Annotated in this window: 225 protein-coding genes and 1 tRNA gene (2 of these 226 only partly in view); 144 read left to right on the top strand and 82 right to left on the bottom strand. The window is 74.1% G+C overall.

Features of this window, described 5'->3' with window-relative positions; translation table 11 throughout:
* Nucleotides 1-2,626, top strand: partial view of a penicillin acylase family protein gene (locus ASF50_RS14890; RefSeq protein WP_082503206.1) — the 3' portion only. It extends 65 nt beyond the left edge of the window; 2,626 of the gene's 2,691 nt are visible here — the last part of the coding sequence; its start codon lies beyond the left edge, outside the window; it ends in the stop codon at nt 2,624-2,626.
* A 33-nt stretch (nt 2,627-2,659) separates the two neighbouring features.
* Here ASF50_RS14890 and ASF50_RS14885 read toward each other — a convergent pair whose 3' ends face one another.
* On the bottom strand, nt 2,660-3,256 hold the full coding sequence (locus ASF50_RS14885; RefSeq protein ID WP_056904910.1) for a 5-formyltetrahydrofolate cyclo-ligase: 597 nt from the start codon (nt 3,254-3,256) through the stop codon (nt 2,660-2,662).
* Between the two features lie 23 nt (nt 3,257-3,279).
* Here ASF50_RS14885 and ASF50_RS14880 point away from each other — a divergent pair, with 23 nt between their 5' ends.
* The 7 genes from ASF50_RS14880 (at nt 3,280) to ASF50_RS14850 (ending at nt 8,779) form a co-directional block, all read left to right on the top strand.
* Entirely contained in the window at nt 3,280-4,698 is a 1,419-nt protein-coding gene (locus ASF50_RS14880; RefSeq protein WP_056904909.1) for a UTP--glucose-1-phosphate uridylyltransferase, read from the top strand.
* Entirely contained in the window at nt 4,691-5,923 is a 1,233-nt protein-coding gene (gene glp, locus ASF50_RS14875) for a gephyrin-like molybdotransferase Glp (protein WP_056865806.1), read from the top strand. The genes ASF50_RS14880 and glp overlap by 8 nt, the downstream gene beginning before the upstream one ends.
* Nucleotides 5,923-6,402 (top strand): cyclic pyranopterin monophosphate synthase MoaC, encoded by a 480-nt coding sequence (moaC, locus tag ASF50_RS14870; RefSeq protein ID WP_056865717.1) that lies wholly within the window; start codon nt 5,923-5,925, stop codon nt 6,400-6,402. The genes glp and moaC overlap by 1 nt, the downstream gene beginning before the upstream one ends.
* On the top strand, nt 6,399-6,926 hold the full coding sequence (locus ASF50_RS14865; RefSeq protein ID WP_082503205.1) for a molybdenum cofactor biosynthesis protein B: 528 nt from the start codon (nt 6,399-6,401) through the stop codon (nt 6,924-6,926). Before moaC ends, ASF50_RS14865 begins: the two co-directional genes overlap by 4 nt.
* A complete protein-coding gene (locus ASF50_RS14860) occupies nt 6,923-7,528 on the top strand; it encodes a GNAT family N-acetyltransferase (RefSeq protein ID WP_227489022.1) in 606 nt (201 codons plus the stop codon). Before ASF50_RS14865 ends, ASF50_RS14860 begins: the two co-directional genes overlap by 4 nt.
* Nucleotides 7,529-7,606: 78 nt before the next feature.
* Nucleotides 7,607-8,623 carry a hypothetical protein gene (locus tag ASF50_RS14855; protein ID WP_056904908.1) on the top strand — a complete coding sequence of 339 codons (1,017 nt, stop codon included), beginning with the start codon at nt 7,607-7,609 and terminating at the stop codon, nt 8,621-8,623.
* 83 nt (nt 8,624-8,706) lie between these two features.
* A tRNA-Ala gene (locus ASF50_RS14850) sits at nt 8,707-8,779 on the top strand.
* A gap of 25 nt (nt 8,780-8,804) precedes the next feature.
* On the opposite strand, the gene ASF50_RS14845 is transcribed toward ASF50_RS14850, so the two are convergent.
* The 3 genes from ASF50_RS14845 to ASF50_RS14840 all read right to left on the bottom strand — a co-directional run bounded on the left by ASF50_RS14845 (nt 8,805) and on the right by ASF50_RS14840 (nt 10,995).
* On the bottom strand, nt 8,805-9,641 hold the full coding sequence (locus tag ASF50_RS14845; RefSeq protein ID WP_082503204.1) for an acyl-CoA thioester hydrolase/BAAT C-terminal domain-containing protein: 837 nt from the start codon (nt 9,639-9,641) through the stop codon (nt 8,805-8,807).
* Nucleotides 9,642-9,645: 4 nt separating this feature from the next.
* The gene (locus ASF50_RS19120) at nt 9,646-9,810 is read right to left on the bottom strand and encodes a hypothetical protein (RefSeq protein WP_156698075.1); all 165 of its coding nucleotides are present in this window, start codon (nt 9,808-9,810) and stop codon (nt 9,646-9,648) included.
* Between the two features lie 237 nt (nt 9,811-10,047).
* Nucleotides 10,048-10,995 carry a universal stress protein gene (locus ASF50_RS14840; RefSeq protein ID WP_056904906.1) on the bottom strand — a complete coding sequence of 316 codons (948 nt, stop codon included), beginning with the start codon at nt 10,993-10,995 and terminating at the stop codon, nt 10,048-10,050.
* Nucleotides 10,996-11,152: 157 nt separating this feature from the next.
* Between ASF50_RS14840 and ASF50_RS14835 the strand changes: the two genes are divergently transcribed.
* The gene (locus ASF50_RS14835) at nt 11,153-12,127 is read left to right on the top strand and encodes a TauD/TfdA dioxygenase family protein (protein ID WP_082503202.1); all 975 of its coding nucleotides are present in this window, start codon (nt 11,153-11,155) and stop codon (nt 12,125-12,127) included.
* Nucleotides 12,127-13,503: an aldehyde dehydrogenase family protein gene (locus ASF50_RS14830; RefSeq protein ID WP_056865723.1), complete on the top strand. Its 1,377-nt coding sequence runs from the start codon at nt 12,127-12,129 to the stop codon at nt 13,501-13,503. The genes ASF50_RS14835 and ASF50_RS14830 overlap by 1 nt, the downstream gene beginning before the upstream one ends.
* Nucleotides 13,504-13,549: 46 nt before the next feature.
* Here the strand turns inward: ASF50_RS14830 and ASF50_RS14825 are convergent, their stop codons facing one another.
* Nucleotides 13,550-13,843 carry a YiaA/YiaB family inner membrane protein gene (locus ASF50_RS14825; protein ID WP_056865724.1) on the bottom strand — a complete coding sequence of 98 codons (294 nt, stop codon included), beginning with the start codon at nt 13,841-13,843 and terminating at the stop codon, nt 13,550-13,552.
* A gap of 386 nt (nt 13,844-14,229) precedes the next feature.
* On the opposite strand from ASF50_RS14825, the gene ASF50_RS14820 reads away from it, so the two are divergent.
* Nucleotides 14,230-16,353 (top strand): DEAD/DEAH box helicase, encoded by a 2,124-nt coding sequence (locus ASF50_RS14820; protein ID WP_056904905.1) that lies wholly within the window; start codon nt 14,230-14,232, stop codon nt 16,351-16,353.
* Between the two features lie 31 nt (nt 16,354-16,384).
* Here the strand turns inward: ASF50_RS14820 and ASF50_RS14815 are convergent, their stop codons facing one another.
* On the bottom strand, nt 16,385-17,416 hold the full coding sequence (locus ASF50_RS14815; protein ID WP_056865726.1) for a hypothetical protein: 1,032 nt from the start codon (nt 17,414-17,416) through the stop codon (nt 16,385-16,387).
* Nucleotides 17,417-17,641: 225 nt separating this feature from the next.
* On the opposite strand from ASF50_RS14815, the gene ASF50_RS19115 reads away from it, so the two are divergent.
* A complete protein-coding gene (locus ASF50_RS19115; RefSeq protein ID WP_056865727.1) occupies nt 17,642-18,460 on the top strand; it encodes an alpha/beta hydrolase family protein in 819 nt (272 codons plus the stop codon).
* Here the strand turns inward: ASF50_RS19115 and ASF50_RS14805 are convergent.
* The 3 genes from ASF50_RS14805 to ASF50_RS14795 form a co-directional block, all read right to left on the bottom strand.
* Entirely contained in the window at nt 18,372-20,591 is a 2,220-nt protein-coding gene (locus ASF50_RS14805; protein WP_056904903.1) for an acyltransferase family protein, read from the bottom strand. The genes ASF50_RS19115 and ASF50_RS14805 overlap by 89 nt on opposite strands.
* Before the next feature lie 71 nt (nt 20,592-20,662).
* Entirely contained in the window at nt 20,663-21,088 is a 426-nt protein-coding gene (locus ASF50_RS14800) for a pyridoxamine 5'-phosphate oxidase family protein (RefSeq protein WP_056904902.1), read from the bottom strand.
* Nucleotides 21,089-21,132: 44 nt separating this feature from the next.
* On the bottom strand, nt 21,133-22,851 hold the full coding sequence (locus ASF50_RS14795) for a dolichyl-phosphate-mannose--protein mannosyltransferase (RefSeq protein WP_056904901.1): 1,719 nt from the start codon (nt 22,849-22,851) through the stop codon (nt 21,133-21,135).
* Between the two features lie 94 nt (nt 22,852-22,945).
* On the opposite strand from ASF50_RS14795, the gene rsmI reads away from it, so the two are divergent.
* From rsmI to ASF50_RS14755, 8 genes are all read left to right on the top strand, one after another.
* Nucleotides 22,946-23,893: a 16S rRNA (cytidine(1402)-2'-O)-methyltransferase gene (rsmI, locus tag ASF50_RS14790; protein ID WP_056904900.1), complete on the top strand. Its 948-nt coding sequence runs from the start codon at nt 22,946-22,948 to the stop codon at nt 23,891-23,893.
* Complete coding sequence (locus ASF50_RS14785) at nt 23,890-24,771, top strand: alpha/beta fold hydrolase (protein WP_056904899.1); 882 nt, start codon at nt 23,890-23,892, stop codon at nt 24,769-24,771. Before rsmI ends, ASF50_RS14785 begins: the two co-directional genes overlap by 4 nt.
* Complete coding sequence (locus ASF50_RS14780; RefSeq protein WP_056904898.1) at nt 24,768-25,691, top strand: TatD family hydrolase; 924 nt, start codon at nt 24,768-24,770, stop codon at nt 25,689-25,691. Before ASF50_RS14785 ends, ASF50_RS14780 begins: the two co-directional genes overlap by 4 nt.
* 329 nt (nt 25,692-26,020) lie before the next feature.
* On the top strand, nt 26,021-27,208 hold the full coding sequence (locus ASF50_RS20020; protein WP_056904897.1) for a resuscitation-promoting factor: 1,188 nt from the start codon (nt 26,021-26,023) through the stop codon (nt 27,206-27,208).
* Between the two features lie 23 nt (nt 27,209-27,231).
* Nucleotides 27,232-28,161, top strand: a complete 930-nt coding sequence (gene rsmA / locus ASF50_RS14770; protein ID WP_056865734.1) for a 16S rRNA (adenine(1518)-N(6)/adenine(1519)-N(6))-dimethyltransferase RsmA — start codon at nt 27,232-27,234, stop codon at nt 28,159-28,161.
* Entirely contained in the window at nt 28,158-29,066 is a 909-nt protein-coding gene (locus ASF50_RS14765) for a 4-(cytidine 5'-diphospho)-2-C-methyl-D-erythritol kinase (protein ID WP_056904896.1), read from the top strand. The genes rsmA and ASF50_RS14765 overlap by 4 nt, the downstream gene beginning before the upstream one ends.
* A 1-nt stretch (nt 29,067) precedes the next feature.
* Nucleotides 29,068-30,897 carry an ABC-F family ATP-binding cassette domain-containing protein gene (locus tag ASF50_RS14760; protein WP_056865736.1) on the top strand — a complete coding sequence of 610 codons (1,830 nt, stop codon included), beginning with the start codon at nt 29,068-29,070 and terminating at the stop codon, nt 30,895-30,897.
* A 126-nt stretch (nt 30,898-31,023) separates the two neighbouring features.
* Entirely contained in the window at nt 31,024-32,007 is a 984-nt protein-coding gene (locus ASF50_RS14755) for a patatin-like phospholipase family protein (RefSeq protein WP_056904895.1), read from the top strand.
* A 32-nt stretch (nt 32,008-32,039) separates the two neighbouring features.
* On the opposite strand, the gene ASF50_RS14750 is transcribed toward ASF50_RS14755, so the two are convergent.
* On the bottom strand, nt 32,040-32,525 hold the full coding sequence (locus ASF50_RS14750) for a MarR family winged helix-turn-helix transcriptional regulator (RefSeq protein WP_056865738.1): 486 nt from the start codon (nt 32,523-32,525) through the stop codon (nt 32,040-32,042).
* Nucleotides 32,526-32,601: 76 nt separating this feature from the next.
* On the opposite strand from ASF50_RS14750, the gene ASF50_RS14745 reads away from it, so the two are divergent.
* The 5 genes from ASF50_RS14745 (at nt 32,602) to ASF50_RS14725 (ending at nt 37,435) form a co-directional block, all read left to right on the top strand.
* Nucleotides 32,602-33,435, top strand: a complete 834-nt coding sequence (locus ASF50_RS14745) for a methyltransferase domain-containing protein (RefSeq protein ID WP_235557677.1) — start codon at nt 32,602-32,604, stop codon at nt 33,433-33,435.
* Complete coding sequence (locus tag ASF50_RS14740; RefSeq protein ID WP_056865739.1) at nt 33,432-33,830, top strand: VOC family protein; 399 nt, start codon at nt 33,432-33,434, stop codon at nt 33,828-33,830. The genes ASF50_RS14745 and ASF50_RS14740 overlap by 4 nt, the downstream gene beginning before the upstream one ends.
* A 311-nt stretch (nt 33,831-34,141) precedes the next feature.
* Nucleotides 34,142-34,663 (top strand): hotdog fold domain-containing protein, encoded by a 522-nt coding sequence (locus ASF50_RS14735; protein ID WP_056904894.1) that lies wholly within the window; start codon nt 34,142-34,144, stop codon nt 34,661-34,663.
* Between the two features lie 73 nt (nt 34,664-34,736).
* A complete protein-coding gene (gene miaB / locus ASF50_RS14730) occupies nt 34,737-36,299 on the top strand; it encodes a tRNA (N6-isopentenyl adenosine(37)-C2)-methylthiotransferase MiaB (protein ID WP_056904893.1) in 1,563 nt (520 codons plus the stop codon).
* Nucleotides 36,300-36,490: 191 nt separating this feature from the next.
* Complete coding sequence (locus tag ASF50_RS14725) at nt 36,491-37,435, top strand: DUF559 domain-containing protein (RefSeq protein WP_156718302.1); 945 nt, start codon at nt 36,491-36,493, stop codon at nt 37,433-37,435.
* Between the two features lie 47 nt (nt 37,436-37,482).
* Here the strand turns inward: ASF50_RS14725 and ASF50_RS14720 are convergent, their stop codons facing one another.
* The 4 genes from ASF50_RS14720 to ASF50_RS14710 all read right to left on the bottom strand — a co-directional run bounded on the left by ASF50_RS14720 (nt 37,483) and on the right by ASF50_RS14710 (nt 38,814).
* Nucleotides 37,483-37,779, bottom strand: coding sequence for a hypothetical protein (locus ASF50_RS14720; RefSeq protein WP_056865742.1), 297 nt, complete (start codon nt 37,777-37,779; stop codon nt 37,483-37,485).
* A 71-nt stretch (nt 37,780-37,850) separates the two neighbouring features.
* Nucleotides 37,851-38,378, bottom strand: a complete 528-nt coding sequence (locus ASF50_RS14715; RefSeq protein ID WP_082503199.1) for an NUDIX hydrolase — start codon at nt 38,376-38,378, stop codon at nt 37,851-37,853.
* The gene (locus ASF50_RS19110) at nt 38,375-38,539 is read right to left on the bottom strand and encodes a hypothetical protein (protein ID WP_156718300.1); all 165 of its coding nucleotides are present in this window, start codon (nt 38,537-38,539) and stop codon (nt 38,375-38,377) included. The genes ASF50_RS14715 and ASF50_RS19110 overlap by 4 nt, the downstream gene beginning before the upstream one ends.
* Nucleotides 38,536-38,814, bottom strand: coding sequence for an antitoxin (locus tag ASF50_RS14710; protein ID WP_056865743.1), 279 nt, complete (start codon nt 38,812-38,814; stop codon nt 38,536-38,538). Before ASF50_RS14710 ends, ASF50_RS19110 begins: the two co-directional genes overlap by 4 nt.
* Before the next feature lie 91 nt (nt 38,815-38,905).
* Here ASF50_RS14710 and miaA point away from each other — a divergent pair, with 91 nt between their 5' ends.
* From miaA to ASF50_RS14680, 6 genes are all read left to right on the top strand, one after another.
* Nucleotides 38,906-39,874, top strand: coding sequence for a tRNA (adenosine(37)-N6)-dimethylallyltransferase MiaA (gene miaA, locus ASF50_RS14705; RefSeq protein ID WP_056904891.1), 969 nt, complete (start codon nt 38,906-38,908; stop codon nt 39,872-39,874).
* Nucleotides 39,871-40,413, top strand: coding sequence for a dihydrofolate reductase family protein (locus ASF50_RS14700; protein ID WP_056904890.1), 543 nt, complete (start codon nt 39,871-39,873; stop codon nt 40,411-40,413). The genes miaA and ASF50_RS14700 overlap by 4 nt, the downstream gene beginning before the upstream one ends.
* 131 nt (nt 40,414-40,544) lie before the next feature.
* Nucleotides 40,545-42,467, top strand: coding sequence for a gamma-glutamyltransferase (ggt, locus tag ASF50_RS14695; protein ID WP_082503198.1), 1,923 nt, complete (start codon nt 40,545-40,547; stop codon nt 42,465-42,467).
* A 16-nt stretch (nt 42,468-42,483) separates the two neighbouring features.
* Nucleotides 42,484-43,356 (top strand): diaminopimelate epimerase, encoded by an 873-nt coding sequence (gene dapF / locus ASF50_RS14690; RefSeq protein ID WP_056904889.1) that lies wholly within the window; start codon nt 42,484-42,486, stop codon nt 43,354-43,356.
* 85 nt (nt 43,357-43,441) lie between these two features.
* Entirely contained in the window at nt 43,442-44,218 is a 777-nt protein-coding gene (locus tag ASF50_RS14685) for an SDR family NAD(P)-dependent oxidoreductase (protein WP_056865811.1), read from the top strand.
* A 79-nt stretch (nt 44,219-44,297) separates the two neighbouring features.
* Nucleotides 44,298-44,990: an alpha/beta hydrolase gene (locus ASF50_RS14680; RefSeq protein WP_056904888.1), complete on the top strand. Its 693-nt coding sequence runs from the start codon at nt 44,298-44,300 to the stop codon at nt 44,988-44,990.
* Between the two features lie 18 nt (nt 44,991-45,008).
* Here the strand turns inward: ASF50_RS14680 and ASF50_RS14675 are convergent, their stop codons facing one another.
* Complete coding sequence (locus ASF50_RS14675; protein WP_235557676.1) at nt 45,009-45,716, bottom strand: nucleoside/nucleotide kinase family protein; 708 nt, start codon at nt 45,714-45,716, stop codon at nt 45,009-45,011.
* Nucleotides 45,717-45,819: 103 nt separating this feature from the next.
* Here ASF50_RS14675 and hflX point away from each other — a divergent pair, with 103 nt between their 5' ends.
* Nucleotides 45,820-47,376 carry a GTPase HflX gene (gene hflX, locus ASF50_RS14670; protein WP_082503197.1) on the top strand — a complete coding sequence of 519 codons (1,557 nt, stop codon included), beginning with the start codon at nt 45,820-45,822 and terminating at the stop codon, nt 47,374-47,376.
* A gap of 53 nt (nt 47,377-47,429) precedes the next feature.
* Nucleotides 47,430-48,158 (top strand): SGNH/GDSL hydrolase family protein, encoded by a 729-nt coding sequence (locus tag ASF50_RS14665; protein ID WP_162242301.1) that lies wholly within the window; start codon nt 47,430-47,432, stop codon nt 48,156-48,158.
* Here ASF50_RS14665 and ASF50_RS14660 read toward each other — a convergent pair.
* Entirely contained in the window at nt 48,133-49,032 is a 900-nt protein-coding gene (locus ASF50_RS14660; protein ID WP_056904887.1) for an alpha/beta fold hydrolase, read from the bottom strand. The two genes, ASF50_RS14665 and ASF50_RS14660, sit on opposite strands and share 26 nt — an antisense overlap.
* A gap of 108 nt (nt 49,033-49,140) precedes the next feature.
* Here ASF50_RS14660 and ASF50_RS14655 point away from each other — a divergent pair, with 108 nt between their 5' ends.
* Complete coding sequence (locus ASF50_RS14655) at nt 49,141-51,183, top strand: ATP-dependent DNA helicase (RefSeq protein ID WP_414855743.1); 2,043 nt, start codon at nt 49,141-49,143, stop codon at nt 51,181-51,183.
* Between the two features lie 4 nt (nt 51,184-51,187).
* Here ASF50_RS14655 and ASF50_RS14650 read toward each other — a convergent pair whose 3' ends face one another.
* The 4 genes from ASF50_RS14650 to lexA form a co-directional block, all read right to left on the bottom strand.
* Complete coding sequence (locus tag ASF50_RS14650; protein ID WP_082503196.1) at nt 51,188-52,513, bottom strand: alkaline phosphatase family protein; 1,326 nt, start codon at nt 52,511-52,513, stop codon at nt 51,188-51,190.
* Complete coding sequence (locus ASF50_RS14645) at nt 52,513-54,288, bottom strand: alkaline phosphatase D family protein (protein ID WP_235557675.1); 1,776 nt, start codon at nt 54,286-54,288, stop codon at nt 52,513-52,515. Before ASF50_RS14645 ends, ASF50_RS14650 begins: the two co-directional genes overlap by 1 nt.
* An 83-nt stretch (nt 54,289-54,371) precedes the next feature.
* Nucleotides 54,372-56,069, bottom strand: coding sequence for an MXAN_6640 family putative metalloprotease (locus tag ASF50_RS14640; RefSeq protein WP_156718299.1), 1,698 nt, complete (start codon nt 56,067-56,069; stop codon nt 54,372-54,374).
* 134 nt (nt 56,070-56,203) lie between these two features.
* On the bottom strand, nt 56,204-56,980 hold the full coding sequence (gene lexA, locus ASF50_RS14635; protein WP_228941141.1) for a transcriptional repressor LexA: 777 nt from the start codon (nt 56,978-56,980) through the stop codon (nt 56,204-56,206).
* Nucleotides 56,981-57,351: 371 nt separating this feature from the next.
* Here lexA and ASF50_RS19310 point away from each other — a divergent pair, with 371 nt between their 5' ends.
* Nucleotides 57,352-57,681 carry a LysM peptidoglycan-binding domain-containing protein gene (locus ASF50_RS19310; RefSeq protein ID WP_056865751.1) on the top strand — a complete coding sequence of 110 codons (330 nt, stop codon included), beginning with the start codon at nt 57,352-57,354 and terminating at the stop codon, nt 57,679-57,681.
* Nucleotides 57,682-57,818: 137 nt separating this feature from the next.
* Here the strand turns inward: ASF50_RS19310 and ASF50_RS14625 are convergent, their stop codons facing one another.
* Entirely contained in the window at nt 57,819-58,187 is a 369-nt protein-coding gene (locus tag ASF50_RS14625; RefSeq protein WP_056904885.1) for a hypothetical protein, read from the bottom strand.
* Nucleotides 58,188-58,304: 117 nt separating this feature from the next.
* Between ASF50_RS14625 and ASF50_RS14620 the strand changes: the two genes are divergently transcribed.
* Nucleotides 58,305-58,808 carry a mismatch-specific DNA-glycosylase gene (locus ASF50_RS14620; protein ID WP_056904884.1) on the top strand — a complete coding sequence of 168 codons (504 nt, stop codon included), beginning with the start codon at nt 58,305-58,307 and terminating at the stop codon, nt 58,806-58,808.
* A gap of 4 nt (nt 58,809-58,812) precedes the next feature.
* Here ASF50_RS14620 and ASF50_RS14615 read toward each other — a convergent pair whose 3' ends face one another.
* On the bottom strand, nt 58,813-59,832 hold the full coding sequence (locus ASF50_RS14615) for an alcohol dehydrogenase catalytic domain-containing protein (RefSeq protein ID WP_200920167.1): 1,020 nt from the start codon (nt 59,830-59,832) through the stop codon (nt 58,813-58,815).
* A gap of 436 nt (nt 59,833-60,268) precedes the next feature.
* On the opposite strand from ASF50_RS14615, the gene nrdR reads away from it, so the two are divergent.
* Both nrdR and ASF50_RS14605 read left to right on the top strand, forming a co-directional pair.
* Entirely contained in the window at nt 60,269-60,769 is a 501-nt protein-coding gene (gene nrdR, locus ASF50_RS14610; RefSeq protein ID WP_056904883.1) for a transcriptional regulator NrdR, read from the top strand.
* 205 nt (nt 60,770-60,974) lie between these two features.
* Complete coding sequence (locus ASF50_RS14605; protein WP_056904882.1) at nt 60,975-63,878, top strand: vitamin B12-dependent ribonucleotide reductase; 2,904 nt, start codon at nt 60,975-60,977, stop codon at nt 63,876-63,878.
* Nucleotides 63,879-64,028: 150 nt separating this feature from the next.
* Here the strand turns inward: ASF50_RS14605 and ASF50_RS14600 are convergent, their stop codons facing one another.
* Nucleotides 64,029-64,355: a hypothetical protein gene (locus tag ASF50_RS14600; protein ID WP_156718298.1), complete on the bottom strand. Its 327-nt coding sequence runs from the start codon at nt 64,353-64,355 to the stop codon at nt 64,029-64,031.
* Entirely contained in the window at nt 64,352-65,215 is an 864-nt protein-coding gene (locus ASF50_RS14595) for a tryptophan 2,3-dioxygenase (RefSeq protein WP_056904880.1), read from the bottom strand. The genes ASF50_RS14600 and ASF50_RS14595 overlap by 4 nt, the downstream gene beginning before the upstream one ends.
* Here ASF50_RS14595 and ASF50_RS19105 point away from each other — a divergent pair.
* The 4 genes from ASF50_RS19105 to ASF50_RS14575 all read left to right on the top strand — a co-directional run bounded on the left by ASF50_RS19105 (nt 65,107) and on the right by ASF50_RS14575 (nt 70,778).
* Nucleotides 65,107-66,696, top strand: a complete 1,590-nt coding sequence (locus ASF50_RS19105) for a T3SS (YopN, CesT) and YbjN peptide-binding chaperone 1 (protein WP_414855740.1) — start codon at nt 65,107-65,109, stop codon at nt 66,694-66,696. The two genes, ASF50_RS14595 and ASF50_RS19105, sit on opposite strands and share 109 nt — an antisense overlap.
* Before the next feature lie 122 nt (nt 66,697-66,818).
* Entirely contained in the window at nt 66,819-67,778 is a 960-nt protein-coding gene (locus ASF50_RS14585) for a nuclease-related domain-containing protein (protein ID WP_056904878.1), read from the top strand.
* A gap of 164 nt (nt 67,779-67,942) precedes the next feature.
* Nucleotides 67,943-69,319 (top strand): NAD-dependent succinate-semialdehyde dehydrogenase, encoded by a 1,377-nt coding sequence (locus tag ASF50_RS14580; protein WP_056904877.1) that lies wholly within the window; start codon nt 67,943-67,945, stop codon nt 69,317-69,319.
* 304 nt (nt 69,320-69,623) lie between these two features.
* A complete protein-coding gene (locus ASF50_RS14575) occupies nt 69,624-70,778 on the top strand; it encodes a magnesium and cobalt transport protein CorA (protein ID WP_056865760.1) in 1,155 nt (384 codons plus the stop codon).
* Nucleotides 70,779-70,833: 55 nt separating this feature from the next.
* Here the strand turns inward: ASF50_RS14575 and ASF50_RS14570 are convergent, their stop codons facing one another.
* Nucleotides 70,834-71,496, bottom strand: coding sequence for a hypothetical protein (locus ASF50_RS14570; RefSeq protein WP_200919257.1), 663 nt, complete (start codon nt 71,494-71,496; stop codon nt 70,834-70,836).
* Between the two features lie 205 nt (nt 71,497-71,701).
* Here ASF50_RS14570 and ASF50_RS14565 point away from each other — a divergent pair, with 205 nt between their 5' ends.
* From ASF50_RS14565 to ASF50_RS14555, 3 genes are all read left to right on the top strand, one after another.
* Nucleotides 71,702-73,375, top strand: coding sequence for an alkaline phosphatase D family protein (locus ASF50_RS14565; protein ID WP_082503194.1), 1,674 nt, complete (start codon nt 71,702-71,704; stop codon nt 73,373-73,375).
* A 110-nt stretch (nt 73,376-73,485) separates the two neighbouring features.
* Complete coding sequence (locus ASF50_RS14560) at nt 73,486-74,313, top strand: mechanosensitive ion channel (RefSeq protein ID WP_056865761.1); 828 nt, start codon at nt 73,486-73,488, stop codon at nt 74,311-74,313.
* The gene (locus tag ASF50_RS14555; RefSeq protein WP_056865762.1) at nt 74,313-74,945 is read left to right on the top strand and encodes a hypothetical protein; all 633 of its coding nucleotides are present in this window, start codon (nt 74,313-74,315) and stop codon (nt 74,943-74,945) included. The genes ASF50_RS14560 and ASF50_RS14555 overlap by 1 nt, the downstream gene beginning before the upstream one ends.
* An 85-nt stretch (nt 74,946-75,030) precedes the next feature.
* Here ASF50_RS14555 and ASF50_RS14550 read toward each other — a convergent pair whose 3' ends face one another.
* On the bottom strand, nt 75,031-75,438 hold the full coding sequence (locus tag ASF50_RS14550; protein WP_056904876.1) for a VOC family protein: 408 nt from the start codon (nt 75,436-75,438) through the stop codon (nt 75,031-75,033).
* A 385-nt stretch (nt 75,439-75,823) separates the two neighbouring features.
* Here ASF50_RS14550 and ASF50_RS14545 point away from each other — a divergent pair, with 385 nt between their 5' ends.
* The 5 genes from ASF50_RS14545 (at nt 75,824) to ASF50_RS14525 (ending at nt 80,379) form a co-directional block, all read left to right on the top strand.
* Nucleotides 75,824-76,381 (top strand): C40 family peptidase, encoded by a 558-nt coding sequence (locus tag ASF50_RS14545; RefSeq protein ID WP_056904875.1) that lies wholly within the window; start codon nt 75,824-75,826, stop codon nt 76,379-76,381.
* Between the two features lie 212 nt (nt 76,382-76,593).
* The gene (locus ASF50_RS14540; protein WP_156718296.1) at nt 76,594-77,628 is read left to right on the top strand and encodes a hypothetical protein; all 1,035 of its coding nucleotides are present in this window, start codon (nt 76,594-76,596) and stop codon (nt 77,626-77,628) included.
* A 31-nt stretch (nt 77,629-77,659) separates the two neighbouring features.
* Nucleotides 77,660-78,784, top strand: a complete 1,125-nt coding sequence (gene rlmC / locus ASF50_RS14535) for a 23S rRNA (uracil(747)-C(5))-methyltransferase RlmC (RefSeq protein WP_056904873.1) — start codon at nt 77,660-77,662, stop codon at nt 78,782-78,784.
* A 62-nt stretch (nt 78,785-78,846) separates the two neighbouring features.
* Nucleotides 78,847-79,842, top strand: coding sequence for an aldo/keto reductase (locus ASF50_RS14530; RefSeq protein WP_056904872.1), 996 nt, complete (start codon nt 78,847-78,849; stop codon nt 79,840-79,842).
* 54 nt (nt 79,843-79,896) lie between these two features.
* Nucleotides 79,897-80,379: a winged helix-turn-helix domain-containing protein gene (locus ASF50_RS14525; protein WP_056904871.1), complete on the top strand. Its 483-nt coding sequence runs from the start codon at nt 79,897-79,899 to the stop codon at nt 80,377-80,379.
* 24 nt (nt 80,380-80,403) lie between these two features.
* Here the strand turns inward: ASF50_RS14525 and ASF50_RS14520 are convergent, their stop codons facing one another.
* Nucleotides 80,404-81,024, bottom strand: a complete 621-nt coding sequence (locus tag ASF50_RS14520) for a hypothetical protein (RefSeq protein WP_056904870.1) — start codon at nt 81,022-81,024, stop codon at nt 80,404-80,406.
* 17 nt (nt 81,025-81,041) lie between these two features.
* Between ASF50_RS14520 and ASF50_RS14515 the strand changes: the two genes are divergently transcribed.
* From ASF50_RS14515 to ASF50_RS19100, 5 genes are all read left to right on the top strand, one after another.
* Nucleotides 81,042-81,236 (top strand): hypothetical protein, encoded by a 195-nt coding sequence (locus ASF50_RS14515; protein ID WP_056865770.1) that lies wholly within the window; start codon nt 81,042-81,044, stop codon nt 81,234-81,236.
* A 127-nt stretch (nt 81,237-81,363) separates the two neighbouring features.
* Nucleotides 81,364-82,029, top strand: coding sequence for a SprT-like domain-containing protein (locus ASF50_RS14510; protein WP_056904869.1), 666 nt, complete (start codon nt 81,364-81,366; stop codon nt 82,027-82,029).
* Between the two features lie 85 nt (nt 82,030-82,114).
* The gene (locus ASF50_RS14505; protein WP_056904868.1) at nt 82,115-82,801 is read left to right on the top strand and encodes a DUF6629 family protein; all 687 of its coding nucleotides are present in this window, start codon (nt 82,115-82,117) and stop codon (nt 82,799-82,801) included.
* Nucleotides 82,798-83,130 carry a TraR/DksA family transcriptional regulator gene (locus ASF50_RS14500; RefSeq protein ID WP_056904867.1) on the top strand — a complete coding sequence of 111 codons (333 nt, stop codon included), beginning with the start codon at nt 82,798-82,800 and terminating at the stop codon, nt 83,128-83,130. Before ASF50_RS14505 ends, ASF50_RS14500 begins: the two co-directional genes overlap by 4 nt.
* A 106-nt stretch (nt 83,131-83,236) precedes the next feature.
* Entirely contained in the window at nt 83,237-84,043 is an 807-nt protein-coding gene (locus ASF50_RS19100; protein WP_056904866.1) for a hypothetical protein, read from the top strand.
* A gap of 1 nt (nt 84,044) precedes the next feature.
* Here the strand turns inward: ASF50_RS19100 and ASF50_RS19095 are convergent, their stop codons facing one another.
* The 8 genes from ASF50_RS19095 to ASF50_RS14460 form a co-directional block, all read right to left on the bottom strand.
* Nucleotides 84,045-84,716 (bottom strand): RNase A-like domain-containing protein, encoded by a 672-nt coding sequence (locus tag ASF50_RS19095; RefSeq protein WP_156718294.1) that lies wholly within the window; start codon nt 84,714-84,716, stop codon nt 84,045-84,047.
* A gap of 90 nt (nt 84,717-84,806) precedes the next feature.
* Nucleotides 84,807-85,121: a contact-dependent growth inhibition system immunity protein gene (locus tag ASF50_RS14490; RefSeq protein ID WP_056904865.1), complete on the bottom strand. Its 315-nt coding sequence runs from the start codon at nt 85,119-85,121 to the stop codon at nt 84,807-84,809.
* A gap of 13 nt (nt 85,122-85,134) precedes the next feature.
* Nucleotides 85,135-86,565, bottom strand: coding sequence for an RNase A-like domain-containing protein (locus ASF50_RS14485; RefSeq protein WP_056904864.1), 1,431 nt, complete (start codon nt 86,563-86,565; stop codon nt 85,135-85,137).
* Entirely contained in the window at nt 86,562-86,858 is a 297-nt protein-coding gene (locus ASF50_RS19305; protein ID WP_056865777.1) for a WXG100 family type VII secretion target, read from the bottom strand. The genes ASF50_RS14485 and ASF50_RS19305 overlap by 4 nt, the downstream gene beginning before the upstream one ends.
* On the bottom strand, nt 86,855-87,226 hold the full coding sequence (locus ASF50_RS14475; RefSeq protein WP_056904863.1) for a WXG100 family type VII secretion target: 372 nt from the start codon (nt 87,224-87,226) through the stop codon (nt 86,855-86,857). Before ASF50_RS14475 ends, ASF50_RS19305 begins: the two co-directional genes overlap by 4 nt.
* Nucleotides 87,227-87,323: 97 nt before the next feature.
* Nucleotides 87,324-87,728, bottom strand: a complete 405-nt coding sequence (locus tag ASF50_RS14470) for a DUF2237 family protein (RefSeq protein ID WP_056865779.1) — start codon at nt 87,726-87,728, stop codon at nt 87,324-87,326.
* 68 nt (nt 87,729-87,796) lie between these two features.
* The gene (locus ASF50_RS14465; RefSeq protein ID WP_156718292.1) at nt 87,797-89,098 is read right to left on the bottom strand and encodes a DUF1501 domain-containing protein; all 1,302 of its coding nucleotides are present in this window, start codon (nt 89,096-89,098) and stop codon (nt 87,797-87,799) included.
* 11 nt (nt 89,099-89,109) lie between these two features.
* On the bottom strand, nt 89,110-90,585 hold the full coding sequence (locus ASF50_RS14460; RefSeq protein WP_082503191.1) for a DUF1800 domain-containing protein: 1,476 nt from the start codon (nt 90,583-90,585) through the stop codon (nt 89,110-89,112).
* A 331-nt stretch (nt 90,586-90,916) separates the two neighbouring features.
* Here ASF50_RS14460 and ASF50_RS19505 point away from each other — a divergent pair, with 331 nt between their 5' ends.
* Together ASF50_RS19505 and ASF50_RS14450 are read left to right on the top strand one after the other, a co-directional pair.
* Nucleotides 90,917-91,432 carry a DUF4234 domain-containing protein gene (locus ASF50_RS19505; RefSeq protein ID WP_082500555.1) on the top strand — a complete coding sequence of 172 codons (516 nt, stop codon included), beginning with the start codon at nt 90,917-90,919 and terminating at the stop codon, nt 91,430-91,432.
* Nucleotides 91,433-91,507: 75 nt separating this feature from the next.
* The gene (locus ASF50_RS14450) at nt 91,508-92,590 is read left to right on the top strand and encodes an NADH:flavin oxidoreductase/NADH oxidase (protein ID WP_056904860.1); all 1,083 of its coding nucleotides are present in this window, start codon (nt 91,508-91,510) and stop codon (nt 92,588-92,590) included.
* 24 nt (nt 92,591-92,614) lie between these two features.
* Here the strand turns inward: ASF50_RS14450 and glgA are convergent, their stop codons facing one another.
* Nucleotides 92,615-93,817, bottom strand: coding sequence for a glycogen synthase (glgA, locus tag ASF50_RS14445; protein ID WP_056904859.1), 1,203 nt, complete (start codon nt 93,815-93,817; stop codon nt 92,615-92,617).
* A gap of 75 nt (nt 93,818-93,892) precedes the next feature.
* Between glgA and ASF50_RS14440 the strand changes: the two genes are divergently transcribed.
* Together ASF50_RS14440 and glgC are read left to right on the top strand one after the other, a co-directional pair.
* Nucleotides 93,893-94,264: a DUF427 domain-containing protein gene (locus tag ASF50_RS14440; RefSeq protein WP_056904858.1), complete on the top strand. Its 372-nt coding sequence runs from the start codon at nt 93,893-93,895 to the stop codon at nt 94,262-94,264.
* A gap of 38 nt (nt 94,265-94,302) precedes the next feature.
* A complete protein-coding gene (gene glgC / locus ASF50_RS14435; RefSeq protein ID WP_056865785.1) occupies nt 94,303-95,547 on the top strand; it encodes a glucose-1-phosphate adenylyltransferase in 1,245 nt (414 codons plus the stop codon).
* On the opposite strand, the gene ASF50_RS14430 is transcribed toward glgC, so the two are convergent.
* Nucleotides 95,544-96,152, bottom strand: coding sequence for a mismatch-specific DNA-glycosylase (locus ASF50_RS14430; protein WP_056904857.1), 609 nt, complete (start codon nt 96,150-96,152; stop codon nt 95,544-95,546). The two genes, glgC and ASF50_RS14430, sit on opposite strands and share 4 nt — an antisense overlap.
* Nucleotides 96,153-96,222: 70 nt before the next feature.
* Between ASF50_RS14430 and ASF50_RS14425 the strand changes: the two genes are divergently transcribed.
* Complete coding sequence (locus ASF50_RS14425) at nt 96,223-96,717, top strand: hypothetical protein (RefSeq protein WP_056904856.1); 495 nt, start codon at nt 96,223-96,225, stop codon at nt 96,715-96,717.
* On the opposite strand, the gene ASF50_RS14420 is transcribed toward ASF50_RS14425, so the two are convergent.
* A complete protein-coding gene (locus ASF50_RS14420) occupies nt 96,692-97,981 on the bottom strand; it encodes a phosphodiester glycosidase family protein (protein ID WP_056904855.1) in 1,290 nt (429 codons plus the stop codon). The genes ASF50_RS14425 and ASF50_RS14420 overlap by 26 nt on opposite strands.
* A gap of 81 nt (nt 97,982-98,062) precedes the next feature.
* Complete coding sequence (locus ASF50_RS14415) at nt 98,063-98,965, bottom strand: matrixin family metalloprotease (protein WP_156718290.1); 903 nt, start codon at nt 98,963-98,965, stop codon at nt 98,063-98,065.
* A 74-nt stretch (nt 98,966-99,039) separates the two neighbouring features.
* Here ASF50_RS14415 and ASF50_RS14410 point away from each other — a divergent pair, with 74 nt between their 5' ends.
* Nucleotides 99,040-100,218 carry a site-specific DNA-methyltransferase gene (locus ASF50_RS14410; RefSeq protein ID WP_056904853.1) on the top strand — a complete coding sequence of 393 codons (1,179 nt, stop codon included), beginning with the start codon at nt 99,040-99,042 and terminating at the stop codon, nt 100,216-100,218.
* Between the two features lie 18 nt (nt 100,219-100,236).
* Here the strand turns inward: ASF50_RS14410 and ASF50_RS14405 are convergent, their stop codons facing one another.
* Nucleotides 100,237-101,643, bottom strand: a complete 1,407-nt coding sequence (locus tag ASF50_RS14405; protein WP_082500556.1) for a WS/DGAT/MGAT family O-acyltransferase — start codon at nt 101,641-101,643, stop codon at nt 100,237-100,239.
* A 236-nt stretch (nt 101,644-101,879) separates the two neighbouring features.
* On the opposite strand from ASF50_RS14405, the gene ASF50_RS14400 reads away from it, so the two are divergent.
* From ASF50_RS14400 to ASF50_RS14385, 4 genes are all read left to right on the top strand, one after another.
* Nucleotides 101,880-102,533 carry an HNH endonuclease family protein gene (locus ASF50_RS14400; protein ID WP_082503190.1) on the top strand — a complete coding sequence of 218 codons (654 nt, stop codon included), beginning with the start codon at nt 101,880-101,882 and terminating at the stop codon, nt 102,531-102,533.
* Nucleotides 102,534-102,707: 174 nt separating this feature from the next.
* Nucleotides 102,708-103,046: a hypothetical protein gene (locus tag ASF50_RS14395; RefSeq protein ID WP_056904852.1), complete on the top strand. Its 339-nt coding sequence runs from the start codon at nt 102,708-102,710 to the stop codon at nt 103,044-103,046.
* Complete coding sequence (locus ASF50_RS14390) at nt 103,043-103,375, top strand: hypothetical protein (RefSeq protein WP_056865823.1); 333 nt, start codon at nt 103,043-103,045, stop codon at nt 103,373-103,375. The genes ASF50_RS14395 and ASF50_RS14390 overlap by 4 nt, the downstream gene beginning before the upstream one ends.
* A gap of 59 nt (nt 103,376-103,434) precedes the next feature.
* The gene (locus tag ASF50_RS14385; RefSeq protein ID WP_056865792.1) at nt 103,435-104,535 is read left to right on the top strand and encodes an FUSC family protein; all 1,101 of its coding nucleotides are present in this window, start codon (nt 103,435-103,437) and stop codon (nt 104,533-104,535) included.
* 15 nt (nt 104,536-104,550) lie between these two features.
* On the opposite strand, the gene ASF50_RS14380 is transcribed toward ASF50_RS14385, so the two are convergent.
* Nucleotides 104,551-105,678: a glutamate--cysteine ligase gene (locus ASF50_RS14380; RefSeq protein WP_056865793.1), complete on the bottom strand. Its 1,128-nt coding sequence runs from the start codon at nt 105,676-105,678 to the stop codon at nt 104,551-104,553.
* A gap of 88 nt (nt 105,679-105,766) precedes the next feature.
* Between ASF50_RS14380 and ASF50_RS14375 the strand changes: the two genes are divergently transcribed.
* Nucleotides 105,767-107,209 carry a threonine/serine ThrE exporter family protein gene (locus ASF50_RS14375; RefSeq protein ID WP_082503189.1) on the top strand — a complete coding sequence of 481 codons (1,443 nt, stop codon included), beginning with the start codon at nt 105,767-105,769 and terminating at the stop codon, nt 107,207-107,209.
* Here the strand turns inward: ASF50_RS14375 and ASF50_RS14370 are convergent.
* From ASF50_RS14370 to ASF50_RS14360, 3 genes are read right to left on the bottom strand one after another with little or no spacing between them, the layout of a single operon-like run.
* Nucleotides 107,197-107,733: a DUF402 domain-containing protein gene (locus ASF50_RS14370; RefSeq protein WP_056865794.1), complete on the bottom strand. Its 537-nt coding sequence runs from the start codon at nt 107,731-107,733 to the stop codon at nt 107,197-107,199. The two genes, ASF50_RS14375 and ASF50_RS14370, sit on opposite strands and share 13 nt — an antisense overlap.
* 5 nt (nt 107,734-107,738) lie before the next feature.
* Nucleotides 107,739-108,581, bottom strand: a complete 843-nt coding sequence (locus tag ASF50_RS14365; RefSeq protein ID WP_056865795.1) for an SDR family NAD(P)-dependent oxidoreductase — start codon at nt 108,579-108,581, stop codon at nt 107,739-107,741.
* Complete coding sequence (locus ASF50_RS14360) at nt 108,578-110,122, bottom strand: flavin-containing monooxygenase (protein ID WP_056905044.1); 1,545 nt, start codon at nt 110,120-110,122, stop codon at nt 108,578-108,580. The genes ASF50_RS14365 and ASF50_RS14360 overlap by 4 nt, the downstream gene beginning before the upstream one ends.
* A gap of 50 nt (nt 110,123-110,172) precedes the next feature.
* Between ASF50_RS14360 and ASF50_RS14355 the strand changes: the two genes are divergently transcribed.
* The gene (locus tag ASF50_RS14355; protein WP_235557674.1) at nt 110,173-110,826 is read left to right on the top strand and encodes a TetR/AcrR family transcriptional regulator; all 654 of its coding nucleotides are present in this window, start codon (nt 110,173-110,175) and stop codon (nt 110,824-110,826) included.
* Here the strand turns inward: ASF50_RS14355 and ASF50_RS14350 are convergent.
* The 6 genes from ASF50_RS14350 to ASF50_RS14320 all read right to left on the bottom strand — a co-directional run bounded on the left by ASF50_RS14350 (nt 110,799) and on the right by ASF50_RS14320 (nt 120,679).
* Nucleotides 110,799-112,697, bottom strand: a complete 1,899-nt coding sequence (locus ASF50_RS14350) for an ArnT family glycosyltransferase (protein ID WP_235557673.1) — start codon at nt 112,695-112,697, stop codon at nt 110,799-110,801. The two genes, ASF50_RS14355 and ASF50_RS14350, sit on opposite strands and share 28 nt — an antisense overlap.
* A 181-nt stretch (nt 112,698-112,878) precedes the next feature.
* The gene (gene rocD / locus ASF50_RS14345; protein WP_082503187.1) at nt 112,879-114,135 is read right to left on the bottom strand and encodes an ornithine--oxo-acid transaminase; all 1,257 of its coding nucleotides are present in this window, start codon (nt 114,133-114,135) and stop codon (nt 112,879-112,881) included.
* Nucleotides 114,136-114,351: 216 nt separating this feature from the next.
* Complete coding sequence (locus tag ASF50_RS14340) at nt 114,352-115,875, bottom strand: sensor histidine kinase (RefSeq protein ID WP_056904850.1); 1,524 nt, start codon at nt 115,873-115,875, stop codon at nt 114,352-114,354.
* A gap of 13 nt (nt 115,876-115,888) precedes the next feature.
* Nucleotides 115,889-116,599, bottom strand: a complete 711-nt coding sequence (locus ASF50_RS14335; RefSeq protein ID WP_056865799.1) for a response regulator transcription factor — start codon at nt 116,597-116,599, stop codon at nt 115,889-115,891.
* 155 nt (nt 116,600-116,754) lie between these two features.
* Entirely contained in the window at nt 116,755-117,153 is a 399-nt protein-coding gene (locus ASF50_RS19085) for a hypothetical protein (protein ID WP_056904849.1), read from the bottom strand.
* 2,284 nt (nt 117,154-119,437) lie between these two features.
* Nucleotides 119,438-120,679 (bottom strand): hypothetical protein, encoded by a 1,242-nt coding sequence (locus ASF50_RS14320; protein ID WP_056904847.1) that lies wholly within the window; start codon nt 120,677-120,679, stop codon nt 119,438-119,440.
* A 104-nt stretch (nt 120,680-120,783) separates the two neighbouring features.
* Between ASF50_RS14320 and hrpA the strand changes: the two genes are divergently transcribed.
* The 4 genes from hrpA to ASF50_RS14300 all read left to right on the top strand — a co-directional run bounded on the left by hrpA (nt 120,784) and on the right by ASF50_RS14300 (nt 127,526).
* On the top strand, nt 120,784-124,695 hold the full coding sequence (gene hrpA, locus ASF50_RS14315; RefSeq protein ID WP_235557672.1) for an ATP-dependent RNA helicase HrpA: 3,912 nt from the start codon (nt 120,784-120,786) through the stop codon (nt 124,693-124,695).
* Nucleotides 124,696-124,735: 40 nt separating this feature from the next.
* Nucleotides 124,736-125,332, top strand: a complete 597-nt coding sequence (locus ASF50_RS14310) for a hypothetical protein (RefSeq protein WP_235557671.1) — start codon at nt 124,736-124,738, stop codon at nt 125,330-125,332.
* Nucleotides 125,333-125,501: 169 nt separating this feature from the next.
* Nucleotides 125,502-126,017 carry a type II toxin-antitoxin system PemK/MazF family toxin gene (locus ASF50_RS19935; protein WP_082503185.1) on the top strand — a complete coding sequence of 172 codons (516 nt, stop codon included), beginning with the start codon at nt 125,502-125,504 and terminating at the stop codon, nt 126,015-126,017.
* A 129-nt stretch (nt 126,018-126,146) separates the two neighbouring features.
* Nucleotides 126,147-127,526 (top strand): ABC transporter substrate-binding protein, encoded by a 1,380-nt coding sequence (locus tag ASF50_RS14300; RefSeq protein ID WP_162242252.1) that lies wholly within the window; start codon nt 126,147-126,149, stop codon nt 127,524-127,526.
* Nucleotides 127,527-127,529: 3 nt separating this feature from the next.
* Here ASF50_RS14300 and ASF50_RS14295 read toward each other — a convergent pair whose 3' ends face one another.
* Nucleotides 127,530-128,819, bottom strand: a complete 1,290-nt coding sequence (locus ASF50_RS14295) for an HRDC domain-containing protein (RefSeq protein ID WP_056904845.1) — start codon at nt 128,817-128,819, stop codon at nt 127,530-127,532.
* Entirely contained in the window at nt 128,819-129,445 is a 627-nt protein-coding gene (locus ASF50_RS14290) for a DUF3000 domain-containing protein (protein ID WP_056904844.1), read from the bottom strand. Before ASF50_RS14290 ends, ASF50_RS14295 begins: the two co-directional genes overlap by 1 nt.
* A gap of 71 nt (nt 129,446-129,516) precedes the next feature.
* Between ASF50_RS14290 and hemE the strand changes: the two genes are divergently transcribed.
* Nucleotides 129,517-130,566 carry a uroporphyrinogen decarboxylase gene (gene hemE / locus ASF50_RS14285; protein WP_200920165.1) on the top strand — a complete coding sequence of 350 codons (1,050 nt, stop codon included), beginning with the start codon at nt 129,517-129,519 and terminating at the stop codon, nt 130,564-130,566.
* Here the strand turns inward: hemE and ASF50_RS14280 are convergent.
* Nucleotides 130,535-131,473 (bottom strand): DUF4349 domain-containing protein, encoded by a 939-nt coding sequence (locus ASF50_RS14280; RefSeq protein WP_056904842.1) that lies wholly within the window; start codon nt 131,471-131,473, stop codon nt 130,535-130,537. The genes hemE and ASF50_RS14280 overlap by 32 nt on opposite strands.
* Entirely contained in the window at nt 131,470-132,408 is a 939-nt protein-coding gene (locus ASF50_RS14275) for a LysR family transcriptional regulator (RefSeq protein WP_056904841.1), read from the bottom strand. Before ASF50_RS14275 ends, ASF50_RS14280 begins: the two co-directional genes overlap by 4 nt.
* 112 nt (nt 132,409-132,520) lie before the next feature.
* Between ASF50_RS14275 and ASF50_RS14270 the strand changes: the two genes are divergently transcribed.
* The 8 genes from ASF50_RS14270 (at nt 132,521) to hemQ (ending at nt 140,910) form a co-directional block, all read left to right on the top strand.
* Complete coding sequence (locus ASF50_RS14270; protein ID WP_082503184.1) at nt 132,521-133,861, top strand: acyl-CoA dehydrogenase family protein; 1,341 nt, start codon at nt 132,521-132,523, stop codon at nt 133,859-133,861.
* A gap of 153 nt (nt 133,862-134,014) precedes the next feature.
* Nucleotides 134,015-135,163 carry a dimethylsulfone monooxygenase SfnG gene (sfnG, locus tag ASF50_RS14265; RefSeq protein WP_056904840.1) on the top strand — a complete coding sequence of 383 codons (1,149 nt, stop codon included), beginning with the start codon at nt 134,015-134,017 and terminating at the stop codon, nt 135,161-135,163.
* Nucleotides 135,160-136,392 (top strand): SfnB family sulfur acquisition oxidoreductase, encoded by a 1,233-nt coding sequence (locus tag ASF50_RS14260; protein ID WP_056904839.1) that lies wholly within the window; start codon nt 135,160-135,162, stop codon nt 136,390-136,392. Before sfnG ends, ASF50_RS14260 begins: the two co-directional genes overlap by 4 nt.
* Nucleotides 136,393-136,407: 15 nt before the next feature.
* A complete protein-coding gene (locus ASF50_RS14255; protein WP_056904838.1) occupies nt 136,408-137,580 on the top strand; it encodes an LLM class flavin-dependent oxidoreductase in 1,173 nt (390 codons plus the stop codon).
* Nucleotides 137,577-138,128, top strand: a complete 552-nt coding sequence (locus ASF50_RS14250) for an NADPH-dependent FMN reductase (protein ID WP_200920163.1) — start codon at nt 137,577-137,579, stop codon at nt 138,126-138,128. The genes ASF50_RS14255 and ASF50_RS14250 overlap by 4 nt, the downstream gene beginning before the upstream one ends.
* Nucleotides 138,125-138,643 (top strand): flavin reductase family protein, encoded by a 519-nt coding sequence (locus tag ASF50_RS14245; RefSeq protein ID WP_056904837.1) that lies wholly within the window; start codon nt 138,125-138,127, stop codon nt 138,641-138,643. Before ASF50_RS14250 ends, ASF50_RS14245 begins: the two co-directional genes overlap by 4 nt.
* A 102-nt stretch (nt 138,644-138,745) precedes the next feature.
* Complete coding sequence (hemG, locus tag ASF50_RS14240) at nt 138,746-140,206, top strand: protoporphyrinogen oxidase (protein ID WP_056904836.1); 1,461 nt, start codon at nt 138,746-138,748, stop codon at nt 140,204-140,206.
* Nucleotides 140,203-140,910, top strand: a complete 708-nt coding sequence (hemQ, locus tag ASF50_RS14235; protein WP_056904835.1) for a hydrogen peroxide-dependent heme synthase — start codon at nt 140,203-140,205, stop codon at nt 140,908-140,910. The genes hemG and hemQ overlap by 4 nt, the downstream gene beginning before the upstream one ends.
* 12 nt (nt 140,911-140,922) lie before the next feature.
* On the opposite strand, the gene ASF50_RS14230 is transcribed toward hemQ, so the two are convergent.
* Genes ASF50_RS14230 through msrB form a run of 3 tightly spaced genes read right to left on the bottom strand, consistent with a single transcriptional unit; the run spans nt 140,923 to nt 142,960 of the window.
* The gene (locus ASF50_RS14230; protein WP_056862031.1) at nt 140,923-141,822 is read right to left on the bottom strand and encodes an aminotransferase class IV; all 900 of its coding nucleotides are present in this window, start codon (nt 141,820-141,822) and stop codon (nt 140,923-140,925) included.
* Nucleotides 141,823-142,551: a hypothetical protein gene (locus ASF50_RS14225; protein WP_056904834.1), complete on the bottom strand. Its 729-nt coding sequence runs from the start codon at nt 142,549-142,551 to the stop codon at nt 141,823-141,825.
* 10 nt (nt 142,552-142,561) lie between these two features.
* Entirely contained in the window at nt 142,562-142,960 is a 399-nt protein-coding gene (gene msrB / locus ASF50_RS14220) for a peptide-methionine (R)-S-oxide reductase MsrB (RefSeq protein WP_056904833.1), read from the bottom strand.
* Nucleotides 142,961-143,036: 76 nt separating this feature from the next.
* Here msrB and ASF50_RS14215 point away from each other — a divergent pair, with 76 nt between their 5' ends.
* From ASF50_RS14215 to ASF50_RS14205, 3 genes are read left to right on the top strand one after another with little or no spacing between them, the layout of a single operon-like run.
* Nucleotides 143,037-144,110 carry a ferredoxin reductase gene (locus ASF50_RS14215; RefSeq protein ID WP_056862034.1) on the top strand — a complete coding sequence of 358 codons (1,074 nt, stop codon included), beginning with the start codon at nt 143,037-143,039 and terminating at the stop codon, nt 144,108-144,110.
* Between the two features lie 49 nt (nt 144,111-144,159).
* Complete coding sequence (locus ASF50_RS14210; protein ID WP_056862035.1) at nt 144,160-145,359, top strand: fatty acid desaturase family protein; 1,200 nt, start codon at nt 144,160-144,162, stop codon at nt 145,357-145,359.
* Entirely contained in the window at nt 145,356-145,727 is a 372-nt protein-coding gene (locus ASF50_RS14205) for a hypothetical protein (protein WP_056862036.1), read from the top strand. The genes ASF50_RS14210 and ASF50_RS14205 overlap by 4 nt, the downstream gene beginning before the upstream one ends.
* Before the next feature lie 86 nt (nt 145,728-145,813).
* On the opposite strand, the gene ASF50_RS14200 is transcribed toward ASF50_RS14205, so the two are convergent.
* Nucleotides 145,814-147,142, bottom strand: coding sequence for a GNAT family N-acetyltransferase (locus ASF50_RS14200; protein WP_056904832.1), 1,329 nt, complete (start codon nt 147,140-147,142; stop codon nt 145,814-145,816).
* A 63-nt stretch (nt 147,143-147,205) separates the two neighbouring features.
* Between ASF50_RS14200 and ASF50_RS14195 the strand changes: the two genes are divergently transcribed.
* The 3 genes from ASF50_RS14195 to ASF50_RS14185 are packed head-to-tail and all read left to right on the top strand — an operon-like array spanning nt 147,206 to nt 149,146.
* Nucleotides 147,206-148,306 carry a DNA polymerase domain-containing protein gene (locus tag ASF50_RS14195; RefSeq protein ID WP_056904831.1) on the top strand — a complete coding sequence of 367 codons (1,101 nt, stop codon included), beginning with the start codon at nt 147,206-147,208 and terminating at the stop codon, nt 148,304-148,306.
* Complete coding sequence (locus ASF50_RS14190) at nt 148,303-148,866, top strand: AAA family ATPase (RefSeq protein WP_056904830.1); 564 nt, start codon at nt 148,303-148,305, stop codon at nt 148,864-148,866. The genes ASF50_RS14195 and ASF50_RS14190 overlap by 4 nt, the downstream gene beginning before the upstream one ends.
* Entirely contained in the window at nt 148,859-149,146 is a 288-nt protein-coding gene (locus tag ASF50_RS14185; RefSeq protein ID WP_235557669.1) for a DUF4031 domain-containing protein, read from the top strand. The genes ASF50_RS14190 and ASF50_RS14185 overlap by 8 nt, the downstream gene beginning before the upstream one ends.
* Here ASF50_RS14185 and ASF50_RS14180 read toward each other — a convergent pair.
* From ASF50_RS14180 to serA, 3 genes are read right to left on the bottom strand one after another with little or no spacing between them, the layout of a single operon-like run.
* The gene (locus ASF50_RS14180; RefSeq protein WP_082503182.1) at nt 149,136-149,780 is read right to left on the bottom strand and encodes a hypothetical protein; all 645 of its coding nucleotides are present in this window, start codon (nt 149,778-149,780) and stop codon (nt 149,136-149,138) included. The two genes, ASF50_RS14185 and ASF50_RS14180, sit on opposite strands and share 11 nt — an antisense overlap.
* Nucleotides 149,781-149,833: 53 nt before the next feature.
* On the bottom strand, nt 149,834-150,712 hold the full coding sequence (locus ASF50_RS14175; RefSeq protein ID WP_056862040.1) for an oxygenase MpaB family protein: 879 nt from the start codon (nt 150,710-150,712) through the stop codon (nt 149,834-149,836).
* Between the two features lie 30 nt (nt 150,713-150,742).
* Nucleotides 150,743-151,942: a phosphoglycerate dehydrogenase gene (serA, locus tag ASF50_RS14170; protein WP_056904829.1), complete on the bottom strand. Its 1,200-nt coding sequence runs from the start codon at nt 151,940-151,942 to the stop codon at nt 150,743-150,745.
* 79 nt (nt 151,943-152,021) lie between these two features.
* On the opposite strand from serA, the gene ASF50_RS14165 reads away from it, so the two are divergent.
* Together ASF50_RS14165 and ASF50_RS14160 are read left to right on the top strand one after the other, a co-directional pair.
* Entirely contained in the window at nt 152,022-152,669 is a 648-nt protein-coding gene (locus ASF50_RS14165; RefSeq protein WP_056904828.1) for a hypothetical protein, read from the top strand.
* 96 nt (nt 152,670-152,765) lie between these two features.
* The gene (locus ASF50_RS14160; RefSeq protein WP_056862043.1) at nt 152,766-155,114 is read left to right on the top strand and encodes an alpha/beta hydrolase; all 2,349 of its coding nucleotides are present in this window, start codon (nt 152,766-152,768) and stop codon (nt 155,112-155,114) included.
* 19 nt (nt 155,115-155,133) lie between these two features.
* Here the strand turns inward: ASF50_RS14160 and ASF50_RS14155 are convergent, their stop codons facing one another.
* Genes ASF50_RS14155 through ASF50_RS14135 form a run of 5 tightly spaced genes read right to left on the bottom strand, consistent with a single transcriptional unit; the run spans nt 155,134 to nt 160,012 of the window.
* Complete coding sequence (locus ASF50_RS14155) at nt 155,134-155,841, bottom strand: class I SAM-dependent methyltransferase (protein ID WP_056904827.1); 708 nt, start codon at nt 155,839-155,841, stop codon at nt 155,134-155,136.
* Nucleotides 155,838-156,638 carry an ABC transporter ATP-binding protein gene (locus ASF50_RS14150; RefSeq protein ID WP_056904826.1) on the bottom strand — a complete coding sequence of 267 codons (801 nt, stop codon included), beginning with the start codon at nt 156,636-156,638 and terminating at the stop codon, nt 155,838-155,840. The genes ASF50_RS14155 and ASF50_RS14150 overlap by 4 nt, the downstream gene beginning before the upstream one ends.
* Nucleotides 156,635-157,615: an ABC transporter substrate-binding protein gene (locus tag ASF50_RS14145; RefSeq protein WP_056904825.1), complete on the bottom strand. Its 981-nt coding sequence runs from the start codon at nt 157,613-157,615 to the stop codon at nt 156,635-156,637. The genes ASF50_RS14150 and ASF50_RS14145 overlap by 4 nt, the downstream gene beginning before the upstream one ends.
* Before the next feature lie 55 nt (nt 157,616-157,670).
* Nucleotides 157,671-158,783 carry a FecCD family ABC transporter permease gene (locus ASF50_RS14140; protein ID WP_056904824.1) on the bottom strand — a complete coding sequence of 371 codons (1,113 nt, stop codon included), beginning with the start codon at nt 158,781-158,783 and terminating at the stop codon, nt 157,671-157,673.
* A 59-nt stretch (nt 158,784-158,842) separates the two neighbouring features.
* Nucleotides 158,843-160,012, bottom strand: coding sequence for an RtcB family protein (locus ASF50_RS14135; protein WP_056904823.1), 1,170 nt, complete (start codon nt 160,010-160,012; stop codon nt 158,843-158,845).
* Nucleotides 160,013-160,132: 120 nt separating this feature from the next.
* On the opposite strand from ASF50_RS14135, the gene ASF50_RS19080 reads away from it, so the two are divergent.
* Entirely contained in the window at nt 160,133-160,291 is a 159-nt protein-coding gene (locus ASF50_RS19080; RefSeq protein ID WP_156718289.1) for a hypothetical protein, read from the top strand.
* A 42-nt stretch (nt 160,292-160,333) separates the two neighbouring features.
* Here ASF50_RS19080 and ASF50_RS14130 read toward each other — a convergent pair whose 3' ends face one another.
* From ASF50_RS14130 to ASF50_RS14120, 3 genes are read right to left on the bottom strand one after another with little or no spacing between them, the layout of a single operon-like run.
* Nucleotides 160,334-161,974 (bottom strand): DNA repair helicase XPB, encoded by a 1,641-nt coding sequence (locus tag ASF50_RS14130; RefSeq protein WP_056862048.1) that lies wholly within the window; start codon nt 161,972-161,974, stop codon nt 160,334-160,336.
* Nucleotides 161,975-162,014: 40 nt separating this feature from the next.
* Nucleotides 162,015-162,542 carry a CGNR zinc finger domain-containing protein gene (locus tag ASF50_RS14125; RefSeq protein WP_056862049.1) on the bottom strand — a complete coding sequence of 176 codons (528 nt, stop codon included), beginning with the start codon at nt 162,540-162,542 and terminating at the stop codon, nt 162,015-162,017.
* A 10-nt stretch (nt 162,543-162,552) separates the two neighbouring features.
* Entirely contained in the window at nt 162,553-164,835 is a 2,283-nt protein-coding gene (locus ASF50_RS14120; protein ID WP_056904822.1) for a helicase-associated domain-containing protein, read from the bottom strand.
* Between the two features lie 48 nt (nt 164,836-164,883).
* Between ASF50_RS14120 and ASF50_RS14115 the strand changes: the two genes are divergently transcribed.
* The 5 genes from ASF50_RS14115 (at nt 164,884) to ASF50_RS14095 (ending at nt 172,446) form a co-directional block, all read left to right on the top strand.
* Nucleotides 164,884-165,717 (top strand): PP2C family protein-serine/threonine phosphatase, encoded by an 834-nt coding sequence (locus ASF50_RS14115; RefSeq protein WP_056904821.1) that lies wholly within the window; start codon nt 164,884-164,886, stop codon nt 165,715-165,717.
* A complete protein-coding gene (locus ASF50_RS19075) occupies nt 165,714-167,021 on the top strand; it encodes an FHA domain-containing protein (RefSeq protein ID WP_056904820.1) in 1,308 nt (435 codons plus the stop codon). The genes ASF50_RS14115 and ASF50_RS19075 overlap by 4 nt, the downstream gene beginning before the upstream one ends.
* An 11-nt stretch (nt 167,022-167,032) precedes the next feature.
* Entirely contained in the window at nt 167,033-168,112 is a 1,080-nt protein-coding gene (locus tag ASF50_RS19300) for an RDD family protein (protein ID WP_162242386.1), read from the top strand.
* Nucleotides 168,113-168,302: 190 nt separating this feature from the next.
* Complete coding sequence (locus ASF50_RS14100) at nt 168,303-170,711, top strand: immune inhibitor A domain-containing protein (RefSeq protein WP_200920161.1); 2,409 nt, start codon at nt 168,303-168,305, stop codon at nt 170,709-170,711.
* Nucleotides 170,712-170,829: 118 nt separating this feature from the next.
* Nucleotides 170,830-172,446, top strand: coding sequence for an AMP-binding protein (locus ASF50_RS14095; protein WP_056904817.1), 1,617 nt, complete (start codon nt 170,830-170,832; stop codon nt 172,444-172,446).
* An 8-nt stretch (nt 172,447-172,454) separates the two neighbouring features.
* On the opposite strand, the gene ASF50_RS14090 is transcribed toward ASF50_RS14095, so the two are convergent.
* A complete protein-coding gene (locus tag ASF50_RS14090) occupies nt 172,455-174,623 on the bottom strand; it encodes a S8 family serine peptidase (RefSeq protein WP_056904816.1) in 2,169 nt (722 codons plus the stop codon).
* A 130-nt stretch (nt 174,624-174,753) separates the two neighbouring features.
* Between ASF50_RS14090 and ASF50_RS14085 the strand changes: the two genes are divergently transcribed.
* The 3 genes from ASF50_RS14085 (at nt 174,754) to ASF50_RS14075 (ending at nt 177,451) form a co-directional block, all read left to right on the top strand.
* Nucleotides 174,754-176,214, top strand: coding sequence for an HAD hydrolase-like protein (locus tag ASF50_RS14085; protein ID WP_056904815.1), 1,461 nt, complete (start codon nt 174,754-174,756; stop codon nt 176,212-176,214).
* Nucleotides 176,211-176,966, top strand: coding sequence for a M50 family metallopeptidase (locus ASF50_RS14080; protein WP_056904814.1), 756 nt, complete (start codon nt 176,211-176,213; stop codon nt 176,964-176,966). Before ASF50_RS14085 ends, ASF50_RS14080 begins: the two co-directional genes overlap by 4 nt.
* Nucleotides 176,967-177,055: 89 nt before the next feature.
* Nucleotides 177,056-177,451 carry a cold-shock protein gene (locus ASF50_RS14075; RefSeq protein WP_056862058.1) on the top strand — a complete coding sequence of 132 codons (396 nt, stop codon included), beginning with the start codon at nt 177,056-177,058 and terminating at the stop codon, nt 177,449-177,451.
* A gap of 6 nt (nt 177,452-177,457) precedes the next feature.
* Here the strand turns inward: ASF50_RS14075 and ASF50_RS14070 are convergent, their stop codons facing one another.
* Complete coding sequence (locus tag ASF50_RS14070) at nt 177,458-178,897, bottom strand: MFS transporter (RefSeq protein WP_228942189.1); 1,440 nt, start codon at nt 178,895-178,897, stop codon at nt 177,458-177,460.
* 94 nt (nt 178,898-178,991) lie between these two features.
* Between ASF50_RS14070 and ASF50_RS14065 the strand changes: the two genes are divergently transcribed.
* Nucleotides 178,992-179,768: a DUF3027 domain-containing protein gene (locus ASF50_RS14065; protein ID WP_056862059.1), complete on the top strand. Its 777-nt coding sequence runs from the start codon at nt 178,992-178,994 to the stop codon at nt 179,766-179,768.
* A gap of 24 nt (nt 179,769-179,792) precedes the next feature.
* Here ASF50_RS14065 and ASF50_RS14060 read toward each other — a convergent pair whose 3' ends face one another.
* Both ASF50_RS14060 and ASF50_RS14055 read right to left on the bottom strand, forming a co-directional pair.
* Nucleotides 179,793-180,467, bottom strand: a complete 675-nt coding sequence (locus ASF50_RS14060) for a class I SAM-dependent methyltransferase (protein WP_056862060.1) — start codon at nt 180,465-180,467, stop codon at nt 179,793-179,795.
* Complete coding sequence (locus tag ASF50_RS14055) at nt 180,460-180,771, bottom strand: DUF2530 domain-containing protein (protein ID WP_200920159.1); 312 nt, start codon at nt 180,769-180,771, stop codon at nt 180,460-180,462. Before ASF50_RS14055 ends, ASF50_RS14060 begins: the two co-directional genes overlap by 8 nt.
* 117 nt (nt 180,772-180,888) lie before the next feature.
* Here ASF50_RS14055 and ASF50_RS14050 point away from each other — a divergent pair, with 117 nt between their 5' ends.
* The 9 genes from ASF50_RS14050 (at nt 180,889) to ASF50_RS14010 (ending at nt 190,928) form a co-directional block, all read left to right on the top strand.
* A complete protein-coding gene (locus tag ASF50_RS14050; RefSeq protein ID WP_228942191.1) occupies nt 180,889-182,331 on the top strand; it encodes an NCS2 family permease in 1,443 nt (480 codons plus the stop codon).
* A gap of 84 nt (nt 182,332-182,415) precedes the next feature.
* Nucleotides 182,416-182,865, top strand: coding sequence for a MarR family winged helix-turn-helix transcriptional regulator (locus tag ASF50_RS14045; protein ID WP_056904813.1), 450 nt, complete (start codon nt 182,416-182,418; stop codon nt 182,863-182,865).
* Nucleotides 182,866-182,902: 37 nt separating this feature from the next.
* Nucleotides 182,903-184,204, top strand: coding sequence for an MFS transporter (locus tag ASF50_RS14040; RefSeq protein ID WP_056904812.1), 1,302 nt, complete (start codon nt 182,903-182,905; stop codon nt 184,202-184,204).
* A 196-nt stretch (nt 184,205-184,400) separates the two neighbouring features.
* Entirely contained in the window at nt 184,401-184,775 is a 375-nt protein-coding gene (gene rpsL, locus ASF50_RS14035) for a 30S ribosomal protein S12 (protein ID WP_056862063.1), read from the top strand.
* Between the two features lies 1 nt (nt 184,776).
* Nucleotides 184,777-185,247: a 30S ribosomal protein S7 gene (rpsG, locus tag ASF50_RS14030; RefSeq protein WP_056862064.1), complete on the top strand. Its 471-nt coding sequence runs from the start codon at nt 184,777-184,779 to the stop codon at nt 185,245-185,247.
* Between the two features lie 77 nt (nt 185,248-185,324).
* Nucleotides 185,325-187,436, top strand: a complete 2,112-nt coding sequence (fusA, locus tag ASF50_RS14025; protein WP_082499865.1) for an elongation factor G — start codon at nt 185,325-185,327, stop codon at nt 187,434-187,436.
* 86 nt (nt 187,437-187,522) lie between these two features.
* Nucleotides 187,523-188,716 (top strand): elongation factor Tu, encoded by a 1,194-nt coding sequence (gene tuf / locus ASF50_RS14020; RefSeq protein WP_056862065.1) that lies wholly within the window; start codon nt 187,523-187,525, stop codon nt 188,714-188,716.
* Nucleotides 188,717-188,820: 104 nt separating this feature from the next.
* Nucleotides 188,821-189,543: a tRNA (guanosine(46)-N7)-methyltransferase TrmB gene (gene trmB, locus ASF50_RS14015; protein WP_056904811.1), complete on the top strand. Its 723-nt coding sequence runs from the start codon at nt 188,821-188,823 to the stop codon at nt 189,541-189,543.
* Nucleotides 189,544-189,713: 170 nt separating this feature from the next.
* Nucleotides 189,714-190,928 (top strand): S8 family peptidase, encoded by a 1,215-nt coding sequence (locus ASF50_RS14010; protein ID WP_056862838.1) that lies wholly within the window; start codon nt 189,714-189,716, stop codon nt 190,926-190,928.
* 43 nt (nt 190,929-190,971) lie between these two features.
* Here ASF50_RS14010 and ASF50_RS14005 read toward each other — a convergent pair whose 3' ends face one another.
* A complete protein-coding gene (locus ASF50_RS14005; protein WP_056904810.1) occupies nt 190,972-191,781 on the bottom strand; it encodes an RDD family protein in 810 nt (269 codons plus the stop codon).
* A gap of 23 nt (nt 191,782-191,804) precedes the next feature.
* Here ASF50_RS14005 and ASF50_RS14000 point away from each other — a divergent pair, with 23 nt between their 5' ends.
* Nucleotides 191,805-192,800, top strand: a complete 996-nt coding sequence (locus ASF50_RS14000; protein ID WP_056904809.1) for a stage II sporulation protein M — start codon at nt 191,805-191,807, stop codon at nt 192,798-192,800.
* A gap of 4 nt (nt 192,801-192,804) precedes the next feature.
* Here the strand turns inward: ASF50_RS14000 and ASF50_RS13995 are convergent, their stop codons facing one another.
* From ASF50_RS13995 to ASF50_RS19290, 5 genes are read right to left on the bottom strand one after another with little or no spacing between them, the layout of a single operon-like run.
* A complete protein-coding gene (locus tag ASF50_RS13995) occupies nt 192,805-194,097 on the bottom strand; it encodes a DUF58 domain-containing protein (protein ID WP_056904808.1) in 1,293 nt (430 codons plus the stop codon).
* Between the two features lie 8 nt (nt 194,098-194,105).
* Nucleotides 194,106-195,098, bottom strand: a complete 993-nt coding sequence (locus ASF50_RS13990) for an AAA family ATPase (protein WP_056862070.1) — start codon at nt 195,096-195,098, stop codon at nt 194,106-194,108.
* A complete protein-coding gene (locus ASF50_RS13985) occupies nt 195,095-196,198 on the bottom strand; it encodes a DUF4350 domain-containing protein (RefSeq protein WP_056904807.1) in 1,104 nt (367 codons plus the stop codon). Before ASF50_RS13985 ends, ASF50_RS13990 begins: the two co-directional genes overlap by 4 nt.
* Nucleotides 196,195-196,806, bottom strand: a complete 612-nt coding sequence (locus ASF50_RS19295; protein WP_056904806.1) for a DUF4129 domain-containing protein — start codon at nt 196,804-196,806, stop codon at nt 196,195-196,197. The genes ASF50_RS13985 and ASF50_RS19295 overlap by 4 nt, the downstream gene beginning before the upstream one ends.
* Nucleotides 196,803-197,741, bottom strand: a complete 939-nt coding sequence (locus ASF50_RS19290) for a hypothetical protein (RefSeq protein WP_056904805.1) — start codon at nt 197,739-197,741, stop codon at nt 196,803-196,805. The genes ASF50_RS19295 and ASF50_RS19290 overlap by 4 nt, the downstream gene beginning before the upstream one ends.
* Before the next feature lie 628 nt (nt 197,742-198,369).
* Between ASF50_RS19290 and rpsJ the strand changes: the two genes are divergently transcribed.
* The 33 genes from rpsJ to rplQ all read left to right on the top strand — a co-directional run bounded on the left by rpsJ (nt 198,370) and on the right by rplQ (nt 217,225).
* A complete protein-coding gene (gene rpsJ / locus ASF50_RS13970; protein WP_008360994.1) occupies nt 198,370-198,678 on the top strand; it encodes a 30S ribosomal protein S10 in 309 nt (102 codons plus the stop codon).
* A gap of 10 nt (nt 198,679-198,688) precedes the next feature.
* Nucleotides 198,689-199,351 carry a 50S ribosomal protein L3 gene (rplC, locus tag ASF50_RS13965; RefSeq protein ID WP_082499866.1) on the top strand — a complete coding sequence of 221 codons (663 nt, stop codon included), beginning with the start codon at nt 198,689-198,691 and terminating at the stop codon, nt 199,349-199,351.
* 4 nt (nt 199,352-199,355) lie between these two features.
* Nucleotides 199,356-199,964 carry a 50S ribosomal protein L4 gene (rplD, locus tag ASF50_RS13960; protein ID WP_056862074.1) on the top strand — a complete coding sequence of 203 codons (609 nt, stop codon included), beginning with the start codon at nt 199,356-199,358 and terminating at the stop codon, nt 199,962-199,964.
* Nucleotides 199,961-200,266 carry a 50S ribosomal protein L23 gene (gene rplW / locus ASF50_RS13955; protein ID WP_056862075.1) on the top strand — a complete coding sequence of 102 codons (306 nt, stop codon included), beginning with the start codon at nt 199,961-199,963 and terminating at the stop codon, nt 200,264-200,266. The genes rplD and rplW overlap by 4 nt, the downstream gene beginning before the upstream one ends.
* A gap of 29 nt (nt 200,267-200,295) precedes the next feature.
* Complete coding sequence (gene rplB / locus ASF50_RS13950) at nt 200,296-201,132, top strand: 50S ribosomal protein L2 (RefSeq protein WP_056862076.1); 837 nt, start codon at nt 200,296-200,298, stop codon at nt 201,130-201,132.
* A gap of 5 nt (nt 201,133-201,137) precedes the next feature.
* Nucleotides 201,138-201,419, top strand: coding sequence for a 30S ribosomal protein S19 (gene rpsS, locus ASF50_RS13945; RefSeq protein WP_056599671.1), 282 nt, complete (start codon nt 201,138-201,140; stop codon nt 201,417-201,419).
* Nucleotides 201,420-201,453: 34 nt separating this feature from the next.
* Nucleotides 201,454-201,879, top strand: a complete 426-nt coding sequence (gene rplV / locus ASF50_RS13940) for a 50S ribosomal protein L22 (protein ID WP_082499867.1) — start codon at nt 201,454-201,456, stop codon at nt 201,877-201,879.
* A complete protein-coding gene (gene rpsC / locus ASF50_RS13935; protein WP_056862077.1) occupies nt 201,879-202,715 on the top strand; it encodes a 30S ribosomal protein S3 in 837 nt (278 codons plus the stop codon). The genes rplV and rpsC overlap by 1 nt, the downstream gene beginning before the upstream one ends.
* Nucleotides 202,716-202,720: 5 nt before the next feature.
* Entirely contained in the window at nt 202,721-203,140 is a 420-nt protein-coding gene (rplP, locus tag ASF50_RS13930; protein WP_056862078.1) for a 50S ribosomal protein L16, read from the top strand.
* Complete coding sequence (gene rpmC / locus ASF50_RS13925; RefSeq protein WP_056862079.1) at nt 203,140-203,385, top strand: 50S ribosomal protein L29; 246 nt, start codon at nt 203,140-203,142, stop codon at nt 203,383-203,385. The genes rplP and rpmC overlap by 1 nt, the downstream gene beginning before the upstream one ends.
* Complete coding sequence (rpsQ, locus tag ASF50_RS13920) at nt 203,382-203,660, top strand: 30S ribosomal protein S17 (protein ID WP_056862080.1); 279 nt, start codon at nt 203,382-203,384, stop codon at nt 203,658-203,660. The genes rpmC and rpsQ overlap by 4 nt, the downstream gene beginning before the upstream one ends.
* Before the next feature lie 99 nt (nt 203,661-203,759).
* Nucleotides 203,760-204,128 (top strand): 50S ribosomal protein L14, encoded by a 369-nt coding sequence (gene rplN, locus ASF50_RS13915; protein WP_056862081.1) that lies wholly within the window; start codon nt 203,760-203,762, stop codon nt 204,126-204,128.
* On the top strand, nt 204,128-204,490 hold the full coding sequence (rplX, locus tag ASF50_RS13910) for a 50S ribosomal protein L24 (protein WP_056862082.1): 363 nt from the start codon (nt 204,128-204,130) through the stop codon (nt 204,488-204,490). The genes rplN and rplX overlap by 1 nt, the downstream gene beginning before the upstream one ends.
* Entirely contained in the window at nt 204,490-205,077 is a 588-nt protein-coding gene (rplE, locus tag ASF50_RS13905) for a 50S ribosomal protein L5 (protein WP_056862083.1), read from the top strand. The genes rplX and rplE overlap by 1 nt, the downstream gene beginning before the upstream one ends.
* Before the next feature lies 1 nt (nt 205,078).
* Entirely contained in the window at nt 205,079-205,264 is a 186-nt protein-coding gene (locus ASF50_RS13900; protein ID WP_011757321.1) for a type Z 30S ribosomal protein S14, read from the top strand.
* An 82-nt stretch (nt 205,265-205,346) separates the two neighbouring features.
* Nucleotides 205,347-205,754 (top strand): 30S ribosomal protein S8, encoded by a 408-nt coding sequence (gene rpsH, locus ASF50_RS13895; RefSeq protein ID WP_056862084.1) that lies wholly within the window; start codon nt 205,347-205,349, stop codon nt 205,752-205,754.
* Between the two features lie 30 nt (nt 205,755-205,784).
* Nucleotides 205,785-206,324 carry a 50S ribosomal protein L6 gene (gene rplF / locus ASF50_RS13890; protein WP_056862085.1) on the top strand — a complete coding sequence of 180 codons (540 nt, stop codon included), beginning with the start codon at nt 205,785-205,787 and terminating at the stop codon, nt 206,322-206,324.
* Nucleotide 206,325: 1 nt separating this feature from the next.
* Nucleotides 206,326-206,709: a 50S ribosomal protein L18 gene (rplR, locus tag ASF50_RS13885; protein ID WP_056862086.1), complete on the top strand. Its 384-nt coding sequence runs from the start codon at nt 206,326-206,328 to the stop codon at nt 206,707-206,709.
* 37 nt (nt 206,710-206,746) lie between these two features.
* The gene (gene rpsE / locus ASF50_RS13880; protein WP_056904804.1) at nt 206,747-207,376 is read left to right on the top strand and encodes a 30S ribosomal protein S5; all 630 of its coding nucleotides are present in this window, start codon (nt 206,747-206,749) and stop codon (nt 207,374-207,376) included.
* Entirely contained in the window at nt 207,376-207,558 is a 183-nt protein-coding gene (rpmD, locus tag ASF50_RS13875) for a 50S ribosomal protein L30 (protein ID WP_056862088.1), read from the top strand. Before rpsE ends, rpmD begins: the two co-directional genes overlap by 1 nt.
* Before the next feature lies 1 nt (nt 207,559).
* A complete protein-coding gene (gene rplO, locus ASF50_RS13870; RefSeq protein ID WP_056862089.1) occupies nt 207,560-208,000 on the top strand; it encodes a 50S ribosomal protein L15 in 441 nt (146 codons plus the stop codon).
* 169 nt (nt 208,001-208,169) lie between these two features.
* On the top strand, nt 208,170-209,471 hold the full coding sequence (secY, locus tag ASF50_RS13865) for a preprotein translocase subunit SecY (protein ID WP_056904803.1): 1,302 nt from the start codon (nt 208,170-208,172) through the stop codon (nt 209,469-209,471).
* 1 nt (nt 209,472) lies between these two features.
* Entirely contained in the window at nt 209,473-210,048 is a 576-nt protein-coding gene (locus tag ASF50_RS13860; RefSeq protein ID WP_056862091.1) for an adenylate kinase, read from the top strand.
* Nucleotides 210,049-210,056: 8 nt separating this feature from the next.
* Nucleotides 210,057-210,872, top strand: coding sequence for a type I methionyl aminopeptidase (map, locus tag ASF50_RS13855; RefSeq protein ID WP_414855742.1), 816 nt, complete (start codon nt 210,057-210,059; stop codon nt 210,870-210,872).
* A gap of 81 nt (nt 210,873-210,953) precedes the next feature.
* On the top strand, nt 210,954-211,949 hold the full coding sequence (locus tag ASF50_RS13850) for a TerC family protein (protein WP_056862092.1): 996 nt from the start codon (nt 210,954-210,956) through the stop codon (nt 211,947-211,949).
* Between the two features lie 28 nt (nt 211,950-211,977).
* On the top strand, nt 211,978-213,039 hold the full coding sequence (locus ASF50_RS13845; RefSeq protein WP_056904802.1) for an LLM class flavin-dependent oxidoreductase: 1,062 nt from the start codon (nt 211,978-211,980) through the stop codon (nt 213,037-213,039).
* A 242-nt stretch (nt 213,040-213,281) separates the two neighbouring features.
* Complete coding sequence (gene infA, locus ASF50_RS13840; protein ID WP_026145687.1) at nt 213,282-213,503, top strand: translation initiation factor IF-1; 222 nt, start codon at nt 213,282-213,284, stop codon at nt 213,501-213,503.
* A gap of 74 nt (nt 213,504-213,577) precedes the next feature.
* Nucleotides 213,578-213,691, top strand: coding sequence for a 50S ribosomal protein L36 (gene rpmJ, locus ASF50_RS13835; protein WP_056862094.1), 114 nt, complete (start codon nt 213,578-213,580; stop codon nt 213,689-213,691).
* A 209-nt stretch (nt 213,692-213,900) separates the two neighbouring features.
* Nucleotides 213,901-214,275, top strand: coding sequence for a 30S ribosomal protein S13 (gene rpsM, locus ASF50_RS13830; RefSeq protein WP_056862095.1), 375 nt, complete (start codon nt 213,901-213,903; stop codon nt 214,273-214,275).
* Nucleotides 214,276-214,343: 68 nt separating this feature from the next.
* Nucleotides 214,344-214,751: a 30S ribosomal protein S11 gene (rpsK, locus tag ASF50_RS13825; protein WP_056862096.1), complete on the top strand. Its 408-nt coding sequence runs from the start codon at nt 214,344-214,346 to the stop codon at nt 214,749-214,751.
* Nucleotides 214,752-214,777: 26 nt separating this feature from the next.
* Nucleotides 214,778-215,386 carry a 30S ribosomal protein S4 gene (gene rpsD, locus ASF50_RS13820; RefSeq protein WP_056862097.1) on the top strand — a complete coding sequence of 203 codons (609 nt, stop codon included), beginning with the start codon at nt 214,778-214,780 and terminating at the stop codon, nt 215,384-215,386.
* A gap of 124 nt (nt 215,387-215,510) precedes the next feature.
* Entirely contained in the window at nt 215,511-216,527 is a 1,017-nt protein-coding gene (locus tag ASF50_RS13815) for a DNA-directed RNA polymerase subunit alpha (protein ID WP_056862098.1), read from the top strand.
* Nucleotides 216,528-216,643: 116 nt separating this feature from the next.
* Nucleotides 216,644-217,225 (top strand): 50S ribosomal protein L17, encoded by a 582-nt coding sequence (gene rplQ, locus ASF50_RS13810; RefSeq protein WP_056904801.1) that lies wholly within the window; start codon nt 216,644-216,646, stop codon nt 217,223-217,225.
* Nucleotides 217,226-217,284: 59 nt separating this feature from the next.
* Here the strand turns inward: rplQ and ASF50_RS13805 are convergent, their stop codons facing one another.
* Both ASF50_RS13805 and ASF50_RS13800 read right to left on the bottom strand, forming a co-directional pair.
* Entirely contained in the window at nt 217,285-218,262 is a 978-nt protein-coding gene (locus ASF50_RS13805; RefSeq protein ID WP_235557668.1) for a ketopantoate reductase family protein, read from the bottom strand.
* A 7-nt stretch (nt 218,263-218,269) separates the two neighbouring features.
* Nucleotides 218,270-218,629 carry a GntR family transcriptional regulator gene (locus ASF50_RS13800; RefSeq protein ID WP_056904800.1) on the bottom strand — a complete coding sequence of 120 codons (360 nt, stop codon included), beginning with the start codon at nt 218,627-218,629 and terminating at the stop codon, nt 218,270-218,272.
* Nucleotides 218,630-218,690: 61 nt separating this feature from the next.
* Here ASF50_RS13800 and ASF50_RS13795 point away from each other — a divergent pair, with 61 nt between their 5' ends.
* The gene (locus ASF50_RS13795) at nt 218,691-219,590 is read left to right on the top strand and encodes a PfkB family carbohydrate kinase (protein ID WP_228942203.1); all 900 of its coding nucleotides are present in this window, start codon (nt 218,691-218,693) and stop codon (nt 219,588-219,590) included.
* Between the two features lie 18 nt (nt 219,591-219,608).
* On the opposite strand, the gene ASF50_RS13790 is transcribed toward ASF50_RS13795, so the two are convergent.
* Entirely contained in the window at nt 219,609-221,303 is a 1,695-nt protein-coding gene (locus tag ASF50_RS13790; RefSeq protein ID WP_056904799.1) for an FAD-dependent oxidoreductase, read from the bottom strand.
* 17 nt (nt 221,304-221,320) lie between these two features.
* On the opposite strand from ASF50_RS13790, the gene ASF50_RS13785 reads away from it, so the two are divergent.
* Nucleotides 221,321-222,070 carry a hypothetical protein gene (locus tag ASF50_RS13785; RefSeq protein ID WP_200920157.1) on the top strand — a complete coding sequence of 250 codons (750 nt, stop codon included), beginning with the start codon at nt 221,321-221,323 and terminating at the stop codon, nt 222,068-222,070.
* A gap of 11 nt (nt 222,071-222,081) precedes the next feature.
* Nucleotides 222,082-222,762: the 5' portion of a tRNA pseudouridine(38-40) synthase TruA gene (gene truA / locus ASF50_RS13780; protein WP_056904798.1), read on the top strand. The gene runs 150 nt beyond the window's last position; 681 of the gene's 831 nt are visible here — the first part of the coding sequence; it begins with the start codon at nt 222,082-222,084; its stop codon lies off the right edge, out of view.

Below are 222,762 nucleotides of genomic sequence, written 5' to 3'. Positions count from 1 at the left end.
GCGCACCCGCCGGGCCTGGGCCTCCGGCTGGGTCGTCTTCCGCGGCCTGCCCCGCTCGCTGCGCGTCTCGACGTACGTCGTGGTGGGTCTCGTGCTGGTGCTGCTCGCGGGCCTGGTGACGGCCACGGTGGTGGTGCGCCGGCCCTTCCCGCAGACCACGGGCGAGGCCAGCCTGCCGGGCCTGGAGGGCGAGGTGGAGGTCGTGCGCGACGACCACGGCGTGCCCCAGCTCTACGGCGACTCGGTGGAGGACCTCGTGCGCGCCCAGGGCTACGTGCAGGCCCAGGAGCGCTTCTACGAGATGGACGTGCGCCGTCACGCCACCGCCGGCCGGCTGGCCGAGCTCTTCGGCGAGGCCGCCCTGGAGAGCGACCTGGTGGTGCGCACGATGGGCTGGCGCCGGGTGGCCGAGGAGGAGCTCGGCCTGCTCGAGCCCGAGACCCGCGCCGCGCTGGAGGCCTACAGCGAGGGCGTCAACGCCTACCTCGACCAGCACGACCCCTCCGAGATCGCGATCGAGTACACCCTGCTCGACCTCAGCGGCCTCGACTACCGCCCCGCCGACTGGACGCCGGTGGACTCCCTGGCCTGGCTCAAGGCCATGGCGTGGGACCTGCGCGGCAACATGTCCGACGAGATCGACCGGGTGCTCACCGCCGCCGACGTCGGCCCGGAGCGCGCCGCCGAGCTCTGGCCGCCCTACCCGTACGACGAGCACGCGCCGATCGTCGACCAGGGGGCGGTGGTGGACGACGTCTTCGAGCAGGACGCCGAGCGGGGCGGCTCCCGCAACCCGGTCCGCCCGCCGTGGCGCGCCGACCAGGTCGCGGCCCTGCGCGCGGTCGGTCGCGGTCTGGAGGACCTGCCGGCGTGGCTGGGGCGCGGCGACGGCGTCGGCAGCAACTCCTGGGTCGTCGACGGCGAGCACTCCACGACCGGCGCGCCGATCCTGGCCAACGACCCCCACCTCGGGGTCGGGCTGCCCGGGGTCTGGATGCAGATGGGCCTGCACTGCCGCACGGTGTCGCCCGCCTGCGCCCTCGACGTCGCCGGCTTCACCTTCTCCGGGGTGCCGGGGGTGGTGATCGGCCACAACGCCGACATCGCCTGGGGCTTCACCAACCTCGGCCCCGACGTCACCGACCTCTACCTCGAGCGCGTCGACGGCGACAGCTGGATCCAGGACGGCGAGCGCCGCCCGCTGCGCACGCGCACCGAGACCGTGGAGGTGCGCGACGGCGACGACGTGAGGCTCGAGGTGCGCGCCACCGCCCACGGGCCGATCCTCTCCGACGTCTCCGAGGCGATCGGCCGGGTCGCCGACGCCGAGGCGGCCGACCCGCCCGGGGGAGCGGTGCGCGAGGGCGAGGAGCTCGCGGTGTCGCTGCAGTGGACCGCGCTGCGCCCGGCCCCGACCGCCGACGCGATCCTCCAGCTGAACCTGGCCACCGACTGGGACTCCTTCCGGGCCGCGGCCTCCTCCTTCGCCGTGCCGGCGCAGAACCTCGTCTACGCCGACCGCGAGGGCCACATCGGCTACCAGGCGCCGGGGCGGATCCCGATCCGCAAGTCGGGCAACGACGGGCGGCTGCCCGCCGCGGGCTGGCGCTCGGAGAACGACTGGACCGGTGACTACCTGCCCTTCAGCTCGCTGCCCCACGTGCTCGACCCCGAGGACGGCTTCGTCGTCACCGCCAACCAGGCCGTGGTCGCGCAGGACTTCCCCTCCTTCTTCACCGACGACTGGGACCGCGGCTACCGCTCCCAGCGCATCCGCGACGTGCTGGAGGACCGCTTCGCCGACGGCGGCACGGTGTCGGTGGGCGACATGACCGACCTGCAGCTCGACACCGCCAGCGCGCTGGGGCCGGTGCTCACGCCGTACCTGCTCCAGCAGCGGATGCCCGGCGGCTACTACACCGGCGGGCAGCGCCAGCTGCGCGACTGGGACTTCACCCAGCCCGCCGAGGGTCCGCAGAGCGCGGCGGCGGCCTACTTCAACGTCGTGTGGCGCACGGTGCTGCAGCAGACCTTCGACGACGAGCTCTCACCCGAGGTGCGCCCCGACGGCGGTCAGCGCTGGTGGGCCGTCATGGAGCGGCTGCTGCGCGAGCCCCGGGACCCGTGGTGGGACGACGTCACCACCGAGGACGTGGTCGAGACCCGCGACGACGTGCTGCGCCAGTCGATGCTCGACGCCCGCGACGAGCTGACGCGCCTCGACGCCCACGACGCCGACGACTGGGAGTGGGGCCACCTGCACCGCCTCGAGCTGCGCGAGCAGACCCTCGGCGACTCCGGCATCGCGCCGGTGGAGTGGCTGGTCAACCGTGGCGGGTGGAAGGCCGGTGGCGGCGGCTCCGCGGTCGACGCCACGGCGTGGGACGCCGCCGAGGGCTACACCGTGACCGCGGCCCCCTCGATGCGGATGGTGGTGTCGCTGGCCGAACTCGACGACTCGCGGTGGATCAACCTCACCGGCGTCAGCGGCCACCCCTTCCACCCCCACTACACCGACCAGACCGACCTGTGGGCGCGCGGCGAGACCCTGGCCTGGGCCTTCAGCCCCGACGCCGTGCGCGCCGCCGCCGACGACACGATGACGCTGGCGCCCGCCCAGGAGTAGACCCGAGGAGCAGGCCGCGTGTCAGGCCGCTGGTCAGCGCAGTCGCACCACGCCGGCGGGGCTGACGGCGGCGGTGACGGGGAGGTCGTGGGCGTCGACGGGCACGTCGAGGCCGACCTCCTCGTCGTGCAGCAGCACGCAGGTGAAGGTGCCGACCGGCACCCGCGCGAGCGCCCGGTCGTAGGAGCCGCCCCCGCGGCCGAGCCGGTCCCCGCGCGGTGAGACGGCCAGGCCCGGCACGAGCACCACGTCGGCGGTCGCGACGGACTCGGGGCCCAGCCTCCGGCCGACGGGCTCCAGCAGGCCCCGGCCGGCGCGGGCGAGCGAGCCCGGCCCGGCGTACGCCGCCCAGTCGAGGTCGTCGTCGGGGAGCAGCACGGGCAGCAGCACGCGGCGCCCCGAGGCCTCGAGGGCGTCGAGCAGGGGAGCGGTGCCGGGCTCGTCGCCGACCGCGACGTAGGCCGCGACCGTGGCCGCGCGGCGCACCTCGGGCGCGGCCAGCAGGTGGGCCGCCACGGCCGCCGCGACCTCCGCCCGCTCGCTCAGCGGGCGCCGACGACGGGCGGTGACGAGCCGGTCGCGCAGGGCGGTCTTGGCCGCGGATCGGGCGGGAGGTTGCGAGGCGGCCACCCCGGAAGCCTACGATCGACATCATGGGTTCACCTGGCTTGCACATGGCGCGCGACAAGATGGCCGCCGCGGGGGTCGACGAGGTCGCGATCGACACGTTCTCCCACTACTACCGCCTCCTCGAGCACGGCGAGACCGGGATGATCCCGGAGTCGACCATCGAGCCGGTCGACATGGAGTCGCTGGCCGACGTCGAGGTCTCCGACGAGGTCGCCGCGCAGGCCATCCGCACCACCGCGGTGATCAAGCTCAACGGCGGCCTCGGCACCTCGATGGGCATGGACCGCGCCAAGTCGCTGCTGTGCGTGCGCCGCGGGCTGTCCTTCCTCGACATCATCGCCCGCCAGGTGCTGCACCTGCGCACGCAGTACGACGCCACCCTGCCGCTGATCTTCATGAACTCCTTCCGCACCTCGGGCGACACCATGGCCGCCCTCGCGCGCTACGACGACCTGCCGGTCGCCGGTCTGCCGCTGGAGTTCCTGCAGAACAAGGAGCCCAAGCTGCGGCTCAAGGACCTCGCCCCGGTCGAGTACCCCAAGGACCCCGACCTGGAGTGGTGTCCGCCCGGGCACGGTGACCTCTACACCGCGCTGCGGGGCACGGGCCTGCTCGACGAGCTGATCGCGGCGGGCTACGAGCGCGTCTTCGTCTCCAACTCCGACAACCTCGGCGCCGTGCCCGACGCCCGGGTCGCCGGCTGGTTCGCCGCGAGCGGCGCGCCCTTCGCCATCGAGGCCGTGCGCCGCACCCCCTCGGACCGCAAGGGCGGCCACTTCGCGCGCCGTCGCTCCGACGGCCGGATCGTGCTGCGCGAGACCGCGCAGACCCTCGACGCCGACAAGGACGCCCTGGCCGACCTCGACCGGCACCGGTTCTGCTCGACCAACAACCTGTGGTTCGACCTGGCCGCGATGAAGGCGGCCCTCGACCAGCGCGACGGCATCCTCGGCCTGCCCATGATCCGCAACGTCAAGAACGTCGACCCCGGCGACAAGTCCACCACCGAGGTCGTGCAGATCGAGACCGCGATGGGCGCCGCGATCGAGGTCTTCGAGGGCTCCACGCTCATCGAGGTCGGGCGCGACCGCTTCGTGCCGGTCAAGACGACCAACGACCTGCTGGTGCTGCGCTCCGACGTCTACGACCTGGGGCGCGACTTCGTGCTCGACCAGACCGCCGACGAGGTGCCCTTCGTCGACCTCGACGGCGACTTCTACAAGCTGGTCGGCGAGTTCGACAAGCGCTTCCCCGAGGGCGCGCCCTCGATGAAGGGCGCCTCCTCGCTGCGCGTCGAGGGCGACTTCACCTTCGGCAAGGGCGTGCAGGTCGTCGGCGACGTCGCGCTCTCGGCGCGCTCGGCCCAGCGCCTGCCCGGCGGCGAGGTCCTCACCGGCGAGGGCTCCACGGCCGGCGCCACCGACGGTCGTGCCCGTGGCTGACGCCCCGATCACCGTCGAGCAGCACCTCGCGCGGGTGCTCGAGGCGATCACCCCGCTGGGCCACGTGCAGCAGCCGCTGATGGAGACCCTCGGCCTCGCGGCAGCCGAGTCGGTCACCGCCGGCATCGCGCTGCCCTCCTTCGACAACTCCGCCATGGACGGCTACGCCGTGCGCCACGCCGACGTCGCCGACGCCGGCGAGGAGTCGCCCGTCGAGCTGCCCGTGGTCGGCGAGATCGGTGCCGGCAACGCCCAGCTGCTGACGCTGCCCCCCGGCACGGCGGCCAAGATCATGACCGGCGCGCCGGTGCCCAGCGGCGCCGACTGCGTCGTGCCCTACGAGTGGACCGACCACGGGGTCGCGCGCGTGCGCATCGAGCGCTCGCCCTCGCCGGGCCAGCACGTGCGGGTGGCCGGCGACGACGTCTCGGTGGGCGACCTGCTCATCGAGGAGGGCACCGTCCTGGGCCCGCGCCACCTCGGGCTGCTCGCCTCGGTGGGCCGCGCCAGCGTCGCCTCCCGGCCCCGCCCGCGGGTGGTCATCCTCTCCACCGGCACCGAGCTGCGCGAGCCCGGGCAGCCGCTGGGCCACGACTCGATCTACGACGGCAACTCCTACCTCCTGGCCGCCGCCGCGCGTCGCGCCGGGGCGCTGGCCTACCGCGTCGGGATCGTGCCCGACCAGCCGCGCGCCTTCCTCGACGCGCTGGCCGACCAGCTCGTGCGCGCCGACGTCGTGGTGACCTCGGGCGGGGTCTCGATGGGCGACTTCGACGTGGTCAAGGAGGCGCTGCGGCCGCTGGGCACGGTGTGGTTCGGCCCCGTGGCGATGCAGCCGGGCAAGCCTCAGGGCTTCGGCACCGTGGGCGACGACGCCACGCCGATCTTCTGCCTGCCGGGCAACCCGGTGTCCTCCTACATCTCCTTCGAGATGTTCGTGCTGCCGGCGCTGCGCAAGATGATGGGCATCACCCCCCACTCCCGCCCCCTGGTGCAGGCCCGGCTGACCCACGCCATCACCTCGCCGCCGGGTCGGCGCCAGTTCCTGCGCGGGGAGTACGACGCCGCCTCGGGGCAGGCCACCGTCACCCCGGTCGGCGGGTCGGGCTCGCACCTGGTCGGCGACCTCGCGGCCTCCGACGCGCTCATCGTGGTGCCCGAGGACACGCTGTCGATCGGCGCCGGCGAGCCGGTGCAGGTCATCCGGCTCGACGAGGAGTTCTGATGGGCGAGCGCCCGGGCGGGCTCACCCACGTCGACGAGACCGGCGCCGCGCGCATGGTCGACGTCTCGGCCAAGGCCGTCACCGCCCGCACGGCCTCGGCCTCCGGGCGGGTGCTCGTCTCGCCCGAGGTGGTCCGCCTGCTGCGCGGGGAGGGCGTGCCGAAGGGCGACGCGCTGGCCGTGGCCCGCATCGCCGGCATCATGGGCGCCAAGCAGACCCCCGCCCTGATCCCCCTGTGCCACCCGCTCGCGGTCTCCGGCGTCACCGTCGACCTCGCCGTGGCCGACGACGCCGTGGAGATCCTCGCGACCGTGCGCACCACCGACCGCACCGGCGTGGAGATGGAGGCGCTCACCGCGGTCTCGGTCGCCGCGCTCACGGTCGTCGACATGGTCAAGGCGGTCGACAAGGGCGCGGTGATCACCGACGTGCGCGTCGAGACCAAGACCGGCGGGAAGTCGGGGGACTGGGCGCGATGACCCCCGACCCGACCGACCAGACCGACCAGGCCGCCCCGACGGTCCGCCGCGCCCTGCCCGCCGCCGTGGTGGTGGCCTCCAACCGCGCCTCCGCCGGCGTGTACGCCGACACCACGGGACCGCTCATCGTCGAGGCCCTCCTCGGGCTGGGCTTCGAGGTCGGCGAGCCGGCGGTCGTGCCCGACGGGGAGCCGGTCGCCGCGGCGATCCGCAGCGCGGTCGAGGCGGGGGCCCGCGTGGTCCTCACCACCGGCGGCACCGGCCTCACCCCCACCGACCGCACCCCGGAGGCCACCCGCAGCGTGGTCGAGCGCGAGGTGCCGGGCATCGCCGAGGCCATCCGTGCGCACGGCGTCGCCCAGGGCGTGCCGACGGCGATGCTGTCGCGCGGGATCGCCGGCGTCGTCGGCACCACCCTGGTCGTCAACCTCCCCGGCTCGCGCGGCGGCGTCAAGGACGGCCTGGCGGTGCTGACGCCCGTGCTGGTGCACGCGGCCGAGCAGGTCGTGGGGAGCGACCATTGAGCCGTGACCAGCGCCCCCCGCGGTCGGCCTGGCCGGTGGCCCTGCGCCACGAGGAGGTCACCGTGCGTCCGCTGCGCCGCGGCGACGCCGACGCCTGGCGCGCGACGAGGCGTCGCAACGCCGCCTGGCTGATGCCGTGGGACGCCACGGTGCCGCCGGGCGGCGACGACCGGCCCACGACCTTCCGGGCGCTGGTGCGCCGGCTGCACCGCCAGGCCCGCCACGACACGACGTACCCCTTCGTCGTCGAGGTGGACGGCCGCTTCGTGGGCCAGGTGACCGTCAACAACGTGGTGCGGGGCTCCGCGCTCTTCGCCTCGGTGGGCTACTGGCTCGACCGCGACGCCGCGGGACGCGGCATCATGCCGCGCGCCGTGGCGATGGTCATCGACCACTGCTTCACCGGGCTGGGCCTGCACCGCATCGAGGTCGCGATCCGCCCGGAGAACTCCAACTCCCTGCGCGTGGTCGAGAAGCTGGGGCTCACCGAGGTCGGCTACGCCCCGCGCTACCTCCACATCGACGGCGCCTGGCGCGACCACCGGCTCTACGCCGTCACCGCCGAGGACTGCCCCGACGGTCTGCTGCGCCGGGTGGTCTGAGCCCGCTCCCGGCAGCTGATCTGCGACACACGGGTTGACATCCGAGAGCCCCTGAGGCAGTGAACCTAGGCTGCGGGGGTGGACCTGAGCGCATTCATCTTCCTCGCCCTCGCCGTGGCGTGGGCCGTCTACCTGGTCCCGAAGGCCCTGCGCCACCACGACGAGGTGACGCGGAGCCGCTCGGTGGAGCGCTTCTCCCAGAGCATGCGGGTGCTGGCCCGGCGCGAGCCGGTCGACCGGCGCGACGCACGCCTGGTGGTGCAGCCCGGCCGGGCGCCCTCGGGCCCCGTGGTGACCACCAAGGGCGGTGCCGCGGCCGGCCCCGCAGGCGAGGCCGTGCGCCTGGAGTCCACGGTGTCCGTCTCCTCCCCGGCACCCGCGCCCCCGACCGACGCGACGGTCGACGCCGCCGGCGCTCCGACCCGTACGCCGTCGCCGGTGGCCCGTCGCGCGGCCGCGCGCAGCGCCGCGCGCCGCCGTCGCAACGTGCTGGCCGTCCTGCTGCTGGCCCTCGTCGTGGTCGGCGTGCTCGCCGCCACCGCGGTGGTCTCCTGGTGGTCGCTCACCGCCCCCGGCGCCCTGCTGGTGGCCTGGCTGGTGGCCTGCCGGCTGATGGTGCGCCAGGAGCGCGGTCTGGGCCGCGCCCGCCGCGCGCCCGCCACCCCGGCCGGCACCGCTGCCGCCGGGACCGGCGGGACCGGCGCGACCGAGGACGCCCCCCACGCCGCCGTCACCTTCGTCTCCGAGGTCGTGCTCGACGTGGCCCTGGCCGCCGGGCCCCTCGAGGCGCCCGCACCGGAGCCGCGCGAGGAGTTCGAGCTGCCCGGCGAGGTGACCGAGGAGATCAGCGCCGTGCAGGCCGACCCCACCCCGGACGCCGCCCTGTGGGACCCCGTGCCGGTCACGCTGCCCACCTACGTCTCCAAGCCCGCGGCGGCCCGCCGCACGGTGCGCACCATCGACCTCGACGACACCGGCGTGTGGACCTCCGGGCGCTCCGAGGCCGACTCGGCGCTGGCCCGCGAGGCCGACGACCAGGCCCGCGCCGCCAAGGCCGCCCGCGAGGAGGGGGCCTCGCGCCGCACGGGCTCCTGACGGGCATCGGATTCGTGACGGCGCCGCGACGGTGCTAACGTTTCCCACCGCATCGCCCGCCGCTCGTCGGCGGTGACGCATCCGGGGCTGTGGCGCAGTTGGTAGCGCGTCTCGTTCGCAATGAGAAGGCCAGGGGTTCGAATCCCCTCAGCTCCACCGATGGACGCAAGGCCCGCAGCCCTCAGGCTGCGGGCCTTCGTCGTGCCAGGCGCAGGGCGTCGGTGATCGCGGGCCAGGCCAGCGCCCCGAGCCGCTGCGGCGCGCCCGCGTCGCCGCCGACCTGGTAGGGCCGGCGCAGGTCGGGCGCGTCCTCGCCGGGCAGCACCACGGGGTGACCGGCGGCGGGATCGACCACCACCGTGGTCGCGAGGCCGGCCGCGGCGCGGCGCGCGGCGATCCGCCGGGCCTGTCCCTCGCTGTCCCACACCCGGTCGTCGCCGCCGGCCACGAGCACCACGTCGCCGCCGATCCGCTCCACCGGGAGGGTGGCCGCGGCGACCGCCTCGGGGGCGGCCCGCGCGCGGCTGCGCTCGTAGACCTCCAGGAAGGCCGGGTCGGGCGGCGGGGTCCAGGTGCGGTCGAGCGCCACGAACGGCATCGGGGCGCCCTGGCGGGTCCACTTCGCGCGCGGCGGGTCGTCGTCGTTCTCCCGGGCGCCCTCCCAGACCACGTCGGTGGGCGCCAGCGCCACCACGGCGTCGATGCGCTCGTCGTGGCAGGCCAGCAGCAGCGCGGCCTCCGCGCCGTACGACATGCCGAGCACGGCCACCCGCTCGCACGAGGTGGCCAGCCGGTCGAGGGCGCCGGCGAAGGTCTCCAGCGGCACCTCGCACGGCTGGGCCGGCTGGCCCTGCCCGCCGAACCACCGCAGCGCCACCGCGGTGGCGCCGTGGGCGGCGAGGAGGTCGGCGCGGCCCGTGTCGAGGCGGCCGCTGGAGCCGGCCAGCACCAGCACGCCGGTGCCGCGGTCGGCCGCGGGCACGGGAGCGGACCAGTGGACGTCGGGGGCGGGCCTCACGCCCTCAGCGTCGCACGATCCTCACGCTGACCAGCTCGTGGCCGTCAGGGGCCTCGGCGTCGAGCAGGGCCAGGAAGTCGGCGGTGGAGCGGGGGTCGGGGCCCTCCACGTGGCGCTCGACCTCCTCACCCCACGCGTTGCGCGGTCGGTAGGTGCAGGTGAGCTTCATCGTGCGACCGTACGCGTCTCGCCGTGCCGCCGCGGCCCGCCGCCACCGGCGTGACGCTGCCGTGACGGAGGGCTGACGCGTGGGTGCCGCCCCGCGCCCGCCCCCGCCCCCGCCGAGTCCCTCGAGGAGGTGACCTCCGCGGCCCAGCGACGGGACCTTCGGCCCTCAGCGCCCCCGCGGCCCGGTGCTGGCCGGGCTCGCCCGGCACCGCGACCACCTGAGCGCGAGGGGGCCGGTTCAGGGCGCCGGCACCGGCACGACGGCGACGGCTCCGAGGGCGTGCTCGACCACGATGGGGGCCACCGAGCCGTAGAGCAGGTCCTCCAGCGGTCCGTCGACCTGGTGGCCGACGACCACCAGGTCGGCGTCGCGTGAGTCCTCGACGAGGTTGTGGTCGGCGAAGCCCCGGCCCAGCCTGACCTCCACGTCGACCTCGGGGAACTTCTCGGCCATCCCGGCCAGCGACTCGGCCACCAGGGCCTGCTCGTCGGCGAGCTCGGGGGCGGGCAGCCCGCGCTGGATCGCCAGGGCCTCGGTGGCGTCGAAGTAGGAGTGCTGCACGATCAGGGGGCGCCCGCGGAAGGACGCCATCCGGAAGGCGAACTCGACGGCCGGGAGGGAGCGCGCGGTGCCGTCGACACCGACCAGCACGCCGGTCCGCGGGCGCTGCGGGTGGTCGGGTCGGCGCACCACCACCGGGCAGGAGGCGTGCTTGGAGACCGAGACGCTCACCGAGCCGAGGAGCAGGCTGCGCAGCGGGCCGCGGCCGCGGGAGCCGAGGACGACCATCGCGGCCTGGCGCGAGAGCCCCAGCAGCACGCCACGCGGGTCGGCGCTCGACATCACGCGGTGCACGACCACGCCGGGCGCCCGCTCGTGGGCGGCGGCCTCGGCGGCGGCCAGCAGCGCGACCCCGCCCTCGCGCACCTGGTCGAGCAGCAGGCCGTAGTCGATCGCCGTGGTGGCGTACATGCCGGACGCCGGCACCTGCACGGGCTCGAGCACGTGCACCAGGGTCAGCGGGCGCTGCTCGAGGTCGGCCTGGTCGCAGGCCCACACCAGCGCCTGGGCCGCGGTCTCCGACCCGTCGACGCCCACGACGATGCTGCCCGGCGGCACGTGGGCGGTCTCGCCGGCGCTCGCGGCGGGCAGGGTCTGGTCGTCGGGGCGAGGGGAGAGGTCCATGCCCCCAGCCTCGACGCACCGTGCGCCGCGGGGCAGGGGCGGACGTCCTGACGTCGGGGGTCGTGCGTCCCGGCCCCGCCGTGAGTCGAACCCGAGTAACTCACGTGTGTCACTATGGTTTGGTACGCCATCCGACCCGACGCGCGCAGGAGCAGCCATGACCAGCACCCTCGACCGCCCCGAGGCCGCCCACGGCGGCGACCGGCTCGACGTCCACCGGCTCAACGTCCACCGGCTCGACGTCCACCAGCTCGGCGCCCGCATCGGGGCGCGCGTCGACGGCGTGCGCCTCGGGGGCGACCTCGACGCGGCGACGGTCGCGGCCGTGCGCGGGGCCCTCCTGCGTCACAAGGTCGTCTTCTTCCGCGGCCAGGACCACCTCGACGACGCCGCGCACCAGGCCTTCGCCGAGACCATGGGCCCCCTCACGACCGCCCACCCGACCGTCAACACCGGCAGCGCCCGGGTCTTCACGGTCAGTGCCGACAAGGGCATGGCCGCCAACGCCTGGCACACCGACGTGACCTTCGTCGACCGGGTGCCCGCGATCAGCGTCCTGCGCGCCGTGGAGCTCCCGCCCTTCGGGGGCAACACGGTGTGGGCCAACACGGTGGCCGCCTACGACGCGCTGCCCGCCTCGCTGCGCGCCCTGGTCGACGACCTCTGGGCCGTCCACACCAACTCCTACGACTACGCCCAGCACGAGGAGGACTCCGAGGAGCCCGACGCGCGCTACACCCGCGCCGACTTCACCTCCCAGCTCTTCGAGACCGAGCACCCCGTGGTGCGCGTGCACCCCGAGACGGGGGAGCGCTCGCTGGTGCTGGGCCACTTCGTCAAGGCCTTCAGCGGCCTCAGCTCCGCGGAGTCCGTGGCGGTCTTCACCCTGCTCCAGAACAGGATCACCCGGCTGGAGAACACAATCCGCTGGACCTGGCAGCCCGGTGACGTGGCCATGTGGGACAACCGCGCCACCCAGCACTACGCCGTGGCCGACTTCGGCACGGCCTACCGCGAGATGCGCCGCATCACCGTGGCCGGCGACGTGCCGGTGAGCATCGACGGGCGTCGCAGCCGGGTGCTGCGCGGCGACGCGCAGGCCTACTCGCGCATCGACGAGCTGATCAGCTGATGCCGCTGCTCGACCTCGTCGACCCCGCGACCGGCGGCGTGCGCTCGAGCCTGGCGACCAGTGACACCGCTGCGGTGACCCGCGCGGTCGACGCCGCCGCCGCGGCCTTCCCCGACTGGTCGCGCAGCACGCCGGGGGCACGTGCCGACGCGCTCCTCGCCCTCGCCGGCCTCGTGGAGGAGCACGCCGAGGAGCTGGCGCTGCTGGACTCCGAGGACGTCGGCAAGCCGGTCCACCACGCCCGCGAGGAGCTGCCCGGGGTGGTCGACAACCTGCGCTTCCTCGCTGGCGCGTCCCGGGTGCCGAGCGCCGGCTCCGCCGGGGAGTACGCCGCCGGTCGCACCTCCACGCTGCGCCGCGAGCCGCTCGGTGTGGTCGCCCTCGTCACGCCGTGGAACTACCCGCTGCTCGAGGCCGTCTGGAAGGTCGCCCCGGCGCTGGCCGCCGGCAACACCGCGGTGGTCAAGCCCTCCGAGCTGACCCCGCGCTCGACGCTGCGGCTGGTCGAGCTGGCCTCCCGCGTGCTGCCCGCGGGGGTGCTCGGGGTGGTGCTCGGCGGGGCAGAGGTGGGCCAGGCCCTCGTGCGCGACCCGCGGGTGCGTCTGGTCTCGCTGACCGGTGACAGCGCCACCGGCAGCGCGGTCGCGGCGACCGCGGCCGAGTCGCTGACCCGGGTGCACCTCGAGCTGGGCGGCAAGGCGCCCGTCGTGGTCTGCGACGACGCCGACCTCGACGACGCCGTCGCCACCCTGGTGCCGGCCGGCTTCCTCAACGCCGGCCAGGACTGCACCGCGGCGTGCCGGGTGCTGGTGGCCGACTCCGTCCACGACGCCTTCCTGGCGGCGTACGTCGAGGCCGTGCGCGACCTGCGCGTCGGCGACCCCGCCGACGAGGACACCCGGCTGGGCCCGCTGGTCAGCCGGCGCCAGCTCGAGCGCGTGGCCGGCTTCGTCGACCGCGCGGTCGCGGGCGGGGCCCGGGTCGAGGTGGGCGGGCGCCGGCTCGAGCGCCCCGGCTGGTTCTACGCGCCCACCGTGCTGAGCGGGGTCGGGCAGCGGGACGAGGTGGTGCAGCGCGAGGTCTTCGGCCCGGTGGTGACGGTGCAGCGAGCCCCCGACGACGAGGCCCTGCTGGCCCTGGCCAACGACGTCGAGCAGGGACTCGCGGCCAGCGTGTGGACCGCGAGCCTGGCCCGGGCCGACCGCTTCACCCGAGGCCTCGACTTCGGCACGGTGTGGGTCAACGACCACCTGACGACGGTCTCGGAGATGCCCTTCGGCGGATTCGGTGCGTCGGGCTACGGCGCGGAGCTGTCGACCCGCTCGATCGACGACTACTCCCGCTTCAAGCACGTGATGACGCGCGTGCCGCGCTGAACGACGCGCGCGCCGCGCCGACCGGTGCCGCCCCGGGTCGGGAGCCTCAGGAGACGGCGCGGAAGGGGTCGTGCTCGGCGAGCAGCCTGTCGACGCGGGCCTGGTCGAGGCGGGTGGTGACCGCGCTGTTCTCCTGGTTGTCGCGCACGACCTTGGCCAGGGTGAAGGAGGAGGAGACCAGGAAGAGCGTGGTCATCGCGAGGAAGGCCCGCACCCACGGGTCGACCGGCAGGTAGAGCACGGCGATCGCGAGGCCGAGCAGGGCGGCGCCGAAGGAGATCGCGGCCTGGGCGAAGAAGGCCGTGGTGTTCTGGGTGCTGCGGGGGTTCGGCGAGCTCATGGTGGTCCTCCTGGTCGGGGCCGGGGTGGCCGGTGTGCCCACCAGCCTGGCGGCGCCCGCCGCGCCGCGCCTGAGCCCGAGTGCTCAACCGGCCCGGGTGCGGCTACCATGGTCGCGGCGCCTCCGGGTGCCCCGGCGCCCGTGGCGCCAGGGGCGGCCCGCAGCCGCCAGGCGGTCACCACCCGGTGACCGCGGCTCCACGCCGAGACCGGCAGCAGCCCCTCGGCGTCCCGAACCCCCGTGGTCGGGTCGGGGCCGAGACACGCGATGGACACGTGACGCAGCGGCCGCCCGGCCCGTGCGTCCGAGACGGTCGCCGCGCCGCCGGCGCGGGCCGCCACCCCGCGACGGGGTCGTGCACGCCGGGCGCTCCAGAGGAGGAGTACGTGGCTCGACGAGACCAGCGCCGCTCAGGCGGGTCCCGCACCGCGACGCGCCAACGGCGCGTGCGCGACATCGACAACGAGGGCATCATCCCGGTGCTGGCGCGTGCCGTGCGCGAGGTCGAGAACGGCGTGGCCCGCGGGTCGGTCGCCTCGTCGCTGCGCACGAAGTTCCAGGTCGTCGCGATCCTGGTGCGCGAGGAGCGGGCCCGCGTCAAGGGCGACGAGGAGGTCACCGAGGCCCAGCGCGCCGAGCAGCTCAAGCGCCTCGACGGCGTGGCCACCATCCTGGCCAAGACCGCGGCGCGCGACACCTCCCTGCTGCAGCTGCTGGCCGAGGACGCGCGGCTCTCGGAGTCGGCCGCGCTGCTCAAGCGCGAGATGCTCGAGGCCGCCGGCATCGAGCAGCGCGTCGTGGCCGACCGCGAGGAGACCCCGGCGACCGGCCTGGCCGAGAAGCGGATCGTGCCGCAGTCGGTCATCGCCCGGAAGCTGGCCAACCCCTTCCTGGTGCCCGACTTCGCCAACGCCGAGCCCACCGAGCCGCGCCCGCGTCGCCTGGCCGGCTGGGAGCTCATCGGCCCCCTGCTGCGCTCCTTCGAGTACGCCGGCGGCCACTCCGCGTGCATGCCGCTGCCCGACACCGCGTCCGTCGCGGCGCCGGGCCGCCTGGAGCTGATGCACCACCAGGCGCAGGTCGTGCAGGCCGCCGCCGACGGCCACCGCACCTTCCTGCTGGCCGACGAGCCGGGCCTGGGCAAGACCGCCCAGGCGCTGCTGGCCGCGCAGGCGGCGGGGGCCTACCCGCTGCTCGTCGTGGTGCCCAACGTGGTGAAGACCAACTGGGCCCGCGAGGCCGAGCGCTGGACGCCGCACCGCGCGGTCACGGTGGTCCACGGCAACGGCGACACCGTCGACGGCTTCGCCGACATCGTGGTGGTCAACTACGAGATCCTCGACCGCCACGTCGGCTGGCTGGGCGACCTCGGCTTCCGCGGCATGGTGGTCGACGAGGCTCACTTCATCAAGAACAAGACCTCCCAGCGCTCCCAGCACGTGCTCCAGCTCTCCGAGCGGATCCGCGCCCGCATCGCCCGGCCGCTGCTGATGGCGCTCACCGGCACGCCGCTGATCAACGACATCGAGGACTTCCGCGCCATCTGGCAGTTCCTCGGCTGGACCGACGACAAGACCCCGCGCGCCCGGCTGATGGAGAAGCTGGAGGAGACCGGGATGACCCCGGCCGACCCGGCGTTCTACCCCGCGGCCCGCGCGGCCGTGGTCGACATGGGCATCGTGCGGCGCCGCAAGGTCGACGTGGCCTCCGACATCCCCGCACGACGCGTCGCCGACCTGCCCGTCGAGCTCGACGACGAGATCGGCCGCTCCATCCGCGAGGCCGAGCGCGAGCTGGCCCGCCGCATGGTCGCGCGCTACGACACCGCGCTGGCCACCCGCACCTCGGGCCGCACCGTGGCCGGCATCGACCACGAGCTGGTGCGCCGGGTCGCGACGTGGGAGCGCGAGGACACCACGACCACGAAGACCGACGAGAACGTGTTCTCGATGATGCGGCGCATCGGCCAGGCCAAGGCCGGCCTCGCGGCCGACTACGCCGCGCAGCTGGCGCGCAACGTCGGCAAGGTCGTCTTCTTCGCCAAGCACCTCGACGTCATGGACGTCGCGGAGGAGACCTTCGCCAAGCGGGGCATCAGCTACGCCTCGATCCGAGGCGACCAGACCCCGCGCGTGCGGCAGAAGAACATCGACGCCTTCGTGGAGGACCCCGACGTCCAGATCGTCGTCTGCTCGCTGATGGCGGCCGGCGTGGGGCTCAACCTGCAGGTGGCCTCCAACCTGGTGCTCGCCGAGCTGTCGTGGACCGACGCGGAGCAGACCCAGGCCATCGACCGGATCCACCGCATCGGCCAGGCCGAGCCGGTGACGGCGTGGCGGATCATCGCGGCGCAGACCATCGACACCAAGGTCGCCGAGCTCATCGACAGCAAGGCCGGCCTGGCCGCCCGGGCGCTCGACGGCTCCGACGACGAGGTGTCCAGCTCGGTCGACGTGCAGCTGGAGGCGCTGGTCGCGCTGCTGACCGAGGCGCTCCAGGCGCGCGGCTGAGAGCCGTCCCGGGGCCCGGCCCCGGGGCGGCTCAGCGAGCGGTCGCGGGGCTGCCGGTGCCGAAGACCAGCTCCGGTCCGGTCGGCAGCTGGAACTCCGCGCTGACCGGTCGGCACCGCGGTGCCCTGACGTCGCAGGCGACGACGACGGTGCGCCCGCTGGGCCCGGCCGAGGAGCCGTCGGCGCTGGCCGCGCCGTAGTAGGTGTCCTGGTCGATCCAGCCGCCGAGCTGGAACCACCGCTCGCCCGGGTCGAAGCGCACCGGCACCCCCGAGGCGGCGTCGTAGGCCCGGGGCGGGGTCGCGGCGCCCAGGGGGTGGAGCAGGTCGCCGGCCGGCGACAGCAGGGCGCGGGCGTCGGGCCGCTCACCGTCGCGGGCCAGCCTCAGGTGGCCCGCCGTCGTCCGCACGACGTCGACCTCGGAGCCCAGGGAGCGGTCCACCCGCAGGTCGGTGGGGGCCGGCCCGCCCGGCCCGCCGTCGAGCGGCAGCCGGGTGACGCCGTCGACCAGGGGGTCGGCGACGTAGGCGGCGTCCTCGTCGAACCCGACGAACGCCGGGGGCTGCGCGGCGTAGAGCGCGGCGACGTCGACCGTGGGTCGAGCGGGACGGGTCCGCAGCACCTCCTTGCCGGTGGTCACGTCGAGCACGACGGCGACCGCCGCCGCGACGCCGGCCTCGTCCGTGGGCCCGTGCACCCGGTCGAGCAGGCCCAGGTGCCGCCCGTCGGTGGACAGGGCCAGGCGGTCGGTGTCCACCTCCGCGACCGCCACGGGGTCGGCGCCGTCGGTGAACCACAGCGTCCCGCGGGCCAGGTAGTAGACGCCGGCGGTCGTCACCACGAACGCCTCGGGCGCGGGGCGCACGTCGAGCACGACGTCACCCACGTGCAGCGACCGCCCGACGGCCCACGCCGGCGCGGCGACGTCGTAGGTCGGGGCTCCGACCGGCACCGTCAGGTCGCCGGCCCCGCCCTCGTCACCCGCCGGTGCGCACCCGGCGAGCGCCGCGGAGAGCGCGAGCAGGAGGGCCGCCACGCGGGTGCGCGTGCGTCGCGAGAGCATCCGCCCACCGCCGTTCCTCGGCCCGTGCGGGGGCTCCGAGCAGCTCCCGCGTCGACGCCTCCCTTCCTACCCGGCGCCCCGCCCGCGGACCCGCGGATCCCAGCGGGCGGCCATCACGATCCGGTCTCGATCCGCGGCGCCGGACCGGCGGGGTCGACCGGACCGCTGCCACCGATCTGCCGGATCGATGTGGGAAACAGCCCGCCGCGGTTGATAATCGTCGCCATGACCTCGCCGTCGACGATCCCCGGAGCCCCTCGGCGTCGCTCGTCGGTGCCCAAGCGCGTGGCCCAGGCCGTGCTCGCCGGGGTCCTCGCGCTCGGGCTCGTGCTCGCCACGACCGGGGCCAGCGGCGAGCACCCCGGCGAGCAGGTCACCTCGGTGCTCGCGGGACAGCCCGTGCGCATCAACCTGCCGCCGACCGACGAGCCCAAGGGCGTGGCCGTCTTCTTCCACGGCCAGGGCGGCAACGTCAACGACAAGATGGACGGTCCGTGGCTCGACGCGCTGCGGCGCGACGGCTGGGTGGTCGCCTCGTCCCTCTTCCACCGGGAGGCCTGGGGCAACCCCGCCTCCACCGAGGACACCGAGCGCCTCATCGCGTGGGCCGAGGAGCAGGGCGGCGCGGAGGTCAAGCTCTTCATCGGCACCTCGATGGGCGCCACCACCTCGCTCAACGCCGTCGTGCACGGCATCGAGTCGCCGCCGTGCTGGTACGGCGTGAAGGCCGCCGTCGACATGCGCACGATGGGCAACGTGCCGGGCGCCGACGGCTTCATCCGCGCCGCCTACGACGGCGAGCCGTGGCCCTTCGTCCGCAACCCCGTGGACAACGCCTCGCGCTTCCCCGCCGACGTGCGCTACCGCTTCGTCGCCTCGCCCGTCGACCCCTACGTGCCCTTCGAGGACAACACCGAGGTCATGGCGGGGCGGCTGCGCGAGGCCGGCGCCGAGGTCACGGTGCGGCCGGTGCAGGGCCCCCACGACGACCCGTCGCACTACAGCGCCTTCGACCTGGTGCGCTTCGCGAACTCCTGCGCCTGAGCAGGCCCAGCGACACCCCCAGCGGGCGGGCCAGCTGCTCGGCGTACTGCGTGGTGACGTGCCCGCCGTCGCGGTAGGGCACCGTCGAGCCGACCACGGCGGGGCAGTCGTCGCCCGCGCAGAACCACTGCCGCGTGCGCACCGAGCCGACACCGACGGCGTCCGCCGCCCGCACCTGTGCGGCGGCCGCGGCCCGGTGGTCGGGCCGCTCGTGGGTCAGGCAGGCCCGCAGCGACCGCGGGCGCGAGGACAGGCACGGCCCCGGGTCGTCGGCCAGGATCGGCACGTCGGCCAGCAGCACCGTCCGCCCCGCCGCGGCGTCGAGACGCTCCAGCAGGGCGGTCGTGCCGCGGCGCACCGCGCGGGCGGTCTCCTCGGGGTCGTCGACCACCTCGCCGTCGACGAGCACGCCCCTGCTGGTGCCCGGTGAGCTCGAGACGACCACGAGGTCGGGCTGGAGCCGCTCGACCTGCTCCAGCGCCCAGCGCTTGAAGTCGTCGCAGGCGGTGAAGGGCTCCTCGGTGCCGCCGCGCAGCGAGGTCACCAGCCACGGCACGCACTGGGGCTTGGCCAGGTAGTAGGCGCGGTAGCCCGCCTGCTCCGCGACCGCATCGAGCGCCGGGATCCAGTGGCGGGCGTGGGAGTCGCCCAGCAGCACCACGGTGCGCTCGGCGTCCTGGTCGCCGCGGGGGCACAGCTCGCGCAGCGTGTCGTCGCGGTAGTCGCAGCCGGCGAGGTCGGCGGTGGAGTCGAGCAGGCGGGTCAGCGGGGGGCGGAGGCGACGCGGCACGGCGCGCCCCTCACGGCTGGCCCGCGCCGAGGCGCGCACCAGGGCGGTGGCCGGGTCGTCGGTGCCGAGCTCGTGGCGCCAGTCGTCAGGCAGCGTGATCGCCGCACCGCGCCCGCCCTCTCCCTGCGTGCGCTGCACGTAGGCGCCGGCGGCCACCGCCGAGGACACGACGAGGGCCAGCGTGGTGGGGTAGAGCACCAGCCCGCGCCACGGCAGCGCGAGGCCGCGGGCGCGGCGCACGGGGTCCTCGACGAGGCGTGTGGTCAGCGCGGCCAGCAGCAGGGTCAGCCCGGCCAGGGCGAGCTTCTCGCCGAGGGTGAGGGCCCGGCCGACGTGCACCGAGGGGATGACGACGAGCGGCCAGTGCCACAGGTAGATCGAGTACGACCAGCCGCCGAGCAGCTGCAGCGCACGCAGCGACAGCGCCCGGTCGACCACCGAGCGCGTGGCCGTCGCGCCGGCGAGGAGCACCGCGAGGGTGCCGAGCACGGGCACCAGCGCGGCGGTGCCGGGGAACGGCGTGGCCGGCGTCAGCCGCAGGCAGGCCCAGCCGACGGCGGCCAGCCCGGCCAGCGCCAGCGGCTCGACGACCGCGCGGGGCAGGGTGCGCCTCGCGGGCCAGGCTGCGACGGCCACCGCACCGAGCGCCCCCAGCGCCAGCTCCCAGGCGCGGGTCAGGCTGGAGAAGTACGCCGCCGTCGGGGCCTCGCCCGTGCGGTGCGCCGACCAGGCCAGGCTGACGGCGGCCACGACCACCAGCACGCCGGCCAGCGCTCCCAGCGGCACCGGCTGGGCGGGCTGGCCGGGTCCGGCGGCCCGGGCCCGGTGGCGGCTCCGGGCCAGGAGCACGACGGCGAGCAGCAGCAGCGGCCACACGACGTAGAACTGCTCCTCGACCGCCAGCGACCAGTAGTGCTGGACCGGCGAGGGGGAGAGGTCCTGCGCGAAGTAGTCGGTGCCGCGCTCGGCGAAGCGGACGTTGGCCGCGAAGGCCGCGGCCCACACGACGTCGACGAACGCCTCGGGGGCGCGCAGCGGGCCCAGCCACAGCGCCGAGGCGACCGCGCTGGCCACCAGGACCAGCGAGGCCGCCGGCAGGATCCGTCGGGCGCGGCGGGCGTAGAAGTCGGTGAGCGAGAGGCCGCCCGTGCGGGCGACCTCTCGCAGCATCAGCTGGGTGATGAGGAAGCCCGAGACGACGAAGAACACGTCGACGCCGACGAACCCCCCGGTGAGGGGGCCGAGGCCGAGGTGGCTCAGGACGACGGTGACGACCGCGACGGCACGCAGTCCCTGGATGTCGGTGCGCAGGTGCGTTGCGCGCGCGGGGGACGGGCTCACTGGCCACCACGCTAACCACCGCGCGCGCTCGGCGAGCCGGGTGGGGGACCCTCGGCGCGGCGGCGCCCGGGTCAGGCGGCGCGCAGCAGTCCGGGGCCGAAGACGAAGCGGGCGACCTCGATCCGCAGGGCCACGCGGGCGGGGTTCTCCCGCGGCTGGCGGTAGCGCGCGGCGTACCGCTCCTCGGCCCGGGCGACCTGCTCCCGGTCGTCGACCACCTCGGCGGTGCCCTCCACGGTCGACCACCGCGCGCCGTCGACCTGGCAGGCGGCCACCAGCCGGGAGCCCGCCGGGTCGGCGAGGTTGAGCGCCTTGCGGCTGCTCGCCGAGGTGATCACCCACGCGCAGGCGCGCTCCGGGTCGAGCGCGACCCCCACCGGCACGACGTGCGGGCGCCCGTCGGGCCGCAGGGTGGTCAGCGTGCACAGGTGGCGCTCGGTCCAGAAGGCCAGCAGCGGCTCGGGCAGGCTGTCCCAGCCGGGGGTGAAGGCGCTCATGACGGGCAGCCTAGGCGTCGCCGGTCACCGTGGCCGGCCCGACCTCAGATCCAGCGGGCGAACCACATCCGGTCCAGCCACTCGCCGTTGGTGAGCAGCCCGTTGGTCCAGATCGGCCAGAACCACGCGAAGTTGACCAGGGTCAGCACGAGGAAGGCCCCGGCGACGACGACGCCGACGGTGCGGCGGGTGGAGGGGCCGCGCCTCCGGCCGACCAGCGCCCCGATGGCCAGCGTCAACGACAGGACGATGAAGGGCAGGGTGACGATGGCGTAGAAGGAGAAGATCGGCCGGTCGTCGTAGGCCAGCCACGGCAGCCAGGTCGAGGCCACGCCGACCACGGCGAGGCCGTGGCGCCAGTCGCGGGCCCCGAGCCACATCGCGGCCGAGAACACCAGCGCCAGGATGCCGGCCCACCAGATCGTCGGGGTGCCCAGCAGGAGCACCTGACGCAGGCAGTCGCTGCCCTCCGGGGCCGTGCAGCCGCGCGTGCCGGGCTGGATGCCGGTGTCGGCGGCCACGCCGACCGAGCGGTTGAGCAGCAGCCACCCTGCGGGCTTCGAGGCGTAGCTGTGGGTGGAGCAGTCGAGGAAGTTGGTGTGGAAGGTGTAGACGTCCTGGTGGTAGTACCAGAGCGAGCGCAGCGACTGCACGACCTCGGCCGGGCCGGAGGCGTCGGGCTCGGTGGCGGTGGGCCAGCGCGCGTCGGGGTCGGGGTCGTCGGAGACGAAGGAGTCGCCGTCGCAGTGGCCCTGCCCGGTGAACTGCGTGTACTGCGTGGAGGAGAGCGCCTCCTCGTACTGCCCGGCGTGCACCAGCCACCCGCCCCACGTGCCGACGTAGACCACCGCGGCGACGCCGACCAGCTGCACGAAGGCCGGCAGGCCGTCGACCACCGCCGAGCGGAGCACGGCCGCGCGCACGCCGAAGGAGCGCCGCGCCCCGCTGCTCCACAGCCACACCAGGACGCCGAGTGCGGCGAGGGGGTAGAGCGCGGTCCACTTGGTGCCGATCGCCAGGCCGAAGCAGATCCCGCCCAGCAGCAGCCACGGGCGCAGCAGCAGCCCGCGCACGGGTCCCCACCCTCCGGTGAGCGGCACGGGCTGCAGGCGGGCCATGCGGGCGCGGTGCCAGTCGCGGTCGTTGACCAGGCACGCCACCGCGCAGAGGGTGAAGAAGGCCAGGAAGATGTCGAGCAGCGCCAGGCGCGACAGCACGAACTGCAGCCCGTCGAGCATGAGCAGCAGCCCCGCGACCAGGCCGAGCACGGTCGACCCGGTGACCCGTCGCGCCAGCCGGCACATCACGAGCACCATGAGGGCGCCCACGACGGCCGAGGCGACCCGCCAGCCGAAGGGCTCCATGCCGAAGACCTTCTCGCCCAGCCCGATCAGCCACTTGCCGACCTCGGGGTGCACGATCATCGACGGATCGCCCTTCCACACCCCCGTGGTCGTGCCGGCGAGGATCTTCTCGTCGGCACCGTCGACGTACTCGCGGACGTAGCCGTGGTTGACCAGCGACCACGCGTCCTTGGCGTAGTAGGTCTCGTCGAACTCGAAGACCTTCGGCTCGCCCAGGCGCCACAGCCGCAGCACGAGCGCGAGCAGGGCGAGGCCCAGCGCGGCCGACCAGCCGATGAAGGGGTCCTCGACGCCCAGCCGGCCCCTGGCCCGCTGCCACGCGGTCGGGAGGGTCTCGCCCGCCGCGGTCCCGGAGAGCCCGCGTGCCGCTCCCGGGTGCGGCGCCTGCGTGGTCGTCACGGGGGTGGACTCTACGGGGCGCCACCCCGGCGCCGCGGGGCTTCGGGGCCGAGGGGCGACCGCGACGCGGTGCGGGATCGGGCATGATCGGCCCATGCCTGCCGCCCCCGACCCCGCCCGCACCGGGCCGCCCCGGGAGCCGGGGGAGCCGGGAGTGCTCGTGCTGGCCGCGACCCCGATCGGTCGCGTCGCCGACGCCCCGCCCCGGCTGTCGCAGGAGCTGGCCGACGCCGACGTCGTCGCCGCGGAGGACACCCGCCGGCTGCGGCGCCTCACCACCGACCTCGGGGTGACGGTGACCGGGCGCGTCGTGTCGTACTTCGAGGGCAACGAGAGCGCCCGCACCCCCGCGCTGCTCGAGAGCCTGCTGGCCGGCGACCGCGTGCTGCTGGTGACCGACGCGGGCATGCCGAGCGTCTCCGACCCGGGCTACCGCCTCGTGGCGGCCGCCGTGGAGGCCGGGGTCCTCGTCACCGCCGTGCCGGGACCGAGCGCCGTGCTCACCGCGCTCGCGGTGAGCGGGCTGCCGGTCGACCGGTTCTGCTTCGAGGGCTTCCTGCCGCGCAAGGCCGGCGAGCGGGCCCGTCGCCTGGCCTCGCTGGCCGCCGAGGAGCGCACGATGGTGTTCTTCGAGGCCCCCCACCGCACCGAGGCCGCGCTCGCCGCGATGGCGCAGGCCTGGGGTGAGGACCGCGCCGGCGCGGTGTGTCGCGAGCTGACGAAGACCCACGAGGAGGTCCGGCGCGGGCCGCTCGGCGAGCTGGTGACCTGGGCCGCCGAGGGCGTGCGGGGCGAGGTGACGATCGTGGTGTCGGGGGCGGCTGTCACCATGGCCGTCGACAACGACCCCGCCAGCCTGCGGGCCGCCGTGGCGGACCTCGAGGCCGGCGGCACCCGCCGCAAGGAGGCGATCGTGGAGGTGGCCCGCATGGCCGGAGTGCCCAAGCGCGAGGTCTACGACCTCGTCCACAAGCAGGTCCCCCAGCAGACCGGGGAGCAGCCCTGGGAGCAGCACGGACCCGCCGGGGGTGGGGTCCGGTGAGCACCCGCCACCCCGACCGCGTCACCGAGGTCCACCGCGACGGGCTGGTGCTCGACGTCCTCGACGAGGGCCCCCTCGACGGCGACCCCGTCGTGCTGCTGCACGGCTTCCCCGAGCGCGCCACCTGCTGGCGCTCGGTGGCTCCGCTGCTGCACGCGCAGGGCCTGCGCACCTTCGCCCTCGACCAGCGCGGCTACTCCCCGCGCGCCCGTCCCCGCGGCCGCCGCGCCTACCGCGTCGCCGAGCTCTCCGCCGACGTCACCGCCCTGCTCGACCTGCTGGTGGGCGAGCCCGGGCCCGGCGGCGTGCGCGGCCAGGAGAGCAAGGTCCACGTCGTCGGCCACGACTGGGGCGCCATCGTGGCCTGGCACGTCGCCACGACCCGCCCCGACCTGGTGCGCTCGCTCACCGCCTTCTCCGTGCCCCACCCCGCTGCCTTCGTCTCCTCGCTCGTCTCCTCGCGCCAGGGCCTGCGCAGCTGGTACGTCGGGGCCTTCCAGCTCCCGGGGGGTGCGGAGTGGCTGGCGGGACGCGGCACGTTCGAGCGGCTGCTGCGCCGCGGGGGGATGAGCGCCGACGAGGTGGCCCGCTTCCGCCGCGAGATCCTCGACGACGGCGCCCTGCCCGGGGGCCTGGCGTGGTACCGCGCGCTGCCCTGGACCGACCGCGACGCCGCCCGGCAGCAGGTCACCGTGCCGACCACGATGGTGTGGAGCGACGGCGACTCCTTCATCGACCGCGGCGCGGTCGAGCGCTGCGGTCGCCACGTCGACGCGCCCTACCGCCTGGTCGTGATGCCGGGGGTCACCCACTGGATCCCGACGCAGGCCCCGGAGCCCGCCGCGGCCGCGATCCTGGCGCGCGCCGAGGCCTCGTGACCGGGCCCGACCCCGCGGCGGGGCCGGCAGGCCCCACCCGTGCCCGGGCCGCGGTCGACGAGCGGGGCAGCCGGCGCAACCGCGAGCGGCCCCCGGCCCCCGACCCGCTGCCGCACCCGGTGGTCGACAACCACTGCCACCTCGACATCGCCGACGCGGGCGAGGGCGACGACTGGCTCTCCACCGCCGACGCCCTGGCCGCGGCCGCGGACGTGGGCGTGACGCGCATCGTGCAGATCGGCTGCGACCTGCCCGGTGCCCGCTGGGCGGTGGAGGCCGCCGCCGCGCACGACGCGCTCGTCGCCGGCGTCGCGCTGCACCCCAACGAGGCCCCGCGCCTGGCCGCGGAGGGGCGCCTGGAGGAGGCCCTCGCCGAGATCGAGGAGCTGGCGCGGGCCCACGACAAGGTCCGCGCGGTGGGGGAGACGGGCCTCGACTTCTTCCGCACCGGCGAGGACGGCCGGGCGGCCCAGGAGGAGTCCTTCCGCCGTCACGTCGACCTGGCCAAGCGGCTCGACAAGACCCTCGTCATCCACGACCGCGACGCCCACCAGGCCGTCCTCGACGTGCTCGACTCCGAGGGGGCGCCGGAGCGCTGGGTGATGCACTGCTTCTCCGGCGACGCCGCCTTCGCCCGGGCCTGCCTCGACCGTGGCGCCCACCTGAGCTTCGCCGGCACCGTGACGTTCAAGAACGCCGACGCCCTGCGCGAGGCGCTCGCCGTGGTGCCGCGCGACCGGCTCCTGGTGGAGACCGACGCGCCCTTCCTCACCCCGACGCCGTGGCGTGGTCGACCCAACGCCTCCTACCTCGTGCCGCTGACCGTGCGGACGATGGCGCAGGTGCGCGGTGACGACCTCGAGCAGCTCTGCGCGGCGCTCGACGCGGCCACCGAGGCCGCCTTCGGGGGCTCCTGGTGAGTGTTTTTACCTTCCGCCCCGCCCGACCGGGCGGGTCACGGCGTTCTGCCTGGTGAGGCGGGCTGAGACCCGTCCCTACCCCCGCCTCGGCCAGGGGAGAGCCTGCTCACGTTTTCCGCAAGATCCGCCCGGCGGGTTTGCGTGACCCCCGCACCGGCTGGTCCTCTGGAGCACAGACCGCCGGGATCGGGACCGATCCGGCCGGGCCGCCGACGCTCGCACAGCGAGCGCGGGCAGCGCCCCCGCACCCCTCCCGCCGCCGCGTGGGAGCGGCGCGCGGGAGCAGGCCGGGCCTCCCGAGAACCGGAGAGCACGACGTTCGGAGCAGTGTGCCTTCCCAGCAGACGAGCAGCCTCGCCCACCGTGTGGGCGCCCTCATCGCCGCAGCAGGGCGCAGCCGCGCCCTGGTCGTCGGACTCACCGCCGTGGTGGTGCTGGCCGTGGCCGGCACGACCCTCGGCTACGCCTCCCTCGGCAAGTCGGTGACGGTCTCGCTCGACGGCCAGGAGCGCGAGATCACCTCGCGCGCCGGCACCGTCGGCGAGGTCCTCGAGGCCGAGGGCATCGAGGTGGGCCAGCACGACGAGGTCGCCCCCGACCTCGGTGAGTCCGTCGAGGACGGCAGCGCGATCAGCGTGCGTTTCGGCCGCCCGCTCGAGGTGAGCGTCGACGGCGAGGAGGAGACCTACTGGGTCACCGCCACCGACGTCGCCGGGGCCCTCGACCAGATCGGCCGCGGGTTCACCGACGCCGACCTGTCGTTGAGCCGTGGCGGCTTCATCGACCGCAGCGGCGCCTCGCTCGAGGTGGTCACGCCCAAGCGGCTCACGCTGGCGCTGGCCGGCAAGAAGCCGGTGGAGCGCGAGATCACCGCGCTGACCGTCGAGGACGCCCTCGACGAGCTCGGCGTCGAGGTCGACCGGAGCGACAAGGTCCGTCCCTCCCTCGACACGGCGCTCGAGGACGGCGACACGCTGGTCTTCACCGACATCCGACGTGTCGAGCGCACGGTCAAGGGCGAGAGCCTGCCCTTCGGCACGGTCGAGCGCTCCGACTCCTCGCTCTACGACGACCAGACCTCGGTGGTCCGCGAGGGCCGCGCCGGCAGCCGCAACGCCACCTACGCCGTGACCATCCGCAACGGCGAGGTCGTGGCCCGCAAGCTCGTGCGCAGCACCCTGACCTCGGCGCCGGTCGACCGCGTCGTCGCGGTCGGCACCAAGGAGCGCCCCGCCCCGGAGCCCGAGCCCGCCGCCCCCGTCTACAGCGACGGCGGCACCGTGTGGGACAGCCTCGCCCAGTGCGAGTCGGGCGGCAACTGGGCCATCAACACCGGCAACGGCTACTACGGCGGCCTCCAGTTCAGCCTCGGCACCTGGCAGGCCTACGGCGGCACCGGCCTGCCGAGCAGCGCCTCGCGCGAGACCCAGATCGCCATCGCCACCAAGGTGCGCGACGCCTCCGGCGGCTACGGCGCCTGGCCGGGCTGCGCGGCGTCCCTCGGCCTGCCGACCTGAGCGCTGGCACTACGCTGAAGCGCATGTCCCACCCCTCCGCCGGTCCCGCGGTCCCACGACTGCTCGGGCCGGCGGAGGTGCGTCTGCTGGCGGCCGAGCTCGACCTGCGCCCCACCAAGCAGCGCGGCCAGAACTTCGTCATCGACGCCAACACCGTGCGTCGCATCGTGCGCGCGGCCGAGGTCACCGCCGCCGACACGGTGCTCGAGGTCGGCCCCGGCCTCGGCTCGCTCACGCTGGCCCTGCTGGAGACCGCGGGCCGGGTCGTGGCCGTGGAGGTCGACCCCCTGCTGGCCGGTCGCCTGCCCGCCACGATCCAGGAGTTCGCGCCCGCCCAGGCCGACCGCTTCGAGGTCGTGCTGGCCGACGCCATGCGCGTCGCGGAGATCCCCGGGCCGCCGCCGACCGCCCTTGTGGCCAACCTGCCCTACAACGTCTCGGTGCCGGTGCTGCTGCACCTGCTCGGGCTGCTGCCCAGCCTGGAGCGCGGCCTGGTCATGGTGCAGGCCGAGGTCGCCGACCGGCTCGCCGCCGAGCCCGGCTCGAAGGTCTACGGCGTGCCCTCGGTCAAGGCGGCGTGGTACGCCGACGTGCGCCGCGCCGGCTCCGTGGGCCGCAACGTGTTCTGGCCCGCGCCCAACGTCGACTCCGGGCTGGTCGCCTGGACCCGCCGCGAGCCGCCCGCCACCACCGCGACCCGCGCCGAGGTCTTCGCCGTGGTCGACGCCGCCTTCGCCCAGCGCCGCAAGGCCCTGCGCGGGGTCCTGAGGGGCCTCGCCGGCTCGGCGGGGGCCGCGACCGCCGCGCTCGAGGCCGCGGGGGTCGACCCGATGGCTCGCGGTGAGTCGCTGCGCGTCACCGACTTCGTGCGGATCGCTGAGGCGCTCGGGGCCGTCGCCGGGCCCGGCCCTGACGGCTCCGTCGGCTCGGGCCCGGGGGAGGCGCCGGCGTGAGCGTCACGGTGCGGGCCCCCGCGAAGATCAACCTCCACCTCGGCGTCGGCTCGCTCGGCGCCGACGGTTTCCACCCGCTCGCCACGGTCTACCAGGCCATCGGCCTCTACGACGACGTCACCGTGCACGACGCTCCCTCGTGGGCCGTGGAGGTGCGGGGCGACCGCCACGTCCGCGTGCTCGACGTGCCCGCCGACGACGACAACCTCGCGGTGCGCGCCGGGCGCGCCCTGCTGGCCCACCACGGCCTCGAGCGGGCCGCGCGCATCGAGATCCACAAGGGCATCCCGGTGGCGGGGGGCATGGCCGGCGGCTCGGCCGACGCTGCGGCCACCCTGGTGGCCCTCGACCGGCTCTGGGACCTGCAGACCCCCGACGACGACCTGCTGGAGGTGGCCGGCCGGCTGGGCAGCGACGTGCCCTTCGCCCTCCTGGGCGGCACGGCCCTCGGCGAGGGCCACGGGGAGCAGGTCAGCGCGGTCGACGACGCCGGTGCGTGGTGGTGGGTGGCGGTGCTCAGCGACCGCGGTCTCTCCACCCCCGACGTCTACCGGCGCTTCGACGAGCGGCTCGACGGCCTGCGCCTGCCAGCGCCCGAGGTGCCCGGCGCGCTGCGGGTCGCGCTCGGCCAGGGCGACCCCGGCCGCCTGGCCCAGACCCTCGCCAACGACCTGCAGGCGCCCGCGCTCGACCTGCGACCCGACCTGGCCGCGGTCTTCGAGGCAGGCGCCTCGGTCGGTGCGCTGGCCTCGCTGCTCTCCGGCTCCGGGCCCACGGTGCTCATGCTGTGCGACGGGATGCCCCACGCCCAGGAGGTCACCGCCGGCCTCACCGCGCTGGGTCACGAGTCCGTGCTGGCGGCCCCCGGTCCGGTCGCCGGCGCCCACGTGGTCGAATACGCCTGACATGCCCAACCTCCTCAACCTCGAGCGCGTCTCGAAGTCCTACGGCGTGCGGCCCCTGCTCACCGACGTCTCGCTCGGCATCGGCGCCGGCGAGCGCATCGGCATCGTGGGCCGCAACGGCGACGGCAAGACCACGCTGCTCGAGGTCATGACCGGCCTCGAGGAGCCCGACACCGGTCGCGTCTCGCGCCAGCGCGGGCTGCTGGTGGGCTACCTCCACCAGGGCGACGAGCTGCTCGACACCCACACCGTGCGCGAGGCCGTGCTGGGCGGGCGCTCCGACCACGAGTGGGCCGCCGACTCCCGCACCCGCGAGGTGGTCGAGGTGCTGCTGGCGGGCGTCACCCTCGACCGCTCGGTCGCGGGCCTGTCCGGTGGCGAGCGCCGCCGCTGCTCGCTGGCCGCCCTGCTGCTGGGCGAGCACGACCTGGTCGTGCTGGACGAGCCCACCAACCACCTCGACGTCGAGGCCGTGGCCTGGCTGGCCGCCCACCTGGTGCAGCGCAGCTCGGCGATGGTCGTGGTGACCCACGACCGCTGGTTCCTCGACGAGGTGTGCCAGTGGACCTGGGAGGTCCACGACGGCCAGGTCGACGCCTACGAGGGCGGCTACGCCTCCTTCGTGCTGGCCAAGGCCGAGCGCTCCCGCCAGGCGGCCGCCGCCGAGACCCGCCGCTCCAACCTGGCCCGCAAGGAGCTGGCCTGGCTGCGCCGCGGCCCGCCGGCGCGCACCTCGAAGCCGAAGTTCCGCATCGACGCCGCCAACGCCCTCATCGAGGACGTGCCGCCGCCGCGCGACCGGCTCGAGCTGCAGCGCTTCGCGACCCAGCGCCTGGGCAAGGACGTCGTCGACCTCGAGGACGTCGACCTCGTGCGCGGAGAGCGACGTCTGCTCCACCACGCCACCTGGCGCCTGGGCCCGGGGGACCGCGTCGGCATCGTCGGCGTCAACGGCGCCGGCAAGACCTCCGTGCTCTCGCTGCTCTCCGGCGCTCTGGCCCCGGCCTCGGGCAAGGTCAAGCACGGCCGCACGGTCGCGCTGCAGCACCTCACCCAGCAGCTCGACGACCTCGACCCCGACGGTCGCGTGCTGCCCACGCTGGAGTCGATCCGGCGCGTCAGCAAGACCCTCGACGGGGTGGAGCTGACCGCGACCTCGCTGCTCGAGCGCTTCGGCTTCACCGGTGACAAGCTCACCACCCGCATCGGCGACCTCTCCGGTGGGGAGCGCCGTCGCTTCCAGCTGCTGCGGCTGCTGCTGACCGAGCCCAACGTGCTGCTGCTCGACGAGCCCACCAACGACCTCGACATCGACACCCTCAACGTGCTCGAGGACTTCCTCGACGGCTGGCCCGGCACCCTCGTCGTGGTCTCCCACGACCGCTACTTCCTCGAGCGGGTCACCGACTCGGTGTGGGCCCTGCTCGGCGACGGTCAGATCGCGATGCTGCCGCGCGGCGTCGACGAGTACCTCGAGCGGCGCACCGCGGCCCTCGCGGTCTCCACGACCCCCACCACGAGCGAGGCCGCGGCGACGGCCGCCGCCGCAGCAGCGGTCGCGGCCACCCCGGCGGGCACCGCCCCGGCGGCGTCGTCGGCGCGCGCCAAGGCCGGCTCGGCCGAGGAGCGCGCAGCGCGCAAGGCGGTGGCCCGGATCGAGAAGCGCCTGGCCCGCATCGCCGAGCAGGAGGCCGCCCTCAACGCCCAGGTGGTCGAGCACGCCCAGGACTACGCCCGCCTGGCCGACCTGGGCGCCGAGCTCGCCGTGCTGGCCGACGAGCGCGACGAGCTCGAGCTGGAGTGGCTCGAGGCCGCCGAGGTGCTGGAGTAGCCACCCGCGGGCCCTCTCCCCCGGGAGGGTGACCGGGGCCCGATTTTCCTGGCGTGAGGTGCGTCACTCAGGTCTCATGGGGGTATGCCGATGAGGACGGTGTATCCCCGACCGCGAGGAGGCCCGATGACGACCACCCGTCACCGCGACGTGCTCGTGCTCTCCGGTGGTGCCTCGCGGGGCGCCGTGCAGATCGGCATGGTGCAGGCGCTGCTCGAGTCGGGGGTGCGCCCCGCCGCCTACGTCGGCACCTCGGTGGGCGCCCTCAACGCGACCTTCCTGGGCAGCCACGACGGACCCGACGCGGGCGAGCAGCTCGCGCGACGCTGGCGCGGCATCGACACGCGTGAGGTCTTCGCGGTCGGCCACGGGACCCGTCGGGGACACCTCGCGCGACACCCGGCCCCGCTCTGCGCCGCCGACGGGGTCGCGCGGCTGGTGCGGCGCTGGGCGCCGTACGTGAGGCTCGAGGACCTGCCGGTGCCGGTGCGCGTGGTCACCACGCGCCTCGACAGCGGGGTGGCGGTCTACCACGACCGCGGCGACCTCCTCGACGTGCTGCTCGCCTCGACCGCGCTGCCCGGCGTCTTCGACCCGGTGCGCCTCGCCGACCCGACCTCGGGCTGGCAGGTGCCGCACGTCGACGGAGGCCTCGCCGACCTCGTGCCCGTCGCCGGCGCCCGCGCGCTGGCGCCCACCCGGGTCTGGGTGCTCGACGCCACGGTGCCGACCCGCATCGAGCGGGTGCGCTCTCCGCTCGACGCCCTGCTGGCCGGCCTCGCGGAGTCGTTGCGGGTGCGCCCCGCGGTCGACCTCGGCGACATCGAGGTGCACCACCTGACCGCCCCCGACCTGGGCGTGAGGATGCACGACTTCCGCCGCACCGAGGAGCACATCACGCTGGGCCGGGCCTCGGTCGCCGCCGCCCTGGCCGGGCCGGCCGACCAGGTCGAGCCCGTCGCTGTCCCCGTCGAGGCCCCGGTGACCGGGCCCGCGGCCCCGGTCGCGCCGCAGCGGCCCGAGCCCGTCGCTGTCCCCGTCGAGGCCCCGGTGACCGGGCCCGCGGCCCCGGTCGCGCCGCAGCGGCCCGAGCCGTCGGTCGCCGCCTGACGCGGGCCGGTCCGCGCGGGGACGGGCGCGGGTCAGGAGAAGGGCACGAGCAGGGTGCGCAGCAGGCGGGCCAGCTGCTCGCGCTCGCGCACCGGGAGGTCGACCAGCAGCGCGTGCTCGGCGGCGATGAGGGCGCCGAAGGCCTCGTCGACCGCCGTCTTGCCCTGCGGGGTGAGCCGCACGATGACCCCACGCCGGTCGTCGGGGTCGGGGGAGCGCTCCACGAAGCCGCGGGCGGCGAGCCGGTCGACCCGATTCGTCATGGTGCCGCTGGTCACGAGGGTCTCGCGCAGCAGCCGTCCGGGGGAGAGCTCGTAGGGGGCGCCGGCGCGACGCAGCGCGGCCAGGACGTCGAACTCCCACGACTCCACGTCGGCGGCGGTGAAGGCCTCGCGGCGGGCCAGGTCGAGGTGACGGGCGAGGCGGGAGATCCGGCTGAAGACGGCCACCGGGGCGAGGTCGAGGTCGGAGCGCTCGCGCGCCCACGCCTCGATCAGCTCGTCGACCTCGTCCCGCATGGGGCCAGCCTAGGCCAGATCGAGAATCTTGACGTCAAGAGGTGTTAGTATCTTGACGTCAAGACACTTCTCACGCGTGACCACCCGACGGAGCGAGGACGACGTGCACGACCTGACCTGGGACCCCGAGCGCTACCTCACCTACGCCGACCAGCGCGGTCGTCCCTTCGTGGAGCTGCTCGCCCGCGTCGGCGCCACCACCCCCGACCTCGCCCCCGCCGCCGTGCTCGACCTGGGCTGCGGCCCGGGCAACCTCACCGAGCTGCTCGCCCGGCGCTGGCCCGACGCCACCGTGCGCGGCCTCGACAGCAGCGCCGAGATGGTCGCCGCGGCCCGCGAGCGGGGCGGGCCGGTCGACTACGAGACCGGCGACCTGCGCGACTGGGCCGAGCGCGCCGAGGAGCAGGTCGACGTGCTGCTGACCAACGCCACGCTCCAGTGGCTGCCGGGACACCTCGAGCTGCTGCCGCGCCTGGTCGCCCGCGTGCGCCCGGGCGGCTGGTTCGCCATGCAGGTGCCGGGCAACACCGGCGAGCCCAGCCACGAGCTGCGCCGCGAGCTCGCCGCGGAGGCGCCGTACGCCGCCCACACCGCGGGGGTCTCCTCGCCTGCCAGCCACGACGCCGTCGCCTACCTCGACGCGCTGGTCGCGGCCGGCTGCGTCGACGTCGACGCGTGGGAGACCACCTACGTGCACGTGCTCACCGGCGAGGACCCCGTGTTCACCTGGGTCTCCGGCACGGGCGCGCGACCGACCCTCCAGGCCCTGCCCGACGCGCTGCGGCCCGACTTCGAGGCCGAGCTGCGTCGCCGCCTGGCCCGCGCCTACCCCCGTCGCGCCGACGGGTCGGTGCTGCTGCCCTTCCGCCGGGTCTTCGCCGTCGCGCGGGTGCCGGAGGCCCGGCGGTGAGCGCCCGGCTCCACCACGTGCAGGTGTCGTGCCCGCCCGGGGGCGAGGACGACGCGCGCCGCCTCTGGGTCGGGGCGCTGGGTCTGGTCGAGGTCGAGAAGCCGCCGGCGCTGCGCGCGCGGGGCGGGGCGTGGTTCCGCTCCTACGACGAGCAGGGCCGGGTCGTCGCCGAGGTGCACGTGGGCGCCGAGGTCGACATGGTGCCCGCCCGCCGCGCCCACCCGGCGCTGCTGCTCGACGACGAGGCGGCCCTCGAGGCCGCCGCCGACCGTGTCGCCGCGCTGGGCCTGGAGGTCGACCGCAGCGAGCGCGGCACCTTCCCCGGCCACCTGCGCCTGCACGTCAGGGACGCCGCGGGCAACCGCGTCGAGCTGCTCGCCCCGGGGCCGGACTGAGGGATCGGGCCGGGGGGTCGGACCGGGGTCCGGGGCCGGGCGGCAGCGCCGCCCGAGGGCGACCCCTCGGGCCAGGCGGGGGGAGCCCGTCCCGAGGGGCCGTCCACGTGCGGCGCCGCCGGCGCCGGCCGTGACGGCCGTGGTGCCGGGGCGCGGTGGGGGCGCGCTCCGGCCGGTGCGGTCGACGGTAGCACCGGCGAGGCCTCCGGGTCCGACCGGTCGAGACCTGCGGTGCGGCGGTCCCGGACGTGCCGCGCGGCCGGTGGGACGGGTGCTGGCGGCAGAAGTTACCGTCGAGTAATGTGCGGGTCATGAGTCAGGTCCTCTCGCTGTGGCGCACCACCAGCAACCTCCCCGTGATCGGCCGGAGCGTCGGCACCCGGGTGTTCTCGGTCCTCTTCGGTCAGAAGGCGCCCTACTTCGCCTCGATCCGCCCACGCTTCACCGTGCTGGAGCCCCACCGCGCCGAGCTCGTGATCCCGAAGCGCCGCGCCGTGCACAACCACATCGGCACCGTGCACGCCATCGCGCTGTGCAACGGCCTCGAGGCGGCCATGGGGGCCCTGGCCGAGGCCTCGATCCCCTCCGACAAGCGCTGGATCCCCCAGGGCATGGAGGTCCGCTACACCGCCAAGGCGACCAGCGACATCACCTGCATCGCCGAGACCGACCCCGAGCAGTGGTCCTCCGAGACGCTGCCCGCCGCCGGGGGCGAGGTGCCCGTGCGGGTGCGCGGTGTGCGCGACGACGGCACCGTCGTCATCGAGGGCGTCATCCGGCTCTGGGTCACCCCCAAGCCCGCCCGCACCCCCAAGCCCGCCCGCGCCTCCTGACCCGGAGACCGGCCCGGGGGGCCGCGGCGCGCGTTGGGTGGGCGCCACGGTGCCGCCGTACCCTGGGACGGCCATGACTGCTGCCCCCGAGACCGTCCCCGCCACCGTCGAGTCCGCCGAGGCCACGGCCGACGTCGCGGCGGCCACCCGCACCTACGAGGTCCGCACCTACGGGTGCCAGATGAACGTCCACGACTCCGAGCGCCTCACCGGCCTGCTGGAGGACGCCGGCTACGCCCCCTTCGCCCGCCCCGGCGGCGGCGAGGCCGGCACCATCGCGGAGGCCGTGCCCGACGTGGTGGTCTTCAACACCTGCGCCGTGCGGGAGAACGCCGACAACAAGCTCTACGGCAACCTGGGCCACCTCGCCTCGGTCAAGGCCCGCCACCCCGGCATGCAGATCGCCGTCGGCGGCTGCCTGGCGCAGAAGGACCGCTCGACGATCACCGAGCGCGCGCCCTACGTCGACGTCGTCTTCGGCACCCACAACATCGGCTCGCTCCCGGTGCTGCTGGAGCGGGCCCGGGTGCAGGAGGAGGCGCAGGTCGAGATCCTCGAGTCGCTCGACGTCTTCCCCTCCACGCTGCCGACCAAGCGCGAGTCGGCGTACGCCGCCTGGGTGAGCGTGTCGGTGGGCTGCAACAACACCTGCACCTTCTGCATCGTGCCCGCGCTGCGCGGCAAGGAGCGGGACCGCCGCCCCGGGGAGATCCTGGCCGAGATCGAGGCGCTGGTGGCCGAGGGCGTCAGCGAGATCACCCTGCTGGGGCAGAACGTCAACGCCTACGGCGTGGAGTTCGGCGACCGGCAGGCCTTCTCCCGGCTGCTGCGCGCCTGCGGGAGCATCGAGGGGCTCGAGCGGGTCCGCTTCACCTCGCCGCACCCCGCGGAGTTCACCGACGACGTCATCGAGGCGATGGCCGAGACCCCCAACGTCATGCCCTCGCTGCACATGCCGCTGCAGTCGGGCTCCGACAAGGTGCTCAGGGACATGCGCCGTTCCTACCGCTCGGCGAAGTTCCTCGGGATCATCGAGCGGGTGCGTGCGGCGATCCCCGACGCCGCGATCACCACCGACATCATCGTCGGCTTCCCCGGGGAGACCGAGGACGACTTCGCCGAGACGCTGCGCGTGGTCCGCGAGTCGCGCTTCGCCAGCGCCTTCACCTTCCAGTACTCCAAGCGCCCCGGCACCCCCGCCGCGACGCTGCCCGACCAGGTGCCGCCCGCGGTGGTCAAGGAGCGCTACCAGCGCCTGGCCGCCCTGGTCGACGAGATCGCCTGGGAGGAGAACAAGGCCCTCGTGGGGCGCACCGTCGAGCTGATGGTGGCCGAGGGCGAGGGCCGCAAGGACGCCGCGACGCTGCGCCTGTCGGGCCGGGCGCCCGACAACCGTCTTGTGCACTTCGCCGCCCCCGAGGAGCGCGTGCGCCCCGGCGACCGGGTCACGGTCGAGATCACCCACGCCGCTCCGCACCACCTGGTCGCCGACCGTGTGCTCGGCTCGCGACGCACCCGGTCGGGCGACGCGTGGGAGGCCCGCACCGCCGCCCCCGCCGCCAGCGCCGGCGTGGGGCTCGGCATGCCGGGCGTCGGCGTGCCGGCCCCGCTGCCGCCCGTCAACGCCTGCGGCTGACCCGCCCCGAGCGGTCGGGGCCGGTGGGCGCCGTAGCCGAACGGGCACAGTCGTCAGGCGCCGCCCCGTGGGCTGCGGTACGACGGGGCGCGGCCGGCGGGTCGGGACGCCGGCGGGCGACAGTGCCCGTTCGGCTGCGCGGCTGTGGAGAGCGCCCGCACCACCACCCCTGCGCCGGGCACCATCGGCGCATGGCGTCGGCGTGCGTGGTGGAGGTGCTGACCCGGCTCGGCGGGGTGGCCTCGCGGCACGACCTGGTGGAGGCGGTGGGGAGCCGGGCCGAGGTCGACCGCGCGCTCGCCCTCGGCGACGTGGTGGTGCTGGCCCGCGGCCGCTACGCGCTGCCGACGGTGGACGAGGCGCGCGCCGCCGCCCACCGGCTGACCGGCACGGTGTCCCACCTCAGCGCCGCGCTCCACTGGGGCTGGGCGGTGCTCACGCCGCCGTCGCGACCGGTGGTCACGGTGCCGCGCAACCGCAGGGTCACGCGGTCGCAGGCTCGTGGCGTGCACGTGCGCTGGTCGCGCCTCGACCCAGCAACGGACGTCACGGACGGTGTCACCGCACCGGAGCGCACGCTGCGCGACTGTCTGCGCCACCTGCCCTTCGCCGAGGGCCTCGCCGTCGCCGACTCCGCGCTGCGCGCAGGGGTGCCGCGGTCAGCACTCGACCGAGTGGCGCGGGATGCACGTGGTCCTGCGACCGCGCAGGTGCGGCGAGTGGCGGGCGAGGCGAGCCACCTGGCCAGCGGCCCCTTCGAGTCGGCGCTGCGGGCCGCGGCCCTCGACGTACCGGGGCTGCGGGTGGAGCCCCAGGTGAGCGTCCACGACCCAGGCTTCCTGGGGCGTCCCGACCTCCTCGATCGGCGGCTGCGCCTGGTGCTGGAGGCCGACTCGTTCGCGTGGCACGGATCGCGCAGCGCACTCGCCGAGGACTGCCTGCGCTACAACGCCCTCAGCGTGGCCGGGTGGCTCGTGCTGCGCTTCTCCTACGAGGAGGTCGTCGGCCGGCCGCACCGTGTCACCGAGACGCTGCGGGCCGCCGTGGCCGAACGGGCACAGTGCCTGTGCCCGGGGTGCCGCACCCTCCGTGACCCGCGCGACGTCGCGGGTCGACGACCGTGCGGGCCGGGCTGACCGGCACTGTGCCCGTCGGCCTCCTGCGACCCTCGGGCGGGAGCGGCTCAGACGGGGGCGTCCTCGTCGTCGGCGTCGGGACCCTCGTCCTCGCCGCCGGGGGCGCGGGTGGCCTTGGTGCTGGTGTCCTCGGGCTCGCGGGTGGCCACGGGGGAGTCCTCGGTGGCCGGGTTCGACTCCGGGGGGAGGTCGGGCACGATGACCTCCTGCTCGCCGGTGTCGAGGGCGTCGGCGCCGCCGGGGTTGGGCTCGCCGGGCTCGATCGAGGGCTCCGGCATCGGGCCCAGGTCGCCCTGGTCCTGCGCGGTGGTCTCGTCGGTCTGGTCCTGGGGGGTCTCGCTCATCGGGGCCTCCTGGGTGTCGGGGGTCGGGCGTGCGGGGGTCGGGTGGAGGGCTGCGGGGCCCGCCGGGCGCGTCAGAAGCCGAAGGTCGAGTACGGCGTGGTCGTGCCGGCGCCGATGGCCGAGAGCACGGCCCGCTCGTGGGGCACCACGGGCTGCGGCAGCTCGCCGAGCTCGGCGAGACCCACCCAGCGCAGGCCGGCGCACTTCTCGGGCTCGACGACGCGCGGCTCCCCGGTCCAGGCGCGCGCGGTGAAGAAGAAGTCGATGCGCTCGTCGATCGGCTCGCCGCCACGGGTGCGGTGCATCGCGGTGACGAAGGTGAGGTCGAGGTCGCTCACGCCGAGCTCCTCGGTGGCCTCGCGCTGGGCGGCGGCGTAGGCCGTCTCGCCCTGCTCCACGTGGCCGGCGGCGGCCGCGGCCCAGTGGTCGTCCATGTAGCCGGTGCCCCGGCGCAGCTGCAGCAGCACCTCGGTGCCGTGGGCCCCGTCGCGGGTGAGGAAGACGTAAGCCGCCGGGACGACGACGAAGCGACCGAGCTCCTGGGGGGTGCGGCCGGTGGTCCGGGTGGCCGGGTCGGCCGGGGTGGAGGCGGTGGTCACTGGGACGGCTGGTCCAGGGAGGTCTCGGCGTTCTCCTCCTGGGCGGCCTCGGCGGCCTGGTCGCCGTCGCCGCCGCCGGGCAGGTCGCTGGAGTGCTCCCCGGGCGGCTCCTCGGTGAGGTCGTAGGCGTCGTTGCGCTCCTCGGGCACGGGCTGGCTCATCGGGGGCCTCCTGCAGGGCCGGTGGGGCCGGTCGGACCCGCGGGGCCGGCGGGCCCGTCGCGGAAGTCGTCGTTCTTGCCGTCGAGCTTGTCGAGGCCGTCCTTGGCCTTGGCCACGCCCTTGGCGATCTTGTCGCTGTGCTTGCCGCCGGTGCGCTTGTCGGCGGCCGCGGCGGCCTTGTCGATGCCACCGGAGATCTTGTCGCCGTGCTTGTCGACGGCGTCGCTGACCTGGCGCTTGACCTTGTCGAGCCTGGCCTTGTCGAAGAGGCCCATGTCGTCTCCTGTGTCGCCTCGGGATGGCTGGGATGTCGCGTCGTGCCGGGTGGTCGCCGCGGGGGCGGCCCGTGCTTGCCACACTAACGACATGACCAGCGCCGACGGGACGCCCGAGGGGGTGTGCGGACCCGTGCCCGTGGTGGCGGTCGTGGGGGCGACGGCCTCGGGCAAGACCGCGCTGTCGCTCGACCTGGCCGAGGCGCTGGGCGGCGAGGTGGTCAACACCGACGCCATGCAGGTCTACCGCGGCATGGACGTCGGCACGGCCAAGCTCCCCGTCGAGGAGCGCCGCGGTGTGCCGCACCACCTGCTCGACGTGCTCGACGTGCGCGGGTCGGCCAGCGTCGCGCAGTTCCAGCGGTGGGCCCGCGACGTGGTCGACGACCTCCGCGGGCGACGTCGCGTGCCGGTGCTGGTGGGCGGCTCGGCGCTCTACACCCGCGCCGTGCTCGACCGCTTCGACTTCCCGGGCACCGACGAGGCGCTGCGCTCGCGGCTGGAGGCGGAGCTGGCCGAGGTCGGGCCGGTGGCGATGCACGCCCGCCTCGCCGCCGTCGACCCGGAGGCCGCCTCCCGCATCCTGGTCGAGAACGGTCGGCGCACGGTGCGCGCGCTCGAGGTGGTCGAGCTCACCGGTCGCCCCTACAGCGCCTCCCTGCCCCGCCTGGAGTACGTCGGGCCCGCGACCGTGCAGGTGGGCGTGGACATCGACCGGCCGACCCTCGACGCCCGCATCGAGCAGCGGGTCGACGCGATGTTCGCCGGCGGCCTGGTGGCCGAGGTGGAGCGGCTGCTGGGCGAGGGCCTGGCCGAGGGGCGCACGGCGGTGCGGGCCATCGGCTACCGCGAGGTCGCGGCGTACCTCGCCGGGGAGCTGGGGCTCGGGGAGGCGCGCGAGCGCACCGTGAGCGCGACGCGGCGCTTCGCGCGGCGCCAGGACGGGTGGTTCCGCAAGGACCCCCGCGTCGTGTGGGTGCGCCACGACGACCCGGAGCGGCTCGAGCGGGCGCTGGAGGCTGTGCGCCGCGCCGTGGACGGGGCAGGATCGACCCCGTGACCCGGGTGACCTACTACACCGCGACCACGCTCGACGGCTTCCTCGCCGACGAGCACGACTCCCTGGACTGGCTCTTCACCCAGGACACCGACGCCGACGGGCCCATGGGCTACACCGGCTTCATCGCCGGCATCGGGGCGATGGTGATGGGTGCGACCACCTACCAGTGGCTGCTCGACCACGCCGCGGCCACCGGCGAGCCGTGGGGCTACGACATCCCGTGCTGGGTCTTCACCCACCGCACCTTCCCCGAGGCCGAGGGCGACGTCCGGTTCGTCGGCGGCGGGGTGGAGGAGGTCTGGCCCGAGGTCGTGGCGGGAGCGGCCGGGCGCGACGTGTGGGTCGTCGGCGGCGGCGACCTGGCGGCGCAGTGGGCGCTGGCCGGCCACCTCGACCGCCTGGTGGTCTCGATCGCGCCGGTCACGCTGGGGGCGGGGCGACCGCTCTTCCCCCGTCCCTTCGACCTCAGGCTGGTCGACCTGGCCCGCAACGGCGACCTGCTCTGCGCGACCTACGACGTGGTGGGCCCGCGCGCCTGAGACCGCGCCGAGGGGGTCGCCACCGCGGCCCCGTGAGGCCTGCCGTCCGTCGGCGACCTGGTGCAGGATGGGCGGCACCCGCAGGCCGCCCCCGGGCCGCCGCCGACCACCCCACCTCTCGGAGCCCCGTGATGCGACGCCCCCGCCCGCCCCGTCCCTCCCGCCTGGCCGCCGCGGTCGCGGCGCTCTCCTGCGCCCTGGTGGCCGCGCCGGCCCTCGCCGCGCCCGACGCCCCCGACACCGGCTCGGACGTCGGACCCGTCGTCGCGGGCGGACCGGTCGACGCGCCCGCCGCCCGCGCCGGGGTGCCGCCCAAGCAGGCCACCGCGGTCGGCACCGGGGGCGCCGTCACCTCGGTCGACCCCTACGCCACCCGCGTCGGCATGGCCGTGCTCAAGCGCGGCGGCAACGCCGTCGACGCCGCCGTCGCCACGGCGGCGGCGCTGGGCGTGACCGAGCCCTACAGCGCCGGCATCGGCGGCGGGGGCTACCTCGTGCACCTCGACGGGCGCACCGGGAAGGTGTCCACCGTCGACGGGCGCGAGACCGCCCCGCTGTCGATCCCGCGCGACGCCTTCCTCGACCCCGGGACCGGTGAGCCCTACCCGTTCACCCCCGACCTGGTGACCAGCGGCGTCTCGGTCGGCACGCCCGGCACCCTCGCCACCTGGGAGCGGGTCCTCGAGCGGTGGGGCAGCGTGCCGCTGCGCCGCGCGCTGAGGCCGGCCGCCCGGCTGGCCCGCACCGGCTTCGAGGTCGACCAGACCTTCGCCGACCAGACCGAGGACAACGTCGAGCGCTTCTCGGCCTTCCGGTCCACCAGGCGGCTCTTCCTGCCCGGGGGCGAGGTCCCGGCCGTGGGCTCGACCTTCCGCAACCCCGACCTGGCCGACACCTACGACCTCGTCGGCCGGCGCGGCCCCCGTGCGTTCTACCGCGGCGACCTGGCCGGCGACGTCGTGCGCGCCGCGCGGCGCCCACCGGTCACGGCCTCGACCGACCTGCCGGTGCCCCGCGGGCACCTCCAGCGCCGCGACCTCGCCGCCTACCGCGCGGTCGACCGGGCCCCGACCCGGGTGGACTACCGCGGCTACGACGTGTGGGGCATGGCCGGGTCCTCCAGCGGCGGCACGACCGTCGGCGAGGCGCTCCAGGTGCTCGAGCAGTTCCCCCTGCCGGAGCTCGACGACGCCGACGTGCTCCACCACTACCTCGAGGCCAGTGCCCTGGCCTTCGCCGACCGCGCGGAGTACCTCGGCGACCCCGCCTTCGTCGACGTGCCCCGCCGGCGGCTGCTCTCGGAGGGGTTCGCGGCCTCCCGGGCCTGCCTGATCGACCCCGACCGCGCCGCGACGAAGCCCGTGGCCGCGGGCGACCTCGACGCCACCGGGGCCGACTGCGCCACCGCCCGCGCCGGGGCGGTCGCGGAGGACCACGAGAACGTCGAGACCACCCACCTCACCACCGCCGACCGCTGGGGCGACGTCGTCTCCTACACCCTCACCATCGAGCAGACCGGCGGGTCGGGCATCGTCGTGCCCGGGCGCGGCTTCCTGCTCAACAACGAGCTCACCGACTTCAGCCTCGAGTTCGACCGCACCGACCCCAACCGGCTCCAGCCCGGCAAGCGCCCGCGCAGCTCCATGGCGCCCACGATCATCACCGAGCAGGTCGGCGACGGCGCGGGGGAGCGCACCGTGCCGGTCCTGGCGATCGGCTCGCCCGGCGGGTCGACGATCATCACCACGGTGCTGCAGAGCATCGTGGGCTACCTCGACCGCAGCCTGCCGATCACCGAGGTCGTCGCCGACCCGCGCGGCTCCCAGCGCAACACCCCCGCCGTCAGCGCCGAGCCCGGGTTCATCGACCTCTACGGCGCCGCCCTGGAGGCCTACGGCCACGACCTCCAGCCCGCCGGCGACGCCTTCACCTCGCAGGCCGAGATCGGCGCCCTCACCGCGATCGAGTTCGGCCCCCGCAGGCGGCTCACCGCCGTCGCGGAGCCGGAGCGCCGCGGCGGGGGCTCGGCCCGGGTCCTCGACCCGACCGGCTGAGCGGGAGGATCGACCCATGCCCGCGCACCGCACGCCCTACCCCTTCCTCAAGGGGCACGGCACCGAGAACGACTTCGTGCTCCTGCCCGACCACGACGGCACGGTCCACGGCGACCTCGACCCCGCCCGGGTCCGGGCGCTGTGCGACCGCCGCGCGGGCATCGGGGGCGACGGCGTGCTGCGCGTCGTGCGCACGGCGGCCCTCGACGCCGGGGTGGTCGGCCCCGGCTCGCCCGCACCGGAGGGCGCCGCGGAGTGGTTCATGGACTACCGCAACGCCGACGGGTCGGTCTCGGAGATGTGCGGCAACGGCATCCGGGTCTTCGCCCGCCACCTGGTCGAGGAGGGCCTCGCCGACCCGGCGCGCCCCCTCCCGGTGGCCACGCGCGACGGGGTCAAGACCATCCGGCTCGACGGCGACCTGGTCACCGTCGACATGGGCTCGCCGGCCCTGCTCGGCCACACGGAGGTCACGGTCGGCGCGACCCGCTGGCCGGCGCGGCACGTCGACATGGGCAACCCCCACGCGGTGGCCTTCGTCGACGACCTCGCCCCCGCCGGGCCCGTCGGGGCGCTGCGCGAGGCCCCCGGGCACGACCCCGCGGTCTACCCCGCGGGCGTCAACGTGGAGTTCGTCGTACGCCGGGGGGAGCGGCACGTCGCGATGCGGGTGCACGAGCGCGGCTCCGGCGAGACCCGCTCGTGCGGCACCGGGGCCTGCGCGGTCATGGTGGCGGCGGCCGAGGCCGACGGGCTCGGGCCGGCCGACGGTGCGGAGTACCGCGTGGACCTGCCGGGCGGCACGCTCACGATCGCCTGGACCCCGCAGGACCGCGTGCTGATGACCGGCCCGGCCGTCGTGGTCGCCCGCGGCACCACCGCGCTGTAGCACCCGCGCCGACCGTGACAGCGGCGCTGTCGCGGGAGTACCAGGAGGTGGGAGCGGGTACTCCGCGCCCACTATGCTCGCGGCCATGGACATCAACGGATGCAGTGCCATCGTCACGGGCGGGGCGTCGGGCATCGGCGCGGCCGCCGCCCGCCAGCTCGCCGCCAAGGGCGCGGTCGTCGTGGTCGCCGACCTCCAGGCCGACAAGGGCGAGGCCCTGGCCCACGAGATCGGGGGCGTCTTCGCCCAGGTCGACGTCACCGACACCGAGCAGATCAAGGCCGCCGTCACCGCCGCGGCGCAGATCGCGCCGCTGCGCGCGGTGGTCAACTCCGCCGGCATCGGCTGGGCGCAGCGCACGATCGGTCGCGACGGGGAGTTCGACTCCGCCCACGACCTCGAGGCCTACACCCGCGTCATCGCGATCAACCTCATCGGCACCTTCGACATGACCCGGATCGCCGCCACGGCGATGAGCCGCAACGAGCCCGACGCCGACGGCTGCCGCGGCGCCATCGCCAACCTGACCAGCGTCGCGGCCTTCGACGGCCAGATCGGCCAGGCGGCCTACTCCTCCTCCAAGGGCGGCGTGGTCGGCATGACCCTGCCCGTGGCGCGCGACCTCTCGGCCTCCGGCATCCGTCTCAACACCATCGCGCCGGGCCTGGTCGACACCCCGATCTACGGCGAGGGCGAGGACGCCGAGGCGTTCAAGGCCAAGCTGGGCCAGAGCGTGCTCTTCCCGCACCGCCTGGGTCGCCCCGAGGAGCTGGCCAGCATGGTGGTCGAGACGATCACGAACTCCTACATGAACGCCGAGGTCATCCGCGTCGACGGCGGCATCCGGATGCCTCCGAAGTGACGCTCCCGGGCCGCTGCGGCGGCCCTCCCTCGGCCGGCGGGGTGGGGCGCGGCTTGAGCGCTCCCGGGAGACTGGGGCGGTGACCGGTCCCCTGGAAGCCGCCCCCCGCCTCGTGGCGACCCACGCCCCCCGCGACCCCGAGGGCGTCGTGGTCGTGCTCCACGGCGGCGCCAACCGGCAGGGCGACCCGCGGGTCAGCCCCACGCAGCTCTCGGTGCTGCGCATGGTGCCGACCGCGCGGCGGGTGGCCCGCGCGGGCGGCCGACGCCTGGCCGTCGTACGTCTGCTCAACAGCCACCGGGGCTGGGCCGCCGACCACACCCCGCTCGACGACCTGCGCTGGGCGATGGCCCGGCTGCGCGAGCAGTACGGCGACCTGCCGGTCGGCCTGATCGGTCACTCCCTCGGCGGGCGCGCCGCCCTCCTCGGCGGCGCGCAGGACGGCGTGGTGAGCGTGGTGGCCCTCAACCCGTGGGTCTACCCGACCGACGGGGTGCCGCTGCCGGGGCGCCGCGTGCTGGTGGTGCACGGCCAGCAGGACCGCATCGCCCAGCCCTCGCACGCCGAGGCCGTCGCCCGTCGCATCGCCGCCTCCACCGAGGTGGGCTTCATCCGGGTGCCGGAGGGCAAGCACGCGATGCTGCGCCACGGCGGGGACTTCGACGGCTACGCCGCGCAGTTCAGCGTCGCCTCGCTGCTCGGCGCCGACGCCGTGCGCCTCGACCCGCCCGTCGCCCAGGTCCTCGCCGGCGAGGAGTGGGTCACCGCCTGACCGGCCCGGTGCGGCCGCTCAGCCGAGCCGCAGGTCGCTGAGGTCCAGCACGAGGTCGGCGCGGGACGCGGCGGCCTCCACGAGCCGGGCGTTGGGCCCGTCGACCCGCTCGACCCACGCCCGCGCCTCGGCGGGCGACTTGCCGAACTCCTCGTGACGCGCCACCAGGCGCGCGAGCCGCAGCGGCTCCGCGACGCGCAGGTGCCACACCGCGTCGAGCTGGTCGTGCACCCGGGCCCAGGCCCCGTCGAGCAGCAGGTAGTTGCCCTCCACGACCACGAGGTCGACGCCGCCGGGCACCGGCAGCGCGCCGGCCAGCGGCTGCTCCAGGCCGCGCTCGAAGGCCGGTGCCATCACCAGCGACTCCCGGCCGCGCACCCGGGTCAGCAGCCCCGCGCAGCCCTCGGGGTCGAAGGTCTCCGGTGCGCCCTTGCGCGCGAGGAGCCCGCGGCGCCGCAGCTCGACGTCGGCGAGGTGGAAGCCGTCCATCGGCACGACCGCCGCGCCCGAGCGCGCCGCCAGCAGCGCGGCGAAGGTCGACTTGCCGGCCCCGGGCGCGCCGGTGAGGCCGAGCATCCGCGCCCCGCGCTCGCGCAGGCCCGTCAGCAGCGCGTCGAGGGCGGTGTCGAGGGCGGGTCCGTGGGAGGGCAGCCGGGTGACGCCGGGAGCGCCCGGGGCGTCGGGGCGGCTCGTGGCGCCGGGGCCGGCAGCGATCGGGTGGGGCACCCGTCGATGATCGCGCAGCGCGGGCGCCGGTGGGCGGATCCGGCGCGGCCGGGGGAGTAAACCCGCTCGCGGTGTTGTTCCCCCACACCTACCCTGGAGGCATATGACCCACGCACACGACCTCACCCTCGACACCGACCTCGAGCCCGACCTCGACTCCGGGCTCGACTCCGGGCTCGACTCCGCGCTGGCCGAGACGGCCGACTGGGAGGACCCCGACGTCGAGTCGGGCTACGCCGCCGACGGGCCCGACCCGGAGGACGACCCCACCACGGGCGCCATGGACCTCGCCGAGCGCCACCAGCTGCGCCGCGTGGCCAGCCTGCGCACCGAGCTCGAGGACATCACCGAGGTCGAGTACCGCCAGCTGCGTCTCGAGCGCGTCGTGCTGGTCGGGGTGTGGACCGAGGGCACCACCCAGGACGCCGAGAACTCCATGGCCGAGCTGGCGCTGCTGGCCGAGACCGCGGGCTCGGAGGTCCTCGACGCGATCTACCAGCGCCGCCAGTCGCCCGACCCGGCGACCTACGTCGGTCGCGGCAAGGTGGAGGGCCTCAAGGAGATCGTCGCGGCCACCGGCGCCGACACCGTCATCTGCGACGGTGAGCTGGCCCCCAGCCAGCTGAGGAACCTCGAGGACCGGCTCAAGGTCAAGGTCGTCGACCGCACCGCGCTGATCCTCGACATCTTCGCCCAGCACGCGAAGTCCAAGGAGGGCCAGGCCCAGACCGAGCTGGCCCAGCTCAACTACATGAAGCAGCGCCTGCGCGGCTGGGGTGGCAACCTCTCGCGCCAGGCCGGTGGCCGGGTCGCCGCCGGCGCCGGCATCGGTGGTCGCGGTCCGGGTGAGACCAAGATCGAGACCGACCGCCGCCGCATCAATACCAAGATCGCCAAGCTGCGCCGCGAGCTCAAGGAGATGAAGGGCACCCGCGACACCAAGCGGGCCGACCGCAAGCGCCACCAGATCCCCGCGGTCGCGATCGCCGGCTACACCAACGCCGGCAAGTCCTCCCTGCTCAACCGGCTCACCAGCGCCGGCGTGCTCGTCGAGGACTCGCTCTTCGCGACGCTCGACCCGACCACGCGCCGCACCACGACCTCCGACGGTCGCGTCTACACGATGAGCGACACCGTCGGCTTCGTGCGCCACCTGCCCCACCAGCTGGTCGAGTCCTTCCGCTCCACGCTGGAGGAGGTGGCCGACGCCGACCTGCTGCTCCACGTCGTCGACGGCTCCCACCCCGACCCCGAGGGCCAGCTGGCCGCCGTGCGGGAGGTGCTGGCCGAGATCGACGCCGGCGACGTGCCCGAGCTGGTGGTCATCAACAAGGCCGACGCGGCCGACCCCATGGTCATCGCCCGGCTGCGGGCCCGTGAGCCCCACTCCGTGGTCGTCTCCGCCCGCACCGGCGAGGGCATCGCCGAGGCCCTGGCCGTGATCGAGGCCGAGCTGCCCCACCCGGAGGTCGCCTTCGAGGCGCTGCTGCCCTACGACCGGGGCGACCTGGTCAACCGGCTGCACCAGGAGGGCGAGATCGACAGCATCGAGCACACCGCCGACGGGTCCCTCGTGCGCGGCCGCGCGACCGAGGCGCTGGCCGGCGAGCTCGCGCCCTACCTCCTCGACGCGGGCGTCGGCACCGCCACGATCGGGTAACGACCGGTCCCGATGTGCTGCGCGGCCCCCGGGTCGTGCCGCACCCTGGTCGCGTGGGGATCCTCGGGACGCGCCGTCGGCGCCTGCTCGCCGGCGTGGCCGGGCTCGGCGCCGTCGTGGCGACCCTGCCGCTGTGGCTGGGGGCCGGCGCGACCGGTGAGGGCGCCTCGCGCTGCGAGACCTTCGCCGCGCAGTCGGCCGCCCGCGCCGCGGCCGTCTCCGGCAGCGGCGCGCCGGTGCTCGTCGTGGGTGACTCCTACTCCGCCGGCCTCGGCCTCGACGACCTCACCACGTCGTGGCCCGCCCGGCTGCCCGGCGAGGTGCACGTGGCGGGCTTCTCCGGCTCCGGCTTCAGCCCCGGTGCCTCCTCCTGCGGCGCCCGGGTCGCCTACGACCGCCGCGCCCCCGAGGCGCTGGCCCGCCTCGCCGCCGACGACCCCGCCGGCGCCGACGACGCCGTCGTGGTGCTCGAGGGCGGCCTCAACGACGTCGACCAGCCCTCGGGCGAGATCGCGGCCGGCTTCGAGCGGCTGCTGGCCGGTCTCGAGGGCCACCGCGTGGTCGTGGTCGGCCCGCCGCTCGCGCCCGAGCGCGCCGCCGCGGTGCCCCGCGTCGACGCGCTGCTGGGCGAGCTGGCCCGCGCACACGGAGCGGCGTACGTCGCCACCTCGGGGCTCGACCTGACCTACCTGCCCGACCGGCTGCACCTCACGCCCGAGGGCCACCGGGTCTTCGGCGACCACGTCGCCGCGGCACTCAGCGCAGGCCCGCCAGCCCGGTGAGGTCGGCCAGCACCTCGTCGAGACGCGCCACCAGCGACAGGTGGCCCTCGTCCTCGAAGAGGTGCGCCCGCGCGCCGGGCACGTGCTCGGCCAGCCACGCGCCGTGGGAGTAGGGGACCATCGCGTCCTCGCGGCCCTGCCAGACCGCCACCGGCACGGTGATCGAGGCCAGGTCGAAGCCCCACGGCGCGACGCAGGCCAGGCCGTCGTCGCGCACCCCGACCACGCCCTGGGCGCCGGCGCGGCGGAAGGTCTCGGCCAGCCACTCGGCGTAGGTGTCGTCGAGGGCCGCCTGGTCGACGGGGGTGAGCAGACCGCCCATGGCCTCGGTGAGGTCGGCGGGGGAGGCCTGGAGCACCGGCAGGAACTCGCGCTCGAGGTAGGCGGCGTAGGCCTCGGGCCCCGCGGCGGCCGCGGTGTACTCCGCGACGTTCTCCGGGGCCATGCCCGCCGACCAGTCGAGCCCTGCGCCGTCGTGCGGCGCCACCCCGGCCAGGGTGGCCGCGGCCCGGCAGCGCCCGGGCAGCAGCGCCGCGGTGGCCAGGGCGCGCGGCCCGCCGCCCGACCAGCCGAGGGTCACCAGCTCGTCGACGCCGAGGTGCTCGAGCAGCTCGACGGCGTCGGCGACGTCGTCGGCCATGCGCGGCGGGCCCTGCTCGGGGCGCCGGGGGCTCGAGCCGCCGTAGCCGGCGCGGGAGAAGGTGATCAGGCGCAGCCCCGCCCGTCGCGCGGCCTCGTCGACGGGGGCGTAGGCGACGGCCGCGCTGGGGGAGCCGGAGTGGTAGAGCCAGGGGAAGCCGTCGGGGTCGCCGCCGGTGAGGTGCTCCAGGGTGCGGCCGTCGGCCAGCGTCAGGGTGTCCGTGAGGGTGTCCACCTCGGCAGCCTAGGTGGTGCGGCACCGGTCCGACCCCGTCCCGACGGGGGTTCTCCACCGCTGCCGCTCGGGGCGCGTCGGGCTGTCGGCGAGCGCGGTTAGGGTTCTCTGGTGCCGCAGACCCCCGCCCCCAGCCAGACCGCCCCCGCGGCGCCCGCCGCGAGCCCCGGCGACGCCCGCGCGGTCACCCGGGTGCTCTCGGCGGCCGTGGCCGCGCTCGGCGGGCAGGAGCGGGCGGGCCAGGTGCAGATGGCCGAGGCCGTCTCGCGCGCGCTGGAGTCGGAGGAGCACCTGCTCGTCCAGGCCGGCACCGGCACGGGCAAGTCGCTGGGCTACCTCGTGCCCTCCCTGGTCCACGACGGCCGGGTGGTCGTCGCCACCGCCACCCTGGCCCTCCAGCACCAGCTCGTGGAGCGCGACCTGCCCCGCCTGGTCGAGGCGGTCAAGGACCAGCCCGGCGTCGACACCTCCTACGCCGTGCTCAAGGGCCGCTCCAACTACGCCTGCCTCCACCGCATCCGCGAGGGGGTGCCCGACGACCAGGGCGCGCTGGTGCAGATGCCCGAGGGCTCGATGGGCCAGAAGGTCCTCGAGCTGCGGGCCTGGGCCGAGGAGGAGGCCGAGCGGGGCGGGTCGGGGGAGCGCGACGCCGCGCCGCGCCACACCGACCGCGAGTGGCGCCAGGTCAGCGTGGGCCACCGTGACTGCCTGGGCGCCAGCAAGTGCCCCTTCGGCCAGGAGTGCTTCGTCGAGCTCGCGCGCGAGAAGGCCCAGCGCTCCCACCTCATCGTCACCAACCACTCGCTGCTGGCCATCGACGCCATCGAGGGCGTGCCGATGATCCCCGACTACGACGCGGTGGTCATCGACGAGGCCCACGAGCTCACCGCCCGGGTCACCCAGGCCGCCACCGACGAGCTGGCCGTCGGCGACGTCGAGCGCGCCGCGCGCCGCTCCCAGCGCTGGGTCGACGGCAGCGAGGCCGACGACCTCGCCGACGCCGCCGGCGCGCTGCGCGACGCCATGGACGCCGCCACCCCGGGGCGCTTCGAGCAGCTGCCGCAGCAGCTCGGCGACGCCCTCGAGCTGGTGCGCGACGCCGCGCGCACCTGCCTGTCGGCCTACCCCCGCGAGCAGAAGGAGGCCGGCGAGGGCGGCGACGCCGGGCGCGCGCAGGCCCGCGGCTCGGTGCAGGAGGTCTTCACCACCGCCGAGCGGATGGCGGGTCTCTCCGAGCACGACGTGCTCTGGCTCAACGAGGGCGGCCAGGCCGGGGCCTCGCGCATCCCCCCGCGGCTCCACGTCGCGCCGCTGCAGGTGTGGGGCCCGATGCGCGACAAGCTGCTCTCGGAGAAGACAGTGGTCTTCACCAGCGCCACCCTCATGCTCGGCGGCGACTTCGCCAACGTCGCGACCGGCGTGGGCCTCAAGCCCTCCGAGCGCGTCGACGTCGGCAGCGACGTCACCGGCTCGGGGGCGCTGCCCTGGCGCGGGATCGACGTCGGCAGCCCCTTCGACTACGGCCAGCAGGCGATCCTCTACGTCGCCCGCCACCTGCCGCCCCCGGGGCGCGACGGGCTCGCTAAGGCCCAGCTCGACGAGATCGTCGACCTCGTCGACGCCGCCGACGGCCGCACCCTCGGGCTCTTCTCCAGCCGCCGGGCCGCCGAGGCCGCGGCCGAGGCGGTGCGCGAGCGGCTGCCGCACCTGACCACGCTGGCGCAGGGCGACGCTCAGCTGCCCGAGCTGGCCAAGCAGTTCGTCTCCGACCCCCACACCTGCCTCTTCGGCACGCTCACGCTGTGGCAGGGCCTCGACGTGCCCGGCGAGACCTGCCAGCTCGTGCTCATCGACCGGATCCCCTTCCCGCGGCCCGACGACCCGCTGATGAGCGCGCGGCAGCGCGCCGCCGACAAGGCCGGCGGCAACGGCTTCATGCAGGTCGCCGCCACCCACGCCGCCCTGCTCATGGCCCAGGGCGCCGGCCGGCTGATCCGCACCACCAGCGACCGCGGCGTCGTGGCCGTGCTCGACCCCCGGCTGGCCACCGCCCGCTACGGCGGCTTCCTCAAGGCCAGCCTGCCGCCGATGTGGACCACGACCGACCCGGCCGTGGTCCGCAAGGCCCTCGCGCGCCTCGCCGCCGGCTGAGGGCTCAGACCCGGGCGCGACCCTCGTAGAGCGCCGCGCCCGACGGCAGCCCGAAGAACGACGCCACGGTGGGGGCCACGTCGAGGGTGCGGGCGTGGGCCGAGGACGTCTTCCCCCGCGGCACCCGCGGGTGGCCGCCGGCGAGGAAGAACGGGATGGCCCGGGTGGCCGGGTGCCCGTGGTTGCCGGGGATCGGGTTCGAGGTCAGCGGGTCGGGGTCGCTGAAGCGCCACCCCGCCCGGCAGAAGACCACGACGTCGCCGGCCTCGGGGCCCAGGCGCAGCCACTCGGCGCGGCGGTCCCACGCCTTCAGCACGCCCTCGGCTTCCTCCGCGATCGCGCGGATGCGGCGTACGGCCTCGGCGCGCTGGCTCGACGGGCCGGTCCAGTAGACGAGGTCGGCGCCGCCGTTGTCGGCGATGACGACCTTGCCGGCGAGGAAGGGGTCGGCCTCGAGCGGGGCCTGCAGCGAGACGACCTGGGTGGGCAGCGACCAGTCCATCGAGTGGTCGGCGAGCACGACGAGCATCGAGTGCTCCCAGCGCCCCGAGCTCTTGAGCTCCTCGACGAACCGACCGACCAGGGCGTCGGTGGCCGCCAGTGCGGTGCGGCGCGCGAGCTGGAGGGTCGTGCCGGTGAGGTCGGAGTGGCCGAAGCGGTCGATGTCGCCGAGGTTGACGAAGACCAGGTGCGGGTCGACCTCGTCCACCATCGCCAGCGTGGCCTGCATGGTGAAGACGTCGGGGGCGTAGCCGGCCACCGGGATGATCGGCATCGGCTCCCAGCGGTGGGTGGCGCGCTCGCCGAAGACGCCGTAGAGGTACTCCTTCGACAGCACCGTGCCCGTGCGCAGGCCGCGGCGGTTGAGCCGCTCGATCACCGTCGCCACCTTGATGTCGCCGGCGCGGTCCATGTCGCGGATCGCGCCGAGCTCGCGGTCGAGGATCGCGTTGGCCGGCACGCCGGTGCGGTCGGGGCGCTGGCCGGTCATCATCATCACGTGGTTGGGGATGGTCTCCATGACCGGCATGGAGGAGGCGCGCGGGAAGCGCAGTCCGCCGCCGCGCAGGGCGTGGAGGTTCGGGGTCAGGCCGCTGTCGATCTCCTCGGGCCGGCAGCCGTCGACGACGATCACGTAGGCCCGCCTGCGGGTGTCGGCCCCGCCGGCGGCCCGGGCGGCCTGCGTGCCGGCGAGGGTGGAGAAGAGCAGTCCGGCGGCGCCGGCCGTGATCGCCGTCCGCCGACCGGTGCGCAGCTCGCCGAGGCCGCGGGCGAAGGGGCGCTCCTCGCGGCTGTCGTGGTGGCCAGCGTGGGGGGTGGGCGTGCACATCAGGCGTCACCCCCGACGGGGGCGTCGACCTGCTCGATCCGGCTGGTGCCGGCGGCGGTGGCGAAGGAGACCGACCACGTGATCGCGGTGTCGCGGTCGTCGCGGGCCCCGATGACGTACCAGTCCATCTGGGCGCGGGCGGGGGTGACGTCGAGGACCGAGAAGCCGTGGTCGTCGAAGTCGAGGTACTTGATGTGGCGGTTGTTGGCCAGGATGACCTGCTCGACCAGGGTGGAGGTGGTGTCCGGCGGGGTGCCGGTGATGTCCTTGAGGTTGTTGGAGGTCACCGAGGTGCACACGAACTCCACGCCCAGGGAGTCGCCGACCACCGGGTAGGTGGAGGTGTCGAGCGGCAGCTCGCAGGCCCAGGCGGAGTGGATGTCGCCGGTGAGGAACACGGTGTCCTTCACCTGGTGGTCGTCGAGGTGGGTCAGCACCTCACGGCGGTCGGCGGTGTAGCCGTCCCACTGGTCGACGTTGTAGGGCGCACCGTCGCCGGGCAGCAGCCCCGTCACGTCGTTGACCGGCTGGACCAGCGCGTCGGGCAGGTCGGCGAAGGTGACCGGCGCGATCATCACGGGGTTGCCCACCACCTTCCACTGCGGCCGGTGGTCGCGGCTGAGGGAGTCCTTGAGCCAGGCCATCTGGCGCGCGCCCGTGATCGTGCGGTCGGGGTCGCTCACGGCCGGGTCGACCGCCGGCGTGGCCACCTGCTGGTCCCGGTAGGTGCGCAGGTCGAGCATGCTGATCTCCAGCAGCGTGCCGAAGCGCAGCCGCCGGAAGAGCCGGGCGCCGTCGCCCAGCGCGGCCGTGCCGTCCATGCGCACGGGCATCCACTCGTCGTAGGCGCGGTGCGCGCGGGCCCGCCGGCGCCGGTAGTCGCCCTCACCGCCCTCGCCGGTGCCGGGGGTGTGGTTCTCCGCCCCGCCCCGCCACTGGTCGTTGGTGACCTCGTGGTCGTCCCAGGTGACGATCCAGGCGTAGCGGGCGTGGGCGTCCTGGAGGTCGGGGTCCTGCTTGTACTGCGCGTGGCGCTGGCGGTAGTCGGCCAGCGAGACCATCTCGTGGTCGGGCACGTGGCGGCGCACGTCGAGGTTGTCGGCGCCCATGCCGTACTCGCCGGGACCGTACTCGTAGAGGTAGTCGCCGAGGTGGACGATCGCGTGCAGGTCCTCGCGCGCGGCGAGCCCGCGGTAGGCGGAGAAGAAGCCGGCCTGGAGGTTGGCGCACGACACCACGCCGAAGCGGAGGTGGTCGGGGGAGGCCTGGGGTGCGGGGGCGGTGCGGGTGCGACCGGTGCGACTGGCCTGGCCGTCGAGGCGGAAGCGGTAGTAGTACTCGGTCGACGGGCGCAGGCCGGTGGCGTCGACCTTGACGGTGTGGTCGCGGCTGGGCCCGGTGCGCACGCGGCCGCGGCGCACCACGCGGCGGAAGCGGGTGTCGGTGGCGACCTCCCAGACCACCTCGACGGAGGGTCCCCGGCCCGATCCGGGGGTGCTGCCCGGGGTCGGGGTGACCCGGGTCCACAGCACCACGGCGTCGGGCAGCGGGTCGCCGGAGGCCACCCCGTGGCGGAAGACGCGGGCGCGGCGTGCGCGGGGCGGGGCGGCCTCGGCTCCGGTCGAGCCGACGCGCAGGCCGAGGGTGCCGACGCCGACCGCACCCCCGGCCAGGACCGTACGCCGGCGCGGGGCCGGAGCGGTCGCGGTCGGGCCGGCCGGGCCGGTCGGGCCGGTGTCGCGGGAGGGCTGCGGGGCGGTGTCGCTCGTGGTCACGACGCGTTCAACGACGCGGCGGCGGCGCCGTGACGGCCTCGCCGCGACCCGCACCGATCGTTCACCTGCCGGGCGCGGTCCCGTCACCCGGCAGGGACGACCCGCCCGGTGAGGGTGGAGCGGAGGCCGTCGTCGACCGGGCGACCACCGCAGGGCCACGTGCTCGTCCCGCCGTTGCTGCAGTTGCGGTAGCGGGTGCTGGCGTTGACCAGCGTGACCTCGACGTAGGAGGTGCGGGCCGAGGAGAAGCCGACCCGGGTGGCGGCGTCACCGGCGCGGTCCAGCCGCAGGACCCGTGTGGAGGGCGTGCCGGAGGTGGGCACGACGGTGACGACCGCCGCGGAGCCCCGAGTCCGAGACGGCAGGTCGAGGGACAGTCGCAGCCGCCAGCCGCCCCCGAGGCCGGCACCCGGGGTGAAGCGCTGGCTGGCGCTGCTGAGGTGGTCGAGGTAGACCTGCTGGGCGCCCACGGAGCGCTTCGAGCCCGTCAGGGTCGTGCGCTTCCACAGGGGGGCGTTGGGGTAGGACTGCGCCCTGCCCTCGGCGTAGGCGCGGCCGGGGCGCAGGTTGGCGTCGGCGAAGCGGGCGAAGGACTCGCTCAGGGACACGTCGTGCTGGCGGCGCAGCACCTGCTCGACGGCCTGGGTGGAGTACTCGTCACGGTCGCCGGCGGCGGCGCCGGCGCGCTCCCAGATCTTGCGCACCAGCACGGGCAGTCCACCGACCGCGGCGGGGTGGCGCTCGGTGAGGTGGCGGAAGAAGATCCAGTCGCCGTAGACCGCGAGGTCCTCGTCGCGGTCCATCGACTGCCGCGGGTGGGAGAGCGGGCTGTCGGCGAGGTACTGCACGTTGTCGTTCACCGAGTCGAAGAGCTCGTCCTCGGCCCAGGTGGCGGTGGCCTCGATGAGCCAGCCGTCCTCGCCGGCGTCGTAGGCGTACTGGACGGCGTGGAAGTACTCGTGGGCCGCGGTCACCTGGAGGTTCTCGGTCGGCAGGTTCGTGGGGAACTGCCCGGTGCGGTAGTCGTTGTCGAGCACGCAGTAGGCGGGCACGGCGCGCGCGTCGTCGGGCACGTCGTCGTCGGAGGTGCAGTAGCCGTAGAAGCTCATGCTGCCGACGTCGCCGAGGTAGACGTCGGTGCGGGCGTCGCCGCCCTTGGCGCCGTCGGGCAGCGGCGTGCGGTAGCCCGCGCCGGCGTAGGTGTCGTGCACGTCCTGGAGGGTCGAGAGCGCGAAGTCGACGTAGTCCGGGACGCCGTTGCCCGCACCACCGGCGCCCCCGCTCGCGTCCTTGGCCGGCACGTTGTTGCCCGAGGCGCCGCCGACGACGTAGTGCACGCACAGGTCGTCGGTGCAGACGCGCTGCACGGTGTCGTCCTCGTAGTCGAGGTAGCCGTCGCCGCGCCTGTCGGTCGGACGGGCGAGGTAGGCCGCGGCCTCCGCGCGGTCGGCGGGGGAGAGGGCGTCCATGCTCAGCGCGAGGTCGCGCAGCGCCCCCGTGAGGTCGGCCTCGCCGGCCTGCGTGAGGGTCTGCTGGGCCTCCGCGGGGCTGGTCGCCGGGTCGACCAGCGTCTCGACCACTGCGAGGGCCGCGAGGGCGTGCTCGTCCGGCGTCTCGGTCCCGTCCACACCGGGCAGCCCAGGGAGCCCAGGGAGCCCGGGGACCTCGGGCAGGTCGACCTGGGGGGCGGCCACGGCCGTGCCGGGCAGGGCCGAGACCGTCAGGGTCGAGACGGACAGGGCGCCCGCGAGGAGCAGGGCGGACAGGGGACGAAGGCGCACGTCGGGCACTCCAGTGGGTCGAGGGTTCCGGCTCTCGCTCCAGGCTCTCACGGGTCGCCGACACGCACGCCGGCCCGTCCTCCGCGGGGAGGACGGGCCGGCCCCGGGGTGTCCCGGGTGGGTGCGGCGGCGGGCTAGACACTGCGCAGGACCGCGGTGACGACGCCCAGGATCGTGGCGTGGGTGCCGTCGATCGGGTCGTAGGCCTCGTTGTGCGGCAGCAGCCAGACCTGGCCGTTCTTGCGCTGCAGGGTCTTCACCGTCGCCTCGCCGTCGATGAGGGCGGCGACGATGGTGCCGTTGTCGGCGGTCTGCTCCTTGCGGATGACGACGTAGTCGCCGCTGCAGATCGCCGCGTCGATCATCGAGTCGCCCACGACCTCGAGCAGGAAGAGCTGCCCCTCGCCGACGAGCTGCTTGGGCAGGGGGAAGACGTCCTGCACCTGCTCCTCGGCCAGGATCGGGCCGCCGGCCGCGATCCGGCCGACGACCGGGACGTAGGTGGCGGCCGGCACGGAGTCGCCGACACCGGTCTCGTCGTAACCGCTCTCCTCGGCCGCCGAGATCGACCGGCGGGCGGCCATCACCTCGGGCAGGAAGACCTCCAGCGCCCGGGGCCGGTTGGGGTCGCGCTTGAGGAAGCCCTTCTCCTCGAGCACCTTGAGCTGGTGGGCGACGCTCGAGGTGCTGGTGAGGCCGACCGCGTTGCCGATCTCGCGCATGCTCGGCGGGTAGCCGCGCTTCTCGATCGCGTCGCGGATGGTGGCCAGCACCCGCAGCTGCCGCGGGGTGAGGCCGGTGGCGTCGGGTGCACCGTCGGGCAGCTCGGTCACCGTGCCGTCCGCCGTGCCGTCGGTCGGGCCCTCCGTGGGACCGCCCCCGGTCCGCCCCCGGGTGTCCTTGGTCGCCATCGTCTGCCTCTCCGCTGGTCGGTGCCACCGATCGGTGTCGCTGGTCGCCCGGTCGGGCGATGTGCTCACCATGCCAGGAGGCCCCGAGGGTTTCAAACACCTGTTCGAACGGCGTGTCGGACCGTTCGCGACGCCCGAGGCCCGCGGGTCCGGGCCTCCGTGCCGGACGGGCGGTCGAACAGATGTTCGTCCGACCCCCTTGTGCTGTTCGAACGCGTGATCTAACGTCGTACACATGTTCGATCGAACGTGTGGTCGATCCGGTGCTCGACGGCGGTCCTCCAGGACTGTCGGTGGTCACCACTAGACATCACCTCGTCCACCTCGAGCTCCACCCCACGGCTGACCGCCCCCTTCCCCAGGAGGTCCCCATGAGCACCACGATCCAGCACCCCGCCGCATCCCGTGTCGCCACGCACCACGTGCGGCTGACCCGGCGTGGGCGACTCGTGGTGTTCACGCTCTCGCTCCTGGCCATCCTCGCCGTCGGCGTGTGGTTGGCCGCCGGGTCGGTGGCCACCTCGCAGGCGCAGCCCACCGAGGTGATCGTGGTCGGCACTGGCGAGACGCTGTGGGACATCGCGGCCGACGTCGCCGACGACGGTGACGTGCGCTCAACCATCGCCGAGATCCAGCAGCTCAACGACCTCGACGGCGGCATGGTCGCCGCAGGCCAGCGTCTGCGCATCCCGCTGGCGTGACCTCGGGCGCCGTCGTCGGCGCCCCCATCGACATCACCGGTCGCCTCGACCCCGGCCGGTGAGCAGCGGGGAAAGTGCAGGAGGGCGGGCCCCACCGGGCCCGCCCTCCTCTGCCGTCCAGGGGTGCTGCCGGCCGGTCAGCGCGCGGCGCGGCGTCCGCCGGGTGGGCGGGGCGCGGCCGGCTCGAGGTCCTCGCCGCCGCTGCCGTCCGGGGCGGCACCGGTCGGTGCGGTGGTGATGCCGAGCTCGCGGAGCAGGCGTGCCACCAGCAAGAGGCCCACGAAGAGGCACGCCACCGCTCCGACCGAGGCCAGGGCGAGGAACGCCCACGAGCCGGAGTCGCCGTCGCGGGCGGCGGTGCCGAAGTCGATCGCGGCGTAGACGAGGTAGCCCCAGGCCACGACGGCCGCCGTCACGGCCAGGGCCAGCGCCAGCAGGCGCGGGCGCAGCTGGCGGGGCGCCCGGGTGCCCTTGCGCGAGCCCGCTCGCTTGCCCGCTGTCGCCACGGGCTCATTCTGTCCGATCGGCAGGGACTTCGCAGCGCGACACCACCATCGCGTCGCGCCCGTCGACCCGAAGCCCGGACCCGGAGCCCTGACCCGGTGGCTGGCACGGTGGGGGGCATGGAGGTCCTCCCCGACATCGTGGCCACGGAGCCGGCGATCGTGTTCTGCGGCCTGGCCGGCGCCGACTCGACCCGCACCCGGGAGCACTACTACGACTCGCCCGGCAACTCCTTCTGGGAGTCGGTGCACCTGTCCGGTCTCTCGCCGCGTCGGTTGCGCCCTGAGGAGGACCGTGACGTGGCCACCCTCGGTCTCGGCCTGACCGACCTGGTCGGCCACTGGGACCCGCGGTGGGTCGAGGTCGACGAGCTCGTCGCCAAGGTGGAGCGCTGGCGGCCCGACTGGCTGGCCTTCACCAGCAAGGGTGTCGCCCACGAGGCCGCGCGTGCGCTGAGTCGACGCGCGCACCCCCGTCTCGGCGCCCACGACTGGTACGTCGGGACCGCGCAGGTCTTCGTGCTGCCCGGGACGAGCGGGGCCAACCATCGTCGTGACTACGACGGTCGGCCCACGCGCGTCGCGTGGTGGCGCGAGCTGGCCCAGCTGGCCGGTCGCGCCTGAATCGTCAGCCGACGGTGAGCACCATCCGGAAGCGGGCGTCGCCGGCCATCATCCGGGCGTAGGCCTCGTTCGCCTGCTCCAGCGGCATGGTCTCGATCTGCGCCTCGACGCCGGTGAGGGCGCTGAAGTTCAGGGTGTCCTCGCTGTCGGCCGCGGTGCCCGAGGCGTGACCGGCCACGGAGCCGTTGATCGGGATGAGGGCGGCGGCCGGCACGGGGATCGGCTGCTCGGCCGCACCGACCACGACCAGCTCGCCGTCGACGCCCAGGCCGGGGATGGTCGAGGCGACGGCGTCGCCGTTGGTGACGGTGGAGAGCACGACGCGGGCGCCGCCGAGCTTGGCCAGCTCCTCGCCGGGGTCGGTGGCGGTGGAGTCGATGTAGGTGTGCGCGCCCAGGCCCAGGGCGAGGTCGGCCTTCTCGGTGCCGCGGGCGATTGCGGCGACGCGGAAGCCCATCTTGGCGGCGTACTGCACGCCGAGGTGGCCCAGGCCGCCGACGCCGAGCACGGCGACCAGGTCGCCGGGGCGTGCGCCCGTGCGGCGCAGGCCGTTGTAGGTCGTGACGCCCGCGCACATCAGGGGGGCGGCGAGCTCGGGGGCGAGCTCCTCGGGCATGGCGGCCATGGCCGCGGCGGGCACCAGCACGTAGTCGGCGTAGCCGCCGTCGCGCTGGACACCGGGGATCTGGGTGTTCTCGCAGGCGATCAGTGCGCCCATCCGGCAGGGGCGGCACCAGCCGCAGGCTCCGCCGTACCAGCCGACGCCGACGCGCTGGCCCTCGCTCCAGCCCTGCACGCCCTCGCCCAGGCTGTGCACGGAGCCGGCGACCTCGTGGCCGGGCACCACGGGGAAGCTGACGCCGGGGTAGACGCCCTCGCGGGCGAACATGTCGCTGTGGCAGACGCCGCAGGCTGCGACCTTCACCACGGCCTCGCCGGGTCCCGGGGTCGGCACCGGGCGCTCCTCGAGGGTGAACTCCTGGCTCTTGGCCTTGACCACCATGGCTCGCATCGTCTCGCTCATGGCACGGACGCTAGGCCGAGCGGGGCACCGACCGGCTCACCCCATGCGGCAGGACGGGGAGCCCCGTCGAGCCCGTGGAGCCGCGACACGCCCGGACCGCGGTCGGTACGGACCACCGTGCGGTCACCGTCGTACCCCGCTGACCTGCGGGTTTGGCGGAGCCCCCGACGCGACTCGGCGGGACACGCCGAACAGGTTGCGCGGTGTGCGCGACGGGCGTACGGTTCCCCTACATCTAGTACTTACACGGATGTAGTTATCCACATCTAGTGCACAGCGCCAGGGTGGATGGTTCACAACAGGCCCGGTGTTCTCCACATGACCGGCCGCTTTATCCACAGCTCCTGGCCACCCGACGAGGGTGTCACAGGCGCGCCGCCACGCTCCCGCAGCCGTCCCGCACCGTCCGTTCGACCCGTCCGAGAGGAGACCTGTCGTGCACTGCCCGTTCTGCCACCACGCCGACACCAAGGTCCTCGACTCGCGGGTCGGCGACGACGGCGGCTCGGTGCGCCGGCGTCGGCAGTGCCTGGCGTGCAAGGAGCGGTTCACCACCGTCGAGCTCATGCCGCTCGCCGTGGTGAAGCGCTCCGGCGCGACCGAGCCGTTCCACCGCGAGAAGGCCGTCGCCGGTGCCCGCAAGGCCTGCAAGGGCCGGCCGGTCACCGAGGACGACCTGGCCTGCCTCGGCCAGGCCGTCGAGGACGCCCTGCGCGGCCTCGGTCAGGCCGAGGTCCCCGCCCACGAGGTGGGGCTGGCCATCCTCGCGCCGCTGCGCGAGCTCGACGAGGTGGCCTACCTCCGCTTCGCCAGCGTCTACAAGGCCTTCGAGTCCGCCGAGGACTTCGAGGCCGAGATCGCCCAGCTGCGCACCCACCGCGCCGAGCAGCTCACCGAGCTGGTCGAGGGGCGCGACCCCCAGCCCACCACGGGCTGACCCAGACCGCCCGGCAGGCAGTGGGGAAGCTGCCTGCCGGGCGCACCACCTCCTCCCCACCGGACCGACCCCCACGCCGGTCCGCCCGCCGAGTGTCGGTGGTCAGCGCGACCATCGACACGAGCCCGACCACGCACCACAACGACCAGCACGCGACACAGCCAATACGCGACACAGCCAGCACGCGACACAGGGAGAGCAGCACATGACGGAGACGATGAGCGGGGCCCAGACCGGCGCCTCGGCGGCGGGCAAGGGCCTGACCTTCGAGCGCACGTTCAGCACCGCCGGCGTGCACCCCTACGACGAGATCACCTGGGAGCGCCGCGACGTCGTCCAGACCAACTGGAAGACCGGTGCCACCGTCTTCGAGCAGAAGAACGTGGAGTTCCCCGACTTCTGGTCGGTCAACGCCTCCACGATCGTCACCACCAAGTACTTCCGCGGCGCCGTCGGCTCCGACACCCGCGAGCAGAGCCTGCGCGAGCTCGTCGACCGGGTCGTGAAGACCTACCGCAAGGGCGGCGAGGACAACGGCTACTTCGCCTCCCCGGCCGACGCCGAGGTCTTCGAGCACGAGCTGACCTGGCTGCTGGTGCACCAGTACTTCTCGTTCAACTCCCCGGTGTGGTTCAACGTCGGCACGCCCTCCCCGCAGCAGGTCTCGGCCTGCTTCATCCTCTCGGTCGACGACTCCATGGACTCGATCCTGAACTGGTACAAGGAGGAGGGCTTCATCTTCAAGGGCGGCTCCGGCGCCGGCCTCAACCTCTCCCGCATCCGCTCCTCCAAGGAGCTGCTCTCCTCCGGCGGCACCGCCTCGGGCCCCGTCTCCTTCATGCGTGGCGCCGACGCCTCCGCCGGCACCATCAAGTCCGGCGGCGCCACGCGCCGCGCGGCGAAGATGGTCGTGCTCGACGTCGACCACCCCGACATCGAGGAGTTCGTGGCGACCAAGGCGCGCGAGGAGGACAAGATCCGCGCCCTGCGCGACGCCGGCTTCGACATGGACCTCGGCGGCGACGACATCACCTCGGTGCAGTACCAGAACGCCAACAACTCCGTGCGCGTTTCCGACGAGTTCATGCGCGCGGTCGAGAACGGCACCGACTTCGGCCTGCGCTCGCGCAAGGACGGCTCGGTCATCGAGACCGTCGACGCCCGCGACCTGTGGCGCAAGATCGCCACCGCCGCGTGGGAGTGCGCCGACCCGGGCATGCAGTACGACGACACCATCAACGACTGGCACACCAACCCCGAGACCGGCCGCATCACCGCGTCCAACCCCTGCTCGGAGTACATGTCGCTCGACAACTCCTCGTGCAACCTCGCCAGCCTCAACCTGCTGAAGTTCCTCAAGGACGACGACACCTTCGACGGCGCGCTGTTCGCGAAGGCCGTGGAGTTCATCATCACCGCGATGGACATCTCCATCTGCTTCGCCGACTTCCCGACCGAATCGATCGGCCAGACCACCCGCGACTACCGCCAGCTCGGCATCGGCTACGCCAACCTCGGCGCGCTGCTCATGGCCATGGGCCTGGGCTACGACTCCGACGGCGGCCGCGCCATGGCCGCCACCATCACCTCGCTGATGACCGGCACCTCCTACAAGCGCTCGGCCGAGATCGCCGGCGTCGTGGGCCCCTACACCGGCTACGCCCGCAACGCCGACGCCCACAAGCGCGTCATGCGCAAGCACCAGGCCGCCAACGACACGGTGCGCCCGGTCCACATCGCCGACGAGCAGGTCCACAAGCTGGCCACGGCCGCGTGGGCCCAGGTGCAGGAGCTCGGCGCGAAGCACGGCTTCCGCAACGCGCAGGCCTCGGTGCTCGCGCCCACCGGCACCATCGGCTTCATGATGGACTGCGACACCACCGGCATCGAGCCCGACTTCTCGCTGGTCAAGTTCAAGAAGCTCGTCGGCGGCGGCTCCATGCAGATCGTCAACCAGACCATCCCGCGCGCCCTGCGCAAGATGGGCTACCAGCCCGAGCAGGTCGAGGCGATCGTCGACCACATCGCCGCCGAGGGTCACGTCATCGACGCCCCGGGCCTGCGCCAGGAGCACTACGAGGTCTTCGACACCGCCATGGGCGCCCGCGCCCTGGCCCCGATGGGCCACGTGCGGATGATGGCGGCCTGCCAGCCGTTCCTGTCCGGCGCGATCTCCAAGACCGTCAACCTCCCCGAGACCGCCACGGTCGAGGAGATCGAGGACGTCTACTTCCAGTCCTGGAAGCTCGGCCTCAAGGCCACCGCGGTCTACCGCGACAACTGCAAGGTCGGCCAGCCCATGTCGAGCGGCAAGGGCGACAACAAGGGCACCGACTCCAACAAGAGCGCCGACGCCGCCCCGGTCGAGACCAAGGTCGTCGAGAAGGTCGTCTACGCCCCGACCCGCAAGCGTCTGCCCAAGTCGCGCGTCTCGCGCACCACCTCCTTCACCGTGGGTGGCGCCGAGGGCTACATGACCTCGGGTGCGCACGCCGACGGCGAGCTCGGCGAGATCTTCCTCAAGCTCGGCAAGCAGGGCTCGACCCTGGCCGGCGTCATGGACGCGTTCTCGATCGCGGTCAGCATCGGCCTGCAGTACGGCGTGCCGCTGGAGACCTACGTCTCGAAGTTCACCAACCTGCGCTTCGAGCCCGCCGGCCTCACCGACGACCCCGACGTGCGGATGAGCCAGTCGATCATGGACTACATCTTCCGCCGCCTGGCCCTGGACTACCTGCCCTTCGAGCAGCGCCAGGCCATGGGGATCTACTCCGCCGACGAGCGTCAGCGCTACCTCGAGACCGGCTCCTACGAGCCCGTCGTCGAGACCGGTGGCGCCGCGGAGCTCATCGACGAGCCGGTCGCCTCGGCGCCGGTCGCCGAGCCCGAGACCGTCGAGGGTGTCGTCACCCACGACACCGAGGGCGCCTCGCAGCGCGAGGTCCCGGCCCAGCCGGCCAAGGAGGCCCACACCTCCGCCGAGCTGATGGAGAAGATCACCGGCACCGCGATCGACTCCCCGCTGTGCTTCACCTGCGGCACCAAGATGCGTCCCGCCGGCTCCTGCTACGTCTGCGAGGGCTGCGGCAGCACGTCCGGCTGCAGCTGACGCCTCCCGCATCGCCACCGGCCCGGTCCTTCCTGCACGGAGGGGCCGGGCCGGTGGCCGTTGCGGACGCGACGAGGCCCAGCTGCTGTGCGGTGACGGTGGGCTTGCGCGGTGCAGCGGCGACCGAGCCGTCCTCAGGAATCCCGACCGTCACGGGACCTGGGCGAGCCCCAACAGGGACAGGGTGGTCACGAGCGGCAGGGCCGCCACCGTGAGGCCGAGGGCCGTGGTGCCGCGGCTCCCGGCCGGCCGCTGGACGATCAGGGCGAGGGCCAGGAAGCCGGTGGTGGTGAAGGCGAGCACGGTGGGCGTGAAGGGGAACGTTCCGCCGCAGACGTGCGCTGCCCACCCGGTGAGTCGCGCGTAGGTGCCGGCCCACGTGGTGTCGCACGTGGGGCCCCAGTCGATGAGCAGGTAGCCGCCCAGGCTGCCGGTGACCACCCACACCGCAGCGAGGAGCGGCCGCGGCGACGTCACGACGGGCCGCCGCCGATGCCCGTGCGTACGGAGTAGAGCTCGGGGAAGAACGTGAGCTCCAGCGCCCGCTGGAGGAAGCCGACGCCGGAGCTGCCGCCGGTGCCGGTCTTGAAGCCGATGGTGCGCTGCACGGTGCGCAGGTGGCGGAAGCGCCACAGCTGGAAGGCGTCCTCGAGGTCGACGAGGTCCTCGCAGATCGCGTAGCCCTCCCAGTGGGTGCGCGGGTCGTCGTAGAGGGCGGCGAGCACCGGCACGAGGTCGGGCCGCTCGACCCAGGCCTCGCGGACGTCGCGCCCCAGGACGTCGGCGGGCACGTCGTGGCCGTGACGGGCCAGGAAGGCCAGCAGGGCGTCGTAGACGGTGGGGGTGTCGAGCAGGTCCTGCAGATCGGCGCGCACGGTCGGCTTGGCGTCGAAGACGCGGAGCATGCGGGCGTTCTTGTTGCCGAGGATGAACTCCACCCCGCGGTACTGGTGGGACTGGAAGCCCGACGAGGGGCCGAGGGCGTCGCGGAACCCGCCGTACTCGCTGGGGGTGAGCGTGGCCAGCACCGACCACTGCTCGGTGAGGGTGCGGAAGATGTGCTTGACCCGGGCCAGAGCCTTGCGGGCCCGGTCGACGTCGTCGGCCTCTAGGTAGCCGCGCACGCCGCGCAGCTCGTGGAGGACGAGCTTGAACCACAGCTCGGTGGTCTGGTGCTGGACGATGAAGAGCAGCTCGTCGGGATGGACCGGGTCGCTGACCGGGTGCTGTGCGGAGAGCAGCCGGTCGAGGTCGAGGTAGGTGCCGTAGTCCAGCGCCTCGCGCAGGTCGGTGCGGATGCCCTCCTCGAGGGGTCGCTCACCGTGCTCCAGGGCCATCGGGTCTCCTCCGGTCGGGGTCGACCCCCGGGTCGGTGGCCGCGGCCACGTCACACGGAGGCGGCCGTGCCAGAGCCTGCCACGCCGCCGGACCGAGCAGGCCCCGACTGTCGGTGGTCGCCCCTAGCGTGACGGGCATCGCAGCGGCACCGGGTCGCGGCGCGACGGGGACGGGGCGTGCGGTGACGCAGCTGACGGGATCGTGGCGGGAGCTCCGCCGGCGACTGGGCGACCGGCTGGCCGAGCTCGGGGACGGCGAGATGGTGTCCCTCGGGCTCGAGGTCACGGGCACGGACACGGGCCAGAGGCCCGGCGTCAGGCTGACCGGGTGGGGTGCGGGCATGGTGCGGGCGGAGGTGGTGGCGGGTGCAGGCGCCGACGCGGCCCTACGCCGGGGTCTGCTCGACCTCGGGTGGCTCGACCCCGCCGCGGAGCCGGGCGAGGAGCCCGACGCCGCGGTCCTGGGGGTCCTCGACCGCCCGCGAGCGAGGGCCGACGAGCTGGCGGCGCTGGCCGTGCTCGCGCTCACGGAGGTCCTCGGTTGTCCTGACCCGGCGTTCCTCGTGACCGATCTCGACCTCCGGGGCCTCCGGTCGCAGGGCGGGCAGGAGCCGACACGGACGTCCCCGGCGCCGCTGGCCACGATGCCCGAGGGTGTCGAGCACCTGCAGGAGATGGTCGACGAGGTGCTCCTGGAGATGTCGGAGGGCGAGGAGCTCGAGCGCGACGAGGACGGCGACGTGCCGGTCCGGGTCGGCCTGTCGACGGTGTTCGTGCGGGTCCTCGACGACGTGCCGGTGGTGCGCCTCTTCGGGTGGCTGGCCGTCGACCTGCCCGACCACGCTGCAGCGCTGCGCGAGGTCGCCCTGCTCGCGGCGCGCATGCCGTTCCTCCAGCTGCGGGCGGTGGAGGGCGAGATCGAGTTCGGCCACGACCTGCACGCCCTGCCCTTCGCGCCCATGCAGCTGCGGGTCGTGCTGTCGCGGATCATGCAGGAGATCGACGAGGCCGCGCGCGACACGGTGGCGCGGCTCGGTGGCCGGCGCTACCTCCAGCCGCCGACGGAGCCGGCGCCGGCAGCCCGCACGGCGGCCTTCGAGCGCCTGGCCCGCCTCGGGCCCGGAGCCGTCGACCTCGCGGAGGCCACGCCCCTGGCCGCTGTGGTCGAGCTCATGGCCGACGCCCGGCTCGCCCCGGAGCTGGTGGCCGAGCTGTTCGACCACGACCGGCGCCTCATCGTGGCCCACCTCGTGGGTGTGCGTGCCGGCCACCTCGACGTGACCGGCGTGGACGTCGAGGAGCTGCTCGCCGGCCTGCGCGCTGCGCTGCGCCTGGTGGTGTGGCGTCAGTCCCGCGAGCGGGAGCCCGCCCCGCCGCGTCCCGTGGTGGCCCGGAGGCGCGAGCGCCAGCTCTCGTTGCTGCCCGACGACGAGCCCGGGCTCGAGCTGTTCGACCCGGGGGAGGAGGCGCGCTGGGCCTGAGGAGGCACGGCCCGAGGAGACGCCCCCCGATGGGGCGCCTGCGGTTCCTCAACCCTGCTGGGCGGCTGCCGATGACGTCTTTACCTTGACGTCGACGGCCGCGCAGGCCACGAGGGAGCACCATGACCGACCCGTCCGCCGGGGAGTCCGCCGAGGCCGTGGCCCGCCGCCACCGGGAGAAGATCGCCCGACTCGAGCGCGCCGCGGAGAGGTGGGAGCGCGGCGCCGCCGGTGAGCGCGCCACCGCCGACGTGCTCGCGACGCTCCCGGCGGAGTGGACGGCGTTCCACGACATCCGGTGGCCGGGTCGCAAGCTCGCCAACGTCGACCACGTGGTCCTCGGCCCGGGCGGGGTCTTCGTCGTCGACACCAAGAACTGGTCGGGGGTGGTCGAGGTGCGTGACGACGTCCTGCGGCAGGGCGGGTGGAAGCGCGAGCGGGAGGTCGCCGCTGCCGCCGAGGCGGCCATCGCCGTCAGTCTGGCCACACCGCACGTCAGCTCGCAGCTGGCCGTGCCGGTGCTGTGCTTCGTCCGCGAGGAGCGGGTCGAGGGCTGGGCCCGCGACGTCATGGTCTGCTCGACGTCGACGCTTACCGAGATGCTCCTCTCACGACCGACCGTGCTCGATCGCGATCAGCTCCGCCAGATCTGGGACGCGTTGCGCGCCATGCCACAGGCGACCGGGCCCGCGTCGCACGCGCCCGTGGCGACCGAGACCGAGTCGACCAAGACCGAATCGACCGGGCCCGTGTCGCTCGGAGCCGGGGGGTCGGCCGTGCACCGGAAGAAGCCGCCCGCCCGGACTCCCGGTCCGGGCAGGACGACGGCGCCGCCGCGCCCCGGCCCGTCGGGTCCCCGCCGTTCGCTGGCCGCCCTGGCGGCGACCCTGGTCGTCGGGGCCCTGGGCGGGGTCTACCTCTCGTCTGCCGGCGACGCCGACGAGCCGTCGGCCCCGGACCGCAGTCGCACCGGGACGACGGGCGGTCGGTCCGGCGGCGGGCCCGACGGTGCCGGGGCGGGTGCGGCCCGGGGCGGTGCCGACGCGGTGCAGCCGACGCAGCGCCCCCGTCGCAGCGACTGAGAGGGGCCGGCGACGCGGCCCGCCGGCGGGCCGGACAGGCGTGGCTGCAACCACCCCGACGGGCCCTTGCGCCGTGCTCCGCGCGGACTACCGTCGAGAAGGCCGGTGAGCGCGGCACCAACGAGGGTGCGGCGTAATCGCCGGCGGCACGGAGAGGACGCGAGATGAGCGACTACCAGGTGGTCAACCCGTCGACGGGCAAGGTCGAGAAGGAGTACCCGACGGCGACCGATGCCGAGGTGCAGGACGCGCTGACGCGCTCGCACGCGGCGTACGGCCAGTGGCGCACCACCGACAAGGCCGAGCGCACCGCGGTGCTGCACAAGGTGGCCGACCTCTTCGACGAGCGCATCGACGACCTCGCCGCGATCATCGCCCGCGAGATGGGCAAGCCGCTGCGCGAGGGCAAGGGCGAGCTGCAGCTGGTGGCCTCGATCTTCCGCTACTACGCCGACGAGGGCCCGGGCCTGCTGGCCGACGAGCCGCTGAGCCCGTCGATGGGCGGCAACGCGGTCGTGCGCAAGGAGGCCGTGGGGGCCCTGCTGGGGATCATGCCGTGGAACTTCCCGTACTACCAGGTGGCCCGGTTCGCCGCGCCCAACCTGATGATCGGCAACACCATCCTGCTCAAGCACGCCCCGCAGTGCCCGGAGTCGGCGCTGGCGATCGAGCAGATCTTCCACGACGCCGGCCTGCCGGCCGACGCCTACATCAACCTCTTCGCCACCAACGACCAGGCCGCCGACATCATCGCCGACCCCCGCGTCGTGGGTGTCTCGGTCACCGGCAGCGAGCGCGCCGGCGCCGCGGTGGCCGAGGTCGCGGGCCGCAACCTCAAGAAGGTCGTGCTCGAGCTCGGCGGCTCCGACCCCTTCATCGTGCTCGACGCCTCCGACCTGGGTGCGGCGGTCAAGACCGCCGTGCGCGGACGCATGGGCAACGCCGGCCAGGCCTGCAACGCCGCCAAGCGGATGATCGTGGTCGACGACCTCTACGACGACTTCGTCGAGCAGTTCACGCAGAGGATGTCGGCCCTGCAGCCGGGCGACCCCTTCGAGGACGGCACCGGCTTCGGACCGCTGTCCTCCGAGGGCGCCGCGCAGACCCTGGTCGAGCAGCTCGAGGACGCCAAGGCCAAGGGCGCGACCGTGCGCACCGGCGGCAACCGCGTCGACCGCCCGGGCTCCTTCGTCGAGGCCACGGTGCTCACCGACGTCACCCCCGACATGCGGGCCTACGGCGAGGAGCTCTTCGGACCCGCCGCCGTCGTCTACCGCGTGGCCGACGCCGCGGAGGCCGTCGAGCTGGCCAACGCCTCCTCCTTCGGTCTCGGCGGCGTGGTGTGGAGCGACGACGTCGAGAAGGCCCAGCAGGTCGCCGACCAGCTCGACACCGGCATGGTGTGGATCAACAGCGCGCAGGGCACGGCCGCCGACCTGCCTTTCGGCGGCACCAAGCGCTCCGGCGTGGGCCGCGAGCTCGGCCCCTACGGCATCGACGAGTTCGTCAACAAGAAGCTCATCTACACCCCCCAGGGCTGACCCGGGGAGGCCGCCGCGCAGACCCGCGGGTGAACGGCGCACGACCGCACGGGGCCGGTCGGACGAACACCGTCCGGCCGGCCCCGCGCGGCGTGCGGGAGCGGCTGCGGCGGTTTCCGCGCAGCCGCGCCGCGGCCTATCGTGGACGCTGAGACAGACGAGCCACGGGCGTGGCGCAGACGGACGGGGGAGGTGGTCGCCGTGAGCGGTGAACCTCCCAGTCGTCCCCGTCCCGCTGCCTGAGGCAGCCCCGCCCGCCGCGCCCACCGCCCGGCGCAGCCCGTCCGCGGAGGAGTCTCCCGTCATGTCCGAGCGCCCGTTCCTGCCCCTGCGCCACCTCGCCGGCCGTCGTCGTGCGCCCCACCCCGCGCCGGCCGCGCCCGCGGCCCCGGCGGCGCCCGACGGCGCGCGGGTGGGCCACGAGACCCTCGTCGACGCCGCGGTCTACGTCGACGGCGACCGCGTCGAGTCGCTGAGCAGCCTCGCCGACACCTACCGCTGCCTGCGCGAGCGCGGCGACGAGGCCCCCGACGACGGCGCCATCGCCTGGATCGGGCTCTACCGCCCCGACCAGCACGACCTGGCCTCGCTGGCCGAGGAGTTCGACCTGCACGAGCTGGCGCTGGAGGACGCGATCCTCGCCCACCAGCGTCCCAAGCTGGAGCGCTACGACGACACCCTCTTCGTCGTGCTGCGCGCCGCGCGGTACGTCGACGCCACGGAGGAGGTGGAGTTCGGCGAGGTGCACGTCTTCGTCGGCCCCGACTTCGTGGTCAACGTGCGCCACAGCGAGGCCCCCGACCTGGCCGCCGTGCGCCGCCGCCTGGAGAGCAACCCCGACCTGCTGCGGCTGGGACCCGAGGCGATCCTCTACGCCATCCTCGACCGGGTCGTCGACGGCTACGCCCCGGTCGTGGCGGGCCTGGAGAACGACATCGACGAGATCGAGGTGCAGGTCTTCACCGGCGACCCGGGCGTCTCGCGGCGCATCTACGAGCTGACCCGCGAGGTCATCGAGTTCCAGCGGGCCACCGGCCCGCTGCTCACCGTCGTGCGGCGCCTGACCCTGGGCTTCGCGAAGTACCGCACCGACGAGGAGCTCCAGCGCTACCTGCGCGACGTCGAGGACCACCTCGTGACCGTCACCGAGAAGGTCGACGGCCTGCGCCAGCTGCTGCGCGACATCCTCACCGTCAACGCCACCCTCGTGGCCCAGCAGCAGAACGAGGAGATGAAGAACCTCAGCGAGGTCAGCATCTCCCAGAACGAGGAGGTCAAGCGGATCTCGGCCTGGGCCGCGATCCTCTTCGCGCCGACCCTGGTCGGCACGGTCTACGGCATGAACTTCGACTCGATGCCCGAGCTGCACTGGCGCTTCGGCTACCCGATGGCCGTGGTCATGATGTTCATGGTCAGCGTCGTGCTCTACGTGGTCTTCCGCCGGCGCCGCTGGATCTGAGCAGACTGGATCTGAGCAGACCCGGGGACGCCGGCGGACCACGCCGGGGTGGTGCTCAGGCGCAGTTGTCGCACTCGCCGGTGGGCGGGATGGCCATGAAGCAGGTGGGGCAGATGTCGGGCTGCGCCTCCTCGCGGTTCTTCTTCCGCTCGCGGGTGACGACCATGTCGTAGCGCGGGGAGAGCGCGGCGTTGCCGCCGTCGGCCGGGAGGGTGGCGTCGGCCCAGCGGTAGCACTCCATGCGGGCCAGGGCGGCGTGCTTCTCGCGGGCCAGCGGGTCGCTGATCGGGTCGGCGTCCTGCAGGCGCAGCACCTCGTCGTAGGCCTCGCCGACGGTGCCGTGCACGCCGTGGACCACCAGGGCGGTCAGCGGGGGCTCGCCGGCGGCGTGGACCTCGGCCGCGACGCGGGCCAGCACGCGCCCGATCCAGTTGCTGGGGTTGCTGCGGGTGCGCACGCCGGTGTCGGCCTGCAGCCGCCCGGCGAACTCGGTGTGGGTGATCAGGCCGTGGTAGGTGCCGGCCACCTCGGTCAGCACCGGGCGCGCGGCGGCGACCCAGACGTCCTCGCCCTCGGCGGCGGTCACGGGCTCGGCGGGCGCCTCCGGCTCGGAGGTCTCCTCCGGGTCCGGGGTCTCCGTCTCGTCGCGGTCGTCCTCGAGGGCCTCGTCGGGCTCCACGTCGGTCGGGCTGGCAGGGGTCGTCGTCTCGAGGCTCATGACGTCCGTACTGGAGCTGGCACGTGTCGGGCGTGGTCGCGCGGCGCCGTGCCCCGGCTCCCTCACCCTCGACTGTACGGCGAGGACGCCAGTCGCACCGAATGCGCCGGTCGGCCCACGTGCGCGCCGGGCCCCCTCCGGAGGCGACCGGCGAGGTTCACCCGCAGGACCACCCCGCGCCATCTCGGTGGTGTGGCCTCGGGGCATGAGCGATCTCGGACGCCCCTCCAGCAGCCCCGCCAGCAGCCCCGTCAGCAGCCCGGCCGGCAGCCCGGCCGGCAGTGCCACCTCCACGCCGGTGGGCCGCCGTTCGCTGCTGCGCGCGGGCGCGCTCACCGCCGGCGCGCTGACCACGCTGGGTGCCACGAGCGGGGTGGCGGCCACCTCGCCGCAGGTGCGGCAGGCCGCGTCGGCCGGCGGACTGGTGACGCGACGCCTGACGCTGCCCTCGGGCGTGCAGAGCGGTGACGTCACCCCGCGCACCGCCGTGCTGTGGGCGCGCTCGAGCGGGCGCGGGCGGCTCGTGGCCCACCTGCGCAGCGGTCGACGACGCCGTGTCGTCCGCGGTCCCTGGGCCACCGACGCCTCCGACCTGACCGCCAAGATCGCCCTCGACGGGCTCGCCCCGGGCCGGGAGTGGGAGGCGGAGCTGGCCTTCGAGGACGAGCAGGGCCGGCGCGGCGAGGCCCGGGTCGCGCGGTTCTCGACCCCGTCGCTGCGCCCGGCGGCCACCAGCTTCGTGTGGACCGGCGACACCTGTGGCCAGGGCTGGGGGATCAACCCCGACCTCGGCGGGTTGCGGGGCTACGCCGCGATGCACGCCACGCGTCCCGACCTCTTCGTCCACGCCGGCGACACCGTCTACTCCGACGGCCCGATCGCCGCGGAGGTCGTCGAGCCCGACGGGCAGGTCTGGCGCAACCTGGTCATCCCCGAGGTGACCAAGGTCGCCGAGACCCTCGCGGAGTTCCGCGGGCGCCACCGCTACAACCTGATGGACGACAACGTGCGCGCCTTCTACGCCGACACCCCCGTCGTCGCGCAGTGGGACGACCACGAGACCACCAACAACTGGTGGCCCGGGGAGGTGCTCACCGACGAGCGCTACACCGCCGAGCGTCGCGTCGACGTGCTCGCCGCTCGCGCCCGCCGCGCCTGGCAGGAGTGGCAGCCGATCGCCGACCCCCGCGCCCACGGGCGCGGCAGCGGCTTCGCCGAGGCCCGGATCTACCGCAAGGTCTCGCGCGGGGCCCACCTCGACGTCTTCTGCCTCGACATGCGCACCTTCAAGGACCCCAACACCCCCGGACTGGAGCAGGAGCGCACCAGCGTCCTGGGCCGCGAGCAGCTCGACTGGCTGGTGCGGGAGGTGCGTCGCTCGACCGCGACCTGGAAGGTGATCTCCGCCGACCTGCCGATCGGGCTCGTCGTGCCCGACGGCAGCGCCCAGGAGGGCCTGGCCAACCGCGATCCCGGCGCCCCGCTCGGCAAGGAGCAGGAGATCGCCGAGGTGCTCAGCGCCTTCAAGCGCCACGGTGTGCGCAACACCGTGTGGATCACCGCCGACGTGCACTACTGCGCGGCCCACCACTACGACCCGGCACGCGCCGGCTTCACCGACTTCGACCCCTTCTGGGAGTTCGTGGCCGGGCCGATCGCCTCGGGCACCTTCGGACCCAACGACCTCGACGGCACCTTCGGGCCCGAGGTGGTCTTCAGCAAGGTCGCGGGCACGCCGGGGGAGTCGCCGCGGGCGGGCAACCAGTTCTTCGGCCACGCCGCGATCGACCGCGCCGGGCTGCTGACCATGAGCCTGCGCGACCAGTCCGGCGCGGTGCTGTTCAGCCGCGACCTCGAGCCGCAGGTGGCCACCCACTAAGACACCTCTTGACAAACTGCTGCGGGGGTGTTCCACCCTGCGGGGTGGGAGTGGCCGCGCGCCCGCGCTGTCACGTTGGGGGCTCGGTCCACCGACGAAACGAGTCTCAGATGAACATCGGCAACAGCTTCGAGAACGCGCTCGACCGCATCATCGGCTTCCTGCCCAACCTGCTCGGCTTCCTCTTGCTCCTCCTGGTCGGCTTCATCGTGGCCAAGGTCGTGGCCAAGGTGGTCGCGACCGTGCTGAAGAAGATCGGCCTCGACAAGCACCTGCACGAGTCCGACGCCAACCGGTACGTCGAGAAGGTGCTGCCCGGCGCCAGCCCGTCCAACGGCATCGCCCGGGTCGTCTTCTGGCTGATCTTCGTCTTCTTCCTCTTCGCAGCCATCGGCGCGCTGCAGGTGCCGGCCGTCACCACCTTCATGAACCAGGTGCTGGCCTACCTGCCCAACGTGATCGCCGCCATCGTCATCTTCGTGGTCGCCGCCCTCGTCGCCGGAGCCGTCGCGGCCGGGGTCGCCAAGCTCATGGGCGACACCCCGACCGGCAAGATCGTGGCCACCATCGTGCCGGCGCTCGTCATGGTCATCGCGATGTTCATGATCCTCAACCAGCTGCGCATCGCCGAGGAGATCGTCTCCATCGCGTTCGCCGCGACCATGGGCGCCCTGGCCCTCGGTCTCGCCCTCGCCTTCGGTCTCGGCGGCCAGGACGTCGCCCGTCGCATGCTCGAGGACGCCTACTCGCGCAGCCGCGAGGCCAAGGAACAGGCGAAGAGCGACCTGCGCACCGGTCGCGACCGCGCCCAGCAGGCCGCCGGCTCGAGCGACTCGCCGACCTACGACCGGGCCTACGACCAGGGCTTCGACCCGGCCTACGACCAGGGCGCGCAGACCGCGCAGACCCCGCCGGTGCCGCCGACGGAGCGCTACTGATGGCGAAGCGCACGGACCACGCCGCCCAGGAGGACCGGTACGACGGGCAGCTCGACGGGCCCGCCGCCGCACGCCGCCGCTCCGGACCCACCCGCACCGTGGGGGAGGCCCACGCCCGTGACCGCTTCGGCGGCACCAACTGGGGCGCGGCGTTCTTCGGCTGGCTGGTGGCCATCGCCACCGCGATCCTGCTGACCAGCATCGTCGGCGCCGTCGCCAGCGCCGTCGGGACCAGCCGCGACATCACCCAGACCCAGGCCGAGCGCTCGGCCGGCACGATCGGGATCGTCGCCGCCGTCGTGCTGCTGGTGGTGCTGGTGGTGGGCTACTACGCCGGCGGCTACGTCGCCGGGCGCATGTCGCGCTTCGACGGGGCCAGGCAGGGCCTCGGGGTGTGGATCATCGGCCTCGTCGTCACCCTCGTCGCGATCGTGCTCGGGGCGGTATTCGGCTCGCAGTACAACATCCTCGACCGGGTCAGCCTGCCCAGCATCCCGCTCGGCGGCGGTGACCTGGGCTGGGGCGCGGTGATCACCGCCGCCGCCGTCGTGGTCGGCACGCTGCTCGCCGCCCTGCTCGGCGGCAAGGTGGGGCGGCACTACCACGCGCGGGTCGACCGCGCCGCCGCCTGAGCCCGCAGGACTCCTTCGCCCTCGACGTCCCCGGTCCGCCTTGCGAGGGGCGGGCCGGGGACGGCGTACGTCGTGCCGTGCCGGATCAGGCCGGGGCCGCGATGTTGACCAGCCACGTGACGCCGAAGCGGTCGGCGCACTGGCCGAAGACGTCGCCCCACACCTGCCGCTCCAGCGGCACGTGCACCTGGCCGCCCTCGGCCAGTGCCTCGAACCAGCCTCGCAGCCGGGGCTCGTCGTCGCCGCTGAGGCTGAGGGTCACGGTGTCGCCGGGGGTCACGGTCATGCCCGGCGGGACGTCGGCGGCCATCAGCGTGACGCCGTGCTCGCCGCGCAGCATGGCGTGCATGACCAGGTCGGCGTGCTCGCCCTGCTCGCCCATCTGCGCGAACGTCATCACGTCGAGCTCGCCGCCGAAGAGCGACTGGTAGGAGGTCATCGCCTCGCGGGCGGTGCCGTGGAGGTGGAGGTAGGGGTTCAGCAGGACCGGCATCGGGGCTCCTCAGGGCGGTGGTCGGGCGGTCGCGGGGACCGGTGTGTCGAGGTGCAGACCGGTGGTGTCCTGCGAAGTCATCGGCGTGACGCCGGGCAGCGGTGAGAAGGGTCACCGGGTGTCGGCTTGATCGGCACCCGGGGGGCCGTGGCAGCCTCGGTGCCTCCTCCGGCACACCGGAGGCACCCGGCCCGAGCCGAGGCCCGTCACGGCGCCGGGGTGACCCCAGCAGCACGCAGTGACGGGCGCGGGAGACCCGAGCAGGACGCCGCGGCGCAGGCCGCGGCTCGGGGTGGAGCCGGAGCGACCGCGAGGCAGCGCCGGCCGGGCACAGGCGCCCGAACCCGACAGGACCCCTTCCGCAGGCGATGCCTGAGGACCACCGATGACCCACACCCGCATGCGCACCCTCGGGGCGACCCTCGTCGCCGCCATGGCCACCAGCACGGTGCTCGGCACCGGGCTCACCCTCGACACCGCCCGCGCCGCGGAGGCGGCACCGGCCGAGCGCCAGACCACCCAGGCCGCCCAGACCACTGAGGCCACGGGGACCCCCCGGACCGCCGACGCCCGCCGTGACGACGGCCCGACCCGTGCGGAGCGGATCCTGGGCGTGGCCCGCGCCCAGGCCGACGACGTCTACCGCTACGGCGCCGCCGGGCCCGACGCCTTCGACTGCTCGGGCTTCACGCAGTTCGTCTTCCGCAACGCCGTCGGCGAGGCGCTGCCGCACTCCTCGGCGGCCCAGGTCGACCGCACCCAGCGCGTCACCCCCGCCGAGGCCCGCCCCGGCGACCTGGTCTTCTTCTACGACGGCGGCGGGGTCTACCACGTCGGCATCTACGCCGGCGACGGCTACATGTGGAACGCCGCCAACTCCGAGGCCGACGTCGAGCGCACGAAGATCTGGACCGACCAGCGGTTCTTCGGCCGGGTGCGCTGAGCCCAGCAGGCCCGTCCCGGCCCACCCGTCGGGGCCACTCGTCCGCGGTGCACCCCCCTCCGGCGCTCGCCCGGAGGGGGGTGTTTCCCCAGATGTGGGCATCAGTTCGCCGGCTCCCGCAGACGTGGGGGGTGCACCGCCCTAGACTCCGAGGACCGGGCACCCCCACCCGGCTCTCGGTCTCGTGTGCGCGGAGGCAGCAGGTGCGGCAGGTGCTGGTCAGATCCGGAGTGGTCCTCGGCGTGCTGGGCGCGCTCCTGGTGCCCTCGCTCCCCTCCCCGGCCTCCGCCGCGGGCGACGCCACCGTCGTGGTGCGCGGCACCGACCTGCCCGTGGGCGGCCCGATCGAGCTGTCGTACGTCGGGTGCGCGCGGCTCTACGAGCGCACGGCCGAGGTGCCGCAGCCGTTCGTCGGGCTGGGCCCCGACCAGGCGCCCGCGGGCGAGCGCAGCCTGCGCTACGACCTCGCCGGCGGCACGGCGCTGGGCTCGCTGAGCTACGCCCGCTCGATGGCCTCGACCACGACCTCCGGCCTCTCGGTGCAGGCGCCGCGCGGCGCCGCGGGCGTCGCGTGGGTGGGCTACCAGGAGCCCGCCGACTTCGGCACCACCACCTACTGGTTCGGCCGCGCCGACGTCTCGGCGCCCGCCGGGGCGTGGACCAGCGTGGAGACCACCGGCCTCACCTACACCTGGTCGCGCTACGACATGGCCACCCGCCGCGCCGTCGGCGGCGCCACCGCCGCCCCCTCGACGCTCGCGGCGATGATCGCCGAGCGCGGCGACGGGCCCGGCTTCCGCACGGTCGGCTTCGGCTGCGACGGCAACCGCTTCGCCCTCGACGCGCTGCGCGTCGGCGACGCCACCGGCACGACCACCTACGACCTCGAGGGCCTGACCACCACGACCGTCATGGCCGCTCGCCCGGCCCCGAGGGGCACGGTGCTCACCGGCGTCCTGCGCGACGGCTCCGGCGAGCCGGTCGTGCGCGGCACGCTCGTGCTCGAGCGCCAGGTCGCCGGCGGCTGGGAGACCGTGCAGGTCGTCCCCGCCGAGGCCGTCGACGCCACGGTCACCGTCGCCCCGGAGCAGACCACGACCTACCGCTGGCGCTTCGCCGACCGGCCCCTGGCCGAGGGCAGCGTCTCCGAGCCGACCACGGTCACGGTGGCTCCCGGCCAGGAGACGTCCCAGCAGCCCGCCCAGCAGCCCGCCCAGCAGCCCACTCGGCAGCCCGCCCAGCGCTGACCTCTGCGGGCCCGGCCCGTAGCCTCGCCCCGTGCAGTGCCACCACTTCGACGCGGGTCGCTGCCGCTCGTGCGCCTGGATGGGTCAGGCCTACGACGACCAGGTCGCCGCCAAGCAGCGTCACTGCCGCGGGCTGCTGGCCGCGTGGCCCGACCTGACGTGGCTGGAGCCCCACCGCAGTCGCGAGGAGGGCTTCCGCAACAAGGCCAAGATGGTGGTCGCCGGCACGCTCGAGGCCCCGACGCTGGGGATCCTCGACCCTTCTGGGGCCGGCGTCGACCTGCGCGACTGCGGCCTGCACGAGCCCGGCCTGGCCGCCGCCCTGCCCGCCCTGGCCGACTTCGTCACCCGCGCCGCGGTGGCGCCGTACGACCTCGCGACGCGGCGCGGCGAGCTCAAGCACCTGCTCGTGACCCGCTCGCCCGACGGTGAGCTCATGGTGCGCTTCGTGCTGCGCTCCACCGAGCCGGTCACCCGGATCCGCAAGCACCTCCCGGCCCTCCACGCCGCGCTGCCCGAGCTGGTGGTGGTCTCGGCCAACGTGCAGCCCGAGCACAAGGCCGTGCTGGAGGGCGAGCGCGAGATCGCGCTGAGCCCGCGCGAGACGCTGGCGATGCGGGTCAACGGGCTCACCCTGCGGCTGCGGCCCCAGGGCTTCTTCCAGACCAACACCGAGGTCGCGGCCGCGCTCTACCGCCAGGGCCGCGACTGGGTCGAGGAGTTCGCCCCGGCCTCGGTGTGGGACCTCTACTGCGGGGTCGGCGGCTTCGCGCTGCACGTCGCGGCCCCCGGGCGCCTGGTCACCGGGGTGGAGGTCAGCGAGGAGGCGGTCGCCGCCGCCCGCGCCACCGCCGGGGACGCCCGGCTGCCGGGCCTGCGCTTCGAGGCCGCCGACGCCACGACGTGGGCGCAGGCGCAGGAGGCCGGCCCCGAGCTGGTGGTGCTCAACCCGCCGCGACGCGGCGTCGGGCCCGAGCTGTGCGCGTGGCTGGAGGGCTCCGGGGTCCGCCACGTCGTCTACTCCAGCTGCAACGCCGTCTCGCTGGCCCGCGACCTGGCCGCGCTGCCGTCCTTCGCCCCGCGCCGCGCGCGGTTGTTCGACATGTTCCCCCAGACCACCCACCACGAGGTGATGGTGCTGCTCGAGCGCCGCTGACGGGTCACCGACGGGTCGCCGACGGGTCGGGGGCGTGGGCCGGCGTGGCTAGAGTCGCGGCCATGGACCACCGCACCCTGGGCCGCACCGGCCGTGACGTCTCCACCGTCGGACTCGGCACCTGGCAGCTCGGCGCCGACTGGGGCGAGGTGAGCGAGCACGACGCCCGCGCCGTGCTCGAGGCCTCCCTGGAGGCCGGGGTGACGCTGTTCGACACCGCCGACGTCTACGGCGACGGCCGCAGCGAGCAGGTCATCGGCCGCTTCGTGGCCGACCACCCCGACGCCGCGCTCACCGTGGCCACCAAGATGGGCCGCCGCGCCGAGCAGGTGCCGGAGAGCTACACCCTCGAGCACTTCCGCGGCTGGGTCGACCGCTCGCGCCGCAACCTCGGCGTCGACCGGCTCGACCTGGTGCAGCTGCACTGCCCGCCGTCGGCCACCGTGACCGCCGACGCCACCTACGAGGCCCTCGACACCCTCGTCGCCGACGGGGCGATCGCCGCCTACGGCCTCAGCGTCGAGACCACCGACCAGGCCCTCGACGCCATCGCGCGCCCCCACGTGGCCAGCGTGCAGATCATCCTCAACGCCTTCCGGCTCAAGCCGCTCGACGCCGTGCTGCCCGCCGCGGAGGAGGCCGGCGTCGGCATCCTGGCGCGCGTGCCGCTGGCCTCGGGCCTGCTCAGCGGGACCTACGACGAGACCACCACCTTCGCCGCCGACGACCACCGCACCTACAACCGTGACGGCAGCGCCTTCGACGTCGGTGAGACCTTCTCCGGGGTCGACTTCGCCACCGGCGTGCGGGCCGCCCAGGAGTTCTCCGCCCTGGTCGCCGAGCACGGCCCCGAGGGCGCCACGCCCGCCCAGGTCGCCGTGGCCTGGGTCTGGCAGCAGCCCGGCGTCACCGCCGTCATCCCCGGCGCCCGCAACCCGGGGCAGGCCCGGGCCAACGCCGCCGCCGGCGCGCTGCCGCCGCTGGCCCCCGCCCTGCTCGAGGGCGTCCGCGACCTCTACGACGCGCGCTTCCGCGCCCAGGTGCACCACCGCTGGTGACCCCTCCCCGGCCCCGTGTGGCCGGGAGCGGCGGGCACGACGTACGGTCGGGGCGTGGCCGAGGACTACTGCGAGCTGTGCGACCTGCCGCTGAGCACCTGTGTGCACGGGATGCCGAAGCGTCCCCCCGAGCCCGTGGCGCCGCCCAAGGCGACACCGGTGCGCCGCCGCAGCACGGCGGCCCCCTCGGGGTCCACCGCGCGGGTGCCGGGCTCCTCCAAGCCGGCCGCCGCACCGGCCAAGCCGCGGCGCCGCACCCACCAGGACGACTTCAAGCCCTACATCATCCGGGTGCTCCAGGAGGTCGGCGGGGAGCGCGAGGCCGAGCTGGTGATGCTCGAGCTCGAGGAGCGCATGGCCGAGGTGCTGCGCGAGGGCGACCGCGAGGTCGGCCCCACCGGTGAGGTGCGCTGGCGCACCGCCGTGCGGTGGGCGCGCAAGGAGCTCGCCGACGACGGCTTCCTGGTGGCCCCCCGCCCGGGCGTGTGGCAGCTCACCGACCGCGGCGCCGAGCTGCCCGCCGACGCCCTGGACTGACCCCGCCGCGCGGCCGGGCGCAGCTCAGGGCACGGCGACGGCGATCTCGTCGCCGAGCCGCGCGCCGCGCAGCAGCCCCATCTCGTCGCCCGACCAGAACATGCCGGGGTCGTAGAAGTTCGTGGGGCGGTCGTCGTCGAGCAGCCCCATCGCGGTGTAGGTGGCGGCGACCACCTCGGCGCAGTAGGTCAGCTCGGCCGGGGCGGCCCGCCGGATCCGGCCCCGCGCCCAGCGCCCGGCCAGCGCGACCGTCGAGGGGAACGGCGTGCCGTCGAGGCGGGCGACCGTGCGCAGCACGGCGTCCTCCATCTCCCGGGTCACCGCGGTGTCGAGCTGGCGCAGCCAGGCGCGCTGCTCGTAGCGCCCGCACCACTGCTGCACCGCCTCGCGCAGGTCGTGCAGCTGCACCCCGCGCTGGTGCTGCCCGGTCCACACGTCGCGCAGGCCCTTGCCCAGCTCGGCGTGCCACATCAGCGGCGGCAGGTCGTCGAGCACGACCGCCATGCCGACGTGGTTGACCGGCGCGTTGGTCAGCACCCGGATAGCGTGGTCGGCGGTGGAGCGCCCGCGGAAGAGCCACAGGTCGCCGGTGCGCGTGAGGTCCACGGCCTCGTCGAGGGACAGCGGGGCGGACGGCGAGGACATGAGGAGGAGTCTGCTCGATGAGGTCGACGAAGGTGTGGAGGCTGCTCGGCGTCGCCGGGCTCGCCGGGGTCGCGGCCACCGGGGTGGTCGTCGCGCGCGACCAGCGGCGCCGGTCGACCCTCGGCGCCGACGAGGTCCGCGCCCGGCTGCACGAGCGGCTGGCCCAGGCCGACGGGGCCGAGCGAGCCGACGGGGCCGAACGAGCCGACTGAGCCTGTTTCGCTAGCGAAACCGTGGTGCGCGTGGTCCGGCCCGGCCGGCACCGGCAGGTCCCCCCGGTCGCCGGTGTCCTGTGGATCGCCCCGCCCGCCTGTCGGCGTCGCGACGTACGGTCCTGCCATGGACCTGAGCGACGCCTTCGCCCTCGCCGAGCACCTGCTCGAGCGACACGGGCCGCCGGGGTGGCGCGTGGAGCTCGACTCCGCCAAGCGTCGGGCCGGGGTGTGCCGCTTCGGGCCGCGGGTGATCGGGCTCAGCGCCCCGCTGACGGTGCTGCACTCCGAGGCCGAGGTCCGCGACACGATCCTCCACGAGATCGCCCACGCGCTGGTGGGCCCGCGCCACGGTCACGACGAGACCTGGCGCCGCACCGCCCTCGCGCTGGGCTCCTCGGGGCGTCGCTGCGTGCCCGCCGACGCCCCGGGCGTCGAGCCGGCCTGGCTCGGGGTGTGCGCGGCGGGACACACCTCGGGGCGCCACCGCCGCCCCGAGCGGGTGATGACCTGCGGGCGCTGCTCACGCCGCTTCGACCTCGCCCACGTGCTGACCTGGACCCACCACGGCCGCCCGGCGGTGCACCACCCCAACTACGAGGCCGAGCTGGCCCTGCTGCGCACGGGCGGTCGACCCACCCGGCTGCCGGTCGGCTCCCGGGTGCGGGTCACGGTCGCGGGGGAGCACCACGGCCGGGTCGGCGTCGTGGTGAAGGTCGGCCGCACGAGCTACCACCTGCGCGCCGGCCGGGCGGTGCTGCGCGTGCCCTTCGCCTGGGTCGAGTCGGTCTGACCCGGCGGCGCTCGCCGCCCCGGTCGCCGCGCCGGTCTCCCCCCGGGTGAGCACCACGGCGCGGCCCGAGTGCTCCACTGGTCGCGTGTGCTTCTCCCTCCGGGCCGACCTCGTCGCCGGCGCCGTCGTCCTGCCCCTCGGCGCCCTGGCCCTGCGCGAGGTGCGCGCGCCCCGCGAGCTGCCGTTGGCCGCGCTGCCGGTGCTCTTCGCGGTTCACCAGCTGGTGGAGGCCCTGGTCTGGGCCGGTGCCGACGGGCTGGTCTCCGACACCACCGCCCACCGCGCCGCGCTGGCCTACGTCGTCTTCGCCCTGCCCTTCCTGCCGCTCTACCTCCCGCTGGCGGTGCTCCTGGTCGCCCGGCCCGACCGGCGCGGTCTCGTCGCGCCCTTCGTGGCGCTCGGGGGAGCCGTCGGCGCCTACATGGCCTGGCACCTGTGGACGGGCGGGGTGCGGACCACGGTGCGCGACCACGCGATCGTCTACTACGTCGGCCTGGGCGAGCCCGAGATCTCCACCGGCCTCTACATCGTGGCCGTGGTCGGCGCCTGCGTCCTGGCCGGCCACCGCTGGATCACGGCCTTCGGCCTGGCCAACCTCGTCGGCCTGCTCGTCGTCGGCTACGCCTACGCCGACGCCTTCGCCTCGCTGTGGTGCGTCTGGGCCGCGGTCTCCTCGGTGCTGATCCTGGTGCACCTCGCGCGGGTCGAGCGTGGGGCCGACCCGCGCGGTGACGGGGAGAGCCTGCAGCCACGCACGGACGCCGCCCGGTGAGCGGCCCGCGCGAGCGGCTGCTGGCCGAGCGCGAGCGGGTGGCGTCGCGGCTGCGCGACCTCGAGGGCGACCACCGCGGCGTGGTCGAGGCCTCCCGCGACACGAACGCCGACGACGAGCACGACCCCGAGGGCGCCACGATCGCCTTCGAGCGCTCCCAGGTCGACGCGCTGGCCAGGCAGGCGCGCCACCACCTCGACGAGGTCGACGCCGCCCTGGCCCGGGAGTCCGCCAACGACTACGGCCGCTGCGAGCGCTGCGGCAGCGAGATCCCGGCCGAGCGGCTCGACGTACGGCCCACGGCGCGGACCTGCGTGACCTGCGCCTGACCCCGGTCCACCGGCGCGACGCGCCCGGGCTGCGCCGGGCCCCCGTGTCGATCGACACAGCGCACGGGGTTGGGAGTCGCGACGTCGGCTCCATACTGGAAGACGTATGGCTGACGAGACCCCCACACCCCAGAAGCTCGACATCGACTGGCTGAAGACCGCCGCCGGTGCGCTCGCCGCAGTGTCCTCCGCGGTGCTGCTCTCGACCCTGGGTGCCGCCGGCACCCTCATCGGCGCCGCGGTCGGCTCCGTGGCCGCGACCGTGGGCACCGCCCTCTACTCCGAGGGTCTGGCCCGCAGCCGTGCCGCGGCCGCGAAGGCCCAGGAGGCGGCCCTGTCGAAGGTCGGCATCGCGCAGGCGGAGGTACGCCGCGCCGGGCGCAGCGACGCCGACACCGCGGCCGTCGAGGCCCACCTGGACCACGCCGACGAAAAGCTCGCGGAGGCCAAGGCCGGCCTCGACGAGGCCGTGCTGGAGTCGCGCACCGGCTGGCGCGACCGGCTCGCCGGCCTGCCGTGGAAGCGGATCGCGATCCTGGCCGCCGGCATGTTCCTGGTCGTCATGGTGGCGCTGTCGCTCTTCGAGGTGGTCTCGGGACGCTCGGTCTCCAGCTACACCGGCGGCAGCGACCGCGACGGCGGCACCACGATCTCCCGCCTCACGGGCGGCTCGTCCGCCGGCGACGACGAGCCCACCCGGGACCCCAGCCAGGGCAGTGACCCGTCCGACGCCTCCACCCCCACCGCCGACCCCACGGCCGAGCCCACCGACGACCCGACCGCCGAGCCGAGCGAGGAGCCGACCGAGGAGCCGACGGAGGAGCCCACCGAGGAGCCGACCGAGGAGCCGACCACGGTGCCCTCCACCACCCCGACCCCCAGCGCCGTCCCCACTCCGACGCCGACCTCCTGAGTCACCGGCTGCTCGATCCGACCAGTCGTTCCGCCTGGTTGGCCAAAGCGTGGATCCACAGTCTCAGCGACTCAGGTCGAGGGGACCGTGGGATCAGGCACGACCCGAGGTCGAGCAGGAGATCTGCCAGGGTCGGATCGCTCGCGGCGTAGATCATGCTCCGCGCCTGATTAGCGAAGTCCTTCGCTTGGACCTCGTTCGTGGCGAACGCCGCGAGTGCTGACCATTCGTCGGCGGCTTCCTCACACCAGTCGGCGTGGAGGTAGGCCCCGAAGAATCTGCTGGCCGCAGGAAAATCGCGATGGTGCGCGACAGCTGGTGCTGGATACCCGTTCAGCACTCGAAAGCCATGCGGCATCTCCACATCACTTGTCAGTACGGCTCTCACGGTGTTGGTGCGAGTCGATGAACCATCGGGGAACACAACCAACCCGGCGTTGCGCCAGGACCGGTGGACCACCTCCATGCGGGAGGACTGCCCAGCCTCGAGCCACGCCACGACTCGGCGTCGATGATGTGTGATCGCCCGACCCAAGAGGCTCTCAGCGCGCCCCACGTCGGGAAAAGATGACGCGTAGGCAAGGACCTGCTGGGCGTTGGTGCCCGGTGGATCGACGCCGGCTGTGGGTTCGCCGCCTTCGGGCTGGGATGCGCCATTCCCGACTTCGTTCATTGATCCTCCGAGCGGATGTGATGCCACCGGTGACCGGCAGCGACTGGCTGGGGAGAGCAGAGACATCAGGAGACGGCGACACCGGCGCGCTCAGTCAACGCTGTTCTGTGCCACGTGCTGTTCTGCGATCTCGGCGACGTGTGCGAGCCAGGCCTGGTAGGTCCACCCGTCGTCTGAGGGCAGATAGTCGGCTCCGGCGTCCACGAGCCATGCGTCGAGTTCTGATTCCGTGTCGGCTGCCGACAACAACGTCCGCACGTCACCAGCAAGGTCCTCGTCGCGCGCGGGCTCATCACGGAGGTACGCGCGCACCGCCTCGTCTACATCGTCGAACTCGTGCTGCCAGGATTGGTAGAGGTACGTGCCGGCGAGCTTGCGCAGGGCCGGTAGGTGTAGTGAGTGCACCGAGGCTCCGTTTCTATCCATGGGGGTAGGCGGTGAAGACCCTGAAGCCGAGAGGCATGGCGGGATCACGGCGGAGCACCACGATCGCACCTCTGACGGGGCGGAGTTCATCGCTCCCGCGCCGAGCGCTGAGACCGACGTCGTATGGAAATCGCCCCCGGAGCTCGAGGCGCTGCGCATCGCCCCGCAGCCAGTCCGAGATGTCGTCCTCGTGCCGCCTGATCAACGACTCGATGATGTTTTGAGCGGATTCCTCGTCGGGGAAAGCGCTTGATGTGCGAGGTGGCCGGCGCCCGGCAAAGCGCGACAGGATCTGGGCCGCGTCGCCCACATGGAGCTGAATGGTGTGCGAGCCCCGAACCTCGTGCTGCCGCAACCAGTCGCCGGTCAGCCGGTACCTCGGAACGCCCCGCCATTGGATCTGCCCCGCCTCGTCGGAGAGCCCACCGGAGCGGGCGTAGCGGAACTTCTCCAGCCGGCCGCGGGCGATGGTGACGCGGGCGGCGGCGTTGCGCACGGAGGCGGCGAGCACCTCGTTGGCGGCCCGCAGCCGGGCCCCCACGGCGAGGACGTCGGGGGTGATGGCGGCGACGCGGGTGCCGGTGAGGGCGGTGGCGCCGACGGTGCCGCCTCCGCCGGTGACGGAGTTGAGGAGCATGCCGGCGCCCTGGATGACGACGGTCTCGGCCAGCAGCTGCACGACGAGGGCGACGACCTCGGCCCGGTGGGACTCGACCTGGTCGGCGTACTGCTCGCAGGCTCGGCCCAGGCCGTAGGCCTCCTCGGCGATCGCGGCGAGCTGGTCGGAGACCTCCTGGCAGGCGTCGACGGCGAGCGGGATCTCGGGGGACACCTCGCCCTCGAGGCCCCGGACCGCCGCGCCGCAGTCGGAGGTCAGGTCGGCGACGGCGCGCGCGCAGTCGACCCACGTGGCGCCCGCGGTGCGCAGCTCGCCGACGTCGGCGCTGGGCCACGCGAAGCCCTGGATCAGGTCGATCACCCAGCCCAGCCCCGTGGGGACGGCCGACCAGTCACCGCCGAGGGCGGTGGGCGGCGGGGAGGGCATCGCCGCGACCCAGCCCAGGTCGCCCGGCCCGCCGGCGGGGGAGACCTCGCCGTCGGGCGCGACGACCGCGCCCGGCACCACCACGCCGCGGAGCACGGCCCCGGCCTCGGCCCGCTCGTGCTCGGCGCGTGACGTCGCGGTGAGCCGACCCAGGCACGCCAGCGCCGTCACGCAGTCGCCGAGCCCGGCGACGACCTCGGCGGATGCTGTGTCGTAGGCCGCTGCGAAGTCGGCGGAGGTGGCGTCGTCGCCGGCCATGCCGCCGAGACCGGCGAGGGCGTCGGTGAGGTCGTCGAGGTGCTCCGCACAGCGGCGGTTGCCGGTGGCCAGGGCATGCTCGGCGGTGAGGAAGCCCGCGCCGTCGACGTCGATCCTCACCGCACGGCCCCCCAGGCCGCGAGGTTGGAGGCGACCGCCGCCTCGTAGCGGTCGTGGGCCACGCCCGCGGCCGTGCGCAGGTCGGCGAGCGCCCCCCGCATCTCCTCGTACGCCGCGGCCCAGCGCGCATGCGCCTGGTCGTGCGCATCGGCGGCGGCGCCCGTCCACGTGGCGTCCAACCGCGCCACCCGGGCCGCCACGCGGTCGAGCGCCGCGTCGAGCTCGCGCTGGGTCGCACCGGCCGCGTCGACGACCCGCTGGAGCTCCGCGAGGTCGACCCGGAAGCCGCTCACCGGGAGCCTCCGACGCCGCTCCCGTCGAGCCGGGCCGCCAGCGCTGCGAGTCCGTCGGCCACACCGACGTCGAGGTCGGTCACGTCGCGGTGGTGCCGCGCGATCCGGTCGGCGGTCTCGTCGAGGGCCGCGACGACCGCGTCGGCCGCCCCGGCCCAGTCGGCCCAGGCGACCGCGAAGGAGTCGGCGGCCCGGCCGCGCCACACGGCGTCGAGGAGCCCGTCGACCTCGCGGCCGAGGCGGGAACGCGAGCGGGCGAGGTCGGCGGCGGTGTCGCGCAGGTCGGCGACCGCGGCGTCGGTGGCCGCGTGGTCGAGGGCCAGCGCGCCGGCGGGGCCGGCGGCGCCGACGGGGGCGTCGAGGTGCATCGGATCTCCCGAGAGGTCGTCGTAGGACCACCCTGACCCGAGGGGGAGCGCCGCGACAGCCCCGGTCGCCGATCTGTGGAAAACCCCGCGGGAGGGGTCAGACGAGGTCGCCGGGGTCGGCCGGCACGTCGACCGACTGCGAGCGCAGCGCGTCGAGGGGGATGATCTCGAGGGCCCGCTCGCTGGTCGCGGCGAGCACGACGGGGGCCGCGACGCCGTCGTGGAGCGCCTGGAGCCAGCGCACGGCCACCACGCACCAGCGGTCGCCGGGGTGCAGCCCCGGGAAGCCCCACTCGGGGCGCGGGGTGGCCAGGTCGTTGCCGACCGAGCGCTGGTGGGCGAGGAACTCCTCGGTCATCACCGTGCACACCGCGTGCAGGCCCACGTCGGCCGGGCCGCAGGTGCACGTGCCGTCGCGGTGGAAGCCGGTCATGGGCTCGGTGCCGCACGGCTCGAGCTCGCCGCCGAGCACGTTGAGCTCCGGTGTGCCCTCGGGTCGCATGGCGTCACTGTCGCAGGTCGGGTGGCTCCGCGGACAGGGTTCGCGGAGACCGCCCCCCGCTGTCACGGTCAGCGCCCGACCATCACCCCGACCGGCTCGGGGGTGAAGCCGGGGAAGACCTGGGCGGCGGAGGCGTCGGTGCGCGACAGGACGACCTCGGAGAGCACCGAGCGGAAGTCGGTGGTGACGGTGAGGTCGGCGTCGAGGGAGTTCTCCAGACCGGGCCAGCGGCCGTAGTAGCGCCCGCCCTTGACCCCGGCGCCGGCGAGGAACATGACGTTGCCCCAGCCGTGGTCGAGGCCGTAGTTGGAGTTCTCCGAGACCCGTCGGCCGAACTCCGAGATGGTCAGCAGGGTGACCCTCTCGCGCATCGAGCCGAGGTCGGCGAAGAAGGCGGCGATCGCGGTGGCCAGGTCGTTGGCGTTGTACTTCATCGCGCCCCAGTCGAGGGTGCCGAGGTCGGCGTGCATGTCCCACTCGCCCTGGTCGACGGTGACCAGGGAGACGCCGACGTCGCCGCGGATGGTGCGGGCGACGGCGGCCAGCGCCCGGCCCAGGTCGCTGTCGGGGTAGGCCGCGCGGTTCTCCGGCTCGGCGCGCACGGGGCCGAGGTCGGCCACGGCCGCCATCGCCGAGCGCATGCCACGGGCCATCGGGGCGGTGGAGGAGCCCCACATCTGCGACAGCGAGCGCAACCGGGCCTGGTCGGTGTCCCACTGGTCGTTCCCGGCGACGACGGCGTCGGAGATGTTGCGCAGCGACATGATCGGCTGCTCGCCGTAGAGCGAGGCCGGCGGGGAGGAGGAGCCGATGCTGACGCCCTGGAGCGGCGAGTCGCCGTCGAGGCCGCCGAGCAGGCGGTTGAGCCAGCCGCTGCGCACGCTCGAGCCCGGGTTGGCGTCCTCGACCAGCTCCATGGCCGCGAAGTGCGACCGGTTGGCCACGGCCATGCCCGTGGCGTGCACGGCGGCGAGCTCTCCCGACTGCCACATCGGGAGCAGGGGCGCGAGGTTGGGGTGCAGCCCGAAGAAGGCGTCCTTGCCCAGCAGCTTGGCCGCGGGCACGGCGATGCGGGGGCGCGCGGCGTAGTAGGCCGGGTCGCCGTGGGGCACGACGAGGGAGAGCCCGTCGGCGGCACCGCGCATCGACAGCACGACCAGCACCGAGCCGTTCGGCGCCGGCGCGACCCCGGCGGCCATGGCCGGCGCGGCGCCGTAGGTGACCATCGCCGAGCCCACGGCGTACGCCGCGCCCGTGAGCCCCAGCCCGCGCAGGAAGCCGCGGCGCGAGAGCGCGGTGGCGGCGGCGTAGTCGGGGCACCCGCACGGGTCGCCGGTGCGGGAGGCGGTGCGGGCAGCAGCAGTCGTCATCGTCGTCACGCTCACCGGAGGTAGTGGTCGGGGTGGTCGAGCAGAGCAGCGAGCAGGCGCGGGAAGTGCCACTTCATCAGCGCGTGGTCGGCGGTGATGGTGGCGTCGGGGGCGATGCCGGTGGCCGTGCACGCGCCCTGGAGGAGCGAGGCGGAGGACGGACGGGCGTGCACGCGGCGGGCCATGTGGTCGACCAGGTCGCGGAAGACGATCGGGAACTCCGGCACCCACTCGGTGGGCTTCTTGTAGGTCGTGCCGTGCTCGGGCCACCACCCGCCCGACATCGACCAGTGCATGGCCATCGAGGCCAGGGCGCGGGCCGGGGAGTCCCAGGCGGCGTTGGTGAGCGGCTGTCCGTCGGGGCGGGGCCAGGCGAAGGGCTTGAGCCCGATGGTCTCCGACTGCCAGATCATCGCGTTGGCGGCGGCCTCGCCGTCGCTGGGCGGCTCGAGGGGCAGGCCGAGGGCGCGGTAGGTCGCGACGACGTCCTCGGCGGGGTCGCGCAGCTTGGTGCGCCGCGAGGTGCGGAACTCGCGGCTGTTGACCAGCTTCATCAGCACCGGCTTGATGGCGGTGTCGTTGGCCAGGTAGGTCGCGGCCAGCCTCTCCACCAGCGCGTCGCTGGGGGTGTCGCTGACGAAGCGCAGCGCCAGCTTGCGCGCGATGCGCCGCGCCGTGGCGGGGTGGTGGGCCAGGTGCACGAGGTAGGCCCGCACGACCTCGCGCCCGTCGGCGGCGGCGTTGTCGTGGCTGAAGCCCGCCACCTGCACCGGCCCGGTCCAGTGGTCCTCGGGGCGGTAGGTGGCGGCCCAGGTGCGCCACAGGTCGACGCGGTAGCCGGTGAGGATCCTTGCGGAGGCCTTGACGTCGTCCTCGGTGTAGTTGCCGACCCCGAGGGTGTGCAGCTCGAGGAGCTCGCGGCCGAGGTTCTCGTTGGGGTGGGCCTTGGTGGAGGTCGCGCCGTCGAGGAAGATCAGCATCGAGGGGTGGGTGATCGCCTCGACCAGCATCTCGTCGAAGCGCCCGAGCGCGTGGCGCCGCATGATCTCGCCGTACGGCGCGCGCCACACCGCCTGCGCGTCGCCGATCGCCGGCACGTGGAGGTGGCCCTCCCAGAACTCCGTCATCACCTCGAGCACCTGCTGGCGCGAGGTGATGCGCCGCGCCATCACCCGGCGCGCGTAGTCGTACATGACCTCCCACGTGCCGCGGACGTCGGTGACCTGGCGCTGCCAGAGGTCGGCGGGTCCGCGGTGGAGGTCGGGCCACCAGTCGGCGAGGGCCTCGGCGCGGGCGGAGTCGGCGGTGGCGAGCTGCTCGCGGAACCACGCCATGCCGCCGCCGGCGGCCTTGACCTCGGCGGTGAGCTCGGGCGTGACGCCGTAGGAGAAGCGGGTGGTGAGGTGGCGGGCACCGGCGCCCAGGACGGGCGTGCGGGCGTAGCGGCCGGGGGCGTAGGTGGCACTCACGAGGCGGGGGGTCCTCATCCGTGGGGTGGTGCGGCGGGGGTGCGGGTGATGGCGCGGGGGTGCTGCAGGGGGGGTGTCGAGGGGGGCGACACGGTGATCTTCGGCCGCGACGCGCCGAGGCGGAGGGATCGGCCCCAGAAGGGGCCGTCAGGCGGGCGGCATGGCCCGGACGGGCCATGCCCGGGTGGCCCGGTCGGGTCACCCGCAGGAGGTGGGTGGGGTGCGGTCGAGCCGTTCGTGGCACCGGTGTCGCCGAACGGCGCATGGAGCGTCGCGACGTGGGTACGTTGCGACCGTCCAGCCCGCGGCGCCACGCCACGGGCCTGCCCCCGGTCACGAGGATCCCCCCATGAGCGACAGCACCCCGTCAGCCCCGCCCCCGCCGCCCGAGGGCTACCGCCCCCCGCCGCCGGCCGGCTCGCCCTCCTCCTACGGCGCGCAGCCGCCCTCGCCGTACGGCGGCTACGGCGCGCCCGCGACCTACGGCGCCCCGGGCGGCGCGCCCCTCGGCAAGGTCCGCGGCACCGGCGTCTGCATCGTGCTGGCCATCGTGACCTTCGGCATCTACTCCCTCTACTGGTACTTCAAGACCCACGAGGAGATGAAGCAGCACAGCGGCCAGGGCGTCGGCGGCGGCGTGGCCCTGATCCTGGCCCTCTTCGTCGGGTTCGTGATGCCCTACCTCACCGCCAGCGAGGTCGGCGGGCTCTACAAGCGCCGCGGCCAGGAGCCGCCGGTCAGCGGTCTCACCGGCCTGTGGTACTTCCCCGGCATGTTCATCCTCGTCGGCCCGATCGTGTGGTTCGTGAAGACCAACGGCGCCCTCAACCGCTACTGGGAGTCGCTGGGCGCCACCCGCGACTGACCCGCACGGAACACCCGGGACGCTCCCGGGGTTGGCCCGACGTACCCCCGTCACCGACCCCAGGAGCGTCTCCCCGTGCCCACCTCCGAGCTGTTCACCCCGATCACCCTGCGCGGCGTCACCGTGCGCAACCGGGTCTGGGTGGCGCCGATGTGCCAGTACTCCTCCGTCGACGGCCTGCCCGACGACTGGCACCTGGTGCACCTCGGCTCCTTCGCCCGCGGCGGCGCCGGCCTGGTCATGACCGAGGCCGCGGCCGTGGTGCCCGAGGGGCGCATCACCCCGCAGGACGCCGGCATCTGGGACGACGCGCAGCGCGACGCCTGGCGCCGTGTCGTCGACTTCGTGCACGGCCAGGGGGCCACGGCGGCGGTCCAGCTCGCCCACGCCGGGCGCAAGGCCTCCGCGGCCCGCCCCTGGGCCGAGGGCCAGGTGGCCTCCGACGCCGAGGGCGGCTGGGAGCCGGTCGGCCCGTCGGCCGAGGCCTTCCCGGGCCTGCGCGACCCCCGCGCGCTGACGGTCGCCGAGATCGAGCAGGTCGTGGAGGCCTTCGGGGCCGCCGCGGTGCGCGCCGTCGAGGCCGGCTTCGACGTCGTCGAGGTCCACGCCGCCCACGGCTACCTGCTCCACGAGTTCCTCTCCCCGCTCTCCAACCACCGCGACGACGAGTACGGCGGCCCCTTCGAGCACCGCGCCCGCCTCCTGCTCGACGTCGTACGCCGGGTCCGCGCGGCCGTCGGCGAGGAGGTGCCGCTGCTGGTGCGCATCTCCGCGACCGACTGGGCCGAGGGCGGCTGGGACGCCGACTCCTCGGTGCGCCTCGCGGGGCTGCTGCGCGAGGCGGGCGTCGACCTGGTCGACACCTCCTCGGGCGGCAACCTGCGCGTCGACATCCCGGTGGAGCCGGGCTACCAGGTGCCGTTCGCGGCCCGGATCCGCGCCGAGGCCGGCATCGCCTCGGGTGCGGTGGGCCTGATCACCGAGGCCAAGCAGGCCAACGACGTCATCGCCGAGGGCTCCGCCGACGTGGTGCTGCTGGCCCGCGAGCTGCTGCGCGACCCGCACTGGCCGCTGCGCGCGGCCCACGAGCTCGGCGTCGAGCCGGGGGAGGGCGTCGACTGGCCGGTGCAGTACCGCGCGGGGTCCGCGGGCTGGTGAGGCCGGCTGGTGAGGCCCGGCCGCTCAGAGCACCGAGCGGTAGACCTCCACCGTGCGGGCCGCGATCGCGCCCCAGCTGAAGGACTCGATGGCCCGCTGCCGGCCGGCGCGCCCCAGGGCGGCGGCGCGGTCGGGGTCGGAGACGACCTCGACGAGCGCCGCGGCGAAGTCGGCGACGTAGCGGTCGGGGTCGAGCGGCGTGCCGGTGCCGTCGGTGGCCTGCTCGATGGGCACCAGCAGGCCGGTGGCGCCGGCCCCGGCGCCGTCGACGACGACCTCGGGGATGCCACCGGTCGCGGTGGCGACCACCGCGGTCTCGCAGGCCATCGCCTCGAGGTTGACGATGCCCAGCGGCTCGTAGATCGAGGGGCACGCGAAGGCGGTGGCGGCGCTGAGCAGGGCGACCACGTCGGCGCGCGGCAGCATCTCGCGGATCCACACGACGCCGTCGCGCTCGGCGGCCAGGCCGGCCACCAGCGTCTCGACCTCGGCCTGGATCTCCGGGGTGTCGGGGGCCCCGGCGCACAGCACGATCTGCACCTCGGGCGGCAGCTGCGCCACCGCGCGCAGGAAGAGCGGCAGCCCCTTCTGCCGGGTGATCCGGCCGACGAAGACGACGGAGGGCCGGTCGGGGTCGACGCCCTGGGCGCGCACCCGGTCGGGCGCGTGCACGGGGGCCCACAGGTCGGTGTCGATGCCGTTGTGCACGGTGTGCACGCGGCCGGGGTCGACGGCGGGGTAGGAGCGCAGCACGTCCTCGCGCATCGCGGCCGACACCGCGATCACCGCGGCCGCCGCCTCGTAGGAGGTGCGCTCCACCCACGACGACAGGGCGTAGCCGCCCCCGAGCTGCTCGGCCTTCCAGGGGCGCAGCGGCTCCAGGGAGTGCGCCGAGACGACGTGCGGCACGCCGTGGAGCAGCGAGGCGAGGTGGCCGGCCATGTTGGCGTACCAGGTGTGGGAGTGCACCAGGTCGCTGCCGGCGCACCCCTGCGCGATGGCGAGGTCCACGCCCAGGGTGCGCAGGGCCGGGTTGGCGCCGGCGAGCTCGCCCAGGTCGGCGTACGACGAGGTGCCGGGCTCCTCGCGCGGGGCGCCGAAGGCGTGCACCCGGGTGTCGGGCCCGTCGGGCATCGCGCGCAGCGCGCGCACCAGCTCGGCGACGTGCACCCCCGCCCCGCCGTAGATCTCCGGGGGGTACTCCTTGCTCAGGACGTCGACTCGCACGCAGGTGAACCTACTCGCCCCGGGGGCGACACGCCCCGCGGGAACAGCGTCCGTGGACGCCGGGTTGGGGCGGGCATGAGCACCCGCCCCGTGAAGGTCCCCGACGCCAGCCACCCCATCTCGGTCACCGCCACCGGCCAGCCCGTCACCGTCAGCGTCGACGGCCACGTGGTCGCGCGCACCGACGCCGCGCTCAGCCTGGCCGAGGCGGGCTACCCGCCCGTGCAGTACGTGCCGATCGGCGACGTCGACCCGCTCGTGCTGACCCGCACCGAGCACGCCACCTACTGCCCCTACAAGGGCGAGGCCGCCTACTACAGCCTCGTGGTCGGGGGCCGCACGCTGGAGAACAAGGTGTGGACCTACGACACGCCCTACCCCGCGGTCGCCGAGATCGCCGGCCACGTCGCCTTCTACCCCGACGTCGTGGACGTGCGCGTCGGCTGACCTGCCCAGCCGGGGGTCCGGGGCGTTACGGTGACGCCATGAGCGCCTCCCGCAAGAAGGTCCTGGCCATCGTGCTCGCCGGCGGTGAGGGCAAGCGACTGATGCCGCTCACCGCCGACCGGGCCAAGCCGGCGGTGCCCTTCGCGGGCATCTACCGCCTCATCGACTTCGCCCTGTCCAACGTCGTCAACTCCGGCTACCTCCAGGTCGTGGTGCTGACGCAGTACAAGAGCCACAGCCTCGACCGCCACGTCACCCAGACGTGGCGCATGTCGACCATGCTCGGCAACTACGTCACCCCGGTGCCGGCCCAGCAGCGCGTGGGCAAGCACTGGTACCTCGGCAGCGCCGACGCGATCTACCAGTCGCTCAACCTGATCAAGGACGAGAAGCCCGACATCGTGGTCGTGGTCGGGGCCGACCACGTCTACCGCATGGACTTCTCCCAGATGGTGGCCCAGCACGTCGAGAGCGGCGCGGCCTGCACCGTCGCGGCGATCCGGCAGCCGATCTCGCTGGCCGACCAGTTCGGCGTGATCGACGTCGTGCCCGACGAGCCGAGCCGCATCCGCGACTTCCTCGAGAAGCCCACCGACCCGGTGGGCCTGCCCTCGAGCCCCGGCGAGGTGCTGGCCTCGATGGGCAACTACGTCTTCGACGCCGACGCGCTCGTCGAGGCCGTCACCCGTGACGCCACCACGCCCGGCTCCAAGCACGACATGGGCGGCGACATCGTGCCGGCCTTCGTGCGCCGCTCCCAGGCCGGCGTCTACGACTACCGCGACAACGTCGTGCCCGGTGCGACCGACCGCGACCGCGGCTACTGGCGCGACGTCGGCACGCTCGGGTCCTACTACGCCGCCCACATGGACGTCGTCTCCCCGCTGCCGGTCTTCAACCTCTACAACTTCGACTGGCCGATCTACACCGCCTACGGCCCGCAGCCCCCGGTCAAGATCGTGCAGGGCGGCGACGGCACCAAGGCCGAGGTCGACGAGGCCGTGCTCTCGCCCGGGGCCGTGGTGACCGGCGGCGCGGTCAGCCGCTCGGTGCTCTCGCCCGCGGTGCGCGTGGAGTCCGGCGCCGAGGTGAGCGGCTCGGTGCTGCTCAACGGCGTGCAGGTCGGCGCCGGGGCGGTCGTGCGCAACGCCATCCTCGACAAGAACGTCGTGGTGCCCCCGGGCGCCCAGGTCGGCGTCGACCCCGAGGCCGACCGGGCCCGGGGCTTCGTGGTCGAGGACGGCCTCACCGTGCTCGGCAAGGACCAGCCCTTCCCGGCCTAGGTCGCGGGTGGCGGGGTCGTGGGGAGCAGCCCCGCGGCCCGCGCCGGCTCGGCGTAGGCCAGGGCGAGGGTCTCGGTGGTCTCGTGGGCGTTGAGCCCGCTGGGGTTGGGCACGATCCACAGCTCCGCGCCGGCCAGGGGCTCGGGCTGGCGGCCCTGCTGCGCGCGGGGCAGCGCGAAGGCCGTGCGGTAGGCCGTGACGCCGGCGACCGCGACCACGCGGGGGCCCACCCGCTCGACCAGCGCCGTGAGCCGCGCGGCGCCGGCGCGCAGCTCGGCGGCGCCGAGCTCGGAGGCCTTGGCGGTCGCACGGGGTGCGAGGTTGGTCAGCCCAATCCCGCGCTCGCGCAGCCGGTCGCGGTCGGCGTCGGTGAGGCCCGCGGCCGGGTCGACGGGGTGCTCGATCACCCCGGCGCGGAGCATCGCGGGCCAGAACCGGTTGCCCGGGTGGGCGAAGTGCGTGCCGGTCGCCGCGGTCCACAGGCCGGGGTTGATCCCGACCACGAGCAGCCGCACCGGGTGCGCGTCGTCGCCGAGCAGGTCGGGCACCTCCGCGTCGCGGAAGCCCTCCAGCTCGGCGCGGGTGAAGGTCTGCCGCGGGCTCACGCGCCGAGCCTGCCACGCCGGCGCCGGGTGCCCGCGGGAACCCCGCGCCGCGGGCTACCGTCGGAGCACCATGCGCCTCCTCCTCGGGACCCTGACCGTGCTCGTGCTCGCGTCGGGCTGCGCCGACGGCCAGACCTCGGGGTCGGCCGCCGACCCGGTCCGCGCGGGCGCGGAGCCCGAGGTCGTCGCGCTGCTGAGCGCCACGGCCGCGGGCGGCCGGCCGGGTGCGGGGCCGACCCACCTGCGCGGGCCGGGCGACGTGGCCGCGCTGGTCGCCGACCTGCGGGGGCCGCTGGTGGGCGAGGTGCGCCGTGCGGTCGAGGGCACCGACGTGCCGCAGGGCCGCGAGCTGGTCGGCGGCGTCGTGGCGGTGGGCTGCGAGCCGGCCGAGGACGTCGGTGTGGAGGGCTCCGGTGAGGGGCTCCGGCTCACCGCCGCCCCCGCCCCCGCGACCGGTCGGGAGTGCCTCGCGCCGGTGACGACGGTGGCGCTGGTGCTGGTCGAGGAGCCGACCGACCGCGGAGCCGGCCGGGCCGGGATCAGCCCCGAGGGGCGACGTAGGTGACCAGGAGGCTGTTGGCCACCGAGCGCTGGACGTCGTCGGAGGGCTCGTTCTCGACCGCCAGCCCGCCGTCGCCCTGCTCGGCCACGAGGGTGGAGGAGCCGCCGCCGTCGAGGTTGAGCGCCTCGTCGGCGCCGAGGTCGATCATCAGGTCGGCCAGCTCGACCATGGTGTGGCCGCGGCTCTGCTCGGAGCGGCCGTCGACCACGAGCACGAGCACCTCGCCGGTGTCGGAGTCGATGCCCACCGCCGTGCGCGGGTGCATCTCGCGGTCGTCGACGACCTGCACCACCCCGTCGTCGACGAGGAACTTGTTGCCGGTCACGACCATGCGCGGGGCGCCCTCGAGCGACCAGGTGGTGCGCACCGGCGTCCCGACCCGCAGCGCGCGCAGGGAGCGGGCCCCGTCGCCGCGCCCGACGAGCAGCCGGCCGTCGATCCTGGCCCCGGGCTGGAGGCGGGTGCGGTTGGCGACGACCCGGCCGTCGCGCACGACGACGAGTCGCACGTCCTCCTGCTGGCCCTGCACGACCTGGTAGCCCGGCGAGCGACCCCACCGGGGCGTGTAGATCCCGACCCCGCCGGGGGCCACGACGTGCGAGTTGAGGTTGGTGACGTCGATGCCGGGGCGGTCGACGACCGAGGCCCTCAGGCGGACCGTGCCGATGTGGGGCGCGCCGTGGGCGCCGAGGTAGAAGGCGGAGTTCCACCCCGAGGCGCGGGCGTTCATGACGCCCCCGGCCTTCGAGCGGCCGACGCCGAGCGGGGCGCCCGTGCGGCCGATGTCGTAGAAGTCGCCGTTGACCGCGCCGACCGCGGCGGGCCGGTCCTGGGCCATGTCGAGCACGGTCTCGGTGGCGGCGACCCGGCCGGGGTTGGCGTAGTCGAGGCCCACGCCCCTCACCGAGGGGTCGACCACCAGCAGGTGCGCGCGGACCGGGCCGCGGGCGTCGGTCTGGCTCCACTCCCGCAGCTCGACGCCGGGGGCGACGCGGCGCACCGAGACGACGCTGCGGGTGAGGAGACGACGGTCGTCGGCGGTGCCGGGCGCCGCGAGGGCACCCGCCAGGCCGTCGGAGGTCTGCCGGTCGCGGCCCTCGCCGGCGGCGGTGCCGGGCCGGGTCGCCGGAGCCGAGCTCCCGGCAGGGCTCGGGTCAGGACTCGCGGAGCCGGCGGGAGCGGGGTCGTCGGGGGTCGCCAGGGCCGGGGCACCGAGGGCGAGCAGCCCGCTCAGCGCCGCGGCAGCCAGGGGTCGGGAGACGCGCACGGCATGAAGGCTAAGCCTCTCACCGGTGCTCGCGGGGCAGATGCACCACAGTTCCCTCCAGCACCACGCGGCCCGGCCGCCTCAGGAGCAGGGCACCGAGCCCAGGCGGGCCAGACCCTCGCGGTCGCCCTCGCCCAGGGTGGTGCGCCCCAGGTTGTCGGCGTTCATCAGCTCCTCCGGGTCGTCGACGTGGCCCAAGCCCACGACGTGGCCGAGCTCGTGCACCAGGATGGCGCGCATCTGCTCGCGCCCGCCCGGCTCGTCGGCGAGGCGGTCGTAGACGTCGGTGTCGAGGGCGACCATGCCGGTGACGTAGTAGCGCCGGCCCAGGCCCTGGCTGGTCGCGCTGCCGCCGAGCCCGGCGACGTCGCCGGCCAGGCGCGGCACCTCCTCGTCGTCCGACCAGCCGATGAGCACCGGCGCGGGCCGGCCGAGCAGGCTCTCGCGCCGCTCGAAGTCGCGGTCGTCGGTCACTCCCTCGTCGCTGAACCGGAAGCCCGTGGCCCCCTCGATCTCGGCCACCGACTCCGAGACCAGCACCTCCCAGTCCTGCGGCGCCCCGGCGGGGTTGACCACGTAGGTGATCGGCTCGCAGGGGTTCCAGCTCACCGGCTGGCGGCCCCCGCGCTGGGTGAGGCTGAAGTCGTAGGACCCGCCGGTGTCCTCCACGCCCACGAGGTCGCCCAGCCGGTCGTTGCGACCCAGCAGGTCGCGCATCCGGTTGCCGAAGGCGCCCGGGTCGCGCATCAGCAGCAGCGTGGTCACCACGACCGCCACCAGCAGCCCCGGCAGCACCGGCCCGTGGGTCCGGCGCTCCCGGCGCGGTCGCGACGTACGCCGGCGCGCGCCCCACGGCTCCCGCACGGGACGGTGGGTCGGGCCGGCGCCGAGGCCGTGGGCCTGGTCGAGACGGTCGAGCTCGCGCAGGCGCCGCTCCATCTCCCTGGCCCAGCGCCGCTGCGCGCGTCGTTGCGAGAACCCCACGGCGCCATTCTCACCCGGCGCTCCACACCGGCGTGGCCGGACGGGCGCAGCGGTGTCGCACTAGGGTCGGCGGCGTGCCGGTGTGGAACACCTTCGTGGAGGGCGACAACCTCGCCGTCCTGCGGGCGTGCGCCGCGCGCGGCGAGGCCTTCGACCTGGTCTACATCGACCCGCCCTACAACACCGGGCACGCCTTCGCCTACGCCGACGACCGCCGCGGCGCGCCCGGGGAGGGCCGCCACGCCGCCTGGACCGCCTTCATGCGCCCGCGCCTCGAGGCGGCCCGCGACGTGCTCGCCGGCACCGGGGCGCTCTTCGTCAGCATCGACGACCACGAGGCGGCGCACCTGCGGCTGCTGCTCGACGAGGTGCTGGGCGAGGAGGGCTTCCTGGCCCAGGTCGTGGTCAACCTCAACCCCAAGGGCCGCCAGCTCGGCGGCGGCTTCGCCACCAGCCACGAGTACCTGCTGGTCTACGCCCGCGACCCGCGCCGCTGCGTGCTGCAGGCCAGCAGCCCCGACACCGTCGACGAGCGCGACTTCCCGCTCACCGACGCCGCGACGGGGCGGCGCTTCCGGCACCTGCCGCTGCGCAACACCAACAAGAAGTTCAACCCCACCAGCTCCCGCACGCTGCACTTCGCGGTGTGGGGCGACCCGGTCACCGGCCGCGTCGCCACCACGCCCTTCGACGGCGCTGTCGAGATCGAGCCCGTCTTCGGCGACGGCCGGCCCGCGGTCTGGCGCTGGAGCCGCCCGCTCATCGACCAGCGCCCCGACGACCTGGTCTGCCGCACCGTCAACGGCGTGCGCGGCCCGCGGGTCGACGTCTTCCAGCGCGACTGGCTGCACCCGGGCCGGCGCAAGAAGCTGACCACGATCTGGCTGGCCGAGGAGGTGGGCTCCACCGACACCGCGGTGGCCGAGCTCAAGGAGCTGGTGGGCCACGTCTTCGAGTCGCCGAAGCCGACCGGCCTGCTGCGCCGCGTGCTCGCCACGATGCCCGCCGACGCGCGGGTGCTCGACTTCTTCGCCGGCAGCGGCACCACCGGCCACGCGGTGGCGCTGGCCAACGCCGCCGACGGCGGCACCCGCACCTGCACGAGCGTCGACGTGGCCGCGCCGACCCGCGTCGGGTCCAACGCCCACGCCGCGGGCCTGGCCACGGTCGCCGACATCACCCGGGCGCGGCTGCGCGCCGTGGCCGAGCGCGTCGGCGGCGGGCTGGAGGAGCGGGTCGAGCCACCCTCCTGACCCGCGGCCGACCCCGGGTCACTCCACGCCGGCGGCCTTCTCCAGGGCCGCGACCTCGTCCTCGAGGAAGGTCAGCAGCCGCTGCAGGTGCGGCACGGTGCGGCGGCAGCCGGTGAGGCCGAAGGCCATCTGGCCGTCGTAGGAGGTGCAGGTGATGTTGAGGGCCATGCCGTTGATCGGGATCGACAGCGGGTAGACCCCCGTCATCCGCGCGCCGTTCCAGTAGTGGGTCGTGCGGGGGCCCGGCACGTTGCTGATGATGAGGTTGTAGGGCGAGCGGACGATGCCCTGCATCCGCAGCAGCGGCGGGATGATCGCCGGCGCCTGGCCCATCGCGGTCATCGCGATGATCTGCGTCGGCGTCATCGACGACAGCGCCTCCTTGCCGTCGACCATGGAGCGGTGGATGCTGCGCAGCCGGTCAGCCGGGTCGTCGAGGTGGGTGGCCAGCTGGGCCAGCACCGCGCCCACGGCGTTGCCGCCGTCGGCGGAGGCGATGTGGGAGGACTTCGCGTTCAACCCCACCGGCACCATCGCCACCATCGGCTGGTCGGGCAGCGCGTCGAGCTCGAGCAGGTAGGCGCGCATCGCGCCGCTGCACATCGCGAGCACCACGTCGTTGAGGGTCGTGCCGGTGGCCCGGCCGATGGCGTGCAGCCGCTCGATCGGCCAATCCTGGGCCGCGAAGCGGCGGGCGCCCGTGATCGGGCGGTTGAACATCGTGCGCGGCGTGCGCAGCGAGACCGTGGTCGTCTCGTTGCGCACCCCGCGGGCCAGGGTCCGCACCAGGGCCGAGGGCATGCCCGCGGCCTCGGCGCTGATGCCCAGCGCCGTGCGCGCCGCCCGCAGCGGCAGCTCGGCGAGGCTGCGGTCGCGGGTGGTGGCCAGCGCCTTCGAGCGGGTGGGCGGGCGGTAGCCCCACGGCGCGGGCATGTCGCGCTCGTCGGGGTCGGTGCCCAGCACGCTCTGGAGCAGGCGCATCGCCGAGACGCCGTCGACCAGCGCGTGGTGCGACTTGGTGTAGAGCGCCACCTTGCCGTCGGCCAGGCCCTCGATGACGTGCGACTCCCACAGCGGGCGCTCCCAGGCCAGGCGCGTGGAGTGCAGCCGCGAGCACAGCTCGAACAGCTCGCGGTAGCGGCCCGGCTCCGGCAGCGCGCTGTGGCGCACGTGGTGCTCCACGTCGAAGTCCTCGTCGGGCACCCACACCAGTTGGCCCGCGGTGCGCAGCGAGCGGTGGGGGCGCTTGAGGAAGAGCGGTGCGATCTCCTCGACGTCGCGCATCTGCTCGTACATCTCGCGCACGTAGTGCGGGCCCGCACCGGCCGGCTTCTCGAAGAGCTGCAGACCGCCCACGTGCATCGGCATGTGCCGGTTCTCGGCCAGCAGGAACGCCGTGGCGGTGGGGTCGATCGGAGTGACCACGAGAGGGCCTTTCGCTGGCAGGGGGCTGCTCGGCGGCGGCCCGGGGGCCAGGATGTCTCGCCGTGACGGTCGCCACAAGGTGAACGGTGAACTCCCGGTGAAGTGACGCCGGCCCGCGGGCGGTGTGCGTCACCCCGGCTGAGGGGTTCCCCTCGTCCTCGCGCGCGGGTCTTGCCGGGCCCCGGCGGCGGCCGCAGGCTCGACGTACGCCGTCCCTCCGACACCCGGGAGCCCTCGTGGTCCGCCGTCTCCTGCCCTCCGTCCTCGTCTCCGCGGCCCTCGCCGCGGGCGCGGTCGCGCTGCCGAGCGCGGCGCACGCCGCCGACTACTCCGCGCCGCTGCGCACCGCCGTCAGCGACCTGCCGACCGCCACCGAGGTCCGCACGGGCTACTCCCGCGACCTGTTCACCCACTGGATCGATGCCGACGGCGACGGGTGCAGCACCCGCAACGAGGTGCTCATCAGCGAGGCCGACGACCAGGTCACGGTCGGCTCGGGCTGCGCGCTGTCGGGCGGGCGCTGGTACTCCTACTACGACGGCGCGTCGTGGACCGCCACCTCCGACGTCGACATCGACCACATGGTGCCGCTGGCCGAGGCGTGGGACTCCGGCGCCCGCACCTGGTCGAGCGCGACCCGCCAGGCCTACGCCAACGACCTCGGCGACCACCGCTCGCTGGTCGGGGTGACCGACAACGTCAACCAGGCCAAGAGCGACCAGGACCCCGCCGAGTGGCTGCCGGCCCAGCAGGTGTGCCGCTACGTCTCGGAGTACGTCGCGGTCAAGCACCGCTGGCGGCTCAGCGTCGACGCGGCGGAGAAGGCGGCGCTGGTCTCCGTGGCCGACGGCTGCACCAACACCACGCTGACCGTCGCCCTCGCCCGCTGAGCCCGGCCGGACCCGGCCCGCCCGGCCCGACCCGGCCCACGAGTCGTCCACAGGCGCTCGCGCCCGTCGGTCCCTCCCCAGCCGGCCGCGGGCCGGGGCCGGCGGGGCCCGGATCTCCCTAGCGTCTTGGTCGACACCGGATCCCACCGGTGCGCGACCCTCGGGAGAGACACCATGACCAGCTCCACCCTGCGCCTGGCCGTCGCGGCGGCCGGCCTCACGCTCGCCGCCACCACCGGCTCCCTCGTCGGCGTGGCCGCGGCCCAGGCCGACCCCACCCCGCCGGCGCCCGACACGATCGTCAAGGTCACCGGCGACGCCCAGACCGGCTTCGGCATCAAGTACTACGACGGCAGCTCCGACTTCCCCCCGCGCCTGCGCGAGGCGCTCGACGACTGCGCCGACTACCCCGCCCGGATCGGCCAGGCGCGCTGCCGCACCAAGGTCAAGACGTGGTACCGCGACCTCGCCGACACCAAGCAGGCGCTGAAGTGGGCCCGGAGCGCGGCGTGAGGGCCCCGGCCCGGGCCGCCGCCCTGGTCGGCCTCGCCGGCGCCCTGGCCGGGGTCGGCCTGCTGCTGCCGGGCGCCAGCAACGGCACCCAGGCGCCGGCGCAGCCGCCGCCCGACACCATCGTCGAGGTGACCGGCGACGCCGCCAACGGCTTCGGCGTCCACCACTACGACGGCACCGCGCTCTACCCGCCCACCGACTCCGAGGCCGCGGCCGAGTGCGGGGAGTACGACACACGGGTCGCGCGGGTGCGCTGCCGCACCGAGGTGCGGGTCTGGTACCGCGACCTCGCCGACCTCCAGCAGGCCCTCGACTGGGCCCACCGCTAGGTCGTCCGCCCGCGCCGCTCCGGCCACGGCGGGGTCCCGGGTCTGGCACGATCAGGACCATGGAGGCCCCGCCGTTCGACCTCGTGTGGAGCCGCTCGCGCAGCTCGGCGCGGGTGCGGGTCGCCCGCTGGCGCTCCAAGCGCTGGCAGATCCTCCAGTGCGCGGTGGCCGCCGCCGTCGCCTGGCTCATCGCCAGCGACCTGCTGGGTCACGACGTGCCCGTCTTCGCCCCCATCGCCGCGGTGGTTAGCCTCGGCACCTCCTACGGCCAGCGGCTGCGCCGGGTGGCGGAGGTGACGGCGGGCGTGGCCATCGGGGTGCTCCTGGCCGACCTGCTCATCGTCTGGCTCGGCGGCGGCGCCTGGCAGCTGGGGCTCATCGTGGCCCTCGCCATGACCGCAGCGGTGCTGCTCGACGCCGGCACCCTCTTCGTCAACCAGGCTGCGATCCAGTCGATCTTCGTCGTGGCCCTGCTGCCGGGGTCGGGCGCCTCGCTGACCCGGTGGACCGACGCCCTCATCGGGGGCGGCGTCGCCCTGGTGGCGGCCACGGTGGTGCCGGCGGCGGCGCTGCGGCGCCCGCGCGAGCAGGCCGCTGTCGTGCTGCGCAAGGTCGCCGAGCTCCTGCGCGGCGCCGCCGACGTCATGGTCGACGGCGAGGTCGAGCGCGGCATGGCCCTGCTCGACGACGCCCGCAGCACCGACGCGCTCATCCGCCAGCTCCAGTCGGCGGCCGACGAGGGCATGGCCATCGTGGCGTCCTCGCCGTTCCGGGTCCGGCACAAGCCGGGCATCCGGCGCATGGCGGAGCTGGTGGGCCCGATGGACCGCGCGATGCGCAGCACCCGGGTGCTGGTGCGCCAGGTCGCGGTCGCCGCCTACCACCGCCGACCTGTGCCCACCTCCTACTCCGCGCTGGCCCGCGACCTCGCCGACGCCGTCGACGTGGTGGTCGAGGAGCTCACCCAGGACCGCCAGCCCACCGCGGCGATGCCCGCGCTGCTGGCGGTGGGCATGGCCACCGGGTCGGTCGAGCGCGCCGAGGAGATGACCGCCGAGGTCGTGCTGGCCCAGCTGCGCTCCGTCGTCGTCGACCTGCTCATGCTCACCGGGCTCTCGCAGCTGGAGTCGACCGACGCGCTGCCCCCGCCGCCGCGCTGAGCCGGGCGGGCCGGGTCACAGCTCGGCGCGCAGCTCCTGCACCACCGAGTCGACGACCGCCACGAGGTCGCCGCCGGTGCGCTCGGCCACCGCCCGCTGGCGTTGGTAGGAGGCGCCGCGGCGGGGGATGTCACCGACCAGGGCGAGCTCCTCGGAGCAGCCCAGCCGCTCCGCCACCGGGGCGAGGCGCTCCAGCAGGTCGGCCAGGTCGTCGGTGACCAGGCGCTCGGTGGAGTGCTCGTCGAGGATCACGATGGCCTCGAGGCCGTAGCGCGCCGCGCGCCACTTGTTCTCCTGCACGTGCCACGGCGGCATGGTGGGCAGCTCCTCGCCGCCGGCCAGCCGGGTATCGAGGTCGACCACCAGGCACTGGGTGAGCGCGGTCAGGGCCGCGAGGTCGGAGAAGGTGGAGACGCCGTCGCACACCCGGCTCTCGAGGGTGCCGAGGTGGGCGGCGGGCCGCACGTCCCAGCGGATCTCGGAGAGGTCGTCGATCACGCCGGTGGTGAGCTGGTCGTGGGCGAAGCGCTCGAACTCCTCCCAGGTCGCGAACTGGAAGGGCAGCCCGGCCGTCGGCAGCTGCTGGAACATGAGCGCCCGGTTGGAGGCGTAGCCGGTGTCGACCCCGGCCCAGATCGGGGAGGAGGCCGAGAGGGCCTGCAGGTGGGGGTAGTGGTTGAGCAGCGATGACAGCACCGGCATCACCCGGCGCCGCTCGGGCAGGCCGACGTGCACGTGCACGCCCCAGATCAGCATCTGCCGGCCCCACCACTGGGTGCGGTTGATGAGCTCCTCGTAGCGGTGGCCCTCGCTGAGCTGCTGGGTGGTCCAGGAGGCGAAGGGGTGGGTGCCGCCGCCGTAGAGGTCCACGCCCAGCTCGTCGGCGGCCGGCACGACCGCCTCCAGGGTGGCGCGCAGGTCCTCGACGGCGTCCCCGACGGTGTCGCAGATGCCCGTCACCGCCTCGACGGTGTTGCGCAGCAGCTCCTTGTGGAGCCGCTCGGGGTGGGGCAGCCGGGGCCCGGCGAGGGCGGAGAGGTCGGCGGCGCAGTGGGTCAGGTCGCGGTCGGTCTTGTCGACCAGCGCGAGCTCCCACTCCACCCCGAGCGTGGGGGTCGGCGACCCGTGGAAGTCGATGCGCACGCGCCCAGCGAACCACACGGGCGGCGTGAGGCAGATCGCAGCGGCGGAGTTTGGCCAGCCCGGGGCGGGCCCTGCGAGCATCGCGGCCATGTCGGAGAACCGTGAGCTGAACCTGACCCTGGACTTCTGTCTCCGGGTGGGGGAGGTGCTGCTGTCCTCGGGTGCCGGCGCGGCCGACGTGACCGCGACGATGCTCTCGCTGGCGCGCGCCCTCGGCTTCTGGCAGGCCGAGTGCGACATCACCTTCACCTCCCTGGAGATGTCGCACCAGACCAGCCCCGACGAGCCCCCGGTGATCGCCACGCGCCAGGTCAAGCAGCGGGTCATCGACTACCAGCACCTCACCCGCGTCGACCACCTCGTGCGCGACGTCCTGCGCGAGGACCTCGACCTGCGCCAGGCCCGGGCCGAGCTCGGCCGCATCGTCTCCACCGGTCACGACCGGCCCCGCTGGGCCGTCACCGGGGCCTGGGCCGCGATGAGCGCCGGCGTGGCGATGCAGCTCGGCGGCGACGCGGCCGTGGTCGTGCTGGCCCTGCTCAGCGCGGTCACCATCGACCGGCTCCAGCTGCGCATGGCCAAGCGCCGGATGCCGGCCTTCTACCAGCAGGTCGCCGGTGCGGGCGCCGCGACGCTGATCGCCGCGGCCGCCGCGGCCAGCCCGCTGAGCATCGACGTGTCGCTGGTGATCACCGCCAACATCGTCATGCTGCTGGCCGGCGTCGGCTTCATGGGCGGGCTCCAGGACGCCCTGACCGGCTTCTACATCACCGCCGGCGCCCGTCTGACCGAGGCGATCCTGGCCACGGCCGGCATCATCGCCGGCGTCAGCGGCGGGCTCAGCCTGGCCAACGTGGTCGGTGTCCAGATCCCCGAGATCGACCCCGGCCGCGTCGACATCCAGAGCGTGGGGCTGATGATCGTGGGCTCGGCGCTGGCCGCTGCGGCCTTCGCCTTCGCCTCCTACTCCCCGGGGCGCATCCTCGCCCCGATCGCGGGCATCGCCGCGGTGGCCATGGGCATCTCGACGTCGCTGGCCCAGCCCGGCCTGGGGCGGGCGTGGTCGGTCGGCACCGCGGCCTTCTTCGTCGGTCTCGTCGCCTTCGCCGTCGCCGGTCGGATGCGCGTGCCCCCGCTGGTGGTCGTGGTCTCGGCGATCGTGCCGATGCTGCCCGGCATCTCGATCTACCGGGGCCTCACGCTGCTGGCCGAGGGCGGGCGCCGCGACAGCTCCGAGGGCCTGCTGGCCATGGTCACCGCGGCCTCGGTCGCGATCGCGCTGGCCGCGGGCGTCATCCTCGGGGAGTACGTCGCCCAGCCCCTCAAGCGCGAGGCGCAGAAGCTCGAGGTCAGGCTCTCGGGGCCGCGACTGGTCGGCCCGGTGCGCGTGCGCAGCCGTCGCCCCGGCTCCTCGGCGCAGACCTCGCGCCGCGGTCGTGCCCGGGCCCGCGCGGAGGACGCCGACGACGGCGACGGCGGCACGGGCGGCACGGGCGACGACGGGGCCGGGTCGACGACTCAGCCGGGCTGAGCCAGCCGCTCGAGCCAGACCTCCGCGCTCCCGTCGTACGGCGCCCTGCGCGCGGCGACCGCGGCGTGCACCGCGTCGCACGACGCCCGGGCGGCCGCGACGACCTCGGGCGGGTAGGCGTAGCGCACCCGGTGCTCGGCGAACTCGTCCTCGTCGTCGACGTAGTCGCTCCCGTCGGCGCGACGCACGACGTCGAGGTCGAGGTCGACGGCGGTGACCACCGGGCCGTCGGGCCCCGCGAGCCAGCGGGGCGGGGTGGTGATGTCGACGTAGACCGACGCCCACGTGCCGGGGGCGTGGAAGGTGGCGACCCACCACTGCGCGGTCGCGACGGGCAGCAGGGTGACGGTGTCGACCTCGGAGACGAAGGCCGCGCCGGGGCGCGCGTGGTGGGTGCCGCGGGGCACGCCGACCCAGTCGCCGTGCTCGTCGGCGCCGAGGTGCACGCCCGCCATCCGCCAGTGGGGGCGCTCGCCCCACTTGGTGGTCTCGATGCGGACGGGCTGCCCCGGCGCCGGTCGCACGGGCCTCAGACCACCTGGGTCTTGGGCGGGAGCACCTTCTTCGACACCTTGGCCACGACGTCCTGGTAGCGGGAGCCGGCCAGCTTGCCGAAGGTGTGCAGCGCGTGGGCGTCGAGACCGACGAGCACCCGGGCCTGGTTGCGGGTGATGCCGCGCACGATGATGGCGGCGGCCTTCTCCGGGGTCATCTTGGCCAGCTTCTCGTCGAAGAACTTGGCCGTGGCGGCCTGGTCCTCGCCCGCGGAGACGCGGGAGTTGCGGGCGATGGCGGTCTTGATGCCGCCGGGGTGCACCGAGGTCACGCCGACCGGGTGGCCGGCGATGAGCATCTCCTCGCGCAGGGCCTCGGTCATGCCGCGCACGGCGTACTTGGAGGCGTTGTACATGCTCTGCCCGGGCATCGAGATCAGCCCGAAGAGCGAGGACAGGTTGACCACGTGGCCGTCGCCGGAGGCGATGAGGTGGGGCAGGAAGGCCTTGGTGCCGTGCACCACGCCCCAGAAGTTGATGCCGATGATCCAGTCGATGTCGTCGTACTCCAGCTCGACCAGGTCGCCGGCCAGCGCGACGCCGGCGTTGTTGACGACCACGTTGACCCGGCCGAAGTGGTCGACGACCGCGGCGGCGTAGGCCTCGAAGGCGTCGCGGTCGGCGACGTCGAGCCGGTCGGTGCGCACGTCGCGGGCGCCGGCGGCCCGCGCCTGGCGGGCGGTCTCGGCCAGGCCGGCCTCGTCGACGTCGGAGAGGGCCAGGCGCGAGCCCTTGCCGGCGAGGTTGAGGGCCAGGGCCCGGCCGATGCCGGATCCGGCGCCGGTGATCACGACGACCTTGTCGGTCAGCGTCTTCATGCGTTCACGTCCTCACGTGTCGGGGTGCTGCGGGGGGCGGGGTCGGTGTGCGGCGCGCCGACGGCGTAGGCCGGGGTGTCGAAGCGGGCGAGCAGGCGGCGGAAGCCGAAGGTGGAGCGCGGCCACAGGGTGGTGTTGCGCCCGTGCTCGTCCTGGTACCAGCTGGAGCAGCCGCCGGTGCTCCACACCGTGCGGTCCATGCGCTGCTGGAGGCTCTCGTTCCAGGCGGCGGTGGCCCGCTCGGTGGGCTCGACCGTGGCGTAGCGGTGCCGGCGCATCGTGCGGATCGCGTCGCGCACGTAGGCGACCTGCGACTCGATCATGAAGACCATGCTGGAGTGGCCCAGGCCGGTGTTGGGGCCGACCAGCAGGAAGAGGTTGGGGAACTCCGGCACGGTGGTGCCCTTGTAGGCCGCCATGCCGCTCTCCTTCCAGCGCGCGGCCAGGGTGCGGCCGGTGCGGCCCACCAGGTGCTCGGTGATGGGCAGCTCGGTGGTGTGGAAGCCGGTGGCGACGATGACGACGTCGACCTCGCGCTCGGTGCCGTCGGCGGTCACGATGCCGCGCTCGGTGAGCCGGGCGATCCGGTCGGTGACCAACTCGGTGGTCGGGCGGGCCAGGGCGGGGTAGTAGCGGTTGGAGATGAGGATCCGCTTGCAGCCGATCTGGAAGTCGGGGGTGACCTTCGCGCGCAGCTCCGGGTCGCTGATCGAGCGGGCGATGTTGGCCTCGGCGGCCTTGCGCGCCGGCAGCAGCACCGCGGGGGCCAGGGTGAAGGGCGGCACGTAGGACTCGCGGCCCCAGTAGATCGCCGTGCGGTAGGCCTTCTGCAGCCCGGGCACGTGGCGCAGGGCGGCCTTCTCCAGGCGCGAGTAGGTGCGGTCGTGGCGCGGCATCACCCAGGGTGCGGTGCGCTGGTAGACGTCGAGGTGCTCGGCCCGCTCGGCGACCTCGGGGATGATCTGGATCGCCGAGGCGCCGGTGCCGATGACGGCGACGCGCTTGCCGGTGAGGTCGGCGGTGTGGTCCCAGCGGGCGGAGTGGAAGACCTCGCCGCCGAAGGACGCCAGCCCCTCGATGTCGGGCAGCTTGGGCTCGGAGAGGCCGCCGGCGCCGACGACGAGGTCGCGGGCCAGGTAGTCGCCGCGGCTGGTCTCGACCAGCCACGCCTGCTCCTCGGCCCGCCAGGTGGCGGTCTCCAGCGCGGTGTCGAACACGAAGCGGTCGAGCACGCCCGACTCGCGCGCCACGCGCTGGATGTAGGCCTGGATCTCCGGCTGGGGCGAGAACGACATCGACCAGTCGGGGTTGGGCGCGAAGGAGTAGGAGTAGAGCTGGCTGGGCACGTCGCAGGCGGCGCCGGGGTAGGTGTTGTCGCGCCACGTGCCGCCGACGTCGCCGCCCTTCTCGAGGACGACGAAGTCGCGCTCGCCGTCGGCGTCGAGCTGGATCGCGGCGCACAGGCCCGCGAAGCCGGCGCCGACGACGAGGTGGTCGACGCGGCGCGCGCCGGCCGGGACCGGGGTGGTGTCGGTGGTCATGGTCACGAGGGTATTGGCGTTATTGAAAAAGTGTCAATAGAGTGGGGTCCGTGACCCGCAGCACCTCCTCCCGCACCCGGCTCAGCCCCGACGAGCGACGCGCCCAGCTGCTCGACCTCGGCGTGCGCCTGCTCGCGACCCGCTCGGTCGACGAGCTGAGCATCGACCTGCTCGCCGAGGAGGCCGGCATCTCGCGCGGGCTGCTCTACCACTACTTCGGCAACAAGCACGCCTTCCACGAGGCCGTCGTGCGACGGGCCGCCGACGACCTCATCGAGCAGACCGCCCCGCCCACCGTGGGCGACCCGATCGAGCGGCTGCTGCTGTCGATGACCGCCTACCTCGACTACGTCGTGGCCAACCACGAGGGCTACCTCTCGCTGGTCAAGGGTGCCGCCGGCGGCAACGAGACGCTCCGCGAGATCTACGAGGAGGCCCGCTCGACCCTCACCGACCGCATCTTCCGCGAGGACGCCCAGGGCCAGCTCGTCCCCGACACCCCCGCGAGCCGGCTCATGGTGCGCGCCTGGGCGGCCATGAACGAGCAGCTCGTGCTCGCCTGGATCGAGCACCCCGCCGGCATCACCCGCGACGACCTGGTGGCGATGATGGCGGGCTCGCTGCCCGCCCTGGTCGGCGTGCTGCCCCCGGTTGGACCGGCGGGACCGGCCGGGTCTCACTCCACCCCGGCCGAGAGGTCGTAGACGCTCACGCCGTCGACGCTCTGCGCGGTGAAGGTCGACTCCACCCAGGCCGTGATCTCCGCCGCCGCGTCCGAGCCGCCGTCGGACCCGCCGGCGCCGCCCAGCACGCCGCCCATCGGGCCGCCCATCGCGCCACCCCCGCCGATGAACCAGTGGATCTCGCCGTCCGCGACGTACTGCTGGAACTCCTCGAGGGTGGGGCTGGGGTCGCTGCCGTTGAAGCCGCCGATCGCCATCACCGGCTCCTGGGTGGCCAGCTGGTAGCCCGACGCAGTGTTGGAGCCCACCGCCGCCGCGACCCACGTGAAGGAGTCGGCGTCGCCGGTGAGCAGCGCGTCCAGCGCCTCGCTCGACGTGCTCGCCTCCAGCAGCCCGCCCGTGCTCGCCCCGGGCACGCCGCCCGTCCCGCCGGGGCCGCCCATGCCTCCGGGGCCGCCCATGCCTCCGGGGCCGGTGGTGGTCGTCGGTCCGGCGGTGGGGATCGAGCCGGTGTGCGGGGTGGCGGCGGTCGACAGCGCGTACGCCGTCGGGCCGGCCAGGGCCGCGACCAGCGCCGCGGCCGCCACGACCCGGCCCGCGCGGCGGGGCAGGTGCCGCACCCCGGCGAGCGCCAGCGTGGCGAGCGCGCCGACCGCGGCCACGACGTACTTCAGCCAGGGGTGCCAGTCGCCCGCCCGGTCGAGCAGCACGAAGGCCAGCGACGCGGTCAGTGCCGTGGTCGTGGCGAGCACCCCGCTGACCAGCAGCGAGTCGCGGTGCGACCACGCCGACCAGGCGCCGATGCCGACGAGTGCGGCGATCGCGGGGGCCAGGGCGACGGTGTAGTAGGCGTGGAAGATGCCGCCCATGAAGGAGAAGGTCACCGCGGTGACCACGAGCCAGCCCAGCCAGACGGCGAGCGTGCCGCGCAGCACGCGGGGGCTGCGGGGGCTGCTGGGGCCGGGGGCCGACGCCGGGCCGCGGCGCCAGGTGAGGGCCAGCGCCGTCACCCCCAGGACCACGGCGGCCGGCAGCAGCCACGCGACCTGCCCGCCGATCTCGCTGCCGAGCAGGCGCAGCGCCCCGGTCTCGCCCCAGCCGCCCGCGCCGCCCACCGAGCCGGTCTCCTCGCCGGTGATGCGGCCCAGGCCGTTGTAGCCGAGGGTCAGCTCGAGGACCGAGTCGCCCTGCGAGCCCCCGATCCAGGGCCGCGAGGACGCGGGCCACAGCTCGACGACCGCGACCCACCAGCCGCCGGCGACCACCGTCGAGGCGAGGGCGACCAGCAGGTGGCCCACCCGCCGTCCCAGCGGCACGGCGGCGAAGAGGGCGTAGGCCAGCGCGAAGGCCGGCAGCACCAGGAAGGCCTGGAGCATCTTGGCCAGGAAGGCCAGCCCGACCAGCGCCCCGGCCAGGGCGATCCAGCGCACCGGGCGGACGCCCTCGAGGGCGCGCTGCACGGCGTACGCCGCCGCCACCAGCAGGAGCACCAGCATCGCGTCGGGGTTGTTGAAGCGGAACATGAGCACCGCCACCGGCGTGAGCGCCAGCACGGCGCCCGCCAGCAGGCCGGCCCCGGCCGAGCCGGTCGCGCGCCGCACGAGGGCGTGCAGCAGGGCCACGGCGCCGACGCCCATCAGCGCCTGCGGCACGAGGATCGCCCACGAGGAGAGCCCGAAGGCCCGCACCGAGAGCATCATCGGCCACAGCGACAGCGGGGTCTTGTCGACGGTGATCGAGCTGGCGGCGTCGGAGGAGCCGAAGAAGAAGGCCTTCCACGACTCCGAGCCGGCCTGCACGGCGGCGGAGTAGAAGGAGTTGGCCCAGCCCGAGGCGCCGAGGCCCCACAGGTAGAGCAGGGCCGTCGAGCCCAGGAGCAGGGCGAGCGCCACGCGCTCCCGGGGGAGTCTCAGGACCCCGGGAGCGGTGGCGCCCGCGTCTGGGTGGGTGGTCGCTCGGACGGGTGCGGCGGTGCTGGTCGACATGACCGCCAGCCTGCGGCCGCCGGCTGGGGCGACCTCAGGGCCGCGCTGTCAGCGGCCTGTGACCCGCGAGGGCCACCCGGCGCCGAGCCTACGCCGGATCGGCGGCCCGGACGACCTCGGCCAGCTGGTCGAGGCCCCAGGCGAGGTCCTCGGCGGTGATGACCAGCGGCGGGGCCAGGCGGATCGTGGAGCCGTGGGTGTCCTTGGCCAGGACGCCGCGCGCCATGAGCGCCTCGCAGACCTCGCGGCCGGTGCCGACGGCGGGGTCGATGTCGATGCCGGCCCACAGGCCGCGGGTGCGCACGCGCAGCACGCCGTGGCCCACCAGCGCCTCGAGCCGGTCGCGCAGCACGACGCCGAGCTCGGCCGCGCGGTCCTGGTGCTCGCCGGTGGCCAGCATCCGCACGACCTCGAGGCCGACGGCGCAGGCCAGCGGGTTGCCGCCGAAGGTCGAGCCGTGCTGGCCGGGGCGCAGCACGCCGAGCACGTCACGGTCGGCCGCGATGGCCGAGACCGGCACGATGCCGCCGCCGAGCGCCTTGCCCAGCACGTAGACGTCGGGCACGACGCCCTCGTGGTCGCAGGCGAAGGTCTTGCCGGTGCGGCCCAGGCCGGCCTGGATCTCGTCGGCGACCATCAGGACGTTCTCGCGGGTGCAGACCTCGCGCAGTCCGCGCAGGAAGCCGTCGGGGGGCAGCACGACGCCGCCCTCGCCCTGGATCGGCTCGATGAGCACGGCGACGGTGTCGGCGTCGATCGCGGCCTCGATGGCCTCGAGGTCGCCGTAGGGCACCATCTGGAAGCCGGGGGTGAAGGGGCCGAAGCCGTTGTGGGCGTCGGGGTCGTCGGAGAAGCTGACGATGGTCGTCGTGCGGCCGTGGAAGTTGCCGGCGGACACGATGATCTTGGCGTGGCCGGGCGTCACGCCCTTGACCTCGTAGCCCCACTTGCGCGAGACCTTGATCGCGGTCTCGACGGCCTCGGCGCCGGTGTTCATCGGCAGCACGAGCTCCTTGCCGCACAGGTCGCCCAGCTCGGCGCAGAAGTCGGCGAAGCGGTCGTGCACGAAGGCACGGCTGGTGAGCGTGAGGCGATCGAGCTGCTCGTGCGCGGCGCGCAGCAGGCCGGGGTGGCCGTGGCCGAAGTTGAGCGCGGAGTAGCCCGAGAGGAGGTCGAGGAAGCGCTTGCCGTCGACGTCGGTCATCCAGGCGCCCTCGGCGTGCTCCACGACGACCGGCAGCGGGTGGTAGTTGTGCGCCGTGCGCGCCTCGGCGCGCTGGTAGAGCTCGGTGCTGCGGGCGACCTCGGTGGTGGCGGTCGTGGCGTCGGTCAGGGATGCCGTCATGGCTCGTCTCCTCCTGGAGGCCCGTCCCGGCGTGCGGGAGGGTCGGGGCGGGTCGGTCGGATCGTGGGTCGCGTCGCGCGACCTCCCCACACCACCAGGCACGGGGACGGAATCCGAGGATTGTCAGACAATCCCTCACGAGAGTAACCCCACGTACGGCGGGCCGCCGAATGCTCGAGGCCCCCTCGACCGGCCCGGTCGCCCCGGAGCCGACCCTCAGCCCGCCGCCCCGGGCAGCGTCACCTCGACCGCGGTGTCGCCCGGTCGGCTGACGAGCGTGACCCGGCCCCCGTGGGCCGTCACGATGGCCTCGACCAGCGCCAGCCCGAGCCCCGCGCCGCCCGGTGCGGCCACGCCGCCGCGGGTGCGCGCGGTGTCGCCGCGGGCGAAGCGCTCGAAGGCGTGGTCGAGCAGCTCGGGCGGGAAGCCCGGCCCGTCGTCGTGCACCCGGAAGCCGTCGGGCAGCGCGGTGACGGTGACCGTGGAGCCGGCGGGGGTGTACTTGCGGGCGTTGGTGAGCAGGTTGGTCACCACCTGGTGCAGCCGCTGCTCGTCGCCGTCCACCTCGGCCGGTGCCTCCTCCGGCAGCTCCAGGCGCCAGTGGTGGTCGGGGGAGAGCACGCGGGCGTCGGAGACCGCCTCGAGCAGCAGCCGGGTGAGGTCCACCGGTGCCGACTCCAGCGGTCGCCCGGCGTCGAGGCGCGCGAGCAGGAGGAGGTCCTCGACCAGCGAGGTCATCCGCCCCGACTCCTCCTCCACCTTCGCCAGCGCGGTGGCGACCGCGGTGGCGTCGTCGGGTCGGCGGCGGGCCAGCTCGGTGTAGCCGGCGATGGTGGCCAGCGGCGTGCGCAGCTCGTGGGAGGCGTCGGCCACGAACTGGCGCACCTGCAGCTCGCTGCGGTGGCGGGCCTCCAGCGACGACTCCACGTGAGCGAGCAGCGTGTTGAGCGCCGAGCCCACCCGGCCGACCTCGGTGCGCTCGTCGGTGAGGTGGGCGGGCACGCGCTCGGTCAGGTCGATCTCGCCCTGCGCCAGCGGAAGCTCCGCCACCGTGTGAGCGGTGTCGGCGACCTCGCGGAGGGGGCGCAGCTGTCGGCGTACGACGAGCAGGCCGGCCAGCCCCGCGACGGCCCCGCCGAGCAGGATGAGCACCACCTCGGTGGTGACCAGGGTCGACACCACCCCGTCGAGGTCGTCGGTCGGCAGGCCCGCGGCCACGGTGTAGTCGCCGGAGGCGGTCTCGCGCACGGCCACGCGGTAGGACCCGACGCCGGGCAGGTCGACCTCGCGCGGGCGGCCGTCGGCCGGGAGGTCGGCGAGGAGGTCGAGGGCGGCCGTGGAGAGCGCGCGGGTGCCGGGCCGCCCGTCCTCGCCGGGGGTCAGCACGCAGCCGGCCGGGTCGGCCTCGTAGTCGGCGTACTGCTCGAAGAAGGCCGTCAGGGTGCCGACCGACTGCCCCCGGCCGGGGTCGTCGCCGTCGCCCGGCCCCCGGTCACGGTCGTCGAGGTCGTCGGGCACGCCGCCGACGGGCGGGTCGGGGGTCGAGCAGGGCACGAAGAACTGCGACGCCGCGACGTACTCCGCGCGCTGCAGCGCCGCCCGCACGTCGTCGTCGACCTGGCCGAGCAGGTAGGAGCGCACGGCGAGGGTGGCGACGGTGCCGATGAGCAGCGAGACGAGCAGCACGAGCGCCACGGCCGTGAGGACCAGGCGGGAGGTGAGGGAGGCGAGGCGGCCCACGGGGTGCCGGCGCCTAGGCGGCGGGCTTGAGCACGTAGCCCGCGCCGCGCATGGTGTGGATCATCGGGTCGCGACCGGCGTCGATCTTCTTGCGCAGGTAGGAGATGTAGAGCTCCACCACGTTGGCCTGGCCGCCGAAGTCGTAGTTCCACACCCGGTCGAGGATCTGGGCCTTGCTGAGCACCCGGCGGGGGTTGCGCATGAGGAAGCGCAGCAGCTCGAACTCGGTGGCGGTCAGGCTGATCTCGGTGCCGCCGCGGAAGACCTCGTGGCTGTCCTCGTCGAGGGACAGGTCGCCGACGGTGAGCACCGACGACTCGGCGGCCTGCTGGGCCCCGGCGCGCCGCATGAGGCCCCGCAGCCGCGCCACGACCTCCTCCAGCGAGAAGGGCTTGGTGACGTAGTCGTCGCCGCCCGCGGTCAGCCCGGCCACCCGGTCCTCGACGGCGTCGCGCGCCGTGAGGAACACGACCGGCACGTCGGGGTCGTGGGTGCGCATGCGGCGCAGCACCTCGAGGCCGTCGAAGTCGGGCAGCATCATGTCGAGCACCACGGCGTCGGGGCGGAAGTCCTTCGCGGCGGCGACCGCCTTCGTGCCGGTGTGGGCCGCACTCACCTCGAAGCCCTCGTAGCGCAGCGCCATCGAGATCAGCTCGGCGATGTTGACCTCGTCGTCGACGACGAGGACGCGCAGGGGACTGCCGTCGGGTCGGGTGAGCTCCATGGCTCCACTCTGGCCCAGGTGCCTGTGCGTCCGCTGTGGACGTCCTGGGTGTCGGACGTGCGTGCCGCGACGGTGCGCTGAGCGGTGACGGCGGGGAGCGACGTGGTGCGGGGGATGCGCGACGAGACCGGGGCGGGACCTCCGTCGGTCGTGGGTCAGTCGCCGGTGGCGGTGGCGGTGGCGCCGGTGGTGGCGCCGGTCGTGGGGGTGGGGTCGGTCGAGGCGCCGGGAGGAGAGGTGGGGTCGCCGGGGGAGCCCGGCGCGTCGGCGGAGCCGTCGTCCGACGGCTGTCCCGGGAAGGTCCCCTGCTGCACCGGCGGTCGTCCCCCGAAGCCGCCCGGACCGCCCGGTCCGCCCGACCGGCCGTCGTCGGACCCGCCTGCGGCGACGCCGAGCACGGCGCCGCCGGTCCCGCCGATGAGCAGGCTGGCCAGCGCGACGGCCACGACGCCCCGCAGGGCGAGCACCCGTCGCCGCCACCCACCTCCGGCCGGTGGGGCGTCGTCGGCGTTCGGACGGGCGGCGGCGGGGAGGTCGTGCGTCTGGTCACTCATGCCGCCAGCGTCGACGCCCCTGCTGTGCCCACCCTGTGCCCCGACCGTGAGTCCGGCGGGCCGATCCGGGCCTCGGTGGTCGGGCAGGGAGAGCCCGGCACGATGGTTGAGGTGGGAGCGTCAGCCTCGCGGTGGTTGAGGAGGGAGCGTCAGCCTCGCGGTGGTTGAGGAGGGAGCGCCAGCGACCGTCTCGAAACCACCCTCGCGCGACAGCAGAACCCCCTCCACAGATCACCCGACACATCTAGTCATCGAATGCCTGTTCGAATAAACTAGGCGCATGCTCCTCGACCTCGACACCACCGGCGCCGTGGTCGACGTCGAGTCCCTCGAGGCCGACGAGGTCCTGGAGTACGCCGCCGACACCGCCCGCTCGGTACGTACCGCCGAGCGCCGCACGCTGCGGGTCATGGCCCGCTGGGGTGCGATGAACCCCGACCGGGCCTACGCGTGGTCGGTGCCCGGGATGATCCGCCACGGCCTCGACGAGTTCGCCGCCGAACCCCTCGCGCTGGCGTTGGAGATGTCGCCGNCCGACCGGGCCTACGCGTGGTCGGTGCCCGGGATGATCCGCCACGGCCTCGACGAGTTCGCCGCCGAACCCCTCGCGCTGGCGTTGGAGATGTCGCCGGTCAACGCCGGCTGCAACCTCGCGGAAGTCATGGAGCTGGTCCACCGCCTCCCACGCATCTGGGCGATGGTGGACGACCTCACCCTCCCCGGCTGGCGGGCGCGGCGGATCGCCTCCCAGACCCAGGTGTTGAACGACACCGGTGCTGCGTTCGTGGACCGCAAGGTCGCCGCCCTCGGGGCGAAGGTCCAAGGACTCGGATCGCGACGGATCGAGCTGTTCGTCGCCGAGGCGGCCGCCAGGCACAACCCCCACGCCCAGGCCGCGCTGGAGGAGCGGGCCCGCGGTGGGTGGAACGTGAGGGTGACCCACGACGTCGACCGCGGCTCCGCCTCGGGCACCTCGTGGCTCGAGGCGACCGGTGACACCCAGGACCTCACCCGCTTCCACGACCTGATCTGCGCCACCGCCGCCGAGCTCGGACGCCACCAGAGCGCCACTGGAGCCGTGGTCGAGTCGCTGGAGGTCCGTAAAGCCAGGGCGATCGGGGTGATCACCGACCGCGCCCAAGGATTGACCGCGTTGGACTCGGTGGAGCCCACGACTGCCAAGGAACGGGTCGTCTACCTCCACCTGCGCCCCGAGGACCTCGCACGCGCCGAGACCCTCGCCGCCCTCGACACAACCCGCACGAGTAGGGAAGAACCAGCGCCGGAGGAGCCCCCGCCACCCGCCGAGGCCCCGGCCGACGAGCCCCCACCCGACCCCCGGGACCTGCCCGCCCCGGATTCCGAGGACGACTCCGAGCCCCCTGCAGCAGCGCCTGCAGGCCTCGCGGCGGCCCCGGTGGCTGAGGAGCGAGCGCAGCGAGCGTCTCGAAGCCAGGCCTCCGCCGGCGGCGACCCCGAGACCACACCCGCCGAACAGGCCACGGCCCCGGTGGCTGAGGAGCGAGCGCAGCGAGCGTCTCGAAGCCAAGCCCCGGCCACCGACGAACAGCCCGCGGACGAGCAGCCCGCCGACGAGCACCCTGCGGGCGACCCGTACCGCACCACCGGACCCGACCTGCGCCCCACAGCGGTCCATCGCCACCACGAGACCAGCTGGCTGTCCCAGATCGACCGCACCGGCCCACCACCCGGCGCCGCGGTCGTCGAGGGCCTCGGCGTCGTCTCCACCACCACCCTGCGCCGCTGGCTGGACGGCACCAAGGTCTACGTGAGACCTGTCATCGACCTCGACCCCACCACCGCCGGCGCCGTCGACCGGCACGACCCACCACCCTGGATGCGCGAACACGTGGTCATCCGCGACCCCCGATTGTCATCGACCTCGACCCCACCACCGCCGGCGCCGTCGACCGGCACGACCCACCACCCTGGATGCGCGAACACGTGGTCATCCGCGACCCCCGATGCGTGTTCCCCGGCTGCAGCGTGCCCTCACGACGCTGCGACCTCGACCACATCACCCCCCACCGATCCCTCGACCACGGCGGACGCCACGGTCAGACGCACCCCTCCAATCTCGCGCCGCTGTGCCGCCACCACCACCGGTTGAAGACCACCGGCTCCGAGGGCAGCCCACCCTGGAGCTACCACCGGCATCCCGACGGCACCTACACCTGGACCAACCCGCTCGGCTGGACGACCCTCGTCCGCGCCGGCTGAGGCGCGGGGCCTCACGGCCGATCGCACCCCTGACGGGTGCGCGTCAGCGGACGCGGAGGTCGAGCCACCAGGCGTTGGCGTCGACGTACTCGGGCGAGGTCGAGAGGGCGTCGACGAAGAAGTGGTAGCGACCCGCGGGCAGGGAGAAGGCGGTGCGCCAGCGCTGTCGTGGTCCGGGGCGGACCATGTGCACCGTCGGGTCGCCGTCGACCGGGGTGACGTGCACCTCGACCCGACCGCGCGGTGGCGCCAGCGTGCCCGAGACGACGACCCGGGGGTCGGCGACGGTCATGTCCTCGCAGGCCCGGACGCCCGGGCAGGGGGTGCCGTCGAGGCGGGGGCGGGAGAGCGCCAGGGCGGCGTAGACGTCGTGGGCCGGGCTGACCACGTCGGGTCGACCACCGGAGCGGTCCCGCCGTGCCCGCCACGTGGCGCTCTGGTCCGCGGTGCGTCGCAGGGTCACCCAGCCGCGAGCGTTGGCGCGCTGCTCGGAGGTGGTGCGCACCGCGCCGTCGGTGAGCACCCGTCGGAAGTGGACCCGGGCGCCGTCGACCGGGGTGACCACGCCGGTGAGCAGCCCGGCGTGGAGGGCGCGGGCGCGCAGCGTGAAGCGGCTGCCGACGGGCGGCGGGTCGCCGACGTCGGCGACGTGGTCGAGGCGCAGCCAGTCGCTCGGCTCCAGGTCGTCGCCGAAGCGGCTCTTCTTCCAGAAGAAGACGTCGAGGCGGGCCGTCGGGCTCCCCACGCAGCCTCCGGTGAGGAGGCCGGCCGTCCAGTCGTCCTGGTTGCCGGGCACCTCGCGGACGGTGCCGGTGAAGTCGGGACCGTGGAGGACGGCCGCGTCGAGGTGGACCCGCTCGAAGACGCCGTCGCCGAGGTCTACCGGGTCGCTGGTGTAGGTGACGCCGCCGGCCTCGACCCACCACACACCCTGCGGCGCGACGCCCTCCGGGGCGTCCTCGCCGCCCCCCGCGCCCATGACCACCACCGACACCGACGGCAACGACCCCGAGCGGTGCCGCACCACCCCGCCCAGGGAGTCGGCGGTGCCCTCGACGAGCAGGCTGCCCTGGCCGGAGGTGGCGGGTCCGGCAGGGAGGCCGACGCGGGTGGTGTCGGCCTCCACGAGGTCGCAGTCGAGCCGACGCAGCGACCAGTCGTCGGGGTCGAGCCCGTGGGTAGGGCGGATGAACGTCTCACCGCCCTGCGCGGGTCCGACGTGCCCCGCGACGGCGAGCAGCGGCGCGAGGAGGGCGGCGGGCACGAGCATCAGCAGACGGCGCATGACCCAGGGTGCGCCGCCAGCAGCCGGCGCGACCAGAGGCCGAGGGCCCGCGCCGGCAACCCGTTGGCCCCCGTCACCCGGCCGCAGGCAGAATGGGGAGCATCATGTCCTCCCCGCGCCCGGCCGGAGAGCAGGCGCCGCCCGAGCTCTCGATCACCTACCCCGCCGAGCTCCCCGTCACCCAGCGCCGCGACGACATCGCGCAGGCCATCCGCGACCACCAGGTCGTGATCGTGGCCGGGGAGACCGGCTCCGGCAAGACCACGCAGCTGCCCAAGATCTGCCTCGAGCTCGGCCGCGGCCGGCGTACGACGAGGAAGGGCCGCGACGGCAAGGAGCGCAGCTCGGGCGGGCTGATCGGCCACACCCAGCCGCGCCGGATCGCGGCCCGGTCGGTGGCGGAGCGGATCGCCGACGAGCTCGGCCAGCCGCTGGGGGAGGAGTCGGTGGTCGGCTACCAGGTGCGCTTCACCGACCGCACGACCCGCGCGACCCGCGTCAAGCTGATGACCGACGGCATCCTGCTCGCCGAGCTCCAGCGCGACCGCATGCTGCGCCGCTACGACACGATCATCATCGACGAGGCCCACGAGCGCTCGCTCAACATCGACTTCCTGCTGGGCTACCTGCGCCGCCTGCTGCCGCAGCGACCCGACCTCAAGCTCGTCATCACCTCGGCGACCATCGACCCCGAGCGCTTCGCCGCCCACTTCGCCGACCGCGACGGCAAGCCGGCCCCGATCATCGAGGTGTCGGGGCGCACCTATCCCGTCGAGGTCCGCTACCGCCCGCTCATGGTGCTGCCGGAGGAGGCGGGCGACGACCAGGACGAGGACGGCGAGGTCGTCGTGCGCGACCAGACCGAGGCGATCGTGGAGGCCTGCCGCGAGCTCTTCGCCGAGGGACCCGGCGACATCCTGGTCTTCCTGCCCGGCGAGCGGGAGATCCGCGACACCGCCGAGGCGCTGACCGAGGCCACCCAGGGCACCCGCGGCGGCGGCACGGAGGTCGTGCCCCTCTACTCCCGGCTCTCGGCCGCCGAGCAGCACCGCGTCTTCAGCTCCCACACCGGGCGCCGCATCGTGCTGGCGACCAACGTCGCGGAGACCTCGCTGACCGTGCCCGGTATCCGCTACGTCGTCGACACCGGCGTCGCGCGCATTAGCCGCTACTCGCTGCGCACCAAGGTCCAGCGGCTGCCGGTGGAGGCGATCAGCCAGGCCTCGGCCAACCAGCGCTCCGGGCGCTGCGGTCGCGTCGCGGCCGGCGTGGCGATCCGGCTCTACTCCGAGGAGGACTTCGAGGCGCGCCCGGAGTTCACCGACCCCGAGATCCTGCGCACCAACCTGGCCAGCGTCATCCTGCAGATGACCAGCCTCGGTCTCGGCGACGTGGCCCGCTTCCCCTTCGTCGAGCCCCCCGACCGGCGCAACGTGCAGTCGGGGGTGCAGCTGCTCGAGGAGCTCGGCGCGCTGCCCTCGACCGGCGCCCCGGAGGCCCGGCGGCTGACCCGGCTCGGGCAGCGCCTCGCCCGGCTGCCGATCGACCCGCGCCTGGGCCGCATGATCCTCGAGGCCGAGCGGCTCGGCTGCGTGCGCGAGATGCTCGTCGTGGCGGCCGCGCTGTCGCTGCAGGACCCCCGCGAGCGCCCCGCGGAGCAGCAGGCCCAGGCCGACCAGCTCCACGCCCGCTTCAAGGCCGAGGGCTCCGACTTCCTGACCTGGCTCAACCTGTGGTCGCACCTGCGCGAGCAGCAGCGCGAGCTCTCCGGCAGCGCCTTCCGCCGCATGTGCAAGCGGGAGTTCCTCAACTACCTGCGGGTGCGCGAGTGGCAGGACTTCGAGTCGCAGCTGCGCCAGGTCTGCAAGGAGATGGGCATCGAGGTCGGCCGACCCGCCGACCAGCCCGACGCCGACGGCATCCACCAGGCCCTGCTGTCGGGTCTGCTGTCGCAGATCGGCCTGCTGGAGGAGCGCGAGAAGGAGGCCCCGGGCGCCAAGGCGCGCACCGGTCGCCGCCCGATGCGGGAGTACCTCGGCGCGCGCGGCGCCCGGTTCGCGATCTTCCCCGGCAGCGGACTGGCCCGGAAGCCCCCGCAGTACGTCATGGCCGCCGAGCTCGTTGAGACCGGCCGTCTCTGGGCCCGCCAGGCCGCGGGCTTCGACCCGGCCTGGGCCGAGCGCCTCGGTGGCGACCTGGTCAAGCGCACCTGGTCGGAGCCGCACTGGTCGAAGAAGCGCGCCTCGGTCGTGGCCTACGAGCGGGCGACCCTCTACGGCGTGCCGCTGGTCGCCGACCGGCTCGTGGCCTACGGCAAGGTCGACAAGGAGCTCTCGCGCGAGCTCTTCATCCGCCACGCGCTGGTCTACGGCGAGTGGGCGCAGCTCACCTCGGGCCGCCACCGCTTCTACGCCGAGAACCTGCGCCTGCTCGAGGAGGCCGCCGAGCTCGAGCACCGCGCCCGGCGCCGCGACATCGTGGTCGACGAGCACACCCTCTTCGACTTCTACGACGCCCGGATCGGCCCCGACGTCGTCAGCGGCTCGCACTTCGAGCAGTGGTGGAAGCAGGAGCGCCGCCGCCGCCCCGACCTGCTGACCTTCGACCCGGCGATGCTGACCCACGACGCGGCCGCCGAGGTCAGCGAGGCCGACTACCCCGAGCAGTGGGCCGCCGACGAGGGTCTGACGTTCCCCATCGCCTACCACTTCGAGCCGGGCGCCGCCGACGACGGCCTCACCATCGACGTGCCCGTCACCACCCTCAACCGGGTCGGGGCCGACGACTTCTCCTGGGTCGTGCCCGGGCTGCGCGAGGAGCTGGTCACCAGCCTGATCCGCAGCCTGCCGAAGAACCTGCGCGTCAGCTTCGTGCCCGCCCCCGACCGCGCCCGCGACTTCCTGCGCGAGGTGCCGGCGGGCGAGGAGCCGCTGCTCGACGCCCTCGAGCGCTGGTGCCGCTCGACCACCGGCGTCGTCGTGCCCCGCGAGGCGTGGGACTGGACCAAGGTGCCCGAGCACCTGCGACCGACCTACCGCGTCGTCGACGACACCGGGGCCGAGCAGGCCCGCGGCAAGGACCTCGAGGCGCTCAAGGAGCCGCTGCGCCCGCGCTTCGCCCAGGCCATGGCCGAGGTCGCCGCCGACTCCGGGGTCGCCCGCAGCGGTGAGACCGGCTGGACCTTCGGCACCATCGAGCCCTCCTTCGTGCAGACCCGCGCCGGCCACGAGGTCCGCGGCTTCCCGGGGCTGGTCGACGAGGGCGCCAGCGTCGGGCTCGCGGTCGCGGGCTCCGAGGACGAGCGCGACGCCCGCCACCGCCTCGGCGTCGCGCGGCTGCTGCTGCTCGAGCTGCCCTCGCCGGTCAAGCGGGTGCTCGACTCGCTCACCAACGCCGAGAAGCTCGGGCTGGCCGGCTCGCCCTACGCCTCGGTCGCCGAGCTGCTCGAGGACTGCCGCGCCGCCGTGGTGCAGGCCGTCGTCGACGCCCGCCCGCCGGCCCGCACCCCCGAGGCGTACGCCGCCCTGCGCGAGGCCGCCGGCCGCGACCAGGAGGCCCACCTGCGCGCCGTGCTCGGAGACGTGGTGCGCGTGCTCGACGCGTGGCGGCGCACCGAGAAGTCGCTGTCCGGCCGCGCCGACATGGCCATGCTCCCGGCCCTCACCGACATGCGGGCCCAGCTCGCGCGGCTGGTGCACCGCGGGTTCGTCGCCGAGGCGGGCACGACCTGGCTGCGGCGCTACCCGACCTACCTCGCCGCGCTCGACCAGCGCCGGGCCCGTCTCGACCAGGGCGGCGCCGCGGCGCACCGCGACCGGCTGCTGATGGACCAGGTGGCCGACCTGCAGGCCGCGTGGGCGCACCGGACCGAGGCGCTGGCGCCGGGCCGCCCGCCGGGGGAGGCGCTGCGCCAGGTGCGGTGGCTGCTGGAGGAGTGGCGGGTCTCGCTGTGGGCCCAGCAGCTCGGCACCGCCGTGCCGGTCAGCGACCAGCGGATCCGCAAGGCCCTGGGCTGACCGGTCCGCGGCCGCACAGCCCGGGCGTAGTGTCGAGCGGGTGACCCAGCGCCCCCACCACCGGCCCATGCGCAAGGCCGGGGCCTTCTTCGACGAGTTCGTCGGCGGCGACGACCCCGCGATGGTCAGCGAGGCCGCCGACCGCGCCGCCCACCTGCTGGTGCGCGGCGCGGCCGACTCGCGTGACGACGCCGTGGCCGAGCGGCTGCTGCACCTCGCCGAGACCGAGGGCATCGAGACCATCGCCGAGGTGTGGGCCGGCTCGCCGGCCGACTCGCTGGCCGGCTGCCTGCGGCGGCTCTTCGTGCTGCGGCAGTGGGTGCACGCCGACCCGACCGCGGTGGCGCGCGAGTTCGAGGCCGGGCGGGCCCGCGCCCAGGTGGCGCGGGTCGTCGCGGGGGTCGCCGACCCGCCGACGCCCGAGGGCCTGCAGGCGATGGTCGACCAGGTGCTGCGCGGCATCGTCGCCGGCGACTTCGCCGACGTGCTCTTCCGCGCTGCGGCCTTCTCCCGGGTCGTCGCCACCGGCCGAGCCGGACTGCCCGAGCGCACCGACGCCGAGGTGCAGCGCATGCTCGGGCTCTCCGAGCAGCTCGAGGCCGCGGGCCACGCCGAGCTGGCCTCGCGCCTGGCCTGAGCCGGCTCCCGCGGGAGCGGTGCGGTTGGACGACGGGCCTCGGGTCGTTAAACTCTGACCCAGGAGCACGCCGGGCCGCGGCAGCCCCGGGTCCCACAATAAGCCGCTACGAGCGGCCACGCGCCGTGAGGCGCTCCCGGTCCGGCGTGCTCCGACTAGCGTGGCGGCCATGAGCTCCCGTCTGAGCACCGCCCTCCGCGTCGTCCGTGCCCTGCGCCGGAGCACCCGCCCGGCTCCCCGGCCCGGGTCGTCCCCCGGGCCCCGGTCGGGCCCTCGGTCCGGCCCTCGGTCCGGGCCCCGTCTCGACTACGCGCCACGGGCCGACGGCCGCCCCGACCCCGGCGAGGTCGTCTGGGCGTGGGTGCCCTACGAGGAGGACGACGGGCGCGGCAAGGACCGCCCGGTGCTGGTCCTGGCCCGCGCGGCGCGCGGGCGGCGGCTCGTGGCGCTCATGCTCACCAGCAAGGACCACGACCGCGACGCCGCCGACGAGGCGCGCCACGGCCGGCACTGGCTCGACGTCGGCGCCGGCGGGTGGGACCGCGAGGGCCGCCCGAGCGAGGTGCGGCTCGACCGGCTGCTCGACCTCGACCCCGCCTCGGTGCGCCGGGAGGGCGCGGCGCTCGACCGCGCGCGCTTCGACGAGGTCGTCGCGGCCGCGCGGGCGCTGCACGGCTGGCGCTGAGCGGGCCCCGAGACGGCCCGGCACGGCCCGGCCGAGGCCGCGCCACACCCCTGAGGACCCGCTCGGTAGGCTGACCCGCGGCGCCCCACGGGTGTCTCAGGCAGTGTCGGAGCGCGGGACGGGGTGTCGGTGAGCAGGTTCGGACGATCGGGCCGGCGGCGTACGTCGCTCCTGGCAGTGCTCGCGCTCGGCGCCTCCCTCGGGCTGGCCGCATGCTCCGACGAGGGAGGCGACGCCCCCGCCCCGCAGCCGGAGCCGACCGGGCAGGCCTCGCAGGTGCCCCAGGTCGACCTGACCTTCGGCGCCTGGGGCGCCCCGGAGGAGATCAGCGCCTACCAGCAGGCCGTGCGCCAGTTCAACCAGGTCTCCGACGCCAGCCGCGTGGAGCTGCGCTCCTGGCCCACCCGCGAGGCCTTCGTCGCCGCGCTGCGCCGCGGCACCGACGTGCCCGACGTCTACCTCGCCTCGCGCCGCGACCTGACCTGGCTGCGCGAGCAGGGCTGGACCCGTCCGGTCGACGAGCTGCTCGACGAGCGCGACGTCTCCTTCGGCGACGTCTACTCCCGCGACGCCCAGGAGGCGTTCTCGGCCGACCTCAAGCTGCAGTGCATGCCCTACGGCGTCTCCCCGATGGTCATCTACTACAACGAGGACCTCGTCGACCTCGACACCATGGCCGAGCGCGGCATCTCGGTGCCGCCGGAGTCGCACTCGCGCTTCACCTTCGACCAGTTCCGCGCGGCCGCGGAGTTCGCGGCCAAGCCGCGCCGCGGCACCCGCGGCGTCTACATCGACCCCACCCTGCGCGGCCTCTCGCCCTTCGTCTACGCCGGGGGAGGAGAGGTCTTCGACGACGAGGACCAGCCGACGTCGCTGGACTTCTCCAGCGACGACACCCGCGAGGCGCTCGAGACGACCCTCGAGGTGCTGCGCGACCCGCGCCTGACCCTCAGCCAGGACCAGCTCGACCAGGCCTCCGGGCTGGAGTGGTTCAAGCGCGGCAAGGTCGGCATGATCGCCGGCTTCCGCGACCTCGTGCCGGAGCTGCGCGAGGTCGACGGACTCGACTTCGACGTGCTGCCGATGCCGACCCTCGACACCACCGCCACCATCGGCGACCTCACCGGGCTGTGCCTGGACCCCGACACCGAGAGCCTGGTGGAGTCGGCCGACTTCCTGGTCCACATGATCTCCTCGCCGGAGGTCGCCGTGGTCACCCGGGCCGGGCACCTCGTGCCGGCCAACCAGGAGGTCGCGCTCTCGGAGGACTTCCTGCAGACCGACGAACAGCCGGCCAGCGCGGGCGTCTTCACCTACACCAACCGCTTCATGGTGCTGCCGCCGCTGCTCGACACCTACAGCGAGCTCCAGGCCGCGGTCGACCCGACCATCGGCGAGCTGGTCAGCGCGCCGGGCGTGCTGCCGCTGGACGAGCTCACCACGCAGATCGACGAGGAGTCGCGCGAGGTGCTGGAGCAGCCCGTGGAGGACGACTCCGAGGAGGAGTGAGGCTCAGTCCTCCTCGACCGGCTCCTCCACGGGGAGGTCGGCCTCGAGGATCGCGGCGGTGAGCACCGGCTCGGCCAGCGCGACCTGCCACGGACGTGCGCCGTAGCCGCTCAGCAGGGCGGCGACCGCCTCGGCGAGGGCCGCGGGCTCGCGGGTGTGCGGCGGGTCCCAGAGGGTGCGGCGCAGGTAGTCGGGGGTGAGGACGTTCTCGACCGGGAGGTGCTGCTCCTCGGCGAGGGCCGCCATCTGCTCGCGGGCGAGCTGGAGCCGGCGGGCGGCGACCGGGTCGCGCTCGGCCCACGCGCGGGGCAGGGGCGGGCCGTCGGAGCGCGGCGAGCGCGTCGGCAGGTCCTTCTCCTCGGCCTCGGCGGCGCCGCGCACGGCGGCGATCCAGCGGCTGGAGTAGCGCTCCGCGCCGCGGCCGTGGAAGCCCTTGGTGCCCAGCAGGGCCGCCCGGTCCTCCGGCATCGCGGTCGCGGCCGCCACGATGGCGGCGTCGGGGATGATGCGCCCCGGCGTCACGTCGCGCTGCTCGGCGATCTCGTCGCGCGCCTCCCACAGCGCCTTGGCCGCGCCCAGCGAGCGTCGTCCCCGCACCCGGTGCAGGCCCGACGTACGCCGCCAGGGATCCACCCGCGGTGTGGGCGCGAAGCCGCGCAGCGCGTCGAACTCCTGGCGCGCCCACTCGTCCTTGCCGGCCTCGACCAGCTCGGCGGCGAGCCGGTCGCGCAGCTCGACGAGCACCTCGACGTCGAGCGCGGCGTACTCCAGCCACGGCTCGGGCAGCGGCCGGGTCGACCAGTCGACCGCGGAGTGCTCCTTCTTCATCCGGGCGCCCAGCAGCGTCTCGACGAGCGTGGCCAGCCCGACGCGGGGGTAGCCGAGCAGCCGGCCCGCGAGCTCGGTGTCGAAGAGCGCGTCGGGGTGCAGGCCGAGCTCGGTGAGACAGGGGAGGTCCTGGGTGGCGGCGTGCAGGATCCACTCGGTGCCCGCCAGCGCCTCCTGGAGCGGGGCCAGGCTCGACAGGCCGATCGGGTCGACGAGGAAGGTCGTGGACCCCTCACGGCGCAGCTGGATGAGGTAGGCGCGACCGGAGTAGCGGTAGCCCGACGCGCGCTCGGCGTCGATGGCGACCGGGCCGGTGCCGGCGGCGAGCGACGCGCAGACCTCGCGCAGGCCGGCGTCGGTGTCGGTGAGCGGCGGCAGGCCGTCGCGCAGGGTCAGCAGCGGCAGCTCGGGAGCCTGCTCGGGGGCCTGCTCGGGGATCGGGGTGGTGTCGGGCTCGTCCGTCATCAGCGGGTGGGGCCGCGCTGCCCGCGGCGGCTCGGCATCATCGTGACCCCGTCGGGCACGGGCGGCAGGCCCGCGGCGGTGCACAGCAGCTCGCCCCAGGCCTCGACGTGCGGGGCGAGGTCGGGGGCGCCGTCGTCGCCGAGGGCGGGGGTCCACGAGGCGCGCACCTCGATCTGCGCGGTGCGGCCCTCCTCGGCCATGCCGCCGAAGCTCTCGGTCGTCACCGTCGTCACGGTGCCCGACGCGGCCAGGTGGGCGGCGCCGTGGGACTCCAGCGCCTCGGCCAGCCAGGACCAGCCGACCTCGGGCAGCATCGGGTCGGCCACGAGGTCGACGTCGATGTCGGCGCGGGCGTAGGCGACGCAGCGGAAGGTGCCCTCCCAGGCGTCGTTGCCGTCGGGGTCGTGGAGCACGATGATCCGCCCGGTGCCGACGTCGGTGCCGTCGACCGTCACGTCGGCCGACAGCGCGGAGGCGTAGGGGGCGATCCGCTGCGGCGCCGGCATCTGCTCGCACAGCACCTCGGGGCGCAGCCGCGCCCCCTGCATGCTGGCGACAGCCTGCCGGAACTCGGGGGGCTGCGCGTCCGCGCCCGCACCCGGGCGCGTCTCCTGGCGGACGACCATGGGGCCACAGTAGGTCGGCGGGACTCGAACCGATGTGCGAACACGCCGGGGGGAGTGCGACCCTTGTGCCCGTGACGACTGCCACCGCGCCCGCGCAGGACCTCGCCGACAGCGCCTTCCTCAAGGCCGTCCGGGGGGAGCCGGTGCCCCACACGCCGGTGTGGTTCATGCGCCAGGCGGGCCGCAGCCTCCCCGAGTACCTCCGGGTGCGCGAGGGCGTCGGCATGCTCGAGTCCTGCATGGACCCCGACCTGGTGGTCGAGATCACCCTGCAGCCGGTGCGTCGCTACGGCGTCGACGCGGCGATCTTCTTCTCCGACATCGTGCTGCCGCTCAAGGCCGTCGGCGTCGACCTCGACATCAAGCCCGGCATCGGCCCGGTGGTCGCCGAGCCGGTGCGCACGCTGGCCGACGTCGCCGCCATCCCCGACCTGACCCCCGAGCACGTGCCCTTCATCACCCAGGCCGTGCAGGGCCTCGTCGGCGAGCTCGGCGCCACCCCGCTGATCGGCTTCGCCGGCGCGCCGTTCACGGTCGCCTCCTACCTCGTGGAGGGTGGGCCGTCGAAGGAGCACGCCAGGACCAAGGCCATGATGTTCGGCGCCCCCGAGGTGTGGGAGGCGCTCATGGCCAAGATCGCCGGGATCGCCGCGGCCTACCTCGAGGTGCAGGTCGCCGCCGGCGCCTCGGCCGTGCAGCTCTTCGACTCCTGGGCCGGCGCGCTGACCCCGGCCGACTACGTCGAGCACGTCATGCCCCACTCGGCCCGCGTGCTCGAGCGGGCCGGCGCGCTGGGCGTGCCGCGCATCCACTTCGGGGTCGGCACCTCCAACCTGCTGGGCCTGATGGGTCAGGCCGGCGCCGACGTGGTCGGCGTCGACTGGCGCACGCCGCTGACGCAGGCCATCGGCCAGGTCGGCGACCGCGCCGTGCAGGGCAACCTCGACCCGACGCTGGTCTTCGCCCCCACCGACGTCATGACCTCGCGCGCCGCCGAGGTGATCGAGGCCGGCCGCGCGGCCCGGGGGCACGTCTTCAACCTCGGGCACGGCGTGATCCCCTCCACCGACCCCGACCAGCTGGCCCGGCTCACGGAGTTCGTGCAGTCCTACCCGCTCTGAGCGAGCGCACCAGCAGCGCGAGCGGCACGCCGAGCAGCAGCGCGACGACCGCGAAGGGCAGCACGGCGCCGAGCGCGGTGGCCGCACCCACCGCCACCGACGACAGGCCGTCCCAGCCGGCGCCCAGCCCGGCCAGGAAGCCCGACCGGTCCTCCTCGGGCCGCTGGTCCGAGGACGGGTCAGGCGTGCGGGCGAGCCTGACCGTGATCGTCGACAGCGAGGTCTGGTCGGTGAGGTAGGCCTGCTGGGCCAGCAGCGAGTCGAGGTCGGCCTGGCGACGGGTCAGCTGGCCCTCGATGCTGATGACGGCGCCGATGGTCTCGGCCCGCGCCAGCAGGGCCTCGATGCGCGCGATGCTGGCGCGCTGGGCCCGCACCCGCACCTCGTTGTCGACCACCTGCGTCGTGACGTCCTCGCTCGCGCGGCGCGAGTCCTCGGTGATCCCGATGCCCTCCAGGGCCTCCATCGCCACGGCGAAGTCCTCGCTCGGCACGCGCAGCACCAGACGGGTCGACTCCACGGCGCCGTCCTCGTCGCTGGTCGACCGCTCCTCCGCGACCGTCCCCCCGGTCTGGTCGAGCACGTCCTGCACCTCGTCGCGGGCTGCCGCCACGTCGTCGGCGCGCACCTCGAGGCTGCCGGTGGAGATGATCGCCGGTGTGGCCGGCTCGACGGCCGCGGGCCGGGCGCGGGCGGTGCTGCTGCCGGAGCCGCCCTCGACCGCCGAGGACAGGGCCGACTCGGGCCCGACGGCGTCGGCGGCGGCGTCGGCGGCGGTGTCGGCGGTGCTGCCGGCGCCGGACGCCTCGTCGGAGCCGCCGCCGGAGCAGGCGGTGAGGCCGAGGAGCAGGGCGAGCAGGAGAGCGGTCGGCAGGGCGGCCGGGGCGCTGCGGTGGCGTCGGGTCATGCCCCCTGGGACGCCGCGACGGCCAGGGTGGTTCCGCTGCTGCGCCGGCGCGCCAGGTCGACCAGGAGGCCCCGCAGCTCGCGCACCTGCACCGGCACCCGGTCGGGCGCGCGGTGGCGCAGCACCAGCGACACCACCGTGCGGTCGCCGGCGATGGGCCGGGTGGTGAGGAGGCCCGCGCGCTCGAGGGGGTCGTCGACGACGCTGTAGTCGGGCAGCACGGTGAGACCCAGCCCCTCGGCGACCATCACCTTGCCGAGCTCGGCGCCGTCGGTGCTGTGGCAGGTGGCCGGCATGTGGCCGGCGAACAGTCGGTGGGCGAAGCGGTGCATCAGGTAGCCCGCGCGCATGGTGACGAACCGCTCGGCGCGCAGCTGGTCGACGCCCACCTCGGCGTACGCCGTGAGCGCGTGACCGGCCGGGAGCACGGCGACCGGGCGCCCGTGGAGGAGGTCGGTGCCGACCAGGTCGGTGGGGGTGTCGTCGCCGGAGAGCACGTTGACCAGGCCGAGGTCGAGGGAGCCCTCGTGCAGGCCGGCGTCGATCTCTGCCTGCTGCATGGTCATCACCTCGACCGTGGTGCCGGGGTGACTGTCCTGCAGTCCGCGCACGGCCGGCACGAGCAGGCTGGAGGTGGCGGCGTTGACCGTGCCGAGCCGGATGAGCCGGGCCGAGGCGGTCTGGTCGCCCGCGGCGGTGCGCAGCCGGTCGACGGCCTCGAGCACGTCGACCATGTTCTGCAGCAGGTCGCGGCCCTGGCGGCTGATCCGGGCGCCGGAGCGGCGCCGGTCGAGCAGCGTCACGCCGAGCTCGCGCTCGAGCTTGCTGACCGCCTCGCTGAGCGCCGGCTGGGAGATGTGCAGTCGCTCGCTGGCGCGGCGCAGGGAGCCGTGCTGGGTGACGGCGGCGAGGTACTCCAGCTGCTCGATGCGCACCGGGGATCCTTCCTGGGAGGGGCGGGTGTCGGCTTGCCCCCGGGGCTCCTCGACGTCATAGTCGACAAAGTCAGTAGACAAACCGTGTCATGACTGTAGCCGAGGAGCGCCCATGTCTGTCCAGCCGTCCGTCCAGCCCGCCGCGCGGTCGTCCGTGGGGCGTGCCCCCGCCCGGGAGGCCGCCGTGCCGTTCGTGCCCCACGTCGCCGTCGACTCCCCGCGCCTGGCGGGGCTGCGCGCGACCTACGCCCCGCTGTGGGAGCGGATCGCGGCCGGGGCCGTCGGGCGCGAGCTCGACGGCGAGCTGCCGGTCGAGCAGGTCGCCTGGCTCAAGGCGGCCGGCTTCGGCGCGGTGCGCGTGCCGCGCGAGCACGGCGGGGAGGGGCTGTCGCTGCCGGAGGTGACTCAGCTGTGGATCGAGCTCGCGGCGGTCGACAGCAACCTCCCGCAGGCCTTCCGCGGCCACTTCGCCCTCGTCGAGGACCGGCTGTGGCAGCACGCCCGCGGCTCCGACCAGGCGCGGTGGTTCGACCGGTTCGCCGCGGGCGAGATCGCCGGCAACGCCTGGTCGGAGGTCGGTGCCACCGAGATCGGCACGCAGCGCACGGTGCTCACCCGCCTCGCGGGCGGCGACTACCGCCTCGACGGCACGAAGTACTACACGACCGGCACCATCTACGCCGAGTGGGTCGACGTCTACGCCCTGCGTGACGAGGGCGCCGAGGGCGAGGGGCCCGGCGGCGGGGTCGCCGACGACTTCGCGATCGCGATCGTCGACACCCGCCGCTCCGGGGTCAGCGTCGTCGACGACTGGGACGGCTTCGGCCAGCGCGGCACCGGCAGTGGCACGACGAGCTTCGACGCCGTGCGCGTGCCCGCCGAGGACGTGCTCGCCTTCGAGGAGCGCTTCCCGCACCAGACCGCGCTCTACCAGCTCAACCTGCTCGCGACCCTCGCCGGGATCGGGCGTGCCGCGCTCGCCGACGCGGTCACCGAGGTGCGCCGCCGCGAGCGCAACTACTCCCACGCCAACGCCGCCCGGGTGCGCGACGACGCGCAGGTGCTCGCCCGCATCGGCGAGATCGCCGCCGCCGTCTACGCCGCGGAGGCCGCCACGCTGCGGGTCGCCGAGGCCCTCCAGGCCGTCGCCGACTCCGCGCACGGCGACCCCGAGCGCACCCGGCGACTGGTCGAGGTCGGCGAGATCGAGTCGTCCACCGCGCAGGTCGTCGTCACCGACCTCGTGCTGCGCGCCACCAACGACCTCTTCGACACCCTCGGCGCCTCGGCCACCGCGCGCGGTCGGGCCCTCGACCGGCACTGGCGCAACGCCCGCACGGTGTCGTCGCACAATCCCCGGATCCTCAAGGCGCGGGTGGTCGGCGACCACCTCGTCAACGGAGCGACCCCGCCGTACGCCTGGTCGATCGGGGCCACGCGGCGCGACCGGTGACGTGATCGGTGACGGGCGGTGAGAGGCGGTGCCTGTCACCCCGTCGCCGCTTCCGGTGGGGCTCCCGGGGGTCCCGCCTTGCATCCCGGCCCATTGTCCAGCAATCTTATCGACATAAGCGGCTTCGGCCGCGAGAGACCACGAGGAGTCCCCATGACCGTGCAGCAGACCCGCGGCGAGACCGGCGTGCAGCCGGGTCACGAGCCGCTGAAGTTCGCCTACTGGGTGCCCAACGTCAGCGGCGGCCTGGTCGTCAGCAAGATCGAGCAGCGCACCGACTGGAGCTACGAGTACAACAAGCGCCTGGCCAAGGTCGCCGAGGACAGCGGCTTCGAGTACGCCCTGTCGCAGGTGCGCTATATGGCCTCCTACGGCGCGGCCTACCAGCACGAGTCGACCTCGCTGTCGCTCGCGCTGCTGCTCGCCACCGAGCGGCTCAACGTCATCGCCGCGGTGCACCCCGGCCTCTGGCAGCCCGGCGTGCTCGCCAAGTTCATCGCCTCCGCCGACCAGATCTCGGGCGGGCGCGCCGCGATCAACGTCGTCTCCGGCTGGTTCAAGGACGAGTTCACTCGGCTTGGCGAGCCGTGGCTCGAGCACGGCGAGCGCTACCGCCGCGCCGAGGAGTTCATCCGCTACGTCCGCGAGATCTGGACCAGCGACCACGCGGAGCACCAGGGCGACTTCTACCGCCTGCACGACTTCGACCTGAAGCCGAAGCCGCTGGAGGTGCCCGGCCGGGCCCACCCCGAGATCTTCATGGGCGGCAACTCCACCGACGCCCGCGGCATGGGCGGGCGGGTCACCGACTGGTACTTCATGAACGGCAACACCCCCGAGGGCGTCGCCGAGCAGGTCCGCGACGTCACCGACGTGGCCCGGGTCAACGGCCGCCCCGAGGGGGCCGTGAAGTTCGGCGTCAACGGCTTCGTGGTCGCCCGCGACAGCGAGGCCGAGGCCCGCCAGGTGCTGCACGACATCATCGACCAGGCCGACGTGGAGGCCGTCGAGGGCTTCGGCTCCGCGGTCAAGCAGGCCGGCCAGTCGACGGGTGACAAGAAGGGCATGTGGCAGGACTCCGACTTCTCCGACCTCGTGCAGTACAACGACGGCTTCCGCACCGGCCTGGTGGGCACGCCCGAGCAGGTCGCCCACCGGATCATGGAGTACAAGCGGCAGGGCGTGCAGATGATGCTGCTCGGCTTCCTGCACTTCATCGAGGACGTCGAGCACTTCGGCCGCGAGGTGCTGCCGATCGTGCGCGAGCTGGAGGCCGCCGAGCTCGCGAGGGTCGGCCGATGACGACGCTGACCGCCCCCGCGACGGTGCCCGTGCTCGACGCCGACGCCGCGCTGCGCGTCGCCGCCGACCTCGCGGGCGAGCTGGCGCAGGGCGCCGTACGCCGCGACGCGGAGCGGGTGCTGCCCGCCGCGGAGCTCGACCTGCTGTCGGCCTCGGGGCTGCTGGCGATCACGGTGCCGGCCGAGCACGGCGGCGCCGACCTGCCGGTGGAGGTCGTGGCCGAGGTCTTCCGCCTGCTGGCCGCGGGCGACCCCAGCGTGGCCCAGGTGCCGCACAGCCACTTCGTCTACGTCAACGCGCTGCGCCACCAGGGCACGCCGGCCCAGCAGGCGTTCTTCTTCGGCGAGGTGCTGCGCGGGCGGCGGCTGGGCAACGCCCAGTCCGAGGTCGGCACGAAGCACGTGCGCGAGCACCGCACCACCCTGACCGAGACCACCGCCACGACCGGACCCACGGCGGAGGGCGGCCGCACCTGGCGCCTGGACGGCGAGAAGGGCTACAGCACCGGCGCGCTCTTCGCCGACTGGATCCCCGTGCTCGCCCACCTCGGCGAGGACGGCCCCATGCACGTCGCGTGGGTGGAGCGCACCGCCCCGGGCGTCACGGTCGTCGACGACTGGGCCGGCATGGGCCAGCGCACCACCGCCAGCGGCACGGTGCGCCTCGAGGGCGTGGCGGTCGACGACTCGCGGATCACGCCCTACCACCTGACCTTCGAGGGCCCGCAGACCTACGGCGCCTTCGCCCAGCTCCTGCACGCCGCGATCGACGCCGGGATCGCCCGCGCGGCGGTCGAGGACGCGGCGAGCTTCGTCACGACGATGTCGCGGCCCTACCCCGACGCCGGGGTGGAGCGGGCCGCCGACGACCCGCTGGTCGTGCACGCCTTCGGCGAGATGGACCTCGCCGTGCGCGGTGCGGAGGCCCTGGTGGCCGAGGCCGGGCGCGCCGTCGACCGGGCCGACGACCACCTCACGGTCGAGAGCGTCGGGGCGGCCAGCCTCGCCGTGGCCGCCGCGCGCGCCTCGACCACCCAGGTGTCGGTGTCGGTGTCCAGCCGGCTCTTTGAGGTCGCCGGCACCCGCTCGGCCCTCGACGGGCTCAACCTGCACCGCCACTGGCGCAACGCCCGCACCCACACGCTCCACGACCCCGCGAGCTGGAAGGTCCAGCACCTCGGGCACCACGCCCTCGAGGGCACGCTGCCGCCCAACCACGGTCAGATCTGAGAGGAAGAACCCCCCATGAGCCCGTTGACGTTCCACTGGTTCCTGCCCACCAACGGCGGTGACGGCCGCCAGGTCGTCGGCGGCGGCCACGGCGTGAGCGCCGGGCCGTCGGGTCGACCCGCCGACGTGCCCTACCTCGGCCAGATCGCCCGCGGCGCCGAGCAGATGGGCTTCGAGGCCGCGCTCACCCCGGCCGGTGCGTGGTGCGAGGACGCCTGGCTCTCGACCGCGATGCTGAGCCAGGTCTCCGAGCGGCTGAAGTTCCTGGTCGCCTTCCGGCCCGGGCTGGTCGCGCCCTACCTCGCCGCGCAGATGGCCGGCACCTTCCAGAACCTCACCGGCGGCCGGCTGCTGCTCAACGTGGTCACCGGTGGCGAGAGCCACGAGCAGCGCATGTTCGGCGACTTCCTCGACAAGGAGGCCCGCTACGCCCGCTGCGACGAGTTCCTCGAGATCGTGCGCCGGCTGTGGGCCGGCGAGACGGTCGACTTCGCCGGTGAGCACCTGCAGGTCGAGAGCGCGAAGCTCGGTCAGATCCCCGACCCGGTGCCCGCGATCTACTTCGGTGGCTCCTCGCCGGCGGCCGGCAGGGTCGCGGCCAAGCACGCCGACGTCTACCTCACCTGGGGCGAGCCGCCGGCCGCGGTGGCCGAGAAGGTCGACTGGATCCGGAAGCTCGCGGCCGAGGAGGGACGCGGTGCCGAGCGCCCGATCCGCTTCGGCATCCGGATGCACACCATCGTGCGCGACACCGCCGAGGAGGCGTGGGCCGAGGCCGACCGCCTGCTCGCCGGCATCGACCCGGCCTCGATCAAGGCCGTGCAGGAGGGCCTGCGCAAGAGCGAGTCGGAGGGCCAGCGCCGCATGCTCGACCTCAACGGCGGCAGCAAGGACGACCTGGAGATCCACCCCAACGTCTGGGCCGGCGTGGGCCTCGTGCGCGGTGGCGCGGGCACGGCCCTCGTGGGCAGCCACGAGCAGGTCGCCGACCGGATCGAGGAGTACCACTCCGTCGGCATCGACGAGTTCGTCCTCTCCGCCTACCCCCACCTCGAGGGGGCCTACCACTTCGGTGAGGGCGTGCTGCCGATTCTGGCCGAGCGCGGCCTGTGGGAGCACCCGGCCCCGCCGGTGCACCACAACACCGCCGTGCCGTTCCAGGCCGCCGGCCGCACGGCGGCGTCGTGACGGCCCGCCCCCGCGTGGCGGTGGTGGTCGGCAACCCCAAGCCGCGCTCGCGCACGCTCGGGGCCGCCACGCTGCTGGCCCGTGAGCTGTCGGGGGAGGAGCCCGACCTGACCGTCGACCTCGCCGAGCTCGGCCCGGCCCTGCTCGACTGGTCCAGCGCGGTCGTCGCCGACCTCGTCGAGGCCGTGGGGGAGGCCGACCTCGTCGTGGTGGCCTGCCCGACCTACAAGGCCACTTACACGGGTCTGCTCAAGCTCTTCCTCGACCGCTTCGCCGCCGGCACCGGCCTGCGCGGCGTCGCGGTGCCCCTGATGCTCGGCGCCGGCCCCGCGCACGCCCTGGCCCCCGAGCTCACCCTGCGCCCGGTGCTCACCGAGCTCGGCGCCACCGTGCCGGTGCGCGGCCTCTACGTGCTCGACCAGCACCACGACGACCCGGCGGCCTACGCCGACTGGCTCGCGACGGCGCGGCCCCGCGTGGCCGCCCTGCTCGACCCCGCGCCGCACCTCGCGCTCCACCCCCACCTCCCGACAGGAGCCCCCGCATGAGCGTCACCGCCCTCTCCACCAACCAGGACCTCGACCCCCAGCGCCTGCGCGAGGCCTTCGGCATCTTCCCCAGCGGGGTCGTCGCCGTGGCCGCGCAGGTCGACGGACGCCCGGTCGGGCTGGCCGCGAGCTCGTTCACCTCGGTCAGTCTCGAGCCGGCGCTGGTGTCGTTCTCGATCGCCAACACCTCCAAGACCTGGCCCGACCTGCGCCGCGCCGACCACCTCGGCGTCACCGTGCTGGCCGACCACCACGGCGGGGTCTGCCGCCAGCTCGCCGGGCCGGTCGACGAGCGCTTCACCGGCATCGACATCTCCACCACCGACGACGGCGCGGTGACCCTCGACGAGGGCCTGGCCCGCTTCGACTGCTCGCTCTACCGCGAGGTCGAGGCCGGCGACCACACCATCGTGCTGCTCCAGCTGCACGCCGTGGAGTCGGTCGACGGCGCGGTCGCCGACGCCCCGCTGGTCTTCCACCGCAGCGGCTTCGGACGGATGGCCGCCTCGGCCTGAGCCCCCCCCCTGCCGCTGCCCCGGCTCCACCCCCCGACTCCCACGCCGCGACGACCCCGCACCCGGTCGTCGCGGCGTGGGCCGCTCTGAGACGCTGGTGGCATGGCTGCACCCGGCACCCCCCGCGCCCTGGCCGTGGTGGTCGGCGGCGGCATCGCCGGCCTCGCCGCGGCCCGCGACCTGGCCGAGGCCGGCCACGAGGTCGTCGTGCTCGAGGCCGCAGACCGCGTCGGCGGCAAGCTGCTCCGCCACGAGGTCGCCGGGGCGCTGGTCGACGTCGGCGCCGAGGCGATGCTCAACCGCCGAGCCGAGGGCGTCGACCTGGCCCGCGCGGTCGGGCTCAAGGTCGAGCACCCGGCCGTGGTCAGCTCGCGCATCCACAGCCGCGGGGCGATGCGGCCGCTGCCACGCTCGCTCATGGGGGTGCCGCTCGACCTGGCCGCGCTCGAGGCCTCCGGCGTGCTCTCGCCCGAGGGCCTGGCCCGGGCCGCCCGGGAGGTCGACCTGCCCGCCAGCGACCTGGGGGACCCGGGCGACCCGGGGGCCGACGTCACCGTCGGCGACCTCGTGGACGCCCGCTTCGGCCCCGAGGTGACCGACCGGCTCGTCGAGCCCCTGCTCGGCGGGGTCTACTCCGGTCTGGCCCGTGAGATCTCCGCGCGCGCCGCCGTGCCGCAGCTGGTGGCGCTGGCCGCCCGCGGCTCGGTGGTCACCCACGGCGGCGCGGTGCCCACGACGTACGCCGGCCCGGTCTTCGCGGGGCTGTCCGGCGGCATGGGGGCGCTGCCCGACGCGGTGGTCGCCGCCGGTGGGCTGCGCGTGCGCACGGGCACCACCGTGCGCGGCCTGCGCCGCACGCCCGAGGGCCTCGAGCTGCTGCTCGGCCCCACCACCGACCCCGAGCTGCTGCGCGCCGACCTCGTCGTGCTGGCCACCCCGCCCGCACCGACCGCGCGGCTGCTCGCCGACGTGGCGCCCGCCGCCGCGAGCGAGCTGGCCGCGGTGGAGACGGCCTCGGTGGCGGTGGTGACCCTGGCCGTGCGGGCGGCCGACGCCCCGGCCCTGGCGGCCGCCGACACGTCGGGCTTCCTGGTGCCGCCGGTCGAGCGCCGCCGGATCAAGGCGGCGACGTACTCCTTCTCCAAGTGGGCGTGGGTGCGCGAGGCCGGCCGCGGGCTGGTCGACGGTGACGACGTGCTGCTGCTGCGCACCTCGCTGGGCCGCCACCGCGAGGAGCGCACCCTCCAGGCCGACGACGCCGAGCTCGTCGCCGCCTCGCTGGCCGACCTGCGCGGGCTCACCGGCCTCGACGCCCGCCCCGTCGACACCCACGTGCAGCGCTGGGGCGGCGGGCTGCCGCAGTACGCCGTGGGCCACGTCGCGCGCGTCGCACGGGTGCGGGCCGCGGTCGCGCAGGTGCCGGGCCTGGCGGTCTGCGGCGCGGCCTACGACGGGGTCGGCATCCCCGCGGCCGTCGGCTCGGCCCACCGCGCGGTGCGCGAGCTGCTGGCGACCAGGGTCACGTGGGCCGACGAGGCCCCGCGCGGCATGATGGAGCCATGAGCGACACCCAGACCAACGCCGCCCGGCTGCGCGAGATCAACGACTCCATCCGCTACACCACGTGGTCGGTCTTCCGTCTCGACCGGGTGCTCGGCGACGCCGACCGCGAGGCCGAGGGCGCCGAGGTCGAGAAGCTCCTCGCCGAGCTGGCCGAGGAGGGGGTCGTGGTGCGCGGCGTCTACGACGTGGCCGGCCTGCGCGCCGACGCCGACGTCATGGTCTGGTGGCACGCCGCCGACTCCGAGGCCCTGCAGTCGGCCTACCACCGCTTCCGCCGCACCGCGCTCGGCTCGCGCCTGGTGCCGGTCTGGTCGCAGATGGCGCTGCACCGGCCCGCGGAGTTCAACAAGTCGCACGTGCCGGCGTTCCTCGCAGACGAGGAGCCGAAGCGCCACGTCTGCGTCTACCCCTTCGTGCGCTCCTACGAGTGGTACCTCCTGCCCGACGAGGAGCGCCGCGACATGCTCAAGGAGCACGGCATGCAGGCGCGGCCCTACCCCGACGTGCGCGCCAACACCGTCGCCTCCTTCGGCCTCGGCGACTACGAGTGGATCCTCGCCTTCGAGGCCGACGAGCTGCACCGCATCGTCGACCTCATGCGCGACCTGCGCGCGAGCCGCGCGCGCCGCCACGTGCGCGAGGAGATCCCGTTCTACACCGGCGCCCTGGTGCCGGTGGCCGAGCTGGTCCAGCGCCTGCCCTGAGCGGCGGCCGGCTCAGGCCACGACGGTGCCGGAGCGGGCGGTGAGCTCGGCGTACGCCGCGGAGATGCGCGCGGCGACCGGGCCGGGCGCGCCGTCGCCGATGGTGCGCCCGTCGATCGCGACCACCGGCGTGACCCCGCCCATGGTGCCGGTCACGAACACCTCGTCGGCGGTGTAGAGCTCCACCAGCGAGTGCTCGCACACCTCGGTGGGCAGGCCGAGGTCGGCGCAGAGCCCGAGCACCGTCTCGCGGGTGATGCCCTCGGGGCACGCCCGTGTCGTGGAGGTGCGCACGCGGCCGCCGGCGACGTGGAAGACGTGGGTGGCGTTGGTCTCGGCCACGAAGCCCGCGTCGTCGAGCATGAGGGCGTCGTCGGCGCCGGCCACCGTGGCCTCGACCTTGGCCATGATCGAGGTCAGCAGGTTGTTGTGGTGGATCTTGGGGTCGAGGGAGTCGGCGCGGTGCCGGCGCACCGAGGAGGTCGCCAGGGTGATGCCGGAGGCGTCGTAGACCGGTGACTTGAACTCCGCGAGCACGATGAGCGTGGGCCCGGAGGTGTTGAGCCGGGGGTCCATGCCGCTGGTGACCTTGACCCCGCGGGTCAGCGTGAGGCGCACGTGCACGTCGTCGTGCATGTCGTTGGCCGCCAGGGTGCGGCGCAGCTGCTCGACGATCTCGGCGTCGGAGGGGATCTCGGCGAAGGCCAGCGCCTTGGCCGAGCGGCGCAGCCGGGCGAGGTGCTCGTCGAGCGCGAAGATCCGGCCCCGGTGCAGCCGCAGCCCCTCCCAGACGGCGTCGCCGCCCTGCACCACGGAGTCGAAGGGGCTCACCGCCGCCTCGTCGCGGTGGGTGATCCGGCCGCCGACGTTGACCTGGAGGTCGGCGTTGCGGGGGTCGAACTGCTGCAGCATTCAGGACTCCTGGTCGGTGGCGGGGCGCAGCCGGTGGGGGGCCAGTGCGTCGTAGAAGGGGCGGCAGCGCTCGAGCAGCGGCGCCAGGCGCTCGGGCAGCAGGTCGTGCCCGCCGGGGGAGGAGGTGGCGAAGCCGGTGGAGGCCTCGACCCCGGCGTACCAGTGCGGAGCCCAGACGCCGTCGGTGTCGCGCGGGCCCGCGGGCCAGGACAGCATCGCCTCGTCGAAGGCGAGGCCGAGCGCGGCGCACAGGGCCGTGAGCGTGCCGCGCGGGTCGCGGAGCACGTCGGCGGCGTCGACCACCGGGCCGCCGAAGCGCTCGAAGAGCGCCAGCTGCTGCGGCAGGCCGAGGTCCTCCAGCGTCGGCTCCTCGCGCACCTTGGCGTAGGAGGTGAGCACGCGCTCGGGGTCGCGCACGAGGAAGGCGTGGCGCAGCCCGGTCAGGGCGCCCTGGTCGAGGTCGGGGAGCACGTGGTGGGTCATGTGCTTCTGGTACTGCACCGGCGTGGGCACCGGGCCCGCGGTCAGCTCGCGCACCAGCGCCTCCCAGTCGGTCGACTGGGAGGCGATGACCTCGTCGCGGCCGGGGTGGTCGAGACCGGTCGTGGCGAGGTAGGCGGCGTAGAGCGGCTCGTCGACGACGGTGCAGTCGGCGCGGTGCTCGAAGCTGCGCATCAGGGCCGTGGAGAGGTTGCGCGGCCCCGACCACATGGCGACCCGGAGAGTCACGCCGACCGACCTACGCCTTCTCCTCCAGCGTGAGGCTGATGGAGTTGATGCAGTAGCGGTCGCCGGTGGGGGTGCCGTAGCCGTCGGGGAAGACGTGGCCCAGGTGGGAGCCGCAACTGGCGCAGCGGACCTCGACGCGCTTCATGCCGTGGCTGGTGTCCTCGATGTACTCGATCGTGTCACTGATCGGCTGGTAGAACGACGGCCAGCCGCAGCCGGAGTGGAACTTGGTGTCGGACTCGAAGAGCGTGGCCTCGCAGGCCTTGCAGCGGTAGACGCCCGTGGTCTCGGTGTCGGTGTACTTGCCGGTGAAGGCCCGCTCGGTGCCGGCCTTGCGCAGGACGGCGTACTCGTCGGGGGAGAGCTGCTCGCGCCACTCGGCGTCGGTCTTCTCAACGGAGTAGGTCATACCCCCACAGTACGTCGGGGAGGTTCACCCCTCCGACCCGTTGACGCGAGTGGGAGAACGCCTGTTCACTGGCCCGATGGCAGGGACGATCCCGTGGGAGCGGGTCCGCAGGGCGGGCTCGAAGCTGACCACCCCGTTGCACCCCGACGACTACCTCTCGCTGGTCAACCCGCTGTGGTCGACCCGCGAGCTGCGCGGCCGCATCGAGAAGGTCGTGCCCGAGACCGAGGACGCCGCCACCCTGGTGATCCGGCCCGGCTGGGGCTGGCGCTACGACCACAAGCCCGGCCAGTACGTCGGCATCGGCGTGCAGGTCGAGGGCAAGTACCAGTGGCGCTCCTACTCGGTGAGCTCCGCGCCCAAGCGCAGCGGCCGCACCATCGCGATCACGGTGCGTGCCATGCCCGAGGGCCTGCTCTCCTCGCACTTGGTCAACGGCCTGGCCCCCGGCACGATCGTGCGCCTCGCGCTGCCCGAGGGTGACTTCGTGCTCCCCGACCCCCCGCCGGCGCGGATGCTCTTCCTCGTGGCCGGCTCCGGGGTGACCCCGGTGATGTCGATGCTGCGCACGCTCGACCGCCGTGGCTCGATGCCCGACGTCGTCATGCACTACTCCTCGCCGACGGCGGAGCGGATGATCTTCCGCGACGAGCTCGACCGGCTCGAGGAGGGCCACGAGGGCCTGTCCGTGCACCGCCTCCACACCGACACCGAGGGCATGCTGGCGCCCGCCGACCTCGACCGCGTGTGCCCCGACTGGCGCGAGCGCGAGACGTGGGCCTGCGGACCCGGCCCGATGCTCGACGCGCTCAGCGAGCACTTCGAGGCCGAGGGGGTCGCCGAGCGGCTCCACCTCGAGCGCTTCTCGCTGAAGCTCGGCGACGCCGGCGGCGAAGGTGGCACGATCTCCTTCCGCAACTCCGGCAAGACGGTGGACGCCGACGGCGCTACCACCGTGCTCGAGGCCGGGGAGCAGGCGGGCGTGGGCATGCCCTACGGCTGCCGCATGGGCATCTGCCACACCTGCACCGTCACCCTCGTCTCCGGCGCGGTGCGCGACCTGCGCAACGGCGAGGAGTACGCCCAGCCCAACGAGCAGATCCAGACCTGCGTGACCGCCGCCGCCGGCGACTGCACCCTCGACATCTGACCCACCCGACCCACCAGCCCCCCGCACCGCTGCACCCACTGGAGGACCCATGGCCATCTCGGACGTCCGGGAGTACACCCACCTCACCGACGAGGAGGTCGAGCAGATCGGCCGCGAGCTCGACGCGATCCGCGCGGAGGTGGAGGAGTCGCGCGGGGCCGCGGACGCGGCGTACATCAACCGGATGATCAAGGTGCAGCGCGGCCTGGCCTTCGCCGGCCGCGTCACCCTGCTCGCCTCGCACCGCAAGCCCGCCTGGGCGGCCGGGGCGGCGATGCTCGGCGTGGCCAAGATCCTGGAGAACATGGAGATCGGCCACAACGTCATGCACGGCCAGTGGGACTGGATGAACGACCCCGAGATCCACTCCTCCAACTGGGAGTGGGACACCGCCCAGCCCGCGGAGCAGTGGAAGCACTCCCACAACTACGTGCACCACCAGTTCACCAACGTGCTCGGCCACGACAACGACATCGGCTACGGCATCCTGCGCATGGCCCGCGAGCAGAAGTGGCACCCCGCCAACCTCGGCCAGCCGGTCTACAACGCGCTGCTCGCCAGCCTCTTCCAGTGGGGCGTGGCCCTCCACGACCTCGACATCGAGGCCATCCGCAAGGGCAAGAAGGACCCGAAGGAGATGAAGCGCCAGCTCGGGCAGATCTGGCGCAAGGGCCGCAACCAGGTGCTCAAGGACTACGTCGTCTACCCCGCGCTCAGCGGGCCGCACTGGCGCACGACCCTCACCGCCAACGCCACGGCCAACGTGACCCGCAACCTGTGGTCCTACGTGATCATCTTCTGCGGCCACTTCCCCGACGGTGCGATGCACTTCACCGAGGAGGAGATCGAGGACGAGACCCGTGCGGAGTGGTACCTGCGCCAGATCCTCGGCGCGGCCAACTTCGAGGGCGGCCCGCTGCTGCACATCATGTCGGGCAACCTGGGCTACCAGATCGAGCACCACCTCTTCCCCGACCTGCCGAGCAACCGCTACGGCGAGATCGCGGTCAAGGTCCGCGCGCTGTGCGACAAGTACGACATCCCCTACACGATCGGGCCGCTGCACAAGCAGTACGGCCAGGCGCTGCGCACCATCATCAAGCTCTCGGTGCCCAACGGCTTCACCACCTCCGACAAGCCCGAGCCCCCGAGCCCCGACCGGGCCCCGGTCGAGCGCGGCCGCAAGAGCGACGCCGAGCGTCCCTCGCGCCGCGCCGAGCTGGGCGGCTGGTCGCGGAAGGCGTCATGATCCGGGGCCTCAGCCGTGACGTCGACGCCGTCGACGCTCCCTTCGCCTGGGAGCGCGACGACGCCGGCGACCTCCAGCTCGTGGCCCGCCGGGTGACCCAGTGCGCCCTGAGCCGCATCTGCGGGGCCTGCGCGGAGTCGCTGGGGCGCCCGGTGGCCTTCGTCGGCGACGACCTGGAGATCGGGCGCAACGCCTTCCACGCCCCGCCCCTGCACCTGACGTGCGCGGCCGACCTGGCCGCCCGGGTCGACCACTGGCGGGTGGTCACCACGTCGGGTTTCGAGTTCGTGCGCGCCACCGCCGAGGACGAGGACCGCCGACCGGTCTTCAGCCCCAACTCGCTGCTGGGCGAGGCCTCCCGCGGCTGAGGGCCGCCCCACCGACCCCGCGCCGCGGGAGCCGGGACATCCGGGGGGAGCCCCGGTCCCGCGGTGTCGGACCCCGGCGGCGGCGCTCAGAAGCCGGTGGTGTTCCAGGGGGCCGGACCGGCGTGGTCGGCCATCGCGGCCCACGTCGCCACGTCGGACCCGGTGACCCGACCCGCGGCGGCCGCGGTGAGCACGGAGCGGTCGCCGAGGTAGAGGGCGCCGAGCGTGTCGACGCCGAGCCGCACGCCGGGCGTCTCGTCGGTCGCCTCGACCCGTGCCCGTCCCTGCTCGGTGGTGACCCGGAAGGTCCCCGCGGCGTGACCGAGCGGGTCGTCGACGCCCAGCACGACCGTCGCGTCGTCGCTCCACGGCCGCGCCTCCAGCGCCGCGACCGGGTCGAGCACGCGCAGCCACAGCACGTCGCGCACCTCGGTGGTGGTGACGACCCGGGGGTCGGTGAGCGCGAGGTCGAGCGGGTCCTCGACCGGGGCGATGGCGCGCGCCTTCGCGGTCAGGTCGAGGTCGGCGAGGAAGCGCCACAGCCGCAGGTGCACCTGCGGGGTCAGGGCCTGCAGGTCGCGCACCTCCACCAGCCCGCCGTCGGTGTCCTTGACACGGAAGCGGACGTAGCCGTCGGGCGTGCCCGAGGGGTCGAGGTGCACCGCCACCCGCGACGCGCGGTCGGGGCCACCGGTCTCCCAGTCGTGCTCACCGCTGTCGTGGACCGCGTGGTGGGCCGGGCGCGCCACCATGCCCCGCGTCGTGGCCAGGACCTGCTCGAAGACCGCGCGGCACACCGGGTAGGCCTCGGCGGGCGTGGCCAGCTCGAGCGCCCCGGTGTCCTCGACCTGGTCGCGCAGGGCGAAGCGGGTCGTGAGGTCGACCTCGATGCGCCGGCGGCGGGTGGCCACGCCGAAGCCGTAACGGCCGTAGATGGAGCCCTCCGAGACCGTGAGGGCGGCCAGCGGCAGCCCCCGGTCGGCGGCCTCGGCGAGGTCCTCGCCCATCAGCCGGCGCAGGAGGCCGCGGCGGCGGTGGGTGGGGGCCACGGTGACGTCGGTGATCATGTGCAGCGGCAGCAGGCGCCCGCCACCGACGTTGACCTGCTGCTGCCAGCTGGTGAAGGTGCCGACCGGCGCCGGCGTGCCCGCCACCCGGCTGGTGCGCGGCCACACCGCCCGCAGCACCGCGTCGTCGGCGCGGGTCGACTCCAGCCAGCGGCGGTGCTTGTCGTCGTCGAGCCCGCCCTCGTGGAAGCCCAGGCTCCAGGCGTCGGCATACGCCCGCAGGCGGGAGAGCACGCCCGCGTCGGTGCTGTGGACGTCGAGCTGGTCGAAGACCAGGTCGGGATGGGGGTCGGCGTGGGGGTCGGCGTGGGGGTCGGCAGGGGGATCGGAGAGGGGGTCGGGGCGCACGTGGTCACGCTACGGCGCGTGCGCCGCCCGCCACGACCGGGTTTCGCCGCTACGGTGGCGCCCATGGCGAAGGCGAGCGCGGTCGAGGTGCAGGCGGGCGGGCGCGCTGTGCGGGTCTCGAGCCCCGACCGGGTGGTCTTCGAGGCCACCGACCGCACCCCGGAGATCACCAAGCTGGGCGTGGCGGAGTACGTCGCCTCCGTCGACGACGGGCTGATGCGGGCCCTGCGCGGTCGTCCCACGGCGCTGGAGCGCTGGACCTCCGGGGTGCGCCCCGGCATGCGGCTGGCCACGGGCCCGCAGGACAAGGACGCCGACGCGTTCTACCAGAAGCGGGTGCCGAAGGGGGCGCCCGACTACCTCGAGACCGCCCGCATCACCTTCCCCTCGGGGCGCACCGCCGACGAGATCTGCCCGACCGAGATCGCGGTGCCGGTGTGGTGCGCCCACATGGGCACGATCACCTTCCACCCCTGGCCGGTGCGCCGCGACCCCGCGGTCGAGGGCTGGCAGGACCGCCCCGACGAGCTGCGCATCGACCTCGACCCCCAGCCCGGCACGACCTTCGCCGACGCCGTGCGCGTCGCCGGCGTCGCCGACGCGCTGCTGCGTGAGCTCGGTCTGGTCGGGTGGCCCAAGACGTCGGGCAACCGCGGCGTGCACGTCTACGTGCGCATCCGCCCGGAGTGGGACTTCGCCGACGTGCGCCACGCCGCCATCGGCCTGGGCCGCGAGCTCGAGCGCCGCGACCCCGGCGTCACCACGAACTGGTGGAAGGAGGAGCGCGGGCAGCGGATCTTCGTCGACTACAACCAGAACTGCCGCGACCGCACCATCGCCTCCGCCTACTCCCTGCGCCCGCTGCCGGGGGCGCCCGTGTCGACCCCGCTGTCGTGGGAGGAGCTGGCCGAGCTGCGCGACCCCCGCGAGCTCAACATCGTCACGGTGCCCGAGCGGCTGCGCGAGCACGGCGACCCGTGGGCCGGCATCGACGACGCGGCGGGCTCGCTCCAGCCGCTGCTCGACCTGTGGGAGGAGCTGCCCGGCGGGGAGCTCAACTACCCGCCCGACCACCCCAAGATGCCGGGGGAGCCGCCGCGCGTGCAGCCCTCGAAGAAGGTGGCCGCCCACTGGGACGACGACGGCAACCGGGTCGAGGCGTGAGCCTGCTCCTTCACCTCAACGGACCGCCCGGCATCGGCAAGTCGGCCCTCGCCGCCCGGTGGGCGGACGCCCACCCGGGCACGCTGCTGCTCGACGTCGACGCGCTGCGCACGTGGGTCGGTGGGTGGCGGGAGGACTTCGCCGCCACCGGGGAGGTGGCCAGACCCGTCGCGCACGCCATGGTCACGGCCCACCTGCGCGGCGGGCGCGACGTCGTGCTTCCGCAGCTGCTCGCCGACCCCGTGGGCCTGGCCGGCTTCGAGCGGGCCGCACACGCTGCCGGGGCCGACGTCTGCTCGGTGCTGCTGCGGGCACCGGCGGCCGAGGTCGCCGCGCGGTGCGCGCGGCGCGAGGACTCGACGCCGCTGGCGCGGGCCGTCGCCGTCGTGGTCGACGGCGAGGGCGAGCAGGGTCCGGCGCTGTGGATCTCGCGCCTCGAGGCGCTCACCGGCCAGCGCCCCGACCTCCTCGACCTCGACGTGGGCGGTCTCGACGAGGCCGCCTCGCTGCGGGCGCTCGGGCACCTCGTGCGGCGCGCGGTGCCAGGATGGGGTGCGTGAGCGCCCGATGATCCTCATCGACCCGCCCAACGCCGCCGGCCACGGCCGGCTGTGGTCGCACCTGGCCAGCGACACGTCCTACGAGGAGCTGCATGCCTTCGCGCGGGCCCAGGGCTTCTCCGAGCGCGGCTTCGACCGCGACCACTACGACGTCCCCTCGGAGTGGTACGACGACGTCGTGGCCGCCGGTGCCACGCCGGTCAGCAGCCGCGAGCTCGTCGCCCGGCTGCGCGCGGCCGGGCTGCGCACGACGCAGAGGCGTGGGCGCCCTAGCGGCTGACGGCCTCGGAGCGGCCCGTGCGGGCCCCCAGCGAGGCGAGCTCGGCGTCGAGGTTGGCGCGGGCCGGGGCCTCCCAGGTGCGGCGGGCGTGCGCGGTGTGGAAGAGCCCCGGCTTCTCGGCCAGGCTCTCCAGCACCCGGGCACGGCCCTCGTGGAAGGTCTCGTCGTCGAGGTGGGCGTACTCGCGACGCACGGCGGCGACGTAGTCGTCGTAGCGCGCGCGGGGCGCGGCGAGGATGGCCAGGTCGGCGTCGGAGAGGGCGCAGCCGGCGGCGTCGTCGTCGTCGGGCTGGTGGGTCTCGGTCAGCCGGACCAGGCGCACGACCTCGGCGACCTCCTCGGCCGGCAGGTGGGTGGCGAGGGCGTGCTCGGCCCAGGCGGCCGAGCGCTCCTCGGCGTCACGCTCGCCGTCGTAGACCCCGTCGTGGAACCACGCGGCGAGCACCACCGGGCGCTGCGGGTAGGCCGCACCCCGCGCAGCGAGCTCGTCGAGCCGGTCGAGCACCTCGGCGAGGTGGCGCAGGTCGTGGTAGCCGCGGCTCGGGTCGCCGTAGGCGGCCAGCAGTGCGTCGCGCACGTCGGTGGCGCCGGCGAGCGGCCAGCGTGAGGAGAGGTCCGGATGCGGAGGTTCCATGGGTCCATTCAACGGGGACGCACCCACCGGTGCCAGCCCGGGTCGGGGGTGGATCAGGCGTCGGCGGCGGCGCGGGCGGCCTGCGAGGGCGTCATCGCCCACCGGATGGTGCCGGTGGCCAGGCCGCCCAGCGCCCGCACGACGGTCCGCTCGCCCACCGGCAGCCAGGGCAGCCGCAGCGGCAGCCGGGTCCACACCGGCATCAGCGCCACGGCAGCGGCCACCAGCACGCCGTAGGGCGCCCGGGCGGGCAGGGGGAGCGGCGGCTTGAAGAGCAGGTAGCCCACGGCCTCGCGCGCCTCGGGGGTGCCGCGCAGCTCCGGGCGGTAGGCGGCCAGCGCCTCGCGCAGCTCGGCCTCGGTCTGCGGCGGGTCGACGACGCCCAGCTTCTCGGCGATGACCCCGACCTGGGCGACGTACTCGTCGCGCCCGGCCTGGTCGAGCGGCTGCTTGCCGTAGACCTGGTGGGCCAGCAGGAAGGAGTCGACCTCCGCGACGTGCACCCACCTGAGCAGGTGGGGGTCGGAGGCGGCGTACGGCGTGCCGTCGGGCATCGTGCCGGTGACCTTGGCGTGGATGCGGCGCACGACGTCGACCGCGGTCTGGGCGTCCTCGGCGTGGCCGAAGGTGGTCGTGGCGAGGAACGTGCTCGTGCGCGCCAGCCGGCCCCACATGTCACCGCGGTAGCCCGAGTGCTCGGCCACCGCCCGCATCGCCGCGGGGTGCAGCGTCTGTAGGAGCAGCGCCCGGATCCCGCCGATGAACATCGAGGCGTCGCTGTGCACCCGCACGATCGCGCTGTCGGGCTCGAACCACCGCGGCCCGGGCCGGTTGTGGATCCGGTCGCTCTGCTTGGCGCCGTCGGGCCCGGCCACGCGCTCGAACAGCGCCTGGCCCAGCCGGTCGCGCACGCTCACCCTCGCGGTCCCCATGCCCCGAGCCTACGGACGGGGCGGTGGGGCTCAGGCCGACCAGGTGCGGACCCAGAGCGTGTGCTCGGAGTCGGCCAGGGCCTTGATCGCCGACTCCGGGACGGGGTCGGAGGTGTCGGTGACGACGTAGCCCTGCTCGCCGGAGGTGGCGAGGTACTGACCGGTGACGTTGCTGCCCGACTCGGCGATGAGCTGGTTGACCGAGGCGAGCACGCCGGGCACGTTGACGTGGAGGTAGCCCAGCCGGTGCCCGCTCTGCAGCTGCGGGGCCATGACGGCGGGCAGGTCGACCGACAGCTCGGTGCGGCCCTCGAGGGCGAAGCCGGCGAGCTTGTTGGCGACGAAGAAGCCGATCTCCTCCTGCGCCTCCTGCGTGGAGCCGCCGACGTGCGGGGTGAGGATGACGTTGTCGAGACCGCGCAGCGGCGACTCGAAGGGGTCGCCCTGGGCCTTGGGCTCGATCGGGAAGACGTCCAGGGCGGCGCCGGCGATGTGGCCCGAGAGGATGTGCTCGCGCAGCGACTCGTTGTCGACGACCATGCCTCGCGCGGCGTTGATGAACAGCGAGCGCGGCTTCATGCGCGCGAACTGCTCGGGGCCGAAGAAGCCGGCGTTGCCGGGGCGGCCGTCGACGTGCAGCGTGACGACGTCGGCCTGCTCGAGCAGGTCGTCGAGGGTCTTCATGCGCTGCGCGTTGCCGTGGGCCAGCCGGTCCGCGGTGTCGAAGAAGATGACCCGCATGCCCATCGACTCGGCCAGGTTGGACAGCTGGGTGCCGATGTTGCCGTAGCCCACGATGCCGAGGGTGCGACCGCGGATCTCGTGGCTGCCCTTGGCCGACTTGTCCCAGACACCGGCGTGCATCTTGCCCGACTTCTCGTGCAGGCGACGGGCCAGCGCGATGATCTCGCCGATGACCAGCTCCACCACGCTGCGGGTGTTGGAGAAGGGCGCGTTGAAGACGGCCAGGCCGCGGGCCGCGGCCGCGGCCAGGTCGACCTGGTTGGTGCCGATGCAGAAGCAGCCGACGGCCTGCAGGTCGGTGGCGGCGTCGAGCACCCGCTCGGTGAGGTGGGTGTTGGAGCGGATGCCGAGCAGGTCGACGCCGGGGAGCGTCTCCACGAGCTCGTCCTCGGAGAGGGAGCCGGCGCGCAGCTCGACCTCGAAGCCGCGACCCTCGAGGATCTGGACGGCGAGCGGATGGATGTTCTCGAGCAGCAGTGCCTTCACTCCGACAAGGGTAGAGAAGCCGCGCCGCTGCGCCGAAAACCCGATGAGGCGTGGACGCCGCCCGTGGTCTGCTGGGCGCATGGAGCCCACCCTCGACCGATTCCGCGCGCTGGCCCGGAGCGGACCGTGGCGCTGGCGCACTCTCGAGGTGCGCTTCGTGGAGGGGACCGCGGCTCCGGCGGAGGCGAGCCTCGACCGTGCGCGCGGCACCCTCGTCGTGCGGGACCCCCGGGGCATCCACCACGTCGCGGCGGCGCCGCACTCCGCGCCCGGGCGACCGTGGGCGGTCACGCCCGCGCTCGACGCCGACGGACTGGTGGCCAGCCGCCCCACGCGTGCCACGGCCGACAGGAGGATCGACTACGCCGACGCGATGTGGCAGTCCTACCTCTGGGTCGCCGTGCTCGACCCCGTCGAGCTGAGCTCGGGGGTGCTGCTCGACGACCCGCGCGCCGGCGAGGTGGCCGGCAGGAGCGTGTGGTGGGCCCGCGCGGTCCCGGTCGAGGGCTACGACCCCACGTGCAGCTGCTGTCCGCTGCAGTGGTCGCGGGTCAGCGACCGCCTCGAGTACGGCGAGGAGCGCGACCTCACCGGCATCGACTACCCCAGCGCCCACGACGTCGCCCTCGACCTGGGGACCGGCGCGGTGGTGCGGGTGGTGCCGCTCGACGGCGACCGACGCGGGGCCTGGTCCCTCGACGTGCTGGCCGTCGACGTGGTGGGCTGAGCGTCGACGTCTCGGTCGCGAGGCAACCGGACGACGCTCTCGTGCGTCTAGGAGTCGGTGGGCAGACCGCCCACCCCGAAAGAACGGACCCCACCCGTGCTCCAGCGCCCCACCCGCCGTGCCGCCGCGGCGCTCGCCGCCATCCTGCTCCCGTTGACGGCCGCGGCCGTCGTGCCCTCCCCGACCGCCGCCGCGCCGCCGGCCCCGACCGCCACCTCCGCCGACCGCGGCACCTGGCAGGTGTCGCGGGTCGACGCCGTGACCTGGCGCGTGGCGTGGACCGCGCCGGGCCGGCTGCCGCTGGGCTCCGACCGCCCGACCCTCGCCGGCGCCGGCCTCGGCTTCGGGGCCCCGACCGTGAGCGCCGACGGGCGCACCGTGAGCGCCACGGTGCGCTCCGCGCAGCGCCCCGACCCCGCCGACCTCGACGTGCTGCTCTCGGGCGACCGCCTGGACGAGTCCGGGCTCGACGCGGCCCGGGCCACCGCGCCGCTCGCCGCGGGTCGCGCGGCCACCGCGCCGTACACGCAGGGCTTCGCCGAGCTGGCCGACGACCCCGGCGTGGCCGGGCCGTTCGCCACCGTCGCCAGCGACTACGAGCTCGACCCGGTCAAGCTGCCGGGGATGCCCGAGCCGGTCGAGATGGTCGGCCACGTGGTCGAGCCCGCCGCCGACGCCGCGACCGGGCCCCGGCCGCTCGTGCTCTTCCAGCACGGTCGTCACGGCGTGTGCTACGACCCCGACCGACCGCGTGCCTACAGCTTCGACTGGCCCTGCGCGGGCCGCTTCGAGGAGATCCCGAGCCACCTGGGCTACGTGCAGACCCAGGAGCTGCTGGCCAGCCAGGGCTACGCCACGGTCTCGATCCGCGTCAACGGCATCAACGCCCAGGACTACCGCCTCGACGACGGCGGTGCCGGCGCCCGCGCCGAGATCATCGCGCGCCACCTCGACCACTGGGTCGACCTGGCGCCCTCCCACGACGTCGACCTCGACCGGGTCGTGCTGGTGGGCCACAGCCGCGGCGGCGAGGGCGTGGACCGCGCCTCGATCCAGATCCCGCTGTCGGCTCCCTACCGCGTCGCCGGTCAGGTGCTCATCGCGCCGACCGACTTCGGCACCCAGACCGCGCCCTACGTGCCCACCGTGACCCTGCTCCCGGCCTGCGACGGCGACGTGTTCGACCTCCAGGGCCAGCGCTTCACCGACTACGGCCGTGACGTCGCCCCCGACGACACCTCGCTGAAGAGCTCGGTGCTGGTGCTGGGCGCCAACCACAACTTCTTCAACTCCGAGTGGACCCCCGGCGTGGCCGCCGCCCCGTCGGTCGACGACTGGTACGGCGGGGAGAACCGCTCCTGCGGCACCGCCGACCCGCGCCGTCTCGACGGCGCCGAGCAGCGCGCCGTGGGCGCGACCTACACCGCCGGGGCCGTGCGGCTCTTCACCGGCGACGACGCGGTGCTGCCGCTCTTCGACGGCTCGCGGGTCACCGCGGCGTCGGCCGGCGACGCCGAGGTGCTCAGCCACGCCGTCGGTGGCGGGCGCGACGTGCGCGCGCCCGGCGACGAGGCCGGGCGCTCGCTGCCCGACGGCGCGGCCTCGCGCTTCTGCCGCGGCACCGCGTCCTACGCCCAGCGCGCCGCCGACTGCGGGCGCGGCATCACGGGCCAGGTGACCCCGCACTGGACCACGTCGGGCGAGCGCACCCCGACCCACCGCTTCCTGGAGGTGTCGTGGGACGCCCCGGGCCAGCGCGCCGGACTGGTGCTGGAGGAGCCGCTCGACCTCGCCGGGCGTCGGCTCGAGCTGCGCACCCTCGTCGACCCGCGGCTGGGCGACGTGCAGGTCGACGTGCGCCTCACCGACGCCGACGGCGCCACCGCCGTGGTGACCCCGGAGGGCGACGGCGTGCTGCGCGCGCTGCCGCGCGGCAGCACCAAGATCTGGGGGCAGACGCTGCTGGTCGACGCCTCCGAGGCCGCCGGCATCGACCCCGCCCGCGTCACCGCGGTCGACCTGGTCGCGCGCAGCGGCGACGGGAGGGTCTGGGTCGCCGACGTCTCGGCCGCCCCCGACCGCCTCGCCGCCGTGCCGCAGCGGCGGATGGCCACGATCAGCTTCGCCGACGTCCGCCGGCCCGAGGGCGACGGCCCCGCGCCCGCCACGGTCGACCTGCCCTTCACGGTCACCGGCCTGACCCGCCCGGCGCGGGTGCTCGTGCTCACCACCGGTCAGTCGCGCGGCTCCTTGGAGCGCTACGTGCTCGACCTCGCCCCCGGGCAGACCGGTGGCGTCGTTCCGCTGACCTACCAGCCCGACGACGAGCGCGGGGCCCGCAGGTACGACTTCCAGCTGACAGCCTGGGCCCTCGACGGCGTGATGACCGACCAGTACGTCGCCCGCGCGTCGGTCATCGACGACGACCGCCGGGGCCGCGGCTGAGGCGGCCCGGCCGGGCCGGTCAGGGGCGCGCGGTCAGCAGGAACTGCAGCCGTACGTCGTGCCCGGGCGCCGCGCCGTGGGCCCGGTCGAGCTCCAGCAGCCCGGTCAGCGGGGTCACCTCGACGTCGCGGAAGCCGCCGTCGCGCAGCGCCTGGGCGCTGGCCTCGATGCTGGTGGCCTCGGCCAGCGGGAGGGCGGCGCGCACGCGGTCGTCGTAGGAGCCGGTGAAGTCCTCGCTGCCGTGGCTCCCGAGCCCGTCGGGGAACCACGTGCTGTCCACCATGGCCAGCACCCCGTCGGGGCGCAGCACGCGGCGCCAGGCCGCCAGGGCGGTGCCGGGCTCGCGCAGCGTCCACAGCACGTAGCGCCCGGCGAGCACGTCGAAGCTGTCGTCGAGGAAGTCGGGCGCGACCATGTCGCCGTGGAGCAGCCGCGGCGGACGGGTCGTCGGGGGCAGCCCGGCGACCCGCTCCCGCGCCACCTCGAGCATGCCGTCGGCCAGGTCGATCCCGGTGACGCGGTGCCCGAGGTCGGCCAGCAGGGTGGTGACGTAGCCGCTGCCGCAGCCGAGGTCGAGCACGTCGGCGGGGGCCGGGGGAAGCGCCGCCGACCACACCTCGGCCCAGAGCGCGCGGTCGCGGCCCCGGTGCTCGGGCCGGTGCTGGCCGGCGTCGTAGGCCGGCGCCCGGCGGCTCCAGTAGTCGTTCATGCGGTCCTGGACGCTCATGCGGGGGCTCCTCGGTCGGTGGGCGGGTCGGTGGGCTGGAAGAGCAGGTGGACCTGGCCGTCGACCTCGACCCGGCGGATGCCGATGCCGTAGACGGGCTCGAGCACGGCCGGGTCGAGCACCTCGCCGACGGGCCCGGCGGCCACGACCGCGCCGTCGCCGAGCAGCACGAGGTCGTCGCAGTAGCGGGCGGCCAGGTTGAGGTCGTGCAGCACGACGACGACCGCGGTCGGGTCGGGTCCGCCCACGAGGCGACGGACCAGGCCAAGCACCTCGTGCTGGTAGCGCACGTCGAGGTGGTTGGTCGGCTCGTCGAGCAGCAGGTGGGTCGCCTGCTGGGCCAGCGCGCGGGCGATGAGCACGCGCTGCCGCTCGCCCCCGGAGAGCCCGGCGACGGCGCGGGCGCCGAGGTGGTCGGCGCCCACCCGGCGCAGGCAGTCGAGGGCGAGCGCGTGGTCGCCGGCCCCGAGGCGCTGGAAGGTCGACAGGTGGGGCCCGCGGCCCAGCAGCACCATCTCCGCCACCGTGAGGGCGGTCTCGCCGCCGGACTCCTGCACCACGACGGCGAGGCGCCGGGCCGCCTCCCGCGGGGCCAGTGACGCGGCCGGCTCGCCGTCGACCTCGACGCGTCCGGTGGGGGAGCGCAGCGCGCCGTGCAGCAGGCGCAGCAGGGTCGTCTTGCCGCTGCCGTTGGGGCCGATGAGGCCCAGCACCCGGCCGGGCCGCGCGAGGAGGTCGACGTCGTGGACGACCGGGCGACCGGCGTAGGACCAGGAGACCCCGGTCGCGGTGATCACTCCCCGAACCTCGCCACGATCGCCTCGAGCCCGTCGACGGCCAGCGGGCTCGGCGGCTCGGTGAAGTTGAAGAGCTGGGTCATCACCTCTCCCTCGCGCACGGCCGTGAGCCGCTCCGCGCCGGGGAGGTCCACCAGGGCCTCCTCGACGTCGGCGGGGTCGCCGTCGGTGTGGAGCAGCACGATCACGTCGGGGTCGCGGCCCAGCAGCTCCTCGAGGGTGACCTCGACGACCCGCTCGTCGACGTCGCCGAAGACGTTCTCGAAGCCGGCGGCCTCCAGCTGCGGGTGGGCCATCGACCCGGTGCCGTAGGCGTACGTCGTGCCTCCGCCCACCGTGGGGTAGAGCACCGCGGCCGTGCGCCCCGACGGCCCGTCGACCTCGGCCTCGACGGCGGCGAGGCGCTCCTGCAGGTCGGCGGTGGCGGCTGCGGCCTCGTCGGGGCGGTCGAAGACCTCCCCGTAGAGCGCCAGCTGTGACCACACGTCGTCGAAGCCGGGCTCGCCGGTCAAGGTGCCGCACAGCGCCGGCTCCTCCAGCAGCGGCACGTCGACGGCCTCGAGGCCGCTGCGCGAGAGGTTGTCGACCTCGCCGAGCACCAGGTCGGGCCGCTGGGCGACCACGACCTCCTTCGAGATCTGCAGGTGCCCGCCGGCGTCGGTGTCGCTGGTCAGCTCGGGGATCGCGTCGAGCTCGGCGAGCGTCTGCTCGTCGTAGTACTCGGCGGGGTAGAGCCCGGCGCGGGCGACGACGCGGTCGAGCACGCCGAGGTCGTGCAGGTAGGGCACCGCAGCGCTCTTGAGCATCACCACCCGCTCGGGGGCGGCGGGGAGGACGACCTCGCTGCCGCAGTTGGTGACCGTCACCGGCTCGCCGCCGGCTGCGCCCGACGTGTCGGTCGCCGTGCCGCAGCCGGCGAGCGCGAGGGCGGCGGTGAGGGCGGAGGCGGTGAGGGCGGGGCGGCGGGAGCGGGGCACGGTTCTCCTGGGGCTGGGGCGGGGCTCGGGGGGACAGCGGGCAGCGGGCAGGGGGTCAGGCCGCGGTGGCGTGGAGGCGGCGGATGAGCAGCAGCAGGAAGGGCGCGCCGACGACGGAGGTGATGATCCCGATCGGGATCTCCTGCGGCTGGAGCAGCACGCGGCTGGCGACGTCGGCCCAGACGAGGAGGATCGCGCCCATGAGCGCGGCGGTGGGCACGACCCGCACGTGGCCGGCGCCGACGGCGCGGCGCGCGAGGTGGGGCACGACGAGGCCGACGAAGCCGATGCTGCCGGCGGCGGCGACGAGCACCGCGACGCACAGCGACACGACCAGCAGCAGGAGGGTCCGGAAGCGGTCGGGGGAGATCCCGAGGGTGTGGGCGGTCTCGTCGCCGACGGCGAGCGCGTCGAGCCCGCGCCCCCACACCGCCAGCAGCGCGACGGTGAGGGACACCACGACCGCGACCACCGCGAGCGGCGCGCCCCACTGGGCCAGTCCGAGGGAGCCGAGCAGCCAGAACATCACCGACCGCGCGCCCTCGGCGGAGCCCGAGGCGAAGACCAGGAAGCTGGTGAGCCCCGACAGCGCGTAGCCCACCGCCACCCCGGCGAGCAGCATCCGGGTCGAGGTGAGCCGCCCGCCGGAGCGTGCCACCGCGAGCACGAGCGCGGAGGCCGCCACGGCGCCGAGGAAGGCGCTGGCGGGCAGCGCGTGGTGTCCGAGGCCGGCGCCGAGGCCGAAGAGGATGGCCGCCGCGGCGCCGGTGGAGGCGCCGGAGTTGATGCCGAGCAGGTAGGGGTCGGCCAGCACGTTGCGCACCATGGCCTGCAGGGCGACCCCGCACACGGCGAGCCCGGCGCCGACCAGCACGGCGAGCGCCACCCGCGGCAGCCTCACCTGCCAGACGATGGCGTCGCTGGTGGGGTCGACGGAGGCCGCTCCGGACAGGCCCACCAGGTGGTGCCCCACGATGCGCGCCACGGTGGCGGGATCGATGCCGACCGCCCCCGCGCCCACCCCGACCAGCACGGTGGCGACCAGCCCGGCCCCGAGGCCGAGCAGCCACAGCGTCGTACGCCGCCGCCGCGCGCGGAGGCCGAGCGGGTCGTCCGCCCGTCCGGGCGCGAGGCCCGGACGGGCGGACGGGGTGGCGGTGGTTGTCACGACGCTCCCGAGTTGTTGCGAACAATGCGCAACAACGTACCAGTCGCCGTAGGTGCGTCTCAGTCGCCCTTGACGTTGACCACCTGCTGCAGCACGTGCCTGACCTCCACCAGGTCGGAGGCGTCGGCCATGACGCGGTCGATGTCCTTGTAGGCCCCCGGGATCTCGTCGAGGAAGGCCTCGGAGTCGCGCCACTCGATGCCCGTCATCGCCTCCCGCAGCTGCTCGCGGGTGAAGGTGCGCCGGGCCCGTGCCCGCGAGTACTCCCGCCCCGCGCCGTGGGGTGCGGAGTGCAGCGAGACCGGGTCGCCCCTGCCGACGACGACGTAGGAGGCGGTGCCCATCGACCCGGGGATCAGCCCGGGCCGACCGGCCTCGGCGTTGATGGCGCCCTTGCGGGAGAGCCACACGTCGCGACCGAAGTGCCGCTCCCGCTCGGTGTAGTTGTGGTGGCAGTTGATCTCCTCGGTGCGCACCACGGCCTCGCCGACCCACTCCTCGACCTGGCGCACGACGCGGTCCATCATCTCCTCGCGGTTGAGCAGCGCGTAGGTCTGCGCCCACCGCATCTGGGCGACGTAGGCGTCGAGCTCCGCGGTGCCCTCGACGAGGTAGGCGAGGTCCTTGTCGGGCAGCGGCACCCACCAGCGCTCGCAGAGGTCGCGCGCGACGGCGATGTGGTGCTGCGCGATCCGGTTGCCCACCCCGCGCGAGCCCGAGTGCAGGAAGAGCCAGACCCGCTGCTCCTCGTCGACGCTCACCTCGATGAAGTGGTTGCCCGAGCCCAGGGTGCCCAGCTGCAGCTCCCAGCGCCGGGCGTACGCCGCCGGCTCGAAGCCGGCCTGCTCGGCGAGGCGGGTCAGCAGCTCGAGCCGCTGCCGGGTGTGCTCGCGGCTGACGCGGCGGTTGACCCCGCCGGCCGAGAGCGGCACCGCCCGCTCGATGGCCTCGCGCACGGGGCGCCGGTCGGTGGGCAGCCGGTCGGCCGTCCACTGGGTGCGCACGGCGATCATGCCGCAGCCGATGTCGACGCCGACGGCGGCGGGCATGATCGCGCCGAGGGTCGGGATGACCGACCCGACGGTCGCCCCCAGACCCAGGTGCGCGTCGGGCATCAGCGCGAGGTGCGGGTGGATGAACGGCATGCGCGCCGTCGTCATCGCCTGCTCGCGGGTGGTGTCCTCGAGGATGGAAGCCCAGCTGAGGAGCTTCGGGGTGATCTTCTCCATCGTCCTTCCCCTGATCGGTCGCCGACCACGGTGGCCGGCGACCGGCGACGCTACGGAGCAGGAATCGGGTTGCACCCCCGGTTTTGCGCGTGCAGGGACGCGGCGGGCGAGGATGCGCCCATGCGCCTGCCGACCGACCGCCTCCTGACCGTCACCGACGACGGCGGGCTCGACCCGCTGCTGCCCGCCCCGGCGGAGATCGCCGTGGCCGTCGTGTCCGTGCTCGCGGTGCTCGGTCTCGTCGTGTGGCTGGTGCGCCGGGCCCGCCGCGGCCGCTGACCCGGCCGGCGGCCCCGGCGGGCGGCCCCGGCGGGGGCCTCCTCAGGCGGGCAGGTCCTCGGCGTCGACGATGCGGTAGGCGTAGCCCTGCTCGGCCAGGAAGCGCTGGCGGTTCTGGGCGAACTCCGCGTCGACGGTGTCGCGCGAGACGATCGTGTAGAAGTGCGCGGTCTTGCCCTCGCTCTTGGGCCGCAGCAGCCGGCCCAGGCGCTGGGCCTCCTCCTGGCGCGAGCCGAAGGAGCCGGAGACCTGGATGGCCACCTCGGCCGAGGGCAGGTCGATGGAGAAGTTCGCCACCTTGCTCACCACCAGCAGGCCGATCTCGCCCGATCGGAAGGCCTCGAAGAGGCGCTGGCGCTCCTTGACCGTCGTCTCGCCCTTGATGACCGGGGCGTCGAGGGCCGCGGCGAGCTCGTCGAGCTGCTCGATGTACTGCCCGATGACCAGGGTGGGCTGCCCCGGGTGCTGGGCGACCAGCTCGCGCACCACGTCGACCTTGTGGTGGGTGCAGGCGGCCAGGCGGTAGCGCTCCTCGGGCTCGGCCGTGGCGTAGACCAGCCGCTCGTCGGTGGGCAGCGAGACCCGCACCTCGACGCAGTCGGCCGGCGCGATCCAGCCCTGCGACTCGATGTCCTTCCAGGGCGCGTCGTACCTCTTGGGCCCGATGAGGGAGAAGACGTCGCCCTCGCGGCCGTCCTCGCGCACCAGGGTCGCGGTGAGGCCGATGCGCCGGCGCGCCTGGAGGTCGGCGGTCATCCGGAAGATCGGCGCGGGCAGCAGGTGCACCTCGTCGTAGACGATGAGGCCCCAGTCGCGGGCGTCGAGCAGCTCGAGGTGGGGGTAGGCGCCCTTGCGGCGCAGCGTGAGCACCTGGTAGGTCGCGATGGTGACCGGCTTGATCTCCTTCATCGCCCCGGAGTACTCGCCGATCTCGTCCTCGGTGAGCGACGTGCGCTTGACCAGCTCGTCCTTCCACTGCCGCGCCGAGACGGTGTTGGTCACCAGGATCAGCGTGGTGGCCTTGGCGTGGGCCATCGCGGCCGCGCCGACCAGCGTCTTGCCGGCGCCGCACGGCAGCACGACGACGCCGGAGCCGCCGTGCCAGAAGGAGTCGGCGGCGTCGCGCTGGTAGTCGCGCAGGTGCCACTCGCTCTCGTCGAGGTCGATGGGGTGGGCCTCGCCGTCGACGTAGCCGGCGAAGTCCTCGGCCGGCCAGCCCAGCTTGAGCAGTGCCTGCTTGAGGTTGCCGCGCTCGGAGCCGTGGACCACCACGGTGTCGTCGTCGAGGCGGGCGCCGATCATGCCGGCGATCTTCTTGGCCCGCAGCACCTCCTCGAGCACGGGGCGGTCGGAGCTGACCAGGGTCAGCCCGTGCACCGGGTGCTTCTCCAGGCGCAGCCGGCCATAGCGGGCCATGGTCTCGGCCACGTCGACCAGCAGCGAGTGCGGCACGGCGTAGCGGCTGTACTCCAGCAGCGTGTCCACGACCTGCTCGGCGTCGTGGCCCGCGGCGCGTGCGTTCCACAGCCCCAGCGGCGTGAGCCGGTAGGTGTGCACGTGCTCGGGGGAGCGCTCGAGCTCGGCGAAGGGGGCGATCGCCTTGCGGCAGTCCTGCGCCCGCTCGTGGTCGATCTCGAGCAGCAGGGTCTTGTCGGACTGGACGATGAGGGGGCCGTCGTTCACCTGGCGAGTCTACGGAGCCGCCGGGCGGCGGGCGGTCGGCTCAGGCCGGCGTACGCCGTCGCGCGCGGTGGGCGGCCACGTGGACCCGCGAGGCGCACCGCCCGGAGCAGTAGCGCCGGGAGCGGTTGGAGGAGGTGTCGACCCACACCTGCGAGCAGCGCGGCTCCCCGCACACGCCGAGCCGGGCGGCGCCGAGGTCGGCCACCAGGGTGGCCAGGCCCACCAGCGACTCGGCGAGGAGCTGCTCGGCCACGGCGTCGGAGCGACCCCCGACGGCCAGGCGCAGGCCCGAGGGCGCGTGCGGGTCGGGCGTGAGCCGCGGGGTGACCGGGTGCGCGGCCAGCAGGGCGTCGAGGGCCTCGACGGCGGCCGCGTCGCGGCCCTCGGCGGCCGCCCGGAAGACGGGGTCGAGGTCGCGCTGCAGCCGCCGCACGAGCATGCAGTCGCGGTCGGTCACCCGTGCGGCCAGCGCGGGGCGCTCCGAGAGCACCGCGACGAGGTCGTCGACGTCGAGCACCGTGGCGTTGACCAGCCGGGCGGCCTGCTCGGCGTGGCCCGCGACGTCCATGGCGCCCAGCCTACGAGCCGGCGGCGCCGGGCTCGACGGGCTTGACCGTGGTGATCCGGTGCACCGCGAAGGTCCGCACGTCGTCGACGCGGTGGTCGCGCGCGGTGAGCTGGCCGCCCTCCACCGCGAGCGGGTCGACGATGCGCTCGGTGCGGGTGCCGTGGTTGTCGACGTAGCCGATGAGCACGCTCAGCCCCAGCTCGACCGCCTCGCGGAGCGCCGCCAGCGAGCCCGACGGGGTCAGGGCGCTCGCGGGGGCCTGGAGCCGGGTGCTGGTGGCGCGGTCGCCCGAGCGCACCGCGGTGACCACCGCGGCCACGCGCGCGCCCTCGCGGGCGTCGCGCTGGCCCGGCGAGCGACGCTCGCGGGGGGTGCGGGCGCGCAGCTGGTCGGGGCGGGCCACGTGGACCGTGCCGTCGGGGGCCTCGACGACCGGCGCGGCACCGAGCTCGCGCAGCCGGGGCAGCAGCAGGTCGATCGGCAGCGTCGAGACCAGCACCGTCGGGGCCAGGCGGCGCAGCTCCAGGCCCGCGGCCTGCGGGTGGCCGAGGATCTCCGAGAGCGCGGTCTCGTCGTCGGCGCGCAGGAAGGCCTCGGCGTGACCCACCCGCACCGAGCCGAAGGTCCGCGCGGTGTCGTCGACCAGGTAGGTCAGCGGCTGCGGCACCGGCGTGCGCGAGACCGAGCCCAGGAAGTCGTGCAGCTCCACCGCGGTCCAGCCGGTGTCGAGCGCGCGCCGCACGGAGCCGGGGGTGAAGCGGTAGACGGTCGCGCCGCCGCGCGACTCCACGTCGGCCACGACCTGGAGGCGCCGCGCGAGCGCCGACTCCAGCGGCCCGGGGGCCACCGCCGTCAGGTCGGCCTGCAGCAGCACGTGGTCGAGGGGGTCGGGCAGCAGTGGCGCGAGCTCGGCCGCGGCGCGGTCGGGCTCGTCGGCGACGAGCGGGCGGGCGAAGCCGGCCAGCCCGCCCAGGCCGGTCAGGCCCAGCGCGGCCGCCTCGGCGACGACCCAGCCGACCTGCTCGGTGCGGGTGCGGGGCCGGCGCGGACGCAGCCACGACAGCCGCGCGTGCAGCGAGGGCGGCCCGGTGCCGCTGGCCAGCACGCGCCCCGGCCCGGCCGAGGCCAGCGCCTCCAGCGTCATCCGGCGCGTCTCCACGACGTGCACCCCCGAGAGGTCGGGCGACAGGGCGTTCCACGCCTTGCCCGCGGTGTCGCGGCTGCCCACCATGCCCGGCAGGCGGGGGCTGTCGAGCCACGCGGTGACGAGCCGGCGCCACCGGTCGGCCGCGGGCCGCGCGGCCCAGGCGTCGTAGTCGTCGCTGGGCAGCCAGGCCGGCGCCCCGTCGGCGCCGACGCCGGTCGCGAGCAGGCCCGCCGCGACGGCGGTCTCCACCAGCAGCGCGGTCGTCGCCTCGTCGACGTGGAGGAGCAGCGCCGCGGCCCGCAGGTCGCGCACCCCGAGACCGCCGCTGCGCAGGGCCGAGGGGGGCCGGGTGCCCCAGGCGTCGAGGAGCAGCTCGGTGCGTCGTACGGCGTCGAAGGCCGCGCCGGCGGCGGTGCGGTCGACGAGGGCCTGGTCGCGCTCGGAGGTGACCAGCTCGGGCACGGCGTCGACCGGCTCGGTGGTGGTGCGCCCGCCGCGCAGCGCGAGGCCCACCTCGCCGGGCACCACCACGGTGCCGCCGCCGCGGGCCACCAGCAGGCGGCGCGACAGCAGCTCCTCGGCGGGGGTGGTGGCGTCCTCGGGCAGCACCGTGTGGCGTGCGGCGCCGGTGGTCGCCTCGCCGCCCTGGGCGGCGACGTGGTCGAGCATCGCGCGCGCCGCGGGGGAGAGGGCGGCCAGGTGGGACGCGACCGCGGCCGGGTCGGGCGCGGGCTGGCTGCGCGGGCGCAGGCCGCTCACCCCGACGTCGCCGCCGCCGGTGAGCAGGTCGGCCACGCCGGTGAGCGGGCGGGGGCCCGACGTCGACTCCCAGACGAGCGCCACGTCGACGAGGTGCTCGAGCGCGGCACGGGCCCGGGCGGGGTCGGCGTGCACCAGCGAGGCGACTTCGTCGGGTGTGGTTTGACCTGCGACGACGAGGGCATCAAGGACGCAGAGCTCGAGCCGGGACAGCTGGTCGAGCGTGCGCAGCAACGACGACCGGGTGGCAGCCCGCGAGGCGAGCTGGCTGGAGTCGTGAGGGGCGGGAGTGGCGAGATCGGGTCGAGCGACGAGCAGACGGGACAGCCGCTCGTCCGACCAGGCGCGCAGCTGGTCGGCCAACGATCGGTACCCCGTCTCGGACATCCCTCCCACGCTACCGACCCGGTCCTCGTCGCGGGCGTCGGTCCGCCGATGAGCCGCCCCCTGGGACAGGTCGAGCTGCAGCACGGGGCGGCCACCGACGTCGGGCTGGTGCGCCAGGTCAACGAGGACTCCTTCCTCGTCGCGCCTCCGGTCTTCGTCGTGGCCGACGGCATGGGCGGCCACGACGGCGGCGACGTCGCGAGCGCGATCGTGGTCGAGGAGTTCGCCCGGCTGGCCGACGAGGGCTACGACCCCCGTCGCGGCGCGGAGGTGGTCGCGGCCACCCTCACCTCCTGCCAGCAGCGCATCGAGCAGTACGGCGCGCACCAGCGCCTCGGCGGCGCGGGCTCCTTCCACGCCGGCACGACGGCCGTCGTCGCCCTGCTGGTCGAGGACGCCGGGGAGACCAAGTGGCTGCTGGCCAACCTCGGTGACTCCCGCATCTACCGCTTCAGCGAGGGCGTGCTCGAGCAGGTCAGCGTCGACCACAGCGTCGTGCAGGAGCTCGTCGAGGCCGGCACGATCACGGCCGACGACGCCGCCGTGCACCCCGAGCGCCACATCATCACCCGCGCCCTCGGCGCCACCGAGGGCGCCGAGGCCGACTACTTCCTGCTGCCCCTGCCGGCCGTCGAGCGGCTCCTGCTGTGCTCCGACGGGGTGACCGGCATGATCGGCGACGACCACGTCGCGCGGATCCTCGCCGCCGCCGCCGACCCCCGCGACGCGGCCGAGCAGGTCGTGCGCGCCGCCGTCGCCGCCGGGGGCAAGGACAACGCCACCGCCGTCGTCGTCGATGTGGTGGGATTGGCCCACGACCACCCCTACGACTCCGAGCGCCAGCGCGTGAGCCTGGAGCAGAAGCTGGGAGCCCTGCCGTGACCCCCTCCCCCTCGCGTCCCCGGTCCTACCGGCCCGGCGACTGGTACGCCGTGCTGGGCCCCGACGTCCTCGTGGCCCTGCCCCCCTCCGAGCGCGGCCGCGTGGCCGCCCTGTGGGAGATGGTCGACGACGGCGCCGACGGCGACGCCGTCCTCGACGCCCTCATCGCCGGCGGCCTGCGCCACCTGCCGGGCTTCGTGCTCGTCAGCGAGGTCGACGGCACGACCCGCGCCGTGGTGCGCGGCTCGGTCACCTGCACCCTCACCGCGGGGGGAGAGGTGGTCGAGCTCGACGGCACCGCGGCCACGACCTGGGTGGAGCGCTCCCTGCCCGGGGTCACCGCCACCACCGTGTCGGTCTCCGGCGACGGCGCCGGGCCCGACCTCGTGATCGGCCCCGGGCTGGTGCGCGTCGCCCGCGTCGACGACCCACCCGCCTCCGTCGAGGCCGCGCCCGCCGCGCCCGCCGCGCCGCTCGACGTGCCGGCGCCGCTCGACGTCCCCGCCCCCGTCGACGTGCCCGCCCCCGTCGACGTGCCCGCCCCCGCGGAGGTGCCGCAGGCCGAGGAGGAGCCCTCGCCGGTGGTCGCCGCCGCCGCGGAGGCCGCGGTGCCCGACGAGCCCGAGCCCGAGCCCGAGCCGGAGCCCGAGCCCGCGGCCGCGGCCGAGCCCGTCGAGCCGGCGTACGAGGACCTGCCGACCGAGCGCTTCGACAGCCTCCCTCCCGCGCCCCCGGCCTGGGGGGCGCCGAAGGGCCCGCCGCCCAGCGCCCCGCCGCCGGCCCCGGAGCCCGACCCGACCCCCGAGCCCCAGCCCGACTCCCAGCCCGACCCGCCGCCGGCCGACCACGACCACGACGGCATGACCCGCGCCGGCAGCTGGGACCCCGACGAGTTCGCGCGCCCCCAGGCCGGCATCCCGGGCCAGCCGCAGGCGCCGTCGGTCACCTCGCGTCCCGTGGCACGGCTCGTCGTGTCGAGCGGCGACACCGTCGACGTCGACCGGGTGATCCTGGTCGGCCGCGCCCCCGAGGCGCGGCGCTTCACGTCCACCGAGCAGCCGCGCCTGGTCACGGTGCCGAGCCCGCAGCAGGAGATCAGCTCCACCCACCTCGAGGTGCGCCCCGGGTCGGGGGCCGACCACGGCAGCGCCGTCGTCACCGACATGGGCTCGACCAACGGCACCGTGCTGGTGCAGCCCGGCCTGCCCTCGGAGTCGCTGCAGCCCGGCATCCCGGTGCAGCTGATCCCCGGAGCGCTCATCGACCTCGGCGACGGCGTGACCATCCAGGTCACCCGGCCCTGAGGCGCGTCGAGGTGTCCCACGTGTCCGCCCGCGAGGCGGCTCCCACCAGCTTCCCCGCGGCCGAGCTCGACCGCCGCTTCTACGCCTTCACCCTCGACCGCCTCGTGGCGTGGGGTCTCTACGCCGCCGCGGGCTGGGCCGCCTGGGCCTTCCTCGCCGACGGGTCGGGCACCCTCGTGGCGGTGCTCGCCGTGGTGGGGGTCGTGCTGGTCGTCTCGCTCGCCTCGGCGGTCGTGCTGGGCCTGCGGGGGGTGTCGCTCGGCAAGGCCGCCGTCGGCCTGCGCGTCGTCGCCGTCGGCACCGGCGAGCCCATCGGCGTGGGCCGTGCGCTGGTGCGCCAGCTCGTGCTCGGCGTCGGCGCACTGCCCACCTTCGGCCTCGGGGTGGCGACCCTGGCGTGGACCGCGGTCATGGACACCAGTGCTCGGCGCCGCGGCTGGCACGACCACCTGGGGCACTCGGTGGTCGTCGACGTGCGGCCCGCGCCCGAGGTCGAGAGCGAGGCCGAGCGCCCGCGCGCCGTCGTCAACCTCACCGCGCTGCGCCTGGCCGCCCCCGAGCCCGAGCCGGTGACCGCTCCCGCGCCTGCCCCGGCCGCCGTGCCCGCCCCGGCCCGCGCCAAGCCCGCGCAGGCCCCTCGGGCACCGCGGGCCCCCCAGGCGCCGCCGCCCCCGCCCCCGTCGCCCCCCGCGGGGCGCCGGATCCGCACCGAGCCCGCACCGCCCGCCGCCCCGCCGTCGTCGCCGACCACGGCCCCCGCGCGCTGGCGGGTCGCCTTCGACACCGGGGAGTCGTTCGTCGTCGAGGGCCTCGCCCTGGTCGGTCGCGGGCCGCAGGCCCGAGGCGGGGAGGACGTGCGCCACCTGGTGCCCCTGCCCTCCTCCGACATGTCGCTGTCGAAGACCCACGCCCAGTTCCTCGTCGCCCCCGACGGCGCCCTGGTGGTCATGGACCGCGGGTCCACCAACGGCTCGATGCTGGTGCGCTCCGGTGTCACCCGCGAGCTGTCGGCGGGCAAGGCGGTCACGCTGCTGCCGGGCGACAAGGTCCGCTTCGGCGACCGCTCCATGGACGTCTCGCGCGAGTCGTGACCCCGGGTCGGCCGGGCTGCGGACCGGTCACGACTCGGTAACGATGGCCTGTGCCTCTTCCGGTGCCCGGGGTCGGGCGTGTCGACTGCACGAGGTCGACCGCCCGACCCTGCCGTGATCCGACGGGGCTCGCCGAGCGGCCTGTCTCGGGCGCTGGAGCGCCACTCGGAACCGTCCCAGGAGGATGACTTTGCGCAGGTCCAGACTCGCCGTCGTCGCGAGCACGTCTTTGGTCGCCGCAGCGCTCGCGCTGCCGCTGACCGCTTCGCAGTCCGGCGCCGCGCCGGCTGCCCCGGCCGCCTCGGCGGCCCCGTCGGGCGAGGCCGCTGCGCCCCGCCCCACCGACTCCCTCACCATGCCCTGGCAGGCCAAGTACGAGGCTGAGCGCCAGGTCGCCGTGGAGAAGCGCCTGCGCAACGGCGGCTCGGGGGAGAGCCAGAAGATCGGCAAGGACACCTACGGCCGCGTGGCCCAGTCCGGCACCGACAAGATCTTCGTCGTGCTGGCGGAGTTCGGCGACACCCGCCACTCTGCCTACCCCGACGGTGGGACCACCGAGGGCCAGGAGCCGGCCACCACCTACGACGGCCCGCTCCACAACGAGATCCCGAAGCCCGACCGCGCCACCGACAACTCCACGCTGTGGCAGGCCGACTACGACCGCAAGCACTACCGCGACATGTACTTCAACCGGATGCGCACGTTCTACGAGCAGCAGTCCTCCGGTGAGTACTCCGTCGACGGCGACGTGACCGCCTGGGTGAAGGTCCCCTTCAACCAGGCCCGCTACGGCCGCAACACCTGCGGCGACATCGTCTGCAACAACACCTGGTTCCTCATCCGCGACGGCCTCGCGCAGTGGACCCAGGACCGGCTCGACGCCGGCCAGTCGATGGAGCAGATCCAGGCCTACCTCAAGACCTTCGACCAGCAGGACCGCTACGACTTCGACGAGGACGGCGACTTCTCCGAGCCCGACGGCTACATCGACCACTTCCAGGTCGTGCACGCCGGCGGCGACGAGGCCGACGGCGACCCGACCTACGGCGAGGACGCCATCTGGAGCCACCGCTGGTACGCCCAGATCGAGCCGCTCGGCACGGGCCCGGCCGACGGCGCCCAGCTCGGCGGCGTGAACGTCGGCGAGGGCGGCGTCTCCGACGCCAGCGGCGCCAACGTGCAGATCCCCGACAACCCGACCGGTGTCTGGGTGGGCGACTACACCATCCAGCCCGAGAACGGCGGCCTGTCGGTCTTCGCCCACGAGTTCGGCCACGACCTCGGCCTGCCCGACCTCTACGACACCTCCGGCAACACCGGCGGCGCCTCCAACAGCGTGGAGTTCTGGAGCCTGATGAGCCAGTCGCGCGGCACGCTGCCGGGCGACCCGGGCATCGGCGACCGCCCGCAGCCCTTCGGTGCCTGGGAGAAGTTCCAGCTCGGCTGGCTCGACTACGACGTCGCCCGCGCCGGACGCAGCTCCACCCACGTGCTGCGACCCGGTCAGTCGACCTCGGGCAGCGCCGCCAACGGCCTGATCACGATCCTGCCCGACAAGGAGGTCGTCTCCCAGCTCGGCGAGCCGGCCGCCGACGGCGGCGAGCGGTTCTACCACTCCACCTCCGGCAACGACCTCGACACCCGCATGACCGCGGCCGTCGACGGCGGGGGCGAGCTCACCGCCACGACGCGCTACGACATCGAGGAGGGTTGGGACTACGCCTACCTCGAGGCCTCCAGCGACGGCGGCGAGACCTTCGCCGGCGTGCCGACCAGCGTCAGCTTCGAGGGCGAGGACGCCAGCGGCCTCAACCCCGACGGCACCGGCATCTCGGGCACGACCGACGGGGCCTGGGTCGACCTGACCGCCACCCTCCCGGCCGACACCGACACGATCCGCTTCCGCTACCGCACCGACAGCGCCTTCGTGCTCTCGGGCTTCGCGGTCGACAACGTCGCCGTCGACGGTGAGACCGTGGGCACCGCCGAGGAGGGCGACACCGCCTTCGAGCTCGACGGGTTCACGACCTCGACCGGCACCGAGGTGGAGGAGTTCCTCAACGCCTACATCGTCGACAACCGGCAGTACGTCGGTCGCGACAAGCAGCTGAAGCACCTCTACAACTTCCCGGACCTCGAGAAGAAGCCCGACACCGTGGAGTTCTTCCGCTACGCCCCCGGTGCCCTCATCTCCTACTGGGACACCTCCTACACCGACAACAACGTCGGTGACCACCCCGGCTCCGGCCAGGTCCTGCCGGTCGACGCGCACCCGGACTTCGTCCACTACGCCGACGACACGCTGGCCCGCACCCGGGTCAACACCGCCGACTCCGCCTTCGGCCTGCGCCGCATCAAGGCCCAGACCCTGAGCAACGCGGGCCGCGAGTTCACGGTCCCGGCGCGACGCGCCCAGCCCGTCTTCGACGACACCCGCCCGTGGTGGTTCGACAGCGACGAGCACGGCGTCGGCACCCACCCGGGCTTCTACCAGCCCGGCTGGTTCGGCGTCGACGTGCCGCAGACCGGCACCACGATCCGCGTGGTGAAGGTGGCCAAGAACGGCAACATGACGGTGAAGGTCGGCCGCTCGAGCTGACCCGCCCGTCCTCCTCGGACCCCGTCGATCCCCGGATCGGCGGGGTCCGTCGTCGTCAGGGCCCCCGCCGCGGCCCGCGCCAACCCCGCGACAACGTGACGGGCGTTACGTTGCTCCCATGGAGTCCTACGCCGCCGGAGAGACCACGCCCCCGCTGCTGGAGGAGACCATCGGGCAGAGCTTCACCCGCACGGCCGCGACGTACGCCGAGCGCGAGGCCCTCGTGGAGGTCGCCACCGGGCGCCGGTGGACCTGGGCCGAGCTCGACCGCGACGTCGACGCGGTGGCCCGCGGGCTGATGGCCGCGGGCCTCGAGCCCGGCGACCGGGTCGGCATGTGGGCGCCCAACTGCGCGGAGTGGACGATCGTGCAGTTCGCCACCGCCAAGGCCGGCATCGTCCTGGTCAACGTCAACCCCGCCTACCGCACCCACGAGCTGGCCTACGCGGTCGAGCAGTCGGGCATGCGCCTGCTGCTGGCGACCAGCAGCTACCGGGGCAGCGACTACCGCGCCATGGTCGAGCAGGTCCGCGGGGACTGTCCCGCGCTGGAGCGGGCCGTCTACGTCGACACCGACGACTGGGCCGACCTGGTGGCCGCGGGGGAGGCGGTGGCCGCCGAGGCCCTCGCCGAGCGGCAGGCGGGGCTGCGTCCCGACGACGCCATCAACATCCAGTACACCAGCGGCACGACGGGCTACCCCAAGGGCGCGACGCTCAGCCACCGCAACATCCTCAACAACGGCTTCATGGTCACCGAGGCGATCAACCTGACCCACGAGGACCGGCTGTGCATCCCGGTGCCCTTCTACCACTGCTTCGGCATGGTCATGGCCAACCTCGGCTGCACCACCCACGGCGCGACGATGGTGATCCCCGCGCCGGGCTTCGACGCCGCCACCACGCTGCGCGTGGTGCAGGACGAGCGGTGCACCGTGCTCTACGGCGTGCCCACGATGTTCATCGCCATGCAGAGCCTCCCCGACGTCGCCGCGCACGACCTGAGCGCGCTGCGGGGCGGGATCATGGCCGGCTCCATCTGTCCGGTCGAGGTGATGCGACGCTGCATCGACGACATGGGGATGAGCGAGGTGTCGATCGCCTACGGCATGACCGAGACCAGCCCGGTCTCCTGCCAGACCCGTGACGACGACGACCTGGAGCGACGCACCGCCACCATCGGCCGGGTCCACCCGCACCTGGAGATCAAGGTCGTCGACCCGGTCAGCGGGCTCACCGTGGAGCGCGGCAGGCCCGGTGAGCTGTGCACCCGCGGCTACAGCGTGATGCTCGGCTACTGGGAGGACCCCGCCAAGACGGCCGAGGCGATCGACGCCGACGGCTGGATGCACACCGGCGACCTCGCCGAGATGCGCGAGGACGGCTACTGCACGATCGTCGGCCGGATCAAGGACATGGTGATCCGCGGCGGGGAGAACATCTACCCGCGCGAGATCGAGGAGTTCCTCTACACCCACCCCGACGTCGAGGACGTCCAGGTCGTCGGCGTCCCCGACGAGAAGTACGGCGAGGAGCTGTGCGCCTGGCTGCGGATGCGACCCGGTGCGGCCCCCCTCGACGCCGCCGCCGTGCGGGCCTTCGCCTCGGGACGGCTCTCGCACTACAAGATCCCGCGCTACGTCATGGTGGTCGAGGAGTTCCCGATGACCGTCACCGGCAAGATCCGCAAGGTCGCCATGCGCGAGGAGAGCGCCAAGGCGCTGGGCCTGGCCTGAGGGGACCGTCAGCGGCTGACGACGACCGGGATGCTGGCCCGGGTGCCGTCGCCCCCGCGCCACACGACCGTGCCGTCGTCGCCGCGAGGCGCCCCGGGGCGTGCCGTCAGCGTCAGGGTGAAGCGGGCCGACTCGCCCGGGTCGAGGCGCACGGCGGCCGGGGTGACCACCGCGCGGTGGTGGGCGAAGCCGCGGGCGGAGGAGGAGAAGTAGAGGGCGCGCCCGCCGACGTTGGTGATCGTGCGTCGCGTGCGGCTCTCCTCGGCACCCAGCAGCACCGAGGGCAGGTTGAGGACCTGCTCGGGGTCGCGTCCGGCGAGCCGGCCGTCGATGAAGGCGCGGTAGTCGGCGGGGTCGGTGAGGTAGACCAAGCCGGGGCGCAGGGCGCGCTCGGCCCTGACCCGGCCGGCCCCGGCCCGCAGCGGCGACGTGCCGCGCACGGGCGCCGCGCTCGTGGCGAGGGCGGAGCGCACCGCGGTCGCCGACCACCCGCGCCGGTCGACGAGCAGGGCGGCGGTGCCGCTGGTGATGGCCGTGGCGGCCGAGGTGCCGGAGGCGAAGGCCCACCGGGTGCCACGGACGTCGGAGGGCACGGCGCCGAGCACGCCGGTCGCCGGGGCCACGACGTCGGGCTTGACCACCGCCCCGGCGGGGTCGCCGGAGCCCGACCACGCCAGGACCTGCGACGCGGCGCGGTCGGTGCCCAGCGAGGTGAGGGTCACGCGGGCCAGCGGGTGGGAGCGCGACCAGGTGCGCACGGCGTCGCCGTCGGCGCGGTCGAGGTGCACCGTCGGCACGCTGTGCAGGTCGGTGTCGAGCGACTGGCGCCGCACGTTGGCCAGCACCATGCCGACGCCGTCGGCCCGCTCCACCGCCGCGGACTTGTCCACCCGGCCCACCCGGCCGCGGTCGCACAGCACCACGGCACCGGTCACCCGCGCAGCGTCGAGGCTGCCGGGCGCGCACACGCGGGCGTCGTCGATGCGGGCACCCGGCGCGCTGACGTCGGCCCCGACCACGAGCCGTGCCGGCCCGACGTCGCGCGGCGAGGCCATCAGACCCTCGACCACGGGGCCACCGCCGCCGAGCGCCACGCTCCCGCGACGGTCGGGACCGGTGGTGCCGCCCACGGTCGTCACCCAGGGCGAGGGGTGGGAGGCGAAGGCGCGCTCGCCGTCGTTGCCGGCGGCGGCCACCACCACGACGTCCTCCTCGGCCGCGCCCAGCAGGGCGCGCTCGAGCACGTCGAAGCCCGGGCTCCCGCCCACCGAGAGGTTGAGCACGTCGACGCGGTCGTGGGTGGCGCGGTCCACCGCCGAGACCAGGTCGGCGGTGGAGCACCCGTCGTCGGCGGGGTCGGGCGCGGTCCAGCAGGCCTTGTAGACCGCCAGCCTGGCCTGCGGCGCGACGCCGGCGTAGGACCCGAGCTCGTCGTCGTCGACGCGCACCGCGACCCCGGCGTTGCCGGCGGCGATCGAGGCGACCTGCGTGCCGTGGCCGTCGTCGTCCCGGGGGGAGAGCGAGGAGGCCGAGCGCACCGCGTCCTCGCCGAAGCCGGCGAGGAACCAGGAGCCGCCCACGACCTTGCCGTTGCACGCGCTGGCGCCCCAGTCGGCGGACTGCGAGCACTCGCCGCGGAAGCGCGCGGGCCGCTCACCCAGGCCCGGCACCGAGGCGAAGGCGGGGCTGTCGGGGCTGAGACCGGAGTCGACGACGCCGATGACGACGCCGGCGCCTCCGCGCTGGCGTCCGGAGGGCACCAGCCGCTCGGTGGCGCTGCCGCGGCCGGGCGCGGCGGCCAGGGGGCGCACGGTGTCGCGCTCGGTGGCCACGACGCCGGGCTGGGCGGCGATCTCGTCGGCCTGGGCCCGGGTCAGGCGCACGGCGACGCCGTTGAGGGCGGAGGTCCAGCGGTAGACCGGCTCCGGGGCGCCCACGGCGGCGAGCACGGCGTCCTGCTGGCCGCGCATGCTGAGCTCGAGCATCGTCTCGGGCAGCGGGAAGGTGTCGCCGGCCGTGCCGGGTCCGGCGAGGGTGACCAGCCACAGGTCGGTGCCGTCCTGCGCAGCGGCGACCGGGGCGGGACCGGCCAGGGCCGCGGCCCCGACCAGCGCGACCGCGGCCGCCACGGCGCGACGGACGGCGCGGCGGCTGCGGGAGCGGCGGGCGGCGGTCACGGGGTCCTCGTCGGTGGGTCGCGGGGCGGGCGCGGGGGCGGGAACCACCCATTGTGACCGACAGCCGGGCGCAGCGGGAGGCGAACCCCACAGCCGGGGGTCGAGGGGTGCGCGCACGTAGGCTCCGGGCATGCCCCCGACGCCCTCCGCCGTGCCGCCGGTGGTCGGCTTCGACCTCGACATGACCCTCATCGACACCGCCCCCGGCTTCCGTGCGCTGCTGCGCGTGCTCGGCGACGAGCTGGGCGTCGCCCTGCCGGTGGAGGAGATGACCGCCCGGCTCGGCCCCCCGCTCGACCAGCTCCTCGCGCCCCACCTGCCGGCCGAGGCGGTGGGTCCGGCCGGCGACCGCTTCCGCGCGCTCTACCCCGACCACGCCGTGACCACCACGCCCGTGCTGCCGGGCGCCCACGAGGCGCTGGCGGCCGTGCGCAGCCACGGCGGCCGCATCGTGCTCGTGACCGGCAAGTTCCCCGACAACGCCCGGCGCCACGTCGAGCACCTCGGACTCGACGTCGACGTGCTCGAGGGGTGGGTCTGGGGCGCGGGCAAGGCGACCGCGCTGCGCCGCGAGGGCGCGGGCGTCTACGTCGGCGACCACGTGCACGACGTCGAGGGCGCGCTGGCCGCGGGGGCCACGAGCGTCTCGGTGCTCACCGGCGGCTGCACCCGCGAGGAGCTGCTCGACGCCGGCACCCACGTGGTGCTCGACAGCCTCGAGGACTTCCCCGGGTGGCTCGACGACCACGTGCTGACCACGCGGGTGGCGGCGCTCGAGGCCCGGCTGGCCGACCTGGGGTCGCTGGCCGTGGCCTACAGCGGCGGGGCCGACAGCGCCCTGCTGCTGGCCGCGGCCGTGCGGGCCCTCGGGCCCGGGCGGGTGCTGGCGGTGACCGGCTACTCCGACTCCCTGCCCGCGGCCGAGCGCGACCCCGCCCGCGCCTTCGCCGAGGGCCTCGGCGTGGAGGTGCTCACCCCGCGCACCCACGAGATGGAGCGCGAGGGCTACCGCGCCAACGACGGCGACCGGTGCTTCTTCTGCAAGGCCGAGCTGCTCGACGTGCTCGTGCCGCTGGCCCGCGAGCGCGGGGTCGAGCACGTCGCCACGGGCACCAACGCCGACGACGTCGTCGCCGGCTTCCGCCCCGGCATCCGCGCCGCCGCCGAGCGGGGGGCGATCACCCCGCTCGCCGACGCCGGCCTCACCAAGGCGCAGGTGCGCGAGGTCTCGCGTCGCTGGGCCCTGCCCACCTGGGACAAGCCGGCGGCGGCCTGCCTGTCCTCCCGGGTCGCCTACGGCGTCGAGGTCACCCCCCACCGGCTGGCCCGCGTCGAGCGGGCCGAGGCCGCGGTGCGCGAGTCGGTCACGGGCGCCGGGCTGCCGCTGCGCGACCTGCGGGTGCGCGACCTGGGCGAGGACCGCGCGTCCGTCGAGCTCGACGCCGCCCTGCTCCCGCTGCCGTCGGTGCTCGCCGGCGCCGTGCTGGCCCGGGTCCGCGAGGCCGGCTTCGCCCACGCCGGCATCGCCGAGCGCGGCTTCCGGTCCGGGGGGCTCAACGACGCCCTGCCCGACCCCGAGCGCTGGCGGTGAGCGCGGGGGACACCTGGGCCGACACCTGGGCCGACACCTGGGCCGACACCTGGGCCCGGCTCTGGGGCGACGTGACCTCGCGCCAGCCCGTGCCCGAGGCCCGCTTCGTGCTGCTCACCGGCGCCGTCGCGGCGCTGCTCGTGCTCGCCCCCGGGACCTGGCCGCGGGTCCGGCTCGCCGTCACCGTCGTCCACGAGGCCGGCCACGCCCTCGTCGCCGTCCTCGTCGGGCGCCGGCTGCAGGGCATCCGGCTGCACTCCGACACCTCCGGCGTGACGCTGTCGCGGGGCCGGCCGCGTGGTCCGGGCATGGTGGCGATGCTGGCCGCGGGCTACCTCGCCCCGGCGCTGCTGGGCCTCGTGGCCGCCCTCGCGCTCGCGGCGGGGCGCAGCCTCGCCCTGCTGTGGGGCCTGGTGGTGCTGTCGGCGCTGATGCTGCTGTGGGTCCGCAACCTGTACGGCGCCCTGGCCCTGGTCGTCCTCGGGGCCGGCGTGGGCCTGGTCTCCTGGGCCGGCGGGCCGACCGCGCAGGCGGTGGCGGCGTACCTCATCGCCTGGCTGCTGCTGCTGGCCTCGCCCCGGCCGCTGCTGGAGCTGCTGGGCGCGGGGGCGGCGCGACGCCGGGGCTCCGACCCCGACCAGCTGGCCCGGCTGACCCGGCTGCCGGTCGTGGTGTGGGTGCTGGTGCTGCTCGCGGCCAACCTCGCGGGCCTGGTCGTCGGGGTCTCGACCCTGGCGCCCGAGCTGCTCTGAACCCGATGGCGGGGCTCACCGGGCCCCACATATCCTTCCCGTCGGTCGGTCCGCAGGGGCCCGACGCAGAGCTGACGGGGGAAGTCGCCGTGCCCAGTGGCAAGGTCAAGTGGTTCGACGCGGAGAAGGGCTTCGGCTTCCTCTCCCAGGACGGCGGCGACGACGTCTACGTCCGCGCCGACGCCCTCCCGGCCGGCACGACGTCGATCAAGCCGGGCACCCGGGTGGAGTTCGGGGTGGCGCAGGGTCGTCGCGGCGAGCAGGCCCTCCAGGTGCGCGTGCTCGACGCCCCGACCTCGGTGGCGCGCAACCAGTCGCAGGCGCGGCGCAAGAAGCCCGACGAGATGGCGCCGATCGTGGAGGACCTCATCACGCTGCTCGACGGCGTGGGCGAGGCCTACCGCCACGGCCGCCACCCCGACGCGCGCACCGCGCGTCCGACGGCCAAGCTGCTGCGGGCCCTCGCCGACGAGCTGGAGCTCTGAGGCCGCTCAGGAGACGCGCGCGACCGACCGCACGGCCCCGCGCGAGGAGCTGAGCACGAAGACCGACCACGCCCCGAGCACGGCCACGGCGACGCCGAGGCCGAGCCGGGCGGGCTCGAGCGGCAGCGCGATGCCGATGAAGCCGCCGACCACCCAGGCCAGCTGGAGGGTGGTGTCGCTGCGGGCGAAGGCGCTGGCCTGCACCCGCTCGGGGATGTCGCGCTGGATGGTGGCGTCGAGGCAGAACTTCGCGAGCGACTGCGACAGGCCGGCCACCAGGCCGAGCAGGGCCAGCGGGAGCACGCCGTAGAACAGCGTGGCGACCAGGGCCGCCCCGGTGCCGGCCAGCAGCGCGAGCACGACGGTCACGGCGGGGTTGATCCGCCGCAGCAGGGCGGCGGCCGCGACACCGAGGGCGTTGCCGGCGCCGGCGGCGCCCACGACGATCCCGATGAGCAGCTCGGGGCGCAGGCTGCTCGCGGGAGGGTTCTCGCGCAGCAGGAAGGCCATGAACATCAGCAGGAAGCCGGAGAGCCAGCGCGGCCCGCAGTTCGCGCGCAGCGCGAAGGCGACGGCGGTGGGGATCCGGGTGCGGGGCCGCCCCGAGCGCGTGGTGCCGTCGCCGACGGCGCGGTCGGCGGGCGGCGCCATCAGCACCATCGTCTCCTCGCCCTGGCTGGAGTCGACGGAGGCGGGCAGCCGGATGGCCGCGACCGTGGCGGCCACGAAGAGCAGGAAGGCGTAGCGCAGCGACCACTCGGGGCCGGCCAGGGAGGCCAGCCCGGCGAGGGGGGCGGAGACGGTGGCACCGACGATGCCGGCCATGGAGACGCGCCCGTTGGCCTTGACCAGCGTGAAGTCGTCGGGCAGCAGCCGGGGCACCGCGGCGGCGCGGGTCACGCCATAGGCCTTGGAGGAGACCAGCACCCCCAGGGCGGCGGCGAAGAGCAGCGGCGACTCGCCGTTGACCGCCCCGGCCAGGGTCAGGCACAGCACGGCCCGGATCGCCATGGTCGCCCCGATCGCCCATCGGCGACCGTGGCTGAAGCGGTCGAGGAAGGGGCCGATGAGCGGCGCCACGATCGCGAAGGGGAGCATCGTCAGCCCCAGGAAGAGCGCCACCTGCCCGCGCGCCTCGCCCGAGGGCACCTGGAAGAACAGGCTGCCGGCCAGCGAGATCGCCACCGCCGCGTCGCCGGCGGTGTTGAAGAAGTGCATTTGGATCAGCCGCGACAGCCCGGAGCGGTCGGCGCCCTGGGCGTGGGAGGCGCGCACGGCCTGGCGCCCGACGTAGCGGCTGGCGCGCCCGGTGCCGCGGGCGACACCGGCCACCCCGCGGGCTCCGGCGCGCACGCCCGTGCCCAGGCCGCGCCCCACCGACCGGGTGCGCGCACGCGGCATCCGCACGGTCGGCTCGTCGGCCGGGTCGGGTCCGTGCGAGGTCATGGGCACATCCTGCCCTGGGGGTCCGACCGTCCGAGGGGAGGGACACGGGACCCCGACCTGACACGCGGGGTGGGAGGAGGCATGATTGCCCGCCGTGACCACTGTGCTGCGCGCCAAGCCCGACCCCGCGACGGTCGCGGCCGTCGACGCCGCCCGGGAGGCCCTGCTCGCCGAGGTCGACGCCGTCGACGTCGGCGACCACCTCGGGCACCTCGTGGAGGGCGAGCGCGTCGTCACCCACCAGTTCGCGTGCCTGCGCAAGGGCTACTCCGGCTGGCGCTGGTCGGTCACCGTCGCGCGCGCCTCGCGGCAGAAGGCCGTCACCGTCGACGAGGTCGTCCTCATCCCCGGCGAGTCCGCCATCGTCGCGCCGGCCTGGGTGCCCTACCGCGAGCGCCTGCAGCCCGGCGACCTCTCGCCCGGCGACCTGCTGCCCGTCGACGACGACGACCCGCGCCTCGTGCCGACCTGGTCCTACGGCGACGACCCGCTCGACGCCGACGACCGCGCGCAGGTGCGCCAGGTGGCCCAGGACCTCGGCCTGGGCCGCGTCCGCACCCTGTCGGTCGAGGGCCGCGACCTCGCGGCCCAGCGGTGGTACGACGGTGACGCCGGCCCCGGCTCGGCGCTGGCCCAGGCCGCCCCCGACCACTGCCACTCCTGCGGCTTCCTCGTGCGTCTGGCCGGCCCGCTGTCGGACACCTTCGGCGTCTGCGCCAACGGCGACGCCAACGACGACGGTCGCGTGGTCTCCTTCGACCACGGCTGCGGTGCCCACTCCGAGGTGCGCCTGGCCAAGAAGCACGAGCCCGTGCCCGTGCCCGAGCCGGTCTTCGACACCCTCACCCCGGGCGACGTCGAGCGCTTCTGAGCCCGGCCTCCCGCGCCGGGCCGCTCAGGCCGGGTCGTGGGTGACGGTGCGGTGGTCGCCCGCGGCGGCCGGCGCGTCGTCGCGGCTCAGCACCCACACGGCGTACGCCGGGTCGACGGGGCGCAGGTCGTAGCCGCCCAGGCGCAGGTCGACGCGCAGGCCGGCGGCCTCGGCGTCGGCGACGAACTCCGCGGCGGGGTAGACCCGGCTGGTCGTGGGCCCGCCCTCCAGGTGGAAGCCGACGAGGAGGCGTCCCGTCGGTGAGAGCAGGTCGCGCAGCCGGCGCAGCACCGCCCTCTCGGTGCCCTCGGCCAGGAAGATCATGACGTTGCCCACGCAGGTGACCAGGTCGAAGCCGGTCGGGGCGCCGGCGGCCTCGAGCACCGCGGGGTTGAGCTCGAGGACGTCGACCGGCAGCACCGTCAGCCCGGGGTAGGTGCGCCGCGACTGCGCCACGAGCGCCGCGTCGGGCTCGCAGCCCACGACCTGGTGCCCGCGACCGAGGAGCGCGGCGCCGACGCGCCCCATGCCCGAGCCCGCGTCGAGCACGCGACCGCCGCGGGGGAGCAGCGCGTCGGCCAGCCGGGCCTCGCCGTCCACGTCGTCGCCGGCCTCGACCAGCTCGGCGAAGCGCAGCGCGTAGCCGGCGTTGGCCTCCCCGCCCCGGGCCCAGCGCGTCGGCGGCGACGGCTCAGTCATCGGCCCGGTCGGCCTGGTCGGCCTGGTCGGCCTGGTCGGCGCGGGCCCGGCGGCGCCGGCGGCAGTACTCGACGCCCAGCAGGCCCAGGCCGAAGCCGGACAGGCACGTCCACAGCCACCAGGTGCGTCCCGACTCCTCGAGCCGGCCGTAGAACGGGAGGAGGGCGACGAAGGCGAGCAACCACAGCCCGACCCCGACCCAGACGGTGCGCACGCCGTCGATGTCGAGCGGCTCGACGTCGGCGACGACGTAGGTGCGGTTGCCGATCTCGTGCTGCGTCGGCTGGTCGTCGCGGAGCTCCACGCGGGCGACTGTAGTGGCCCTCGCCCCACCACGCGGACCACGGGGAGGACCACGGGGAGGACCACAGGTCGGTCCGCGTTGACAGCGACGGTGCCCGGGCTGAGAAGGTTGCTCCCCGTGAGCAGTCCTGTGCGCCCCGTGGGCCGTCCTGCCGGCATCGACGGCTTCTTCCAGATCTCCCAGCGCGGCTCGACGGTGGCCCGCGAGGTGCGCGGCGGCGTGGTCACGTTCGTGACCATGGCCTACATCGTCGTGCTCAACCCCCTCATCCTGGGCTTCGCCCTCGACGCCGACGGCCAGACGCTGGGCGGCCCCGGGCCGGGCAACCTCGCGGTGATCGCGGCGGGCACCTCGCTGGTCGCGGGGGTGGCCACGATCCTGATGGGGGTGGTGGCCAACTACCCGATGGCGCTGGCCACCGGGCTGGGGCTCAACGCCTTCGTGGCCTTCTCGGTGGCCTCCCAGATGACCTGGGCCGACGCGATGGGCCTGGTCGTGCTCGAGGGCCTGGTGATCCTGGTGCTCGTGCTGACCGGCTTCCGCGAGGCCGTCTTCCACGCCGTGCCCGCGCAGCTCAAGGTGGCCATCTCGGTCGGCATCGGGCTCTTCATCGCCCTCATCGGCTTCGTCGACGCCGGCTTCGTGCAGCGCATCCCCGACGCCGCCGGCACCACCGTGCCGGTGCAGCTCGGCGCCACCGGTCAGCTCTCGGGCTGGCCCGTCCTCGTCTTCGCCCTCGGCCTGGTGCTCGTGGTGGCGCTGTGGGTGCGCCAGGTGCGCGGGGCGATCCTCGTGGCCATCGTCGTGACCACCGCCGTGGCCGTGCTGGTCGAGGAGATCGGACACGTCGGCGGCTGGAGCCTCACCACGCCCGAGCTCCCCTCCGACCTGGTGGCCTCGCCCGACTTCGGCACGCTGGGGGAGTTCTCGCTGCTCGGCTCCTTCGACCGCATCGGCGTGGTCGCCGCGCTGCTGCTGGTCTTCACCCTGCTGCTGGCCGACTTCTTCGACACCATGGGCACCATGACCGCCATCGGTGCGGAGGCCGACCTGCTCGACGAGGACGGCATGCCCCCGCGCACCCGGCGCATCCTGGTCGTCGACTCGCTGGCCGCGGCCGGTGGCGGCGCGGCCGGCGTCTCGTCCAACACCTCCTACATCGAGTCGGCCTCCGGGGTCGGCGAGGGCGCGCGCACCGGGCTGGCCTCGGTGGTCACCGGGGTGCTGTTCCTGCTCACCATCTTCCTCGCGCCGCTGGTCGCGGTGATCCCGTCGGAGGCGGCCGTGCCGGCCCTGGTGCTGGTGGGCTTCCTGATGATGCAGCAGGTGCGCGAGATCGACTGGGACGACCTGGAGATCGCGCTGCCGGCCTTCCTCACCATCGTGCTCATGCCCTTCACCTACTCGATCACCGTCGGCATCGGCGCCGGCTTCCTCGCCTTCGTGCTGATCAAGGTCGTGCGCGGCAAGGCGCGCGCCGTGGCCCCGCTGATGTGGGTCGTGGCCGCGCTGTTCGTCGTCTACTTCGCGATCGACCCGATCACCGACCTGCTGGCCTGACCCGGGCAGGCCCGGCCCGGCGCGACCGGGTCGGGCCTCCCGTCGCGGGAATGCTTAGCAAGGGTAATGAGTTATGCTCACGACATGCCCACCACGGAGAAGGTCGCCCGCACCGACGCGGGGCTCGCCTCGGAGCTGCGGCTCTCGGTGATGCGGCTGCGCCGCCGGCTGGCCGCGGAGCGCCACCCCGACAACGACCTGTCGATGAACGCCATGGCCGTGCTCGGCGCGCTCTTCCGTCAGGGCGACCTCACGGTGGGCGCGCTCGCCGCCCACGAGCGGGTGCAGCCGCCGAGCATGACCCGGGTGGTTAACGCCCTGGCCGAGCGGGGTCACGTGGACCGTCGCGCCGACGCCGACGACGGCCGCAAGGTGGTCGTGACGCTCACCGACCTCGGCCGCGCGACCGTGCTGGCCGACCGCCGCCGCCGCGACGAGTGGCTGGCCACCGCGCTGGCCTCGCTCAGCCCCGACGAGCGTGCCGCCCTGCGCGGCGCCGCCCCCATCCTCGAGCGGCTCGCCCGCCTCGACTGACGCCCCGCCCCCTGGACCCCGAAGGACTGATCGCTGCGTGAGCCCCACGTTCCGCGCCCTGGCCAACCACAACTACCGGCTCTACCTCGCCGGCAGCGTGGTCTCCAACACCGGGACGTGGATGCAGCGGGTCGCCCAGGACTGGCTGGTGCTCAGCCTCGGCGGCGGGGGCACGGCCCTCGGCATCACCACGGGCCTGCAGTTCCTGCCCGTCCTCCTGCTCTCCCCGTACGCCGGGGTCGTCGCCGACCGCTTCCCCAAGCGCCGGCTGCTCCAGGTCACGCAGGTGACGATGGCCGTCTGCTCGCTGGTGCTGGGCGTGGTCGCGGTGACCGGTGCGGCCCAGACGTGGCACGTCTTCGTGCTGGCCTTCCTCTTCGGGATCGGGTCGGCCTTCGACGCCCCCGCGCGGCAGTCCTTCGTCTCGGAGATGGTCGGTCGCGACGACGTCACCAACGCCGTCAGCCTCAACTCCGCGGCCTTCAACACCGCACGCATCGCCGGGCCCGGGCTGGCCGGGCTGATGATCGGCGCGCTCGGCGGCGGGGCCCGGGCGACGGGCTGGGTGATCCTGGTCAACGCCGTGTCCTACGCCGCGGTGATCTGGCAGCTGCAGCGCATGGACACCGCGCTGCTGCACACCACCGAGCTGCGCGGGCGCAACCCGGGCATGCTGCGCGAGGGGGTGCGCTACGTGCGCAGCCAGCCGAAGATGATGATGATCCTGGTGCTGGTCTTCTTCGCCGGCACCTTCGGGATGAACTTCCAGATCACCTCCGCGCTCATGGCCACCGAGGTCTACGGCCTGGGCGCCAGCGAGTTCGGCGTGCTGGGCTCGGCGATGGCGGTCGGCTCGCTGGTGGCGGCGCTCCTGGCGGCGCGGCGCACCCGGATCCGGCTGCGGCTGCTCGTGCTCTCGGGGGTGGGCTTCGGCGTGGCCAACATCGTGGCCGGGCTGCTCCCGTCGTACCTGGTCTTCGCCTGCTTCGTGCCCCTGATCGGCTTCTGCACCCTCACCCTGCTCAACTCCGCCAACGCCACCCTCCAGCTGGAGTCCGACCCGGCGCTGCGGGGGAGGGTCATGGCGCTCTACATGACCATCGTCATGGGCGGCACGCCGCTGGGCTCGCCCTTCATCGGCTGGGTGGGGGAGCACCTCGGCGCCCGGTGGACGTTGGTGGTCGGCGGTAGTCTCACCCTGGTCGGCGTGGCGCTCGCCGTGACGGTGCTCGTGCGGCTCAGTGGCGGGCTCCGCAGCGTTTTGACCGGGCTGGAGGCGCCGGGTAGCCTCGGTCATCGTGTCTGGGACAACCAGGCCGTTGCGCGTGCTCGGAAGTGATCGGCGGGTCCTGACCGTCCGGCCGCCTGCACGAAAGCCACCGTCACTCGGGCGACACGCCCGACCTCGGGGGTGAGCAACGCCGGTTGGCTCCGCACCACCCGGACATGCAGGACCTGCGCAGTCGACCTGCGCACGAAGATCGTGCCCGGCAAGGCGCCGCGCACTGAGAGCGACACAGAAGGGGAACCACCAGGTGCCCACGATCAACCAGCTGGTCCGCAAGGGCCGCGAGGACAAGGTGTCGAAGAACAAGACGCCTGCCCTCAAGGGTTCGCCCCAGCGACGCGGTGTCTGCACCCGCGTCTACACCACCACCCCGAAGAAGCCGAACTCCGCCCTGCGCAAGGTCGCCCGTGTGCGCCTGTCCAGCGGCGTCGAGGTCACGGCCTACATCCCGGGCGTGGGCCACAACCTCCAGGAGCACTCGATCGTGCTCGTCCGCGGCGGTCGTGTGAAGGACCTCCCCGGTGTCCGCTACAAGATCATCCGTGGGTCGCTCGACACCCAGGGCGTGAAGAACCGCAAGCAGGCGCGCAGCCGCTACGGGGCCAAGAAGGAGAAGAGCTGACATGCCGCGCAAGGGTCCCGCTCCCAAGCGGCCGATCGACATCGACCCCGTCTACGGGTCGCAGCTGGTCTCCCAGCTCGTGTCGAAGGTCCTCATGGACGGCAAGAAGCAGGTCGCTCAGCGCATCGTCTACGGCGCGCTCGAGGGCTGCCGCGAGAAGACCGGCACCGACCCCGTCGTCACGCTGAAGCGTGCGATGGACAACGTGAAGCCGGCCATCGAGGTCAAGTCCCGCCGCGTCGGTGGTGCGACCTACCAGGTCCCGATCGAGGTCAAGGGCACGCGCGGCACCACGCTCGCGCTGCGCTGGCTCGTCGGCTACGCCGCCGACCGTCGCGAGAAGACGATGTCGGAGCGCCTCATGAACGAGATCCTCGACGCCTCCAACGGCCTCGGTGCCGCGGTGAAGAAGCGCGAGGACACGCACAAGATGGCCGAGTCCAACAAGGCCTTCGCGCACTACCGCTGGTGACCACGGCGGAGTCCCTCACCTCGTGAGGGGCTCCGTCCCCACCGCACCACTCCCACTTTCTAAGGAACGCACTCACAGTGGCTGTCGACATCACCACGGACCTCAACAAGGTCCGCAACATCGGCATCATGGCTCACATCGACGCCGGTAAGACCACCACCACCGAGCGGATCCTGTTCTACACCGGCATCTCGTACAAGATCGGTGAGGTCCACGACGGCGCCGCCACGATGGACTGGATGGAGCAGGAGCAGGAGCGCGGCATCACGATCACGTCCGCCGCGACCACCTGCTGGTGGAAGAACCACCAGGTCAACATCATCGACACCCCGGGCCACGTCGACTTCACCGCCGAGGTCGAGCGCTCGCTGCGCGTCCTCGACGGTGCCGTCGCGGTCTTCGACGGTGTCGCCGGTGTGGAGCCCCAGACCATGACCGTCTGGCGCCAGGCCAACAAGTACTCCGTGCCCCGCATGTGCTTCGTCAACAAGCTCGACCGCACGGGCGCCGACTTCTTCCGCTGCGTCGACATGATGGTCGAGCGCCTCAACTCCACCCCCCTCGTGCTCCAGCTGCCCATCGGCGCGGAGTCGGACTTCCTCGGTGTCGTCGACCTGGTCGGCATGCGTGCCCTCACCTGGCGCGGCGAGACCAAGATGGGTGAGGACTACGAGGTCGAGGAGATCCCGGCCGAGCTGGCCGAGCAGGCCGAGGAGTACCGCACCAAGCTCCTCGAGACCCTCGCCGACGCCGACGACGCCATCATGGAGAAGTACCTCGAGGGCGAGGACTTCACCGTCGAGGAGCTCGAGGCCGCGATCCGTCGCGCCACCCTCGCCGACAAGCTCAACCCCGTCCTGTGCGGCACCGCGTTCAAGAACAAGGGCGTCCAGCCCCTGCTCGACGCGGTCGTCAAGTACCTGCCCTCGCCGCTCGACATCGACGGCATCGTGGGTCACTCGCCCAAGGACGAGGAGCAGGAGATCGTCCGGAAGCCCTCCGACGACGAGCCCTTCTCCGGCCTGGCCTACAAGATCGCCTCCGACCCGCACCTGGGCAAGCTGATCTACGTCCGGGTCTACTCCGGCAAGCTCGAGGCCGGCTCGACCGTGGTCAACTCGGTCAACGGCCGCAAGGAGCGGATCGGCAAGGTCTACCAGATGCACGCCAACAAGCGTGAGGAGATCGCGTCGGTCGGCGCCGGCCAGATCGTGGCGGTGATGGGTCTGAAGGACACCAAGACCGGTCACACCCTGTCCGACCCGCAGAACCAGGTCGTCCTCGAGTCGATGACGTTCCCGGCCCCGGTGATCGAGGTCGCGATCGAGCCCAAGACGAAGAGCGACCAGGAGAAGCTGGGCATGGCGATCCAGCGCCTCTCCGACGAGGACCCGACCTTCACGGTCAAGTCCGACGAGGAGACCGGCCAGACGATCATCGCCGGCATGGGCGAGCTCCACCTGGAGATCCTCGTCGACCGCATGAAGCGCGAGTTCCGCGTCGAGGCCACCGTCGGCAAGCCGCAGGTCGCCTACCGCGAGACCCTCCGCAAGGAGGTCAAGGGCCACAGCTACACCCACAAGAAGCAGACCGGTGGCTCGGGCCAGTTCGCGAAGGTCGTCATCAACCTCGGCCCCAACATCGACCCGGAGACCGGCACGGGTGCCGGCTACGAGTTCGTCAACAGCGTCTCCGGCGGTCGCGTCCCGCGCGAGTACATCCCGTCGGTGGACCAGGGCGGCCAGGAGGCCATGGAGTTCGGCGTGCTCGCCGGCTACCCGATGGTCGACGTGAAGTTCACCCTCGAGGACGGCGCCTACCACGACGTCGACTCCTCCGAGCTCGCGTTCAAGATCGCCGGCAACCAGGCCTTCAAGGAGGCCGCACGCATGGCCAAGCCGGTCCTGCTCGAGCCGATGTTCGCGGTCGAGGTCACCACCCCCGAGGGCTTCCTCGGCACGGTCATCGGTGACATCAACTCGCGGCGCGGCCAGATCCAGGCGCAGGAGGAGCGGCACGGTGACATGGTCATCAACGCCCTCGTGCCCCTGTCCGAGATGTTCGGGTACGTCGGCGACCTGAGGTCCAAGACCTCCGGCCAGGCGTCGTACTCGATGGAGTTCGACTCGTACGCCGAGGTTCCTTCGAACATCGCCGACGAGATCATCAAGAAGGTCCGTGGCGAGTGACCCTCTAGGGTTGCGCAGCGACAGATCCTCGGCACCACCCCCAGCAAGTACGAGTCAAGCAACAACCACCACAGGAGGAGCCCACCGTGGCTAAGGCGAAGTTCGAGCGGACCAAGCCGCACGTCAACATCGGCACCATCGGTCACATCGACCACGGCAAGACGACGCTGACCGCTGCCATCACGAAGGTGCTGCACGACAAGCACCCGGACCTCAACGCCGCTTCGGCGTTCGAGGACATCGACAAGGCTCCCGAGGAGCGTCAGCGCGGCATCACGATCTCGATCGCGCACGTCGAGTACCAGACCGAGAACCGCCACTACGCGCACGTCGACTGCCCCGGTCACGCCGACTACATCAAGAACATGATCACCGGCGCGGCTCAGATGGACGGCGCGATCCTCGTGGTCGCCGCGACCGACGGCCCCATGCCCCAGACGCGTGAGCACGTGCTGCTCGCCCGCCAGGTCGGCGTGCCCGCCCTGGTCGTCGCGCTCAACAAGTGCGACATGGTCGACGACGAGGAGCTCATCGAGCTCGTCGAGATGGAGGTGCGCGAGCTCCTCTCGGAGTACGAGTTCCCCGGCGACGACATCCCGGTCGTCCGCGTGGCCGCCTTCCCGGCGCTGCAGGGCGACGCCAAGTGGGGCGACTCGATCATGGAGCTCATGGACGCGGTCGACGAGGCCATCCCGACCCCCGAGCGTGAGACCGACAAGCCGTTCCTCATGCCCGTCGAGGACGTCTTCACGATCACCGGTCGCGGCACCGTCATCACCGGTCGCATCGAGCGCGGCATCGTCAAGGTCAACGAGGAGGTCGAGATCATCGGCATCCGCGAGAAGGCCCAGAAGTCGACCGTCACCGGTGTCGAGATGTTCCGCAAGCTGCTCGACGAGGGCCAGGCCGGCGAGAACGTCGGTCTCCTCCTGCGCGGCACCAAGCGCGAGGACATCGAGCGCGGCATGGTCGTCATCAAGCCGGGCACCACGACCCCGCACACCAACTTCGACGCCTCGGTCTACATCCTGTCGAAGGAGGAGGGCGGCCGTCACACGCCGTTCTTCAACAACTACCGCCCGCAGTTCTACTTCCGCACCACGGACGTGACGGGCGTCGTGACGCTGCCCGAGGGCACCGAGATGGTCATGCCCGGTGACAACACCGAGATGGCCGTCGAGCTGATCCAGCCCATCGCCATGGACGAGGGTCTGCGCTTCGCGATCCGCGAGGGCGGCCGCACCGTCGGCGCCGGTCGGGTCACCAAGATCACCAAGTGATCGACTGAAGCACCTGTGAGAGCCCCCAGCCTTCGGGCTGGGGGCTCTTGCGCGTCCGCACCACCCCAGCACCCGCACCAGCGCCAGCAACGCCGAGGAGAGACATGACCGACCGGGTGACCCCGGCCCGCCCCCACCTCAAGCTCACCGACGACGGCCGTCGGGTGCGCGAGGTGCTCAGCTACTCCCGGCGCGGCCAGCGCTTCACCCCGCGCCAGGCCGAGGCGTGGGAGGCCCACCACGACGGTCTGGTCGTGCCCGACGAGGCCGTCGACGACCCCGACTTCTCCTGGGCCGCCTGGTTCGGCCGGCAGGCGCCGATGATCCTCGAGATCGGCTCGGGCGTGGGGGAGGCCACCGCGGTCCTGGCCGCAGCGCGACCGACGTACGACGTGCTGGCGCTGGAGGTGTGGCGCCCGGGCGTGGCCGACACCCTGTGGCGGCTGGCCGAGACGGGGGCGACCAACGTGCGCCTCTGCGGGGTCGACGCCGTGTGGACCACCGAGCACCGCATCGCCCCGGGCGCCCTGGAGGAGGTCTGGACGTTCTTCCCCGACCCGTGGCACAAGAAGAAGCACCGCAAGCGTCGCCTGGTGGACGCCGACTTCGCGGCGCTGGTCGCCTCCCGCCTGCGCCCCGGCGGCGTGTGGCGCCTGGCCACCGACTGGGGCGACTACGCCGAGCAGATGGAGGCCGTCCTCGACGCCGAGCCCGCCCTGGAGGGCGGCGTCGTGGAGCGCTGGGGCGAGCGTCCGGTGACGAAGTTCGAGCGCAAGGGCGTCGAGGCCGGCCGGGACATCACCGACCTGGTCTACCGCCGGGTCTGACCCGACCGGTCGGCGAGGGTGCCGCGAGGGTCGCTGCGAGGGTTTCCCCGCTAGTCACCGGGTGTGCGTGCGGGAGAGGTTGTGCCCGACGACGTGGTGTCGTCCACCGTCCGCTCTCGGGACGTGTGTCCTACGTGGGGACCGGGACCCGGTCCTTGGAGGTCATGAAGATGGTCAAGCACGCAGCCCTGTCGACCGCGGCCCTCGCCGCGCTCGCCCTCGGTGCGGTCGGCGTCGCGGGCAGCCCCGCCGCCACCGCGCTCCCCGCCGGCTCCGACACCGTCGCCACCGCGCCGGCCGAGGCAGGCTCCGCCCCGCTGCTGCGCAGCTCCGACGCGATCTCCGGGCGCTACATCGTCGTGCTGAAGGAGGGGGCCGACAAGGTCCGCGCCGAGGCCGACGGCGCCGTCGCCGGCGAGGGCGGCAAGGTCACCGAGGTCTACGACGACCTGGGCGGCTACGCCGCGCGGCTGACCCCCGAGCAGCTCGACGCCGTGCGTGCCGACCCCGACACGCAGTTCGTGCAGCAGGACGCCGTGGTGACGATCTCCGCCACCCAGAGCAACGCCACCTGGGGCCTGGACCGCATCGACCAGCGCTCGCTGCCCCGCTCGGGCACCTTCACCTACAACGCCACCGGCTCCGGCGTGCGGGCCTACGTCATCGACACCGGCATCAACGCCTCGCACGCCGACTTCGCCGGCCGCGTCGCCGCGGGCGCCACCGCCATCAACGACGGCCGCGGCACCAGCGACTGCAACGGCCACGGCACCCACGTCGCCGGCACCGTCGGCGGCTCGACCTACGGCGTGGCCAAGCAGGTCACCCTCGTGCCCGTGCGCGTGCTCGACTGCCAGGGCTCGGGCGCCAACTCCGGCGTCATCGCGGGCATGGACTGGGTCGCCGGCCAGGGCGTGCGCCCGGCCGTGGCCAACATGAGCCTGGGCGGCCCCGCCGACAGCGCCACCGACGCCGCCATCCAGCGCATGGTCAACGCCGGTGTCACCACCGTCGTCGCGGCCGGCAACGAGAACCAGAACGCGTGCAACGTCTCGCCCGCCCGCGCCGCGTCGGCCATCACCGTCGGCGCCACGACGTCGAGCGACGCCCGTGCGTCGTACTCCAACTACGGCTCCTGCGTGGACATCTTCGCTCCGGGCTCCTCGATCACCTCGGCGTGGATCGGCAGCTCGACGGCCACCAACACCATCTCGGGCACCTCGATGGCCTCCCCGCACGTCGCGGGCGTGGCCGCGCAGTACCTCCAGACCAACCCCTCGGCCTCCCCGGCCACGGTGACCAACGCCCTCCTCGGCAACGCCACCACCAACGTGGTCTCCGGCGTCAACGGCTCGCCCAACCGCCTGCTCTTCACCAGCTACTGAGCAGTCGCCCCGCGCTGAGCCCCCGACCGACGCGGTCGGGGGCTCAGCCGCGTGCGGTGAGCCGCTGGCGCATCCGGGCCTCGCGCTCCAGGCGCGCGGTGTCGCGCTCGCGGCGCGCGGCCACGACGGCCACCAGGAACGCCTCGGGCGGGGTGCCGGGCGGCGGGGGCGGTGAGACGTGCGGGGCCACCTGCTCGGCCAGGCGCGCCGCCAGGCCCGCGCGCGCCGCAGGGTCCACCTGACCCATGCGCCCCAGCAGCTGACGCACGGCGACCGCGAGGCCCAGGGGCAGCGGCGCGATGTCGGCGCCGCGGGCCCACGCGGCGAGCGGTGGCGGCATCGGCAGCGGCGGCGCGAGCTGCAGACGCACCCGCTCGCGCACGACGTAGGTGCCCGCGGCGTAGTCGCCCAGCCGCTTGCCCCGGGAGCTGACCAGCGCGGAGAGGAAGGCCGGGGCCCCGGTGAAGGCGTAGACCTCCACGAAGCCGACCAGCGACCGCACGAAGGCGTGCTGGAAGGAGATCGGCCCGGCGTCGTCGCGCACCGTGCGCAGCCCCATCGCCCACTTGCCCGGCGACTTGCCGCGGGTGAGCGTCTCGACCGTGGTCGGCACGACCAGGAAGACCACGATCAGCGAGCCGATCATGCCCACGGTGGCGAGGGCCTGGTCGGCCTGCAGGGTCGCGGTGAGCAGCAGGAGCACGACGGCCACGAGCAGCGCCACGGTGACCACCACGTCGATGAGCCCCGACACCATCCGGGCGCCGAGCCCGGCCGCCGGCAGGTCGAGGGCGACCGCGTCGCCGGTGACGAGGTCGTCGGCGGTGAGGTGCGCGCGCTCGGGGGTCGACATCGCCGCCAGTCTAGGCTGGGCGCGTGGACCTCGACGCCTACGTGCAGGCGCACGCGCGCGACTGGCAGCAGCTCGAGGAGCTCGTGGGCCGCCGGCGCCTCGACGGGGCGGCCAGCGACGAGCTGGTCGAGCTCTACCAGCGCGTCGGCACCCACCTCTCGGTCGTGCGGGCCTCGGCCCCCGACCCGACGCTGGTGGCCCACCTCTCCTCGCTGCTGGCGCGCGCCCGCAACCGCGCCGTCGGCACCCGGGTCGGCTCGTGGCGCACGGTGGCGTCGTTCTTCGTCGACCGCTTCCCCGCCGCTCTCTACCGGCTGCGCTGGTGGTGGCTGGGCTGCCTGGCCGGCAACGTGGTGGTGACCGCGGTGATGATGCTGTGGCTGCTCGACAACCCGGTGGTCGAGCAGTCGCTGCTCTCGCCCGCCGAGGTCGACCAGCTGGTGCAGCAGGACTTCGAGGGCTACTACAGCGAGTACGCCGCTGGCAGCTTCGCCACCCAGGTGTGGGTCAACAACGCCTGGGTCGCCGCGCTCTGCATCGCCCTCGGGGTGCTGGGCCTGCCGGTGGTCTACGTGCTCTTCACCAACATCAGCAACCTCGCGATCATCGGCTCGATCATGCACCGCGCCGACCGGGGGCAGCAGTTCTGGGGCCTCATCCTGCCCCACGGGCTGCTCGAGCTCACGGCCGTCTTCGTGGCCGGCGGGGTGGGCCTGCGGCTGTTCTGGTCGTGGATCGAGCCCGGCGCGCTGTCGCGGGCGCAGTCGATCGCGCGCGAGGGCCGCACGGCGGGCACGGTCGCACTGGGCCTGGTCGTGGTGCTCCTCGTCTCGGGGGCCATCGAGGGCTTCGTGACGCCCTCGGGGCTACCCACCAGGGCCCGGGTGGGCATCGGCGTGCTCGCCGAGGCGGTGTTCCTCGCCTACGTCCTCGTGCTGGGCCGCCGCGCGGTGCAGCGGGGCCACACCGGCGACCTCGACGCCGCGCTGCTCGAGGACCGGGTCGCCACCCAGGCCTGAGCCCCTACAGCAGCCCGCGGGCCTTGAGCCCGAGGTAGTGGTCGGCCAGCGCGGGGGGCAGCCGCTCGGCGTCGGCGTCGACCACGTCGACCCCGAGGGCGCGCAGCAGCTCGGCGGTGCGGGTCCGGCGCTCGAGCACCTGCTCGGCCGCCGCGGCGGCGTACACCTCCTCGGCGGTGCCGCGGGCGGCGGCCAGCCGGTCGAGCGCGGGGTCGCGCACGGAGGCCAGCACCACCCGGTGGTGGCGCACCAGCACGGGCAGCACGGGCAGCAGGCCCTCCTCGACCGCGGCGGGCTCCAGCGGGGTCAGCAGCACGACCAGCGCCCGCTGCCGCCCCAGGCCGGTGACGGCGCCGGCCAGCGCGCGCCAGTCGGCCTCCACGATCACGGGCTCCAGGTCGGCCATCTGCTCCTGGAGCCGCGCCGCGACGTCGCGGGCCCCGGCCGCGCGCAGTCGGGCCCGCACGACCCGGTCACCGGCCAGGAGGTCGACCCGGTCGCCGGCGCGCGCGGCCAGCGCCCCCAGCAGCAGCGCGGCGTCCATGGCGGAGTCCAGGCGCGGCACGTCGTCGACGCGGCCGGCCGAGGTGCGCGAGGTGTCGAGCACGAGCACCACCCGGCGGTCGCGCTCGGGCTGCCAGGTGCGCACGACCACCGAGCGGTTGCGGGCCGTGGAGCGCCAGTCGATGGAGCGCACGTCGTCGCCGCGCACGTACTCGCGCAGCGAGTCGAACTCGGTGCCCTGGCCCCGCACCCGCACGGCGGCGCGCCCGTCGAGGTCGCGCAGCCGGGCCAGGCGGGAGGGCAGGTGCCTGCGCGACTCGAACGCCGGGAGCGCCCGCACGCTGCCCGGCAGGTCCGTCGTGGCCTGGCGGGCGACGAGCCCGAGCGGCCCCCAGCAGCGCGCGGTGACGCCGACGGCGCGCAGGTCGCCGCGCCGGCGCGGGCGCAGCGGGGTGCGGAGCAGGACCGTCGCGCCGCCGGCCAGGTCGAGCCGGTGCCGGTCGGGCCCGGCCCCGGCGGTGGGCTGCCAGGCGTCGCGCAGGACGCCGCGCACCCGTCGGCGCCCGTCGTTGCGCACCAGCAGCGCGCTCTCGACCTCCTCGTGCAGCCGGGTCGTCGGCACGGGCCGGCGCTCCAGGTGCAGGGCGGCGGGTCGCGCGGCGAGCAGGAGGTCGGCCGTCGCGAGCACGCCGACGACCAGCACCCACAGCCACACCGTGCCCACGGCGGGGCGCAGCACCACCGCGACCAGCCCGAGGGCCAGCAGCAGGGGGAGGCGACCGGAGACGGCCACGGCGCTCCTCAGCGCGGGACCGGCACGGAGCCGATCGCCGAGGAGAGCACCTGGCCGACGTCGACGCCCTCGAGCTCGGCCTCGGGCCGCAGCCCCAGCCGGTGCACCAGCGTGGCGTGGGCGAGGGCCTTGACGTCGTCGGGGGTGACGAAGTCGCGTCCGTTGAGCCAGGCCCACGCCCGGGAGGTCCTCAGCAGCGCAGTGGTGCCGCGGGGGCTGACACCGAGGCTGAGCGAGGGGGAGGTCCGGGTGGCGCGGGCGATGTCGACGATGTAGCCGACGACCTCCGGGGAGACCTGCACGGCGGCCACGGCAGCGCGTCCCGCGGCGACGTCGTCGGGGCCGGCGACCGGGCCGACGCCGGCGGCGGCCACGTCGCGAGGGTCGAAGCCCGCGGCGTGGCGGCGCAGCACCTCCAGCTCGTCGTCGCGCCCGGGCACCGGCAGCACCACCTTGAGCAGGAACCGGTCGAGCTGGGCCTCGGGCAGCGGGTAGGTGCCCTCGTGCTCCACGGGGTTCTGGGTGGCCGCCACCAGGAAGGGCACGGGCAGCGGGTGGGAGGTGCCGTCCACCGAGACCTGGCCCTCCTCCATCGCCTCCAGCAGCGCCGACTGGGTCTTGGGCGGGGTCCGGTTGATCTCGTCGGCCAGCAGCAGCTGGGTGAAGACGGGCCCCTCCCGGAAGCGCAGCTCACCGCCCTGGCCCTCGATCACCATCGAGCCGGTGATGTCGCCCGGCATCAGGTCGGGGGTGAACTGCACGCGCCGGGTGCCGACCGAGAGCGCACCGGCGAGGCTGCGCACGAGCAGGGTCTTGGCCGTGCCCGGCACCCCCTCCATGAGCACGTGGCCGCCGCACAGCAGGGCGACGAGCAGGCCGGAGACGGCGGCGTCCTGGCCGACGACGGCCTTGGCCACCTCGGCGCGGACCGCCGCGATGCGCTCGCGGGGGTCGCCGGTCGGGGCGGGGGTCCCGGTCAGGGGTCGGGGGGTGTCGGTCACGGGGTGCGTACCTCTCGGTCGAGCTCGGCCAGCGCGCCGGCCAGGGCGATCAGGTCCCGGTCGGTGCCGGGAGCGGGGGAGTCGGGGTCGAGCAGACGGGCGACGTCGGCCGCGGACCGGCCGGTGCGGGCGGCGACCTGCTCCGCGACGACGTCGGGCCCGGCGCCCACCGGGAGGCGCAGCCGGGCCGCACCGCGCCGTCGGGCGGCCTCGCGCAGCGCCCGCGCGGCGTGGCCGCGGTCGGAGGCGTGGTGGTAGAGCCGTCCACGGCTCAGGGTCGTCTCGACGGCGCTCACCGCCACCGGCAGCGGCTCGACCGAGAGCCGGCCCAGCCGCCGCCCGCGCCAGAGCACGACGGCCAGGAGCACGACCACGGCGAGCACGAGACCGGGTGCGGCCCAGCGGGGCACGAGCCCGGAGAGACCGACGGCGTCGCCACCCTCGAGGTCACCCGCCGACGGCACGTACCACACCAGGCGCTGCCCCTGGCCGAGCAGGCGCAGCGCCACCGCGGCGTTGTCGGCGCGCAGCACCTGGTCGTTGCTCAGCGCCTGCCCGGCCCCGAGGAGGGTCACGCCCCCGACCTCGGCCACCACCGCGCGTCCGCCGCTGCCGAAGCAGCCCGGCGCGTCGTACGCCGTGGCCGTGTCGGTGGCGAGCACGAGTCCGGCCAGCGCCGGGGTGCCGCACCCGGCGGCGAGCCCGTCGCCGGGGTCGACGGCCAGGGGCTCGGCGCCGAGGCCGAGGGCGTCGAGCGCTCCCGGGCGGGCGTCGACCACGACCAGGCGGCCGGGGGCGGCGGCGCGCAGAAGGCCCTCGGCCGTGCTGCGGCCCAGCGCCTCGGTGCCGGTGACGACCACGGTGGTGTCGGCGTCGACGTCGGCCGCGTCGAGCGCCGCGGCGTCGCGGGCCACCTCCACCCGCACGCCACGGTCGGCGAGCACCCGGGCCACGGCCTGCGCCCCGTCGGGGTCGGGGTTGTCGGGGTCGAGGGGGTCGGTGGTGCGGGCGCCGCCGCCGAGGAGCACGGCGACGACCACGGCGACCGCGAGGGCGGTCGCGACGACCAGGGCGGAGGTGTGGCGCCGCAGCCGCCTCACCGGCGCGCCCCGACCAGGGTGCCGAGGAGGTCGAGCACACCGCGCGCGGAGGCCTCGTCGGCGCGCCGCTCGCCGTAGCGCACCAGGTCGAAGGTCCGGGCGGCGGCTGCGGCCGCGTCGGCCAGCGGGGGGTGGCCCGCACCGAGGGCGTGGGCCACCTCGCGGGCCGTCGCCCCGGGGTTGTCGGCGAGCAGGCCGCGCTCGACCTCGCGCAGGGTGAGCGCACGGAAGGCCTCGACGACCACGTCGTCCCAGCGCCCGTCGGCCGCGGCGGCGTGCGCGCGGCGGGTGAGCTCGTCGGCTCCGACACCGGTGCCGGCGAGCACGGCGTCGTCGGGCCCGGCGAGGCGCGCCGACCCGCGCGTCCGCGAGAGGAGCCAGCCGAGGGCGAGCACGAGCAGCAGCGCCACGACGACGGCGGCGAGCGCGGTCAGCGGAGGCGCCCCCGACGCGGCGACCAGGGCGTCGTCGACGAGTCGCTGGAGCGCGTCGAGCACCTGCTGGAGCACGTCGCGCTCGTGGTACTCCGGGCGCAGCAGCTCCTGGCGCAGCGCCGTGCGGGCGTCGTCGGGGGAGGGGGTCGGCCCCGCCACGAGCAGCGGGGTCACGGCCGGGTGATCCCCGCCTGGGTCATCAGGTCGACGTCGTAGGCCTCGCGGCGGATGCGCAGGTCGAGGTACTGCAGCGCCGTGACGGCGGTGGTGAAGGGGGCCACGAACGCCGTGGAGACGACCGTCGACAGGGCCTGGAGCAGCACCAGGCCGAGCACCTGGTACTCCGGCCCGACCGCCAGCAGGGCGAGCTGTCCGCCGAAGGAGAAGGGCAGGGTGAGCACCGAGCTCGTCACGCCGGTGAGCACGACGGTGAGCAGCGCGATGCCGAAGGTGCGCCAGAAGGCGCCCCGGGTCAGCCCGTAGCCGCGGCGCAGGGCCTGGCGGATCGTGAGGCCCTCCATCATCAGCGCCGGCGCGGGCAGGTAGTAGACCCGGATCCAGAACCATGTCATGAACGCCACGAGGAGCAGTCCGCTGAGCACGGCGTAGACCACGACCTGCCAGGTGGCGGTCGACAGCAGCACGACGGGCACGTAGGTGGCGGCGTAGAGCGCCACCACCGTCAGCGTCAGCACGAGGAGGAGCGCGGCGAGGCCGACGAGCCGCAGCCGTTGGCCGGCCGTGGCCCGCCACGCCTCGCCGAGGCTCAGGCGGCGACCGACGGCGGCCGCGGCCACGACGTGGGCCACCATGCCCGCCACGAGGATGAGCCCCACCTGCTGCAGGAGCGCGCCGACACCCAGGGCGCCGAACGACCCGAGGAAGCCCACCACCGACTCCGTCGACGGCGAGTCGGCCGAGAGCAGGCTGAGGTCGACGGTGAAGGTGAGCACGCTGGTGACCAGCACGGGGACCACCATCGCCACCGCGGCGACCAGCACGGCGGCACCGACGGTGGCCTGCGGGTTGTGCCGGATCGTGCGGAAGGCGGCGTCGTAGAGGTCGCCCAGGCCCAGCGGGCGCAGCGGCACCGCGCCGGGCCGGTGCACCGGCCGTGGGGCCGGGGGCGGGCCCCACATGCCGGGCGGCGGGGTCGGACCCGGGGGAGGAGGGGCCCACCCCGGAGGCGGCGGGCCCCAGCCGCCGGGCGGCGGATGGCCGTGGTCGTTCGACATCGCTCTCCCGTCGTGCGTGCCCGGTCCGGCACGACCTGCGTGGGTCGCCATCCTCGCAGGTGGGCCCGATCGGCGGTGCTCGACCCGGCGCCCGACCCGACCTCCACCGGCGGCCGCCAGGACGATTTGGCCCCACCGGAGGGATCTGCCAAGATAGTCCGGTTGCTTCGGCGGGTTGCCGGGGTGCGCCACATCTTGACTACTGAATCGCGTCTCCGCTCCCTCGAGGGGCACCCAGTGATGGGGAGATCGGTGGTGGTCGGCCCGTGGCGGCACCGCACCAGGAGACCCGATCAGCCTGACGAACCGTCGGGCGTCACCGATCAGACGTGAGCAGGATCCCGGTCCTGTGTCGTGCCCAGCGCAGATCCTTGTGCAGGCCGCGCGACACGCCCGACCGCGGGGGTCGGCCACGAGGTGATGGCAACAGGGCGGGACCCACTCAAGCCCGAGGAATCCCGGACACGCACGCGGCAGCTGAGAAGAAGGACGGACGAGACCTATGGCGGGACAGAAGATCCGCATCAGGCTCAAGGCCTATGACCACGAGGTGATCGACACCTCGGCGCGCAAGATCGTGGACACGGTCACCCGCACGGGTGCCAAGGTCGCCGGCCCGGTGCCGCTGCCGACCGAGAAGAACGTGTACTGCGTGATCCGCTCGCCCCACAAGTACAAGGACTCCCGCGAGCACTTCGAGATGCGCACCCACAAGCGCCTCATCGACATCATCGACCCGACGCCGAAGACGGTCGACTCGCTCATGCGCCTCGACCTGCCTGCCGGCGTCGACATCGAGATCAAGCTCTGAGGTCACTGACATGACGATGGAACGCAACCAGAAGGGCCTGCTGGGCACGAAGCTCGGCATGACCCAGCTGTGGGACGAGAACAACCGCATCGTCCCCGTGACCGTGATCGCCGCGAGCACCAACGTGGTCACCCAGGTCCGCACCCCCGAGAAGGACGGCTACAACGCCGTGCAGATCGGGTTCGGCGAGATCGAGGCCCGCAAGGTCAACAAGCCGCAGGCCGGTCACTTCACCAAGACCGCGGGCACCACCCCCCGCCGTCACCTCGTCGAGATCCGCACCGCTGCGGCCGGCGACTACACCGTGGGCCAGGAGCTCGCCGTCGACACCTTCGCCGCGGGCGAGGAGATCGACGTCACCGGCACCAGCAAGGGCAAGGGCTTCGCCGGTGTCATGAAGCGTCACGGCTTCGCCGGTGTGTCCGCCTCGCACGGTGCCCACCGCAACCACCGCAAGCCCGGCTCGATCGGCGCCTGCGCCACGCCGGGCCGAGTGTTCAAGGGCGTCCGCATGGCCGGCCGGATGGGTAGTGACACGGTCACGACCCAGAACGTCACCGTGCACGCCGTCGACGTCGAGAAGGGCCTGATCCTGCTCAAGGGTGCCGTTCCCGGCCCCCGCGGCGGGCTGATCGTGCTCCGCTCGGCTGCCAAGAAGACGCAGGAGGCCTGAGCACATGGCTATCAAGACCGTCAAGGTCGACCTGCCCGCCGAGATCTTCGACGTGGCGGTCAACATCCCCCTGATGCACCAGGTCGTCGTGGCCCAGCAGGCCGCTGCGCGCCAGGGCACGCACGCCACCAAGACGCGGGCCGAGGTCCGCGGTGGTGGTCGCAAGCCCTACAAGCAGAAGGGCACCGGCCGCGCCCGCCAGGGCTCGACCCGCGCGCCGCAGTTCGCCGGCGGTGGCGTGGTCCACGGCCCGCAGCCGCGCAGCTACGACCAGCGCACCCCCAAGAAGATGAAGGCCGCCGCCCTGCGCGCCGCCCTCTCCGACCGGGCCCGCAACGACCGCATCCACGTCGTGGAGTCGCTCGTCACCGGCGACGTCCCCTCGACCAAGAGCGCCCTGGCCAACCTGGCCGGCCTCTCGGAGCGCACGAAGTTCCTCGTGGTGCTCGAGCGCAACGACTCCGTCACCTGGCTCTCGCTGCGCAACGCGCAGCACGTGCACATCGTGGCCGTCGACCAGCTCAACACCTACGACGTGCTCGCTGCCGACGACGTGGTCTTCAGCAAGGGCGCGTACGACGTGCTCGTGAGCGCCAAGGAGGATGCCAAGTGAGCACCCTGCACAAGGACCACCGCGACGTCCTGCTCGCGCCGGTCGTGTCGGAGAAGAGCTACGGCCTGCTCGACGCGAACAAGTACACGTTCGTCGTGCACCCCGACGCCAACAAGACCGAGATCAAGATCGCGGTCGAGAAGATCTTCGGCGTCAAGGTCACCTCGGTGAACACGCTGAACCGCGCGGGCAAGACCCGTCGGACCCGCAACGGTCTGGGCAAGCGCAAGGACACGAAGCGCGCGATCGTCAGCCTCGCCGAGGGTCACCGCATCGACATCTTCGGGGGTCCGGTCTCCTGACCGGGCAGCTGGATACGAGGACATAGACAATGGCTATCCGCAAGTACAAGCCGACCACCCCGGGCCGTCGTGGCTCGTCGGTCGCCGACTTCGTCGAGATCACCCGCACCACGCCGGAGAAGTCCCTGGTCGTGCCGCTGCCCAAGAAGGGCGGTCGCAACAACCAGGGTCGGATCACCACCCGGCACCAGGGCGGCGGTCACAAGCGCGCCTACCGGATCATCGACTTCCGTCGCTACGACAAGGACGGCGTCCCGGCGAAGGTCGCCCACATCGAGTACGACCCGAACCGCACCGCGCGCATCGCGCTGCTGCACTACGCCGACGGCGAGAAGCGCTACATCATCGCGCCGAAGGGCCTGACGCAGGGCACCCCGGTCGAGAGCGGCCCCCACGCCGACATCAAGACCGGCAACAACCTGCCGCTGCGCAACATCCCGGTCGGTTCGACCATCCACGCCGTGGAGCTGCGGCCCGGCGGCGGCGCGAAGATCGCCCGCTCCGCCGGCAACAGCGCCCAGCTGGTCGCCCGTGAGGGCAGCCGCGCCACGCTGCGCATGCCCTCGGGCGAGATGCGCTTCGTCGACGTGCGCTGCCGCGCCACGATCGGCGAGGTCGGCAACGCCGAGCAGTCGAACATCAACTGGGGCAAGGCCGGCCGCATGCGCTGGAAGGGCAAGCGCCCGACGGTGCGAGGCGTCGTGATGAACCCGGTCGACCACCCGCACGGTGGTGGCGAGGGCAAGACCTCGGGTGGTCGTCACCCGGTGTCCCCCTGGGGCAAGCCCGAGGGCCGCACGCGCAAGCGCAAGGCCTCCGACTCCCAGATCATCCGTCGTCGCAAGTCCGGCAAGGGTAGGAAGTAACCGACATGCCTCGCAGCCTGAAGAAGGGCCCCTTCATCGACGACCACCTTCAGAAGAAGGTGGACGCCGAGAACGAGAAGGGCTCGCACAACGTCATCAAGACCTGGTCGCGCCGGTCGATGATCGTGCCCGACATGATCGGTCACACCATCGCCGTGCACGACGGGCGCAAGCACGTCCCGGTGTTCGTGACCGACTCGATGGTCGGCCACAAGCTGGGCGAGTTCGCCCCCACCCGCACCTACCGCGGGCACGTGAAGGAAGACCGGAAGGGCCGCCGCCGCTGATGCGGCCGGCTCTGGGAACTGGAGAGAACGAGCTATGAGCGTTACTGAGCGAGGGCGCACGAGCGCCCGACGCGAGTCGCTGCTCGGCGACCAGCCGGGCGCCTTCGCGAGCGCGCGTCACACGCGGATCACCCCGCTGAAGGCCCGTCGTGTCGTGGACCTGGTCCGCGGCATGCACGTCGACGAGGCCCTGGCCCTGCTGCAGTTCGCGCCGCAGGCCGCCTCGGAGACCGTCTACAAGGTGCTGGAGAGCGCCGTCGCCAACGCCGAGACCACCGAGGGTCTCGACCGTGGCGACCTGGTGGTCTCCGTCGCGATGGTCGACGAGGGTCCCACCATGAAGCGCTGGCGCCCCCGGGCCCAGGGCCGTGCGACGCGGATCAACAAGCGCACCAGCCACATCACGCTGGTCGTCCAGCCGGCTGCCGTGGTCGCCGAGAAGAAGGGCAGGAAGGCCTGATGGGCCAGAAGATCAACCCGAACGGCTTCCGCCTCGGCATCTCGACGGACCACAAGTCCCGTTGGTACGCCGACAAGCTGTACAAGTCGTACGTCGGCGAGGACGTCGCCATCCGCAAGCTGCTGTCGAAGGGCATGGAGCGCGCCGGGATCTCGAAGGTGGAGATCGAGCGCACCCGTGACCGTGTGCGTGTGGACATCCACACCGCGCGTCCCGGCATCGTCATCGGTCGCCGCGGCGCCGAGGCCGACCGCATCCGCGGCGAGCTCGAGAAGCTCACCGGCAAGCAGGTGCAGCTGAACATCCTCGAGGTCAAGAACCCCGAGGTCGACGCGCAGCTGGTCGCCCAGGGCGTCGCCGAGCAGCTCGCCGGCCGTGTGCAGTTCCGTCGCGCCATGCGCAAGGCGATGCAGACCACGATGCGCTCGGGTGCCAAGGGCATCCGGATCCAGTGCTCGGGCCGCCTCAACGGCGCCGAGATGTCGCGGACCGAGTTCTACCGCGAGGGTCGCGTGCCGCTGCACACGCTGCGCGCCGACATCGACTACGGCTTCTACGAGGCCAAGACGACCTTCGGCCGCATCGGCGTGAAGGTCTGGATCTACAAGGGCGAGGTCGCCGGCACCCGTGCCGAGCGCCAGGCCCAGGCTGCCGCCCGCGCCGGGGTCCCCGGTCGCGGTGGTCGCCCGCAGCGTGGCGGGGAGCGCCCGAGCCGTGGCTCGCGCGGCGACCGCCCGACGCGTGCCGACCGCGGCGCCGAGGCTCCCGCCACCACCACAGAGGCGCCGGCCGAGGCCGCTGCCCCCGTCGCCGCTGAGTCCGGATCGGAGGCCTGACCGACATGCTGATGCCCCGACGCGTCAAGCACCGCAAGCAGCACCACCCCAAGCGGACCGGTGCGGCCAAGGGTGGCACCCGTCTCGCCTTCGGCGAGTTCGGGATCCAGGCCATCGAGGGTCACTACGTCACGAACCGACAGATCGAGTCGGCCCGTATCGCGATGACCCGTCACATCAAGCGAGGCGGCAAGGTGTGGATCAACATCTACCCCGACCGCCCGCTGACCAAGAAGCCTGCCGAGACCCGCATGGGTTCCGGTAAGGGTTCCCCCGAGTGGTGGGTGGCGAACGTCAAGCCCGGCCGCGTCATGTTCGAACTCTCCGGCGTCGACGAGGGCACCGCACGCGAGGCCATGCGCCGCGCGATGCACAAGCTCCCGATGAAGTGCCGGTTCATCTCGCGAGAGGCGGGTGAATTCTGATGCCCAACGGTATCGCTGCCCACGAGCTCGACGAGATGAACGACGTCGACCTCGAGGCGAAGCTGCGCGAGGCCAAGGAGGAGCTGTTCAACCTCCGGTTCCAGGCCGCCACCGGCCAGCTCGAGAGCCACGGCCGGCTGCGCACGGTCAAGAAGGACATCGCCCGGATCTACACCGTGGTGCGCGAGCGCGAGCTCGGCATCCGCACGGCGCCGGGTTCTGACAACGAGGATGGTGCCGCATGAGCGAGCAGACTGCCGAGACCACGGAGCGCAACGCCCGCAAGGTCCGCGAGGGCCTGGTCGTGAGCGACAAGATGGACAAGACCGTGGTCGTGTCCGTCGAGGACCGCGTGAAGCACGCCCTCTACGGCAAGGTCCTGCGCCGCACGAGCAAGCTCAAGGCGCACGACGAGGCCAACGAGTGCGGCATCGGTGACCGCGTTCTGCTCATGGAGACCCGACCGCTGTCGGCGACCAAGCGCTGGCGCGTCATCGAGATCCTCGAGAAGGCGAAGTAACCCCTCGCCCTCGCCGGGCGAGATCCAACCCCACCAGTTCGGCAAGGCTCACGGCCCGCGAGGCCGGCGAGAACCAGCTCGACAACCAGGAGAAACTCAATGATCCAGCAGGAGTCGCGACTCAAGGTCGCCGACAACACCGGTGCGAAGGAGATCCTCTGCATCCGTGTTCTCGGCGGCTCGGGTCGGCGCTACGCGGGCATCGGTGACGTCATCGTCGCCACCGTGAAGGACGCGATCCCCGGTGGCAACGTCAAGAAGGGCGATGTCGTCAAGGCCGTGATCGTGCGCACCGTCAAGGAGCGTCGCCGTCCCGACGGTTCCTACATCCGCTTCGACGAGAACGCCGCCGTGATCCTCAAGAACGACGGCGAGCCCCGCGGCACGCGCATCTTCGGCCCCGTGGGCCGCGAGCTGCGCGACAAGCGCTTCATGAAGATCATCTCGCTCGCACCGGAGGTGCTCTGATGGCCAAGTCGTCCGTGAACATCAAGAAGGGCGACACCGTCAAGGTGATCGCCGGCAAGGACAAGGGCGCCGAGGGCAAGGTCATCCAGGTGCTCCGTGAGGAGCAGCGGGTGATCGTCGAGGGTGTCAACCGCGTCAAGCGGCACACCAAGGTCGTCAACCAGGGCGGCTCGGGCAGCACCGGCGGCATCATCACCGCCGAGGCCCCCATCCACGTGTCCAACGTGATGCTCGTCGAGGGCGACGGCGTGACCCGGATCGGCTTCCGCCGTGACGAGGTCACCAAGCGTCGCCCCGACGGCTCGACGTACCAGGCCGAGCGCAGCGTCCGCATCTCGCGCAAGAGCGGCAAGGAGATCTGATGACCGAGACCCAGACCCCCGACGTGGCTGCGTCCGCGAAGGTCACCCCCCGCCTCAAGACCCGCTACCGCGAGGAGATCCTCCCCGCGCTGCAGTCGGAGTTCGAGATCGGGAACGTCATGCAGGTCCCCGGCCTGGTCAAGATCGTGGTCAACATGGGTGTGGGCGAGGCTGCCCGCGACTCCAAGCTGATCGAGGGCGCCGTGCGCGACCTCACCGCGATCACCGGCCAGAAGCCGCTCGTGACCAAGGCCCGCAAGTCGATCGCGCAGTTCAAGCTGCGCGAGGGCATGCCGATCGGTGCGCACACCACGCTGCGCGGCGACCGCATGTGGGAGTTCCTCGACCGGCTGCTGTCGCTGGCGCTCCCGCGCATCCGCGACTTCCGCGGCCTCTCGCCCCAGCAGTTCGACGGCCGGGGCAACTACACCTTCGGTCTGACCGAGCAGGTCATGTTCCACGAGATCGACCAGGACCGGATCGACCGTTCCCGCGGCATGGACATCACCATCGTCACGACGGCCACGACCGACGACCAGGGCCGCGCGCTGCTCAAGCAGCTGGGCTTCCCGTTCAAGGAGAACTGACATGGCGAAGACCGCTCTGAAGGTCAAGGCCGCTCGCAAGCCGAAGTTCGCTGTCCGCGGCTACACCCGCTGCCAGCGCTGTGGCCGGCCCAAGGCCGTCTACCGCAAGTTCGGCCTGTGCCGCATCTGCCTGCGAGAGATGGCGCACCGGGGCGAGCTGCCCGGCGTGACCAAGTCCTCCTGGTAATCCTTCCCAATTCAAAGATCGCTGCAGGTCGCACCTGAGCTACAGGTGCGAAACCACGGTGGAGAAAGGGCCGCAGCAGGCCATGACGATGACAGACCCGATCGCAGACATGCTCACTCGTCTGCGTAACGCCAACCAGGCGTACCACGACGCGGTTTCCATGCCGTACAGCAAGATCAAGCAGGGTGTCGCCGACATCCTCAAGCAGGAGGGCTACATCACCTCCTACGACGTCACCGAGCCGGGTGAGGGCGAGGTCGGCAAGACGCTGACCATCACGCTCAAGTACGGCCGCAACCGGGAGCGCTCCATCGCGGGCGTGCGCCGGATCAGCAAGCCGGGCCTCCGGGTCTACGCCAAGCACACGGGTCTCCCGAAGGTGCTGGGCGGGCTGGGCGTCGCGATCATCTCGACGAGCCAGGGCCTGCTGACCGACCGACAGGCCAACCAGAAGGGCGTGGGCGGAGAAGTCCTCGCCTACGTCTGGTGACGACGAGACCGAGATAGGAGAACTGAAAGCATGTCGCGTATTGGCAAGCTCCCCGTCGCGGTTCCGTCCGGTGTCGACGTGGCGATCGACGGCCAGCTGGTGACCGTCAAGGGCCCCAAGGGTGCCCTGACGCATACCGTCGCCGAGCCGATCGCCGTGGTGAAGGGGGAGGGCGTCCTCGACGTCACCCGCCCCGACGACCACCGCATCAGCAAGTCGCTGCACGGCCTGAGCCGCACGCTCATCAACAACATGGTCGTCGGTGTCACCGACGGCTACGAGAAGAAGCTCGAGATCGTCGGCGTGGGCTACCGCGTCCTGTCGAAGGGCCCGACCCAGCTGGAGTTCCAGCTCGGGTACTCCCACCCGATCATCTTCGACGCCCCCGAGGGCATCACCTTCACCGTCGACGGCCCGACCCGCCTGGGTGTCCAGGGCATCGACAAGCAGCTCGTCGGCGAGACGGCCGCGAAGATCCGCAAGCTGCGCAAGCCCGAGCCCTACAAGGGCAAGGGTGTTCGTTACGCCGGCGAGCAGGTCCGCCGCAAGGTCGGAAAGGCTGGTAAGTGACATGGGCATCTCGCTCTCGAACAACAAGCACACCGCCGCTCGCGTCAAGTCGCGCCTGCGTCGCCAGGTCCGTGGCCGCAAGAAGGTCGCCGGCACCGCCGAGCGTCCTCGCCTGGTCGTGACCCGCTCCTCCAAGCACATCACCGTCCAGGTCGTCGACGACCTGGTCGGCAAGACGCTGGCCTCGGCCTCCACCATGGAGACCGACCTGCGCGGCTACGAGGGCGACAAGACCGCCAAGGCGAAGAAGGTCGGCGAGCTCGTCGCCGAGCGCGCCAAGGCTGCCGGTGTCGACGGGGTCGTCTTCGACCGCGCCGGCAACAAGTACCACGGCCGCGTCGCGGCCCTCGCGGACGGCGCCCGTTCGGGCGGCCTGACGTTCTGATCCAGACATCGCAAGTGAAGAGAAGAGGAACAGTCTCATGAGCGGAGCCCAGCGCGGACAGCGCAGTGGCGAGCGCCAGTCTGGTGACCGTCGCGGTCGCGACGACCGTCGCGGTGGCCAGACTGACAAGACCGCCTACATCGAGCGCGTCGTGGCGATCAACCGCGTCGCGAAGGTCGTGAAGGGTGGTCGTCGCTTCAGCTTCACCGCCCTCGTGGTCGTCGGTGACGGCGAAGGTCTGGTCGGAGTCGGCTACGGCAAGGCCAAGGAGGTGCCCGCGGCGATCGCCAAGGGTGTCGAGGAGGCCAAGAAGGCCTTCTTCCGGGTCCCCCGGATCCAGGGCACGATCCCGCACCCCGTCCAGGGTGAGAAGGCGGCCGGCGTGGTCATGCTGCGTCCCGCCTCGCCCGGTACCGGCGTCATCGCCGGTGGCCCGGTGCGTGCGGTGCTCGAGTGCGCCGGCATCCACGACATCCTGAGCAAGTCGCTCGGGTCGTCGAACCAGATCAACATCGTGCACGCGACCGTCGAGGCGCTGCGCATGCTCGAGCAGCCCGAGGCCGTGGCCGCCCGTCGTGGCCTGCCGGTCGAGGACGTCGCCCCGGCGGCGCTGCTCAAGGCGCGCACCGAGGTGCCCGCGGGCGTCTCGCAGGAGGTGTCCTCCTGATGGCACAGCTCAAGGTCCAGCAGAAGAGGGGCACGGTCGGCCTCAAGGCCAACCAGCGCGAGACGCTGCGCACCCTCGGCCTGAAGCGGATCGGTGACGTCGTCGTCAAGGAGGACCGTCCCGAGATCCGCGGCATGGTCAACACGGTCCGTCACCTGGTGACGGTCGAGGAGGTCGACTGACATGACGCTCAAGCTGCACCACCTGCGCCCCGCTCCGGGCGCCAAGACCGCGAAGACCCGTGTGGGTCGCGGTGAGGCCTCGAAGGGCAAGACGTCGGGTCGCGGTACCAAGGGCACCAAGGCCCGGTACCAGGTCCCGGTGGCCTTCGAGGGTGGCCAGATGCCGATCCACATGCGTCTGCCCAAGCTCAAGGGCTTCAAGAACCCGTTCAAGGTCGAGTTCCAGGTCGTGAACCTGGACCGGATCAGCGCGCTCTTCCCCGAGGGTGGCTCCGTCACCGTCGACGAGCTCGTGGCCCGCGGCGCCGTCCGCGACGGTCACCCGGTCAAGGTCCTCGGCCAGGGCGACTGCTCGGTCAAGGTCGACGTGAGCGCCCACGCGTTCTCGGCGTCGGCCAAGGAGAAGATCGAGTCCGCAGGCGGCACCACCAGCCTGGTCTGACCCAGCCCCGTCAAGGCGCGGCCGGCACCGCTCACCAGCGTGCTGGCCGCGCCTTTGCCGTCACTCGTGAGGCCGACGAGGTGTGGGTCACCACCCCTGTTAGGCTTCCCGAGGCTTCCATGGTCGTCCGTGGGAGCCGCTCATCGTTGTGAGGAAAGAGGATCTGCCCGTGCTAGGCGCCTTCGCCAACGCTTTCCGGACACCGGACCTGCGTCGCAAGCTGCTCTTCGTCCTGGGGATCATCGTGATCTTCCGGGCCGGGTCGCAGATCCCCGCCCCCGGCGTGAACGTCGCCAACGTCCAGCAGTGCATCGACATCGCGCAGACAGGTGACAACGCCAGCCTCTACAGCCTGGTCAACCTGTTCTCGGGTGGCGCGCTGCTCCAGCTCACGATCTTCGCGCTCGGCATCATGCCGTACATCACCGCCAGCATCATCCTGCAGCTGCTCGTCGTGGTCATCCCGCGGCTCGAGGCGCTGAAGAAGGAGGGCCAGGCGGGCCAGACGAAGATCACCCAGTACACCCGCTACCTCACCCTGGGCCTCGCGCTGCTGCAGGCCACGGGCATCGTCGCGCTGGCGCGATCGGGCAACCTGCTGCAGTGCAACCTGCCGCTGCTGCACAGCAACGGCACGCAGACCTTCCTGGTCATGGTCATCACCATGACCGCCGGCACCGCGGTGATCATGTGGCTCGGCGAGCTCATCACCGAGCGCGGCATCGGCAACGGCATGTCCATCCTGATCTTCACCCAGGTCGTCGCGACCTTCCCGGCCGCGCTCTGGGAGGTCCAAAAGAGCCAGGGCTGGTGGGTCTTCGGCCTGGTCATCGCGATCGGCCTGGTCATCATCGCCGCGGTCATCTTCATCGAGCAGGCCCAGCGCCGGATCCCGGTGCAGTACGCACGCCGCATGGTCGGACGCAAGATGTTCGGCGGCAGCTCGACCTACATCCCGCTGAAGGTCAACCAGGCCGGCATCATCCCGGTCATCTTCGCCTCCTCGCTGCTCTACCTGCCGGCGATGGCGGTGCAGTTCAACCAGACCAACCCCTCGCCGTGGGTGGAGTGGATCAGCAAGTACTTCGTCACCGGGGCCCACCCGCTCTACATGGCGACGTTCTTCCTGCTCATCGTCTTCTTCACCTACTTCTACGTCTCGATCACCTTCAACCCCGTCGAGGTGGCCGACAACATGAAGAAGTACGGCGGCTTCATCCCCGGGATCCGGGCGGGCAAGCCGACCGAGGACTACCTGTCCTACGTCCTGTCCCGCATCACGCTGCCGGGCGCGCTCTACCTCGGACTGATCGCCCTCATCCCGCTCATCGCCCTCGTGCTGATCGACGCCAACCAGAACTTCCCGTTCGGTGGCACCTCGATCCTCATCATGGTCGGCGTCGCGCTGGACACGGTGAAGCAGATCGAGAGCCAGCTCCAGCAGCGAAACTACGAAGGATTCCTCCGCTGACATGCGAATGATCTTCATGGGCCCGCCCGGGGCCGGCAAGGGCACCCAGGCCAAGTTCGTCGCCGAGCACTTCGGCATCCCCGCCATCTCCACCGGCGACATCTTCCGCGCCAACGTCTCCCAGGGCACCCCCCTCGGCGTCGAGGCCAAGCGGTACATGGACGCCGGCGACTACGTGCCCGACGAGGTCACCAACCTCATGGTGCGCAACCGCATCGACGAGGACGACGCCACGCCCGGCTTCCTGCTCGACGGCTACCCGCGCACGCTGGCGCAGGTCGAGGAGCTCGACGGGATGATCGCCTTCACCGGCCACTCCCTCGACGCCGTGGTCGTGCTCACCGTCGACGAGGACGAGCTGGTGGCCCGGCTGGTCCAGCGCGCCCAGGTCGAGGGTCGCGCCGACGACACCGAGGACGTCATCCGACGCCGCCAGGAGGTCTACGCCGAGCAGACCGAGCCGCTCATCGGGGTCTACCGCGACCGCGGCCTGCTGGTCGAGGTCGACGGCATGGGCGAGGTCGCCGACGTGACCAAGCGGATCTTCGACGCCCTCGACGACCTGCCGCAGAGCTGACCGTGGGCCTGCTCGACCGCGGCCTGGAGATCAAGACCCCGGAGCAGGTCGTCGCGATGCGTCGCGCCGGCCTGCTCGTGGGGGAGACCCTGGAGCTGCTGCGCTCCGCGGTGCGTCCCGGCATCAGCACCGCCGAGCTCGACGCCGTGGCCGAGGACGCGATCCGCAGCGGCGGGGGAGTGCCCTCCTTCAAGGGCTACCACGGGTTCCCCGCCTCGATCTGCGCCTCGGTCAACGACCGGGTGGTGCACGGCATCCCCGGCGCCGACGAGGTGCTGGCCCCCGGTGACGTCATCTCCATCGACTGCGGCGCGATCGTCGAGGGGTGGCACGGCGACGCCGCGATCACCGTGGCGGTCGGCGAGGTGTCGGCGGAGCTCGTGGAGCTGATGCGCGTCACCGAGGAGTCGATGTGGCGCGGCATCGCTGCGGCGCGGCTCGGCGGACGGGTCTCCGACATCGGTCACGCGGTCGAGACCTACGTCCGCTCGCAGGGCGACTACGGCATCCTCGAGGACTACACCGGGCACGGGATCGGCACCGAGATGCACCTGCCGCCCAACGTCCCCAACTACGGCAAGCCCGGCAAGGGCCCCAAGCTCGTCCGCGGTCTGGCCCTGGCCGTGGAGCCCATGATCACCCTCGGCAGCGCCGAGACCGACGTGCTCGACGACGACTGGACCGTCGTGACCACCGACGGCAGCCGCGCCGCGCACTTCGAGCACACCTTCGCCCTCACCGCCGACGGCGCCTGGGTCCTGACCGCCCTCGACGGCGGCGAGGAGGCCCTGACCGGCCTCGGCGTCCCGTTCGGCGGACGGTGACCCCGGCGGGTACCGTGAGCCCGCTCCGCACCGGGTCCCCGACCCGGCTGCACCACTGACACCAATCGGAAAGGTCCCGTCGTGGACGTCGCCCCCTGGCTGTGGTGGACCACGGTCCTCCTCACCACCGGCCTGCTCCTCGTCGACGTCTTCGTCATCGGACGCCGGCCCCACGAGCCCACCACCCGCGAGACCTCGCTGCACCTGGCCGGCTTCGTCGCCCTCGCGGTCGTCTTCGGCCTGGGGGTCTGGTACTTCGCCGGCGGCCAGTACGGCGGGGAGTTCTTCGCCGGCTGGCTGACCGAGTACTCGCTCTCGGTCGACAACCTGTTCATCTTCATCATCATCATGACGAAGCTGCAGGTGCCGCGGCAGTACCAGCAGACCGCGCTGCTCATCGGCATCGTGCTCGCCCTGGTGCTGCGCGGCATCTTCATCGGCGTCGGCGCCGCGGCGATCGAGAACTTCAGCTGGGTCTTCTACCTCTTCGGCGCCTTCCTCATCTACACCGCCGTCAAGCTGGCCAAGGAGGGCGGCGACGACGACGAGCACTACGAGGAGCCCAAGCTGGTCGCGATCGCGCGCAAGCGGCTGCCGCTGACCGAGCACTGGAACGGCGTGAAGTTCACCGTCTCGGAGAACGGCAAGCGGATGCTCACCCCGATGTTCATCGTGGTGCTCTCCCTCGGCGTGACCGACCTGCTCTTCGCCCTCGACTCGATCCCGGCCATCTACGGCCTCACCAGCGAGCCCTACCTGGTCTTCACCGCCAACGTCTTCGCGCTGATGGGCCTGCGCCAGCTCTACTTCCTCATCGGCGACCTGCTGCAGCGCCTGGTCTACCTCTCCTACGGCCTGGCCTTCCTGCTCTTCTTCATCGGCGTCAAGCTCGTCCTGCACGCCATGCACGAGAACGAGCTGCCCTTCGTCAACGGCGGCGAGCACATCGAGTGGGCGCCCGAGGTGCCGATCTGGCTCTCGCTGCTCGTCATCGTCGGCACCCTCGCGGTGACCACCGTGCTCAGCCTGCTCAAGGACCGCAGCACCCGGCGCAAGGCCTCGATCGGCGCGGAATAGCCCTCCGCGGGGTGGGGTTGGGACGGTGATGAGCCAGTCACGCAGCCACCAGACCAGCCCCACCCTGTCCGTGCTCGACCTCGTGCCGGTGCGCAGCGACCAGACCTCGGGCGACGCCCTCGCGGCCACCCTCGAGCTCGCGCGCGAGGCCGACCGCCTGGGCTACCGGCGCTACTGGGTGGCCGAGCACCACAACATGCCGGCCGTGGCCTCGACCAACCCCCCGGTGGTGATGGCGATGATCGCCGGCGCCACCGAGCGGCTGCGCGTGGGCTCGGGCGGCGTCATGCTGCCCAACCACGCCCCGCTGGTGGTGGCCGAGCAGTTCTCGCTCCTCGAGGCCGCCTACCCGGGTCGCATCGACCTCGGCATCGGGCGCGCCCCCGGCACCGACCCGGTCACCAGCTATGCCCTGCGCCACGGGGCCGGCGGCGTCAGCGACGAGGCCGTCACCCGGTTCCCCGAGTACGTCGACAACGTGCTGGCCATGATGGAGCCCGAGGGCGTCGCCGTCGCGGTGGCGGGTCGCCAGCAGGTGCTCAAGGCGACCCCGGCGGCCGCCGGTGTGCCCGAGATGTGGCTGCTGGGCTCCTCCGACTACTCCGCCCGCCTGGCCGCGGAGAAGGGCATGCCCTACGTCTTCGCCCACCACTTCTCCGGCAGCGGCACCGCCGAGGCGCTCGAGCTCTACCGCTCGACCTTCCGCCCGTCCGCCGCACTGGCCGAGCCGCGCACCTTCCTGACCGTCAACGTCTCGGTGGCGCCGACCGCGGAGGAGGCCCGCCTGCGCGCCCTGCCGCAGCTGCAGATGATGCTGGCCCTGCGCACCGGGCAGCCGCTGCAGGCCCAGGTGCTGGTGGAGGAGGCCGAGAAGGTCCAGGCCCCGCCCGCGCAGCAGGACGTCATCGACGCGATGGCCGCGCGCTGGGTCATCGACGCCCCCGAGGCGGCCCGCGCCCGGGTGGCCGAGCTGGCCTCGACGTACGACGTCGACGAGGTCATGGTCGTGCCGGTGGCCGGAGCCCACGTGGGCACCGAGCCGGGCAGCTCGCCCGCGCGCGTGGAGGCGCTGCGGCTGCTCGCCGCGTGATCCGAGCGCAGCGCCCGGGCTGATTAGGGTTCTGGGGCGCGCGCGAACTAAACTGGCGTGTCGGCCCAACGTGGGTCTGTCCTGCGCTCCTCGAGGCTGCCCGTCCGCCGGGTGAGGAGCGCCGGTCGGCTTCACGAGGTCCACCCCCGCCCCCGGGCGGAGGAGGTTCCCGGGCCACCCGCAGGGCACCCGCCCCGCGGTGCAGCACACGGTAGACAACCGGACAACAGATTGTGGAGGACATGCCGAAGAAAGAAGGCGTGATCGAGCTCGAGGGCACCATCACGGAGGCCCTGCCCAATGCCATGTTCCGCGTCGAGCTGAGCAACGGCCACAAGGTCCTCGCCCACATCAGCGGCAAGATGCGCCAGCACTACATCCGGATCCTCCCCGAGGACCGCGTGGTGGTGGAGCTCTCGCCGTACGACCTCACCCGGGGTCGCATCGTCTACCGCTACAAGTAAGCGGTGCCGCGAGACCGCTCGCCGGCGCACGCGTCAAGCCGACAGCCCCCCGGGGCCACGAAAGGACCTCCGCGATGAAGGTCAACCCCAGCGTCAAGAAGATCTGCGACAAGTGCCAGGTGATCCGTCGCCACGGCCGCGTCATGGTCATCTGCGAGAACCCGCGCCACAAGCAGCGCCAGGGCTGAGAGGCCCGCTGCAGCCCGGCTGCACCCCGCACCACCCGCACCACCACAACTGAACACACCTCAACGTGATCGCTTAGCCGCCCTGGACGCGGCGAACCACCCCCGGAGCAGAGGCCGGGGCCCGGGCACGACGGCTCGCCGTCGAGATCCCCCCGGGGCGCGACACGACCAGAAACCTCTGTGGACTACCCGAAGGGACCGCCAGACACATGGCACGCCTCGTTGGAGTGGATCTCCCGCGCGACAAGCGCATCGAGATCGCTCTCACCTACATCTACGGCATCGGCCGTACCCGCTCCCAGCAGCTGCTCGCCGAGACCGGGGTCGACCCGAACACCCGCGTGCACCAGCTGGGTGACGAGGAGCTGGTCAAGCTCCGCGACGCCATCGAAGCCAACTTCAAGATCGAGGGTGACCTCCGTCGCGAGGTCCAGGCCGACATCCGTCGCAAGATCGAGATCGGCAGCTACCAGGGTCGCCGCCACCGCATGGGCCTTCCGGTCCGCGGTCAGCGCACCAAGACCAACGCGCGCACCCGCAAGGGTCCCAAGCGCACGGTTGCCGGCAAGAAGAAGGCCAAGTGACGCGACGGCCCGCGCCGTCCCACCTGCCCTTCCTCACCTCAACGACCAGCTACCCCAGGAGATAACGCATGCCTCCCAAGAGCCGCGCAGCGGCCGGCGCCAAGAAGGTGCGCCGCAAGGAGAAGAAGAACGTCGCTCAGGGCGAAGCCCACATCAAGAGCACGTTCAACAACACCATCGTCACGATCACCGACCCCACCGGTGCGGTGATCTCGTGGGCCTCGGCCGGCACCGTCGGCTTCAAGGGCTCGCGCAAGTCCACCCCCTACGCCGCGCAGATGGCCGCCGAGGCCGCCGGGCGTCGGGCCATGGACCACGGGATGAAGAAGATCGACGTCTTCGTCAAGGGTCCGGGGTCGGGTCGTGAGACCGCGATTCGCTCGCTGGGTGCCATCGGCCTCGAGGTCGGCACCATCCAGGACGTCACGCCCACCCCGCACAACGGCTGCCGCCCTCCCAAGCGCCGCCGCGTCTGACCCGAGACCTAGAAGGAGACTGAACCATGGCCCGTTACACCGGACCCATGACCCGGAAGTCGCGCCGTCTCGGTGTCGACCTCGTCGGTGGCGACCAGGCTTTCGAGCGTCGTCCCTACCCGCCCGGCGCCCACGGCCGCGGCCGCATCAAGGAGAGCGAGTACCTCCTGCAGCTGCGCGAGAAGCAGAAGGCCCGCTTCACCTACGGCGTGCTCGAGAAGCAGTTCCTGAACTACTACAAGGAGGCCTCGCGCCGCACCGGCAAGACCGGCGACAACCTCCTGCAGCTGCTCGAGTGCCGTCTCGACAACGTGGTCTACCGTGCCGGCTTCGCCCGCACGCGCCGCCACGCCCGCCAGCTGGTGACCCACGGTCACTTCCTGGTCAACGGCCACAAGGTCGACATCCCGTCGTTCCAGGTGACCGCGCACGACATCATCGACGTCCGCGAGAAGTCGCTGGAGACCACGCCGTTCATCGTCGCGCGTGAGACCCACGGCGAGCGCGTCGTCCCGGCCTGGCTCGAGGCCCTGCCGAACCGCATGCGGATCCTGGTGCACCAGGTGCCGACCCGGGCGCAGATCGACCTTCCGGTCCAGGAGCAGCTCATCGTCGAGTACTACTCGAAGAAGTGACCCTCGGGTGTCGCCCCCGTCCTCCGGGCCGGGGGCGGCGCCTGTTGCTGCTCCACCCTCCCTTTCCACATCCTCGCAGTTCGGGCCCGTCAAATAGCGGGTGGGCCCGGAAAGGAAAACACCAGTGCTCATCGCACAGCGCCCCACCCTCTCGGAAGAGTCCGTCGACGAGTTCCGCTCGCGCTTCGTCATCGAGCCCCTCGAGCCCGGCTTCGGCTACACGCTCGGCAACTCGCTGCGCCGCACGCTGCTCAGCTCCATCCCCGGCGCCTCGGTCACCAGCATCAAGATCGACAACGTCCTGCACGAGTTCTCGACCATCGACGGCGTCCGCGAGGACGTCACCGAGCTGATCCTGAACCTCAAGGGCCTCGTGGTCTCCTCCGAGCACGACGAGCCGGTCACCATGTACCTGCGCAAGTCGGGTGCCGGTGACGTCACCGCGGCCGACATCGCGCCCCCGGCCGGTGTCGAGGTGCACAACCCCGACCTCAAGATCGCGACCCTGTCCGAGAAGGGCAAGATCGAGATGGAGCTCGTCGTCGAGCGCGGCCGCGGCTACGTCTCGGCCGTGCTGAACAAGGGCGCCGACAACGAGATCGGCCGCATGCCGGTCGACTCGATCTACAGCCCCGTGCTGAAGGTGACCTACAAGGTCGAGGCCACCCGCGTCGAGCAGCGCACCGACTTCGACAAGCTCGTCATCGACGTCGAGACCAAGCCCTCGATCCGTCCCCGCGACGCGATCGCCTCGGCCGGCAAGACCCTCGTCGAGCTCTTCGGCCTCGCCCGCGAGCTCAACGTCGAGGCCGAGGGCATCGACATCGGCCCCTCGCCGGTCGACGAGCAGCTCGCCGCCGACCTCGCCCTCCCGGTCGAGGACCTGCAGCTGACCGTGCGGTCCTACAACTGCCTCAAGCGCGAGGGCATCCACACCGTGGGTGAGCTCATCAGCCGCTCCGAGCAGGACCTGCTCGACATCCGCAACTTCGGCGCGAAGTCGATCGACGAGGTCAAGGCCAAGCTGGTCGAGATGGGCCTGTCCCTCAAGGACAGCGCCCCCGGCTTCGACCCCCACGCCGCTCTCGCCGCCTACGGCGAGGACGACGACGACGCCTTCGTCGAGGACGAGCAGTACTGAGTCCCAGCACCACCCCGCTCCACCCCCGCACCACCCGCAGCACCCAGCCCTGACCGGCACCGCGCCGGTCGACTACCCGGGTACCTGGTACGGCCCGGGAGAAATGAGAGAGAGCCATGCCCAAGCCCAAGAAGGGTCCCCGCCTCGGCGGTAGCCCGGCCCACCAGCGCCTCATCCTGGCCAACCTCGCGACCGCGCTCTTCGAGCACGGCCGGATCACCACCACCGAGTCGCGGGCGCGCACGCTGCGTCCCTACGCGGAGAAGCTGATCACGAAGGCCAAGAAGGGCGACCTGCACAACCGCCGCGAGGTCCTCAAGACCATCCGCGACAAGGGCGTCGTGCACGTGCTCTTCACCGAGATCGCCCCGACCATGTCGGAGCGTCCCGGTGGCTACACCCGCATCACCAAGCTCGGCCCCCGCAAGGGCGACAACGCCCCCATGGCCGTCATCGAGCTGGTGACCGAGGCCTACACCCCCTCGGCTCCCCGCACCGCCGCTCCGGCTGCCGCCGCCCCGGCCGCGCCCGCCGAGGAGGCTCCCGCCGAGGAGACCACCAGCGACGAGACCGCCACCGACGAGGCGCCCGTCGAGATGACCGACGAGGCCTCGCCCGAGGGCAGCGTCGTCGCCGAGGAGCAGGCCGCCGAGGCCGACTCCGACGAGGGCGACAGCAAGGACGAGACCAAGGCCTGAGCCTGGTCCTCACCGCACCGAGGCCCGCCACCCCGCTGGGGTGGCGGGCCTCGTGCCGTTCACGGCCTCACCGGCAGCCGGGCGAGCAGCCCGGCCGCATCCAGGGTGCCCGGTGCGGCACGGGTGCGCGCCGCGGCGGCCGTCGCCTCCTGGACCAGCGCGTTGGCGGGGGTCGCGACCCCGTGCAGGCGCCCCAGCAGCACGATCTCGCCGTTGAGGTAGTCGACCTCGCTGCTGCCGGCCTCGCGGGCCAGGCTCTGCCAGGTGGAGCTGCCCGCCTCGTCGCGTCGCGCCAGCGGGCGCAGCAGGTCGCCGCGCCGCTCCCGGTCGGCCACCTCGGTCACCACGTCGACCCCGGCCGCGGCCAGCACCACCTCGCCCTCGGCGCGGACGCGGCGCACGAGCTCCTCGGCGGCGGGGGAGTCGGCGCAGGTGGCGTCGACGCCGTTGCCGAGGTTGAGCAGCAGCTTGCGGTGCTTCCAGGCCATCACGTCCTCGCGCACGACGCTGTCGAAGCCCGCGGCGCGGTAGGCGGCGCCCACCGCGTGGTCGACCTCGTCGGAGCCGACGGGGCAGCGGCCCACGTCGAGCAGGCCGGGTCGGCCCAGCGAGTGCAGCACGACCTCGCCGGGGCGCAGGTGGCTGGCCGGCATCATCACGCAGACGCCGTGCACCGCGGGCATGCGCCGCAGGGCGGCGCGCTCGTTGGCCACGCCGTTCTGCAGGCACACCAGCGGCGTGGTGGCCGGGGCGTGGGCGAGCAGGGCGTCGAGGGCGTCGGCGCTCTGGTGGGACTTCACGGCCAGGTGGACCACGGCGTCGGCGCCCCAGGCGACCTCGCCGGGGCCGCCGACGACGGGCACGTCGACGCGGCGCACGTCGTCGCCGACGGCCAGGGACAGCCCCCGGGCGCGCAGGGCCTCCAGGTGGGCACCCCGGGCGACGAGGGTGACCCGGGCGCCGGACTCGTGGAGGAGCGCGGCCACGGCGCCGCCGATCGCCCCGGCGCCGACCACGACGTGGTGGATCCGGCTCACCGGCCGCTCACCCGCGCCAGGCCCGCTCGACGAGCCGGGTCGCCTCGGCCAGGGAGAGGCCGAGGCGCCGGGCGGACTCGACGTACGCCGCCGCGGCGGCGCCGGCCGCCGGACCGGACGCGGCGGCGCCCGCGGTGACCGAGGTGCCGCGGCGCCCCTCGGTCACGACCACGCCGTCGGCCTCGAGCTCGCGGTAGGCGCGGGCCACGGTGCCGGCGGCGACGCCGAGCTCGGCGGCCAGGGCGCGCACGGTCGGCAGCCGGGTGCCGGCGGGCAGGTCGCCGGAGGCGGCTCGGCGGGCGATCTGGGTGCGCAGCTGCTCGAAGGGCGCCTCGCCGGAGGCGGGGTCGAGCGGGTGGACGGTCATGGGCTGCACGCTAGTGCCCGGCGCGGGCCGCGGTCGGGCCCGGCGTGGTAGAAGCATGCCTATGGATGCACAGGTGCTGGTGGTGGGGGAGTCGCTGGTCGACGTGGTGCACCGCGCGAGCGGGGAGCGGGTCGAGTACGCCGGGGGCAGCGCGGCCAACGTCGCGGTCGCGCTGGCCCGGCTGGGGCGCCCGGTGCGCTTCGCGACGGCCTTCGCCGACGACCACCACGGGTCCATGGTGCGCGACTACCTCGAGGCCGCCGGGGTGCGGCTGGCCTGCGACCCGGCGGCGATCGACCGCACGGCGACCGCGGCGGCGACGATCGGCGCCGACGGGGCGGCGTCCTACGAGTTCGACCTCGACTGGCGGCTGCTGCCCGTGGAGCGCGAGCCGGCGCCGGTGGCCGTACACACCTGCTCGCTGGGCGCCGTGCTGGCCCCGGGGGCCGAGGACGTGCTGACACTGCTGGAGGAGCTGCGCGGCGCCGCCACGGTGACCTACGACGTCAACGCCCGGCCCGCGATCACCGGCACCGGGCCCGACGTGGTGGCGCGCGTGGAGCGGGTGGCCCGGCTCGCCGACCTGGTGCGGGCCAGCGACGAGGACCTCGAGGCGCTGTGGCCCGAGCTCGACCTCGCCGAGGCCGTCGCGCACCTGCGGGGTCTCGGCGCGGCCGTGGTCGTGGTGACGCGCGGCGCCGACGGTGCGTCGTGGACCTCGGCCCAGGGCGAGGTCGTGGTCGCCTCGCGACGCGTCGAGGTGGCCGACACCATCGGCGCGGGCGACACCTTCGGCGCGGCGCTGGTCGACGCCCTCGCCGAGCGGGGGCTGCTCGGGGGCCGGCTCGGGCCGATCGGCGACGACGTGGTGGTCGAGGTGCTCGAGCACGCGGCGCGGGCGGCGGCGATCACCGTCTCGCGCCCCGGCGCCGACCCGCCGTGGCGCCACGAGATGGCCTGAGGCCCCGGCGCCCGCACGTCAGCGCCCGGCCAGCCACCGGTGGACCAGCGGCACCACCGAGGCGCCCTCGCCGCTGGCGGCGGCGACCCGCTTCATCGAGCCCGAGCGGATGTCGCCGGCCGCGAAGACGCCCGGCAGCGTCGTGGCGAGGTCGGCGGGCGGCAGGCCGTCGGTCCAGCGCTCGCGGGGCACGTCGCGCCCGGTGAGCACGAAGCCCTGCGCGTCGCGCTCGACCTCCGCCGGCAGCCACTCGCAGTGCGGCTCAGCGCCCAGCAGCAGGAACAGCCCGCCGGCGGCGACCTCCTCGCGGGCGCCGCTGCGGGTGTCCTCGAGCACGAGGCGCTCCAGCCGGCCCGCGCCGCCGCCGTCGACGACGGCCGTGCAGGTGCGCACCGCGATGCGCGGGTTGTGGTCGATCTCGCCGACGAGGTACTGCGACATGGTCTCGGCCAGCGAGGGCCGGCGCACCAGCACGGTCACCGAGCGGGCGAAGCGCGACAGGTGCACCGCGGCCTGGCCGGCGGAGTTGCCGCCGCCCACGACGTAGACGTCCTGGCCCTCCATCTCGCGGGCCGCGGTGAGCGCGGCGCCGTAGTGGACGCCGCGTCCCACGAGCTCCTCCAGCGGCTCGACGCGCAGCTTGCGGTAGGCCACGCCGGTCGAGACGACGACGGCGCGGGCCCTGACCTCGCCGGCCTCGGTGCGCACGACGTGCGGCTCCCCGTCGACGCCGGGCAGGAGCGCCTCGACCGACCAGCCGGTGAAGAACTGCGTGCCGAAGCGCAGGGCCTGGTTGCGGGCGCGCTGGGAGAGCCGCATGCCCGAGATGCCGCGGGGGAAGCCCAGGTAGTTGCGGATCATCGAGCTGGTGCCGGCCTGGCCGCCGATCGCCTCGGCCTCGAGCACGACGGTGGAGAGCCCCTCGGAGGCGGCGTAGACGGCCGCGCCCAGGCCCGCCGGCCCGGCCCCGACCACGACCAGGTCGACGACCTCGTCCACGGCGACGTCGCCGGGGGCGCCGTAGACCGAGAGCGCGACGTCGCGCACGCTGCGCGCCTCGACCACCTCGCGGTTCAGCGCGTGGACCAGCGGGTACGCCGCGTCCGGCCGGGCCAGCGCCCGCACGTGCCGGCCGCCCTTGCTGTCGGGGTGGTGGACCCGGCTGGGCATGCCCATCCGGTCGAGGTAGTCGCGGATGGCCAGCGTGAGGCCGTCCTGCTCCGGCGCGACGATCGTGACCGAGACGACCTCGGGGTCGGCGACCGTGGAGCCCCAGTCGGAGAGCAGGTCGGTGACGGCGTGGTGGAACTCCTCGTCGCGGGTGCCGCGCGGCATCAGCAGGTAGGCGTCGTACTTGCCGGCCGCCATGCCCGCGCGCAGCGGGGGGCCGTCGGGGATGAAGCGCTCCCAGTGGGCGGCGATCATCCGCCGGGCGGTCGGCACCACGGTGCGCCAGCGCCCGAAGGCCTCGAGCACGTGGCAGTCGGGCAGCACCGACTCGGTGACGAAGAGGGCGACCGTGCCGCCCTCGGTGCGCACCCGGGCGGCGACCTCCTCGGCCTCGGCGCACGAGGTGGCCGTGCGCAGGTCGTACTCGCGCTCGTAGCGCCCGAAGTGCTCGCGCAGCTCGTCGGCGCGGGTCTCGGAGACCAGCACGATGGTGGGGGCGGTGGGGTGCTGCAGGGGCACCACGGTGGCCGGGTCGTCGCTCACGCCCCGAGCCTAGGCGGGTGAACCGGACCCGGGGCAGCGCGTGGTGGGGTGGCCCGATGGTGCTCTACGCCGCCGACCCGGCCCGCCGCACGTGGCAGCTGCTCCTCGACCTCCTCGTGGTGCTGTGGGTGGTGCTGGCCGTCTGGGCCGGCACCCAGGTCACCGACGCCCTCGGCGGGGTGGCCGACCAGGTGCGCCAGGTCGACGACGCGGGCACCAGCCTGGCCGACAACCTCACCGGCGCCGGAGACACCCTCGACGGCACCCCGGTCGTGGGCGACGAGGTCGCCGCCCCCTTCGACCGGGCCGCCGAGGCCTCCGCGGGCATCGCGCAGGCCGGCGCCGACGGCGCCGACGCCGTCGACCGCGTGGCCTTCTGGTCGGGGGTGGTCACCGCCCTGCTGCTGGTGCTGGTCGCGCTGCCGTGGTGGCTGCCCGGGCGGGTGCGCTTCGTGCTCACCGCGACCCTGGCGCGGCGCTACCTGCGCGCCGGCGGCGACCCCGACCTCTACGCCGTGCGGGCGCTCGCCCGCCAGCCCGTGCGCGTCCTGGCCCGCGTGCCCGACGCCGCCGCCGGTTGGCGGCGCGGCGACCCCGCGACCGTGGCCGCCCTGGCCACCCTCGAGCTGCGCGCCGCCGGGCTCGCGGGCGTCGCGCCGGACGACGTGCCCGCCGACGCGCCTGCCGCCGCCGCCACCGCCCCGGCCGCGCGACCCGCACCGCCGCGCACACCGGGCGGCCCGCCGCCCGGCCCGCCCGGGCCCTAGGATCGTCCACCGTGCGCCTGCGGATCGATCTCGCCTACGACGGCACCGGCTTCCACGGGTGGGCGGCGCAGCCGACGCTGCGCACCGTGCAGGGCGACGTCGAGGCGGCGCTGGCCACGGCGCTGCGCAGCGAGCGGGTGCCGGTGGTCTGCGCCGGGCGCACCGACACCGGCGTCCACGCCCGCGGCCAGGTGCTCCACCTCGACGTCGACCCCGCGGTGCTCGCGGCCTCGGCCGGGCGCGCGACCGAGCCGCCGCTGGAGGCGCTGGCCCGTCGCCTCAACGGCATCCTCGCCGCCGACGTGCGGGTGCACCGCGTGAGCGAGGCCCCGCCGGGCTTCGACGCCCGCTTCGGGGCCACCTGGCGCCGCTACGCCTACCGCGTGGCCGACCGACCCGACCTCGTCGACCCGCTCGCGCGGCTGCACGTGCTGGCTTGGTCGCGCCCGCTGGACCTGGCGTCCATGCAGACCGCCGCCGACGACCTGGTCGGGCAGCACGACTTCGCCTCCTTCTGCCGCCGCCGCGAGGGGGCCACCACCATCCGCACGCTGCTCGAGCTCGCGTGGTCGCGCGACGCCGACGGTCTCGCCGTGGCCACCGTGCGCGCCGACGCCTTCTGCCACTCCATGGTCCGCTCGCTCGTGGGCTGCCTGCTCGCCGTCGGCGACGGCCGCCGGCCCCCGACGTGG

Source organism: Nocardioides sp. Leaf307 (assembly GCF_001423135.1).
Classification (GTDB): domain Bacteria; phylum Actinomycetota; class Actinomycetes; order Propionibacteriales; family Nocardioidaceae; genus Nocardioides; species Nocardioides kribbensis.
The sequence above is the reverse complement of the archived record's forward strand: the minus strand, read 5'-3'. Positions and strand labels throughout refer to the sequence as shown.

What these genes read in the sequence shown, in the direction of transcription:
- ASF50_RS14880 (WP_056904909.1), top strand. Translation starts at nt 3,280, where the DNA reads ATGGGTTCACCTGGCTTGCACATGGCGCGCGACAAGATGGCCGCCGCG.
- moaC (WP_056865717.1), top strand. Translation starts at nt 5,923, where the DNA reads ATGGGCGAGCGCCCGGGCGGGCTCACCCACGTCGACGAGACCGGCGCC.
- ASF50_RS14865 (WP_082503205.1), top strand. Translation starts at nt 6,399, where the DNA reads ATGACCCCCGACCCGACCGACCAGACCGACCAGGCCGCCCCGACGGTC.
- ASF50_RS19120 (WP_156698075.1), bottom strand. Translation starts at nt 9,810, where the DNA reads ATGAAGCTCACCTGCACCTACCGACCGCGCAACGCGTGGGGTGAGGAG.
- ASF50_RS14840 (WP_056904906.1), bottom strand. Translation starts at nt 10,995, where the DNA reads ATGGACCTCTCCCCTCGCCCCGACGACCAGACCCTGCCCGCCGCGAGC.
- ASF50_RS14835 (WP_082503202.1), top strand. Translation starts at nt 11,153, where the DNA reads ATGACCAGCACCCTCGACCGCCCCGAGGCCGCCCACGGCGGCGACCGG.
- ASF50_RS14830 (WP_056865723.1), top strand. Translation starts at nt 12,127, where the DNA reads ATGCCGCTGCTCGACCTCGTCGACCCCGCGACCGGCGGCGTGCGCTCG.
- ASF50_RS14825 (WP_056865724.1), bottom strand. Translation starts at nt 13,843, where the DNA reads ATGAGCTCGCCGAACCCCCGCAGCACCCAGAACACCACGGCCTTCTTC.
- ASF50_RS14815 (WP_056865726.1), bottom strand. Translation starts at nt 17,416, where the DNA reads ATGCTCTCGCGACGCACGCGCACCCGCGTGGCGGCCCTCCTGCTCGCG.
- ASF50_RS19115 (WP_056865727.1), top strand. Translation starts at nt 17,642, where the DNA reads ATGACCTCGCCGTCGACGATCCCCGGAGCCCCTCGGCGTCGCTCGTCG.
- ASF50_RS14800 (WP_056904902.1), bottom strand. Translation starts at nt 21,088, where the DNA reads ATGAGCGCCTTCACCCCCGGCTGGGACAGCCTGCCCGAGCCGCTGCTG.
- rsmI (WP_056904900.1), top strand. Translation starts at nt 22,946, where the DNA reads ATGCCTGCCGCCCCCGACCCCGCCCGCACCGGGCCGCCCCGGGAGCCG.
- rsmA (WP_056865734.1), top strand. Translation starts at nt 27,232, where the DNA reads ATGTCCCACCCCTCCGCCGGTCCCGCGGTCCCACGACTGCTCGGGCCG.
- ASF50_RS14760 (WP_056865736.1), top strand. Translation starts at nt 29,068, where the DNA reads ATGCCCAACCTCCTCAACCTCGAGCGCGTCTCGAAGTCCTACGGCGTG.
- ASF50_RS14755 (WP_056904895.1), top strand. Translation starts at nt 31,024, where the DNA reads ATGACGACCACCCGTCACCGCGACGTGCTCGTGCTCTCCGGTGGTGCC.
- ASF50_RS14750 (WP_056865738.1), bottom strand. Translation starts at nt 32,525, where the DNA reads ATGCGGGACGAGGTCGACGAGCTGATCGAGGCGTGGGCGCGCGAGCGC.
- ASF50_RS14735 (WP_056904894.1), top strand. Translation starts at nt 34,142, where the DNA reads ATGAGTCAGGTCCTCTCGCTGTGGCGCACCACCAGCAACCTCCCCGTG.
- miaB (WP_056904893.1), top strand. Translation starts at nt 34,737, where the DNA reads ATGACTGCTGCCCCCGAGACCGTCCCCGCCACCGTCGAGTCCGCCGAG.
- ASF50_RS14725 (WP_156718302.1), top strand. Translation starts at nt 36,491, where the DNA reads ATGGCGTCGGCGTGCGTGGTGGAGGTGCTGACCCGGCTCGGCGGGGTG.
- ASF50_RS14720 (WP_056865742.1), bottom strand. Translation starts at nt 37,779, where the DNA reads ATGAGCGAGACCCCCCAGGACCAGACCGACGAGACCACCGCGCAGGAC.
- ASF50_RS19110 (WP_156718300.1), bottom strand. Translation starts at nt 38,539, where the DNA reads ATGAGCCAGCCCGTGCCCGAGGAGCGCAACGACGCCTACGACCTCACC.
- ASF50_RS14710 (WP_056865743.1), bottom strand. Translation starts at nt 38,814, where the DNA reads ATGGGCCTCTTCGACAAGGCCAGGCTCGACAAGGTCAAGCGCCAGGTC.
- miaA (WP_056904891.1), top strand. Translation starts at nt 38,906, where the DNA reads ATGACCAGCGCCGACGGGACGCCCGAGGGGGTGTGCGGACCCGTGCCC.
- ggt (WP_082503198.1), top strand. Translation starts at nt 40,545, where the DNA reads ATGCGACGCCCCCGCCCGCCCCGTCCCTCCCGCCTGGCCGCCGCGGTC.
- dapF (WP_056904889.1), top strand. Translation starts at nt 42,484, where the DNA reads ATGCCCGCGCACCGCACGCCCTACCCCTTCCTCAAGGGGCACGGCACC.
- ASF50_RS14685 (WP_056865811.1), top strand. Translation starts at nt 43,442, where the DNA reads ATGGACATCAACGGATGCAGTGCCATCGTCACGGGCGGGGCGTCGGGC.
- hflX (WP_082503197.1), top strand. Translation starts at nt 45,820, where the DNA reads ATGACCCACGCACACGACCTCACCCTCGACACCGACCTCGAGCCCGAC.
- ASF50_RS14650 (WP_082503196.1), bottom strand. Translation starts at nt 52,513, where the DNA reads ATGTGCACGCCCACCCCCCACGCTGGCCACCACGACAGCCGCGAGGAG.
- lexA (WP_228941141.1), bottom strand. Translation starts at nt 56,980, where the DNA reads ATGGCGACCAAGGACACCCGGGGGCGGACCGGGGGCGGTCCCACGGAG.
- ASF50_RS19310 (WP_056865751.1), top strand. Translation starts at nt 57,352, where the DNA reads ATGAGCACCACGATCCAGCACCCCGCCGCATCCCGTGTCGCCACGCAC.
- ASF50_RS14620 (WP_056904884.1), top strand. Translation starts at nt 58,305, where the DNA reads ATGGAGGTCCTCCCCGACATCGTGGCCACGGAGCCGGCGATCGTGTTC.
- ASF50_RS14615 (WP_200920167.1), bottom strand. Translation starts at nt 59,832, where the DNA reads ATGAGCGAGACGATGCGAGCCATGGTGGTCAAGGCCAAGAGCCAGGAG.
- ASF50_RS14605 (WP_056904882.1), top strand. Translation starts at nt 60,975, where the DNA reads ATGACGGAGACGATGAGCGGGGCCCAGACCGGCGCCTCGGCGGCGGGC.
- ASF50_RS14595 (WP_056904880.1), bottom strand. Translation starts at nt 65,215, where the DNA reads ATGGCCCTGGAGCACGGTGAGCGACCCCTCGAGGAGGGCATCCGCACC.
- ASF50_RS14585 (WP_056904878.1), top strand. Translation starts at nt 66,819, where the DNA reads ATGACCGACCCGTCCGCCGGGGAGTCCGCCGAGGCCGTGGCCCGCCGC.
- ASF50_RS14580 (WP_056904877.1), top strand. Translation starts at nt 67,943, where the DNA reads ATGAGCGACTACCAGGTGGTCAACCCGTCGACGGGCAAGGTCGAGAAG.
- ASF50_RS14575 (WP_056865760.1), top strand. Translation starts at nt 69,624, where the DNA reads ATGTCCGAGCGCCCGTTCCTGCCCCTGCGCCACCTCGCCGGCCGTCGT.
- ASF50_RS14570 (WP_200919257.1), bottom strand. Translation starts at nt 71,496, where the DNA reads ATGAGCCTCGAGACGACGACCCCTGCCAGCCCGACCGACGTGGAGCCC.
- ASF50_RS14565 (WP_082503194.1), top strand. Translation starts at nt 71,702, where the DNA reads ATGAGCGATCTCGGACGCCCCTCCAGCAGCCCCGCCAGCAGCCCCGTC.
- ASF50_RS14560 (WP_056865761.1), top strand. Translation starts at nt 73,486, where the DNA reads ATGAACATCGGCAACAGCTTCGAGAACGCGCTCGACCGCATCATCGGC.
- ASF50_RS14555 (WP_056865762.1), top strand. Translation starts at nt 74,313, where the DNA reads ATGGCGAAGCGCACGGACCACGCCGCCCAGGAGGACCGGTACGACGGG.
- ASF50_RS14550 (WP_056904876.1), bottom strand. Translation starts at nt 75,438, where the DNA reads ATGCCGGTCCTGCTGAACCCCTACCTCCACCTCCACGGCACCGCCCGC.
- ASF50_RS14545 (WP_056904875.1), top strand. Translation starts at nt 75,824, where the DNA reads ATGACCCACACCCGCATGCGCACCCTCGGGGCGACCCTCGTCGCCGCC.
- ASF50_RS14530 (WP_056904872.1), top strand. Translation starts at nt 78,847, where the DNA reads ATGGACCACCGCACCCTGGGCCGCACCGGCCGTGACGTCTCCACCGTC.
- ASF50_RS14520 (WP_056904870.1), bottom strand. Translation starts at nt 81,024, where the DNA reads ATGTCCTCGCCGTCCGCCCCGCTGTCCCTCGACGAGGCCGTGGACCTC.
- ASF50_RS14515 (WP_056865770.1), top strand. Translation starts at nt 81,042, where the DNA reads ATGAGGTCGACGAAGGTGTGGAGGCTGCTCGGCGTCGCCGGGCTCGCC.
- ASF50_RS14510 (WP_056904869.1), top strand. Translation starts at nt 81,364, where the DNA reads ATGGACCTGAGCGACGCCTTCGCCCTCGCCGAGCACCTGCTCGAGCGA.
- ASF50_RS19100 (WP_056904866.1), top strand. Translation starts at nt 83,237, where the DNA reads ATGGCTGACGAGACCCCCACACCCCAGAAGCTCGACATCGACTGGCTG.
- ASF50_RS19095 (WP_156718294.1), bottom strand. Translation starts at nt 84,716, where the DNA reads ATGAACGAAGTCGGGAATGGCGCATCCCAGCCCGAAGGCGGCGAACCC.
- ASF50_RS14475 (WP_056904863.1), bottom strand. Translation starts at nt 87,226, where the DNA reads ATGCACCTCGACGCCCCCGTCGGCGCCGCCGGCCCCGCCGGCGCGCTG.
- ASF50_RS14470 (WP_056865779.1), bottom strand. Translation starts at nt 87,728, where the DNA reads ATGCGACCCGAGGGCACACCGGAGCTCAACGTGCTCGGCGGCGAGCTC.
- ASF50_RS14465 (WP_156718292.1), bottom strand. Translation starts at nt 89,098, where the DNA reads ATGACGACTGCTGCTGCCCGCACCGCCTCCCGCACCGGCGACCCGTGC.
- ASF50_RS14460 (WP_082503191.1), bottom strand. Translation starts at nt 90,585, where the DNA reads ATGAGGACCCCCCGCCTCGTGAGTGCCACCTACGCCCCCGGCCGCTAC.
- ASF50_RS19505 (WP_082500555.1), top strand. Translation starts at nt 90,917, where the DNA reads ATGAGCGACAGCACCCCGTCAGCCCCGCCCCCGCCGCCCGAGGGCTAC.
- ASF50_RS14440 (WP_056904858.1), top strand. Translation starts at nt 93,893, where the DNA reads ATGAGCACCCGCCCCGTGAAGGTCCCCGACGCCAGCCACCCCATCTCG.
- glgC (WP_056865785.1), top strand. Translation starts at nt 94,303, where the DNA reads ATGAGCGCCTCCCGCAAGAAGGTCCTGGCCATCGTGCTCGCCGGCGGT.
- ASF50_RS14425 (WP_056904856.1), top strand. Translation starts at nt 96,223, where the DNA reads ATGCGCCTCCTCCTCGGGACCCTGACCGTGCTCGTGCTCGCGTCGGGC.
- ASF50_RS14395 (WP_056904852.1), top strand. Translation starts at nt 102,708, where the DNA reads ATGACCAGCTCCACCCTGCGCCTGGCCGTCGCGGCGGCCGGCCTCACG.
- ASF50_RS14385 (WP_056865792.1), top strand. Translation starts at nt 103,435, where the DNA reads ATGGAGGCCCCGCCGTTCGACCTCGTGTGGAGCCGCTCGCGCAGCTCG.
- ASF50_RS14375 (WP_082503189.1), top strand. Translation starts at nt 105,767, where the DNA reads ATGTCGGAGAACCGTGAGCTGAACCTGACCCTGGACTTCTGTCTCCGG.
- ASF50_RS14365 (WP_056865795.1), bottom strand. Translation starts at nt 108,581, where the DNA reads ATGAAGACGCTGACCGACAAGGTCGTCGTGATCACCGGCGCCGGATCC.
- ASF50_RS14360 (WP_056905044.1), bottom strand. Translation starts at nt 110,122, where the DNA reads ATGACCACCGACACCACCCCGGTCCCGGCCGGCGCGCGCCGCGTCGAC.
- rocD (WP_082503187.1), bottom strand. Translation starts at nt 114,135, where the DNA reads ATGACGGCATCCCTGACCGACGCCACGACCGCCACCACCGAGGTCGCC.
- ASF50_RS14335 (WP_056865799.1), bottom strand. Translation starts at nt 116,599, where the DNA reads ATGGAGCTCACCCGACCCGACGGCAGTCCCCTGCGCGTCCTCGTCGTC.
- ASF50_RS19085 (WP_056904849.1), bottom strand. Translation starts at nt 117,153, where the DNA reads ATGAGTGACCAGACGCACGACCTCCCCGCCGCCGCCCGTCCGAACGCC.
- ASF50_RS14320 (WP_056904847.1), bottom strand. Translation starts at nt 120,679, where the DNA reads ATGCGCCGTCTGCTGATGCTCGTGCCCGCCGCCCTCCTCGCGCCGCTG.
- hrpA (WP_235557672.1), top strand. Translation starts at nt 120,784, where the DNA reads ATGTCCTCCCCGCGCCCGGCCGGAGAGCAGGCGCCGCCCGAGCTCTCG.
- ASF50_RS19935 (WP_082503185.1), top strand. Translation starts at nt 125,502, where the DNA reads ATGAGCTCCCGTCTGAGCACCGCCCTCCGCGTCGTCCGTGCCCTGCGC.
- ASF50_RS14295 (WP_056904845.1), bottom strand. Translation starts at nt 128,819, where the DNA reads ATGACGGACGAGCCCGACACCACCCCGATCCCCGAGCAGGCCCCCGAG.
- ASF50_RS14290 (WP_056904844.1), bottom strand. Translation starts at nt 129,445, where the DNA reads ATGGTCGTCCGCCAGGAGACGCGCCCGGGTGCGGGCGCGGACGCGCAG.
- ASF50_RS14280 (WP_056904842.1), bottom strand. Translation starts at nt 131,473, where the DNA reads ATGACCCGACGCCACCGCAGCGCCCCGGCCGCCCTGCCGACCGCTCTC.
- ASF50_RS14270 (WP_082503184.1), top strand. Translation starts at nt 132,521, where the DNA reads ATGTCTGTCCAGCCGTCCGTCCAGCCCGCCGCGCGGTCGTCCGTGGGG.
- sfnG (WP_056904840.1), top strand. Translation starts at nt 134,015, where the DNA reads ATGACCGTGCAGCAGACCCGCGGCGAGACCGGCGTGCAGCCGGGTCAC.
- ASF50_RS14260 (WP_056904839.1), top strand. Translation starts at nt 135,160, where the DNA reads ATGACGACGCTGACCGCCCCCGCGACGGTGCCCGTGCTCGACGCCGAC.
- ASF50_RS14255 (WP_056904838.1), top strand. Translation starts at nt 136,408, where the DNA reads ATGAGCCCGTTGACGTTCCACTGGTTCCTGCCCACCAACGGCGGTGAC.
- ASF50_RS14245 (WP_056904837.1), top strand. Translation starts at nt 138,125, where the DNA reads ATGAGCGTCACCGCCCTCTCCACCAACCAGGACCTCGACCCCCAGCGC.
- hemG (WP_056904836.1), top strand. Translation starts at nt 138,746, where the DNA reads ATGGCTGCACCCGGCACCCCCCGCGCCCTGGCCGTGGTGGTCGGCGGC.
- hemQ (WP_056904835.1), top strand. Translation starts at nt 140,203, where the DNA reads ATGAGCGACACCCAGACCAACGCCGCCCGGCTGCGCGAGATCAACGAC.
- ASF50_RS14230 (WP_056862031.1), bottom strand. Translation starts at nt 141,822, where the DNA reads ATGCTGCAGCAGTTCGACCCCCGCAACGCCGACCTCCAGGTCAACGTC.
- msrB (WP_056904833.1), bottom strand. Translation starts at nt 142,960, where the DNA reads ATGACCTACTCCGTTGAGAAGACCGACGCCGAGTGGCGCGAGCAGCTC.
- ASF50_RS14215 (WP_056862034.1), top strand. Translation starts at nt 143,037, where the DNA reads ATGGCAGGGACGATCCCGTGGGAGCGGGTCCGCAGGGCGGGCTCGAAG.
- ASF50_RS14210 (WP_056862035.1), top strand. Translation starts at nt 144,160, where the DNA reads ATGGCCATCTCGGACGTCCGGGAGTACACCCACCTCACCGACGAGGAG.
- ASF50_RS14205 (WP_056862036.1), top strand. Translation starts at nt 145,356, where the DNA reads ATGATCCGGGGCCTCAGCCGTGACGTCGACGCCGTCGACGCTCCCTTC.
- ASF50_RS14195 (WP_056904831.1), top strand. Translation starts at nt 147,206, where the DNA reads ATGGCGAAGGCGAGCGCGGTCGAGGTGCAGGCGGGCGGGCGCGCTGTG.
- ASF50_RS14180 (WP_082503182.1), bottom strand. Translation starts at nt 149,780, where the DNA reads ATGGAACCTCCGCATCCGGACCTCTCCTCACGCTGGCCGCTCGCCGGC.
- ASF50_RS14175 (WP_056862040.1), bottom strand. Translation starts at nt 150,712, where the DNA reads ATGGGGACCGCGAGGGTGAGCGTGCGCGACCGGCTGGGCCAGGCGCTG.
- ASF50_RS14165 (WP_056904828.1), top strand. Translation starts at nt 152,022, where the DNA reads ATGGAGCCCACCCTCGACCGATTCCGCGCGCTGGCCCGGAGCGGACCG.
- ASF50_RS14155 (WP_056904827.1), bottom strand. Translation starts at nt 155,841, where the DNA reads ATGAGCGTCCAGGACCGCATGAACGACTACTGGAGCCGCCGGGCGCCG.
- ASF50_RS14135 (WP_056904823.1), bottom strand. Translation starts at nt 160,012, where the DNA reads ATGGAGAAGATCACCCCGAAGCTCCTCAGCTGGGCTTCCATCCTCGAG.
- ASF50_RS19080 (WP_156718289.1), top strand. Translation starts at nt 160,133, where the DNA reads ATGCGCCTGCCGACCGACCGCCTCCTGACCGTCACCGACGACGGCGGG.
- ASF50_RS14125 (WP_056862049.1), bottom strand. Translation starts at nt 162,542, where the DNA reads ATGGACGTCGCGGGCCACGCCGAGCAGGCCGCCCGGCTGGTCAACGCC.
- ASF50_RS14120 (WP_056904822.1), bottom strand. Translation starts at nt 164,835, where the DNA reads ATGTCCGAGACGGGGTACCGATCGTTGGCCGACCAGCTGCGCGCCTGG.
- ASF50_RS14115 (WP_056904821.1), top strand. Translation starts at nt 164,884, where the DNA reads ATGAGCCGCCCCCTGGGACAGGTCGAGCTGCAGCACGGGGCGGCCACC.
- ASF50_RS14095 (WP_056904817.1), top strand. Translation starts at nt 170,830, where the DNA reads ATGGAGTCCTACGCCGCCGGAGAGACCACGCCCCCGCTGCTGGAGGAG.
- ASF50_RS14085 (WP_056904815.1), top strand. Translation starts at nt 174,754, where the DNA reads ATGCCCCCGACGCCCTCCGCCGTGCCGCCGGTGGTCGGCTTCGACCTC.
- ASF50_RS14070 (WP_228942189.1), bottom strand. Translation starts at nt 178,897, where the DNA reads ATGACCTCGCACGGACCCGACCCGGCCGACGAGCCGACCGTGCGGATG.
- ASF50_RS14060 (WP_056862060.1), bottom strand. Translation starts at nt 180,467, where the DNA reads ATGACTGAGCCGTCGCCGCCGACGCGCTGGGCCCGGGGCGGGGAGGCC.
- ASF50_RS14045 (WP_056904813.1), top strand. Translation starts at nt 182,416, where the DNA reads ATGCCCACCACGGAGAAGGTCGCCCGCACCGACGCGGGGCTCGCCTCG.
- rpsG (WP_056862064.1), top strand. Translation starts at nt 184,777, where the DNA reads ATGCCGCGCAAGGGTCCCGCTCCCAAGCGGCCGATCGACATCGACCCC.
- trmB (WP_056904811.1), top strand. Translation starts at nt 188,821, where the DNA reads ATGACCGACCGGGTGACCCCGGCCCGCCCCCACCTCAAGCTCACCGAC.
- ASF50_RS14010 (WP_056862838.1), top strand. Translation starts at nt 189,714, where the DNA reads ATGGTCAAGCACGCAGCCCTGTCGACCGCGGCCCTCGCCGCGCTCGCC.
- ASF50_RS14005 (WP_056904810.1), bottom strand. Translation starts at nt 191,781, where the DNA reads ATGTCGACCCCCGAGCGCGCGCACCTCACCGCCGACGACCTCGTCACC.
- rpsJ (WP_008360994.1), top strand. Translation starts at nt 198,370, where the DNA reads ATGGCGGGACAGAAGATCCGCATCAGGCTCAAGGCCTATGACCACGAG.
- rplC (WP_082499866.1), top strand. Translation starts at nt 198,689, where the DNA reads ATGACGATGGAACGCAACCAGAAGGGCCTGCTGGGCACGAAGCTCGGC.
- rplD (WP_056862074.1), top strand. Translation starts at nt 199,356, where the DNA reads ATGGCTATCAAGACCGTCAAGGTCGACCTGCCCGCCGAGATCTTCGAC.
- rplB (WP_056862076.1), top strand. Translation starts at nt 200,296, where the DNA reads ATGGCTATCCGCAAGTACAAGCCGACCACCCCGGGCCGTCGTGGCTCG.
- rpsS (WP_056599671.1), top strand. Translation starts at nt 201,138, where the DNA reads ATGCCTCGCAGCCTGAAGAAGGGCCCCTTCATCGACGACCACCTTCAG.
- rplV (WP_082499867.1), top strand. Translation starts at nt 201,454, where the DNA reads ATGAGCGTTACTGAGCGAGGGCGCACGAGCGCCCGACGCGAGTCGCTG.
- rpsC (WP_056862077.1), top strand. Translation starts at nt 201,879, where the DNA reads ATGGGCCAGAAGATCAACCCGAACGGCTTCCGCCTCGGCATCTCGACG.
- rplP (WP_056862078.1), top strand. Translation starts at nt 202,721, where the DNA reads ATGCTGATGCCCCGACGCGTCAAGCACCGCAAGCAGCACCACCCCAAG.
- rpmC (WP_056862079.1), top strand. Translation starts at nt 203,140, where the DNA reads ATGCCCAACGGTATCGCTGCCCACGAGCTCGACGAGATGAACGACGTC.
- rpsQ (WP_056862080.1), top strand. Translation starts at nt 203,382, where the DNA reads ATGAGCGAGCAGACTGCCGAGACCACGGAGCGCAACGCCCGCAAGGTC.
- rplN (WP_056862081.1), top strand. Translation starts at nt 203,760, where the DNA reads ATGATCCAGCAGGAGTCGCGACTCAAGGTCGCCGACAACACCGGTGCG.
- rplX (WP_056862082.1), top strand. Translation starts at nt 204,128, where the DNA reads ATGGCCAAGTCGTCCGTGAACATCAAGAAGGGCGACACCGTCAAGGTG.
- rplE (WP_056862083.1), top strand. Translation starts at nt 204,490, where the DNA reads ATGACCGAGACCCAGACCCCCGACGTGGCTGCGTCCGCGAAGGTCACC.
- ASF50_RS13900 (WP_011757321.1), top strand. Translation starts at nt 205,079, where the DNA reads ATGGCGAAGACCGCTCTGAAGGTCAAGGCCGCTCGCAAGCCGAAGTTC.
- rpsH (WP_056862084.1), top strand. Translation starts at nt 205,347, where the DNA reads ATGACGATGACAGACCCGATCGCAGACATGCTCACTCGTCTGCGTAAC.
- rplF (WP_056862085.1), top strand. Translation starts at nt 205,785, where the DNA reads ATGTCGCGTATTGGCAAGCTCCCCGTCGCGGTTCCGTCCGGTGTCGAC.
- rplR (WP_056862086.1), top strand. Translation starts at nt 206,326, where the DNA reads ATGGGCATCTCGCTCTCGAACAACAAGCACACCGCCGCTCGCGTCAAG.
- rpsE (WP_056904804.1), top strand. Translation starts at nt 206,747, where the DNA reads ATGAGCGGAGCCCAGCGCGGACAGCGCAGTGGCGAGCGCCAGTCTGGT.
- rpmD (WP_056862088.1), top strand. Translation starts at nt 207,376, where the DNA reads ATGGCACAGCTCAAGGTCCAGCAGAAGAGGGGCACGGTCGGCCTCAAG.
- rplO (WP_056862089.1), top strand. Translation starts at nt 207,560, where the DNA reads ATGACGCTCAAGCTGCACCACCTGCGCCCCGCTCCGGGCGCCAAGACC.
- ASF50_RS13860 (WP_056862091.1), top strand. Translation starts at nt 209,473, where the DNA reads ATGCGAATGATCTTCATGGGCCCGCCCGGGGCCGGCAAGGGCACCCAG.
- ASF50_RS13845 (WP_056904802.1), top strand. Translation starts at nt 211,978, where the DNA reads ATGAGCCAGTCACGCAGCCACCAGACCAGCCCCACCCTGTCCGTGCTC.
- infA (WP_026145687.1), top strand. Translation starts at nt 213,282, where the DNA reads ATGCCGAAGAAAGAAGGCGTGATCGAGCTCGAGGGCACCATCACGGAG.
- rpmJ (WP_056862094.1), top strand. Translation starts at nt 213,578, where the DNA reads ATGAAGGTCAACCCCAGCGTCAAGAAGATCTGCGACAAGTGCCAGGTG.
- rpsM (WP_056862095.1), top strand. Translation starts at nt 213,901, where the DNA reads ATGGCACGCCTCGTTGGAGTGGATCTCCCGCGCGACAAGCGCATCGAG.
- rpsK (WP_056862096.1), top strand. Translation starts at nt 214,344, where the DNA reads ATGCCTCCCAAGAGCCGCGCAGCGGCCGGCGCCAAGAAGGTGCGCCGC.
- rpsD (WP_056862097.1), top strand. Translation starts at nt 214,778, where the DNA reads ATGGCCCGTTACACCGGACCCATGACCCGGAAGTCGCGCCGTCTCGGT.
- rplQ (WP_056904801.1), top strand. Translation starts at nt 216,644, where the DNA reads ATGCCCAAGCCCAAGAAGGGTCCCCGCCTCGGCGGTAGCCCGGCCCAC.
- ASF50_RS13800 (WP_056904800.1), bottom strand. Translation starts at nt 218,629, where the DNA reads ATGACCGTCCACCCGCTCGACCCCGCCTCCGGCGAGGCGCCCTTCGAG.
- ASF50_RS13795 (WP_228942203.1), top strand. Translation starts at nt 218,691, where the DNA reads ATGGATGCACAGGTGCTGGTGGTGGGGGAGTCGCTGGTCGACGTGGTG.